The organism is Tetragenococcus halophilus subsp. halophilus DSM 20339 (assembly GCF_003841405.1).
Classification (GTDB): Bacteria; Bacillota; Bacilli; order Lactobacillales; family Enterococcaceae; genus Tetragenococcus; species Tetragenococcus halophilus.
On sequence record NZ_PXYA01000002.1, the window covers coordinates 115,343 to 346,028 of the forward strand.

Consider the following 230,686-nt stretch of genomic DNA (forward strand, 5'->3'; position numbering starts at 1 on the left):
CGGGTGCCATTTCAGTCAATCCTTTGATAGCAGATCGCGTTTGGTTCAATGTTCGTTGTTCCAAGTAGTGTCCGAATAAGAATAAGAACGTGACAATAGCCGATTCTTCATAATTTTGAATAAAAAGCGCACCAATCGCTGCAATACTGACTAAGACATCAATACTGATGACTTTGACTTTCATTGCTTGAAACGCTTGAATGGCAATTGGCGTAATCCCAAAGACAGAGGCGATGATCAAAGACCACTCTGAAAGTCCTACGTTTTCTAAAACAAAGTGACTGAAGAAACCGAGTACGATTAACAATCCACTGATGACGGTGATAACATTTTTCTTGCTTAATATATATTGTTGCATGCTTTTTCCCTCCAAATTTAATTTCTCTTTTATTGATAAACACAGTATAAGATAATTGCCTAAGTAATTAATTGACTGACATCAAGTTTAGAAAGTTCTCTTTTATCGTTTCTAAGCACCTCGAATCGGATTGCAACAATCGAGTAGGTGACTAGCCATTAATTGGCTAGTCGACCTCTCACACCACCGTACGTACGGTTCCGTATACGGCGGTTCAATACCTTGCGTAAGCAGACTCTACCAAGGCGCTTAGTGAAACTAAGCCCCATCGGTGGAGTCTTTCGTTTGTAAGTGTCCGATGAACTTCAGACGTTTTGGACAATCGCCAATACTTCTTTCTGGAATAGCCAATCATTTTAGCGTGATCTACGTCTAGTCCATAAGATAATAACTTCGTTATTTTCGTTTTGGGAGCTTTCCAGCGTTTGAGGATGAGCTGTCTGATGCGGTGATGTAACCATGGTTCAATTTCCTTTTGAATAAACCCTCGAATAAATCCCAATCCGAAATAGCCTATCCAGCCACGCGTGACTTGATTGATTTCCTTTATGATCGTTCGAAAATCACCCGCACGCTTACGACTTGTTCGTCGTTTCAATTCGGCTTTGAATTTCTTCTTGGCTTCTTTGGTAGGAATAAAACGACAGATTCCATTGACTTTCATCATCAGACAGCTCAAGAATTTTAAACGGGTCGGCGACCCTACTTGACTCTTGTCTTGGTTGACAATTAATTTAAGATCCTTTTCAATAAAGCGTGTCACACTTTTCAGAACACGTTCGCCCGCACGTTTTGATTTCACATAGATGACGAAGTCATCAGCGTAACGAACAAATTGATGGCCTCTTTTCTCAAGTTCTTTATCCAGTTCATGTAAGTAAACATTGCAGAGAAGGGGCGATAGGACCGCTCCTTGAGGTGCGCCGGTCTTTCTTTCTACGTATTCGCCAGACAGGTCAATAACACCACTCATCAAGAACTTACGAATAACCTTGAGAATCGCTTTATCTTGAATGAATTGTTCCAAATGGTACATGAGTTTATCATGGTTCAACGTATCAAAACATTGCTTCAAATCACAATCGACCACAACTCTATAGCCTTCCTCATAATAGGCAACGCATTGTTTCAAAGCTGTGTGCGTTCCTTTATTTAGACGGAAGCCATGACTTTGGGGTAGGAAATGGGGGTCAATAATGGGTTCAATCACTTGTCGGATCGCTTGTTGGACCACTCGGTCTCGCGCACAAGGAATTCCTAGTTTACGCTTATCGCCATTAGACTTGGGAATCTCTACTTGTTTGACCGGTTGCGGTTGGTACGTCCCTTGAAGTAATTTCTTCCTTAGTGGCTCATACCATTTCTCAATGTGAGCTTCCACTTCATCCACATCCATACCATCTACACCAGCTGCTCCTTTATTGCGTCTAACCATTGTAACAGCTGTGCTTAAATTTTCTTTTCTTACGACGAGCTCCATCAAAGATGAAGACTTACGATACATTTCTTTCATTTGACCTAGAGGATGACTCTACACATCTACATACACTTTTGGTTCCACCTTATCCCTCTGTAGATTGCCAGCCTTTACGGCTGTTTTCTGTAGTCTTCGTCTCCTCTAACCTCCAATCTATACTTTGTATGAGTATTGTTCGGTCCTTCGGTACATTTTCCCTACTATGACCTCGGCTGACTTCTGTCTATTCGTTATTACTACGACTCCTGTCGCTAGACAGACCTCCCCGGGTAAGGCGCGATAACCTTCCACTCATGTCACTGCCTCATTTACTGTATGGGATTCGGGCAGTATCGGACTTTACTTTGTTTTGCAAGCTTGTCCATCCCAAACCAGCCTTCTTATGAGATTCCTGTTCGTCAGTGCAAGTGTTTGCCTCTAGCTTCCTTCAGATTCCGCCTCACGGCGGACACCTTTGCTTTTAGCTAACAGTTCCTACTGCCAAGTCTGTAGTGGACTTTCACCACCAAGTTATCGCCCATGCCGAGCGCAATCGAGTAGGAGACTAACCATTAATTGGTTAGTCGACCTCTCACACCACCGTACGTACGGTTCCGTATACGGCGGTTCAATATCTTGCGTAAGCAGACTCTACCAAGGCGCTTAGTGAAACTAAGCCCCATCGGTGGAGTCTTTCGTTTGTAAGTGTCCGATGAACTTCAGACGTTTTGGACAGTCGCCAATATTTCTTTCTAGAGGATCCGATTTTCTTGGCGCCGTTTAAATCTAAACCATAAGACAATAACTTCGTTATTTTCGTTTTGGGAACTTTCCAACGTTTGAGGATCAGCTGCCTGATGCGGTGATGTAACCATGGTTCAATTTCCTTTTGAATAAAACCTCGAATAAATCCCAATCCGAAATAGCCTATCCAGCCACGCGTGACTTGATTGATTTCCTCTATGATCGTTCGAAAATCACCCGCACGCTTACGGCTTGTTCGACGTTTCAATTCGGCTTTGAATTTCTTCTTGGCTTCTTTGGTAGGGATAAAACGACAGGTGCCATTGACTTTCATTATCAGACAGCTCAAGAATTTTAAACGCGTTGGTGCCCCCACTTGACTCTTGTCTTGATTAACAATGAGTTTAAGATCTTTTTCAATGAAACGGGTCACACTTTTTAACACTCGTTCGCCCGCACGTTTTGACTTGACATAGATGACGAAGTCATCGGCATAACGAACAAATTGGTGTCCTCTTTTCTCAAGTTCTTTATCCAGTTCATGTAAGTAAATATTACAGAGAAGAGGCGATAAGACCGCCCCTTGAGGTGCACCCGACTTTCTTTCTACGTATTCGCTAGACAGGTTAATCACACCACTCGTCAAGAACTTACGAATAACCTTGAGAATTGCCTTATCTTGAATAAACTGCTCTAAGTGATACATGAGCTTGTCATGATTTAGTGTGTCAAAGCATTGTTTCAAGTCACAATCGACCACCACTTTATAGCCTTCCTCATAATAGGCGACACATTGCTTCAAAGCAGTGTGTGTTCCCTTATTCGGGCGAAATCCGTGGCTTTGTGGAAGAAAATATGGGTCAATGATGGGCTCAATGACTTGTCGAATCGCTTGTTGAACTACGCGATCACGCACACATGGAATTCCCAATTGGCGTTTTTCACCATTGGGTTTCGGTATTTCGACTTGTTTGACCGGTTGTGGCTGGTAGGTCCCTTGAAGCAATTTCTGCCTTAGTGGCGCATACAACTTCTCAATGTGGTCTTCTACTTCATCCACAGCCATACCATCGACACCAGCGGCTCCTTTATTACGTCGGACCCTTGTTGCGGCTGTCTTAAGATTTTCTTTTCTTACAACGGACTTCATCAAAGATGAAGACTTACGATACATTTCTTTCATTTCTCCTAGAGGATAACTCGACACATCTACATACGCTTTCAGGTTCCACCTTATCCCTCTGTAGATTGCCAACCTTATGGTTGTTTTCTGTCTTCTTTGCTTCCTCTAACCTCCAATCTATACTTTGTATGAATATTGTTCGGTCCTTCGGTACATTTTCCCTACTATGACCTCAGCTGACTTCTATCTATTCGTTATTACTACGACAGCTGTCGCTAGATAGATATCCTCGGGTAAGGAGTGATAACCTTCCACTCATGCCGCTGCCTCATTTACTGTATGGGATTCGGGCAGTATTGGACTTTGCTTTGTTTGGCAAGCTCATCCGTCCCAATCCAGCCTTCCTATGAGGTTTCTGTTCGTCAGCGCGAGTGTTTGCCTCCAGCTTCCTTCAGATTCCACTTCGCAGTGGACACCCTTGCTTTTGGCTAACAGTTCCTACTGCCAAGCCTGTAGTGGACTTTCACCACCAAGTTATCGCCCATGCCGAGCGCACCAAAAAAGCAATCCTGGAAAAATAGCTTTTCTTCCAGAATTGCCTAGTTCATTTAATCTGTTAAGCGGCCTTGACTTTTGCTTTAAGGACCGGATAGCCTACGTTTTCGATAGCTTTTTGAATCTCTTCAATCGAAGTGACAGCTGAATCAAAATTGGTTTTGACTTTGCTGGAGTTGAATAATACTTTAATGCTGTCTTTATCAATACCGTTAACTGATTTCACGGCACCTTCAATTTTTTGCATACAACTTGGACAAGACAACGTTTCTAATTGCAATATAGCTTTTTCCATAATTCCTATCTCCTTTATGTGTTTTTATTTTATCGGCAGCAGATTAATGAACACTGCCTTTTCCTCTTTACAACTGTAGTATAGCTCACTTTTAGCAAACGAAAATTGACGCATATCAAGTTTTGCACTTCTTTTTATCTTTTTGCTCAATTCACCATCTTAATAGTCTTTTTCTGCCCCTTATTGCCATCAGAATAATAAGAAATTGGTGGATAATCTTGTCTGCGTATAAACCATACTACAATCGCGCCAATAAACAGGGCCAGAGACAAGGCTTGCGAAACGCGGATCCACTCGCCAATCCATAAACTGTCCGTTCGCATACCTTCAATGAAGAACCGACCCACTGAGTACCACAAAACGTAACTCAAAGCGACTTCTCCTTGACGCAAAAGCTGTTTTCGGTTCCGTATAGTGACGATGAGGACAAAGCCCAACAAACTCCACAATGACTCGTATAAAAAAGTCGGATGGTAGTAGGTACCATTGATATTCATTTGTTCAATGATAAATTCAGGTAAATAAAGATTTTCCAAGAATTGACGAGTAACCGGTCCACCATGAGCTTCCTGATTCATAAAATTGCCCTAACGACCAATGGACTGGGCTAACAATACATTGGGCGCTAAAATATCAAGAACGAGTGCCAAAGAAGTACCTTTTTTCTTTGCATACCAATATAGCGTACCCCCTCCTGCAATCAATCCCCCATAAATCGCAATGCCGCCATTCCAAATCGCAAGGATTTGTCCTGGATTTTGCAGATAATAACCAAGTTCAAATAACACATAATAAAGCCGAGCGCCGAGGAGTCCAATCGGAATTGCCCATAAGGCCATATCGATAATGGTATCCTCTTCCAGTCCTTTTTTCTTTGCTTCCTTGGTGCTCAACTGGAGAGCCGCTAATATGCCTGCTGCAATAATGACTCCATACCAATGAATCACAACAGAACCAATCTCCACCACATGGGGATTCAAAACGCCTAATACGAATCCCATTCTATTTGCTCCATTTCTTCAATTTTTCGCGTCATTCTAGTCATGGTGATGCTGAACAAGATTCCGGCTAAGCTCCATGGAAACCAAACAGTGAATACACTTTTATCTCCCTGGTCACTCGCTTCGTAATACGCCACTTTTCCGTGTCCGATTACGCCGGCTCCTTTTACAACTTCCTCTTCTTCTTCCATAGCTAACCTATCTGCCTCAACAACGTTAGACGTTTTTGCTTCGCCGCCAATCGTGTTCTTGGTGAAAGGGACGACAAAGAATGCACCCGCTGCTGACAACGTGATGGCAACTATCACCCAAAAACAATGCACATTCACCCCTACTTATTTTTACGTTTTGTTCGACAACCCTATCTTAAAGAAAAATAAAACAAAAAAACTTGAGGGTTATCATGTTTGTGCTTTTATTTTTCCAATGAATGAAGGTCGTTCTGTCTTAAAAAAGCCAAAAACGGACAGATGGAAGCAAAAGCACTGAGTTCTGTCCCGTTGTTAATGAAGAGCGACAGAACACCAACGTGTAGAAAAAAGTGTGTCCGATTATTCGCTGTAAAGCAATAAATCATCTAAATCCTGAATCTTGATCCTTTTCCCAGACAGCTGTTGAATCAATCCCTCGTCCTCCAATTCTCCAAATTGGCGACTGATGGTCTCAGGTGTCGTTCCTAAATAGGAAGCAATGTCCTTTTTTGCCATCGGCAGGGTGATGGTGGGAGAGTTGCCCATTTCAGGTTCCACATTTTCTGCCAAAAACAAAACTAAACGGGTAATGACACTCTCCACGGCTACTTGTGCAGTTTGACGTCCGGAGCTTTCTAACCGCTGCGACATTTCTCCTAGCAGCTTTAACGAAATTGCATGATACTCTTTTAGAAACTCTTGTACATCATGTTGTTGAATCATGCAGACAGACGTATCTCGAGTAGCTTCTGCGTATTCCTCGTGCACAGCATCAGGATTGAACAACGTCCATTCTCCCGTAAAGTCACCCGGATTCAAAATACGCACTAGTTGCTCTTTGCCAGAATTAGACAAGCGATAAATGCGGACTTTTCCGCGATTCACAATATACAAGGCATCATCTTTTTCTTGCGAGCGAAACAGAAACTCCCCTTTTTGATAGTGCTTCGTGTGAGCTTTTCCAGCGATGCGATCCATCGAGCTTTCCTCCAAATGATTGAATATCGGGACTAAGCGGATACAAGCTGAGTGGTCTCCTGCTGCATGTGGTTGGGTGTATTGAGTCAATTCGTTCTTCCCCTTTATCAGTTTATTGTCCTTCTTTTAACTTTCCTATATTTAGTATAAAGGCCCCCTACCTCAAAAAAATTGACACTCATCAAGAAAAGTCTTTTTAACGGCAAAAAAATGGGAGCTGGAAAGAGTCCCAACCCCAAAATCTTTAATTTTTAAATGTATGTTTACGAAAAACCTAATCTTCATCCTCATCAAACGCATCGTCGTCTTCCAATGCCTCTTTGCCAATGAACGCTTGCAGCATCCAAATGTTTTTATCTAAGTCATTTTTAAAAGCAATCAGTGTATCTTCTAAAGCATCGTCACCCTCATCTTGTACTAAACGAATAGCACGAATCGTTAATTCACGGGTACTTCTGAAATCTTCGATAATATTTTCAACCATGTCTTCTGCTTTAGCGTATTTATTGATGGCATCTTCTGAAAGCATGGAATATTTTTCAAATTCAGCGGTGGTTGAAGCCGGTTTATGACCGGAAATAATCAAGCGTTCTGCTAGTTTGTCGAACCATTCTTCGTTTTGATTATACAATTCTTCAAATTTTTCATGCAGGGTGAAGAAATTAGCGCCATTTACATACCAGTGATATTGGTGCAATTTCACATGTAAAGTATGCATGTTCCCTAAAAGATGATCCGAAATGGCCGCTGCATTAATTTTTGTATGATGGACATGTTCCTTGTGTTCTTGTTCTTCTTGCAATCTTTCTTGGGGTGTTCTTTCTTGAGAAGCTTTATTTTCAGTCATGATCTATTCCTCCTATAATTTTGGTTTGTTTAAAATAGCTTCCTTTGATTCCTCCTTTTCCTTTACTGAATTTAGTATAGGATAGATTTCCGTTAAAAAAATTGATGCTCATCAAGAAAAGTATTTCTTAATAGACGCCAGGCTTCTCTATTAAATTCAACTGAAATAATCAAAGGAATGAAGTCGTTCCCTCCAAACAAAAATTTCATTAAAGTAGGGCCTAAAAAAAGAATAGCAACTATACTTTGTCAAGAGACCTGACTGCTATTTTTTTGCTTGTTATTCTTCAATTACCAAATGTCTTGCCTTGCAGTATATTTAATGCTCTTTCTCACTAGTGTTGCATGCAACACTAGTGAGAAAGAGTATTAATAAGATTAACCTAGAAGAATAACTTTACTTTATTTATGTCATACCATAAATAAAAATTGAAAAGAATTTTTTTATTTATTTTTAGTAGATCGATTAATAGGAGTTTTAGCTTGGGAGCGTCAATAATTTTGTGTAAATGGTTCTTCCCTACTGTAGATTGTTTCTAATTCTCCATCGGTTGACTCAGCATTTGTTCGAGCTCGCCTTCGGCCTGTTGGAAACCTTTATGACTGCGACCTAGGAATTTTGGGTTGTAAGTATCAAAAGACGAGACTAAGAAACGTTCCATCGACTCTTCATTTTGGAACTGTTCCTTGCGGTGGCTGTATTTCTTGATTTGTTTATTGAAAGATTCGATTAAATTAGTTGAGTAAATGCTTCGGCGGATACCAGGCGGAAACTCATAAAAAGTCAATAAATCTTGATTTTTTATCAGTGACTGCGTCACTTTAGGATAAGTTTTCTGCCACTTCTCAATCATACTCCCTAAAAAGGTATTTGCCTCTTCCTTTGAGCTAGCTTGATAAACAGCCTTAAAATCATCACAGATTTCTTTTCGATCTTTGACACGTGCTTTATGACTGATATTACGGGAAACGTGAACACAGCAATGTTGGTATTTAGCTTTAGGATAAATCTGGTGAATCGTATCTTTCATGCCTTTTAAGCCATCGGTAATAAACAGTAAGACATCATGAACCCCTCTGGAGTAAATGTCCTGTAACAACTCATTCCAAACGTAGGTCGATCCAGTCCGAGCAATCGCATAACTTAGTACTTCTTTAGTGCCGTCTTCTCGTATACCAATGGCAATATAGATTGCTTCTTTGGAGACGGTTTGCCGTTTTAAAGGAATATAAGTAGCATCCATGAAAATAGCGACATACTTATCATTTAGAGTTCTAACTTTAAATGCATTTACTTCTTCAGTCAGCACTTTAGTCATGTTGGACATGGTTTGTGGAGTATAGTGATGCCCATACATTTTCTCAATCAAGTCTGCGATTTCCGACATGGTAATATGGATAGGCTACAATTAACTAGACAGAAAAATTAAGGTGTGTAGACTAGAAGAAAACATACCAGGAGGAATTTTTATGTCTAAGAGAACACGAAGAACTTTTTCACAAGAATTCAAGCAACAAATCGTCAATCTTTACTTAGCTGGAAAGCCACGTGTAGAAATCATTCGAGAATATGAACTAACGGCTTCAGCATTTGACAAATGGGTAAAGCAATCTAAAACGAGTGGTTCATTCAAAGGAAAAGATAATCTTACGCCTGAACAAAAAGAATTGTTAGAACTACGTAAAAGAAACCAGCAATTAGAAATGGAAAATGATATTTTAAAGCAAGCAGCGCTGATATTCGGACGAAGAGACAAGTAATCGATGCGAATAAGCATCTTTACCCTATATCAGCGATGTGCAGAATATTAGGTCTATCACGTCAGTCCTATTATTATCAATCAAAACCAAAGAAAGACGAATCAGAACTTGAAGAAGTAGTCGCTGAAGAATTTATCCGCAGCCGAAAGGCCTACGGCTCAAGAAAAATAAAAAAAGCCTTATCAAAACGAGGCATTCAGATCAGCCGACGAAAAATTAGTAGAATCATGAAAAATAGAGGATTAAAATCGAGCTATACTGTTGCTTATTTTAAAGTACATCATTCTACTTGCAATGAAGCCAAAACGACAAACGTATTGAATCGTAAATTCTTAAGAGACAACCCATTAGAAGCGATCGTAACAGACTTGACTTATGTACGAGTCGGGAAAAAATGGAATTATGTCTGTTTCATTTTGGATCTGTTCAATCGAGAAATTCTCGGCTATTCTTGTGGAGAACATAAAGATGCCGTTCTAGTAAAAAAAGCATTTAGCCGTATCAAACAACCTCTAACAGAGGTTGAGATTTTTCATACTGATCGTGGAAAAGAGTTTGATAACCAAGCTATTGATGAATTATTAACAACTTTTGACATCAATCGATCATTGAGTCATAAAGGCTGTCCTTTTGATAATGCCGTAGCTGAATCAACTTATAAGTCGTTGAAAGTAGAATTTGTCTATCAATACACATTTGAAACCTTACAACAATTGGATTTGGAGTTATTTGACTATGTCAATTGGTGGAACCACCTTCGGTTGCACGGTACACTTGGCTACGAGACACCGGTTGGTTACCGTAACCAGAGATTGGCGCAGCGAATCCTTGATAATGAGCTCGGATGTGCTAACGCTAGCGAGGCAGTCTAACTTTAACTGTTAGCTCCTGCCGAAGATCGTCACATCCGAGGAGGCTCATTGTCAAGGACAATCGGAATAGCATACGGAAAGAAGTTCTGCACCTTATAAAATTTGTCAAAAAAACTGTTGCCATTCCACTTTTTGCAATTATTCTCGTGAGGTCTTCTTTTAACTACATAAAATTGTAACCACTGGTTTTAAGAGTAGTGTATCATCCCAAATCATATAATTAATTGACTGCGATTGTTATAAAACTCACGGTAAGCCATATAACTAGCAATAAACGAAGAAATCGCAGTAACTGAAATCAACATAAACATCACAACAATTTGGTAACGAATCGCTTGAACAGGATCAATTCCCGCAAAAATCAACCCTGACATCATACCTGGTAGGCTGACAAGTCCAACCGTTTTTGTTCGGTCAATTGAAGGAGCCATGCCCGTTTTGACGCTTTCTCTTACAATACTCATGGACGCTTGTTTTTTATTGGCTCCCAATGCCAATTTTTCCAATACCTGTTGGCGTTGGTCCGTAAATTTTGAATTCAAAGACCGATAGGTCACTCCAATCGCAGTCATGGCGCTGCTGGCAATCATGCCTGTAATTGGAACGATTTGGGAAGGGGACCAGTCAATGACTCCTGAAAAAACAAGAATGAGTAAGGACAAGGCTGTTCCTACTCCAATAGCCGTCGTTGAAATTTTAAAAGAGCGGTTGATCCCCTCACTGCGTGTATGGGCGTTATAAGAAGCGTTGAACACAATGAACAAAACCATCGCTAAAGTGAGAAAGTTGTTATCCACTCGTAATACGTAGCTCAATACATATCCAATAAGGAATAATTGAACGACAGCGCGAATTCCCGCAATAAAAATGTCGTTTCCTAATCCCAATTTCTCTTTGTAATCAATCAACAAGGCAACTATCAAGAGGACAGAGGATAAAAGCAAAGAAAGATTACTGATTTCCAAATTGTTTGTCATTTCGATTCCTCCATTTTTCCACCTTTGATAGTAATCAGACGAGAAGCTTGGTCGATTTCTTCCTGGTTGTGAGTGACGGCCAACACCGTAGTTTGTTGGTCTTTCATCATGTCTCGGACTAAATCAAGGACAATCGCTCTGTTTTCTTGGTCCAATGAACTGGTAACTTCATCCAGGAGCAACACTTTCGGTTGATACATCAAATTTCGGACCAATGCAACCCGTTGTTTTTCCCCTCCTGATAGTTCCTTGACCTCTTTCGATAAGTAAGTTTCAGGTATTTGAACTCGTTCTAACAATTTTTTTGCACGTTCCCGATCAAATCCTTCTTCTCTTATGCGGGCAGGAAAAGACAAGTTCTCTTGAACTGTCTCATCGAATAGAGAAGCGTTTTGAAAGAAATAAGAGACTTCTTTTCTATACTCCACAGGATCGATTTTTTGCAGATCCGTACCTCGATAATAAATTTTTCCGGAAGTTGGGGAAAGCAGCGTACCAATTAATTTCAAAAGGGTACTTTTTCCACTTCCAGAAGGACCAGAAAAAACAATCACTTCCCCTTTGTTTACTGTAAAAGAGATATCTTGAAGGATTTGGTTTCCGTTTGCCTGAAAACCAACCTTCTCTAATTGAAACAATGAATCACTCATACCACTTCTCTCCTTTATAAAAAAGCCCTGCACCAGTGGACCATCCATACGGGTGCAGGGCTTTTGTTTCATCCTAGTGTACCTCAGTGTTCGTTTGGATCGTTTTTGGCGTCTTCATGAGTAGGGTGAACCGTTCCTTCAAGGTGATCTGGACCAGCATAAATGGTATACAGTCTGAGCGGCTTATCACCGGTGTTTTCGATGTTGTGCCACATGTCCGCCGGAACAAATACGGCGTCATCATCCATCACTTTTTGTTGAACATGTAAGTTATCTTTAGAAGGCCCCATTTTACACATGCCTTCTCCTTCTTCAATACGGATAAATTGGTCAATGCCTTCGTGCACTTCCAAACCGATGTCATCGCCCGGTTGAATGGACATTACGGTGACTTGCAGTTTACTGCCTGTCCAAATGGTCGTCCGGTAATTATCATTTCCTGTGGTGGCGTCTTCAATATTAATGATATACGGCTTCTTCCCATGATCCTTGTAGTCTATTTCCATCTTCCATTCCTCCTAGTCTTTGTACTGAAACAATGATACCTACTTCTTATTTATAATAATTCTAATTAATGGTACCACATCTAAAATTCTATGCAAAAAAATTGGCTTTTTGGAGAGCGATTCTAAACAAAGACCATATAACGCGCAATTACAATTGGTACCCCTTAATCCTCAGCACATAAAGGAAAAAATATGGAATCAAAAAATAACCGATATGTACTCTGGTTATGACTTGAATCAGGGAGAATTTCAGAGACGACACATCATACTTTTTTAGTTTGCACTTGTAAACTAACTAGCGTACATTAAGTTTATGCTCACTATCAAGCGTTGTCAATCCTTTAGACTCTTATCAATTTCGAAAGAAAGTAGCAAGGTTATTGATTGTGACTGTAAAAGTGGGGTGTTCCTATAAGCACATTAAACTATCTTCTCTAATTTATCATGCTATTTAAATTCTGTTTTTTCATGAGAATTTTTGTCCAAAACTTGTTAAAATGATTTTAAAAAATACTTACATACACAATCCCCAAAAGACACTAATGTCATTTCAGTCAAAAAAGATACCGCAGAAAATTTCCACCTGAGATTCAATACGATATTACTCTCTTGACAGCCAGCTTAATTCCTTAGTTGAATAGATCATTAAAGTGCACAAAAAAACAATGCGGCGTTTGTTATATTTTCTGGTATAAGCGACGGTGCTATAAACCTTTTTGCAGATTAAAAATCATATGAATTTAACTCCAGTAATAAGAGTTTAAGTGCCAATGCATGCATGATTCTTTCAATTTCCGTTTTATGATTAGACAGAGCGATTCCTTCATTGCATTGGAAAATGAGTTTGTTTCTCGTAATATGTATGCTCTCATTTTTGGTTGCATAGTATTCTCTCCATTCGTCTTCATACATAAGAACGCCTCCTTTGATCATCCTATATTTAAGTCCTTCGTTATTAATATACGTAAAAAGTTGGTATTTTATTTTTATTTTCTCTCTCGCTGGATTTTATAATGAAGTTAGCCACCTGGCTAACATATAAAAAACGCCATGTGAATTTCATGTTATATTGAAGTTACCACTAACTCTCAATAGACAGGATGAATTCACATGACGCACTCTAACCATACCACATCAGCACGTAAGGGAAAACACTTATCTTATTCAGAGCGGTCTCAAATCGCTATTTTAAAGCAAGAAAACTATTCCAATCGTCGGATTGCTAGTGTTTTAGAACGTGCTCCACAAACAATCAATAATGAGGTGAAGCGCGGAACGGTCACACAACTTAAACGCCAAAAGCAAAAAGGAAAGGTCTATGATTACTATACTGAAGCTTATGACGCTGATGCTGGACAAGCAGCTTATGACAGACATCGTTTAAACTGTGGCCGACGGCCAAAATGGGCGGATATAGATAGTGTCTGCTGATTAACACGTAAATTTTCATCCAAGCAAAATTTCTGCCGGATTTTTCACCAAATGTTGATTTATTTTAGCCAAAAATAGCGCTCATTCTTAAACTACATAAAGGACAAAAAACGTGCCAGTAGGAAGAGCGAATAGATTCGTCACCAATACCGATAAAGCGATACTGCTCATGACAGTCTCTGGCAGTTTCGTCATGATGAGGCCCATGCCGTTGCACCGTTTGGCCAGACTGAAAAAACGTTCGACCTCGATCCGGTCGGCGTTGTCTTGTTGGCTTATTTGCTTATCTTGGGGCTCCTTGGCCGGTCGTCCTAGTTTGGGTCCTGACATTCGAATCCCATGTTCTTTACAATAAGCCCGATTTTTCTTGGTCCGATAGATCTGATCGACGAGGATCCGTTCGGGATAGAAACCCGTTCGTTCTTTGTAATTTTCCACCGCTTCTTCCAGCACAGTACTTTCATTGTAGGCGTCAAAAGAAAGCTTTTCGATCCGGGCAAAGCCGTTTGTATCGAGGCTTACATCAAATTTCGTCCCAAATTCTGTCTTGGCTTTGGCCTTCCCACGGATAATGGGACGCAAGAAAGGCTGGCTCAAACTGATGATCCGATGATCGACCTGATGCGTATGATGATCGAACATATATTGTTGTTGGGCAACCAATTGGGTAATGATCAGATATTTGTTGGTAAATTTAGGCGCCAAGGCATAGCCGTCTTGCATGTAATCCGCTAGATAGCGCAGATCGCGCGCCACATAGCCCAGTTGCTTTCGTACGGTGGCTCGGATTTTTTTCGCTCCGGGACGTTTGGTTTTGGCAAAAGCCAGATATTCTTTGTGGGCCACTCGACGATAGGTCCGTGGCTTTTTTTCAAAGCCGTATTGCTTGTGAAACCAGTCGATCATGCCTTCTAATTGCGTGCGTGCTTCATTCAGTAATGAGGTATCTCGCGGAAAACGTACATTGGAAGGAGCACAGGTCGCATCCAAGATCTCGGTCCCGACATTTTCTTTGGTTTCCACAGGAAGAGGCGCCCCATCGTTGACTTCTTCCAAAGCGGACAAAATCAACGCATTGGCCTCTTGCATAAATGCCACATTCAACCGCTTGCGAAAGCCTACCAGACTCGAAGAATCAAAAGGTTTCTTGGACTGAAAAGCAGGTAAGCCGATGAAAAACTGCAAGTAGGGATTTTCAGTCAACTCTTGCACAAGTTTGGCATCGGAAAGTTGCTTTTTGGCTTGAATGATCAAAGCACCCAATACCATCCGCAGCGGTTTAGCGACGTTGCCGACCTTAGCCGGGAACATTCGGGCATAGGATCGTTCTAAAGTGTGCCAAGGGATCAACTCTGCACGTTGGATCCATTCATTCTTGGAATCTAACGCAAACCCATAGGCTTGATTAAAATCATAGAAGGAAATTTGGCTCATTTCGGTTATTTTATACATAAGGTTACCTCTCCAAGTGCAAAGAAATTTAAGTAAATCATCCATTACCCATGCACTTATTATACCATAAAATAACTAAAATGAGTATTATATCAATAGTTATTAATTAATCAGTAGACACTACATATAATAAACAAATTTTCCATCCTAACATTAAAAGTACGCAAGTTTGAATTTTTCTTATATAAAGTAGCTTAACTTTTACTTTGTAACACTTCATCAGCTAATTCATCAATTTTCGGATCTTGCAAGTAATTAGTTAATGTTATAATTGTGGTATTTGGATACTTCCTTTTCGTTCGGTCTTCTAAATCCTTATGAACAACAATTATATCGCTGTCTTCTGGAACATCTTCAATACGATAATTTTTCACCTCGACATCTTCTACCCCTAATTTTTGTAACTTCCGTTTAAAAGTAGTGGCTCCCATTGCACTAGAGCCCATTCCTGCGTCGCAGGCAAATGATATTTTTTCATATTTCGTTTTGTTTTGTTCAAGATTCATTGACTCTTTTATATTGGAAATATTTTTTCCTTCAGATTTCATCTGCTTAGTTTTTTCAATATTTGTTTCAAGTTCTTCATCATTATCGTCATCTGGAGTTTTATCAGCTTTTAAAATAAACATCGTAACAATAAATGAAACAGCGGCTCCGACAAGTACTCCCAGTATGACACCAAAGAAATTACCCCGAGGAGTTAAAACCAAATAAGCTAATATTGAGCCTGGGCTTGGTCCTGCGACCAACCCTGAATTAAAAATTTGAAACGTAGCAGTACCCGCCATTCCACCAGCTATCATCGAAATAATAGTTAACGGTTTCATTAAAACGTAAGGAAAATACATCTCATGAATCCCACCAAGAAAATGGATGATAATTGCTCCTGGTGCTGTTCGTTTAGCAGTTTTTTTACCAAAGAAAGTAAATGCTAGCAATAATCCTAACCCTGGCCCAGGGTTGGAAGCAACCATAAAGTAAATTGATTTTCCTACTTCTAAAGTTTGTTGCATTCCTAATGGATAATAAATCCCCTGATCAATAACATTATTTAAAAATAAAACTTTTGCTGGTTCGTTAATTAACGATAGTAATGGAAGGAAACCAGTAGCAACCAAGGCCTCTACAGCATTTGTTACTAAAGTGTTTAATCCTTCAATAATCGGACCAACTATTGTGTAAGAAAGTACCATTAATAAAAAACCAATAATACCAATCGAAAAATTATTAACCACCATTTCAAAACCAGCGGGAATTCTATTTTCTAAAAGTTTATCTGTCTTTTTCATCAACCAACCGCCTAAAGGACCAATAATCATAGCCCCTAGAAACATCGGAATATCTGCTCCAATGATTATACCAATAGTACCAATGGCACCCAAGACTGCTCCTCGGTCGCCCCCAATCATACGCCCACCAGTGTAAGCTAGAAGCAAAGGTAATAAATAAGTAATTGTGGGATCAACAAGCTCGTTTAAAGTCTCATTAGGAAGCCAACCAGTAGGTATAAATAGAGCAGTTGCAATCCCCCACGCGATAAACGCACCAATGTTAGGCATCACCATATTTGATAAAAAACCACCGAAAGCTTGAACTTTCGCTCTTATAGATGTTTTTTCAGTCTTTTTTTCACTCATTCGTTTTCCTCCTATATATCAGAAAATACGTTTAATACTTCTTCTTCTGAATTTGCTTTCTTTAATGCCTCAACTTTTTTTGTATCAGTCAATGCTTCTCCTAAGTCTGCCAATAATTCTAGATGGCCGTCATTTGTTTCTGCTGACAATACAAAAAATAAATAAACCGGTTCCTCGTTAGGAAATAATACTGGTTGTGCTAATTTCATAAAACTAATCCCTGTTTCAATCGCACCGTATTCATGACGAGCATGTGGCATTGCGACCTCTGGGAGAATAATAATATAGTTCCCATTTTTATTCACATTATCAATCATTGCATCGATATATCTATGCTCAATAATATCTTTTTCTAACAATGGTTGTGCTGCTATTTTTATAGCTTCTTCCCAATTAGCAGCTTCTTTTTTCAATTGTATATTGCCCTTTAAAACGTCTTGTAACATAAGCTACCTCCTATAAAAAAATACTTTTGCTATTATTTTTTAAATCATGATATAACGCAGCAATTTCTTGAACAAGCGATTCAGGAACTTTAGACACTCTTCTTATCGTTTCTGCAATACCATTATTTTTAATGGTTTGTTGCAGTTCTCTAGCTTCTGGATCATCCTCATTTGTGTAAAGATACGCCGCCGCTATCACACGTTTCCCAGCGTCATTTTCTAAGCCTAAATCTTCAAGTTCCATCACCGGAGCCACTAATCGATCATAACGATCCAATTTTCTAATTGGAGAACGTCCTACCCTATGAACATCGTCTGAAACAGCAGGATTCCCATGTCTGTTTATTGTATTTGTGATAAATTGGTCTAGTTCAGTTTCTTTCATATCATATTTAGCTAAAAAGTAATGCTTATTTTGCTTCATAAATCTTTCTACTAATATACGACAATTTGATTGCTGAATGGTTTCTTGAATAGTTTCTAAACCCAACAATGCTCCTAAATAAGCAAAAGCTGCATGTTCTGCATTTACAATAAAAAGCTTTCTCTCAATGAAAGGTTTCATTTCATTAACTAACTTTACGTTTTTTAATTGGTATTTACTATTGGGATTCAAGGCGTTTTTGTCTATAACCCATTCATAATACGGTTCTACTAACGCCACTTGTCGACCGCTCTCTTCGCTGCTAGATAGTGCTTGTCGATCAATTGCTGTATTAACAAAATAAGCGATCTTATTTATGGATTCCCATTCTTTATTCGTACAAATTTTTTTAATTTCATCTTTTAATAATTCACTAGCATTCACGATATTTTCATTTGCTAAAATATCAACCGGCTCTTTCCTACTACTTCTAATCAACAAGGCTTCTTTTAAAATTGAAGCAATATTTTTTAAGTTAAATGCGCCTACTGAAGTAGTAATTAAATTACACTCAACTAAAACTTTTTCCACTTGCTTTGAATTATAACTATTAATAGCATTAACGTTATCAATCCACAGTTTGGTTTGACTTTCATCTAACAATTTAACTGGGTAACCTTTATCTTTATTAATTTGTTCAATAATTTGTTCGTTGGTATCAACGAACGTGGTATCAAAACCATTATCATGTAATATGTTTCCAATAAAGCCTCGTCCTATATTTCCAGCACCGAAATGTACAGCTTTCATTTTATCACCTACTCCAAATTGGCATGGTATTGCCATAATTCAGCCATATCAATGTCATCTTCCATAATGAACATTAAAGCTATTGTATCCCCTAACAAAAGTAAACTTTGTTCAAATAAACTAGTCATAGGTTGTATCGATTGAACTTCTTCTGCCAAATTTAATTTACTTTGTACAGGTATACGTACAAAAATATCTGTAACTTCTTTCATTGAACTATTTGGATTAGAACCAATATGAGCAACAGTAGCATGAAAACTTTTTGCCTTTTTAGCAATTGACAAAGGGAATAAACTTTCGCCACTTCCAGATCCCACTATTAATAAATCTTCACTCGTAATCGCTGGTTCTGTAATTTCTCCAACGATAACTGTATCAATTCCCAAATGAGCAAGGCGCTTTGCAATGGCTTCTAAAGATAGTAGAACTCTTCCAACACCTACAAAGAAAACTCGTTTTGCTTGTTTAATTTGATTAGCTAATGTTATAACTTCTTCTTCTGAAACCGAATCCATTGTTTTAGAAATTTCAGAAATGATTTCTTTTTCTGTTTTAAAGTATTCCATTTTCTCCTCCTATAAATTTCCATTATTTACTGCTTCTAGTATTAATCGTTTATTTTCTGCTAGAGTATTTTCTTTATTGAATAAACTAGTACTACCCAATACTAAATTCTCAGCTCCTGCACTAACTAAGCTAGTAATTTTATCAGTAGATACTCTTCCATCAACCTGAATAGCTGTTGTTAGTTCTTTCTTTTGTACTATTTGTTTTAACTCCATAATTTTCTTTCTTGCATAAGGCACCTGTTTTTCATTTTTATTTGTCGCAAAACCTGGATTAATTAACATTAAACATATCATGTCTAACTCTTCTATAATGGAATCTAACACCGTCAGCGAAGTAGCCGGATTTAATGCTATCGAAACTTTAGTTCCCGCTTCTTTAATTAACCTTACATAACGATCAATATGCAAACTTGTTTCATAGTGAAAAGTTATATTTTGTACGCCTATTTTCAACATTTCATTAATAAAAAATTCATTATTCATCGTCATCATATGAATATCAAAATTCATGTCCGTTAGTTCTCTTATCCTCTTAATCGTTTCAATTCCAATCGGCATACTTGGACTAAAAGCTCCATCAATCACATCAATATGTAATGTATCTAGGCCTTCTTTTTCCAACTCCTTAATGCTTGTTTCCAAATTAGCTAAATCCGCACACATAATCGATGGTGATAATACAATTTCTCTCATTTTGCTCCTCCTTTATCTTCTTTAAATGAATTGTAAACGCATTTATGCGCGTTTGTCAACAAATAATTGCATTTATTTTGCTTTTTAATGCGTTTATATGCATGTTTATTTTTAATTATACGTTTTTTTTAACACAAATTGCCAAAAACCAGCATTTATGCGAAAATACAGTGAGGTGATACTATGCTAAAAGAGGAACGTAAACAAAAGATTTTAGAATTATTAGATAGAGAGCAAAAAGTCATTGCAAGCGATTTAAGTACTCGCTTTGATGTTTCTGAAGATACTATTAGACGAGATTTAAAAGAATTGGACGACCAAAGCCTACTACAACGTGTACACAGTGGAGCGCTTCGTGTTGGCCCCCCAGTAACTGATTTTAGTTTTAGAGAAAAGGTGTTAAATGAAAAAAAAGACCTTTTAGCAGAGAAAGCTATTTCTTTTCTAAAAGAGGATACAGTAATTATCATTGATGGTAGTACAACAAATTTAGCTTTTGTAAAAAGAATACCCAAAGACTTTCGCGCAACAATTATTACAAATAGTCCGCCTTTAGCAGTTGCACTTTCTCAACATCGAAACATTGAAGTCATTAGTTTAGGTGGAATACTATATAAACGTTCTATGATTAACTTGGGTGTAGGAACTTATAAAGAGCTGGATAGTATGCGTGCTGACCTTTATATTATGGGTATTTATAATATCGATGTTGAAGCAGGAACGAGTGTCCCGACTAAACAAGAGGCAGAAATCAAAAGTAAAATGATATCTGTATCTACAGAAGTTCTTTCAATGATTACGAATGATAAGTTTGGAACTATCAGTAAACAAATTGTTGGACCAATCGATGATATAAGTTTTTTAATTTCTGAAAATGTCCCTGATAAGATAAAAAAAGAATATGGCAAAAGTAAATTAATTTTAATCGATTAATTCGACAAAAAAGTACATTAGGTTACCTTTTCTTTAAACAATATAAAGACTTGACTACCTAATGTATTTTGCTGATTTTAATTATTTTTACTTCAAAGTTTTAGAAACTAATAGTATAGCAAACAAACTTATTAATTGCTCCGATTTAGTTAAAAAACGCATAATATATATAACGCTAATTTCAACTAAAAACGCAAGCTTATCTCCTAGAAATAAACTTGCGTTTAATTAAAGTTCCAGTTAACTACTTAATCTTCTATCCTTTTCACAGAATCTCGAACCACAATCTCTGGCTCATATACAATAGACTCTCCTTTTTCTCCTTCCATCAGTTTTACCAGTAAATTCGCAGCATCTAATCCCATCTGTTCTTTTGCATGAGTCATCGTTGTAATGCTCGGACTTATATACTTACTAATCTCATAATCATCAAAACCAGTAATTGAGACATCTTCTGGAATCGACAAACCCATTGACTTAATCATATTAATTACTGAGATAGCCAGTTGATCATTGTAGCAAACGATCGCTGTAGGCGGGTTTACCGAACTAAGGTGCTCTTTTATTCTATTTAAAACTTTCTTTGAATTATCATTTGACTGATACATAAGGATATTATTTTCAAAATCAATACTTGCATGTTCTTGATAAGCTTGAATATAACCTAACATACGGCCGGTACCTTGATGGTCATCGACTTGAAAAACCCCTAAAATACGCTTATGCCCTTGGCTCATTAAATAACTTGTTAATTTCCTAACGCCGCTTTTATCGTTTGTAGTTATAGAATAGCTATCTACATTAGGATACTTGGCATTGATAAATACTGCTGGAATCTTAAACTTTTTCATCTGTTCGTATAGATCAATATTAGGAGATTCTAAATTACTTTGTGTTGGTTCTATAATTAATCCAGAAACATTATTATCCAACAAAGTTATAAGCTCTCTTCGTTCACGCTCTGGGTCATTATGCGTATTAGCGAGTAAAAGAGTATGCCTTTTCTCAGAAATAACTTGATCAATACCATTAATAATCCGAGGAAAAATATAATCTCCTATGTAAGTAGTAATTACACCGATTATCGGACTTTTCTTTGTTTGGCGTTGATTAGAACTTTTCCAATTATTAACGAACATTCCTGAACCTTGTATACGATAAACAAAATTTTTATTTTCTAAATCGCCGATCGCTCTTCTCACAGTTGAACGTCCAGCATCGTATTCTTTCATTAATTCTGACTCAGTTGGTAATTTTTCTTCAACCTCAAATTGGCCCGTCAGTATTTTTTCTTTGATATCTTCTTCAATCATTTGATGTCTTGATTGCATTATTGTCACCTCTTTTTATTTTTACGTAAATGTAAAAATAATTTACTCTATCTAATCATAGCATACTTTTATTGCTTTATTAGATAAAAACTTATTAATAATCCCTTTAATAAATATATTCCTTGGAAGGTATTCAATATGCTTCATAACATCACTAAGTTCCTAAATTATAGAGCTATAGAAAACTGATAAACCGTCTTATAAGTATTTTCTTCATCCTTTTTTAACATAGGAGCTTCAAAGTTTGGTTCATTAATCGCATTCGGAAAGAATTGAGTTTCTAAACATACTCCACTTTGTCTAGAATAAATGGTCTTTTCTTTTCCTTGGACATTTTCTAAAAAATTACTCGTATAAAACTGTATCCCTGGAAGGTTAGTGAATACATCCATTAAGATACCGCTTTGGTCTCCTTCCAGATGGGCCGCTACGTCTGTTGTCTGTTCAATAACAAAATTGTGGTCATAACCTTGACCAAACTTCAATTGTGGATACTTTTCCTGAATATCTAAGCCAATCCTTTTTTTATTTTTAAAATCCAGCGGCGTTCCTTCAACCGGTACTATTTTTCCAGTAGGTATAGAATGTTCATCTTTGATTGGTGTATACCTTGACGCGTTAAGTTGTAATTTATGGTTTAATATATTCCCGCTTTGATGTCCATTTAAGTTAAAGTAACTATGATTCGTAGGGTTAAAAATAGTATCCGTATTAGATATTCCACTATAGGTAATCTTTATCCCAATCTCTTGTAGTTGATAAGTCACATCTAAGTGAAGTTCCCCAGGATAACCTTGGTCTTTATCAGGACTTATAAGAGAAAAAGTAATCGAATTATTTTTTTCATCTATTTTTTTCACCGCCCAAACTCTCAATTCATAGCCATTGGGTCCACTGTGTAAATTGTTCTCACCATCGTTCTTTGCCAATCTGTAAATTTTATCATGTAATCTGAATCTAGCATTTTCAACGCGATTTGCGTTACGTCCGATAGTCGCTCCAAAATGGGTGTCTCCATTATTTTCATAATCAGTAACTGTATCATAACCCAAAACGACATCTCTTAAATTTCCATCTTTATCTGGTATCCAAAGATTCGTTAGAACTGCACCAATATTACTGACAGTCATTTTCATTTTCTGTTCATTTTCAAAAGTGTATAAAAATACTTCTTGTCCTTTTGTATTCTTACCGAAATTTTCTTTTCTCATTTATTTGGTCCTTTCATAATATATAATCTTAAATAAACTTCTAAAAAATATAAGCTATCAATCATTAAGGTCTTGTTTTTCTTATAAAAAAGATTGAACGTTAAAAGTTACCGTCCAATCTTATATAACTCTCTATAAAAATCTATTTGTTAAGCCCTTTTGCTTCTATTTCTTCTAAGCTGCTTCCGCGAGTTTCAGGAACGCGCGTTTTTACAAACAGAGCTCCAAAAAGACAAATGATACCAAAAATAACAAATACAGTTTCTTGTGCAAAAGCAGCTGTCATGATTGGGAATAATAATCCAACTCCCCACGAACCAATCCAATTAAGAGAAGAAGCTAAGCCTGAAGCACGGCCTCGTATAGCTAATGGGAAAATTTCTCCAACTAAGACCCAGGTTAGCGGTGCCCATGTTGCTGAGTAAAAGGCAACATAAATACATAAAAAGATGACAACTAACATAGAATTAGTATTAGGCGCAATCCATTTAATCACTGCAGGAAAAATGAAAGAAAGCCCCATTACAGAGCCCCCAACTATCAATAGACTCCTACGATTAATTTTTTCTGCAATCCACATATAAACTAAAGAACCTACTACTAAAATTATGCCTTGAATAACAGACCAAAAAAGTTGGCCAGTAGCCGCTTTACCCGTTGCATCTTCTACAATTAGCGGGATATAGTAAAAAATTGCGTTTGCTCCTTGGAATTGTTGAAAAGCAGCTACTCCCACACCAGCTATGACTAGATACCTATATTTACTAGAAAATAAATTACTTAAGCTGGTCTTTTTCTCTGCTTTTATTTCTTGAGTAGCTGTTTTTGAAATACTTTCAACTTCTGCTTCAATTTCATCCTCTTTACGTACATAACTTAGAACTTTATATGCATCTTCTTTTTTATTATTTTTTATCAAAAATCGCGGAGATTCCGGCAATCTTAAAACACCAATAAATAAAATAATCGCTGGAATAGCGGCAAACGCTAACATTAGACGCCAAGCTAAGTGCTCAGGCAGACCTCTTAACATATAATCCACGATGTAAGAAATGAGCATTCCTGATGAAATCATTGTTTGATTTAAACCAGAAAGGCGTCCTCTTAAATGCGGAGGAGCCAATTCAGAAATATATGCTGGTACTAATGCAGAAGCTGCTCCAACTGCTAACCCTAGCAGTACACGCATAATAATTAAAAAATAGCTCCCTTGGTGGGGAGATACACCAGATAATACGGAAAAAACAGCAAAGATAACAGCCGAAATAAGAATCATTTTTCGACGACCTAATTTATCAGCAAGCTGTCCAGCCAAAGCTCCGCCAAAAATAGCTCCGAACATAACGGCTGACGTTATCCAGCCGATGATTGTCGCATCTGTCAGTCCCCAGTCATTTTGTAAGAATGGTAATGCACCAGTCATAACGCCAATATCATAACCAAATAAAATGCCTCCAAAAGCGCCAAAGAAATAGATAAAACCACTGGAAATTTTCTTTGTACCCGCCAAAATAATTCACCTCTTCTAAGCTAATTTTATAGAGAATATTGGTTCTGAAATTTTCAGAACCAATATTAATTTCGTTTTACCTAATCTCAACCGACTCAATACCAAACAAACTAGCTAAATCACTAATTTGTTCCTCTGTTAATGCAAAAGATAGAACGGTATGATGCCCCCCACCATATTGGATCCATTTTGTTGCGCCTTCTTTAAGACCAACTTTAGGCGTCCACAATTGACTAGCAACGGGTAAGTTAGGTGTTTGAGCTTCTGGTTTTCTTGCTTCAACTGGATAGCTAATAAATTTAAAGCCGTCATAAGAATGGGAGAGTGTCACATCCACTGCATCGCCATCTATCCCTTGGAAAACTAAACGTGCTGGGTCCTCTTTATCACCAATATCTAACGGATGTACTTCTACGCGAGGTTTTTCTCCACTGATTGTAGGGTCTACTTCTAACATATGAGAGCCTAAAATCGCTTCGTATCCCTTTCTTAAATCTAAAGTATAGTCTTCCATAAAGGCCGTTTTTTTATTATGGGACATAATTTTTAACAAGCGTGTTAACCCAGCCGACTTCGCATCACCTTCTGCGCCAAAACCGTAACCTTCACTCATTAACAATTGCACAGCTAAACCAGGTAACTGCTCCATACCGTATAAATTTTGGAAGTTCGTTGTAAAGGCCGTATATCCGTTGTCGTCTAAGAATTTCTTTATTCCCAAATATTGTTTTAGTTGTACTTTAACTGATTGTTCAAATTTTTCAGCGCTATTTGACCCTTCTACAAAATCATATTTTGTTTTTAGCTCTTGATAAAGTTCGTTAACTTCTTTTTCAGAAATTCCGTTAATAACCTCAACTAAATCTCCCACAGCGTAGTAATCAATCGTCCATCCTAATTCGATCTGTGCTTCTACTTTATCCAATTCTGTCACAGCCACATCGCGCATCGTGTCACCAAAACGAGCTACTTTAAGCTTAAAGCTTTCATTATAAGCTACGGCGACATCTTCCCAATCAGCGATTTCATTTTGGATTTCTTCATCGCCCCAGTAACCATAAATAATTTTATTATTCTTTTGTAAGCGAGCATTGATATAACCATATTCACGATCCCCGTGCGCGCTTTGGTTCAAATTCATATAATCAAAATCAATCGTTTCATAAGGAATTTCTTTTAAATACTGGGTAGCCAAATGAAGTAACGGTTTTTGTAACATTTTTGTCCCACGAATCCAATTTTTTGCTGGAGAAAATGTATGCATCCAAGTCATAACTCCTGCAACTGTATCTTGATAATTGGCTTCTTTCATAAATTGAGTAACACTATCGGCAGTCGTCATCACACCTTTATAGACCACCTTATATGGCAATTTCCCGCTTTTATTTAATTCATCGACAATTTTTTTCGTATCCTCAGCGACTTCTTCTAACTGTTCTTCTCCATAAAGTGCTTGGCTCCCTGTAACAAACCAAAATTCATAATCCGAAACTGCTAACATTTGTACTTCTCCTCTTTTCTATTTTTGTTTCTAAAAATCTGCTTAAATATTTTGTCCATAATAGGCGTTTTCCCCATGTTTTCGATAGTAATGTTTGTCTAATAAGTATTGAGGGACATGACTATCATTGTGAGTAAGCATCAGCGTATGGTAATCCATTTCAGCACATACTTCTAATACTTTAGCATTATGAACCGCCTCGTCAGCTGTCTTACCCCAAGTAAACGGTCCATGTTGAGAAACTAATACAGCTGGGACAGCCTGCGGGTCTATTTGACGATTTTTAAAAGTACGTGAAATAACTTTTCCTGTGTTTTCTTCATAAGCCTCTTCAATTTCTTCTCGCGTCAAAGGTTCTGTCACAGGAACATCGCCATAAAACGTGTCTGCATGTGTTGTCCCAAAAGCTGGAACATCCATTTGAGCTTGAGCAAAGGAAACTGCCCACGGCGAATGTGTATGAACAATGCCGCCGATGTCGGAAAATTCGTTGTATAGTACCGTATGCGTAGGAGTATCGCTCGACGGATTTAGATCACCCTCGACCACTTCTCCTTGCAAATTAACAACGACCATATCTTCCGCTTTTAAATCTTCATATTCAACGCCAGAAGGCTTAATAACAAATAAACCTTTTTCTCGATCAATTCCTGAGACGTTCCCCCAAGTAAAAGTAACTAAATCTAGCGCTGGTAGCTGCATATTGGCTTCATAAACTTCTTGTTTTAATTTTTCAAGCAATTAAGCGTTCCTCCCTTCTTTTTAAATTTTGTCTCCTACTATTCGTTCTGCTGGCAAAGCTGATTGATAACGCTTTAGAAATTCAGCATAACCTTTCACACCTTCTGGTTCGGGATTTAATGTCATAGTTTCTGGTGCTTCAAAAACCTCTTGATCTAGGAAATCTTCAAGCGATATTTCTGAAGATTTCTGCATATATTCGGCTAATACAGCCATTCCCCATGGACCACCTTCTCCCGCGGTTTCCATAACCGATATCGGAATATCTAAAGCATTTGCTAAAACTTGCTGCGCAATGACAGGTGTTTTAAATAAACCTCCTTGAGCAATCATGACATCGAGTTTGATTTGTTCATCTTCAGTTAATGTATCCATTCCAATCGCAAGTGGTGCAAAAGCTCCGTAAAGTTGAGCTTGGATGAAGTTTGCTAAATTAAAATTGCTATTCATTGTTCGTACAAGCATCGGACGTCCATACGATACTTCTGTAATTACTTCTCCCGATAAATAACTATAATTTACTAAACCACCAGCGTCTGGGTCTGATTTACTAGCATTAAGGAATAACGTTTCATACAACTTTTCTGGCGTTAGGTTCACCCCTAAACGTTCAGCAAAATCTTGGAAAATTTGCAACCAAGCATCAATATCAGAAGAACAATTATCCGTGTGGACCATCGCTACGTTAGACCCATCCGGTGTTGTTACAATATCAATTTCTCGGTGGACTTTTTGTAACGGTTTATCTAAAACAACCATGGCAAAAGCTGATGTTCCTATGGAGATGTTCCCCGTACGCTTACGTATACTATTTGTGGCCACCATCCCTGTACCAGCATCTCCTTCTGGCGGTGCCATAGCGCTTCCATTTTGGAGTTTACCTGATGGATCTAATAATTTGGCTCCAGATTCAGTTAAATTCCCCGCTTCTTCCCCAGCTTTTAAAACCTTGGGTAAAATCTCATGGATATCCCAATCATATTTTTTTACATTTTCTAATTGTTCAAACTCTTTCATAAAACCTTCGTTATAGTTGCCGTGCTTTTCATCAATTGGGAAAGCGCCAGAAGCATCTCCGATCCCAATGACTTTATCACCCGTTAGCTGCCAATGAACATAACCTGATAACGTAGTCAAAAATGAAATATTATTGACATGCTCTTCCTTATTTAAAATCGCTTGATAAAGATGAGCAATACACCATCGTTGAGGAATATTAAAATTAAAAAGGTCCGTTAATTCATCCGTAGCGGGGCCCGTGATATTATTTCTCCAAGTTCTAAACGGTACAAGTAATTCATCTTCTTTTGAAAAAGCTAGATAGCCATGCATCATAGCGCTTATGCCAATATTGTCAATTTTTGTTAAAGAAGTATGATACTTACTTTCTACCTCAGCTCTAAGTTGCTTATAACTATCTTGTATCCCTTCCCATAATTGATCTAAAGAATAAGTCCAAACATTATCTTTAAACTGGTTTTCCCATTGGTGGCTACCAGAAGCAATGGTTTTAAAGTCTTTTGTGATTAACACAGACTTTATTCTAGTAGAACCAATCTCAATACCAAGTGAAACAGCACCCGTTTGTATCGCTTGGGATGTTTCTTTTACATTCATGTCTACTAACTACCTCCTTTGTAAATCGATTTCAATTTCAACAAGTTCATTGTAAAACATTTATTGGTGCAAATCAAGTTTATTTTAAATTTATATCAATAAATAACTGCATTATACAATAAAAAGTTGTCATGTTAACCTTTTACCACTTTAAAAAAATTCTTTTGTAAAGTTTATAAGCTCAACCAAATAAAAATTCTAACTATTAATAATAATGTTTATTTCATTTTTGATATCCAGGAGACACCTTGCTAAATCTTTTAAGGATTTTTTTGAAAGTATTGATTTTCTTCAAGCAACTCGAAACCTAGAAATGTTTCATCGAAACTATTTTGAAAGCGAATCTGGATCACCTGAAAATTACGAGTCGAAAAAAGAGGAATTATTAAATACTTCATATGAGTCAAATTCTGAAGAATTAAACGAATACTTTGAAGATAAAATTAACCATAAAGATAATGAAGTTCCGTTAAATAAAAAGTTGAAGGAACTAATAGGAGAAATAACCGAAGAACTAAAACAAGAACTTTTTAATCCTTCAGGTGGAGGAGTTTCTAAACCGATAAATAAATTCAATAAAAAATAACGGTTACTAGAAATTATTACACACACGGTACTGATATAAGTAATTACAAGATGGATATTGATAACTGGGAAGAATTATACCTTACTTATATTAAGATGAGATGCTTAACTGATATCCTATTTCTCAAAAAATTAAAAGTTGACGAAAAAATAATAATAAATCCCATAGAAAACAAAAAAGGACCTTACCAACGTTTATTTGAACATAATAATTATTTAAGTATTGAATAATTATATTTTCTAGACACACAAAGCCGCCCTCCTTATCACTACGGTTTTCTCAACCTTACAATAAAGAGGGCGGCTCTTACCCTTTAAAATAAATTTTCTAAATAACTATCTTCCTACTCTACCATCGAAAGATATCTATCAACTACATTATCAACCGTAAAACCAAAATACTTAATAACATCGTCGCCAGATTCACTCACACCAAATCGATCATTATTAAATATATCGCCATCTATTCCAAAATTTCTTTTATATAAAAAAATAAAGCAACCTGATAACAATAGAACATTGATATCAAATTACTTTATTATATTATTTACCTTATCCTTCTAAAAATCAAAACATAATATCTCCACCATTAACGTTGATTGATTGTCCAGTAATATAATCAGCTTGATTACTTAATAAAAAAGAAATTGTATTTGTTATATCTTCAATCTTGCCAACTCTTCCCTTTGGAATTTTTTCAGCAAAATAATCCATCACCTCTTCGGCGCCAATATTTTTTTTAGCCGCATAGTCAGCTTTTTGCTTTTCCCACATTGAAGTATAAACAACTCCCGGACAAACTGAATTAACGCGGACACCTTTTCCTGCGAATTCTTTAGAGAGCGCTTGTGTTAAACCAATAACACCAAATTTACTAGCACAATAAGCTTGATAATCATTAGTACCAACCTTTCCAGATTGGGAGGACATATTTATTATACTTCCAGCACCTTTTTCTAACATTTGAGGAATAATGGCTTTACAGCATAAAAACTGTCCTTTTAAGTTGATTTCCATTGTTTTATCCCATATTTCTTCGGTATGCTTAAAAAAGGGAGTAATGATAGACAATCCAGCATTATTTACTAAAATGTCAATTAAACCAAAGTTTTCTTTTACATATTCACTCATTTTAGTGATTTCATCAGATTTTGTAACATCTAGTTTAAAATATACTGACTTTTCTCCGTTATCTAAAATTTCGTCTGAAACTTTCTTAGCATTTTCTTTATTTAAGTCAGTAACTATTACCGTAGCACCTTCCTCAGCCAGCATTAAACTGACTCCTCTACCAATTCCACTCCCGGCTCCTGTAACAACAGCTATTTTATTTTCAAATTGCAAAATAATCCCTCTTTCTTATTCGATAATTCCAAATGCGCCACCAATAACCCCAATTAAAATTAAAACAACAAGTACTGTAGTTGGTTTCATTCTTCTTTTTAACATCCAATAAGTTCCTAAAGTAATTCCTAATGGTAATATCCCCAAAAGTAACGTATCTAATATTTGTTCTTGCACGTCAAGAGAATCAGAGCCTAGTGGTATTTGTAAAGAAGTGCTAACTTCAACAAAGCTAGCTGCTAAAGCTCCCATAACAATCGCTCCCAAGTATTTGCAAAAGAACATTACTTTTTGCAGTAAAGAACTTCTTAGTAGCTCTGTAACTCCCTTTCGCCCAGTGTAATAACCTTGCAACCATAACCATCTAGCTAAAGGAAGCATTATTCCTAATAGCAATACGCCATAAGCGACAGGCCCCATGATAATATTTCCACTTGAACCAAATGGGATAGTTAAAGACAGCAGGATAGGAATTAATGTTCCTTGAAATAAGCTATCACCAACGCCTGCAATTGGGCCCATCAATCCAGTTTTAAAACTCTCAACCATAGTTCCTTCTATGGGTTCTCCTTCTGCTTTTTGCTCTTCCATTGCTATAGAAACAGATAAAATCGGTCCTCCAAATGAAGGCTCTGTATTGAAGAATTGTAAATGTCGACTTAACGCTTCGCTTAATTGTTCTGGATCATCTTTATAAATCTTTTTAAGAATTGGCGAAAGTGCATAAGCAACCCCAGTTGATTGTAACCTCTCATAGTTATAGTTTGCGTGAGAGAAAAACATCCAACGCCAAAACGCCTTTTTCACTTCTTTTTTTGTTAATTTATTTGTTTCACTCATCTCTACACCGCCTTGTTTTTATCTTCTTTAAAAGTTAATTCTGTATAAATATATACAACAAAAACTCCAAATACCGACAAAGCTAAAATTGGAATATCTGAATAAACAGTTACTAAAAATCCGAAAATAAAAAATAATAATATACCTTTTCCACTCATTGCTCTTAAATTCATTGCGATCCCTAATGCTGGTAAAATTGCGCCTATAACGGATAAAACATCTAAAGGCCTACCTTCCATCATATTAACAACCTGTGCTACTGGCCCTGCTCCATAATACACTGCTAGAGCCACTGGTATAACAGACATTAAAAATACAATAATTTGTGGCGGCCAAATATTTAAAAAATTAAGCTTTTTAATATTACCTTCTTCAGCTGCTTTATCTGCCATATGAAGAAAAGAAATATCAACAGTCATATGGACAACCCAGATAACAGTTCCTAAAAGGCCCAAAGGAACAGCCAAAGTCGTGGCTGCTGAAGCATTTACCCCACCAGCAACTGCTAACGCAGTTCCTAATGTCCCAGCTAAAGCAGGATCCATTGGGACCGAACCGCCAGCTGAAATCCAAGCTAGATACGGTAAATTAATTGCTGTACCGATAATACATCCTTCTACCGGTTTGCCTAATACTAACCCTACTAAAGTCCCGTTAACCATGGGCCTCATAATCATATGAGTACCTACAGTTGTTAACCAGGGTTGTGCATTTATTCCTAAAAAATATATAAATCCTATTAAAATAGCTTGGAAAAAACTAATATGCATTTTCAATTACCCCCTTATAAAATTTTTTCCAGTACGACAGCTTTTTCATCAGGAACAACTTGAATTTGAACATCAATGCCTTTTGTAACTAACTTTTTAATATCCTCTTTTTCATCTTCTGTGGTAGCAATGTTTTTATACAATTTTTTCCTATTTTTATTAGCTCCCATACCACCAATAATAATTTTTTCAATTTTTATACCGTTTTCAATTAAATATAAGAAAACTTCAGGCGTTTTAGTAAGGATTATGATTTTTTTATTCTCATCCAAACGACTAATTCCATCAATAGCCTCACCTTTACTAAACACGTCTAAACCAATCCCCTCAGGAACTGCCATTGCCATAATTTCCTTAGTAAATTCATCACTAGCTGTATTGTCATCGACGATAACGATATGATTTCCTCCTGTATATTGAAGCCAGGCTGTCATAACCTGTCCATGAATTAAACGATCATCTACACGTGCTAAAACAATATTTGCCATATTATATTCCTCCCACTAATTAGTCTTTTTATTCTTAGACAACTCTTTATTAAACTCTTTTACTCCTTCTTTTGCAGAAAACATCGCTTTTTCGCAAACATCGTCAAGTGAGCTCCCAAGCATTCGTTGATTAAATATCTCTAATAACATTGGTAAATTGACACCTGTTAGTAAACGATATTCAATACTTTCATTTAATATTCTTTTATGATTTAATGTTGTTTGATTATATGGACTGGCCAAAAATAAATCAGTTACAACAATAATTCCAGAACCATCATTAACCTCTTTAATCTTATTAAATATTTCTTGAGAAAAATCTTCCACGCTATCTCCCTCAAGTAAAGATAAAGAAAAACTTTTTTCTTGTTTTCCCATAATAAGTTTTACAGTATTTAAAAATTCTTCAGACAAATGACCATGTGTTGCAACTAGTACTCCGATCATTTTCTCACCTCCTTTAGCAGTTACTATTAAACTTCATTAAAAAACAGGCTATCATTTACTTCATTTTTTATTTAACTAATTTTACTTAGTTACAAATCTTTTCATTTCAAAGCCTTTCCCCTTCCTATTTTCAATTTTGTCCAAACAAAAAAACCCAAACCTCCCGTCAAAAATGACAAAAGATTTGGGTTAAGCCTAAAACGCAGTTACTCCCCATATATAAATAAAGCCTCTCAAAAAAGACAATAAAAATTTAACTGAAATAACTATATCACTTAAAGGTGCTTTTAGCAACACTAAATATACATAAAAAGTGTATCTAGAGTAGTTAAAGTGTAACAGAAAACACTTTACTCTATGTTTGAGGTGATTATTTTGAACGATAACTTAAAACTGAGAGTTTATATCTCACAGAGAATAAAGTATCTCCGTACAAAAAAAGGGTTAAATCAAGACAAATTAGCAGAATTATCTGGTCTGGATACTAAACATATCAGTAGAATTGAAAACAACGCGCCTAACCTTGAACTAGAAACAGTCGAAAAACTTATTGATGCACTAGGCGAAACTAATGCTACTTTTTTTAATTGGAAGTTTCCTACAAACAGCGAAGAGATTCGTCAATTGAATAACTCACTTGATGAATTGTCAGATGAAGACCAAAAAGAAGTTATCGATGCATTAACTTTGTTAGTCAATAAAATGAATAAATCTCACTGAGTAATAACTCAGCTATATCACTACTTTCTCATTCATTATATAGAGTTTGGCTTTCGTCACTAAATTAAAACTTATATCGTCTGTCGCCAGTAAATAAAGACCTTCACCAACTCCAACTGTTGAAGATCTTTATTTATAGCATTTAAAGATTCTCAAAAACGTAACATACATTATTTATGCTTCGAGTGATCTGGTAATGGTCTAACATATAAATCGTATCTTCTGCGAAGGCTATCTAATATTTTTATAGCTTTGATCGATCAATCTTGTGTAGTTCCAGTTAATCTTTCTTCATATACTATATCCACCCCAATTTCCTCAAATTACTTGTACTATTTTGCAGCGGTATGATCAGCCGCACTGACAAATTAGTTACAAAAATATTGCTTCTTTTTTGTCCATTCATCAATAAAACTCAGTAAACTTACACCTACGATCACTTCATAATATTATTTCTTAAAAGATAGTTTATAGCCGACTTTCTATCAACCTTCAACCTCTACTTATTAACTGATTATTAGAATAAGTTTTTCATCTAAAAACTACTATTAAAAATTAACAATAGCAAATATTCGGGTGATAAGTTAATTTTGACCCAAACATTTGGTAAAAAAGAGGTGTTAGAGTGAAAAACACACTGCACATAAAAGAGTTGGAAGAATTCCTGATAAAACAACAACTCGTAAGTACACAAGATCTACTAAATTTTTACCATCAGTTTAATCCAGAATTGCCTATCTCTACGCTACGTTGGCGGATTTTTGAATTAAAACAACAAGGAATGATTTACAGTCCCATGCGCGGAAAATATGCTCTAAAAGAAAAGAAACTGTTTCATCCAAAACGAACAAAGAGAATGGACGAAATTGCTAATTTATTACAAGAAAAATTTCCTTATGTTAAATTTAGTATTTATCCAACGAAATGGATTGGTAACTTATCCGATCATATTTACCAAATCAATAGTATTATTGTAGAAACTGATATAGATGTGCTAGATGCCGCTTTTTATTTTCTACAAGAAAACTTCTCTAATACGTTCTTATCTCCCGATCAAGAAATGTATGACTACTACGTTTCTACGCAAGAAGAAAATATTATCGTTACGCGTTTACATTTTGATGCCCCGTTATATAAAGTCAATGACAATTACTACACTCCAAAATTAGAGAAACTCATCGTTGACTTACTGATTAATGATCCCGTTATTCTTCCAATAAGTTATTCAGAAATTAATACAATTATTATGAACGCGATAGATACATATAGTATTAATTTTTCAACTTTAGCTCGTTATGCTAAAAAAAGAAACAGTCAAAAAAGATTAAATAAATTACATTTAATAGGAGGTACTAAGCTGTAATGATTAATGAAGAGAGTCTAACTACAAGTAGAAAACATACAAAAAAAGCCCCTGTCGAAACGACGGGGACTTGAAAACAAACCTATTTTCCAAACAATTCATATACGATATTTGAGTCTAAAAATCCCAAAAGATGTGCACGCTCATCACTTTTATCAACTAACCTACATATATCTTTATTGATATTTCTCCAGCCATATTTTTTATTTATTGTATTAACAAAATGTTTGATTATAAGTATAACAATTCCCAACTTATTTGAAGGAGTCCTGCTATTATCGCCATTAACAGTGTAGAGATATCCTTTCCATTGTTTTCTGCATAAGGGTTTAGTACTTAGTTGAAGATCAATAACATTAGCATTATGTGTACATATATTTCTAACAAAGTTAAGACACTTTAACCAAGATATCAATTCTTTCTTAGTGCAATTGAACATCTCAGATAATTTTTTCTTGTTTTTGTCTGACAATATTTCTACTATTCTCACGAGTTCTCCAAAAGTAAGAACTTCAACCGCTAGCCATATAGTTGGAAAACCATCGACATCTTGATTGTTAGTGTCCTTTACATCATTAATAAAAGATCGTTTAATAGATTTAAGCAAACTTTTTTTGAATTGAAATTGTCTTGTCTCTATTTCGAATTTCTTATAGTTATGTTTATCACACCAGTTAGAAAAATTAAGGTAACCGAACGGACCATAAGAGTTTCCTAAAATAAAAGAAAGTCTAGTTTTTAAAGCAACTTCGATTTTTTCAATTGCATGTAATAAATGTATTCTTAAATTTTTATCTTGATAGTATCGTGTTAAAACCTCAGAAAAATTAACGCCGCTATAATCATCATATGTATGTTTATTACTATTATTCTTATTTGCTAAAGGAGCAGCAAACTGTTTAATACGATAATAACCAATAATTTTTAATTTATTTACACCTCGTTTACTTACTTTCATCCCTCTGCTTTGCAATAATGAAAGCTGATCTTCAAAAGTCAATGACGTAGGCGCTTTCATAAAGCTCCTCCAAAATAAAAACCCCCATGTCAGTACTTGACTGTCCTTTAAAAAGGAATGGGGGGATTGTCTTCTCATCTATAATATATCATTTAGAGTTATGAGTTTCAATACTTACGCTATATATAATATGTTTATTATCTTTTTATAGGATTTCACAGGTTTGCAAAGAGTTATAAAATTGGCGCTAACCAAACATATCTCGTCATATTTTTTAGTGTAGAGTTTTATTAAATAACAAAAAGCCACCTCTATTAAGAAAGTAATAGTTAATTAAAAGAAATATCAGTATTTTATTTATCTAGGTTCTTCTTCACTTTCTTAACAGCGTTTGCATATGCTGTTATGTCATTGTAGTCAGTTTCAATCGAAGCTCCCAGCCCCAGTTTTAACTAATTCTACTCTAAAATGAGAATCGCACGTCATCATTCTCCAAGACTTTTTTTCAGAAGTAGCCGGTTTATTATAAACAACTAAATTTCGTAATACTTCAAACATGTACCAGGTACTTCTTCAGGAATAATTGAAGCCTTTTTCTTTACTATTTCGTTTAACTTGTATATCTTTAGCGCTTACGCGTACAACTATACTGTCTCTCTTTCGTATTGGCACTTTATACACTGCGGTCTATTTCTGTGATTGTTTTTTCAGATTACTAATCTCTATTGAACTATAGGCAAGAGACCTCCACCAGCACTAACTGTTGAAGGTCCTCATTTTATACAGTGTTTAAGATTTCCCAATAATGTAACATAAATTTCTTACTTCACCCAAGAAACACTTTTGCCAATATCAATATAACCTTTCTTCCCATTACTTCTAGGCTGTACTCCCCAAACAAAACCGTCGCCAAAAACAATGTTATTAATTTTAATTTTTGTTCCTTTCGCAAGCTCAGCAATCACATTATTTCCGGTCTTTGGTGAGCTGCGTAATTTTACTTTCATTGCGGTTGTGGTAATGGTCTTCATTTCAATATCCTCCACGTCTTTGTGATTTTCTTTATCAGGAACTTGATGATTTTGACGAAAAAAGTAGAACAGATCCCTCCTGACGATCTGATTTAAATCCAAGTCCCCATTGTAACCATTAAGTCTTCCCTTTGAAGTATATTGATGGATATCATACTGCTTTGTAGCGGTCGGATTTGCTCCTTGATATTGTCCGGTGTTCTTTCCATAAGTGGGTAGCCAAACACCATCAAATTTTTCTGTTGCTAAATTAAAACTTTTGTATAAGTGGTTAGCAACATAAACGCCAACTTTTTTCGCGCCGAGTTCTTTTAGTTTTTTACGATAAGCCTCACAACCACCTCGCATATCTTGCATGGATTGTTCTTCTACATCTAACCACCAAAAGCTAGGTTGAAATTTTTGTGCTCTTTGATAAAAATCTTTGGCCTCTTGTTGCATATCTGCCTTAGACGTCCCTCGTACCCAAGCATAAACCGCCACTGGCACGCTTCGTTTTTGAAACTCTTTAATGTGCGTTTGATAGTGCTTATCGATATAATTGGATCCATATTGTACACGTACAATAACGCCGTCGATTTTTGCAGCTAGTTGATCATAATTGATCTGCTGCGGCACTTGCCATTCACTAATATCAATAATCGTTGGTTTAGGAATCATTTCATTGCCTCCTTTTTCTGTCAAAAAAAGCGAGAAGATCGCTCCTCTCGCTTTCCTTTTTAAAACAATGGTGTTTCGATCGTTTCTACATATTTTGCGCTATCGATCGTTTGATACAATCTCACGCCGTCTTTGTCAAAAATATCCAAATCACGTAATTGTTCCATTGCTTCGCGAACTTCGGCTTCTGTCAAGTCTTCCGCAGCTACTTTCGGTATTAAGTTATGTTTTTTACCTTCTTCATTTAAGAATGTTAGATATAATTTTTTCATGATTCTTCCTCCTAGGATTTATTTATTCAACAATTTCTTCTGCGTCTTGCACATGTGAATATTCTACTTTTTCAGTGACTAAAGCCAATTCATTTTCTGCTGGAGCTAAATTCGCCATGGTTTCTCCCAGCGCTAATACAGCAGCTTCGTTTGGTTCTGAAATCACATCGTTAAAGTTTTTCTTAATCGTTTTGTCTTCCCCAGGTTGACTGAGTTCGACCGTTAATTTTGTGTTTTCTAAATTTTTCATTTTCATTCTCCTCTGTATTTTGTTTTTAATAAGCAGCGCCGCCTACACTATCTATAAACGAGGTCAGCAGGAAAAATGTCACGGTTTTAGTAAATATTTTTTCAATAAATAAAAAAAGCCTAGTAAACAGGGATTATCGAGCTGTTTACTAGGCGCTTTAGTTTCTCAGGTATTCAATTATCATTTCCGAAAAAATCTTTTGGAAGCTCCGTTTCTCCATTATCTATTTTTTTCCATTGTTCTTTTTCAAATTGTTTTTGTTTCGCAGCCGTTTGGTAAAAATTATCCATTCGTTCTTGTTCGTTGATTAATTTTTCTTTGGTATAATGAACCAATCCTTTTACGTCTTGGTTAGTTTCAAATTGAACATATTGGTCACGGTAATTCCGTTCAATGACGAGTAAAGGAGCTTGTTCCAAGATCAGACCATAATTAATTAACATACGTCCTACTCGACCGTTGCCGTCGCTAAACGGATGAATCCGTTCAAACTCAATATGGCTTTTTATTAATGCTGTTAATTTTTCGTCAAACGTCCTTGCTTGCTGAAAAGATTGGTTTAAGTTATCGCACCATTCTTGAATCTTTACAGGCACTTCAAAGGGTTCTGTGGTTTGAAAATCTGTCCCTAAAATATAATTTTGCACGCTTTTATATTGTCCACCGTCCGCCAAAATATGGTCGGTCAATAAACGATGAATATTTCTTACTAATAGTGGCGAAAAAGGTTGTTGCTCTTTGGCCTCTTGAAAGACATAATCAAAGGTTTGCCGGTGATTTTCCACTTCGTACACTTCATGCAAGCTGTGCCCTTGTTCACTAGGCAATCTACCATATCGTAAAATCATACGTGTGTCATTCAAAGATAATGTGTTTCCCTCAATTCCTGTCGAATGATAAGCAAATCGAATGAGTACGTCTTCGATATAGTCTTGACTGTACTTTCCATACATGCTTTTTAGCTCCTTACATAATAAAGCTACCAGTTAATTTTGACCAAATTTCAACTGCATTTCTTCCTTATGTATTAAGTAACTAGACAACGCTTTTAAGTCGTTCATTAGATAATTAAACACGATACCTCATAAACGAAACCCTTCTTTGGCTGTCTCAATATCAACAGTTCCACTAGCTTCCGCATCCTTCAAATTTTCAACAACTTCTAAACTTACTTTTAATTTATCATAGTCTTCAGTATCAATAATAGCATACTTTACTCTGCCATTTTTTGTCAGAAAAACAGGTTCACCATTAGCCACTTCTTGTAACACTTTATCATAATTTTTTAAATCAGAAATTGGCTTGATATCCATCACGGTCACTCTCCTTATAAAGGTTATATCATATTTTGCGAATGGTTTGCAGTAGGAACCGTTTTTTACTAACAATGATTTTTAAGCTATGAAAATAGCGTTAAACTTGAGAAATTGAACAAACTACCCTTAAAATAGCAAACCAACAATTTAAAAATCTCACTATATAGCTATCCACTTATAATTTTCTTGTCGCTTTGGCCCTTTTCTGACTATTTCCACCTATTTTTTACCACCGCTCAATTTTCTCCTTCTCATTATTCCGATTATAGTGAAACTACCTCGAGGAATAATAAGAAAAAGGAATAACATCCAATGCAAACAACAGAATTAAACCAACTCGTACAAGATTACCAACGACTTTTCCACAAAGTGTTACGTAAATGTAGCATTTTTCCGGGGCAACCAGATTATGAGGACCACATGCAGGAATTACGGCTACTATTTTTCTTAAAAGCCAAACCTTATGAATCACGAGGCTTATTTGAAGCAGAATGTAACGTGAGCTACCTCTATCGGTTCTTACTATGGAGTATTATCGACAAAAAACGAAAGAAAGATCCAAAAGAAAATGAAATTAATGATGAGGAAGTCCTTTATTTACAACAAGCAGAGTCAAACTACTCTGAAGTTGATTTCTTAGATGAGTTTCTAACGACTTACAACCAATTACAAGAAAAAGATCAAAAGAAGGTATTAGCTTTGTTAGAAAATGTCGACTTATCCCGGCAAAACCGGCATCGTTATCGCATGCGTCTAAGAGAATTGTTTAAAAAGAACCGATAAATTAAAAAATCTCGGCTTTAGCCTTTACTCGGTTAAAGTCGAGTATAAATAATAGCAAAAATTTTATTACTCTGAAATCTCCAATTCAGATAGAATTTGCTGCTTCTCATTTCCTTGGATCATCTTGTCATGTATCTCTATACACTTTCCATAAAAATCTTTTCCATAACCAGGAATTTCTAGAAAAGTCAGTCCATTGATTGCTTTGCGTATAACGCAAGAAGAAGAAACATCTAAATATTCTAACAGTCCCATTCTCCAACCATCTGGCATTTTTCCTGCATATCGTTTGATGATCCCATGAACTAAAAAAGCTCTATGCATCTTTTCATAAATCGCTTTAGCTTTACGATCCAAATAGAAAACAAAATTATTCACTAGAGAAACAATCGCCCTCTGACCAAAAGGAAAACTCAAATCATTCATCCGTCCCGGATTAACCCATATCGCTCTTTTCGGGTTGGTTGAAATACTAAAAGGAATTAAACTAAAATTTTCACAAGATAATGGGATACTATTTACCTTCAAAGACAAAAATTCCTCTACTGTTTTCTTATACTCTATAAATCCTACTTTCCAATAATAATACAAAAACTGATCTACAATAATGTCTGTCCCCAAATCAACGATCTTCGCCGTATTTTGATAAATAATAAATGTGTGATCAATTTCTTGTTCATACGGTATAATTGCATAAATCTCTTCATCAAAATCGACACTGGTTCCAATACTGATTTCTGTATAAAGCTGGTTCAAATCCATAGGCTGATTTATCGCCCGATTGTTAAATGCAAAAAGCTTTTCCAGTTCTGGTTGAAATTCTGACGTTTTCGTCTGCCTCTCTACTCCAAATTCAGTATTTAGCCCCAATATAGAGCTAATTTTCTCTTCCATTGACTACGCTCCTCACTTTTAGATTACATCTATTATAAAATAAACAGTCGGAAAAGAAAACGGTTTTATAAAAAACTTTTGAAGAAAAATAATTTTTTTATGTTATCTGTAGACACATTGTTACCTATATGGTCAACAGTTTCTCAGAAAATTATATGTAATTTTATTTGGAATACACCTCTGCAAATATAAAAAGGTACTGGTAGAAAATTTATATATTCCACTAGCACTAACGCTAAATATCATAAAATTTTGAACATTCATTTTTATATATAATCAAATAGCAAATTAACTAGGAATAGGCATTTGTCTTACTGTTATAGCTTTTGCCAAGCTTTCTAGCGCAGGACATCGATAAATGTAATTAAGTATCAAAAAAAGCATTAGTTCAGACAAAACTAATGCTTTTTTTGAATAAACTCATACAGACTCATAATATCATGGGCAGTTAATTTCCCTAAGGGGCGACGATTAAAAACTGCTGCTTTAGTCACATCATACGTGCGATGTGTATCAACATAAGAAGCAGTTTTTAATCCTGCTGCATGCCAATCTTTAATGGGGTAATAAAGCTCTTTGATTGTTTCAGATTTATGCGTATATTGACTGGTGATTTTGAATAAAGTAACGTACTTACTTTTAACTTCCACAACTAAAGCTGGCCGAATTTTAGATTGATTGTTTTCGTCAAAAGGAACATCAGCAATATAAAGTTCCATAGGTTCCATAAAAGTTAGTCCTCATTCATCCAATCATGAAAATGCGGAGCTTTTTCGGGATTATAATGGCCATTTTGATCAATATCAACCTTTTCATTAGGAATAGTCGTAATTAGGTTATGCCAATCTAAAGCAGTTGGCAATTTTTTAAGAACAAGTTCATTATTATCATTAACATCAATGGTGACTTGATCGCCATCTTGTAAACCTAGTTTACGACGAAGTTCAACTGGAATAACAACTTGTCCCTTACTAGAAACTTTAGAAGTTTTGGGAGTTACTTGGTCGATCATAAAAATCCCTCCTTCAGATGTCTTACTTCTTACATCTTACTAAAGAAACAAAATAAAAGCAAGAAATGTATACTTAAAGTTATAATACATTACCTAGCAAAGTATAAATTCCATAATATCCTTTTTCCCTCAATAGAAATGCCTAGGAACTAGATGATTTTCTCCGCCATTTCCTAGGCTCTTTTACTAAAAATTTCGCTAAAATTCTCTACTTACAACTACAGTCTTTCTCCATTTGTCGCAATAACTTAATTTATTGCGGCAGCTATATTATCCCCGACAACGATGTCTGCTTCGGTGGCTGTTGAAATAACATCTAAGTAATCGGCAGTATTGGTCACAATACTTAAGACGACTGGATCATATCCAGCTTCTTTGATAGCTGCTATATCCATCTCCATCAACAGATCTCCTTGCGTCACTTGGTCTCCTTGTTTTACTTGCGGTTTGAAGCCTTGTCCTTTTAATTCAACAGTATCAATCCCCAAATGAATCAACAATTCAATACCATCACTACTTCTCAAGCCTATCGCATGATTTGTTTCCGCGACTAAAGTCACCTCAGCATCAAACGGCGCAACAATTTCATTTGAGCTTGGTTGAATCGCTGTGGTTTGTCCCATAATTTGTTGCGCAAAGGTTTCATCACTAAGATTTTCAACAGCAACAAACTGACCATTTACGGGGGAAGCTATTTTAATTTGTTCTCCCGAAGTTTTGGCTGCGTTTGCTGAAGACTCGACTTTTTCAGCTTCGTCAGTTGTTTCATCTTCGAACCCTATAATCCAGGTAACAGCAAAAGCAAAAACAAAAGCAATCACCGAACCAATGATAGCCATTGGAAAGTTCATCCCATTATTGGGATCAACATAACCCGGTAGTACAATCAGCCCTGGTATGCCCATACCAAAACTTTTAACACTGAATACATTAAGTAATGCCCCAGCGATTGCGCCACCAGTCATGGCTCCGATAAAAGGTTTTTTTAACTTCAAAGTCACACCATACATCGCCGGTTCTGTAATTCCTAAGAGTGCAGAAATCCCCGCGGATAATGAAATTTGTTTCATACTTTCGTCTTTGGTTTTAAACAAAACGGCAAAAGTAGCCCCTGTCATACCAAAAGTAGCTGCCATCATTGCAGGAGTCATAAAACTATCGTATCCTTGAGCAGCATAGATTTGTAACCCCATAGGCATAATAGCCCAGTGCATCCCAGTCATTACTAAGAGTGGCCATGCACCACCTAATATAGCACCTGCTAAAATGCCTACATTTTCAAATAACCATAAAATAACACCGGATAGCGCTGTACCGATATAAGTACCGATAGGGCCTAGAACAATTAAGGTCACTGGAACCACGATCAACAAGGTTAAAACTGGACTAAACATTAAAGTCACCGATTTAGGCATCCATTTTTTTACCCATTGATAGACATGACTCAAAAACCAGACAGCTAATAAAATCGGAATCACCGATGTGCTGTAATTGAGATAAGGAACGGGTAAGATACCAAATAAATTTAATTCTTGTACTGATTCCCCTGCAGATAATGCATTGAACCCTTCCACCATGGTTGGATATAGTAAAACACCTGCGACACTCATTGCCAGATATTCACTTGTTTTCAGTTTTCTTGCAGCTGAAACTGCCAAAAGAAAAGGTAAGAAATAAAAGGCGCTATCAGATATCATCTGTAATATATTAAAAGCTGCACCCTCAGTTGGCATCCAATTGAAAGCTTCAATAAGAGAGACGATCCCTTTTAAAAGCCCAGCGCCAATAATGGCAGGCAGAGCGGGAGTAAAGGTACCAGAAATAAAGTCCATTAAACGACTCACGATTCCTTTACTAGATTTTTCTGCAGATTCGTCTGTCTCCAAAGAAGCGATATCGCCTAGCTGTTCTTGAACAGCTTCGAAAGCATCATCCACTTCATTTCCTATAATAACTTGGAATTGTTCTCCAGAAAACTGCGCTCCCATGACGCCTTTAATTTTCTTAATATCATCTAGTTGTATTTTTTTGGTATCAACAACATTAAAACGCAGCCGAGTCACGCAATGCCAAGCGGCTTTGATATTTTTCTTACCCCCCATTAATTCAATCAATTCGATGGCTAAATCTGTATATTTTGACATTTTTTTCCTCCTGTAAAATAAAAAACCAAAGTTCACAAAAATCTTGTAAGCTTTGGTTATGCCTGATTTAATCAGTAACAGTCCACTTTATTTAATTTTGCCTTTCCGTCACGCGATTGATATGTAAAGTCAAATAGAAAAGTTCATCATTATTGACCTCTGCGCCCTGCTTTGCCTCGATCATTTTACCTACCTTTTCTGCTGCTTGGTAAGCTTTGCGATAATTATTCTTTACGACTTCGATCAGTTGTTCATCAACGATTTTTGGTTCTTTTTCCTGGTTAAGCTGTCTCAAAATGAAATATCGCAAATGTGTATTAAAACGAATATAATTGACTGAATTTTGGTCAAGCGTCATTTGATAATGATATTCTATAATTTCTATTGCTCGATTAATAAGCGTTGCCAGCTGCGACGAATGAATATTGGCCCTGACATCATACTGCGCATTGACAAAATGATAAGTTAAAAAAGTTTGTTCACTTTTAGGTAAGCGAATGCCGGTTTTCTTCTCTATAGTATAAAGGGCGTCAATAGCGACTTCGTTTTCTTGCGGATACAGTTTTTTAACTTCCCAACGTAAATTTTCAGGATAATCTAGGGTATCTTGCGAACTTCTTTTCAGTGCATAATTTAAATGATCCGCCAAAGCCAGATAATGACTATCATCAAAGCCTTCAATATTTAAAGTCTTGGATGCTTGTTCACTGATTTCTTCAGTCAGTAGCAAAACATCATCAGAGATATTTTCAATCGCTTGATACAACACATTCGGCCCTTTTTGTTGCGTTTCAGGAGTAAAAATACGTTCAATTTCTTCCCGAAAAATGTCTTCTCCCGTTTGCCTACCAAAAGAAATCCCCTTACCCATCGCAATGACTTTTTCATTTTCTTCATTGATAACCCAAGCCACACTATTATTGATCTTTTTTTGAAACTTCAACCACTCAAACCTCCTTTCCAAAAAAATACGCCAAAAACACAAGCTAAAAGCATGTTTTTGAACGTAGGTTATGCCTGATCGTATCAGTAACAGTCCGTATTTTGCTAAAGATTAGTATAATTCACAATGTAATCGGTGTCAAGAAAACCGTATAATTTTTGCTGCTTTCTCTTCGTGTAGACTTGGTTAATTTATACTTACTCACACAAATAGGTACCATTAAAGTAGACTAAGTACATAGCAAGATAAGTATTCAAAAACTTGTTTATTTCATTTTAATTAACGGATGAGTACGTAAAACGTCTATAACTTTTTTAGCTGAATTCTTTATAAACATTTAGCTTATTTCTTTATCTAATTTTTTAATTGCTCATCGAATCTACAAATTATCTCTACATGAAAAGTTATTCGCTCTTTCCTAAGCCGTACTCCTCTAATAATTCTGACAGAGGCCGGGATTGCGGGTTTTGCAAATACTCATCATAAGCTGCATCACCAACCTGTGTATCATAGGCGTCTTCTAAAGATGACAATGTTGTAGTCTTTAATAGTTCAGACAAACTCTTTTCCTCAAACTTTACCATCTCGTCCAAAAAATTCTTCTCTTCATCAGTAACATGTACAGTGATAATAGCCATATCAAAAAGCTCCTTTATGATCAATTCTTATGCTTCTAAAAAATCGTAGTGCAACACCATCCACATGATATTACACTACGTCTTTTTTTATTCCTATGAACGATCAAATATCGCAAGCGGCAATAATGCACTAACAACATATTGCCCTGCATCAACGACCTCAGATATCTTCAAATCGACACAAAGACTGGCAAGTAGATACGCATCAATTTTCTCCATGTTATAGGTTTCAGATACATAATCGATCATAGCCCGTAACGCTTCCTGCGCACCTGTCATTAAATCGGGGCCGACACCTGTCGTGCCATAAAAATCATCTTGGTTGACTTTTTGCGTTAAACCGCCCTTCGTTTGGAATTGAGGCGAAGGAATAGATTTTTCTGATGCTTTGATTACTGTAAATTTCAAGCTGGCATACATGGGACATTCTAAAGCCGAAACAAAGACTTCTCCGTCACCTTGCGCCGCATGACCATCTCCACAGCTAAACAAAGCACCCGCTTGCTGCACTGGCAAATATAGTTTCGTTCCTATGGTCAATTGTCGTACATCCAAATTTCCGCCAAAGTTTCCCGGAGGCATAATCGGAGTCCCATCACCATCTTTAGGACAGACACCCATGGTTCCTAGGAAAGGTTCAATCGGCACCTTGATATCGTCGCTAAAATGAATATACTTTCCATCGGATAGATCAAAGGTACGCAAATAGGCATCGGGATAATCTTCAGCTAATAAATCTAAACCAGGTAAAACCGCCGTCCGCCCCCAGTGTTTCGTTTTCAAATCAAGGATTTCTACAGCTAAAGTATCTCCTGGCTCCGCACCATTGATGTAAACCGGACCAGAAAGAGGATAAACATAATCCCAGTCAAGTTCCGAAATTGCTTCTGTCGTTGAGTGAAAATTAAATTGATTATCCGATACCTCTCTTGTTTCAAAAACCACCGTGTCACCGCTATCAATTGTCAAAATAGGTTCATGCTCTTTATGCCAAGTGTAGTGAACTCTATCCGTTGTAAATTTATGAGTTTCTGCCATTGCTTACGCCCCCTTTGTTATTTAACCTTAAATATAGCAAAGGAATTGGAATAAGCAATTCAAATCAATCCACTATTGACTTATGCGCATTATGCGTATATAATATAGTTATAGGAAGGAGTTGAGTAAATGCCTCAAACAGCTAAGCAAGTCATTAAACTACTTAAAAAAAATGGATTTACTGAAACAAGAATTAAAGGCGACCATCATAGATATGAAAATGGTCAAGGTAATAAAGTGACAGTAGCATACAGTAGTTTAAAAGACGAAATCAGACCAGGCACTTACAACAACATCCTAAAGCAAGCAGGGCTAAAATAGCCCTCTTGCCTTGATTAAAAAACTAAGGAGGAATCACTATGGTAAAAACTAATTTTGTAGCTTATCCTGCCGTATTAGACGATAGCGAAAATAAAACTGGTGAGTATTCTGTTCTTTTCCCAGATGTCCCGGGCGCACTTTCAGAAGGTGTTGGCATTCCTCAAGCATTATCTAACGGAGCTGAAGCATTAGAGCTGATGTTATATGATGAAGAAGAACTGCCTGAAGCTTCTGACTTAAAAACTGTACAAGAAGAATACCCTCAAGCAATTGTTAGTTTTGTCACCGTAGATTTAATCGCTGCTGCTAAAAAAGTTAAAACGCCTGTGGTTAGGAAAAACACTACAATCCCTGAAGACCTTGCTGAAAGAGCAGATTCTGCCGGTATCAACTTCTCAGAAACACTTACAGAAGCACTAAAAGAAAAACTAGAAGTCTAGCATGTGTTAGGCTTCTTTTTATTTGTTTACTTCTATGTTATTTCCCCTCTACTTAAATGGTTATCTTGGTCGTCAAAATGGTAAAAGGTTCTACACATATCCAAACCCAGCTTATGAAGACCCAGATTTCTTAACGTAATTAACTAATTCTGAATGATTGGTAAATTTTTTCAAGGACTCATTTAATCCTTGGCATAACCTTTTTTCTAAAAGCTCGGTTTTTTTACTTTCTGGATGTACAAAAAAACGCAGTTCATATTAATTAAACTGCGCCCTTTTATTTTTAACAGGAAATAAGTAGTTTTGGTTGAAACCTTCTGTACATTGGCGTTCAACTTTGATTTCATCCTTTGTTCTTCCGTACAGTAATTTTCGTTTGAATTAATGCTTTTTTGGGTAAACTTATATGGCTCCATAATATAACAGTTAGTCTTCATTCATCCAATCATGAAAATGCGGAGCTTTTTCGGGATTATAGTGGCCATTTTGATCAACATCAACCTTTTCATTAGGAATAGACGTAATTAAGTTATGCCAATCTAAAGCAGTTGGTAATTTTTTAAGAACAAGCTCATTATTATCATTAACATCAATGGTGACTTGATCCCCATCTTGTAAATCTAGTTTACGACGAAGTTCAACTGGAATAACAACTTGTCCTTTACTAGAAACTTTAGAAGTTTTGGGAGCTACTTGATCGATCATAAAAACCCCTCCTTCAGGCGTCTTACTTCTTACATTTTACTAAAAAAACAAAATAAAAGTAAGAAATGTATACTTAAAATTATAATACGTTACCTATAAAAGTACAAATTCCATTATATTCCTTTTCACTCAACAGAAACGCCTAGGAAATAGAGGATTTTCTCTGCCATTTCCTAGGCTCTTTTACTAAAAATTCTCACTAAAACTCTCTACTTATAACTTTTTTCCATTTATCGCAATAACTTAATTTATTGCAGCAGCTATATTATCTCCGACAACAATGTCTTCTTCTGTTGCTGTTGAAATAACATCTAAGTAATCCGCAGTATTGGTCACAATACTTAAGACCACTGGATCATAACCTGCTTCTTTAATAGCTACTACATCCATTTCCATCAATAGATCTCCTTGTGTCACTTGATCACCTTGTGTCACTTGTGGTTTGAAGCCTTTTCCTTTTAATTCAACAGTATCAATACCCAAATGAATCAATAACTCAATACCATCACTACTTCTCAAGCCTACCGCGTGATTTGTTTCTGCCACTAAAGTGACCTCAGCATCAAATGGCGCAATAATTTCATTTGAACTTGGCTGAATAGCTGTGGTTTGTCCCATAATTTGTTGCGCAAAGGTTTCATCACTAAGATTTTCAAAAGCAATAAATTGTCCGTTCACTGGTGATGCTATTTTGATTTGTTCGCCCGAAGCTTTGACTGTGTCCGCTGAAGAATCGACTTTTTCAACTTCGTCAGTCGTTTCATCTTCAAAACCTAGGATCCAGGTAATGGCAAAAGCAACTATAATGGCAAGAATCGAGCCCATAATAGTAATTGGAAAATTCATCCCATTATTGGGATCGACATAACCAGGAAGTACAATCAACCCCGGTATACCCATACTGAAACTTTTAACACTGAATATATTAAGTACTGCCCCAGCAATTGCTCCACCTGTCATAGCTCCGATAAAAGGTTTTTTTAACTTCAAAGTTACACCATACATAGCTGGTTCTGTAATACCTAATAGTGCTGAAATTCCAGCAGATAATGAGATTTGCTTCATATTTTCATCTTTGGTTTTAAATAAAACTGCAAAAGTAGCGCCTGTCATACCAAAAGTAGCTGCTAACATTGCAGGTCCCATAAAACCTTCATATCCTTGAGCAGCATAGATTTGTATAGCCATCGGCATAATTGCCCAATGCATACCAGTCATTACGAGCAGTGGCCATGTTGCCCCTAACAAAGCACCTGCTAGAAGACCAAAATTTTCAAACAACCACAAAATCCCTCCAGCCAAAGCTGCACCGATATAGGTTCCGATTGGTCCTAAGACAATTAAAGTCACTGGAACTACGATCAGCAAGGTTAAAACTGGACTAAACATTAAAGTCACCGATTTAGGCATCCATTTTTTAACCCATTGGTAGACATGGCTCAAAAACTAGACGGCTAGTAAAATCGGAATGACTGATGAGCTGTAATTCAGATAAGGAACGGGTAAAATACCAAATAAATTTAATTCTTGTACTGCTTCACCTGCAGATAACGCATTGAAGCCATCAACCATGGTCGGATATAATAAAACACCTGCGATACTCATTGCTAGATATTCATTTGTTTTCAGTTTTCTTGCAGCTGAAACTGCCAAAAGAAATGGTAAGAAATAAAAGGCGCCATCAGATATCATCTGTAATATATTGAATGCTGCACCTTCAGTTGGCATCCAATTGAAAGCTTCAATAAGAGAAACGACACCTTTTAAAAGCCCAGCCCCGATAATTGCCGGTAGAGCAGGTGTAAAAGTACCGGAAATAAAGTCCATTAAGCGACTAATGATGCCTTTACTAGATTTTTCTGCAGATTCATCTGTCTCCGAAGAGGCGATATCGCCTAACTGTTCCTGAACAGCTTCGAAAGCATCGTCCACTTCATTTCCGATAATTACTTGGAATTGTTCGCCAGAAAACTGCGCCCCCATGACTCCTTTGATTTTCTTGATATTATCTAGTTGTATTTTTCGAGTATCGACAACATTAAAACGCAACCGAGTCACACAATGCCAAGCGGCTTTGATATTTTTCTTACCACCCATTAATTCAATCAATTCGGTGGCTAAATCTGTATATTTTGACATCTTTTTTCCTCCTCGTAAAGAAATTGAATTTATTATTAGTCAACACGATGGGGTAAGAATGAAGCGGAAAAAGGTTAATTTTAATTTATTAACGCAAGCAATTAACGAAAAAAGTATTCGCTATAATACCACGCTTAGTTTACTTATTAATCGAGACTTATCAACATTAGATCATTGTGAAGAAAACTTTATTTCTAAGTCTACTTTAATAAGAAAAATGAAAAAAACAGTCCGTTTACTTGGTAATTATGACTTACATATATCCATCTCTGATCGTATGAAGCTTACTGGTAACGAAAATATGATTCGAATCGGTGAGTTTATTTTTTTATCCTTAAATTATTAAGACTTATCTATGTTTCTTTTTTATTCACAAGCAAAGGACTATTTGCTACAAACAAACCGAATTTTTCATTACTTAAACCTATCTTTGAATGAAATCGAAATTGAATATTTATCTATTTGGGTTTTTGTTAATCAATATGCTGTAGAAGAAGGTTATTTATTAAATGATGATCCTGAACTTTCAGGTTTTTTTGAGAATTATAAATTTGTAGACAAGCCAAATTTTCTAATTGACTGGAAAGAAAATGATTGGAAATTCTTTTTATTATTTCTATATACATTAGATTACATATCGTTAGAAAAAGCTATAGAGGTAAAAAAAATCAACCCCTTTTCTAAAGAGATTGAACAATGGATTGCTTGTTTTGAACAACATTATTTCTTTATGACCAAAGAACAAAAAAGGTTCACAGAAAAAAAGCTGACAAAACAATTACAATGTGATGCTATGATCAAGCTTGAAGCGGACATAATGCCTTATCTTGAGGATTTAGATATTAACTATTTAGAAAAAAAATATCCTATTTATTTTTCCTATTTTGAAAAATTTTGGAGAAACTTTTCAGAAATTGAGCCTATATATGCTAATCGACCCAGTATAAAACATGCATCACTATTAAATTGTATTTATTTTGTTCCGTTATTAACATTTATGCCAGAAATTTCTATTTTCATCTGTACCAATACTTCAAGAGCTCATCGTCATCTTTTAAAAGAAAAAATAGATGTGCACTTAAAAGATAAAAATATTAAGTTTGAAGAAAATATTCATTTGGCTGATATTATCGTTACCACAATTAATTCTTTAGAGGCAGTTTCAGAGCAACAAACAATCATACAGGTTCGCCCTTCGTTACCCAAAAATGACTTGGGTCGTATTAAAGCTACAGTGAAGACAAGGCATAAGCATTCTGCTAACAATCTTAGTTGAACAATGCATCAGCCTAGCTTAGTTAATGAGATTTCTTTTCTCAAGAAAGTAAAAGTAATTAAGTAATTATTATCATTACCACATATACAGTTCTTGTATGTATACATAAATTTATTTAATCTTTATTTAGCAAAGAATCCACTGAAACCCATCAGAAAATAAGATATTTTACGAGGAAACTTATGAAAAGCTAAACTTTACAGGTTTCTGTTGAGTATTGCGATTATTTTCTGACGTATGTTCTAAGTAAAGATGATGAGTTGTGATTATTGCGGATGGATTGGATTGAGCCACCTCTGCGGAGAATAGAGCCACCGTCGGCAAGCAGGTGAGCCAACAAGTTAAATGTCCTAACCTCTTTCCTAACCTCTTGTATGGTTCATTGTTGGAAGATTCTGGAGTTGTATTTTGATGGCGTCAGTCAAAGAACAATCAGTTTGAACAATATTATGAACGATTCATGATTGAAGACCTTTCTTTTCCAGAGAAACAGGCAATTGGGAGAAAGTGTGCAACGCGCTACAGAAAAAGAATATCACTTTAAGCTTATTGCATCATGAGTGCACAACAGAAGCACGTGAGCACGGTAAAATCCCTTACGCTTATCGGACTTCCACGATATTCTGCTCTCAATTCGCACCGGAAGGCTGGCATTCAAAACTGGGGCAGGCGCAGGTAGCAGATGCGATTCTTGATCGTATTGTCTATGATTCTTATAAAATTCTAGTAGATGGTAAAGTCTCTATGAGAGAACGTCATGGTTTGGAGGCGTCTAAATGCTCCTTATAAAAGTTGAAAATTGGATAGCAAATTATTTTTTTCGAATGTATTTACCTGATGAAGTGATGAACCAAATTGAAGATAAACTATTGCCCATCTGTATATGGACTGAAGAGGAGGCCTTAGATCATGACGAACTTGTCCGTTGGGCAATTGAAATTATTGATGAGCAATTTAGAAGACAAAAATTTTAGATAGGATCGCTGGCCATTGGAATAGTACGAAACTATTTCAATGGCTCCATATTTCCGCATTTACTGGCTCTTTTCTCCGCCGATAGTGGCTCACAACTCCGCAGAAGCGGCTCAATGCGGCCGCAATGCTCATACAAGGGATACTTTATTTATACTGAAATTTGCCCAAGGAAGCAAAAAAGCTAGTGATCCGTAGAAGGATCATTAGCTTGACTGGCTCTAGATTTAACGATTCAGGTGGTTCTCAAAATGGCGTTTTAACTGGTTCTATTCATTCCGACAAAGTGGTTCTTTGAGAGCGGCGTACTCCCTAATATAAATAGCTCCTTATATTTTTTATTCATCGCTTTTTCCTTCTTTAAAACAGTCATATATTCATTATAACAAAACTATTAACTTCGTTAATTAAAAATTATATCTGCTTTCTCTTGTTCTAAAGGCTTCAACTCCTCCTTCTAAAATTTCACAAACTTCATCTTTTATTACTTTTCCTTCCAGACTACCATTTTTATAATAATACTTTTCTTTATTTGGATTCGGATGCTGTTGATCATGTTCATTAGCTATTATAACATTTTCACTATCACCAGTTATAACGATATTTGCATTGTGTGTAACCACGAACAGTTGTCTTTTTAATTTCTCTTTCTTAAAATATCCGACAATATCTTCAACAATTGACCGATTGTCTAAGTTATCCTCTGGTTGGTCAATTAATAAAGGACAATCTTTTTCTCCAACTTCTAACTTTATTAGAAGTAAAATTAACGCCTTCTTTCCCTCAGACATTGTATCAAAGTTAACACCTTCATAAGTAATATTATAATCCTGTTGAATATAATTTAATTTACAAATTTCATTTAAGAAAGTACTTAAACTATATTCGCTTTTAAAGCTTTCTTTCTCCATTAAGCCTATTATATTTTTTAAAGTAACCAAAAAATCATCAGAATTTAAAGTCACCGGTTCTTCATCAAAATTAATAATATTTTTGAATCCACCTGTAGTAATTTCCTTATAATTTGTTGTTTTTGTTTTTAAATGTTTACGGAACAATCGAGACAAATTTTCTTGGTTAACATTAGTTTCGTATTTAATAACTAATTTTCCTGAAGAAAGAACTTCCTCAGAATTAACAAAATTTTCCCATTTAACCAATTCACAGATTTCGTTTACATTTTTATTAATCTTTTTAGTAACTGATTTTATTTCACTATTATTATCTTGTCTTTTTCTTAGATTATTTCTTTCAGCAAGTAAATCATCATTTAGCTTTTTTAAAGATGGAGTTTTTTCGATGCTTTCATAATACTTCTCCATCAGGCTATCAGATTCTACTTTTTCAATTTCTTCTGTAAATCCATTTTTAGCAATTGTTAATTCTTTTTCTAATTTTTTTATAGAATTCTTATATGTTGAATTTATCGTTTTTAATTCATCTTCAAGAGTCGGAAAATTTCTTTTTAAAAAGACAATTGAGCTTTCTGAAAGATTCTTACTAAATCCAATTATATCCACTTCCTGAACTTCTTTTATTTTTTCTAATTTTGTGTCAAGTTCGCTTATATTTTCTTTTTTTTCCTCAATTTGCTTAACAAACTTCTGGATATAAGACTTCTGATCTTCAGTAAATGTCACTGTATTTTCGTTTATTTTTGTTTTTATTTCTTCAATATTCTTTTCTAACTCTTCTTCTTCCTGCAATACTTTGTTATCATTGTGTAGCATTTCAAGACTTTTTTTATTCTTTAATAATTCAGTAACACCCTCGTTTAAAGCAGATTTGTTTAAACCTAACTCTTTATAAATATTATTTATGGTATTCAAATTAGTAATAGTTTCGTTGATAAAATTGTTACGTAAATTTCTATCACGCGCAATTTGTTGTAAACTATCTTGATAAAAATATTCAATTATTATATTTTCAACTGGGTTACCATTCCTATAATAAAGTTTCGTATCATCCATCTTACTTTCTATAAGTTTATTATAGTTTTCATTTCCTCCCTTTATATCTTCTTGATAACCAGCTTTTTTTCCTATTATAGATAAAAGTAAAGATTTTCCACTAGAACGCCCTCCTATAATAACATTCATATCATCATTAAAATACACAGTTTGTTCGTTAAATTCTTTTGCCGGAAGTTTTACATGACTAATTATTTTAGATTCAACTTTGGTAGATGGTTTATTTGCTTGGATTCTCACTCTATAAAAGGGCTCATAAACGATACTTTTTAATCCTTCAAAAGTTAAATCTGCTTTGATCCAAGTTGATTTTTCTTTAGGATAATTATTAAAGGTTTTAAAATCATGAGCATCAGTTCCTGAAACACAAGGTATAGATCTTCCATAATATTTAGGGACCTTATTTAAATAGTGATCAATGTCATTTTTCGAAGTAGTTTGTATTATACTAACTGATTTATTCATAAAACCACGATTATGTTCAAAAGCGGTCCCTATATTTGGAGATAACCCATCGTCCCCATTTGGAATCATAATTAAAGTCTTGCTCTTGTATCCTTCTCCCGACGATTTCTTTAAAGCGCTTTCCATATCTTTATAAGTAGGAACGTATGAGAACTGGTCTTTTTCAATTATCTCATTTAAGTTATCTTTAAAATTCAACTCACTTCCATCTGACTTTTCTACTCTTAAATTTGATAAAAATTTTTCTAATTCGCCTTGAGTAGAGTTTTCTGGAAAAATAACATGAACGTTTACATGTCTATGAGAGCCTTTATTTTTACTTTTAGAAACTAAACCTGCCACCCTCAATTCAATATTAGGAAATAATATAATAGAATTATCTAGACCAAAGTTATTCCTATTTTCATTGAGGAACAAATAATTTTCTACTGAAAAATAATCAGTAATCCCAAAGCATTTAATCCCACTATCATTTAATTTTTTACAGTATTCTTTCCATATTTTACTATTTTTACTTTCACTAACCTTATTTCCATCACTATCTTCAAAATTATCATGTAATTTAGTATTTGGTGTATGTATATGTAAATCCCATCGATTCCATTCAGAACCTCTTCTCTCCATTAAAAATCACTCCTAATTAATTCTTCTTTTTTGTTGTTCTCATTACTTGTCATTAGAATAATTATTTTTACATTATAATCAACGTTTCAATAGTTGATTTGGTAGAACTAACTTATTACACACCTCATTTTTTGGCGTTAGACTAAAATTGTGGAAATACTTTTGTATAACGTATCCAATAATATTGCTACAAAGGAGATCAGGCTATTGCAAACAATACAAATAAAATTTAACCTTCAAATTAACGAATATGGCAAAATGTGCTTTCTTTAGTACGTGGAATAAGATTGCAAGACAAACGTGTATAATAGAATAAAATAGTTCCCTAAGTTACTAAACTAAATGTGCAACAACACCAAAAATTTATTTTATATTGCCTTGTTAAAACGTTATACTAAACAATTATATACTATAAATAATTTTTCCATTTTCAGCAATTATAATTATTTCACCGTTTCCATCTAAAATATTAACCGGTTTTCCTCCAGTTTGGAGACTGACTTCACTAGCTCCATCTAGGAAATCATCAAAATAGCCTTCGTTCCCATCACAAGAAATATAAAGATTTAAATTTTGAATAGTAGCAGATATTTCAGGAATGAAGTATATCTTTTCACCATCGTCTTCGATAGAACATCCTAAATATTGAGCTTTGGCTTGAATACTATCAGAAGTGTCTAAATCTTCGTAAGGAATTGTTCCTAAACTTACTTCGCTTTTCACTTCATTCTCTGTAATATCTTCTTCTGTAGTTTCTACTGTATCTATATTGTCTGTTTCTGATATTTCATTACTAGTTGACCCTTCTGTATAATACGAGTCTGTATTAGTAGATTCAGCTTGACTACCAGCTCATTCCATTGTTTTCGTCAGGAGGAAGCGAAGCACTATAAAAAAACCTAGACTAGCGAAAGTGAAAATAATGGAAAATATCATGATAGCAATAATAAGCATGCCTCTATTAAAAACAGAAGGTAACTCTTCCCACATTGTTTCATTATCTTGTTCTTTACGAAAACATCTACACTGCCCAGTAATCCATATACCACAAGCTGTAAAACTATACCTAAAATAGTTACTGTTTCATTTGATCCAAAAAATCTAGCACAAAAATCTCCTGTATAATAATATCATGCTTATGTGCTTGTCATTTTATTATACAAGAGGTTACGTTATTTAGTTTGCCGACTCTCCCTTTCGCAGAAGACGTCTCTATTTTTCTCAGTGACTAGCATACAGCTCTGCAGAAGTGACAGAATAATCAATAATTGTATTTCTTTTAATTATAAAATGCCCACCTTTCTTGCTTAAACTAGCAGTAATCCGTTAAGATATCTCCTAGAGCGTTATACATATCTTTAAATATTTGATGAATTTTAGTAAGCCAAGAAAAATATATGTTTATATCTAGAGTAACGTTTTCAGAAAGTTCATCAGTAGTAGTACCTTTTTTAAACGCATCGCCCTCAGTAGATTCTTTTTCCATTTGTGAAGAACTGTTATAAAAAAATGTGTCGAAATTAGTACTAAAAGGATATCTAAAAGATGTTACATCTTTAGTGTTATTGTATATATGAGTAATGAATTTTTTCACGATGTTCATGTCTTCAATATAATTTAGCCAACAATCCATGTCATCTTTTTCATTTATTTTTTCCATTTTAGCAATAGTTTCATCACAAAGTTTATTTATTGAATGTGTGTTTTTAAATTCAAATTTTAATTTATTGTGGTCTTGTTCTCCTTCTAAACGCTGTATAATTATATTTAACGCTCCCAGTATACCTTTCAGATAACATTCAACTCCATGAATCGTATTAAAAATAACGGGAAACATCCAACCATCAGATTTTTGTGATGTGTTAGTATGTAATAATTCCCATAAAACATAGTATTGAGGCTCAAAGTATGCGTCACCCATAGCACAAAACTGTTCAAAACTAGTTTCTTTGTCAAAGCGCCAATTTAAATATGCAGTTTCCCCAATCTCTTTACCTTGAGTAAAAAAACCTGGTGTAGAATCAAAGTTTGCTTTCTCAATTCTTTTTGTTTCTTTACTAATTTCTTCGTTTATTCGTTTGCTGATTTCTTTACTGTCCATTATCTTTCACTCTCCATAACATATTTTCTAAATTTATAATTCCTCAGGCAAAAATATTTTGTAAAAATTTTTGCCTTTGTACTCTCTAATTCTTCCCAAAAATATCTCTCGTATACACTTTATCTTTAACATCAGCTAATTCTTCTTCCATACGATTAGATACAATCACATTAGATACTGTTTTAAATTCATCAAAATCTTTAATGACTTTAGAATTAAAAAAATCATCTTCATCTAACGAAGGTTCAAAAACAACAACTTCAATACCTTTGGCTTTAATACGCTTCATAATTCCCTGAATCGCCGATTGACGAAAATTATCCGAATTAGCTTTCATTGTTAACCGATAGATACCGACAACTTCCGGATCTTTTGCGATAATTTGATCAGCAACAAAGTCTTTTCTTGTACGATTTGCATCTACAATTGCCGTCATAATATTTTGCGGTACCTCTGTATAATTTGCTAGTAGTTGTTTTGTATCTTTTGGCAAGCAATATCCACCATACCCAAAAGAAGGGTTATTATAATGGCTACCGATCCTAGGGTCCAAGCTAACTCCTTCAATAATTTCTTTTGTGTCCAAACCTCTTGATTCAGCATAAGTATCTAATTCATTAAAATACGCCACACGCATAGCTAAATACGTGTTCGAAAATAGTTTAATTGCTTCAGCCTCTGTAGAATGAGTTAATAAAACTTCTACGCTTTCCTTAAAGACATTTTCTTTAAACATTTCCGCTATTTCACGTCCACGATCCGAATCTTCGCCCACAATAATACGAGAAGGATACAAATTATCAAACAATGCTTTACCTTCACGTAAGAATTCTGGTGAAAATATAATATTATCTGTACCAAATTTTACTTTTGCATCTAAAGTATAACCAACTGGCACTGTCGATTTAATGATGAAAGTAACATCAGGTCGAATCTTTAACGCCTTCATAATCACGTCTTCCACTGTTGATGTATTAAAATAATTTCTCTTTTCATCATAATCCGTTGGTGTAGCAATAATTAGATAATCAGCAAACTTTACCGCGTCTTCAAAATCACTTGTAAATTCAATATTTAAATCATCACGCTTTAAAAATTCGTGTACTTCTTGATCTTCTAACAACGAGTTCCTCTGTTGAAGCATTTCTACCTTCTCTTCAACAATATCGTAAGCTTTCACTTTTTCTTTTTGACTAAGTAACAAAGCATTAGCTAAACCAACGTATCCTAACCCAAAAACTGAAACTTTCATAATTACCTCCATATATAAATTAAACTTGGTAGTATTCTTTGTACCAATCTACAAACTTTTGTAGCCCAATTTCAATAGACGTACTAGGTTTAAATTTAATATCTCTTTCTAAATCACTTACATCAGCATAGGTTCTCATTACATCCCCCGGCTGCATATCCATATAAATTTTCTCGGCTTCTTTACCTAAGGCAATTTCCAACGCATTGATAAACCGCATTAAAGGAATTGGATTATTATTTCCAATATTATAGATTTTATATGGAGCAAAGCTCGTGCTCAAATCGTTTTCACTTTCATTCCAGTCAGAGTTAGCTTCCGGCGCCAATAGTATTAGCTTTTCAATTCCTTCTACGATATCATCAACGTATGTAAAGTCCCTTTCCATTTTTCCATGATTAAATACTTTAATTGGCTTTTCAGATAAGATATTTTGCGTAAAAGAAAAATAAGCCATGTCAGGTCTACCGTAAGGCCCGTAAACAGTGAAAAACCTTAGTCCAGTAGTCGGGATACCGTATAAATGACTATAAGTATGTGCCATCAGTTCATTAGATTTTTTTGTTGCTGCATACAAAGAAACCGGATGGTCCACATTATGATCAGTCGAAAATGGTACTACTTTGTTCCCACCATAAACCGAGCTTGAAGAAGCATAAAGTAAATGTTTTACTGGAAAATTCCGACATGCTTCTAAAATATTCATGAATCCAACTAAATTTGAATCTACATAAGCATACGGATTTTCAATTGAATAACGTACTCCAGCTTGAGCAGCCAAATTAACGACATATTCAGGTTTATATTTTTCAAAAATAGTATCCACATCTGCTTTATCTTTTAAATCTAATTTATGAAATGTAAAACCATCTATCTCTTTCAAAATATCCAAACGAGATATTTTTAAATCCTGTTCATAATAGTCGTTAAGATTATCAACCCCTATAACTTCGTTTCCTTTTTCTAAAATTGCTTTACTTAAATGAAAGCCTATAAAACCTGCTGCTCCTGTAACTAGAATTTTCATTATAAATCCTTCCTTATAAATTATACTTAAAAATTAACTTAAAACTACAATTGAAATACCTTATTTTTCCATAATGTAATAGTCGGGTTTTATAAAAAATAAGACACTTAAAAGAAAATAGCTAATTTTTAACAATCTTTTTCTTTATGACGTCATAAATTGGATTAACATTTAAAATTGCCGTAACTCCAAAATAAATAGTCACACCGATTAATATTTGAAATAAAGTAGTAATAACGTTGGCTGTCAGACTATTTGTTGTAAAATAAATTACCAACCACATTGATAAGCCTGCAATAATATATTTACTTATCTTAATATAATCAAATTTAAAAGTTGTCTCTTTTAATAAACCTTTGAAACGTAACGCTGACATTACAATATATCCTCCATTGATACCTATAACAGCTCCGTATACCCCAATTAATGGAATCAAAGACACAGTTAAAACAGAGGTGATTACAGCTCCAATGAAAACCGAAATATTATATTCTTTCATCTCTTTTTTTGGGATTAGGTATTGTGTTGCTACTGCCATTTGAAAAGATTGAAAGACAATAACTGGTGCCATCCAAGGTAGTATATATTTCATATTTGCAAACTCACTACCGAAAAACCAATCAATCATCTGATTACTAATAGCAATCACTCCAAACATAATAGCTATAGTAAAAAATAACTGGAGATGTAAAGATTTTTCCAAAAGATTAATCATCCCGCTTTCATCATCTTCGCTAAACAAAGCACTCATTCTAGGAATCATTACAGTATTCATGACATTAACTATGTTTCCAGAAACTGTCATCAACGTCACAGAATTAGAATAATATCCGACAACCCCCATCGTTGCCATCAAACCTAAAATCGTTGTCGTAGAATTTTTAAGTACAGTATCCGCCAATTTCGCAGTAAAAAATTCTAATGAAGGCTTAAGATGTGATAAACAAGCTTTAATCGATACCGGACGCCAATCAATATATTTTTTCAGCGATATCCATAAGCTCATTTGAGAAATTAACATGCTTAACGAAGTAATAAGAAAATATAGTAACAAATCATCAGAATCATTAATCAAAAAAAGTATCAAAATAAAACTTATAATTTTGACTATAAAGTTTCTTATAGTTATTTTTTTAAAATTTTCAATACCTGAAAAAAACCAAGTAATATCAAAAAAACAACTAAAAACTGTCAAGCCGCTTACCAAAAAAAGAACAGGAAAATCCGTAAAAAAGGCGAGGATAACAAATACTAAGAGAGACCCTAACGAAAAGAAAGAATTAAAGAATTGTAATTCCCAAAACTTTTCTGATAACTTTTTTCTATCTCGTTGGACTATAGAAATTTCTCGAACTCCGTAATTCGCCATTCCTAATCTTCCTACTAGAATAAAGTAAGCAGCTATCGAAGTTATGTAATTATAGGTCCCCAAACCGCTCGGACCTAATGCATCTGAAACTATTGGTATCGTGACAACAGGTAAGAAGATAATCAAAATTTGATACGATACCTGATACATAAAATTTATAATAATTTTTCGTTGCATAAAGTAACCTTCCATCAAATATTTCCTATTAATAAAAACTATTAATTTAAATCAAAAGTTAGTTAACCACTTTTGCTTTTTTGTTGATAACCAACTTGTTCCATGACTTGAAGGGTCCTCGCCAAGGCTGTTCTTCCCTTTACTATCTTCTCTTTATCATCATAATTCAACCTATTACTATCTTGTCTTTGATGGGAGCGCAGGATTAATTCCTCATTGTTGATATCAGTTAAAAAAATTGTATGTGGCAGCTTTTTGTCTTTAAGCAAACCTAGATAATCAAACTCGTTTAGCGCACTATAATAAATAGACCAAATAGCTTGGAATAACCCCTGGTCCCAAATATATTCATTTTTATCGACAGAACAATTCCTATTCTGATAAGAAATTAAATACCAATTACTTAAAACTGAATATAAATTTATTTTTGAATCTTGTTTTGAAGCAATTATTATCTTCGTATCCCTTATAAAACTATTAGGAGAATCAATAAATAATAAAAATCCACATTTTATTTTTCTTAGCTGTCTTTGAATAGTTCCTTTAGGTAAGCGCTCATTAACATTAATACAGTTTGTTTTTTTATTAACCAATTGTTTAACCAAAGTGGTCTTACCTGAAGCTGGCATCCCAACCACTTCACTGAAATTTTTTTTATTAAAGTAAACTTGAGAGTTTAAAATAAACATCATTAAGTACCCTTTCTAAAGGTTTTGAAGCGTCTATTTTGATAGTGTTATTAGCAGGAATTTTTATTCCTTCTATAATTTTTACTTTTTGATTAATATTGTCTAAATTTTCTTCGGGTTTTCGTTTAATTGCAATTTCAGGAGAAATCAGCAATTTAACAATTAAATCTGGTTTTAATATTTTAGCCTGTTCATATATACCTTTTTCCCAGCGAGCAATTTTTCTCTTTAACTTGCTATCACTATTAACCCACGAGAATAAAAGAGGCCCGTCATTGATTCCCAAAACTTCCGTCTGAGGATATCTATCGCAAATGACAACCATTCCTCTTGCCTTCGCTTTCCAAATACGTTTTAATTTATTCTTTTTTTCAAAAGCTAATACAATTGCCCATACAACTTTTGTTGTTGAAAGCTTAGAAAAATTGCTAACTACAGTCTTATTAGTTTTTTTATTTCTCTTTTTTAAATTTTTTATAACTTGCATTGGGGCTCGTAATAAGGAGCTTTTACCATCCCCGCTACCTAGGTATTCTATATATACATCTAACTTTCTCTCAATTGTTTTTCTTAATGAGTGTATTACCGTCGACTTTCCTGAACCATCAGAACCTATTATTGCAATAATAGTACCTCCACTAGGGTTTATACGACGATAAGGGATAGGCTTATTCAATTTGTTTTGAAGAATATATTTAAAAATCATATTAAACCTTACAAAAAGATATCTTACTCCTGTAAAATATTCAGACTTATATTTTTTTAGAGTCCTTCGAATACCATAAATCAGTTTTACTGTTTCTTTAGTACCTTTATTTGTACTAAAGAAGTCATTATATAAAGGTAACAACTTTGTCCCCTCAATTAAATCAAGCTTGTTAATAGCGTCAGCTATCTGTTGACTATAAAGTCTATCTTCTAGCCATTCTGATTCTTTGAGAAAGTCTTTGCTAATTTTAAATCTTTTTAAAGTAAATTTTAATAAGCTTGTTTTTAAAGCATACCTCATCCAAAGAATTATAAGCTCTTGTGCAGGAGCCATGATTTTCACAGTATTCGAAGGGTCAAAAGTACTATATTCAAAAAAATTTTTTTCAATAGGTATCAAATATTCTTTAAAAAATTTCCTTCCAATCATTAAATAATTATGCAAATGTATATGCAAAACTTTTTGAGATGCAGTATCTAAATAAATATAATCTGAAATCGATATGTAACTCTGTTTCCCCACTGATTGATACAAAGAAAAACCATGACTTTGTATTATCTGTACAAATTTTTTTTGTCTTCTACATGAACCATAATATCTAAATCAGTATCACCATTTATAGCAGCTTGTAAATGTTCATTACTTTTCCAGTGTATATATCGAATATTCTGAGCATTTAATTCATTAAATAGGTCTTTTAATATTGCTAACACGTTTGCCCTCCGATTAATTTTTAAATTTTTGATATACATCCAAATATTTATTAGCACTAGTCGAAATATCAAATTTATTTCTTAACTCATCTACTATCTCTTTATCTACTTTTTCGCTATCCACAGCTTTGATCATACAGTCTTTAATCTCATCAATATTATTTGGATTAAAATTCAATGATTTTTCTTTTTCAAATAATTCGTTAAATATGTCGATGTCAGAAACAATTGTTTTTAACCCCACTACTTTAGCTTCCATAAGAGCATTACAGAAACCTTCATAAAATGAAGCCATTATAAACACATCTAATTTATGAAGTAAACCATAAACAGTATCTTTATCAACTAGCCCAATACAAGTAACTTGTTCTTTTAATAAAGAACTCGAATTTATTAGTTCTTTTATATTTTCTTCTTCTGGACCACTGCCAATTAATAACAGTCGGTATTTTTTAGGATTATTAACTTCTAATAAGAATTTTTCAAAAGATTTTAATATACCAATATAATTTTTAACTTTTACAAAACGACCTACTGTACCAAACAAAAATTCATCTTTTTTTATTCGTTTTTTCTCCAAAAGTTTATCGGCTGTATATTGATTAACATTTAATATTCTTTCAACATTTACACCATTATAAATGGTCGCACCAGGTACATCCTTAATCAAATTCCTTTGCCATTTCTTTAATCCTTTCCATGTAGTATTAGAATTAGCCACAATAAAATCAGCGTACTTTAACGTACAACCAATTATTAAATTTTGAATTTTATTAAAACTATTGTGGTTAGCATGAATGGTGTGGACCACATTTTTACTTTTTATATTTCTAGTAGTATATCTAGCCCACGCCCCTGAAAGTGTTTGATGAGTATGAATAATGCATTCTTCATTATTCTTTAATAATTTACTTAATTTATATAATCCAGTTAATTTGTTTTTTCTACCATTACACGCTATAAACTCACAATTTGGCGAAACTTTTGAAACGACTTTCAGTCCAGCCTCATAAGAATCATATAAGGAAATAACTATTACATGTTCTTTTTGAGAAATTAAATTTGCCATTTCAAGCGGTATAGAAGTATCTGAAACTTTATTCAATATATATATTATTTTCATTTTCTTTCCTTTTATATTTATATTTTTCTTTTGATGTAAAAATAACTACTGGTAAAAGAATAGCAAACCAAGTAAATCTATAGTTAGGATTAGGCTGAATCATATCTCCAAGTATTATTAATACTGACAGTACTGAAGTAACATCCCATCTAACAGTCCTTTTCCTTTTAAAAATCATATATATAGGATACAAATACATAACTAAAATACCCAAAAAACCAATGAGCCCAACTTCAACTAAAGCAGCTAATAAAGGAAAATGGATTACTGTACCTACTAAATAATTAGAATTACTGTATCCAATTCCCATTATCCAATAATCACCCAGATAGTCTAGAAAATCTCGTAATAAAATAAACCTTGTATTATTCATAATAGATTGAGAATTAATCCCAATAGCAGAATTTACTCGTTGTAATAACATTTCTATCTCATCTTGGATAAAATCGACCCTCATGTATAAAAAAATCATTACTAGCAGGCCTGCTCCCCCAATTACTAATAACCTACTAAAATTTTTAATATTTTTCTTTGAATTGTAAACATATAAAAGCCATGTACTACCTATCACCCATAACAAAATACCTGAAATACTAAGAGTTGCAAGTATACCAAAGCTTATAACAAAAAACTGTAAATACCAAATAACATTACTTCTGTATTTAAAACCAACTTGTGAGAAATACAGAGTGATTAAAGCGCCAATAACTAGTATCCTAGCAATAACATTAGGACCGGTCTCGCCAATAGCAATTCTAGAGCTTGCAAATACTGTATTTATGATTCCAAAAGTATTCCCAGAAAGATAAAATGATATTATAAAAAATGCTAAAATTAAAACACCGTTTTTGTATACATTCAAAACTTTTTTTAGGTTTGAACAACCATTTAAATAATTTTTCATTACAGGATATAAGACCAAAATAACTAACGTTTGTTGAACAATACTTTTCACAGTTCTTAAATCATCTGGTGATCTTATCATACCTAAAAGACTTCCCATTAAAAAGAAATAAAAAGCTATCAACAAGGGCAAGCCAACACGATATTTATTCTTAAACATCATTTTTACCACTAAGATTATACCAATTAAATCTGAAAACAATAATCCACCAGGTAATTTTATAAAGGTTAAAGGTAATGAAAAAAAATAAAGTATTCCTAAAAGATCTAGTCTCTTTTCTTTATTGTTATTTATATCATAAGTAAGCATATTCAATTACCCTTTTCTCATTTGTAAGTACTGTATAACGAATTTTTTATCTCTGAAAGATATTTATTAACCACTATACTTCTTTCAAACTCTTTTTTTACTTTTTCTCTACCAAAAATACCCATATTTTCTTTTTCTTTATCACTTAGAGATAAAAACTGTTCAATTTTGGCCACTAAATCTTTAGAGTCCTTCTGCTTAACGATGTATCCACTAGTCCCATTATCAACAATTTCTCCACACCCACTTCGATTTGTTGTTATTATAGGACGTCCAGATGCAGCACTTTCTAGCAGTACATTTGACATACCCTCAGGGTAGTATGATGGATGTATCGTACAATTCATATCTTCTAATACCTTTCTCGTGTCGCTCACCATACCATGATAAATAATATAGTCTTTTTTACTTAATTCATCTATTTTTTCTTTATATTCATCCTCTAAGAAACCACAGATATGAAATTCAGTCATAGGATATTTTTTGTTTATTTCTTTAGCAGCTGTTAAGAATTCTTCAATTCCTTTTTCTTTCATCACTCTCGAAATAAACACAAATTTTATTTTTTTACTTCTTGGGTAATCTAAATAATTAAAATAAGTAGTGTTTACTCCCGATCCAGGTAATAAAATGTCGTTACCAGTGGAAAGGTTATTATCTTTAAAAAACTTCATATTTTCCGTATTTTGAAACATAATAGCAGAAACTTTCCTTATTGCATGCTTATAAACTCGTAGCAAAATTTTTTGAAGAAAACTCTCATTCTCCAAAGGCTTTCCCAAACCAGTTATATTCATAATATAAGGTATATTTCTTTTAGCTGATTCCATTCCAGCATATAAATTAGGCTTGATAGTAAAAGTCAATATAATATCTGGTTTATAAGAATCCATAATCTTTCCATAGTTTCTTTTTAGACTTATTTCTTGAAATAAGTTTTTTCCATGCCTATTCAAGTTACTATCATAAAAACTACACCCCATATTTTTAAAAAAATCAATTTCTTCACCATATGGACAACAAATAGCGACATCATAATTTTTCTCTATTAAATTCTCAATTATTTCTCTACGTAAAGTAAAAACATAAGTTGGGTGGTTTGCAATCAAAAGTACTCTAGTCATTGATAATTTTCATCCCTTCCGAAACTGCTATACTATCTTTGAAATCATAATTATTGTACTCAAATTTTATCCCTTCATATTCATTGTTTGGCGACCCTAATAAATCCTCATCATAAACTAACGTGCCAAAAATTTTAGAAAAGACAGTAATATTTTTAATTAATAATTGAGGAATGACTTCCCCTATATTAATCAAATGCATGCTTTTATTATGAACCTTAGCAATCTCATAAACTAATTGTGATGTATTTATGTGTTGACTATTTTTAGGATGAAAAGTACCTGAAAGTTGATTATCAATAATTATTTTTAAAAACTGATGTAAATTAAGTACAAATAGCATACTTCTCTGATTGTTAATTTCTGGAAAAATATTAATTTTTTTTGCTAATTTGGAAAGGCGAGAGTAATTTCCTGAAGCATTAGGACCATAAATCATCGGTGGTCTCAAAATAGAAACAAGAAATTTCTCATTTTCAAGTTTTCTAATTTCTTTTTCTGCTTCTAATTTTGATTTTCCGTACGAAGTTTTAGGTAGCAATTTTGTTTCTTTGTTAATGACTCCTTGGTTCATTCCAAACACCGACATTGTACTAAAAAAAATAAATTGTTTTACTCCTTCATTTTTTGCTTTTTGAGCAGTTTCAATGGCTAAATCACGATTTATTCTATAGTAGATATCATCTTCTTGACCTTTTTTATGGACAATTGCTGCTAAATGAATCAAACAATCATAAATTGAAAAATCATGTTTTTTCCAATCAGGATCTTTTAAGTCGATGGTATCGATCTTATAATCAACATTATTTGCTTTCACCCAATTGATAAAAGTCTGCCCAATATAACTATTTTTCCCTGTAATCAAAATTCGTTTCATTCATCATCAGCCTTTTTCTTTGTACCAGTTCCGCCTTCTACTACGCCATCGCTTTTAACAATGGAAAGTATAGTTCCTACAAAACACCTAACATCCATGGCAAAACTAATGTTTCTAGTATATTTACCATCTATTTGTGCTTTTACAGGTATTTCTAATTCATCCCGTCCACTAATTTGCGCTAACCCAGTTAATCCAGGTTGTGCTTCATTTACACCATACTTATCTCTTTCAGCAATCAAATCATACTGATTCCATAAAGCAGGACGAGGACCAATAACTGCCATGTCTCCTTTTAAGATATTAAATAGCTGAGGGAGCTCATCTAAACTAGTCTTACGCAAAAATTTACCTACTTTAGTAATAAAAGCATCTGGATTATTCAATAAGTGTGTTGGCATTTCTTTAGGTGTTTCACTTTTCATTGTACGAAATTTATAAATGTTAAAATATTTTTTATTCTTACCTACACGTTTTTGTTTAAAAATTATAGGACCCTTAGAGTCTATCTTTATAGCCAAACAAATGATTAACAAAACAGGAGAGAGAATAATAACTCCAAGTAAAGAAAGAAGAAAACCTAGCCCTCTTTTTATATACTTTTCATACATGACTTCGCTCCCTCCTATCTAATTGAGCTATTAGCAAAACCAACAACTTCTTTTGCTAATTGCTCATCATCTTCAGGTAAATCATCGACAAAAGCTAGAACTTTATCTAAGGAATACCCATTTACGTTACCTACAAAAATCTGATCGTGTACTTGTTCTTCGCTACGTTCCTTGTCTAATAATAATTCTTCATATAGCTTCTCACCAGGACGTATACCCGTTTCTACTATTTCTATATCATCCTCGGTATAGCCACTAAGACGCACCATATTTTTGGCTAGATCCAAAATTTTCACTGGTTCGTGCATATCAAGTACAAATACTTCGCCACCATTTGCTAAGGCGCCAGATTGAATGACTAATCGACTTGCTTCAGGAATGGTCATAAAGTAACGAGTCATACGAAAATCCGTAACAGTCAAGGGACCACCATTAGCGAGCTGCTCACGAAACAACGGGATTACACTCCCGCGTGAACCTAACACATTCCCAAAACGTACCGCTGAAAATTTTGTTGTTCCTTTTTCATTCATTCCTGTAACAATCATTTCTGCGATACGCTTCGTTGCTCCCATGACATTGGGCGGATTATTGGCTTTGTCAGTTGAAACCATAACAAAATGCTCTACGGTATTAGCTTTAGCCGCTTCTGCAACATTTTTTGTTCCATAAACATTGTTTTTTACGGCCTCTTTCGGATTAAATTCCATCAGAGGAACATGTTTATGAGCCGCAGCATGATAGACGATGTCCGGCTTATATTTATCCATTACCTCAAAGATCTTTTCGCGATTTTGTACATCGGCAATAATAGGGACTACCTCTGTCGTACGATCCTTATAACGACTATTTAATTCTCTATGAATAAGATAGATTGAGTTTTCACCATGTCCTAGTAGTATTAACTGGCGTGGATTAAATTGGATCACTTGCCGCGTAATTTCAGAACCAATTGAGCCGCCTGCTCCAGTGACTAAAATTGTTTTGTCAGTAATTTGATCTTTGATTGAATCGACATCTAATTTCGCTTCGTCTCGTCCTAATAGATCTACCACATCAATTTCTTTTAGCTTGGAAATATTAATTTTTCCTGATGCCATCTCTTCCATCGAAGGCATCGTATTAACGGTTAATTGCTCATTTTCCAATGAATCAAAAATCTCTCGTAATTTTTTCCTCGGTAAAGAAGGGATAGCAATGGTCACCATATCAACGTTGTACTTTTGTACTAATTGAGGAATGTCTTTAATTTTCCCTAGTACTTTTACATTGGATAAGTACACATTTTGCTTGTTAGGATCATCGTCCACAAAACCTATGACATGAATATCACTAGCTGTCTTGGAACCTAACAAAGCGTTATATAAAATTCGTCCTCCCTCACCTGCGCCAACGATTAGTGTTGTTTTAACTGGTTGATCTTTGCTTAATGGGCGCATATTTCTACGCTCAACTAATAAGCGCCAAGCTAAGCGACTTAAAATAATGAAGAAAGCAGATAAAATATAGGTAAATAAAATCAGCCGCTTACTAAATGCGTCGCTAAAACTCAACAAATAAACCGCATTGCCTAATGCTGTACCTGTGGTTGCTAAAAGGATCGCTATAATTTCTCTCAAATTGGTATAACGATTAATCCGAGTAAACACCCGGAAAATATAACCGAAGACCAAATAAAAAACCATGCTTGAAAGTCCCAAACGCCAAATAAATGAAAATGGAATTAAAATAAAAGGACTTAAAAATATGTAACCAGCTATTGTAGCTAATAAAATTAAAGCCAAATCCACTACAATCAAAATTGCAATTTTTCTTTTTCGTGTCAAAGCAAACACGCCAACATCTCCTTAAAACAAACCAAACTTTTTCTTTTTCACTTTTTCTGGAGAAGGATAACTTACCTCATCTCCATTAATTACATCTTTAGCTACTTGTTGCATTAACTCCGCTTTTTCATTTTCCATTCGCTCATAAGCTTCTTGCAGGTGAAACCTGCGTTTATTCACTCCGTGCGCATCCGAAGCTACCATCTGGACTAAGTTATGACCTACCATTTCTTGCGCTGTTTTTTGAATGGATTTGCCAAAGGTTCCTACCAAACTGGGGGCCGTTAATTGCGCTAAACAGCCCATTTCTAGATAAGAGAGTAAACGATTGGGATCTTCCCTGAATTTGGCATTACGTTCCGGATGGACAATCACAGGGACCTTACCTTGTGTTCTTAATTCAAAAAAGAGTTCTTCTGTATATGCTGGAACATCCATTGTAGGTAACTCAATTAATAAGTAAGTATTCGATAAATCAGTAAAAAGAATACGATCATCCTTGATTTCTTGCAATAAATCACCTGTAATACGAACTTCTTGACCTTCAAATAGCGTTAATTCAATCTGTTGCTTGTCTAACTCTGCTTGCAACAAAGCGACGGCTGGTATCACCGTCGCTTTTGAATTGTCGTAACGTCCATTATTATGGTGAGGTGTACATAAAATATGAGTAATGCCTTGAGCGACAGCTTCTTTCGCCATCGCTAAACTAGTTTCCATATTACCTGCACCATCATCTACATTTGGTAAAATATGACAATGTAGATCAATCATAGCCATCGTTCCTTCCTGCTAATCCGAATAATAATAGTAGGCTTTATCTTTGTCTTGTTTTGCGCCATTATAAATGACGCCTAAAATACGAGCCTGAACTAAGTCTAAGGATTCTTTAGCTTGATTCAAAGCATCTTTTCTTGTCCAATTTTCCCGAGCAACAAGTAAGGTGCCATCTGCTTTAGAAGACATAATTTGCGCATCGGTTACCGTCACAACAGGTGGCATATCGAAGATTACCATATCAAATAAATGACGAGCTTCTTCCATAATTTGGTTCATTTTTTCAGAACCTAATAACTCAGATGGATTTGGCGGCTTCGGCCCACTGGTCAATATAGATAAATTCTCTACCGGTGTTTCCTGCGCAGTTTCTTCTAAACTTACGCCTGTACTTAATACCGTACTTAGCCCTGCTTCATTACTCCGTTGAAAAGTTTTATGAATGGTAGACTTACGCATATCCGCATCTACTAGTAAGACCTTTCGCCCTGTTTGAGCAAACACTATGGCTAAATTTGCCGAAGTTAATGATTTCCCTTCACTTGGTCCAGAAGAAGTCACCACTAAACTTTGTACTTGCTGATCAGCTGAAGAAGCGAATTGTAAGTTCGTACGTATCGTACGATATTGCTCAGCTACAGGCGAGGAAGGATCCACTAATGAAATCAAGCTGACTGGTTGTGTTTTTGTATTTGTTCTTTCTTTTTTCATTTTCCTATGCTCCCCTCCTATACCCGTGTGCGGCTACGACGTCCGCCACTTGTTGAGTTATTATCATTGTCATCTTGCTTATTACTTTGACTGCCATTACGTAATTTTTGTGTGGTCGCGTCAATTTCCTTTTGACTCAATTTCGGAATATTACCTAGAACAGTTAGCCCTAAATCATCAGTAATATAATGCGTATCCTTAATGGTACGGTCAAAAACTTCCCTTAAGAAGGCTATCGCAATCCCTACTAACAGACCCAAGATAAGACCGATCGCTAAATTCAAAGGACTATTCGGCGAAACAGGTCGAGGACTAGCCGTCGCTCTTGAAACGATGGTCGTTCGATCCACGTTCGTTAAGACGTCTTGGACTGTTTCTTGAAAAACTTCCGCTGCCGTATTGGCAATGTGTTCGGCATCCGCTGAACTTTCGCCGGTTGCTACAATAGAAAACATCTGTGACTCTTCTGATTGCTCGACTTCCATGCTCTCTTTAATTTCTTGAATCGTCATATCTAAGTCATACTCCGAAGTTAGCCGATCTTGCACATTGGCTGCTAGGGCATCGCCTTCTTCAATGATATCCCTATAAGTATTTAGCATTTGTAAATTGTAATTGACCGCGTTCAAGCTTTCATCAGAACTCTCATCTTGAGGGGAGGCCACAATCAATTGGGCTCGCGACTCGTACTGAGGGGTCATAATGAAAAAAGTGATTACTGCGGCCAGGGCTAATCCAGCAAATAAACTGGTTAGAATGGTCGTCCAATGTTTTCTTAATACGTCGAAAATTTCTTTTAAACTAATCGTCTCTTCCATTTGTTCTCCACTTTCTATTTTTTGGTTATTGCAATTGCTCTTGTAAAGTTTCTTGTACTTCTGCCAAGTTGTCTTCGTCTATTTGTTGGTAAGAAACCCCACCTTGCATGAAGCCTTCCCCTTCTAGTTGTAGTTGATCTACATTTGAAAAAGCTTCTCGATAGTCAAGAGCAATCTCACGCATATTGGCAAAGCTTAGGTCTGTTCTCATATTGTCTTCTACAGCGTCTAGAATCCCTCGGTATTGAGTCACTCCTGAAAGAGATGTCGCTTGGTCAATAACTCCTTCGACCACAGCTTGTTGTCTCGCTTGACGACCGTAATCTCCTTCAGGATCTTCATGACGCATACGTAAGTAACCTAATGCTTCTTCACCATTCAAATGTATTCTTCCAAAATTATAGGTGTGACCATCTTGTTCAAATTCCAAGTCATTATCAACGTCGACACCGCCAACAGCGTCCACCAACTCCTGGATCCCTTGCATATTAATCGATACGTAATGGTCTAAAGGAATATCTAAAAATTCGCTCACCGTATCCATGGCCATGGAAGCTCCCCCAAAGGCATAGGCGTGATTTATCTTGTCTTGTGTCCCTTCATCTGCGATATCCACATAAGTATCCCGTGGTATACTTACTAAAGTCGACGTATTTTCTTGCGGATTGACCGTAGCTACCATCATGGTATCTGAACGTCCTTGCTCATTTCGCCCTAAGTCACCTGTATCAATACCTAGCAACAAAACACTAAAAGGCTCTTCTTCATCAAAATTGACCTCACGAGAGTCTGGACGATCTACGCTTTCATAGGTATTCCCCACAGAACCAGAGACATCTAAATACACCTTCACAGCTGCTCCAACAATTGCTAAAACTAAAATAAGTAATATAATTAAGACAATGCGTAAGATTTTCTTTCCACGCGAAGTTTTCCTGTGGCTTCTTTTTGCCATATCCTTTTCCTCCGTTTAATGAAGCAATGGTTAATACGCTTCTGTATTTTCCTGTTCTACTTGTGCGCCTTGTTCTTCACCTTGTCCATCAACAATTGTTTCATCCTCGACAGCTGCAGAAGTTGTTGGAGCCTCTGCCGCCGCTGCCTGTGTAGAAACGCCAAAACGATCGCCTAATTCTTCTGCTGTTTCTTCAAATCTTTCTTGTTGCTCTGGGTTACGAACCTCTTCGATTTGAGCAGCTAAAGCAGCATATTGCTCGTAGGTGATCTCTTCGTCTTCATACTGTGTTAACTTTTCTTGAATATCTTCCGTACTTTGGAATTGTTCATTCGCTTCTTGCGTATAAGATTGTGCGAGTTCTAACCATTGATCGTCTTCAAAAAATCCTAGGTTATCATTCACATCAGCCATGTCTTCTTCCTGCAAGTCTTCATCAGCTATAACGTCATCCTTATATTCTTGCCAGTCAGGCGTTTCTTCAGTGAAAAGACCGTCAATTTGATCTTGCATATGTAACTTATCCTCTGCGTCTGTTAAACGATCAGACACTGACTCTTTTTGCTGAGCTAGCTCTTGAATGCCTTGAGGTAGTGCGTTTTCTTCGATTTGAAAATCTTCGGCGCTTACATCGATACGATGGACTTCATTTTTCAAGTCAGTTACATCAGATAGAGTTGTTTCTTCTTTTAAAAGATCTTGTTCATCTTCCAAGTAAAGTTCTTCTACCTGTTGTGCTAAATCATTAAGCTCATTTTCTTCTCTTGGCTGTGCTGCATTCGCATAAGCCACTCGTTGCTGGTATTGCCTTTGATTAGACACATAAAAACCTGCCACACAGATTCCCAAGGCGAGAATACCTGTTACGTATACACTGGCACGCTTTAAAAATGGCTTTTCCATTAACCAATGAACACCCCTTTTTCACAGAAAATTCAATTTTTTATTACAAACATTTCCTAGTATACCTAATATAAACAAAAAAAAAGAGTTGTATAAAAGAAACTTCTTTTTTATTAGTTTTGTGAATTATAAAAAAACGAATGTCTTACTAAAAATTAGTGCTATTAAGCATCCTATTTATTTATAAATAACATGAAGTTTTATAATGCTTGTTAAATTTTTTATTGAAAAAAGCAACCATTATAAGTTGCTTTTCCTAACCATTCAGTTATTCTCCAACACCTCTATCGGATCAAGCAACTGCTCTTGTACTAAGCTTTGCGAACGATTAACCTCAAAATGTAGATGGGGGCCTGTACTATTGCCGGTACTACCTACTAGTGCGATTTGCTCGCCTTGCTGTACTTCTTGACCTACTTGCACTAGATTTTTCTTACAATGAGCGTATAAAGTAGTCAGTCCATCTGGATGAAGGATCGTGACATAATTTCCCCAGGATGGATGAAATGCAGCGCGTGTCACTTTTCCTTCTCTGCTTGCTTTGATTTTTGTTCCTTGGGGTGCAGCTAGGTCAACACCTCTGTGAAAACTATCATTACGTTTGCCGTATTTTGAAGTCAATTTAAAAGAGTCTAGCGGTCGGATATAGTCAGCTTTTTCAGAAACTAAAGTCTGTTTATGGTCATAACGTGTGAGCTCATAGTCTTCGATCAGCTGATTTAACTTCTCATGATATTTATGGTCAGTCGCATAGCGGCCAGTTAAAAATCGTGTTGCCACACGGTAATTTTCTGCCTTTGTCTTCCAACTTCCTTGGTAAAAATTTTTATCGCCAATAATGCCATTTTTGATAAGTTTTACATAATCACGTAAAGAATCTTCGTAGTTATTATACTTTTTAAATGTTGTCTGTGTCGTATACATTTTCCCCTGGCTATCTTCTTCTAAAGTTTTGAAAGAAGCGCCTTGTCCTTTGACCCCAAATAAATTATAATAAGGTGCTTGACTCAGCTGGCTTTGCCCGCTATTTGATTCTAGAATGGCTTGAGCCAGCATAACTGAAGCGTATAGATCTTCTTCTTGCGCAATTTCTCTAGCCTTTTCACCTAAAGAAGTGATCAGTTGCCAAGTCGTTTGATCTCCTTTTTCTTTTTGATTTTTTGTTGCTGGTTGGCTCATTTTTTCTACGCTAGTTTCTTTAAACGAATCAGCCATAACCCTAGTGGTGCCTGTTGAAAATTGCAATAATGCCAATAAACAACAACTCCATTTGATTGTTTTTTTCATAAATTCATCCTCCATCATTTTTTGCTTTCTTAAATAAAGTACGCAAAAGTTGCCATTTGCGTTTTTGTGGCAAATTTTTGATGAAGTGCGGATATTTATATTAAAAAACATGGAGAAAGAATCCGCTTTTCATTCTCTGTGTTAGACTATTTGATAAACTATTCTCGATTTTAAATGGCTATTGTTTGAGAATTTCTTTGTTTTTTCCTATAATAATAATGTTTAACTACTTTAAGGAGGAGCTTGGTACATGGAACAGAAAAAAACGAATCGTTTGATCCAGTTTTTAGGGGGCAAAACTTCCTATTATATCCTTGGATTAATTATCTTAAGTGCTATCGCTATTTTTCTTGTAAATAAGGTTTCATTTATTTTTGTACCTTTTATTACGATTTTACTCACCTTTCTACCCCCAATAATTTTTGCTATTGTTATTTATTATATATTTAAGCCTTTTGTCAATTGGGTAGAAAAGAAGATGTCGCGTACCTGGGCGGTTACTTTAATTTATGTCCTGGCTATTTTGTTAATTGGGGTGTTAGGATTTTTCGGGGTTCGTTCGCTGGTACGTGAAGGTCAAGAGTTAGTGCAGCAATTTCCTTCCATGTTAGACAGCGTGCAAGAAAATTTCCGATCCATTGTCGGACAGTTACCTTTCCAAGATCAATTAGATGATTTAGCCAACTCTGCTAATGATTTAATTAAAAACACGCTATCTGCTTTGGAAGATAATTGGCAAGAAGGTTTATCTGGTTTAGGTAGTGTCTTTTCAGCCGTTTCCGCAACTGCTATGACCTTATTTATCGGTCCAGTGTTGGCTTTCTTTCTATTAAAAGATACGGAAAGATTTTCCCAATCCGTCCTAAAAATTGTGCCACCCAACTTCCGGGATGATTTCACCATGTTAGTCAAAAAAAGTGATGAACAACTCAGTGCTTACTTAAAAGGACAGCTTGTTTCCAGTGCTGTTTTAGGGATAATGTATTGGGTAACATTCTTATTAATCGGCTTAAATTACGCTACTGTAATGGCCTTTTTAGTAGGGATTTTAAGTATTGTTCCATATGTCGGCTCAGTTATTTCCTTCTTCCCTGGTTTGATTATCGCTTTTCAACAATCACTTTTAGAAGCCGTCATCTTTGTGATCGCCTGGTTTGTGATTCAAGCACTCCATGGCAATCTTGTGATGCCGCGCGTGATGGGCGATAAATTGCAACTACATTTCCTTACAATTTTGTTAGTTGTACTGGTTATGGGAGACTTGCTCGGTTTTGTCGGCGTCTTGTTCGGGATTCCGATTTACAGTCTACTTAAAATTGGCGTACAATATCTTTTTGACCGCTTCAAGAAAAGATATAATCGTTTCTTTAGTGAAGATAAAGGGAGTTATGAAACACAAAAAGATAAACAAAGTGAGTAATCTTTTAGAAAGTCAATTGGCTTTTTCTGTCACTTTTAATGCCTGAAAATAACGAAAAAGCTCTATGAAGATGCTAATTCAGTACATCTTTATGGAGCTTTAGTTATATAAAACGAGAATGAGTTGTCATATTTTCTAAAACTTTATGCATTGATTAAATTTATAACAAATTCTTTTAACACTCCTTTGTCTTTTTCATCCGCTTTATTGTCAATTTTTACTACATCAGCTCCTTTTTTCGCTCCTGCTTGCTTGAAATCTTCATCGAATGTATCGGCAGCAAAACAATAGGTAGCAAAATGATATTCTTTATCCCCGCTACCCACTACACCATAAATTTTTCCTTGCAAATCTTGTTCTCTTAAATTTTCTTTGAAGTAAACAAAGTTATACGGGACTTCACCATTATTGTAAGTATAAGTCGCGATAACACAAATATCGGCGTCGGTAAAAGCTTCTTCGTCTGCGTCATCCGCGTCATCAGCCTCCATTCGTATGACTTCTACACCCTGCTGCTGGAATTCTTTTTCTAAAATTTCTGATATTTCTTCTGTATTCCCCGTCATGGTAGCGTATACAATTTTAGCTAACACGTTAATCTCTTCCTTTCTAAAGTTAATTTTAACAAGTTTATTATATCACAATATAAAAGAAACTTTTAGAAAATCAAGTTGTCTTTTTTTAAATAGCTTGCTAAAGTAAATTTTTTATTTCACAATAGATATGGAGATAAATTGAAGGAGGAAAAATAAATGGCAGATGTAAAAAAAGAAGCGCTGAAAATTAGCCAAAAAAAAGGTGGGAAGCTTGAAATAAAATCTAAAGTTCCGGTACAAAGCCGAGAAGATTTAGCGATTGCTTACACACCAGGAGTTGCTGAAGTCAGTAGTACGATTGCCAAAAATGAAAATGCAGTTTATGACTATACTTCCAAGAAAAATATGGTCGCAGTGGTTACGGATGGTTCTGCAGTGTTGGGTTTAGGCAATATTGGTCCGGAAGCTGCTTTGCCGGTTATGGAAGGTAAAGCGATTTTGTTTAAGGAATTTGCGGATATTGATGCGATTCCTATTTGTTTAGACACTCAAGATACTGAAGAAATTATTTCTCATATCAAAGCGCTAGCGCCTACTTTTGGTGGCATTAATTTAGAAGATATCGCGGCGCCACGTTGTTTTGAAATTGAAAGTCGTTTGAAAGAGGAATTGGATATCCCTGTTTTTCATGACGATCAACATGGAACCGCTATTGTTGTTTTAGCTGCTTTATTTAATGCGCTAAAACTAACGAAAAAAGATCTTAGTGAAGTAGAAATTGTGGTTAATGGCGGTGGTGCGGCTGGTATTGCGATTACGAAAAAATTGTTAGCTGCTGGTGCTAAAGATGTTTTATTAGTAGATAAAACGGGAATCATTTCATCCGACGCTTCTGATTTAGCAGAGCGTCATCGAGAAATTGCTCAGGTCACTAATTTATCTCATAAAAAAGGAGATTTGCACGAAGCGTTGAAGGGTGCGGATGTTTTCATTGGTGTTTCGGCGCCTAATGTTTTAGATCCAGAATGGATTCAAGATATGAATGAAAAACCGATTCTTTTTCCTATGGCTAATCCAACACCTGAAGTGATGCCAGATGCCGCTAAAGAACATGGGGCATTTATTACCGGAACAGGTCGCTCAGACTTTCCTAACCAAATTAACAATGTCCTAGCTTTTCCTGGAATTTTCCGTGGTGCTTTAGATTCACGGGCGAGTGATATTACAGATGAAATGCAAATCGCCGCTGCTAAAGGAATAGCGGCTGTGATTTCTGAAGATGAATTGAGTACTGATTACATTATACCTGATGTTTTTCATCCCGATGTTGTAGATATTGTTGCCAAAAGTGTTTCGGATAGCGCAACAAAATAAAAAAGGATCGCCGTTGATTTAGCGGCAATCTCCTTAACTTCCCCAATCATTGGGGGACCAAAGCGTACCGTCCAATTGTCCTTGAATTTGTTCGGTACGTTTTTCTTGTTCTAAGAGTAAATCTTTTATCCCCATTAATAAGGCTTTTTGTTTATAGTCGTGGCTATCTTTTATTAATTGGTCCAGCTGGTCTAATGACCATTGAATATTTTCTTCCATCATAAAGACCCTCCTGCTTGTTCCAAATACATCTGGATTTCATCCAATTCCATGCGATTATCTTCGATCAATTCTTTGATCTGATCTAAAATGAATTGGCTGCCATCGGGTAAAAATTTCTCATCCATATCATCAAGTTGTTGTAAGAACCAACTTTCTTTTGCTCGTAGGGTATCAAAGTTTTCAATCATCAGATACTGTTGATAGGCGATTAACATCCGCATTTTTTCGCTTTCTTCCATATAGTGGAATTGAAAAATGAGAAAAGGTTTTAAAAAGTTCATCTGTGTTTTTTTAGCCATCGCTTGATAAGGGGTGGTTAAAGCACTAAGTGTATAACCTTCATTACCACTGACCTGGTATTCTTTTTCGGGCATACCAATGACCAAAACTAATCCTAGTTCTTTATCTTTTAATTTGTTTCCGCCAAAGCCGTATGCAAAATTTTCAGTTAAGACTTCATCTTGCCAATGCTTTAGCATAGGCGGCGAAGAATACCAGTACAATGGAAATTGGAAAATAATCCGATCGTGTTGTTGTAAGAGTTGCTGTTCTTGTTCGATATCAATCTTACCCTCTGGATAAGTTGATTCCAGATGATGAAAAGTAATGTCTGAAGAATTTGGCAAAGCTTCTTTTAAATATTGCTGGCTGCCAGATTCATCAATTTCCGGATGAGATACGATAATAAGCGTCTTCATAACGTCCAAACGCCTCCTTGTCGTAAACATTATAACAGCTCACCCATCTTCCGTCAGTTGAACAGCTTGTTTATTTTCTAAAAGCTGAACGAATAGCTCCTATCATCGTACCTTTTCTTCTAGCTTGTTTTTTGCGTTGTTGTTTTGTCAGTTTTTTCTTCGATTGTGATTTTTGTCCGGTGCGCAGTCTCTTTGAAGCTTGCGCCCAGTTTTTAGTGGCTCGTCTTCTTCCTATCATTTCTGTCACCTCTTTTATTGTAAGCTAACAAGTCTAGCTAGAGCTGTCAATTTTTTGATTTTTGCTTATTGAGTAGTGAAACACAGATCGTTTACTCAACATTTTCTTATTAAGTAACGCTTTAGCTTTTCTTTACTCGTTTTGTAAATATTGAGCAAGCTTTTCCATCTCCCTTACTCAACTTTCTCCGTTTCGCTTCGTTTTATCTACTTTCTTAAATTTTTTGAGCTTTTTTGAGTAATGAAACGCAAATCGTTTACTCAACATTTTTTTATTGAGTAACGCTTTAGCCTTTCTTTACTCGTTTTGTAAATATTGAGTAAGCTTTTCCTTTTCCCTTATTCAATTTTTTAAAATTGGAGTGCTCCAGTCTATTCTTTTCTCTAGTTTTTTAAAGTATCTTATTTTGTCTTCAAACCAATAATCAAATATTATTCCTTTGTTCTGATGGCCAAACTTCTTCTTAGGCGTACTTTTAATTGAAACAAAATGTCTTTTAAGTATATACTTCAAATAATGTTCATCCACCTGCTCGCCAAAAAATTCCTTTAGCTTTTTTAGCTTTAAATCTTGATCATGGAAAATAACGCCGAATTCGCAGATTGTGCGAGTATAAGCTGTTTCTTTGGGTTCAACATAACCGCAATCGCATCTAACTGTATGTCTTTTATCCACCACTTTAAGCTGATGGCAGCGAGAGCAACGAATTCCTTTTTGTAATTGCTTTTCTTCTTCGATCGATAAAGTACGTTGGCTACGATAGTTGTCTATCCGATACTGAAATAATACTGATTGACAATCATAGTAATATTCGTTGGCTGTTTGTTGATTTAACCCTAATAGCCAGGCAGGAATTTCATTAAATGATAATACAGTTTCTGGGATTTGATCTTTTATTTGGATACTTGATTTTGGGTTCAAAAAAGCTAGTACGCCTTTTACCTCCAAATCGATTTGCTGTTCTCTAAAAATATTGACGATTACCCGCATAGCTTTTCTTAATTGTTCCAAGATATTTGTAGTTAAAAACTTTCCGCCACATATCCAGCTATTATTTTGTAAGATATAGTTGCCTTGATAAAATTTCACGTCAATGACATAGATAGTGTTTCCAATAATCAACAATTTATCAATTTGGACAACTGTATTTTGGTATCGTAGTGTAATGTCATCTATGACAAGTACCTTCCCTGATAAAAACATTTCGGCAAGTTGGTCCATTTGCTGTTCTCCTAGAAATCCTTTTTGCGACCTTTGTAAAGCTCGTCGCTGTTCTTCAGTCAATTGTTTTCGTTGACTGACCGTTTCTAGCCATTGTAATTCGTGTGACTCTTTTCTCATTTTGCGCCTCCTATTAAAACTCATTTATTAATAAGTACGCAAAAATAGCGTGAGAAATTTTTTTACATAAAAAAATCGTCTTGGCAAAAAACTGCTCAAGACGATTTTACTATCTATCTTCTACCTAAGAAAAATGATACGACAGCGACCACAATGATCGCGCCAATAATCGAAGGAATGACTGCCATTCCACCAATCGCAGGTCCCCAACTTCCAAAAAGTGCCTGTCCAAGTGAGGAACCAACAAGGCCTGCAATCACATTAAAGATAATGCCCATTGATTCACCTTTGTTAGCAATAGCGCCAGCGATCGCGCCGATCACACCACCAACAATAATTGTCCATAACCAACTCATAGTAAATCTCTCCTTTCTGTTTTATTTTTTAATCAAATCGATTAAAGCATCAAAACTATGCGAGAAATCAAGTTTATCTGAATGCTCGTATTTTTTCAAATCATTCCCCTTGGCTGCTAATTTTTTCGGATCTTTTTCTGTCGTGTACTGAATGTAATCCAAATCTTGCAGCCAATCATAGTAAAAAGCACTTGCTTTGCCGTAATTGTTATCAAATACAAGACATGGGGTTTGAGTAATCGCCGAAAAAATCATCCCATGCAAACGATCCGTTACTACCACTTCTTTGGCTTTGATCTGTTCTAATTTAAGTGACAATAACCAATGACGTTCGGATATTCTTACAATATCAAGCGAAGGATTATTTTTCGATTTTACATCATAAGCTTTATAGGAAAGCACGGTATCTGTTGCTTCTACTTTAACCCCAGTGCTTTTTAAATTAGCAGTTAACTGCTCTATCAGCTTATCTGATGTAACTTTTTCCGCGTCTTCTCGCATGATAAACAGTACACCATCTCGCTTAGTTCCAGAAAGTTTTTCTTGTAATAATAAAACCATATCTGTCGTAAGAATAGCATCTGCTTTAAAATGATTTTGGAAATAACTTAGCGTTTGCGTATCTCTTGCAACTAGGGTTAAATTCGAATTTTTATTATAAGCTTCCTGACTTTTGCGCAGTTCTGCTTGTCCTTCTTCTGTTTCTTCAAAATAGACAGACTGCGGAAAAGAGATCGTCTTATTGTTAACAAAAGTAGAAAAGACTTTGCGACGAACAATTTCATGCGTAATGTCCAAATTGCCAATATTTCCCCCGCCAACGTAACCAATCATATCATCAGAACGCAGCAGTGGTAATAATTCTTCAATCGCCTGTTCTGTCTGCGGTTCGGTAATCTCAATATAGGTAATTTCTGGAAAGTTTTCAGCAAAGAATCGCTTCTGTGCTTCACTAATCGCTAAATCGCCTAAATTATTGTAAATAGGTGTGCCAAACATATAAAAGCGTTGTCGATCTTCTGGTAATTGTTTAATAAGCTCGGTTAAAGAAAGTTGTTCTATGGTATAAGCAAAATTTAAATTCGTTATTTCTGCTAAGGTGTTTGCTGTCATACTAAGATCTTCCCTTCTTTGAAGGTAACTGTCCGCAGACAAGTCAACATCAACAACTTTTTATTTTTTGATCAATTCGATTAATTCGTCATAACTGTGTGTAAAGTCATGATAATTCGAATGTTCATAACCTTTTAATTCTTCAATCATAGGTGCTAATTTATCCGGATCATTTTCAGTTGTGTGCTTTATATAATCCAAATCTTCGAACCAGTTATAATAAGAAGCGCTCGCTTTACCATAACTGTTATCAAATACCAAGCAAGGCGTTTTGGTTAATACACAAAAGATCATGCCATGCAAACGGTCGGTTACTACAGCTTCACTGGCTTTAATTTCTTCTAATTTACGCTCGATCAACCAGCCACGTTCTGAAATGCGTACTTCATCTAAGTCGGGTGCAGTGTCCGCATTACTATCGGAAGCTTTAAAGGGTAAAACGGTGTCAGTTTGTTCTACTTCATCGCCAACGTTATTTAGTTTATAGCTTAATTGTTCTAGCAATTTTTCATTGATCACTTTTTCCGAGTCTTGCCGCATGATAAACAATACCCCATCGCGCTTGCCTTCTGACGGATCTGGTTTAAGTGAAGCGACAATATCAGAAGTATAGATAACATCTGCAGCAAAATTCTTTTTAAAGTAATTCAACGATTGTGTTTCTCTAGCAACAATTGTCAAATTAGGATTTTTATTGTAAGCTTCTTGACTCTTCCTTAATTCTTCTTGCCCTTGTTCTGTGTCTTCAAAGTTCACAGATTGCGGGAAAGAAATGGTCTTATTATTTACAAAAGTAGAAAAGACTTTACGACGTGGTTCTTCATGGTCCAAATAGACATTGCCTATATTTCCACCACCGGTATAACCGATCATGTCACTATCACGTAACAATGGTTTTAATTCATTAATTGCTTGGTCTGTTTGTGTTTCTAAAATTTCGATATAAGTGATTTCAGGGAAAACTCTTTTGAAAAAAGCTTTTTCTGCATAAGCGACTGCTTGATCCCCTAAGTTATTATAATTTGGTATTCCGAACATATAAAAACGACGTGGTTCTTCTGGTAATCGTTTAATTAGCTCAGTTAAGGAGACTCGTCCTAACGTATAAGCAAAATTTAAATTATCAATATTTGTCGCTCTTTTAATTGGCATTTAAACCTCTCCTTTCTTTAATTAAAGGATAACTTTTAACAAAAAATCTGTCCATTAAAAACCATCACGACAGAAAAGCTTAAAAAAATAGAGCAGGAAGCCTGCTCTATTAAAAGTTATTTTATTCTACCCAGCTGTCTACCTTATCACGATTTTCATCGATCCAATCACTAGCAGCATCTTCTGGGTCCGCACCATCTTCAATATCTAACATGATTGATTCCATGTCTGATGCTTCCCATTCAAAATTATCTAAGATTTGATAAGCTTCAGGCATGTCTTCTTCTAATCCTAAACGCGCTATAGTATCAATACTTTCAGCTTCACCCATGGTTCCTTTAGGGTCATCTAGATATTTCAAATCATAACGTTGGAATATCCAGTAGGGATTCCAACCGGTTACGACGATTTCGTCTTCTGAGCTAATCGCACGTTCTAATTGTGCGTTCATTGCTCCAGTTGATGAAATGGTTTGCTCCCAATCGGATAAATTAGGATAAGCCTCTAACGTTTCATCGGTTGCGGACACAATACCGGCACCTGGTTCAATCCCTGTGATTTTCTGATTCGCTTGGTCATCTAGATCTTCAATAGAATCCACGTCATCCATATAAGAAGGTACAACCAGCCCTAACTTAGCTTCTTTATCAATATGTGGGCCTAAATCATCCAGATCATCTTTAAACTCTTCATATTGTGCTTGGTGGGTGATCGGTAGCCAAGCTCCCGTGTTGGCATCTACTTGACCGTTAGCAACAGCTTGCCAAACCACTGGAATATCTAATGAAGTCATATTCACATTGTAACCTTGCTCTTCTAAAACCTGAGCCATCACATTGGTTGAAACCACTTGGTCATCTTGTTGGGCATAACCAAGAGTGATGGTTCCTCGGTTAGAACCAGATGAAGCTTGATAAGCGCCATAAACGGCAAAGAAAACAATGCCAATCGCTACAATTCCATTAATAGCCATCCTTTTCTTCTTAGAAAGTCTTTGGCCTTGCTGAGAAGAAGGACGATTCATTGCTTGTGTGAAACGGTCCATAATAATCGCAAGAATTACAATACCCACACCGTAAACAAAACCATTTCCCACATCAGAACGTTGTACAGCTGCTAGAACTCCAACGCCTAAACCTGGTGCTCCGATCATAGAAGCAATAACAACCATTGATAGAGCCAGCATAATTGTTTGGTTGATACCGGCAAAGATACTGCCTTTAGCTAAAGGCAAATCCAACTTGAATAACTTTTGCCAAGGTGTTCCCCCAAAAGAGTCTGAAGCTTCCACTAATTCAGTAGAAATTTGACGAATCCCTAAGTTGGTCATTCGAACAGTCGGCGGCAAGGAAAAAATCACTGAAGCAAATACGCCAGGTACCATCCCTACACCAAAGAAAGCTACGGCTGGAATCAAATAAACAAAACCTGGCATAGTCTGCATAACGTCTAAAATCGGCTGAATAATGCTTTTGGCTACTTCGCTTTTAGACATCAAAATACCTAAAGGCACGCCAATAACAATCGCCACTAGACTTGAAATAATTACCAGCGTTACAGTATTGAGTAAATCTTGCCACATTTCTTGGTTGTAAATAAGTAATAACCCTAAAAAGACGATGATGGGAATCCACCACTTACGATGAAAAACAAAATAAGCTGTAATCGCTAGTAATACCATCAATAATAACGGTGGAACAGCTGACAATGTATTGGTCATAAAATCCATTACTGCTTGCCCTACTGTTTGAAGGAAGGAAAAAAGCCCTGATAAATGTTGTGTTAACCAGTCTACCCCGGCATCAATCCATTGGGCAAGTGGGATTTGTTGTTGTAAAAAATCAAACATCTATGTCCACTCCTTCGTCCTCCGTCGTTTCGTTCTCATTCGTTGTTTCTTCTTTATTTTCTTCTACTTCACCAGTATCAGCCATTGCACCGATCACACTACCACGGACCACAACGCCTACAACACGGTCCTCTTCGTCAACCACCGCTAGTGGTGCCGGTGAATTATAAATCATATCGAAAATATCTGTAACTAAGGTATCTTTCTGTATTTTTCGTACATTTTCTTCGACAACCTCTCTAAGAGGCTTCTCGTTTTTACGAGCGTCTAAAGCTTTTTCAGCAGTTAGACTCCCTTTTAAATGACGCTTTCTATCCACAGCTAGTAACATACTAACTTCTTCTTTACGCATACGTTGTAAGGCAACATTGGGCCCATCCGTTTCGACATTACTAATAAGCGCAGGTTCCATAATATTTTCTGCTGTTAAAACCTTCGAACGGTCGATATCTTCGGTAAATTCACGAACGAAATCATTGGCAGGATGGGTTAGAATTTCTTCACCGGTACCAATTTGCATAATTTTCCCGTCACGCATTAAAGCGATCCGATCACCAATCCGTAAAGCTTCATCCAAATCGTGAGTAATAAAGATAATTGTTTTTTGTACTCTTTCTTGTAAATCTAACAAATCATCTTGCATATCCCGACGAATCAAGGGGTCCAAAGCAGAGAAAGCTTCGTCCATTAACAAGACTTCTGGATCATTCGCTAAAGCACGTGCTAAACCAACCCGTTGCTGCATCCCACCAGATAATTGATTGGGGTATTGATCTTTTACCGAAAGCAAGCCGGAATTATCTAGCGCTTCTTCTGCTTTTTCCCGGCGTTCTTCCTTATCCACGCCTCGTATCTCAAGACCATATTCGGTATTTTGTTGAATCGTCCGTTGGGGGAAAAGGCCAAAGTTTTGGAAAACCATGTTCATCTTGCTACGACGAACTTCCCGTAAATCTTCTTTTGACATCTGGGATACTTCTTGATCATCGATATAAACTTCACCTGAAGTCGGTTCAATCAAACGGTTAATCAGACGAACCAAAGTCGATTTCCCACTACCAGATAGTCCCATGATCACAAAGACTTCTCCATTTTCTACATTAAAACTAACGTCATGCACACCAACTGTAGCGCCAGTTTCTTTTAGGATCTCTTGCTTTGATTTTCCTTCTTTTACTAGATCGAGTGCTTGTTGGGTTCTTCGACCAAATACTTTAGTCAGATGTTCTACTCGAACTTTACTCAAAGTGATCACTCTTCCTTTCTATATTGAAAAATGGAATATTTGCCATCAATTAATTAAGTTCGAGTTTATCATACCATATTTTAAAATCTAGCCAAATGATAACGTTTGTTGCTCAAAATTATTCAACCCATTCTTCCACTTTTTCTGGATTGTTATCTATCCAATGTTGGGCAGCTTCTTCTGGAGCATCTCCTTCTTCCATTTCTAGCATCACGGATTCAATATCTTCAACTTCCCACTCAAAATTATCTAAAATTTGATAGGCTTCGGGCATGTCATCTTCTAGACCTAATCTCGCCAAGGTTACAATACTTTCAGCGCCCCCCATGCCGCCTTCAGGATCTTCTAAAAATTTCACATCGTAACGTGAAAAAATCCAATGAGGGCTCCAAGCAGATACTACAACTTCTTCTTCTTGACTCATCGCTCTTTCAAGCTGAGTTGTCATTGCTCCAGCAGAAGAAGTAGCCAAATCCCAATCTGCCAAGTTAGGATAAGCCTCTAAAGTTGCTTTGGCCGCTGCGGTATTACCGGCACCTGGTTCCACGCCTGTAATAGTTTGATCCGCTTCATCTGTCAAGTCCTCAATAGAATCAACATCCATATACGAAGGAACCACAAGGCCATTTTGCGCTTGTTTATCTAAGCTGGGACCTAAATTATCCAGTTGGTCTCCTAACTGTTCATAATTGGCTTCATGCGTTGTCGGCAACCATGCGCCTAACATAGCATCTGCTTGACCATTGGCTACCGCTTCAAAAGTTACTGGAATATCTAAAGCTGTCATGGTCACATTGTAACCTTCTTCTTCTAAAACTTGTGCGGCTACAGTGGTTGATGCGACTTGGTCATCTTGTTCGGCATAAGCTAAGGTAATAGCTCCTTTATTTGAACTTCCCTGCGATACGCCTCCTATAATAGCTAAAACAACAAGCACAGCTGCTGTCAGACCACCTATAAATACTTTTCTTTTCTTGGACATTACTTTGATTTCGTTCTGACTTTTTCCACGGTTTTTATTTAGACTTTGGGTGAAACGGTCCATCATAATCGCTAAAATCACTACAGCCACACCATAGATAAAGCCAGAACCAATTTGCGAGCGTTGTACAGCCGCTAATACTCCTTGACCTAAGCCAGGTGTTCCGATCATCGAAGCAATCACGACCATAGATAAAACCATCATCGTGGTCTGATTAATACCAGCAAAAATATTTCCTTTGGCTAGCGGAAGTTCGACTTTGCTTAATTTCTGCATCGCCGTGCCTCCCAAAGAATCAGAAGCTTCTTTTAATTCGGTATCCACTTGACGAATCCCTAAATTAGTCAGTCGCACTGTTGGCGGTAAAGCGAAAATAACCGAAGCCACTGTCCCAGGCACTATACCAATGCCAAAAAATGCAACTGCCGGAATTAAATAAACAAAACTAGGCATGGTCTGCATGACATCTAAGATGGGTTTAATCACCACTTGGGCTTTATCGCTTTTAGCCATTAATATTCCTACAGGAACACCGACTGCAATTGCGATAAAACTAGAAACAATAACTAGCGTCAATGTGTACATGAGATCATCCCACATGCCTTGGTTATAAATAAGAACAAGCCCCAACAAAACAAATACAGGCATTTGCCACTTTTTATTAAAGACAAAATAAGCTGCAAGGGTCACTAGTAAAATTAACAATATCGGAGGGATTGCCGCCAAAGTATTGGATAAGACGTCCATCACGCTCTGACCAATGGTTTGTAAAAGATTAAAAAAACCAGATAAATGTTCAGTCAACCAATCAACGATCGCATCTATTGCTTGAGCAATCGGGATTTTTTGTTGTAAAAAATCAGCCATGTGCAATCACTACTTCTATTCGGTTTTTATTCAATTTAGACACTCCTTATTTTTATAAAACAAAAACTGCCAGAATTTTCATTCCTGCAGTTTTTTTCCGTTACGACTTATTCAGTCCAATGCTCAACTTTTTCTGGATTTTCACTAATCCAGTTTTGCGCCGCCTCTTCAGGTTCAGCACCATTTTCTATTTCTAACATCACAGATTGCATATCGTCAATTTCCCACTGAAAATTATCTAATATTTGATAAGCTTCTGGTTCGTCTTCTTCTAATCCTTCTCGTGCCATGGTTTCAATATTTTCAGGTTCTCCCATAGTTTCTTTGGGATCTTCTAACATCGTTAAATCATAACGCGAAAAAATCCAATGCGGGGCAAAGATTGAAACCACAATGGGTTCTTCTTGTTTAATCGCTTGATCTAATTCAGCAATCATGGCTGCAGTTGAAGAATTAACTTGTTCCCAATCAGATAAATTCGGGTAAGCCTCAATCGTTTCATCAGTAGCGTCTGAAGTCCCTGTACCGGGCTCAACGCCCACGATTTCTTGGTCAGCTTGGTCGGTTAAATCCTCAATACTTTCAACATCTTCCATGTAAGCAGGAACAACCAAACCAGTTTGGGCGCTTTTTTCTAAATTTGCGCCTAATTTATCCATTTGGCCGCCAAACATATCATATTGGGTTTGATTGGTTGCCGGCCAGGCACCAACCATAGCATCAGCTTCGCCGTTGGCTACAGCTTCCCACATCACGGGAATATCTAAAGCGATTGTATTTACTTCATATCCTTCGTCTCTTAAAACTTGAGCAATGACATTTGTCGAAGCCAACTCAGTATCTAAATTGATATAAGATAAGGTGATTGTGCCTTTATTTGAACGACCGGGAGCGGTTAAGCCAAGCACTGTAATCAAAGCAACTGCTGCAACAACAAGTCCGCCAATCAATTGCTTACGTCGCTTCGTCGTTTTGGCAGTTAGATTGGCTTGTTTTTTACTTGGCTGGTTCATTCGTTGCGCCACACGATCCATTAGAATCGCTAAAATGACAATACCTACGCCATAAACAAAACCATTCCCAACTTCAGAACGTTGTACTGCTGCTAAAATGCCCTGTCCCAATCCTGGTGCGCCAATCATAGAGCTAATAACTACCATAGATAGACTGAGCATGATGGTTTGGTTAATCCCAGCAAAAATGCTTCCTTTAGCAAGAGGCATTTCTAGTTTATAAAGTTTTTGCCAAAGCGTTCCGCCAAAGGAATCGGAAGCTTCTTTTAACTCCTCATCCACTTGGCGAATTCCCAAGTTGGTTAATCTTACAGTTGGTGGTAAAGCAAAAATAACTGAAGCAAACACACCAGGAACCATACCAATGCCAAAAAAGGCGACTGCTGGTATCAAATAGACAAAACCAGGCATGGTCTGCATGATATCTAAAATCGGTTTTATGACAATTTCTACTTTATTACTTTTAGCCATCAAAATTCCCAATGGTACCCCAATCATTACAGAAATTAAACTTGATAAAATGACTAATGTCAATGTGTACATCAGATCTGACCACATGTCTTGATTGTAAATAAATAATAAACCAATCAAAACGAAGACGGGCATCTGCCACCGTTTTTTAAAAATAAAGTAAGTCGCTACCGTTAATAGCAAAATCATTATCATTGGCGGAATTACAGATAGTCCATTGGATAGAGTATCCATCACAAATTGCCCGATTGTTTGAATCATTGAAAAAAAGAAGGCAAGATGTTCAGTTAACCAATCAACAATACGATCTACCCAGTCAGCTATCGGTATCGAAGTTTCTAAAAAATTAATAATGGGCGGACACCTCGACATATGGATCAGATTTGTCTGCTCTCATAATAAACACTCCTCATTTTTAATTTAGCGTTAATACATGTCATTTAGAGTAACAAACATCCCGGTGACATGCAAATTTATTATGAATATTCTGTCATTTTTTATCGCTATTATCCCCACCATCAAAGAGTTCGAAAGAATTTTCAAAAAAATGAATTTATTTGCTATTTTTATTCTTTCATTAAAAGTAAGCGTTTGTAATTTCATTATAAAAAAAGGCTTTGTTTTATCAAAATTTTTAGTAAAACAAAGGTTTTTATCTGCCATATGTTCATTTCTATATCCTGAGCATTGATTTCAGCACATAAGTCTGAAAAAGGACTGCCCCCACTATTATATAAACTTCATATTCATTGGGATTTTGGCCTTCAACGCGGCCTCTTTCGCCTTGGACTAAGTCATCAATTTCATCCATATCTTCTTGAGCTAGTTCAAAGTCTAAATAGCGGAAATTATCGTATTGATGTTTTTGGCTGGTAGACCTTACCACTGGAAAGATATGATGTTGATTGTCCCAGTTAATAATCACCTGTGCAGGACTACGATCGTATTTTTTCCGCAATTTCTTTTATCGTAGATTGGTTAAAGCATCATTGATTTCGTGGGCATAAGGACTCCAAACTTCAGAAACGATACCACGTTTGTCATTTTCTGCAATTAATTCCTTATTATTAAAATAAGGGTAACGTTCAATTTGATTCGTTGCTGGAGTTACATCCGTTGCCTCAATGATATTATCCAAATGTTCAGGTAAAAAGTTGGAAACACCAATCGTCTTAATCAAGCCATATTTCTGCGCAACCACCATGGCTTAGCAAGCTTTGACAAATAATTCTTCTTTAGGACTGGGCCAATGGATCAAATACATATCGAAATAGTCTAAACCTGTGCGATAAAGTGATTCTTGAATGAGCGCGATCGCTTTATCGTATTTATGCGCTAATCCGGAGAGTTTATCGCTTATATAAAGTTTTTTTTCTGGGAATAGAAGAGCTTCGAACAGCTTTATCCACCATACCTTCATTATTAATCTGTGGCGGTATCGAGAATGCGATAACCCAAATGAGCTTGGTAAATACCTTTATCACCTTGAATATGAACTGTACCTAATCCAACATGGGGTAAAGTTGTGCCATCATTTAAATAAAATTTATCCTACAATGTCATGATTACCCTCCTCGTAAATCCAATAAAAAAAGCATGCCTAAACAGACATGCTCTTTCTCATTTATTAGACAAACTCTTCGTATTCATTTGGATTTTGACCTTCAACACGACCTGCTTCGCCTTTGTCTAAAGCATCAATTTTATCCAGATCTTCTTGTGCTAATTCAAAGTCTGTATAATGGAAGTTTTCGTATTGATGCTTAGGATCAGCTGAGCGAACAACTGGAAAGACATGATTTTGATTGTCCCAGTTAATAATCACTTGTGCAGGACTACGATCGTATTTTTCTGCAATTTCTTTAATCGTATCATTGGTCAATACATCATTGATTTCACGACCAAACGGACTCCATGCTTCAGATAAAATGCCACGCTTGTCATTTTCTTGAACCAATTCCTTATTATTAAAATAAGGGTGACGTTCAATTTGGTTGGTTGCCGGTGTTACGCCGGTTGCTTCAATAATGTTATCCAAATGTTCCGGTAAGAAATTGGAGACACCAACGATTTTGATTAAGCCATATTTTTGTGCATCAACTAAAGCTTTCCAAGCCTCAACATACAAACCTTCTTTAGGGTTGGGCCAATGGATAAGAAACTTATCAAAATAATCTAAACCTGTGCGATAAAGTGATTCTTGAATAAGAGCGATCGCTTTATCGTATTTATGCGCTAATCCAGGGAGTTTTGCACTTACATAAAGTTGCTCTCTAGGAATCGATGAACGGCGAACAACTTCGCCCACCATGCCTTCGTTGTTATAATTGGTCGCTGTATCAAGCACACGATAACCAACATCAAGTGCAGCGAGGGCTTGATGAAAACCTTTGCCACCTTGCAGATCGATTGTTCCAAGTGCAATGTGTGGTAAAGTCGTTCCATCATTCAAAAGAAAATTGTTATTCAATGTCATCATAAATCCTTCCCTTCTTATTTCTATTTCCATTATAAGAAAGAATCACTTATTTTTTAAATAAAATGCCTAAATCCTCTTTCCAAGCCAACACACGCTCAACTGAAGCGTCCAATTCTTCTTCTGCATAATCGCCGTCTTCCACTGCTTGAATGACTGCAGGAATTTGTGATTGATAACTAGAAGACATCACCATATCATTCCCTGCTTTTAACGCCTCTAGACCAGCATCTTCTTGCGAAATAAAATCAGCTAATCCAGCCATATCCATATCATCAGTCATGACTACGCCATCAAAGTTTAACTCTTCGCGCAAAATTTTATGCACTTCAGGTGAAATAGACGCAGGAGCATTTGGATCGATACTATTTACAATATTATGAGAGACCAGCACACTATCTGCACCAGCTTTAATACCTGCTTCAAAGGGTAGAAAATCATTTTCGCGTAATTCATCTAAAGAACGATCATCTTCCACAATTTCTACATGGGAATCACGGTTATCGCCATAACCAGGAAAATGTTTTAAGGTAGAACCGCTTTGTGCTTCATTTAATGTTTCTACCACGTTTTTCACATATTCACTTGTTCCTTTTGCATCCATTCCAATGGTTCGATCATAGATAAAAGACTCTTCATCTGTGGAAACATCAGCATCAGGAAACAGTCCAGCATTAATACCTAAGTCCTCAAGAATCCCTGCCTTTTGTTTTGTATCTTGGATAATTCCCTGCCAACCGTCTTCTGCATATATTTCTTGCGGTCCTTTAAAAGGCTGATCCACTAATTCAGGATTATTGCTGATCCGTGTCACTGTCCCGCCTTCTTCATCCGAGCCAATTAAAAGAGGAATATCGCTTGCTTCTTGAAAAGATTGAACTTTCTCTTGTAAGCTTTCTTTTGTCGCATTTTCCGTATCCTCACCAAATAAAACATAGCCGCCTAAATGATAATCTTCTAAATCAGACACTTGATTTTCTTGTGGCGTCCGTGCAAAAAATAACTGACCGACCTTTTCTTCTAATGACATTTTATCGATCATTGTAGTAATATTATCTTCCTCTTCTGAACTACTAGTCATCGTTGTTTGTGAGCTAGAATTGCTTGTAGTACTTGTCGCAGTTTTTGTCTCCTGATTGCGAGTCATCGCCCAAACACTAGCCGCGCAAACCACCAACAAAACACCCACTAAACTAATAATAACGCCTTTTTTCTTCATCTCTACTCTCCTAATTTTTAAGTATATCGTATATTGTCTTTTCTATTTTAACGTACTTATTAACAAAATAACAAAATTTCATCTAATAAAAACACCTTCTTATTATTAGATAAAGAAGGTGTTTTTCACCACAAAAAAATGCGGCAACTTTTGGATGTTTTATTTCATTTAATTAACGAACTGTTTTTAAGTAACTTTTCAATCGTTTCAAAGGTAGGGCACGTCCCACAACATAGTTCAAAATTGATTGAATCGGAAACATAACTAAAGCTTTTATAACTCTTGGGCCCCAAATTACTCCGCTGGTAATAGGTTGATTATACATAATCATTAACCAAATCGGTGTCAAAATCAAGCTGACAATAATAGTAATTGACAATGAGCAAAGAATAGCGTTTTTCCAAGTCACTTCTTTTTGATAAAAGAAATAACCATAAATTAGCCCCCCGATAAATGCATTCAATGTAAATCCAGGAAAAAACGCAGATCTAGCAAATAGCATCATACCAATTGTATCTGCTAACACAGCTCCTACTCCGGTCCAAACCGGACCAAATAAGGCGCCCATAATAATTTTAGGGACAAATTCAAAAGAAATTTTGATAAACTGTGTTTCAAAACCGAAAATACGTGACAGAATAACAGTCAGTGCGATCAATAGCCCTAGCATGGTGATCATATGTGCATTGATCTTTTTTGTCATAACTAGCATCCCCTTTTTGCGACAAAAAATGCCGCCTAGAGCTGCTACATTAAAAATGCAGCGAATGCGAAAACAAAACCGCGAACTTTCGTCCTTCGTCCAAAAGGCAACATCCCATCCTCTCGGCACTTGACGCTTCGTTTTCTACTCTGATTTATTAATGGAAGTTTTATCCACCACACAGACTATAGCACAGCTGTTGGTTAACTACAATGGATTTGTTTTTTTAAGAAGTAACTAATAACAAGAGAACACCAGAAAACATTAAAACTAGAGTTAGTCCGTAAAAGCAGCTAGTTTATTTGAATTCTTAAGTTAGTCTGCTAAACTAGATCTAGTTTTTTTAAAATCTTGAGTTAGTCCACCAAAGTAGATCTAGTTTTTTTGGATTCTTGAGCTAGTCCGCCAAAGTAGATCTAGTTTTGTACGAACTCTTGAGTACTAAGTCTATTTTGATAAAAAAAGAAACCACCTTTGTATTTAGGTCTATCGTAGTCTAATTACAAAAGAGTAGCTTCTCTTCAGTCATCTATCACGGCTCATTTATGCTTCGCTTTTTTCAAATGTTCCCCACTTGACTGCTGTGCCTTTTTCTACCATCGTTTCTCCTTTAGCAATTACCGTATCGATGGTTAGATTATCCTCATCAAGTAAGACAATATCTGCGTCAAATCCTACTTTTAAATGCCCTTTTTTAGAAAACTTCAATAATTTAGCCGGTGCGCTGGTTATTGCACGCAAAGCAGTCTCTAACGGAATATTTTCTTTTTCTACGCTTTCTTTCACGCCTGTTAAAAGTGATTTGGAGCTACCGACACCCATTTCTACAAAATGGTTATTCTCATCAAAAATCGGCAAGCTTCCTTGACCATCTGAAGTCATCGTGATGCAATCAGTGTCCAATCCTTCGTCGATCACCCGTTTTAGACATCTACGAAAAGGGATCGAACCATCGAGTTCATAGGTCTGATCAGGATTCTCACTGCCTGTAATATCAAAAACGCCACCAGCTTTAGCAAAGGCAATCGCTTCGTCCAATAACGCCTCATTTCTTTCACAGTGGGTTGGATAAAAATTACTTACTGGAATATCGGTTTCTTCCAAAGCTTGTCGGATAAATGATAAACGTGATTTTCCGGGACCCACATGAATATTGGTTACGCCGGCTTTACCTGCTAATAAACCGCCTACGCGCGCGTCAGCTGCCGCATGAGCAAATTCTGTAAAAGTAGGCGCGCCATTTCTATGATCTGCGATTGCAATTTCGCCAATACCGATCACCTTGTCAATGGCCATTAAATCTTTAATCACTGAATCAGTAAGTGTATTTACCGGCAAGCGATAGCTACCTACATAGATATAAGTGCTAACTCCTTCGGTTTCCAATCCCCGAGCTTTGCTCAATAAAGCCATATCATCACGACCTACGCCATCAGTACCTAAAACACCAACGACTGTGGTTACACCCGCTGTCGTTAACTGAGTCAATTGCACTTCGGGTGTCCGATTGTGAAAACCATTTTCGCCACCGCCACCTAGTAAATGGAAATGGCTGTCAATAAAACCTGGCACGGCAACTTTTCCACTACCATCTATTTCTTCTATATTTATACCAGTGATTGAAGCATCGATATGATCTTCAATCGCAATAATTTTATCATTAGCCAATAATATATCTTTTACGCCTTGGTATGCTGGCGCGTAAGTTGCAATTTGTTTAAGTAACTTCATCTACATCGTCTCCTTAATGATAACCAATCAATACTGCGCCGATAATAAAGGCACTGCCAATAATAAACAAAAATCCTTGCATCTTAATTTGAAATTTCGCCCACTGGCTCCAATCCATACGAGCGATTCCTAAAACGCCAATTAAACTAGCAGAAACTGGTGTAAAGGCATCGACAAAACCTGCGCCCAATTGGAAACATAGTACTGCCACTTGTCTTGTTACTCCAGCTAAATCCGCTAATGGTGCCATAATAGGCATGGTCAATGCAGCTTGCCCTGAATTAGAGGTTACGATTAAGTTAAATAAACTTTGGAAAATATACATAAACCAAGCGGCAATCATAGAAGGAACACCTGATAATAGTTCGCCTACACTGTGTAAAATTGTATTTAAAGCCGAATAACTGCCAGCATCTGAGCCGCCTAAAACCAGTAGGATTCCTTGAGCCATCCCTACAACGGCAGCAGTAGGTGCTAGATCTGCGACACCATCTTGAAAAGCGGTCGCTACATCGTTAATCTTCATTCCATTCACTTGCAAAACAATTGCGATAACGCCTGCGCCTAGTCCGATAACAAAAAATTGGGAGGCCATTTCCGGAATGGTAAATCCTTGCGCCATTACGCCATAAACGATCCAAATCAGACCTACTAGTAATTCCAATAAAATGAGTTTATGTCCTATTGTAAATTCATGGTCAACTTCCTTTTGATTTTCCAGATTCTTACGAAAGTAACCATCGGACTTATAAGTGACAGATTTTGTCGGATTTGCCTTAATTTTTCTAGCATAACGCACGGTATAACCACAAGCCAGCGTGGTAATAACAATCCACATGACAATTCTAAAACCTGCTCCTGATAAAGCAGGAAGTCCGGCTATTCCTTGTGCGATTGCGATACTAAATGGACTCATCCAGGAAGCAGCGTTTCCTATTTCAGCAGCGGCAATCGTAATAGTCACTGCCGTAATCGAATCATAACCTAGCGCAATCGTAAAAGGCACGATAATAATGGCAAAAGCAATCACTTCTTCAGAAGCACCAAATGTGGCGCCCATAAAAGAAAAAGCAACAAAGATTAACGGAACAGCTAAATGCTGCATTCCTTTAGCGTTACGTAAGAAAGCATAAATTCCAGCATCAATTGCGCCTGTACTCATAATAATCCCAAAAGCACCGCCGACCACTAAAAGCATGGCCACAATCCCGATGGCTGAACTAAAACGATCACCGGTGACTAACCCTTCAAATAAATAATTAAAAACACCAAAACCATAGTGATCTTGAGTTCCCCATACTTTTGCTGTTTTGTTCAATTTTTCCGAAGTGTCATAAACACTGTCGCCATAAAGTTCATAAAGCTCATCTTCAGAAAGACCAATCGCAGCTAACTGACTTAAGCTAATGTCTTGATTCTCATCCAAAACTTCTGTTAAATCTTCTTGTTCTACCTGTATATTAGCTAAAGTTTCAGAATCTTGACTTAGATCCTCTAATTCTGTCCGTAAGCTATCTTGTTCTAACGGATGCATATAGCGAAAAGAATCTTGTTGCAAGACTTCTTGGGTTTCTGTTCCTCCGTCGCCTGTCTCGTATTCTACTTCTTCTGTGCTAAATTTCCCTGCCGGAATGACTAAAGTTAACAGCCAGGCAACAATCACAATGCCAAAAATAATGACATAAGTATGCGGCATTTGGAAACGTTTTTTATCCACTGTTTCTAACTCCTCTTGCATAATTATTTACTCCATTCTTTTTTTATCATTTCTATCATACGTTTGTTCATTCCTTTTTTCAATATTTTTTTAATTAAATTTCATGAAAACAGTGAATATTAATATGCATAATTGTATAAATATAACTGAAAAACTCCCAAAAATAAGCTTTTCGCTTTTATTTCTGAGAGTTATTTCTAGTTTTCTTCCTTTTTTAAATACCGTTTTGTTCAGCTTTGTTATCTTCCATCCAAAACTATAAATTCGGCAAATTCCTTCTCTTCATCATTAGAGCAATTGAAGAAGAATCGAAGCGATAATGATTGAGGCTACAGATACTGTAGCAAAACCTCCTACCAACATCTTAGGCATCATATGATCCGATAAATAATCGCGCTTTCTTTCATCGCTTGTCAAATGTTGAATGACTTCTGAAGTTAAAATGTAATCTGATGGAAAACCACATAACGCCGTCAAAGAAGTAGCAAAAGCCATTGGTGTGCTCATTTTCATCGACTTTGCTAAAAGTGAGGAAGCAATAAACATTCCTAAAACACCTAAAATGAGTAAAATTAAAATTTGCAAAATAATCCCTTTAAGTATCTGCGGAGTTACCGTATTTAATTGGGAAAAGATATAAGCCATCAAACCATACATCAACCAGTTAAAGACTTTGGCCTGGTTCAATACATTTTTTTCTAAAAATCCTACTTGATGTCCGATAACACCCAAAACTAGCGCGCAAATACTCGAATCAATCGCTTCATTGGTTAGCTGTGATAAGCCCATTGCTAATAAGCCGACAAAGGCAACTTTGGCTAACACAAAGGCACTTGTTTTATATTGATTGGGCATTTTTATAAATTTCTGAGACTGCTTATTTTCTTTCTGTTCTTCTGTATTTGTAGCTGTTTGTGCTGTTGGATCGTATTCTTTTAACAAACGATTTCCTTCTTTTTTTAACATGAAAGAAACCATCGGGTAGCCAATAAAGTTTTGTAAAATATACATCGCTACGGGTAACGCAAGATACATTGTTAGTCCTTCTGCTTGCAATCCTTCTGTCATCAAAGCAGTGGAAACCACGCCACCGAGTAAAGGAGGGATTGTGGCTGCAACTGTATGCCAGTCATATAAAATCGTCCCAATAACCATCGTTAAAATAGCAGCGCCCAGTGCTCCTGTTAAAGCAATCACGACGGCTCTCCATTGATCAGCAAGTTGTTTTAGATCCATCATTGTACCCAAATGAACTAATAATACAGGAACGATAATAGCGATAAATTCATCGCCAAAAGAAGCTTGTACTGCAATATCCTTCGGTAAAAACGTCCAAAACCCTATGATAAATAAAATGGCTGATATAAAAATTGATGGAATATAGGCCCTGGAAAAAGAGGACACCCACTCACCAATAAAAATAAATACCATAACAAGCAAAAAAGCTATTAAATATTTCATAACACCCCACCTCCTCGTAAATATAAAATATATGGTAAAGCTAATTTATTAGAAAGTAAATACTTTTGGGAATTTTCTTAAAATTGTTTATATTCTTTCATTTTAAAAGTAAATTTTCTGTAAAAAACGTCCAAGCATTCATACTTGGACGTTTCACTTCATTTTTTATTTTATTTCTATGCCTTTTTTAAATACGGTTTTTTCTTTTTGCATCACTTTGATATCTTTAAGTGGATCTTCATCCAAAACAATAAAGTCAGCGAGTTTGCCTACTTCAATTGTCCCTGCTTTTTGGTCAATTTGCAATAATTTCGCCGCGTTGATAGTGGCTGCTTGTAATACTTGCAGATTTGTGACACCGGCATTTACCATCAATTCAAGCTCGATCGAAGAGTTTTGATCAAAGTTATTAAAAGCCGTACCGGAATCTGTTCCCATAGCTATCGGAACACCAGCTTGAGCGGCTTTTCCTATGCTCTGGCTATGTGCTTCTGATAGTTCTAACGATTTTTGCACCATAAATCCAGGTAATTGGTCAGCTTCTTGAATCATCGCCCAAGGCGCAGTTAATGTTGGCACAATATAAGTTCCTCTTTGTAAGAACATATCAATTGTTTCATCATCTAGATAAACTGCATGTTCGATCGAATCCACGCCTGCGCGCAAAGCATTCTGGATACCTTCTGTGCCTTGAGCATGCGCGTTAGCTGTTCGTCCTTTATGATGCGCTTGTTCAACAGCGGCCCGTAGTTCTGCTTCAGTTAATTGAATGTCATGAGGTGTTTCACCGTCAAAGGAGACGCCGCCTGTGGCCATTAGTTTCACGTTACCAACGCCTTTTTTAAGTAAAAGACGAGCGTATTTACGTGCTTCATCCACACCGTCTACTTCATAGGAGCCTTCACTGAAATGGCCACCTGTCATGGTCAGTGGGTAGCCTGAAGCTACAATCCCTGGAGAAAACAAGTCTCCTTGGCGTTCAAGTGTAGCTAATTCTATATCCACCTCAAATACTGATCCGACATCGCGGATATAAGTCACACCATCTGTTAATAATTTTTGTAAATTGGATAAAGCCACAAAAGTATACGCAGGCGATTTTGTGGCTGTCGAACCTAAGGACGTAACTCTGCCATAAGGATCAGCCACAATATGAGTGTGAGCATTGATCATCCCAGGCATCACATATTTCCCAGCAAGATCGACTGTTTGATCCACTTTTTCATCTTCTACAAAGTTTCCCTTTTTGTCATCTACTACAAAATCTAAAGTTTCAAACTCTTCATTTTTTCCTGTAAATACCTTGGCATTTTTGTACAGTGTCTTTGTCATACTTTTATCAATCTTCTTTCTTTACATTTTAAAAAATGTTATACCTAATTTTCAGGAATGTAAAGTTTTTTTCGAAATTTTCTTTCAATTTATTGAAAACAACGACTATAGTAAAAGGACTTATCTTTTAACGACAAGTCCTTTTACTTATTTATTGGATGCTTTTTTAAATATGGGAACCGGAAAGGATTTACTCAGTGTTTTTACAATAAAATAAGCAATATTATAATCGACTAGACTATGAATAACCCCACCAATACCAATAAAAGCAAATAATAAAGTAAACATTGAAGTATCATAACTTACTTGCGGACTTCCGCCCAAAAGGAAAAAAGCTGCGACGACGATAACTTCAGCTACGGCATGAATCATGGCAATCATGAGGTTATATAGCTGAAATTTTTTAGGGTGATTGACTATTTGTGGCCTTTTTTGTAAATATAACGAACCTAAAACAGCAAACAGTAGATGCGATAGCGCACGCAAAGCAATGATGAAAGGCGCGGTCAATAAAAAGCCAAAAGATGTTCCTAAAGCAACAACCATTGACATTTTTGGTGAAAAAAACATCGCTACAAACAAAGGCACGTGACTAGCTAAAGTAAAAGAGGCCGGACCAATCACAATCCGCGGCATAACCAAAGGAATCAATACACTTAAAGCAATTAACAAGGCTGAAAGTGTTAGTTGTTGTACAGGTTTTGTTTTCATTTTTGTTCTCCTTATAAGTTGTAAGTTGACAAAACACCTTTGAATTGCGCTTAGTTTACCGGCAAAAGCACGAGCTGTCAAGACAACTCGTGCTTTTCTTTGTTTTCTTCCATTGTATTACTCAAACGAGCGAATTCTTCTAGTGATAAAGTCTCTCCACGACGAGAAGGTTCGATCGCGGCTTTTTCTAGACATTCTTGCAGCCAGGCTTTAGTTTCCGGCTCTTTGCCGTAAGTATGTTGCAGATTATTCCAAAGTGTTTTGCGACGTAACGCAAAAGCTGCTTTTGTGAGTTTGAAAAAGGCTTTTTCATTGATGAGTTGAACTTTAGCTTGTTCACGTCTTTTAAGGTTTAATATCGCTGAATCTACATTAGGTTGTGGTACAAAAACCGTTTTAGGCACGATAAAAGAAATTTCTGTTTCCATATAATATTGAACAGCAATCGTCAAAGAACCATAAGCCTTGGTTCCAGGCTCTGCATTGATGCGTTCTGCTACCTCTTTTTGAATCATCACAATCATTTCATCTACAGCTAATGATGACGTTAAAAAATGCATCATAATAGGCGTGGTAATGTAGTAGGGCAGATTGGCTACGACTTTAAGCGGTAATTTTTTGGAAAAAACTTCATTAGTTACCTCTACTAAGTCCGTTTGCAAAACATCTTGATTAACGATTGTTACATTGTCAAGATCTTGCAAAGTATCCTCTAAAACAAGGAGTAATCGCTGATCGATTTCAAAAGCCAGAACCTGTGCGGCATTTTGTGCTAAATGTTCAGTCAAAGCGCCAATACCCGGTCCGACTTCGATAACGTTGGTTTCTTTTGTAATATTTGCTGTCTGTACAATTTTATGCAAAATATTAGGTTCAGTTAAGAAATTTTGCCCTAGACTTTTTTTCAAAGTGAAACCGTGTCGTGCTAAAATTTCTTTTGTCTTTGAAGGTACCGCTATTTCTCTATTATCTTTCACAAATTTTCCTCCACGATTTTCATAGCTTCTGCTAGTTCATCTTCTGTAATACGAAACATCGCTAAGCGTTTTTCGAGTTGTTTCCCATTGGTATAGCCGATCCGTAATTCATCGCCTAATAATTCGCGCCGTCTTTTTGCTTGTTTTCCACCTAATAAGCCATAGTCTAATAACATCTGCCTTGAAATTTTAAGAAGATCGTTTTCTTTAGAAGGGGTGGCGACTTGTTGCAAGGCTGCTAAAATCGCCTCGTCACTTGCATGTTCCACCCCTAAACTAGCATATTTTTTCTTCCCACGAGCTTTATCACGAGGTAAAAAGGCATGTTTAGCGTCTGGAATTTCTGCCATAATAATTTTTCGAATCTTTTCTCCTGAGTAATCAGGATCGGTAAAAACGATCACCCCTCTTGTTTCTTGCGCATGAATAATACGTTCAATGATTTCCTCATTGATGGCAGAACCAATGGTTTCAATCGTGTCCGCCGATAGTACTTCTTGAATACGGCGAGTATCATCTTTTCCTTCAACAACAATGACTTCTTCAATGCTTTCTTGCTTCATTGCTTAATACCAAATAACTTGTGAGCATTTTTCGTCGTTTGTATAGCTACATCTTCCACACTAAGTTCTTTTAATTCCGCGATTTTTTCCACCACATAACGAGTGTAACCCGGTTCGTTTTGTTTTCCTCGATAAGGAACGGGTGCTAAATAAGGCGCATCAGTTTCTACTAACATCCGATCAAATGGCATCTTTTGCGCCGCTTCTTGTACATCCAGCGTCTTCTTAAAAGTGACTACACCACTATAAGACAAGTGCATTCCCAGATCTAAAAACCGTTGGGCCCATTCATAGTCTCCATTAAAACTGTGCATGATGCCACCAATATCTTTAATTTTTTCATCTTTTAAAATTTGGTAGGTATCTTCCATGGCTTCTCGGTTGTGTACACTAAATGGCAGACCCATTTCACGCGCAATCGCAATTTGACGACGAAATATTTTTTCTTGAACATCTTTAGGATCTTCCATCCAGTGATAGTCTAACCCAATTTCACCTAGAGCTACGACTTTTGCTTTATCTAATTCTTTTTGTAAATAGCTTTCGACCTCTTTGTTATAGCTTCCAGCTTCAGTTGGATGCCAGCCGACAATACTGTAAATATTATCATATTCTTGGCTTAATTTTTTCGTTTTTTCAATTGTTGGATAATCAAAACCGACAACAGCCATTTCATTAACGCCTAATTCTTTAGCGTGTTCAACCGTCTCTTTTTCTATCCCTTCAAATTGTTCAGCGTTCAAGTGTGTATGTGTATCAAAAATCACAAAGATTTCCTCCTTTTATTTGAAAATCCGTTTGAATTCCTTATATATCCTAGCATATTTTTCTTAATTTTAGAACTAAGGGCTTTTTTTATTAAACACAAACAATATGTAAGTTTTCTGCTTTGTTCGATTGCAATTTTCTCTTATTTCCACTATTATTCTATATATAGTTGTGTTAAAAAAATGGCAAAGGAGACCTATTAACATATGTACATGTACATTATTTGGGGAATTTTATTCCTGTTGTTTTGCCTGTTCTTTTACATGGTCTTCATTGAGCCACGTCGTTTAAAAGAAAAACATTATTTTATTAAAAAAAATAAAAAAAAAGTATTGGATATTTCCAATGCCTTCGATCTTTATGAAAATGATTCTAACATCGTTATTTGTCATTTAAGTGATTTCCACTTTTCCCGCTATTTTAAACCGCAACGTATTAATCGTGTTATTCGTTCTATTATGGATATTGCCCCAGATCTAATTGTCTTTACCGGCGATTTGATTGATAATTATGAAAAATGGCCGCATAAAGAAACGCAGCGTTTAGTTGAGAAACTAAATAGAATGACTGCTCCTATGGGTAAAATTGCTGTTTTAGGAAATCACGATTATCGAAGTGAAGGCTATTATTTTGTCAAAACAGTCCTAAGCGAGGGCGGTTTTACTGTTTTAGAAAATGAAGAGATTTTTGGTTCAAATGACGAAGTTTCCATTAATATTGCTGGAATGGATGATTGTTTAAGCGGAAATCCAAAGTTCAGTTTTGAACGTACCTTGGCCCAGTGGCATCTTCTTTTAGTTCATGAACCTGACGGTGTATTAGATACTGAAAACATTCAAAACTTTGACTTAATCCTAGCAGGACACAGCCACGGTGGTCAAGTTCGTTTGCCTTTTCTTTTTTATAAAATAAAGGGATCTATTACCTATACTCATGGTTTGTATTTGTTAGGTAAAAAAACATTACTTTCTATTAGCAATGGAATCGGCACCTCACTTTTTCCCATACGCTTTAGAGTCCCACCCGAACTTATTTATTATCATTTAGCTAAAAAACCGGCAGAAGTAGAACAAGAAAAATAACTCCCGTGGCACCGAAACAGTGCTGCTTGGGGGTTATTTTTGTCTCATGGAATCATTAAATCTTTTAAATTCAATACTTATAAAGTCCATACAAATTTGTTGAACTTGAGACACACTTTAGTCCAAAAGACAGGCTAATGGTCTCTTCTTTGTTAAACTTTGGGACAATTACTCTGTTTATGGCCTCTTCTTTGCCTGACTTAGGGACAAATGCTAATTATTTGGCCCCTCCTTCTCCATACTAAAGGACAATAGTCAAAGTTTTGGCCCCTTCTTTATCTGACTTTGGGACAAAAACTACTTATAAGACGTCATTTGTATACAAAAAGCACCGCTGTAAAAACTACAACGGTGTTTTATTGTATTAATCTTGTGTCAATCCTTCGTGAATCTTATCGATATTCCATTTCATCATCGAGTAATAACTATCGCCTTCTTCACCAGGTTCAGCTATTGAATCGGTAAAGATTTCAGAATGAATTGGTATCCCCGAGTCCTGCGAAACGCTTTGCATTGGGCTCTTATTCACACTTGTTTCAACAAATAAAGATTTGACATTGGTCTCATCAAGTTGGTCCACCACTCTTTTTGTTTGTTCTGGTGTGCCTTCTTCTTCAGTATTGATTTCCCAAATATAAGTAGCAGATACATCATAAGCGTCAGAGAAGTATTTAAATGCCCCTTCGCTTGTTACTAGTAATTTTTCATCATCAGGAACATCATCAAATTTATTCTTGGCTTCTTGGTCCAAGTCATCTAATTCGTCTAGATAGTCGTTCAAGTTTTCTTCATAGTAATCCGCATTTTGCGGGTCTTTTTCGCTAAGTTGTTTTTCAATATTTTCAGCATAAGTCATTCCATTTTCTAGACTCATCCAAGCATGAGGATCTTGCTGTCCTTCATCTTGGCCTTCTTCTAGATAAAGCGGCTCAACACCATCACTTACTGCAAAGTAATCTTCGCCTTCTTCTTTATCCGCATTTTCCATCAGGTTATTAAACCAAGCGTTACCGCCTGTCTCTAAGTTTAAACCATTATAAAAAATAACGTCAGCTTCAGTCGATTCTTCAATATCTTCAGGAAGCGGCTCATAATCATGAGGGTCTCTTCCATAAGGAACGATACTGTGTAAATCAATTCGATCTCCTGCAATTTCTTTGGTCATATCGCTGATAATCGAATTCGTTGCAACAACATCTAATTTATCATCATCTTGACTAGCGCTTGAAGACTGTTGATAAGCATAAAAACCGATGCCACCAGCAAATAGTGCCGCGATTAACACAACAATAAAGTAAGCTTTTTTGCCGTGTTGCAGGCGTTGTTTTGGTGATAAGAAGAAACCAATAACAAACATAAATGCTGCTGTTAATACGATACTAGAACCAGCTGCAATATTAAAACTATAACCGATGAAAAGTCCTAGGAATGAGGAAACACCACCTAAAATCGCAGATATTACAATCATCGTTTTAAGCCGTTTAGTGTAAAGATAAGCAGTAGCTGCTGGTGTTACTAGCAGCGCAACAATCAAAATCGTTCCGACACTTTGCATAGCTGTAACAGAAACGAGTGTCAATAGAATCATCAATAAGTAATGATAAAATTGTACGTGCATACCAAAAGCCTTAGCCATATTGGAATCAAAAGATGTGATTAAAAGAGAACGATAAAAGATAATAACTAAAGCAATAACAAATACTGCAATGCCAATCGTCAACCATTTATCTCCATCTTGTACTGCTAGCACATTCCCAAATAAAATATGGAACAAATCCGTCGAACTGTTTGCTATACCAATTAAAATAACACCTAAGGCTAGAAATGAACTGAATGTAATCCCAATCGCTGTATCACTTTTAATGGTACTATTTTGCGAAATATAGGTGATCAATATCGAAGCCAAAACTCCAAATATGACCGCTCCTATAAAATAATGAACACCTATAATAAAGGATAATGCCACCCCGGGCAAAACTGCGTGAGAAATGGCGTCTCCCATTAATGACATTCCTCTTAAAATAATAAAACAACCAATTACACCCGCTACGATACCAATGGCAACCGAGGTCACTAAAGCATTTTGTAAGAAATGATAATCCATCAATCCTTCAATAAAATTACTAATCATTTGACTGACCTCCTCCAACAAATATCGTATCGCCAAAGGCTTGTTTCAAATTCTTTTCCGTAAAAACTTCTTCTGTTGACCCTTGAGCAATCAGTGTTTTATTTAAGATAACTAATTCATCAAAATATCTTTCAACTTTACTTAAATCATGATGAACAATAAATATTTCTTTTCCTCTTGTTTTAAAATCGTTCAAAAGCGCCATTATAATTTGTTCACTGTTGGCATCAATTCCTACAAATGGCTCATCCAGGAAAATAAAGGTCGCATCTTGAACAAAAGTACGAGCGATCAGGATTCTTTGAAATTGTCCTCCAGATAATTCGCTAATTTGACGATTCTTAAAGTCTTCCATCTTTACTAAACTCAAAGCATGATCAACTTTTTTCCAATCCTCATTTGTTATCCGTTCAAAAAAACGTTTGTCCGGATATAAACCTAAGGAAACACATTCACGAACTGTTATCGGAAATGTATAATCGATATCACTTTTTTGTTCTACATAAGCGACTTCTTTTTGTCTTTTTTGTAGAGCCTCTCCATCTACTGTGGTTGTGCCCGTTCCTTCAATCAATTGTAGGGCAGCTTTGATAAAGGTTGATTTACCAGCGCCATTAGGACCAATAATACCGATAATCGCTGGTTGATCAATGGTAAAAGTCACATCTTCCACTGCTTGATGAACACCGTCATAACTAGCAGATATCTTATCAAATGCTATCATCGTCTTCCTCCATACTGTGTATTTTTTAGGTGTACCTAATTTTATCTTTAAGTCCATTATAAAATCTTCTTTTATTTTATGCAACAAAAAATCCCTGTTTTTCTTAATTTGTTAAGAATTCGCTTACAAAGTTTCGTGGATAGTCTTCTGGTAAATAAATAAAAAAATATTACTTATCTTAATTTCAGAATATAAAGACAAGTAATGAATATTAATCGACAAATAAAGTAGCCAAACATGAGGAGTAAAGGACTAATTTGTTCCCCATGTTCGTAACATCAGGGAATGTTTTTCAATAACACTCCCTGTCTTTTTGAAAAATCAAACAAAATATAAGAGAATCAGCATAAAAGTGTTAAACATTAGGTAATGAAACAACAATTCACTCCTCATGTTTGGAATATCAGGGAGTGTTTTTTAATAACAACCCTCGTTATGCTAAAGTTGGGGAAAGGATCCTAGAAACACTCCCTGTCTTTTTCGACAAGTGCTATTTCTACTTATCATCTTTTCCGCCAAAAGAAACATAAAGGACGATTAAACTAACAACAAATATAGCTAATGATCCCCATGCTACCATTCTTGCATTAGGAATAAGGTCTAAAAATCCTAAAATAGCTATAATAGGGAAAATAAAAATACCTCTGACTAATTTGCGGTAACGTGCGTGGTGGTCTCTATCTTTAAAAGACATAATATAAGCCCTCCTTTTATTTTGTATAAGTATACCATAGGCTCAGTTATTCATTAAAATATAATCTTTGCGACTAGCGCACAAAAAAATACGCATAAACTATCAGATAAAAGTTCATGCGCGTCCTTTATTAATCTTTTGTATAGCCTTCTAATAATCGATTTTGTCCGCGGATTTTTTGTATATCTGTGATATCTTGTGTCACTTCTAAACAGCCTAGATACTGCTCTTCTTGATTTTTCAAGGCAAAATAGCGAATATAGATTTTACGTTCATTGATATCTATCCAAAAATCCGCCGTATCATTGCTTCCTGCATGAAAATCTTCTAATATTTTTTCGACCATGTGCATACTTTTAGGTGGATGACAGTTGACAACTTCTCGACCAATGATCGATTTTGTCCGCGGAAATACGCGATTTCTTCCTTCTGAGAAAAAACGAACACGGTCATTATGATCAACAAAAGTTAAATCCACTGGCAGCACCTCAAAGATAGCGAGTAATTGATCTAGTTGTAAAATGCCAGTAGGGAGTACAACGGTATTCTCAGAATCAACGTTTTGCCAATCATACATTTCTTCTTCCAATGTTTCTGTCTCATTTAAACCTTTTGCAATTTCTTCGGTGGTTGCTTTTGCTTGTTGGATAGCTTCCTGTCGTTGAGGTTCGCGTTCTTTTTCCTTAGCGTAATCATTAGGACCTGCTACCCACATAGGCGGCTCAGAGATATAGGCAAAACCAATATCATAACTATCTTCTGCGATATTTTCCCAGTCTTTTAAACTAAAAACATCTAGTGTCATGGGTGTCATGATCTCTTCTTCTTTAAAAATCATCTCTTCAATTTCATGTTTTACAGTTTCCCATTTTTCAAAAAGAGGATTAAACACTGCTTTAGGATTTTCTACATAAGTAAGTAATTCTTTGATTTGCGCTCTGATCTCATCATCAACACCCCACATGACTTGGGGAGGCGCTGTAATCCCGTATTTTTCCATATAAGAAAATATTAGTGTTTCTTTACGAGCATAATGTTTATCAATTTGTTTTAAGTCCTTTATTGCGGCAACTAATTGGTCTTTTTTCTGCCAATCTCCCTTTTTGATTTTTTCCATCAAATCGTCAATTTCATCGGTAATTAATGATTGTAAAACTTGGTTTTCTAATTTTAATGTATGAATTGGATGTCCAGGCTGACCATAAGCTTCATCAGATTTATGAATATCGTTGATTGAACCTTTAAAAACTGAAGAATGAATATTACATAATTTTTGAATTTCTTCTGCTTTTAAGCCGCCTTGGATCAAGGATTTTTCTGCCGAAGTAATTTCCGTTACATCTACTCCATCAAATTCTTCGTTAAATAAACGTTTGGCTTCTTCAAATGTCCCTTCTTCATGTAGCATCGAAAGAATTTCTACGATACGCTTTTTTCTTTCTTCTTTGCTGCGCGCCATTTTATTCTACTCCTTTTACTTCAAAACCATGTGCTTCAAATGCTTCAACCACTTGTTCTAACGGAATTTTTTTCATCTTGGCGCCTTTGGGAATGGTCATATAACGTCCTGCTGTCTGTAGCATGCCCGGCTTATTAATATCTGAAAAACCTAGTTCAATCATGATTTCCTTGGTTACTGGGTACTCTTTGACTAAAGTAGCCAAATTTTTAGAAAAATCGATTTCCATCCAACTAACTCCTTACTAAAAATGATTCTCAATTACTTTGATTATACCTTAACTTGTAGAATTATTCACTAACCCTTTTAAAATAAGTATAGCAAAATCATTAATATACAAAAAAATACTCTCAGAAAATAATCCTGAGAGTCTCTCCTTAAAGTGCTGCTGGCCAATTTTTGCTTAAGATCTCGGCTGTACGTTCATAAAGATAATTAGCAGCTGTTTCGACGCCTTGATTTAATAATTGATCGCTTACGACCTCGATACCAATAATTGCAGGGTTTACCCCAGCATTTTTTACCATAGCGGTAAAGGTCGCTAGATCAATTGCACCATCACCAGGCGCTAGGCGATCGTGCATCGCTTCTTGGCGCAAAACCATGGATGCGTACGGACGTTTGTAAGCATCATTTAACTGAATAGAATGAATTAACTTGGCATCTTCTGCTGTTAACTGATCAAATGTTTGATCGGCGCGAAACCAATGCCAAGCGTCTAAAATAATACGAGCGTTAGTTGCTTGCGATTTTTTAATGAGCGCTTTAGCTGTAGCAAAATCAACTATACCGCTATACGGCATCGGCTCTATTGCAATCAGAAGATCGCCTGCTCTTTGACACAATTGGGCTAATTTTTCTGCCATATAGGCAAGTGAGCAACTCTCCATTAAAGCCACATTCACTTGTTTGACGCCAAATAGATGGCACATATGAAAACAAATTTGTTCTTTGAATTTTTCTTCATAAGAGCGGTTTTCCGCTGCCCAAGCTTGCACACATTCAATCTCTGTGACTTTCATTTGATATTTTTTCAGTATTTGCAAAAGTTCTTCATCGCTATACCCTTCTGCTAGCGCGTCAACATAAGCTTCTGCGGTAAGGCCGATTCCTGCAAAACCAGCCCTAGCTGCAACCCGCACTCTTTTTTCAAAAGAACATTCAGAGCCTAGTGTTAAAGAACTGATCGTCAGTGGCATCTCCTTTGACATAAAATCAAGCTTCCTTTCTTTTAACTGTTTACCTGCTTTTTTTCATATAATAATAGACAGGAACACCGATAGCTGTCACGCCAATACCAGTTAAGGCTAAACCGGGTGTTGTAATCAGAGTCATCATTAAAATAAAGCCGCCACCTAGCATAGCAATTAATGGTACGATAGGATACAGCGGTACTTTATAAGGTCGTGGCATTTCTGGCGCTTTCTTGCGTAAAATAAAGACTGCCAAAAAAAGCAACATACTAAAAGACCACATGACAAAAATCAGCATATCTGTCAGTAAGTCAAAAGTTCCTAAAGTCATCATAATACAAGCAATAGCCAATTGTACAAGAGCCGCTACAAAAGGAACCTTTGTTTTTTTAGAAACTTTTTTCAAATATTTACTAAAAGGAAACTCATCATTTAAAGATAGGGCAAAAGGCACCCGGATTCCGGTCATAGTGTACCCATTCAAAGCGCCATAGACTGAAATCAAAATACCTATGGTGACAATTTTACCGCCCATATTAGCAAATAACTGATTGGCCACCTCAGAAGAAGCGTTGAGATTCCCCGCAATTTGGTCGGCAGGCAAAGTTTTTAAATAAACAAAATTAATGATCCAATAAACAACAGCTACAGAACCCAACCCTAGGATAATGGCTTTAGGTAAGTCTTTTTCCGGTTGTTTCATTTCACCTGCAATATTGCCTACATTTAACCAGCCATCATAAGCAAATAGTGTTGCTAATAAAGCCGCGCTAAAGCCTGAAGCCCAAGAATTATCGCCGCCTATACTTAAATCAGCTACACCAACCTCAACCTGACCGGGTTGAATGATTCCTGCCACTACGATCACTAAAATTGGCAAAAGCTTGATAAAAAGTGCAGCGGATTGCACATTTGCAGCAATTTTAGTACCTAATAAATTAATCCCTGTCACACTGACTGCTGTAATCATCGCCAGAGGTATTAAGATATGATCATTTAACTGAAAAAGATGAATAAATTGCGTCGCAAAAATAATACTCAAAGCGGCGATGTTTGCAGGAAAATAGATAATCGTTTGTGCCCAGCCTAATAAAAAGGAAGGCATCTTCCCGTAGGTAACTTCGATATAGCGGATAGGACCGCCAGTTTTAGGAATAGCTGTTGCTAATTCAGCTACAGTTAGACCCCCACAAATCGTCAAAAAACCGGCAAATAACCAAGCAAATAATGTTAAACCAGCAGATTGTGTATGGGAAACAACCGCTGCCGCTTTAAAAAATACGCCTGCGCCAATCACGGTTCCCATGACTGTCGATAACGCACCGGAAAAAGAAATTTCTTTTTTTAATGGATTTTCCGCCAAGTGAATACTCCTTTACTTTTTTATTATTTAAGAAAATTATGATCAATGATTAGGAAATATTTCTATGTAAATATACTGGAGTTTTCTCATGATTTCAAAATTTCGGACACTACGTCCGCTTCGATCTCATCAAGGGTCTACTCTCAGCTCCCTTTGGTCGCTGAACCGTAGTGATTCGATTTGGGGAACTACGCTCATTCTTCTCGCCTAGTACTGTTCATCTCTTCGCTTTCGCTTCGATTCACAGCAAAAAAGAAAGAGGAGCGCTCTTTCTTTTTTGCTTACTTAGAACTCTTCGTATTCAGCTGGATCTTGGTCGTTAGTACGACCATTTTCTTTGGTTAAACCATTGATTCTTTCCATATCTTCTTTACTTAACTCGAAATCAAATATAGCAAAATTATTGACTTGTCGCAAGTAATGTGAAGCTTTTGGAATAGGCAAAACATTCAACTGTACTTCCCAACGCAAAATAATTTGTGCAATGCTTTTATCATATTTGTCTGCAATTTTTTGAATCGTTTCATTCTGCAAAATTTTAGAAGCACGACCTAAAGGACTCCAAGCTTGCGTAACAATTCCCTTAGAAGCGTCAAATTCACGTTGTGCTTGTTGATTAAATTCCGGATGTAGTTCTACTTGATTAATCACTGGTAAAACGCCTGTTTCTTTTTCCAAGCGATTGATATGTTCAGGCAAAAAGTTACTTACACCGATGGAACGAACTAATCCCGTTTTTTGGGCGTCGATCAAAGCTTGCCAAGCTTCTACATATTTATCTTCTTTTGGATTAGGCCAGTGAATTAAATACAAATCAATATAGTCCAAATTTAGGCGAGAAACAGATTCTTCAATAGTTGTTAACGCGTCTTTGTAAGAATGATAGCGTCCTGGCAATTTTGAAGCCACCGTTAGCTGGTCACGGGCAACACTACTATTTTTAATCGCACGCCCTACAGCACCTTCATTTTCATAATTAAAGGCCGTATCAAGTAAACGATACCCCACCTGCAAAGCTTGTTCAATAATCCGCGTGCCATGCGCACCATTTAATTTATAAGTTCCAAAACCTAGTTTAGGAATACTAAAGCCGTCAGTTAATTCATAAATTTCCTTCATACTATCGCCTCCTCATATAAATCATATCATATCTGCTTTTAATTGAAAGTAAATAGATAATGTTTTTATTCGCATTCCTTTCTCACTCCTTGTTATAATAAAAAGTGGAGGTGGATAAAATGTTAAGTAAACAATGGACAGAAGAATTGCCGGTCGATGGCATTAAAAAAATTCGTTCTGTAGCAGGTGGAGATGTCAATCAAGCTTATCAAGTGGAAACCTCAGAAGGTCCGTATTTTTTGTTAACGCAACCGAACCGTTCCGGTGATTTTTACCGAGGTGAGATTGCTGGATTAAAAGCTTTGGAAAACGCTGGTGTTACGGCGCCTCGTGTTATTGGCAGTGGACAAATTGAAGGCGATGCTTATCTTTTACTTACCTTTTTAGAAGAAGGAAGAGGAAAAGGCAGCCAAAGGGATTTAGGGAAATTAATTGCTAACATGCATCAACATTACAGCCCGAATGGCAAATTTGGATTTGATGAACCCTCAACTAGTTCTGATATCACCTATAGTAATGAGTGGCGCGATACTTGGCGCGAATTATTTGTCGATCAAAGAATGGACGAATTAGCTGATAAGCTGATACAAAATGGTTCATGGAACAAAAAGGAAGAACAACAATATCAAAAGGTACGAGCAGTAATGAACGAAGAACTAACAAAACACCAAAGCAAACCTTCTTTACTTCATGGGGATTTATGGGGAGGAAATCATATGTTTTTAACAGATGGCACCCCGGCTTTATTTGATCCCAACGCTTTATATGGAGACCGTGAATTTGACTTAGGTTGTAGTTTGGTATTTAACGCATTTAGCGATGAATTCTATCGCGCTTATCAAGAAGTTTACCCGCTTGGTCCTGGTTACGAAAAAAGATTAAACTTTTACAGTTTGTATCTTCTAATGATTCACCAATATAAGTTTGGTCCTATCTATGCAGGTGGCGTTAACCGAACGATGAATGAGATTTTAACAAATGCATAACTAAGAAGGGATGACAGAACATGGATTTAAATTTAGCCAATAAAACCGTACTTATCACAGGTGGCGGTTCTGGTATTGGCTTAGCAACTGCTAAATCATTAAATGAAGAACAAGCAAGAACTGTACTATTTGATAAAAAATTCGACCAATTTCAAGAATCAGAATTTACCCATCCGCAACTAGTAAAAACCGTGACAGGCGATGTACGACATCCAGAGGAACTTGCTAAATTGCACCAAGATTTAAAAACGCAGAATAAGGCTGTAGATATTATTATTAATTGTGCTGGTATTACCGGTGCACAAGGCGATTTTTCCGATATTTCATTGGAGGATTGGCAGGAAGTATTTGATATTAACCTTTTTGGCTCTGTGAATGTAACAAAAGAATTTCTTAGTGATTTGCAAGAGAAAAAATGGGGCCGCGTCCTTTTCTTAGCTTCTGAGGATGCAATGCAGCCTTATGATGATGAAATTCCTTATTGTGCAACCAAAGCGGGAATCTTAGCTTTATCTAAAGGTCTGGCCAAAACACTCGGGCCACAAGGAATTACTTCAAATGCAGTTTCGCCTGCCTTTATCAATACGCCAATGACCGATAAGATGATGCAAAATCGGGCAGATGAACTAAATGTTTCTTTTGACGAAGCGATTCAGTCCTTCTTAAAAGAAAGAAGACCCTTTATGACCAGTTCCAGACGTGGCTATCCAGAAGAAGTGGCTAATGTGATTACCTTCTTGTGTTCAGAAAAAGCCAGCTTTGTCAACGGTGCAAACTACCGTGTGGATGACAATTCAGTAGGAACGATTTAACTTAATTAGGAGGAAATAACGTGAAATATTACGATCAGCACCTGCACACTTTTTTATCTTTTGATTCCAAAGAGATCTTTGAAAATTACCTATTAAATAAACCGCCCTATTTTGTGGCTACCGACCATCTAGATTTGCGTAATCCAGGGGATAACTTTCAAGATGATATTCCTGATTATGATAAGTTAGCACAAAAGTTAAGCGAATTAGAAGCTAATTATCCGACCACTTTTTTAAAGGGTGTTGAAATTGGCGTTGTTCCCGGTCAAGAAGAACAAATTAATGCTTATCTTAACGATCACCCTTATGACTTAAAGCTGTTAAGTATTCATCAAAATGGGAAATTTGACTATATGGATGATGTCGTTTTGAGTAAAGACAAATATAAAGTTGCTAAAATGTACTTTGACCAAATGGCGCAAGTTTTAGATACTTTTTCAGGGGCACAAATTTTAACTCACTTTGAATACGGTCTTCGTCGACTTGATTTTACCGCAGAAGACTTAGAAGAACACTTTGAAAAAGAATTAACTACTATTTTGAAAAAAGTCATTCAAAAAGAAATGGCGTTAGAAATCAACGCAAAAAGTTTTGGTTATTATCAAAATGCCAATCTTTATCGCTATATTATCCCACTGTATAAAAGCTTGGGCGGAACATTTTTCACTTTAGGCTCAGACGCCCATCAGGCTAGTGACTATGAAGCACTTTTTCCTGAAATGTCAGGTTTATTAAAAGAATTCGGTATAAACTTTCTAGTAACTTTCCAAAAAAATGACCGTTTTCTGACAGAGTTGCCTTAAAAAATTCATAATAAAAGCAGGAAGTTTTTGGCTTCCTGCTTTTGTTATTCTTCTGTTTTTTCGACTCTTTCTTCGTCGATTTTCTCGGAATCAACAACATCATTTTTAGCGGCTTCTTTTTGGGCTTGTTTAAATACTTTTTCTTTTTCTTCTTTATAATCACTTTGACGTTGTGCGTATACTTCTTCTTTGCTTTTTTCTTTTTTGTCTTCTGTCATGCAAATCCCTCCTCAGTTAATTTAGGGGTTTAGCTCTACTTTTACTATAAAGAATTTTTTTTATTTTGTAAAATATAACAACTTGAAAACGGTGTCTGTTATAATGAAATAAATACTGAAAGGATGTGTATTTTAATGGCTTCTTTAGATGATATCATTGATAATTTTTTTCAAATGAAAATCACTGAACTTAATGACTATAATGAACATATCGACGACCCTGCTAGCTTAGTAAAAATCATCGCTGAACTGACCGATAGAATGCAGGACACACAAGACTTTTCTGATAAAGGGCAACTTGAGCAATATTATCTTACTGATCTACCTGAAAATATGGTTGTTTTTCCCGATGAAGTGCTTGCTATTCATGAAGTACTACTTGATTTTTACCAATTTCTGCAAGAAAACGGCTATTTAACAGCAGCTGTATACAAAGATCTATTACTCTTTTTGCAAAAAAATAAACATCGCTTTATCAATCGTATGCACGACAAGCAATTTTGGTCCCAGGAAAAAAGAACGAGCATGGAAAATCTTGATCAGGAAATGATGGATGCCATGCCGCCTGAAGTAAATGACCTTTTCCAAAGTTTAAACAATATCTTTCAAGAAGAAGCAAATACTGAGCAAAAAGATAATGTGATCGATTTTCCTTCCAACAAGGGAGAAAAACTAACAAATGCAGCGCCTTATGCCATTCAGCTGAGAATCGACTTATTAGGCTTTAAACCACCAATTTGGCGGCGTGTATTGGTGCCTTTTGATTATACTTTAGCTGATTTGCATGAAGTCATTCAAACTTGTTTCGAATGGGAAGATGAACATTTACACCAGTTTATCGTCGGCAGAATGTATTATGAACCTGCGGGAATGGATTTCGATGATTTTGGTGATTTTTTCACTGGCGATACTTCTTCTATAACTGTTGGAGAAGTCTTCGAACAATTTAAATCGATCGATTATATTTATGATTTTGGCGATGACTGGCAACATAAAATCAAATTTGAAGCAAATATCCCCTTTGCCGAATTGCCTAAAGCTAAGGGCGCATTAAGTACTGTCGAGCCTGAACAACTTCCAATTTGCCTTACTGGACGACAAGAAGCTCCTTTGGAAGATTCAGCAGGCCAAGAAGAATTTGCTCCTTTTGATATAGATAGAATCAATAAAAATTTATCGGATATTTGATTTTTTGAACAAATAAAATTGTTTTGTCGCACCGATCTTTACGCTTATTGGCGCTAACTTTCTCTACTAGTCTCCAATAACTTGTCAATTGGTGGGACATCCAAGCTTTTGCCACCAATCCCTTTTCGATTGGCGGCACATTATCTGACTTAGCGCCAATATCTTGTTATTTCAGATCTGCATTCTTTGGTTTAGCGTACTTAAGCATTAAAAAAGTTTCTGTACTATATTTTTCATATCATACAGAAACTTTTTTCTTTATTCATCTTTAGTAAAATCAAGGCAGACCTTTTGTAACTCTTCATAAAGCTTTTGTGCTTGCTCCAAGTCAGCTACATTGGCGCCACTAGCTAGCGCATGTCCACCTCCATGGTAACGTTTGGCGATTTCATTGATCGCAGGACCTTTAGAACGCATGCGCACACGATAATAACCTTCCTTTTGTTGGACAAAAATCGCCCAAGCTAATACACCTTCAATAGCACCAGGCAGTGGAACAACCCCAGAAGTTTGTGCATCAGAAACACCAAATTCGTCTAACATTTCGGTACTAAAAGTTACTCGTGCAGCACCTGTTTTATCCATCTGTAGATTCTGATAAACATAACCCGATAAACGGGCGACATTACTTGAAATTTCTTCGATACGTCGATTTAACCCAGCGTAATCAAAACCAAAGTCAATCAAATCAGCTGCAATTCGTAAAGTATGAGAAGAAGATGCTGGATACAAAAAACGTCCAGTATCTCCAACAATACCAGCATATAACAAACGTGCAGCGTCTTTTGTCATATGTAGTTCTTCTTTAAACATTTCCCAAAAATCTGCGATAATTTCACTACAGCTAGACGCATTATCTTGTACCCACATTAAATCACCATAAGGTTCATCGTTGGGATGATGATCAATTTTAATTAATTTAGTGCCTAAATTAAAACGATCGTCACTGATTCTTGGCGCATTTGCTGTATCAGTGACAATAACTAAAGCATTCTGGTAAGTAACGTCATCGATGGTTTGCATGTCAGCCAAATATTCCAAGCCTTCTGAAGGCCCACCCACTTGATAAACTTTTTTTCCAGGAAAACTTGCTCGCAATAGTTCAGCCAAACCAACTTGTGAGCCTAGGGCATCGGGATCAGGGCGCTTGTGCCGATGAATAATAATTGTATCAAAAGCTTTAATTTCAGCTAAAATATCTTCTTGTACGCTCATCTTGTTCCTCTTTTCTAAATTATGGACGTTCCATAACTTGGCAAACGACAATCGCTTTAGCTACTAATGAATTTTCGATAAAGACATTAATATCCAATTTAGCTGAACGTCTACCTAGTTCTAAAATTTGTGGTTCTATTTTTAATTCACTTTCTAACTGAATTAAATGAAAATAATGTAAACTTACTTGTTCAATCCAAGCGTTCCGCCGATTATTCACATCCATCACTCGCTTAGTAACGTTTGCGATAACTTCATTTAACACACCAAATGAAATGGTCCCTAATTCATCCACCATTTGCGGTGTGACACCAAAGGTAAATTGCGGTGTTGATAATTTATTACCTTCAATATCTTGTTCGATCGATTGAATTTCGCCAGTAATTTGATCAGAAATCGTATCTGATAATTGCGGTTGACGTTGCACTAACTGCATAGCTTTCATAACATCTTGCCGAGTGACAATACCCAGAAGTGATAAGTCATCTGCGACAACAGGCATAACCTCCAAACCATCCCAAATCATCTGGTGACTGACTGAAGCTACACTCATTTCTTTTTTTACTCTACGTGGGTCTTTAGTCATTACCCGCTCAATCAGTTGTGTATCAGCTTTTCCTAATACATCTTTGGCCGTGACAATCCCCACCACCCTTGTGTTTTTATTAACCACAGGATAGCGCGAGTGTTGGGCGGCATCAGAAAGTGCGCGATAATCTTTAATCATATCAGAAGTCGTTAAATAGCTGGTTTTTTCAAGCGGCATATAAATATCGCCCACCAATAAGATATCTTTTTTAATAAGTTGATCACTCATGGCACGATTTATCATACTTGCCACAGTGAAGGTATCATAAGTTGTCCGCAAAATCGGCAATGCCAACTGATCAGCTAACGCTCGAATTTCTTGTGAAGTATCAAAACCACCGGTAATTAATACGGGTGCACCTTCTTTAAGCGCTAATTTTTGCGCATCCAACCGATTACCGACAATCATCAAAGAACCAGGCGTGATGTAGCGTTGCATGGCCTCTTCAGTCATCGCTCCGATCACGAATTTATTTAAATCCTTTTCTAGGCCGTTAGCACCACCTAAAACGTCGCCTTCAATAATACGCACAACTTCTCCAAAGGTTAATCTTTCAATATGCTTTTTAAGTTTTCGTTCGATTCGAATCGTTCCCACACGCTGGATCGTGGAAACTAGTCCGATATTCTCAGCATCTTTGATTGCTCTATAAGCGGTTCCTTCGCTAACGTCTAAACTTTTAGCAATTCCTCGAACAGAAATTTTTTCGCCTACTTGTAAACTTTCAATGTGTGCCAAAATCAAATCATGTTTTGTCGCCATTATTTTCTACACCTCAATTGCCTCTCCACTATTCATTACTTTTCCTACACTCGTTAATTGTTCTACAAATTTTTGCGGATCTTGTTTGATTTGTGGGAAAGTATTGTAATGAATAGGTACAACCGTCTTGGCTTTCAACCGATTAGCCGCACGAAGCGCATCCTCTGGTCCCATCGTAAAGTTATCGCCAATTGGCAAAAAGGCAACGTCAATATCATATTGTTCGCCTAATAAAGATAAGTCACTATAATCTGCTGTATCTCCAGCATGATAAATCGTTTTTCCTTCTGCTTGCAATAAAATACCAGCAGGTTCGCCCATATAGATCATTTGCCCATTTTCTTGATAACCAGAACTATGTTGTGCATGGGTAAATTTCACGCGTCCAAAAGGAAAGTCATAGCCACCGCCAATATTCATGCCGTGAGTATTTTCAATCCCTTTACTAGCAGCATAAGTACAAACCTCAGGTAAACCTATAACTGTTGCATTATTTTTCTTAGCGATCGAAACCATATCACCTATGTGATCATCATGTCCGTGAGTAATCAAAATATAATCCGTTTCAACGTCTTCAGCAGAGATATCCGCTAAAGGATTTTGTGAAATAAACGGGTCAAATAACAAACGAATGCCCTCATCCAATACTACAGAAAGAACAGCATGTCCATGATACGTGATCTTCATTTAAATCTCCTCACTTTATAATTTATTACCTACTCTTGTTTTAAAAAGTTATAACAGTATACACTCTATATTGTAACAGATATCAAGTGATAAAAAAACAATGACGGGTGTAAGCCAAATCGTTTACAAGCTTAAAATTAAATAAGAAGTATAATGTTTTTTGACCTAAGTACAACGAAGGAAGGGCCAAATATTTAGCATTTGTCCCTAAGTTAGCTAAAGTAAGGGCCATTAGCAGAGCAACTGGTCCTAAGTTTAACAAAGAAGAGGCCATTCCCTAATCTTTTGGCCTAAAGTCAGACATAAGTAGGGCCAAACCAGACTATATCGCTTCTCATCTCACCAAAAAAACGCACAGAATAAATTCTGCGCGCTTTTACTATTTATCATTATAATTTACTTGCAGCGTCTTTATCGATAATGACGACTACATCGTCGTGTTTTTGTAAAACACTGGCCGGTAAGTCTTCTGTCACTTTTCCGTCGATCATGCCTTTAATCGCTTCAGCTTTCGCTTCTCCAAAGGCCATTAAAATGATTTTTTTACTTTTCATAATGGATTGAATGCCCATAGTCAATGCTCGAGTCGGCACATCTTCTACCTTGTCAAAATAACGTTTATTAGCGTTAACTGTTGATTCAGTAAGCTCAACAACATGTGTCGTTGCTTCAAAGGAAGTTCCTGGCTCATTAAAGCCGATATGTCCATTTTGACCAATCCCTAAAACTTGGATGTCGATCGGATTAGCGGCAATAATATCATCATAACGTTGGCATTCTGCATCTAAATCTTGTGCTTTACCATTTGGAACATAAGTTTTTTCAAATGGTTTATGATTAAATAAATGTTGATCCATAAAATAGCGATAGCTTTGTTCGTTATTGCCATCCAAACCTACATATTCATCTAAATTCACAGACACTTTATCAGAAAAATCCATCTCACTTTCAATCATGTAGTTATACATTGTTTCTGGTGTGCTACCTGTTGCTAAGCCAAAAGTATCAGCGCCATTTGCAACGCCATCTTTGATGATTTCAAATGCTTCTTTGCCACCCTCATCGGCATTTTTCACGCGAATAACATCCATAAAATAATCTCCCTCGTCCGTATTTTTGGTATAAACCAATTTTAGCACGGACTTTTATAAAAAACAAGATTATACGTTAACCATTTCACATTAGCTATTTCTTACTTTTTCAACGATTTGGGCCACAAGTGTCGGTTCACTTAAGTTCGTTACCTCTTGGATCACTTCGGTCATTGTTTTTTCTTTTAACATTTCTTGTAAGCGCACGCTTTCTTCATCCTCGGGGTCATCGTATTGTAGGATCATCGCCACAACATCAACCAAAGCTTCATAAGAAAGTCCGTAATCTTTTGCTTCACGAATGGGACGAATAAAGCGTTCGTCATAACCTAGTTTTCGAATAGGTGTACGTGCTACTCGCGTAATATCATCTGAAATATAAGGGTTTTTAAAACGATCGATAATTTTTTGAATATATTGTTCATGTTGCGGACGCTCAAACTGCCACTTAGCGATTAATAAATCGCCAGTTTCTTGTAAAACAGCCTTTAATTGATCCAATACTTTCCTATCTGCAACAGCTTCGCCAATAGTAGTATAGCCATAAAAAGCCCCTGTATAGGCAGTTGTCGCATGACCAGTATTTACTGAAAATAGTTTGCGCTCGATGTAAGGCGCTAAATCAGACACATAACCTACATTATTCAAACGAATCTGTTTTGCCTTACTTTGTGTATCATCTACTAACCATTCACTAAAAGGTTCAACAGAAACAAACAAAGGATCTTCATGTTGTTGAATAGGTACAATTCTATCCACAGCTGCATTAGGAAAGCCTACATAGCTATCGACATAATCCATATCATCTGCAGATAGAAATGGCTGAACTTTATCCAGTAAAAACTGACTACCGCCAATCATATTTTCACAGGCAAATCATAACCACCCTTCAAAAGGGTGGTTTGCTCTGGGGCTATAAGCCCCCAATACTAGCCAGCGTCTCAAGACGCTGGCTTTCACTTTGTTCAAGCCACACTGGTTTTGTCGCTTTTGCTACCTCTCAAGAGGTGTTTTTATCACTCTCTAACCCTTAAAAGGGTCTGCATATTCTCGAACACTTAGTTTATCTAAGGCCATATCATGTTTTTCTTGCTCTTGAATATATTTCTTGATGGTTGCCTCATTAAGACCCACTGTGCTCACATAATAACCTTCTGCCCAAAAATGACGATTCCCAAATTTGCACTTCAAATTGGTATGTTTATCAAACATCATCATGGCGCTTTTTCCTTTTAAATACCCCATAAAGCTAGAAATACTTATCTTCGGTGGTATACTTACGAGCAAGTGAACATGATCGGGCATCATATGTCCTTCTAGGATTTCTACACCTTTATAACTGCACAATCTTTTGATAATCTCTTGTAGACTTGCTCTGTATTGATTATAAACAATTTTTCTTCTATACTTGGGGGTGAATACAATATGGTATTGCATAACCATTTTGTATGGGCTAAACTATTTGCTTTGTTAGCCAACTGAATCTCTTCCTTTCATTACCATGTAGCCTGAACAACTACATTGTAACGCTAGTGAAGAGATTTTTTTAGTATAACTTTTTCCTTTCCACCCGCATAGCGGGTGGTTTTTTGTTTCGCACGCTACGCGAGCTCAACCCGGTCTAAAGACTTAATAAAAAGAAGCTAGAATTCATCCAGCTTCTTTTTGTGTACTTTAGGATTTTCTTTTCTTACGTTTTTGGCTTGATTCCATAATTACAGGTAGAATTACAGGTCGTCTTTTGGTTTGTTCAAATAAATAACGACTTAGTTTTTCACGAATTTCTTGTTTTAATTTACTCCATTCAAAGTCATTGCTGTGTAAATGCTTGTCAACAATTTCTTCTACAATATCTCCGCCTTCTCTTAAAAGATCTCGGCTGGCTTTAACATAAACAAAGCCGCGGGAGGTAATTTGTGGCTTTGAAACAATTTGTTTTTTCCGTCGATTGATCGTCACTACAGCAACAAAAACGCCATCTTCTGACAAAACTTTCCGATCTTTTAAGACAATATTTCCGATATCGCCTACGCCAATACCGTCTACCATCACATTATCAGAAGGGATAGTACCACTAAGTGTCATTTCTCCTTCTTTGTACTCCAAGATATCTCCAGGAGCGGTAATAAATATGTGATCTTTAGGAATACCTACAGCCTCTGCTAAATCAGCATTGGCTATCAAAAGACGATATTCTCCTTGTACTGGAACAAAATATCTCGGTTTTAACAAATTCATCATCAACTGTTGATCTTCAGGATTGGCATGACCTGACACACGTAAATTATCCGAAATATTTTTGACCGTGCCACCTGCTCTATAAATCATGTCCTCGGCTTTAGCAACATAAGTTTCCATTGCAATCGTAGGTGTTGTTGTAATATAAACCAGATCGCCTTCTTTGATACGTAAAGTTCGATGAGCACCGCTAGCCATTTTTTGCAAGGCTTTGATAGGTTCACCCATCCGACCTGTTTCTAAAATAATCAGTTGATCATCATTATATTTTTTCATCGCTTTTTGCGTGATTAAAATATCTTCATCTGGTAGTTCCAATTTACCTAATTTCATAGCCGTACGAATAATACGCCCGAAATCTTTACCGGTTAAAACAATCTTTCTTCCTGCACGATAAGCTGCATCAATCAACTGTTGTACACGTTGTAAATTACTAGCAACACAAGCAACAATAATACGTCCTTCCCAAAAACCGATATTATCGTATACTTCTTCGCCAATTTGTTTTTCAGAAGCAACTGTTTCTGGATTTTCAGCATTACTTGACGTACTTAAAAGTGCTAAAACACCTTCGCTTCCAATTTCAGCTAAACGTCCAAAATCGGTACGATAAGATGAAACAGCTGATTGGTCAAATTTGAAATCTCCAGTATAAACGATATTTCCTTCCGATGTTTTCAAAGAAACGCCCACAGAATCAGGAATCGTATGTGTTGTTGGAAAGAAACTTACGACAGTTGATTTAAAATCAATCTCGGTATCTTCATCAATTACATGAAATCCTTTGAATTTTTTGGTTGGCTCATAACGATGTACCGACATTTTTGCCAATTCAATCGTCAATTTTGTCCCAAAAACGGGCGCATCAATTTTTTCTAAAAAATAAGGCAGTGCTCCGATGGCATCTGCGTGTCCATGTGTTACAAAGACTCCGGCTACGCGATCCGCATTTTCTTCTAAGTAAGTAAAATCAGGGATGACTGTATCAATCCCAAATAATCCATCTTCTGGATAGCTTAAGCCGCAATCTAACACAAAAATATCTTCCCCCACTTCAGCGATATACAAATTTTTTCCATTACCTCGTACACCACTAAGAGGGATAATTCTTATTTGTGCCAAATTTTTCACCTCTTCAATAATTTTATATCTTTTTATTTAACGTTTTTTTCAAACATTTACTAAAAGCAAACGTTCTTTCCGAGCCAAAAACATCCTAGCATAGTATAACACAAAATAGCCCGACAATACATTTTCGCGAATGATTCCCTTAAAAACTTACTTTTCACTTAATGTTTAAAGGTAAAGGATACTACGCCTCGCTCTCGCTCGCCCTAGTACTGTTCATCAGCTACTCTTAGCTCCTTTTAGTCGCTGAATCGTAGTGATTCGAAATAAAGGACACTACGCCTCGCTCTCGCTCGCCCTAGTACTGTTCATCATCTACTCTCAGCTCCTTTTAGTCGCTGAATCGTAGTGATTCACAGCAAAAAAACTGATGAAAATATTTCCACCAGTTCTTTTAACTAAACGATCTAAAAACTGAAAATCATCGGTTGTAAGACATAGACTGCAAAAACGATCACAACGATACCAAACATATTTAACCAAAAACCAGCTTTTATCATATCTTTAATCGCTAATTCTCCAGAACCAAATACAGCAGCGTTAGGCGGTGTTGAAATAGGCAACATAAATGCACAGCTAGATGCCAAGGCAACAATTGCCATAATGCCAAAAGGTTCTGCGCCGATTCCAGCAGCTAGTCCTACACTGATTGGCATCAACATATTGGAAACAGCTGTATTGGACATAATTTCGGTCATAAACAAAATAGTTACAGTCAAAATAACAACGATATAGAAATAATTGAATTGTTCAAGTCTAGTTAACAGCTCGCCAAACCAAGCCGTCAGTCCGGAATCTTCAAAAGCTGCAGCTAAAGATAAACCACCACCAAAAAGCAGCAGTAATCCCCAAGAAAGATTTTTCATGTCCGCCCACTCTAGAATCCGACCGCCCTTAGTATTTGGGATCAAAAACATTGCGCTGGCGCCAAATATAGAAATCGTGGTATCCGATAAGGTCCATGGCAATAGACCGCCAAAAATCCACATAAAACCAACAATAACAAAAATTGTTAAAACACTTTTTTCCTCTGTTGACATTTTGCCTAATTCTTTTAGTTGATCTTGTGCAAATTTAGTGGAAATATTTTGATCTTGCTCTACCTTAAATTGAAATTTTGTAATATAAAAGTACATAAATACCATTAAAAGAACGGTAACGATCGAACCGAATAAGAACCAATTAGCAAAGGTAATCTCAACGTCCAACATGTTATTAGCTACAGCCACTAAAACTGCATTAGGCACTGACCCAATAATCGTTGCCAGTCCGCCAATAGAAGCAGAATAAGCTACGGTCAATAAAAGACCTTTTGAAAAGTTATCAAAAGACGTTTCATTTAACAAGCGCTTTTCTTTGATTTCTTTAATCAATGCCATCGCAATGGGCAGCATCATTAAAGCTGTCGCAGCATTAGAAATCCACATTGATAACACCGCGGTCGCAAGTCCTACTGCCAGAATAATACGAGAACAACTTTTTCCTATTAGCGCTATAATCAGCATAGCAATACGTTTATGTAGTCCCCATTTTTCAATAGCTAGGGCAATGGTAAAACCTCCCATATACATGAAAACAATAGGATCGCCGTAAGCCATAGCTGCAGTTGCTTCATCTGTCCCACCTGTAAGTGGTAATAAAAAAATAGGCAGTAAAGAAGTCGCAGGAATCGGCATAGCCTCTGTTATCCACCAGGTAGCCACCCAGGCAGTAACAGCTAAAACTGCACGGGGTGCATCTTCCAATCCCGTTAAACTATTCATGAAATAAATTATCGAAAAAAATACTGGCCCTAAAATAAGGCCAACTTTTTGGAAGTTCATCTCTACCATCCCCTATGTATCAATCTAACATCAAAAGTAAAAATACTAGAATAAAATTTTTAGTGATAATAGCATACCATATTTCGATTTCAAGCAATAGATTTTAATATTATATTATGCAAAAACAAACGTGAATCATTAAAATTTTCATAAAATTCTAATATTTATTGAAATAAAAAAGAGCAGAACACTTTTACTAAAAAGCATCCTACTCTCAAATCATTTTAAACCATTATTTTTAAATCAGTCGATGACCGCCTTCATTGTGGATAATTTTCCCTGTAACAAAACTATTTTTCATAAGATAAATCACGCTATCAGCGACATCACCTGCTTGTCCTACCCGTTTTAAAGGAAGTTGTAATGCCAACTCAAAACTTACTGAAGTTGAGTTGGCATTTTATTTCGTATTATTCCTTTTATCGTTCTGCTAAGTATTCTTTAATTTGTATTACTTCATCATAATCAAATTTACTTTCGGATATTTCTTGTATTAGTTCTTCTTTAAACCTTATAGTAATCTCCCAAAAGCCATCAATAATTTGAAAGAGCTCTGGGTCATAATTTTTAAAAACAGGATAAATTTCCAAAAAATCTTCAAAAGAAAGATGCTCATCCTCATAGAAATCTTTGACCCAACCATTCTCTAAGGCATAGTCTGTAGGCAAGCCGTTTTCTGTAAGGATGCCTTTTTCAACCATCGAACGATACATCTCAGCTTTACTGATTTTTTTTTGTTCATTTCCTTGTGTATAGTATTGTATACTTTGTTCAACTAACGGCGGGTAGATAATTTCCATCTTATTCACTCCTCGTTATTTAGCCACTTTCTTTCCTTTATAATACCCATTAAGAGATACACGATGACTATGGCGGTATTCTCCTATACTTTCGTCAAAAGAAATTTCTGGTTTTGCATGATTTTGATGCGCACGTCGTATCCTCTTTTTAGCTTTTGATGTTTTTCTTGCAGGTACTGCCATTTCCTCATCCCCTTGTACTATTTGTTTGATTTACAATTTACCAACTAGCTTTTTTTACACCCGGTATTTTCCCTTGGTGCGCTAACTGACGAAATTTAATCCGAGACATACCAAACTTACGCATGTAACCCCGTGGTCTACCATCAATCGTATCGCGGTTTTTATGATGATTAGGATTGGAATCTTTAGACAACTTTGCGAGTGCTTGATAATCACCAGCTTCTTTAAGTTCCTTACGTAAATCAGCGTATTTTGCAATTAATTCCTTTTGTTTATTAGCTTTTGCAATTTTTGATTTTTTAGCCATAAAATTTCCTTTCTGTTTCCAAGAATTAAAACGTAATAATTACGATTTACTAAAATTAGATTAGCATTCTTAAAAATTATTGTCAAGACAAAGTCCCAGGCCGCTATAAAAAAAGGGCAATGAAAAGCTGAAATAGCCCAACATTGCATCGCTAGTTTTATTTTTAATAAATTTCGTAACTTTGCCCAGTTTGGATACCTTCAACGCTCTTTTTAAACGCTAAAGCTACTTTACTCAGTGGTGTTGGTTCAAAACCTGGGAAAAACATTTTTAAGTCTTTCGAAGATTCCTGAAATACTGTAGGACTCACGCTATTTATACGGATTCCTCTAGGTGCTTCAGTGGCTGCTGACTTGACAAAAGCTTTGACTGCACCATTGGCCATTGCAGAAGAAGCCCCTTGATAGATAGGTTCATCCATAATGATCCCTGTTGTTAACGTAAAACTTCCGCCGTCATTAATATAGTCCATACCAAGTAACACAAGATTTACTTGTCCTTTTAACTTGCTTTCAATCGTTACTTCATTGAGTTCTGGCGTAATTTTTTCTAAAGGACCAAAGTGTGCATCTCCTGCGGCACTAATCACGGCATCTACTTTACCAACGCTTTCAAACATTTCCTTGATACTGATCGGCTTAGTAATGTCTACCTCCACATCAGTATTATGACGCGCAGCTTGGATAATTTCGTGTTCGGGTTCTAATTCTTTCTTTATCGCTGTTCCTAAAAGTCCTGTAGCTCCAATTAATAAAATTCTCATATAATTCATTTCTCCTCTCTTATTTTTCCTTCGATACTTCGAGTATATAATAAGGATAACAAACAGTAAAACAAGTGGTTTTTGACAAGCGGGTAATAACTTGACATCCCTTGTTTATAAGGTAAGCTATAACTAACGCCAGTTTATTGGGGGGGAGTGGCAAACAAACATGAAGAAAATTATTTTATCGCTATTATTCATTCCAATATTTTTCTTAGTAGCTTGCAATAATGAGGATACCACCCCAGCAAATACTAGCTCATCTAGCAGTATTTCACATTCGAATGTAAGCGATACCGGTAGTAGTCAAATAGAAACAACTGATGAAACTTCTACAACAAATTCACCTGAACAAACATTTCAACAACTAGATGAGATTGTAGGTGTCTGGACTAACAAAGAGGAGGAACAAACTTTTGCAGTGACAAACCGTGACTATATGAAAGAAGACAAGAAATACGTCATCACGGGTGTTGATTTGAATAAAGAAGAGGAAAAAGTAAATATGTCATTTCCTGGGATCCTGAATTATTTGTTGAAGAATATGGGAAACCAAATACCTTCAACCCACAGCCTTTCATGTATGATTATGATAACAAGCAAGATACCCTCAGTACTTCTATCACCTTTCAACGTCAAAGTAATAGCAAACAAGTTGACTATATAAAAGATAAACTAGCTGGATATGAACCAATCAACTTAGAACAACTATTGGATGTCGATGATCAACACTTATTGGCATATTGGTATAAAGCCACTGCTGAATCAGATAAGTTGGAAGAACAATTAGCAACTGTCTACCAGGAAATTTCCATTGATTATCCTGACTTAAAGCTTTTAACAGACAAGGAATACAAACAATATCAGTCAATTGCTAAAGAAATCGAAGAAAATTCCGACTACTCTTTTTCCGATTTGAATACAGCTCTTCCCCGAGACATTTATCGCTGGTATACAGAAACGGATAAAAAAGAAGTCACAGAAGAATTATTAGCAAAAATAGAAGATGCAAGAGAACAATATTTTGAAAGAAAGAATAATAGTAAGCAAGCTTACCTAGAGAAATCAGACAAAAACAAAAACGGAGAAACTAAAAATAGCACCAATGAAGATGCGCTCGATGAAGAGTTGGAAAAGCATATTCACGAGAAGATCAAAAAAGAGTTTTCCGAGGATATTCCTAAGGACCACATTGTATATGATATGTCCTTAGAAGATGACCATATCAATATAAGAGTTTACCAGAATCAAGATAAAAAATTGCAATATGAAATAGGTTTTAACTATAATATTGCACGAGACCAACTTACTAAACAAGAATAAAATACTCGCTCCTCATTATCATTAGGAAAACTTTTTCACTGATAATGAGGAGCATTCAATTCCGTAAATTAGACAGATATAATTTTTTCAGGTTATTTCATTATTACTGATAATCCTGTAATATTTCTTGCCAAGCTTCTTGTGCATCAGTGTCATCCGAAACTTTAAAAGTGTAGTCAGCTTCGATATCTTTTGTGCGACCATCATCGTTATATAAACCAAAACCTGCTTGATAAGCTCTGAGCTCCTCCACACTTCCAATTAATTCATAAACAACGCCATTATCGCCTAATAGATACTTATGAATTGGATAATCATCATCTGCTTGGCCACCATAATCTCGTCCGCCTCCAACACCTCCGTGAGTTTCGCCAGGTTCTTCATCATACCCGGTAACACCAGAAGTAGAAACATAAAACACGACACCTTTTAAGGCATGAATATCATAAGCATCATAACCCGGTAGTTCCTCTTGCGTTGATTGCTGTTGTACTTGTATTTCTCCATCTTCGGTTTCAGCGAACCAATCTCCTGAGCCTGAAGCACCATGGTCAAAATAAGTATCTGTCACAGCCATTCCGCCTTCTTCTGCTCGAGGAATCGCCCAGTCTAAAAACGCTTGTTGAAGCTCATCTTTTTCTTCTTCTGAATATTTTCTAACTGGAATAGTTTCTTGCTCTTCTTGTTTTCCATCAGAAGAAGATTCTGTCGAACGACTTGTGGTTGTTTCAGTTGTGACAGATTCGCTAGTTTCAGCTAAACTCTGACTTTCAGTTGATTGATTGATTTCTCCTGAAGTAGAAGTCTCTGTCGAAATACTCGTATTGGAAACTGTTTCTTCATTATTCTGTGAACAACCGAATAAAACCAATCCAAAGATTACAGCTAACATCGACAAGATATTAATTTTTTTCAATTTTTCCCCTCCTTTCAAAAGAGATCGCTTTCTTTCTAGTTTAACAATAGCATAAGTTACTTTTTTGAGCGAATTATATATAACTAAAAAAAGCAATTAGACGCCAATCACGTCTAATTGCTTACTTTTTGAAGAAAAGTGTTATTCTTCTACCCACTCTTCAACTTTATCTGGATTATCATCAATCCAATCTTGAGCTGCATCTTCAGGAGATGTGCCTTCTTCAATATCTAACATAACATTTTCCATATCTTCTGTATCCCAGTTAAAGTTATCTATTATTTGATAAGCTTCTGGCATATCGTCTTCTAAGCCTTCACGAGCTAATGCATCAATATGCTCTTCTTCTCCCATCGTTCCTTGTGGGTCATCCAGATATTTTAGATCATATCTTTGGAACATCCAATGTGGAGACCAGCCAGTGATAACGATAGGATCCTCATTATTGATAGCACTACCTAATTGTGAAGTCATCGCACCGCTAGAAGATGGTGTTACTTCCCAATCAGATAAGTTATCATAACTTTCAACTGTATCTTCTGCTGCAGAAACGACACCAGCACCTGGGTCGATACCGATAATTTCTTGATCTGGTACTTGGTCATCTAAATCTTCAATCGAATCTACGTCCATGTATTCTGGCACAGCAAGGCCAAGATTAGCACCTTCTGTATGTGGACCTAATTCATCTACTTGATCTTTAAATTGATCATATTGCGCTTTTTGCGTCACTGGTAACCAAGCAGAAAGTGTCGCATCAGATTCTCCATTAGCTACAGCTTCCCAGTTTACCGCGTTATCCAAAGGCGTTTGTGTGACATTATATCCTTGGTCTTCTAAAACAAGTGCTAAGACATTGGTTGAAGCGACTTCTGTATCCCATTCAACATAAGAAAGGTTAATATTACCGCCCTCTTCAGAGCTAGCACCACTTGAATCATTACCTGACATACTTGTATAAGCAAAGATCGCTGCAATAACGGCTGCTACAACAACAACGCCAGCAATAATCTTATTACGTTTTGATTTTTTAGTGGACGCATTTTCACTCGTTTTAGCTTTACTTGAATTCAATTTTTGTGTAAAACGGTCCAAAATAATTGCTAAAATAACAACTGCGATACCATAAACAAAGCCGCTACCTACTTGAGAACGTTGTACAGCGGATAATACGCCTTGTCCAAGTCCAGGTGCTCCGATCATTGAAGCAACAACAACCATGGATAATGCTAGCATCATCGTTTGGTTAATGCCGGCAAAGATATTGCCCTTAGCTAGGGGTAATTCTAATTTAAATAATTTTTGCCAGTTCGTACCACCAAATGAATCCGAAGCTTCAGTTAATTCAGTTGGCACTTGGCGAATACCTAAGTTTGTCATCCGTACAGTTGGCGGCAAAGAAAAGATCACTGAAGCAAATGCCCCAGGAACCATCCCAATACCAAAGAAAGCAACTGCTGGGATCAAATAAACAAAGTTAGGCATAGTTTGCATAAAGTCCAGAATCGGCGTAATAATATTCTTTGCCGTTTCATTTTTAGACATTAAAATTCCTACTGGAACTCCGATAATTATTGAGATCACGCTAGCCACAATAACCAATGTGACTGTATTTAACAGATCGCTCCATAAACCTTGGTTATAAACAAGTAGTAAACCGAGCAATGTAAATGTAGGCAATTGCCATTTTTTTCCACCAAGGAAAAATGCAGCTATAGTAGCTAATACAATAAAAAGCAATGGTGGGATAAATGACAAACCAGAGGTCATGCCATCCATGATGGTTTGTCCCAACGATTGTAAGAATGAGAAAAATGCCGCCCAATGTTCGGTTAACCAATCAACGCCATTATCTACCCATTCTGATAAAGGAATCTCATTTTGTAGAAAATCAAGCATCTGCATTCACTCCTTTCTTATCATCCGCTTCTTGGCTTTCTTTCAATTCCTCGCTATCATTTGTGTCTGTATCAGTCATAGCCCCAATGACGCTACCACGAACAATAACACCAACGACACGGTCATCGTCGTCTACAACGGCAAGAGGAGCTGCAGAACCTTCAATTATATTAAAGATATCAGTCACTAAGGTGTCTTTTTCCACTTTTTGCACGTTTTTATCCAAGACGTCTTTTAATGTCTTGTCATTTTTACGAGCGTCTAAAGCTTCTTCAGCTGTTAGACTCCCTTTCAAGTAACGTTTACGGTCAACAGCTAGTAACATACTAACTTCTTCTTTACGCATTCTTTGTAAGGCTACATTTGGACCATCTGCTTCTACATTGATTGTCAAAGCAGGTTCCATAATATTTTCGGCTGTTAGAACCTTGGAACGGTCGATATCTTCAGTAAATTCACGCACGAAATCATTGGCTGGATGCGTCAAAATTTCTTCGCCGGTACCAATTTGCATAATTTCACCATCACGCATTAAAGCAATCCGATCACCAATACGCAAAGCCTCGTTCAAATCGTGGGTGATAAAGATAATTGTTTTTTGCATTTTTTCTTGCAAATCTAATAAGTCATCTTGCATATCCTTACGAATCAAAGGATCCAAAGCAGAAAATGCTTCGTCCATTAATAGAACTTCGGGATCGTTGGCTATTGCGCGAGCTAAACCAACCCGTTGTTGCATCCCACCAGATAGTTGATTTGGATATTGATCTTTCACCGAAAGCAAACCAGAATTATCTAAAGCAGCTTCTGCTTTTTTCCGGCGTTCTTCTTTATCTACACCGCGTACTTCTAGACCGTACTCAGTATTTTGTTGAATGGTTCGTTGCGGAAAAAGACCAAAGTTTTGGAAAACCATATTCATTTTCGTACGACGAACTTCTCGTAACTCTTCTTTTGACATCTTAGATACATCTTGATCATCGATGTAAACTTCCCCTGAGGTCGGTTCAATCAAACGATTAATCAAACGAATCAAAGTAGATTTCCCACTACCAGATAAGCCCATAATGACAAAAACTTCGCCTTCGTTAACATCAAAACTTACATCATGTACACCGACAGTAGCGCCGGTTTCTTCTAAGATATCTTGTTTTGATTTGCCTGCTTTTACTTGTTCGAGCGCTTGTTGAGTTCTTCGACCAAATATTTTACTCAAATGCTCTACACGAACTTTTTTACCCAAAAATTAACACTCTTTTTTTCTATATTTTTCAGAAAACTATCATGAAATTGACCGTCCCAGTGTAACGCTGTATTGTCACTTTTGTCAAAAGAAAAAGCACTATTTTAATAGCACTTTTTTCTTACTTATTAGGATAAAATAGTTGCATCATACGCTGTGCGGCCAGTTCATTTCCTACATAATAAATTGTATTTCCTGCGCTTAACTTGGCATATGGGCCTGGAGAAAGGAGTAATTCTACATCTGTTTGAATACCAACAATGGTCGCACCTGTTTTTTGCCAAATATGCAAATCAGAAATGCTTTCTTCCAAATGCTGCGCTTCTCCGGTAATCTTAAGTTTATAGGGGACAAATGTTGAAATATCATGAACTTTTTTCGTCTGACTTACCAAAACATTTAACAAATCAGAAAATTCATCGAGCTCTTCTTTTTGACGTTGGACACTTTCCAAAAGGTCCTGACGAATTTCTTGAACCGATTGAACATTTTTATATTTCTCTATAAATATTTGTGCATTTTCTTTAGATGCTACATAAGTACCACTTCCTTGTTGGACTTCCATAATTTGAAGATCTACCAAGACATTAATGGCCTTACGAGCAGTTTCCGGTGAAGCGCTAAAATTGCTTGCTAAAGTCGAACGTGCAGAAATTTTTTCTCCCACTTTATACCGACCTTCAACAATTCTTTCAGCAATATCCACGGCAATTTGTTGATAACGTGGCAAAGAAACACGTTTAGCAGGTTTTAATTCTTTTGCCATCGCTTACTACCCTCCCCAGCTTGTTCAATTTTTTTCAAATTGATAATACCACACCTATTTTTAACAAAACAAGCTTTTCATCTTGCTGTATTAAAAATCTGTTTTTAAAACATGTGAAATTTTTAATATCCATTGGCCTTTTGCTTGTTTTTAAGGGCATAAAAAAGAGAGACATTTTGTAGGGTCTATAATATTTAGTGTTGTTACTAAAAAAATTAGTAATAACACTAATTTTTTATATAACAAAAAAGCATTTGTTTCCTTTATAATTAAGTTGGACACCAAAATAAAAGGAGAAAACAAATGCTTCAATACAAAGATATCAAAATTAAAGATCAAAATCTAGATGTAGGCCTTAAAAACTTACTCAATATTAAGGACCCTCACATCTTTTTTTCCGCTCAAGCAGTTCAAAAAGAACCCATTCATCATCGAATGACGAATGTCTTTTACGGTGTCCTTACCTACACCCCGAAAGCTTGCGAATGTTGTGGCCTCATAAATGAAGAGAATCTTCTTATTAAACATTCGCCAAAGGCTTCGGATATTCAATTAATTCCTTATCAGGAAGTGCCCAGCGTTTTACGCTTATTTAAGCAACGATTTTATTGTAAATCCTGTCATCATACTTTTAGTGCCAGGACCTATTATATCGCCAAAGACTGTTATATTTCGCAAGCCTTGAAGTTTGCCATTGCGATAGACTTGAAGAAAAAACTATCGATGAAAGATATTGCTTTACGCTATGGGGTCTCATTTAAAACCGTGGAACGCGTATTGGATACCTTCTATCAAGGACTTAAATTCAATCCCAACCATTTACCGAAACATTTGTTAATCGATGAATTCAAAGGCACGAAGGACTGTGAAGGAGCCATGTGTTTTATCTTCAGTGACGCTCAGACAGGAAAAATTATCGATATCTTGGACGATCGCCGCAATTTCAAACTGATTGCTTACTTTCAACGATTTACTCAACAAGCGCGGAAAAGAGTCCAACATGTGGTTATGGATATGAATTCGGCTTATGGAAAAATGATCCCTCAAGTATTTCCGAAGGCCAAGATTCTTGTGGATCATTTCCACATTATCCAACAGATTTCTCGAGCTTTTAACCAGCAGCGGATTCGGTCGATGAACCAGCTGGACAAAAAGAGCGCCCAACAAATGAAGGATTATCGCAAATTAAAAAAATACTGGAAACAGCTCCAAAAAAAGCATAAAAACTTGGGGTACGACCATTTGAAACAGTTCCCTCTTTTTCGCCAAAAATATGTGACGGAATCGGAAGTTGTAGATTACTTATTAACCATTGATCCCGTGCTTAAGGCTTCTTATGATGTTTATCAAGATCTGCTTGACGCTTTTGAAAACGGCAAAGCGCAACCATTTTTCGCTATCATTGATCAACTGTCGCCTTTATTAGAAGAACCCTTTAAAAAATCCTTACGTCACCTCCAAAAGTACCGTAAAGAAATTACCTTATCTTTTACTCAACCGTATTCCAACGGCAAACTTGAAGGGAAAAACAACTTGATTAAAGTAATTCAACGGATTGCCTTTGGCTTTCGTTCTTTTAATCATCTACGTAAGCGAGTGCTTATTCAACAAGGGCTTCTTGAGATCTTATAAAATAACAAAAAAAGAAGAACCGAAGTCCTTCTTTTTATAAAGGTTTTGCTTAAACAACACTATTTGACAAAGAGCCATTTTGTATCAAACATCTCTCTTAAGGGCCCACAGTTATAATCGATTATCTAGCTTTTAGATCACTATTTATATTCAATTAAAAAGTTTTTATTCTTTGGTATGGTATCTGGCTCTTTTTTTGATCAACTATTTATCTAATCCAGCAATTTTACGTTGTTTACGGTTGGACTCTTCTGCTACATACTTTAATACCGTTCGAAACTCCTTACGGCTAGCATTTCTTGAAAACACCGCATAGTTTCTTTCGTATTTATCTAAAATTTTTTGAGCTTCTTCTTTACTTACCATCGAGCTTCGCCTCCAATTCTTCAAAAGAAAATTGATCAGGAATAATTAAATCAATATTCTCGACACCTTCAATAATATCTGAGATAGCATTTTGAAAATCTTTTAATACAACGACAATATCTGCTTCGTCCCCAATAGCTTCCATGACCTTTTTAACATTATACCTAGACTTAAAATAAGCGTTTATAAATCTTTCCTTAGGTACATATCTTCCTTCCACTCGCTCCCTAATTTTAGTAAACTGCCAAGCTACAAAGGGATTTTGATACACATAGTAAATTGAGGTATTATATTCTCTTTTTAGAGTTCTTTGGACATTTTTTAGAGACTTATCAATTGCAAACGTGCCATCTAAAATAAAAGAGTATCCTTTTTTTAAAACATAATCGAGCGCGTAGTCGACCATTAACGCTGCTCCTCTTTGAAATTCATCAGAATTATGTCCATTATATTGTGGAAAATAGGTCCTAAAAATATCTGCGTCTATAATACATATGTTCTCCAACATAGAAGCTAAAGAAGAGGCAACTTCAGATTTACCTGCTCCTGGACTTCCTGCCATAAAAATAGCCGTCTTTTTTCCTGTTTCAGCAGGATACTTATCTTCTACTAACTTTTTTAAAAATTCATTTTTATGAGCTTTAACGTATAAAATTGATTGGTCATCCAATGTACCACACCCAATCTCCGCTTATTTTACTACTATTATATAATAATTTGAGCTATATTTCATGCTTGAGGAAAGCTGGGTATTACATACTCATTTGAGAATATTAAAATTAAGTAGATCAAAAGCTATTTTACCTTTTTGAGCCATATTTTTGCGTAATAAACCATAAACTAGGCGCTTCTTTCGGCCTATCTTTTAAACATTTTTGATAAAGACGCACACTTGTAATTCCGGTTTTTTCAATAAAATCATTGAGTACCAAAACCAATTTTAAGTCACTTTTTTCTTTCCAAATCATCGGTTGTCCCTTTGCTTCCATCATAAACCACCCTAGATTGAATTTTGTTTAGAAGCTTTCGATGAATGCAATTTAGCAAGCGTAGTCCCTGCAACGGTATCCGCTGTACAATTTAGCTACCCTATCTCCCTTTTGCTAAATTCGGTCATCGTTTTGGTGTTTTTCAGATCCATAAAGTAGTCAACTGACTACCTCTTTTTCGCCCGATTTTGACTACCCAAGTAGTCAAAATGGGACAATTCAGGAAAATTTAGGACAAAAACGACGACTTTTTGTTTCTTTTTTAAAATTGGCAAACAAAAAAACCCTTGATAAACAAGGGTTTTCGCAAGCTTAGATTGAAGTAGATCATCTAAGGTTTTACTTTCTGCGTCTTTCTGGAATACGTGCAGCTTTACCGTGACGGTTACGTAAGTAATACAATTTCGCACGACGTACAAAACCATGACGGGTAACTTCAATTTTGTCAACACGTGGTGTATGCAATGGGAAAGTACGTTCAACACCTACGCCGCTAGAAACTTTACGTACAGTGTAAGTTTCGCTGATTCCAGCACCACGACGCTTGATCACTACACCATCAAATACTTGGATACGTTCACGTGAACCTTCGACAACTTTTACGTGAACACGAACTGAGTCTCCAGGACGAAAATCCGGAATATCAGTACGCAACTGTTCTTTTGTTATTTCTTGAATCAATGGATCCATTTTACATTCTCCTTATTCCCAAATACTCTTAAGAGATCTCTCCCAGCGGAATATTGTAATAGTTGAGCAATTTACTCACTGAAGTATACTACCATATCCACCTATTAATGTAAAGAAATTTTTCGTTTTCATACATGAACTAAATTCATTTCATGTAGCGTTTCAGCAATCTGCACAGAATTCCAAGCCGCCCCTTTTAACAAGTTATCGGAAACGACCCATAAATGAAAACCATTATCGACATCTAAGTCTTGACGAATACGACCCACAAAAGTATCTTTTTTGCCTACACTATTGATAGCTTGCGGATAAATTTGTTGGCTAGGATCATCTTCAACGGTCACTCCAGGAGCATTTTCTAAGGTTGCGCGTAGATCTGTTAAGCTAATTTTGTCCTCTGTTTCTATATAAATGGATTCCGAATGACCAGTAATTACAGGGACACGTACACAAGTTGCACTAATTTTCATCTGCTTATCTTCCAGAATTTTTTTGGTCTCATTCACCATTTTCCATTCTTCTTTGGTATAATCATTTTCCGCAAATTCATCGATTTGAGCTAAAGCATTGAAAGCTAATGGATAATGTTTTTTATCGCTAGCCGCAGGCAAAATTTCCGCAGATAAGTTTTCCGGAAGCTCCCCATCTAACGTTTCTTGACTTTGTTGTTTTATTTCTTCAACCGCTTGGGCTCCAGCTCCTGAAACCGCTTGGTAAGTAGACACAATAACGCGATCAATCCCTACTGATTGTTTGATAGGTGCCAGTGTTACCATCATTTGAATCGTAGAGCAATTAGGGTTAGCAATGATTCCTTGATGATCTTTTAGTGCTTGTTTGTTGACTTCAGGTACGACTAAAGGAGTGTCTTTATCCATGCGATATTGACTGGTATTGTCCACAACAACTGTTCCACGCTTTACTGCTTCGGGCGCAAATTTTTGTGAAATGCTTCCACCAGCACTAAAAATGGCGATATCTACATCATCAAAGGCTTCAGGAACAAGTTCTTCCACAAAAAGACCTTCGCCTTTAAATAAAAGTTTGCGACCCGCAGATCGTTTTGAAGCAAGTAGTTTCACGTTTTTAAGTGGTAAATTTGTTTGTTCTAACATCTCAATCAATTTCGTTCCAACAGCGCCTGTCGCTCCAACAACTGCTACATTATATCCATCGTTCATTAAAGACCGCTCCCTTTTGCTTTTATTATTTTAACCATTCTAACATACAGCAAGAAAAATGTTACTTTTCGACTAGGAAATTTTTCTAAAATCATAAGGGCAGCCACTGAATTTTTTATTTTAATAAAAGTAATTTTTTAAAAGTATATTATTTGAGATATTGACCATACTTCAGCTATAATTAATATAGAAGAATTTTGGGGAAGATTCTTCGCAATGTGTATTGGAGTCATATCCTTTATTCAGGCAGAAAAGACAAGGAGGCGTTACATACAGTGCCTTGTCTTTTTTGCTTTTTTTTATTAAATTTTTAAAACAAGAAAACCCTTTGCTTGTAAAGTGATACTTTGTACCTTTTGCTGGCTTAAATTACTAAAGAGAATTTCTCCTGTTTTTGCTAAATTAATTTCTTGTTTGCCAGTATTAAAAATCGCTTGTAGTGTTTTTCCATCCAATTTACGTTCTAGAATCAAAAGACCAGTTTCTTCATTCGCTTCTTTCCAATCCATCCTTGCTTGGCTGATCATTTTTTGCCAGTTTTTACGTAAAGCAATTAACTTTTTAACAAACTGAAACAATTCTTGGTCCTGTTCATCTTCTTTCCAAACCATGCACTTACGGCAGAGTGGATCTGCGCCTCCGGTCATGCCTATTTCATCGCCATAGTATAAACAAGGAACACCCGGTTGCAGGTAAGTAAATACCAACACTTGCTTCATTAATTCTTTATCTTCTTGTGCTTGGGTTAATAAACGCGGTGTATCGTGTGAATCTAAGACATTAAACTGTACCTGATTGGTTTGATCACGATATAACATTAATTGCTGATTGATCGCAGAAACCATCTCTTTTAATGAAAACTGTTTTTTAACAAAATAGCCCATGATGGCATCAGTATAGGCATAATTCATCACTGCATGAAATTCATCGCCTTCTAACCATTTTTGAGCTGAATGCCAGATTTCTCCTAGTATATAGAAGTCTTCTTTTGTCTCATCACAAACCTTCCGAAACTTTTTCCAGAAAGCATGATCTACTTCATTAGCCACGTCTAAACGCCAAGCGTCAATATCAAAGTTTTCAATCCAATATTTTGCAGTATCTAATAAATATTCTTGTACTTCCGAATTTGCGGTATTGAGTTTTGGCATATGAGGCGTAAAAGCAAAGGTGTCATAAGTAAGTTGATGCGCTTCTTCAAAATCATCACTTTCTTTATAGCTTGCAGGAAATTCATTAATATGGAACCAAGCTGCATATTTTGAATCTTTTCCTTTTGCTAATACATCTTGCCATTGAGGCGATTGGTCTCCCATGTGATTGAAAACAGCATCCAACATTACTTTTATGCCACGTTTATGACATTCTTCCACCAAATTTTTAAAAACTTTTTCATCACCAAAGTCCGGATCGATTTTACGATAGTCAATCGTGTCATATTTATGATTTGAATAAGCTTTAAAAATAGGACACAAATAAATGCCATTAATTCCCAACTCTTTTACATAATCCAAATGATCAATAACACCTTGTAAGTCGCCGCCAAAATAATCCTGACGTCCAGGAACTTTCGATCCCCAACGAAGCGCTCCTTTTGGATCATTTGATTTATCACCATTAGCAAAGCGTTCAGGAAAAATTTGATACCAAACAGTTTCCTCTGCCCATTTAAGGGCTTTAAAGCGATCGATTTCATGAAAATAAGGTAGGCGAAAGTATAAGTTGGGAGAACCCAAAACATTTTTTGATAAAGGAAATAGTCCTTGATCTCCATAAAAGACTTGTACATGATCTTCACTTGTTAAAACAAAGCCATAGGATAGGCGTTTAAAAGGAGCTTTGACTGAGGCAAACCAGTAATCATGAAGATCGGTTGATAAAATTTTCACCATGTCAATTGGCGTTTCTCTTTGTCCTTTCTCTACTAAATAAGGATCTCCGCCCACAACTTGCACACTTGAAATGTCACTTTTTGCCGTGCGTAGTCGTAAATGCAGTGTTTCTTTTTCATAGAGATAGGCAAATTCGCTTTCGGGACGATGATAGATAGCAGCTGTATTCATATTTTACCCCTTTCTAAAACAATTAAAGTTTGCGCTTACACTTTTAATTATACACTACTTTTTATATGAAAAAAATTTTTATTTTTAGCGCTAACTACGCGCAAATGAATTTATTGAAAAAGGCTTAAGAATACTTGTTGACGCCTGTCAGCATTGAATTATTCAAAAAGTTATGCTAGGCTTTGAAAATGAATGAAAACAATTTTTCATTACTTCCAATTGAAGGAGAATGAACATGCTCGAACTAAGAGATATAAAAAAGCAATATAAAGTTGGAAATACTGTTACCAAAGCTTTAGATGGCGTATCGGTCGCTTTTCGCCAACAAGAGTTTGTTGCGATCTTGGGAGAAAGTGGTTCTGGGAAAACGACACTTTTAAATGTCATTGGCGGACTCGATCAGTATGATTCCGGCGATATGGTAATTAACGGGAAGTCCACCAAAGATTTTAAAGATAAAGATTGGGACGCCTACCGTAATAATTCCATCGGCTTTATTTTTCAAAGCTATAATCTGATCGGTCATCAAGGAATCATTGATAACGTGGAATTGGGAATGACTTTAAGTGGTGTTTCAAAAAAAGAACGTCGAAAAAAAGCGGAAGAAGCTTTAGAACGTGTCGGTCTAACGGAACATATGCATAAAAAACCTAGTCAGTTATCGGGCGGACAAATGCAACGTGTCGCCATCGCTCGTGCTCTTGCCAATGATCCGGATATTTTACTTTGTGATGAACCCACCGGAGCACTCGATTCACAAACTAGCGTTCAGATTATGAATCTAATCCAAGAAGTGGCTAAGGATAAATTGGTAGTTATGGTGACCCATAATGCTGATTTAGCAAACAAATATGCCGATCGAACCATTAGTTTTGCAGACGGGCAAGTGACAGATGATTCAAATCCTCATGTGGAAGGTAAAAAGAAAGAGCCTTTTGATTTAAAACATACAAAAATGACTTTTCTTACTGCCCTACGTTTATCTTTTAATAATATTCGTACAAAAAAAGGACGTACATTTTTAACTGCTTTTGCCTCCAGTATAGGGATTATTAGTATCGCGATTGTTCTGTCTTTATCGACCGGCTTCCAAAAGCAAATTGATCAAACCCAGTCAGAGACATTAGCGCAATTTCCAGTCACAATCTCGCGAGAAACCACAGAGCAAGATCCGGAAAATTTTGAAGATCAACGGTTCAGTGAAGGGACTTTCCCTGAGGATAAAGAAGTCACTGCTAAGATCAGTGAGGAAGATCGATCGCAAAGAACGAATAAAATTGATCAAGATTTTATTGACTATGTTGATGACATCGACCCTGCCTTGAGTAATAATATCGGCTATAACCGTTTAGCAAACATGAATTTACTGCGTGAAGTTGACGATGAACCGGAAGTCGTTAAATTTTCAAATGGGGCTGAAGATGAGTCGCAAGCCGAATCGATGATGTCGATGATGGCCGCACAAACGGGCATTGGTGTTTCTTCTTTTCCCAAACAGTTAGATGACTCCCAAGGTAACTTCTTAGAAGATAATTATCGCCTTTTAGAAGGAAACTTTCCCGAAGACACTAATGAAGTAGTGTTAGTCGTCGATGAAAATAACGAAACAAACATCAACGCCCTAAACAATCTAGGTTTTGATTTAGAAGACGGCGATACAATATCTTTTGACGATATCATAGGTACAACAGTGAAGTTAGCCTATAACGATGCGTTTTATGAAGAGTTACCTACTGGAAACTTTATTCCAAATCAAGATTTAGATGAAGTTTATGATAATGAGGATAATGAGGAATTGACAATTTCAGGCGTTATCCGAAATAAAGAATCTTCAACTATGGATCTATTAGCTCCTGGTATCGCTTATAGTGACGCTTTAGCGCAAAAAGTTATCGACAATAATAAAGATTCTGACATTGTTCAAGCACAAGAAGACAGTGATACCAACGTGATGACCAATGAGGATATTGACGATACTGCCAAAGATAACTTGCTAGATGCCTTAGGCGCTAGCGAAATTCCTTATAGTGTAATGATTTATCCTAATAACTTTGATGATAAAGAACAAATATTGGATTATTTAGATGATTATAATGAAGGAAAAGATGAAGATGATCAAATCATTTATAGCGATTTAGCTGGAACGATGACAGATTTGACAGGTGGTATCATGGATGCTATCACTTATGTTTTGATTGCTTTTGCTGGTATTTCACTGGTTACAAGTATGATCATGATCGGTATCATCACCTATACTTCAGTCTTGGAACGAACCAAAGAAATTGGCGTCTTAAAAGCTTTGGGTGCGCGGAAAAAAGATGTTACGCGTGTATTTGATGCTGAAACTGCCATTTTAGGTGTTGCTTCTGGAACATTAGGCGTCGTTCTCGCCTACCTGGCAACATTTCCGATTAACTCGGTCTTGTTGAATTTGACTGATTTAGAAAATGTCGCCCAACTAGATCCGATGCACGCCTTGATTTTGGTTATTGTAAGTACAGTGCTGACGATGATCGGCGGCCATATTCCAGCACGAATGGCAGCCAAAAAAGACGCCGCTATTGCTTTACGAGCTGAATAATTCCATAAAAAACGCATGAGCTGTTAGGTTCATGCGTTTTTTCATATATTGGCAGGACATATTGTGATGTGCCACTAATATATTTTTGATTGGGGACACAACGTCAAACTTGCCTCCAATCCTTATATTTTTGGTGGCAAATGACTGAATCGGAGTATTTTAATTATGCAAAAAATCCATTGTTTCCTTTTTTATTTCTTGTTCTTCAACAACAAGTAACCCATTAAAATTCTTTTTTAAAAAGTAGCGATCATGGGTAACAGCTAAAAGTGTGCCTGTATATTCACTTAATAAGTCTTCAATCTCTTCTCGAGCATAAATATCTAAATGATTCGTTGGTTCATCTAAAATCAAAAAGTTTATTTGCTTATGGAAAAGTTTAAGTAAGTAAAGCCGAACTTGTTCGCCGCCTGAAAGATCCTTAATGCGACGCCCGACATCTTCGCTGTAAAAGCCAAAATGTGCTAAGGTCTGGCGAGCCTTTTGTTCTTGCGGCAAAATCTCTTTCACAAAATCTAAAATTTGCTGATGAGGTTGACTGAAGGTAATGGTTTGAGGAAGGTAGCCTAGCTTTATACTGGCGCCTAACTCTATTACGCCTTCATCAGGAGAAATTTTTTCCAAAATTAATTGCAGCAAGGTAGACTTGCCCGAACCATTTTCTCCCAAAATCGCGATCCTTTCACGACGATAAATGGTAAAAGTGCTGTCAGTAAATAGTAATTGCTCTCCCATGATCTTTCCAACTCCTTTTGCAACCACCACTTCTTTACCAGAACGTCCTGCTTGATCGATACTTTCTAAGCGTTTTTTTGGTGTTTGCGGCAGTTTGACAACAGCGATCTTGAATAATCGTCTTTCTAATTCTTTTGCTTTTTTAAAAAAAGCTTCATTATCTCCCTCGTTAGCCCACTGTCGATAACGACGAATCATCCTTTTTATTCGTTGTATTTCTTTTTGTTGGAGTTCATAATTTTTAGTAATTTCAGCTATTCGCTCTTCTTTTAATTGAATATAACGACTATAGTTTCCAGGGTATTCAACCAAGCTCCCTTCCTCAATTTCCACAATTTTTTCCGTGACTTGATCTAAAAAGGTTCGATCATGAGAAATCACCAGATAAGCATCGCTGGTTGTTTTTAAGTAATTTTCTAGCCATCGAATTCCTGCTAAATCCAAATGATTCGTTGGTTCATCAAGTAGTAAAAGATCAGCCTCTTGTAATAGCACTTTTACTAGTTCCACCCGGACTCTTTCTCCACCACTAACAGTCGATATCGCAGCATTGATTCTATCTTCCAAGCCTAGCCCCTTTAACATACTAATAATACGATCTTCTAATTCGTAACCCCCGGCATCCTCAAAATCTTGCTGTAATTTCCCGTAAACATTTATCACATGGTCAAGTTCTTCTGTAGCCTCTGTCATCTTCTGCTCATAAACACTTAATTGTTCTTGTAAATGTTGTAATTTAGTAAAACTTTGTGTTAAATAATCAAAGACCGTTAGATGACTTTCTGGGAAAATTTGCGGAACATAGCCTATCTTTAGTCCCTTTTTGCGACTTACATTACCATCATTAACACCTTCAACTCCGGCAATTATATGAAAAAGTGTAGATTTTCCTGTGCCATTTGTACCGATAAGACCCATTTTTTCCTGTTCATTGATTGTGAATGATAGTTGTTCAAAAAGCGGCGTGCCGCTGAAATTTTTATTGATTTTATTTAATTGTATAAGCATGGTCTTCTCCTTCTAAGACCATCGCATACCTGTTTCTTTTGCAAATAAAAAAGTCATGGGAAACCCATGACCGTGTTATTTATTTTCTTCTAACGAAAAATGGAAACATATGAAATGGTCATTGGTTTTGTAAAATTCTGCTGTTTTTAGATACACTACTCCCGTCAACAGCCGCTGTAAAACCAATCGCATGACTAAAACTAATATGATACCGTTGGTAATTTTCGCTCGGTGTTATTTTAATCATACTTACCATTTGTTATGTTCCCTCCTTTGTGATGTGAATTGTCTAAAAGTATAACGAACTTCTAAACTTTATACAAGTTAATTCGTAATTTTTCAGCTTAAACTTGTTAATATTGGCTTTCTAAATCATGTAGAAAGAGTCCGCTTAACAATTTAGGCTCAAACCAAGTAGATTTAGGCGGCATAATTTCTTGGGCATCCGCCACTTCTAAGAGATCCTGCATTTTTGTTGGATACATAGAAAACGCCACTGTTCTTTTTTTCTCATCAACCAGTTCTTCCAATTTTTGCGGACCATAAATACCACCTACAAAGTCAATTCGCTGATCACTTCTTACGTCTTGAATATTAAAAATAGGCGCAATCAATAGATCTTGCAACAAAGACACATCTAATTTAGCGACTGGATCTGTTGGTATTTTATCTTCTTTTACTTGCAAACTATACCAAGTTCCTTCTAAATACATGCACATTTTCGCAGCGTTATCAGGTCTTTTTTCATTGGTTTCTTCTAGCACAAAATTCTCTTTTAACTGTGCAAAGAAATCTTCCGGTATCTTCACATCCAATACACGATTATATTCTTTAATCAACAACTCATCTTCCGGAAATAAAATTGATAAGAAATAGTCACTTTCTATGCTATTTACTTGTTCTTCTCTTTTTTCCAAACCAATTTTTATGGCTGATTCTGTTCGATGATGACCATCTGCGATGTATAAAGCATCTAATGCAGTAAATGCTTCTTCTAATTGTTGAATAACTGTTTTATCATCAAGCAACCAAACCTTATGTTCTACCTCATAGTAACTAGTAAAATCATAAATAGCTTCATGTGTCTTCTGCCAATTTTGGATTAATTGTTGAATCTCTTGGTTTTTTCGATAACTAAGAAAAATAGGACTTGTATTGGCATCACAACTACGTATATGATTCATCCGATCGATTTCTTTTTCATGGCGTGTATACTCATGTTTTTTAATATTTGCGGCGCTATAATCATCAATCGACGTACAAGCAACTAAACCGGTCTGACTTCTGCCATTCATCGTTAATTGGTATAAATAGTAATTATCTTGTATATCTTTTTTTAACCAACCCTTTTGCAAAAATGCGGTTAGATTAGCCGCAGCCTTTTGATAAACTTGTGCATCATAAGGAGAAATACTTTGGGATAAATCAATTTCAGCCTTATCAATATGAAAGTAACTATAAGGATTCCCTTCTGCCAAATCACGACCTTGCCAAGAGTCTACTACATCATAAGGCAGTTCAGCGACTTTATCAGCTAAGCTAGCTTTGGGACGAATCGCTCTAAATGGACGTACAACAACCATATCTAATAAGGAACCTCCTCTTTTTTAATAACCCGAACGCGAATAATATCATCGGTTTCTCTTAATTTTTCTACGACATTGGCAATTTTATTTTCATCGCTTTCGTCAATGTCCACTAAAGTATAAGCATAATCATCACGCCCACGATTAATCATATTATCAATATTAATTTCAAAATCTGCGATAACTGCTGAAATCTGCCCTAACATATTCGGCACATTTCGATTAATTACAGTGATACGATAGGGGGAATGAAAAGCCATGTCAACCGTAGGAAAATTTACTGAACGTTTAATAACTCCTGTCTCAATAAACCTTTTCAAAGTACGCACAGCAATTTTTGCGCTATTGGTTTCTGCCTCTGCCGTTGATGCACCTAGATGAGGAAGCACTGTAATACGCTTTTGATGAAGCAGCTGTTCATCGGCAAAATCTGTTGTAAAACCAGCCAGTTCATCAGCGTCGATAGCTTCTACTACCGCATTATTATCGACAATTTCAGCCCGGGCAAAATTAAACAACTGCGCCGAATTTTTCATCATAGCAATTTCTTTTTGTCCAATTAAGTGGTGGGTCTTTTCTTGTAAAGGAACATGAACTGTAATGAAGTCGCAACTGGTAAAAATTTCGCTGATATCTTTAGCACGATGAACGCGTCGAGAAATACTCCAAGCTGTATCCACCGAAACATAAGGGTCGTAACCCATGACTTCCATACCTAAACGATAAGCGTCATTAGCTACCATGGCACCAATTGATCCTAGTCCGATGACACCTAGCTTCTTTCCTTCCAATTCATGTCCGGCAAATTGCTTTTTGTGCGCTTCGGCTTGTTCTGCTATATCGGATCCTGTTAGTTGTTGCAGCCAGTTAATTCCACGAACTACGGGTCGTACACTAAGCAATAAACTCATCAGAACTAATTCTTTTACAGCATTGGCATTGGCTCCAGGAGTGTTAAAAACTACAACCCCTTGTTCTGTACATAAATCAACCGGAATGTTATTAACGCCTGTGCCCGCTCGTGCAATAGCTAAAACCGAATCAGGCAAATCAGAGCTTTCTAATTTTTTACTACGTAAAATGATACCTTCGGGCTGTTGACTTTCATTAATGGCGTATTTTTCTTTTTCTAAGCGCGCCATACCTTCTGGGGCAATCGCATTAAAAGTCGTTATTTGATGCATAGACTAATCTCCTCCGTGTGCTTTTTCAAATTCTTGCATAAAATCTACCAATCTTTCTACGCCTGTAAGCAAAAAAGCGTTGTAAAGACTTGCTCGCATACCGCCAACTGAACGGTGACCTTTTAAATTTTCAAACCCTTGTCTTTGAGCAGCGTTAATAAATTCTTGGTTCAATTGATCACTAGCTGTCAAAAATGGAATATTGGTAAGTGAACGATCCTTTTTATTTACAGGACTTTGAAATAGATTTGAACGATCAATAGCATCATACAATAATCCGGATTTTTGTTGATTGTATTTCACCATTTGCGAAACACCACCTAAATCCTGTAACCATTCAAAGACGAGTTTGGCCATGTAAATACTAAAGGTTGGCGGTGTGTTATACATCGAATGACTATCTGCTTGCACACGATAATCTAGCATGGGCGCAAAAAGCGATTGTTCGTTTAATAAATCATCTCGTATGATAACAACAGTAAGACCCGCTGGACCGATATTTTTTTGCGCACCTGCATAAATAATGCCAAAGTCTTTAACCTGATAATTGTTTGATAAAATATTGGACGACATATCCGCTACAAGAGGCACCCGACCTGTGTCAGGGATTTCTTGATAACTGATTCCACCAATCGTTTCATTCGTTGTAATATGCAGGTAACTAGCATCTTGATCAATTTGATCTTTTGTTATTTGTGGGATATAAGTGAAATTTTTATCTTTACTGCTTGCAATCACTTTTGTATTAACTGAAGGAATCGCCTGAGCTGCCGCAATTGCTTTTTTGGCCCACGAGCCTGTATTCACATAAAGTGCTTTTTTATTTTGTGCTAAATTTAAAGGCACGGACGAAAATTGCAGACTAGCGCCTCCCTGCAAAAATAAAACATAGTAATTTTCTGGTATATCCATTAATTTTCTCAGTAAATGCTCAGCTTCAGTAATAATCTCTTCAAACAAGGAGGAACGATGACTCAACTCCATTACTGACATGCCACTACCTTGATAATCTAAAAGTTCTTCTTGTGCTTTTTTTAGTACTGGACCAGGCAAGACTGCAGGGCCAGCTGAAAAGTTATAAATTGTCATGTTTGCCACTCCTTTTTTATAGCAAGATGTTTGATTTATTATAGCAGAGTTCACAAGCTTTAAAAAGAAATTATTTTGACGATTCTGAAAACTCTAATAGCTTTTTAATAAACTGGAAAATAGTAAAAATAAAGAAGACGAGGAACTAATTACGGTTCCTCGTCTTCTTTGTAAAGTTAAAGCAACGTTTCTTCTTGCAAAACATGAAAAGACTTGAATTTTACAATCCTCCTTAGTTATTGACTTGCAAAGCATCTTCTCTAGCTAATGCTAGGCATCCAAAAATCCCTGCGTCATCTTCTAATTTAGGTGTAACGATATAATCTTCTAATTTAGGTGTTTCCACATAATTTTTTAACAAGCGTTCAAAAGCCTGATGTACTTTTTCCACCATGTGTTGCTGTTTCATCACACCGCCACCAAAAATAATCACATCTGGTGAAAACATCAAAGTTGTATTGTAGGCGCATTGGGCAATATAGTCCGCTTCAATTGTCCAAATTGGATCATCTTCCGGGATATCTTGGCCTTTCCGACCAGCACGTTGCTCAATTGCAGGACCAGCCGCCATCCCTTCTAAACAATTCCCATGAAAGGGACAATTGCCGGCAAAAGCATCTTTTGGATGAGGAACCACTAGCATATGACCCATTTCTGGGTGGCTAAAGCCTTCCTCAAAACGTCCCTCCTGTAATGCACCACCACCAACGCCAGTGCCGATGGTGTAATAAATAACGTTAGACTGATCTTTTCCATTACCAAAAACATATTCCCCGTATGCCGCAGCATTTACATCGGTTGTCCAAGCAATTGGAATATCAAAAACTTTTTTTAAAGTTCCGACAAAATCAAAGTTTTGCCAAGCCAACTTAGGTGTAGATGTAATATAACCATAGGTTTTTGAATCTTTATGAATATCAATAGGACCAAATGAACCGATACCAATAGCAGTTAACTCCTCTTTATAAGGTGTAAAAAAATCAACAACCGCTTGCATGGTCTCTTCTGGTATGGTTGTCGGAAAACTAGCGCGTTCTTTTATTGTTAGGGATTCATCGCTGATTGCACAAACAAATTTTGTCCCCCCAGCTTCAATAGCTCCATATAACATTTATCTTCTCTCCTTTAAATTTTTACTTATTCTTCCTTAGTATAAATGTAAAGTCTATCTTTTACATCCCCTTTCTATAATTTTTTACGTTAATTCTTTATTTTCACTTGTGTCATTATTTATGTTTCGCTATGCCAAATTTATTGTTGCAACAAAAGGAGGGCTTTTATGCCCATTCAATTTGATAATTGTCAAACGTATAACATTTTTTTTAAATTGAAAATAACGCTTCTGTTTACAGAGTAATTTCATTGTTATACGTTTGACATAATTATCGAAATACGCTATCTTTAAGCTAAGAAAATTAGCTGTTAAAAAGGAGTTAATACAATGAATCTTATTAACAAGTGGACAAGAGAATTACGCTATCATCCTTATGAAAAATGGGGGAAAGATTATCAAGATCAATTAAACAAAACTGTTAATCAATCGATTTGGCGTTTAGATTACCATATCCAACCAGTTACTGGTTTATTAAATGATCCAAATGGTTTTACTTTCTTTAATGGCAAGTGGCACTTGTTTTACCAATTTTATCCTTTTGGTCCTGTGCATGGTTTGAAATCCTGGTTTCACCTAACTTCAACCAATTTAGTGGACTGGAAAGAAGAAGGCATCCGTCTTTTACCTGATAGTTTGTATGATAGTCACGGCGTTTATTCTGGTTCTGCTTTAGCTATTGATGATCAATTGCTGCTTGCTTACACTGGAAACGTACGTAACGCTGATTGGGAACGCTCTACTTATCAGCTAGGGGCTTATATGGATAAAAAACACCAAATCAACAAAGTGGAGACCCCGCTTGTCTCGGGACCTCCTAAAGGATACACAACAAATTTTCGTGATCCGCAAGTTATTTTTTACCAAGATCACTATTTAATGATCATTGGAGCCCAAACAACAGAAGAAAAAGGAGAAATTCTTCTCTATAAAAGTAAGGATTTAAAAGATTGGCAATTTTTGGGGCCTTTAAACTTCACTCAACAATCTTTAGGCTTTATGGTGGAATGTCCTAATCTAATTTTTATTGATCAACAAGCTGTTTTGATTTTTTGTCCGCAAGGGCTAGGTAAAAATGAATTATCTTATCAAAATATTTATCCCAATACTTACGTCATTGGACAATCATTTGATGAAAGGAATAGAACGATCGAGCATACGAGTCCTATCCATAATTTAGACAGTGGCTTTGACCTTTATGCTACACAAGCCTTCAATGCACCAGATGGTAGAGCATTAAGTATCAGTTGGATCGGTCTTCCTGAACTGTCTTATCCAACAGATCAAGAAGGGTGGGCGCATTGTTTAAGTATCGTCAAAGAACTGAAAATAAAAGATGGACAGCTTTTGCAACAACCTGTCGCTGAACAAAAAAATTTACGTTATAAAAAGACTGCGCTTCTGGGTGATATACAAAATACCCAAAATTTAATGGCAAATAATGAAACAAACCGTTATGAATTAAATCTTAATTTGCAAGAAGATAGCCGTGGCAGCTTATATTTATTTGCCAATAGCGATAATAGCCACTATTTAGCCCTTCATTTTGATGCAGTTCATGGTAAAATAGAGTTGGACCGTAAGCAACTTCGTTATCCGTTGAATAAAGGTTTTGGCCAAACACGGGACGTTACTTTAGAAAATCACCAGTCGATTGACTTACAAATTTTTGCTGATCAATCCGTCTGTGAAATTTTTGTTAATCAGGGACGTTACGTTTTCACTACGCGTGTCTTTCCTGAAACCCATGACACAGAAATCTTTCTTGCAGGAACAACAGGAGCGTATACAGGAGATTTCTGGATTTTACGGTCTGCGCGGTAAAAAATAAGGAGAATTTTCTTATGACAGTAAAGCTTACAGATGTTGCCAAAGTTGCAGGTGTTTCGCCTACAACCGTTTCACGAGTCATCAATCACTACGGCTCTTTAAGCCAAAAAACTATCGATAAAGTTCATGCAGCCATGGAAGAATTGAATTATCAACCTAACTCTCTTGCGCGTTCTTTACAGGGAAAGCAAGCGCAGTTGATTGGATTAATTTTCCCCACAGTGGCTAATCCTTTCTTTGGCGAACTTGTTGAGCAATTGGAAACAAAATTTTTCGAACGCGGCTATAAATCAATTTTATGTAATAGTGCAAATAACAAAGAAAAAGAACGGAATTATTTAAATATGCTGATGGCAAATAAAGTAGACGGGATTGTTGCAGGAGCACACAATCTTGGTATTAAAGAATACCAGCAAATGGACCTACCTATTGTCTCTTTTGATCGTCTATTAGCTGAAGGGATTCCAATTGTTGGTAGCGATAATTATCATGGCGGATATGCAGCGACTGAAAATCTTTTCTTTCACGGCGCACAAAATATCGCGATTATCACAGGAAGCAATGCTTCTGACTCGCCGACTAACGATCGCTTGCAAGGGTATTTGGATTTTGTTCAAGAAAAAAACTTAACTGCAAAAGTCTTTCGTTTCGAATCTTTTGAACATACATTAACGCTAAAAAATATGCGTATCCAAGAGATTCTTAAACAAGAGGCAATTGATGGCCTTGTTTGTACAGATGATTTAACAGCACTTTTAGTTATTGACAATTGTCAGCAATTAGGTATCAAAATACCGGAACAGTTAAAAATTATTGGCTACGATGGCACACAGTTTATTCAAAATTATTACTCGCAATTAACTACTGTAGAACAGCCTATCGGTGAATTGTCGGATTTATTGGTCGATTTATTATTACAAAGGATCACACAGCCAGATAAAAAACTAGCGCCTCGTTACACCTTACCTACTAAAGTATTACAGGGGAAAACCTCATAGTAAAAACGCATTTGTTTTGACCATTTATTTAGTCAGACAAATGCGTTTTTATTCTTATGAACCACCGCTATTTGCAGCAGCTTCATCTGCTTTTACACAATCAATCGCAATCACAAGAGATAAGACCAAACGTTCCATCGACTCATCAAGGATTGTGAGCTCGTAAGTATCGCCCCAAGAAAACCAACGTTTTGTAATTTCTGCCATATTTTTCCCTTGAGCAAAAACAGTAAAATCCATATCCCACCAATTTCCTTGGATTTCAATCTCCTGGGCGGAAATCGTATAGCGAGATTCTAAAAAGGTTAATTCTTTTTTCAGTGTAATCATTTCACTGCCGTCTACTTCAACGAAAAATTTTGGTAACAAAGCGAACGTTTTCTTCGTAATTCTTCCAATTTCGTGTTGATGATCGTCATAAATTAAAAAATGTTTAGGTAATTTGAAAAAACTACCTTCTACAAAGTAACAAGGATGTTCGTTTTCATCAGTCACAGTAAAACTTTCCCCTATACTAAATACCTTTTGCTTAATATATAATTTTTTCATCAGCTTCTCCTTATTAGAGACCTTCTTCACCTAATTCGCCTGTATTAATCACGGGTTGTGTGCCATTATCTGTGATAATGGAAACCAATAGATTATTAATCAATTGCACTTTACGATCATCAGTAAACTGGATATCTTGTCCTTTTTCAATCTGCTCTAGAGCCATTTGTGTCATAGAAACCGCACCTTCAACAATTGTTTGTCTTGCTGAAAGAATTGCTCTAGCTTGTTGTCTTTGTAACATCGCACTAGCAATTTCTGTCGAATAGGCTAAATGATTTAATCGTGTTTCGACGACCTCAACACCAGCAACTTCCAAGCGATCTTGCAACTCTTTAGTCAGCTCTTGAGAAACATGGCTAGTATCTCCGCGTAAAGTAACATCATTTTCTCCAAAAGTATCATAAGGATATTGAGAAGCAATATGACGAATCGCTGTTTCACTTTGAATTTCAACAAAATCTTGGTAATGATCCACATCAAATAATGCTTTTGCCGTATCAACAACTCTAAAAACGATCACTGCTGAAATTTCAATAGGATTGCCATCTAAGTCATTCACCTTCAAACGAGCACTATTAAAGTTACGAACTTTCAATGAAACATTTATTTTTTGCGTCAAAGGTGTTGTGATAAATAATCCATTGGATTTGATCGTTCCTAAATATTTGCCAAAAAATAAAATGGCTTTTGCTTGATTAGGCCCCACAATTGTTAGTGAACTAATAAATAATATAGCAATAATCAAAATCACAATACTTGAAATGATTTCAAAAACACTCTCATTGGTAACGCCAAGAAAGAATACGTAAGCTCCTAATAAGAGTACAATAAACAACACTAATAATCCAAAATAACCATTAACATGAAATGTCTTTTTTTCTTTCACTAATAACTCCTCCTTCTTTTTTCCTATCGTAACTTAAAGTAACAAGAATGCCAAATTCACTTTATTTTTTTCACTAAAAAAGCCTAAAAAACTACCGAAATAGCTCTTTAGGCAGATTAAATCTTTATACTTTTGCTTCTTCTTTAAAGTTTTCTAAACGAGCGCGCCAGTCTTCATTGGAGATATTATGTTTTTTAACATAAAGATTATCTTCGCTTGCTGCACATTCATAGCTACAACCACCTGCGTGTTTTGCTTGGTTTTCTTCAGAAGCAAGAATTTGACGGTTGCATGCTGGGTTCGCACAGTTCATATAGCGTTCACAAGGTGTACCATCAAACCAGTCTTTACCTATAACTTGTTTGTCTACATCATTGATTTCAACACTGATACGTTCGTCAAATACATACATCTTACCATCCCATAATTCCCCGCGAGTGTCAGGGTCTTTTCCGTAAGTTGCGATGCCACCATGTAGTTGGCCAACATCTTGTACGCCTTCACGTAATAACCAACCAGAGAATTTTTCGCAGCGAATACCACCAGTACAATAAGTGACCACTTTTTTATCCATGAATTTTTCTTTGTTATCACGAATCCATTGTGGCAGTTCACGGAAAGTACGAATATCCGGTCTTACTGCACCACGAAAATGGCCCAAATCATATTCATAATCATTGCGTGCATCAAGAACAATAGTATCCTCATCTTCTAAAGCTTCTTTAAATTCAGCAGGCTCTAAATGTTTTCCAGTGAGTTCATTTGGATCTACATCATCATTCAAATGTAGTGACACAAGTTCATTACGAGCTCTTACATGCATCTTTTTAAATGCATGCTCCTTTGCTTCATCTATTTTAAATTCAGTATCTTTAAAGCGAGGATCTGCGTGCATATGTTCTATGTAAGCATTCGTTGCTTCAACCGTTCCAGAAACTGTACCATTGATTCCTTCAGCAGCTACTAAAATTCGACCCTTTAAACCAAGCTCATTACAAAAAGCCAAATGTTGTTTAGCAAGGCCTTCTGGGTCATCAACTGGCGTATAATTATAATAAAGTAATACTCGATAATCCATTCTTATATATCCTCCTTCAATTTTCACAAACATATTATAGGAAAAAGAGTAGAAAAAAACGAAATTTACGCTTGTGAATCGTAAACAATCCCGTCATGTTTTGTTAAAAAAGCAATCATTTATTAAATAGTAAATTTTTACTGCATTTTTCTATTAGTAGTATATCATAATATCTTCTTTTATAAATGATTAACAAAAAAATCAGTCACTTGATCCATTGTAGGAACTTTAACCATATGTCGTTCATTCGCAGCGTGAAAAGTAATTTCAGGACCTAAGTTTTTTCTAACAAAACGGTCTGTTTGCACAAATTGGACTTTTTCATCATGAATTCCATGCCAGAAAAACAAAGGTCTCTTTTTGATCTCACCATAATGTAAAGCTAAATCATAGTAAGGAATCCAGCTTGTTAGGTTTTCATAATCTTGCGGCAATGAAATCTTGCGCTTTTTAAAGGATTCCTCTAATTGCTTACGATAATCAATTAAAGAAGGCGAGCCCATAACACACGCTGCTACATCAATTTCTGGATGCTGAGTTAATAAAGCACAAGTCGTCATACCGCCCATCGAAACACCACCTACACCTAGCCTCCCATTGTCCAAACCCAATTGAGTAAAATAATCAACAATCGATTCAAACTCAAATAAGTTCGTATAGATACTTTGCAAAAAAGTTAGTGAAGGAACTTGTGACATAGGAGCCTCACGTTCTCCATGATTTTGAGCATCTGGTAATACTACTCGAAATCCTTGTTGAGCTAACTTTCTTCCTTGCGTTAATACCAATTCCTTGGACGTTTGCCAACCATGATAATAGACAATTAACGGCAGTGGCGTATACAACTGATCTTGGTCAACGACTTCCAATACCGGAATTATTCCTATTTTTCTTTTACGAACCGCTAATTTCATTAACGTCACCTGGTTTCTTTCTTCATTAAAAAAAGCAGTCATTGCTTTTTATTATTATACAAGCAATGGCTGTTTTCTTATTAATCTTCTGATTCAATCACATCAATTGATTTCATCAAACGAGTCAATGTCGCACGTTCGCTTTCATCTAATGTGCGTTCTATATAATCAATTTTATCTTCTAACTGTGGAATCATCATATATTCTAATGCATTCACTCGCCGCCGTGTTCGTTCGATCTCATCGGCCATCATCTGACAAGATTTCTCAACTTCTGCTAGTTTAAGCATTTTAGGCAAAATTGTACTCAAATGGTTTAAGGCCAGATCTAACTCACTAGTCGTTGACATAAAACCGTAAGAAAAGCGATCTTCTGATTGTTCATCATCATAAATTTCATTTAAGACTGGCATTTCAATATTCATTACCGTCCTGCTTTGTACGTCCAAAGTAATTTTATCAAGAGGAATAGCAAAAGCTTCCCCTAAAACATAATCCGGCGTACGACTAGAAGCAAGAACATAATCTTCCATAACTTTTTGTAAGGTTTCTTCCATTTCCTTACGCAAGTCTTGGTTTTGTTTGACCAGTTTCGTAAATTGGCGAATCAATTCATCCTGTTTATCCTTTAACAGTTTATGACCCCTGGAAGCTGTTGATAATCGACCCTTTAGTCGATTCATCTCCATACGGGTCGGATTTACATTCATTATTGCCATAGTTCATCCAACTCCTCTTGGTTTGGGAGAAATTCTTCGATGTCTTCTTCTTTGATCCGATTGAGTTCTTCTCTTGGCAGTGTGGCTAATAATTTCCAACCTAGATCTAAGGAATCTTCAATACTACGATTTGTAGAAAATCCTTGGTTTACATATTTTTCTTCAAATAAATCAGCAAAACGAGCAAACTTTTTATCTGCATCGGACAGTGCCGCTTCGCCTAAGACAGTCGATAATTCCTTGGCGTCTTTACCATCAGCATAAGCAGAATAAATTTGGTTCATTGTAGAAGAGTGGTCCCTTCTTGTTTTACCTTCGCCCGTTCCTTTATCTTTCAAACGAGAAAGACTTGGTAAAATATCCACCGGCGGATTAATATTACGTTTATCCAAATCTCTTGATAAAATGATTTGTCCTTCGGTAATATAACCTGTCAAATCAGGGATTGGATGGGTTTTATCATTATTAGGCATCGTTAAAATTGGGATTTGCGTGATAGATCCTTCTCGGTCCATTAAACGTCCCGCACGTTCGTAAATATTGGCTAAATTCGTATACAAATAACCCGGATAGCCTCCTCGTCCTGGAACTTCGCGACGAGCGGCTGAAACTTCACGTAACGCTTCAGCATAGTTTGTCATATCCGTCATAATAACTAAAACGTGCATACCCTTTTCAAAGGCTAAATACTCAGCAGCAGTTAAAGCAACTTTAGGAGTTGCAATCCGCTCAACTGCAGGGTCATCTGCCAAGTTTAAAAACATTACTGAACGATCAATCGCCCCTGTTTTTCGAAATTCATTAATAAAAAATTCCGATTCTTCAAAAGGTACACCAATTGCCGCAAAGACAATCGCAAAGTTACTTTCTTGTCCTGGAACTGTTGCTTGACGCGCAATTTGGGCAGCGATCTCTTTGTGCGGTAATCCTGAGGCAGAGAAAATAGGTAATTTTTGTCCTCTAACCAAAGTGTTTAAGTGGTCAATCGTTGAGATCCCTGTCTGAATAAATTCATCGGGGTAATCACGAGCCATTGGATTAATTGCTTCGCCGTTGACATCAAGTCTTTTTTCCGGCAAGATTTTAGGACCATCATCAATAGGCTGTCCTAAGCCATCAAAGATACGTCCCATCATATCTGTCGAAGCGCCTAGTGTTAACCCTCTACCTAAAAACCGGACACGGCTATCTTCAGCCCCTAAATTATTCGTTCCTTCAAAAATTTGTACGACAGCATTGTCTTCTGAAACTTCCAATACTTGTCCTTGACGAATTTCGCCAGAATCAGTACGTATCTCAACAAGCTCATCATAAGTTACGCCTTCAACATTTTCTACCATCATTAAAGGTCCAGATATTTCTGAAACGGAGCGGTACTCTTTTAGCATCAATCCATTCCTCCTTTCTCAACAATTTCTTGAACAACCTGTTCAATATCATTATAAATCGTATCTAGTTTATCTAATTCTTCTTCTGAAATGTATTTACTACGAGCAATACGCTCACGTATTTGCGTTGTGCCTTCCATCAATTCACTATAATAAGCACCTAGTTGAATCGCTTCTTGGGTTTTCTTATGGAAGTATAAGATATTACGCAATAAGCGAAATTGTTTTGTTCGCGATGTAAAGGTGTCAACATCGTCAAAAGCGTTCTGCTGTAAGTAGTCTTGACGTAAAGAACGGGCCGTGTTCATGGTAATTCGATCTTTTTGCGACAAGGAATCCACGCCCACTAATTGTACAATTTCATCTAGACGAGACTCTTCTTGTAACAAGGACATCGCCTTATCCACCATTTTGGACCACTGACTACCTAATACAGAGTCCATGTATTCTTTTAACTGGTCATCATAAAGGGAGTATGACTCCGTCCAACTGATCGCAGGAAAGTGCCGTTTTTGTGATAAAGAAGCATCTAGGTCCCAAAACACCTTAACAATACGCAAGGTATTTTGCGTAACAGGTTCAGAAATATCTCCACCAGCTGGAGAAACTGCACCGATCGCAGTAATACTTCCTTCACGCTCGCCTTCACTCCCTAATACAGAAAACCTACCCGCACGTTCATAATATTCTGCAATTCGACTACCTAAATAAGCAGGGTAGCCTTCATCGCCGGGGATTTCTTGTAAGCGACCGCTCATTTCTCTTAGTGCTTCTGCCCAACGAGAAGTTGAATCCGCCATAATAGCTACACTATACCCCATATCTTTATAATATTCTGCAATTGTGATTCCTGTGTAAACAGAGGCTTCACGTGCAGATACGGGCATATTTGAGGTATTGGCGATCAATACGGTACGCTGCATAATCGATTCTCCTGTTTTAGGATCAATCAATTCTGGGAATTCATCAATAACGTCTTTCATTTCATTTCCGCGTTCTCCACATCCAACATAGACAACGATATCCACATCTGCCCATTTAGCGATTTGGTGTTGTACAATTGTCTTTCCAGCACCAAAAGGACCGGGCACCGCTGCGGTTCCGCCTTTAGCAACAGGAAAGAAAGTATCGATTACTCTTTGTCCAGTCACCAAGGGTTCACCAGGAGTCATTTTATTTTTAGAAGGACGTGGTGTACGAATAGGCCATTTTTGCATCATTGAAAGCTCTTTTTCACCACTGTCAGTTTCTAATACACAAATGGTTTCGGTAATATCAAAATCGCCAGCTTCAATACTTTTGATTGTTCCTGAAACACCGTTTGGCACCATGATACGATGTTCGACCGCTTTTGATTCTTCTACTGTGCCAATGATATCGCCAGGACCTACCTGTGTATCCTCTGTTTGTTTAGGTACAAATGTCCATTTTTTCTCACGATCAAGCGGGTTAATTTCTGCCCCTCTTTCTAAAAAGTCACTATTTGTTTGTTTCATAAAGGTATCCAAAGGTCGTTGAATTCCATCAAACATTTGACTTAAAAGACCTGGCACTAATTCTACAGATAAAGGAGCGCCCGTTGTCTCTACTGGTTCACCTGGTCCTATACCAGCAGTTTCTTCATATACTTGGATAGAAGCAACACCATTATCTAGTTCAATAATATCTCCGATTAACCCTTTTTCACTTACTTTGCAGACTTCATTAATTTTAGCACCTTGTAATCCGCTAGCAGTAACTAAAGGCCCGGAAACTTTTGTAATTGTTCCTACTGCCAAAAAATCTCCTCCTGCCTAACTGCAAATTGTTGTTTAATCATCATCTAAAATATTCATTCCAATCGCTTTTTCTACATTTTTATGAATACGATCCATACCAATATTCAAGTTCCCGGTACTACTTGGTATCGGAATAATTGCTGGCGTTGGTTGTCCATCATATTGAGCAATGGTTTCTTCTAGCTGCTGAGCAACACGTTCAGTAATAAAGATAACGCCATAATCCTCTGCCATTGCTTCAATTTGTTGCCTTGCTTCATCTAAGTCTGTCACAGGAAAGACGTCGATCCCCAAGCCCTTAAAAGGTAAGATCGAGTCCTTTCCGCCCATCATTCCTATTTTTTTATACATAACTTTCACGCACCCGACTTCGAAGTGTTTCTTCTGGGATTTTATTAATTTTACCCACAAGGATCATCCGTAAATTTCTAACTTCAACTTCTTTTGCAAAAAGATATCCCAAAATAGCTTGTGGACCAAAAGGCACCATTTTTTCTTCCTTTAAACGACGCATCAAAAAATTATCTCTATTTAAATCTAGTTGTGTTAATTTTTTTTCTTCCATAATTTGATCATAACTATCCACTAACAAATCCATATAATTTGTTTCTTCCATATAGCTCATAAAATTTTCAAGTGAGACGTTAATTTCATCTACCATTTCTTTAGGGCTCAAAGTACCACCCTTTTGTAAAACAGCATTTATAAAACCTTGTTTTTGTCCCATCAAATAACTTCTAAGTATGGTTGTAATATTGAACACATCAATATTTCTTTGGATCAATCGCTCGATATTGGTATCATTTTCGCTGCGGCTAAGCTTAATCATATGATCCCAATAATAGTTATCAAAGATAATATCAACAGCTTGAATCTCTTCATAATCTTCCATATATTGAAAAACAGCTTGTATGCACTGATTCATTATAGGATCTACTTGCTTACTTTGTCGTAAATTCACCAGATTTTTTAAAGTCGACAAGGGAGTTGTTCCCATCGGCACTAGAAATTCAGAAAAATCTTCTTGTGTATATTCCTGTTTAACCAAGACTTTTAAGTTTTGATAATCATATTGCAAAGCAATTAAATCAACGATGCTTTTGACCGGCGTAATACTGTAAACTAAATCAAAGGTCCGCTTCTTTTCAGCTATGAGGACTTCTTCAAAATCACGAACTTCATTATCATCTTCAATAAAGTCGCCATAAGTTGTTTCTTGTAAAATTGAATACGCATCTTCAGCTTCGGAGGCAGCCAGCATCCGGTCCAATGTGTTTTGTGTCAGTAACCGGCTCTCATAAGTCCGAATTCTAACATTAGCGGTGCTAAATTGAATATCGTCCATTTTGACACCTCTTATTCTCCATCAAATATCAAGTTTAACAATTCGCTGCTTAGCTCTTCTTCAGATGTGCCTAACATTGCTTCAAAAGTAAAGTTATATTCGATTTCTCCTTGTCGTAACAAAAAACCGCTACGTTTCGGAATTGTACGTTCTGCTATTGATAAATTCATCTGAGATGAGGTCGCTTTTTGCCAAACCTTTTTGTTTTCTTCTGTTGCATATTTTGTACTATTTTGACCTACAACCATTTCAACATCGCCGCTAAGTTGTACTTGCTCGAGCTGAGTCCTTACAAATTGGTTAAAGTCTTCTGCAGACATTTCTTTCATTTTTTTTAAACTTTCAGCAAAAAGATCTTTAAGTAATTGCTGTCTTGCAGCTAATAAGCGGCTACGAGCTTTTACATGAATATCTGATACTTTCAAACTCAACTCTGTACGACGTTGTTTTTCAAATTGTTCTACATTTTCTTCTAATTGTTGTTCAATTTGTTTTTTTCTATTTTGTTCATTTTTTTCTATATCTCTTTGCGCTTTTTTAATATACTGCTTTTGCTTTTTTTGTGCATCTTGGGTAATTTTATCTGTTAGATTTGTGATATCAGACATTTCATACCTCCTAGTTCATTACAAGCAAGAAGGAAATAACAAAGCCTAAGATCCCATATGTTTCCATCATTGCTACATAAACAATTCCTTTTGTCACGTGTTCTGGTTTTTTAGCCAAAATTTGCATCGCTGCTGCAGCTGCACGACCTTGCCATCTTCCGGCCCAAATTGCAGTAAATGCAATAGGTAAAGAAGCAATTAATAAATACAAGCCATCTTGCATTGCCATATCACCAGAAATTTGTAAAAAGATCATAAATGAAATAACAAAGCCATATAAACCTTGTGTTGCTGATAATAGCTCTAAAATCAAAGCTTGTCCGAACTTCTCAGGTTGTTCAGCTGTCAATCCAGCTGCGGATTCAGCTGTTATCCCAATACCAATTGTGGAACCAATACCCCCACAGATTGTCGCAATTGCGATCCCTAAGGCCGCAAAAAGAATGCCACCATTTTCATAAAAGAATGTTATCCAATTTTCCATTTTCTATTCTTCCCCCTGCTGTTGTTTTTGTTCTGAGACCACTTGAACATAGGACTCATTTGACTTAAATGGCTTGAATGCGCGTCCGCCGCCTGTATAAAATTTATTGAAAAATTCTAGGTATTGCAAGCGAATACCATGTACATAAGCACTCAAATAACTCAAGAAAATGTTCAAGCCGTGTAATACAATAAATAGCACAATACCGATAGTAAACTTCGCTGGTGTTGGTAAGTAGCTTAAAATTAAATTAAAAGCTGCACCAATACTACCTCCAGCAACGCCTAGTGCCATCAAACGTGTGTAACTGATTAAATCACTTAGATAATTGGTAATATCCATAACTGAATACAAGCTTGATCCTATTTTACCAATAATTGTATTGCCGTCTAAGCTACCGCCAATAACAACCAACACTAAACTGATAATCAGGCAAGCAATGCCAACTGATTGCAAATTTGTCTCTGGAACAAGTAGCATTCCAGCCGCAATCATAGCCGCACTTACTAGAAAGAGCATCCAAGAGCCTGCTTGTAGTAAAGCTTTTAGCTTTTCACTTTCTCGGCGCCATAATAGATAAAATTTCAGTCCTAATCCAAACATAATCTGAATAAATCCGAAAATCATGGACATCACAAGAATTTCTGTAATATCTGAATCAGTGGATAATAATTGAAAAGAAAATTGCTTACCAAATATATTGCCGTAAACCAAGCCCCACATCATTGTTGGCACCGCACAAATTTGAAACATATTGATATTTTGTTTCATACCTTCTTTAAAATGCAAAAAATATTTTGCCAAGGCACTGGCTACAAATAAAAGTAGGCCATAACCAAAGTCAGCAACCATTAGTCCAAATGCTAATGCGTAAAAAGGCATCATAAAAGGCGTAGGATCTATTTCCCAGTATTGCGGTAAGCTATACATTTCAACTAGAGCTTCAAAAGGCTTAATGAGCTTGTGATTTTTCAGCAATACAGGCGTATTGCTGTATTCCTCTTCTTTTACCTCAGCAAATTCTAAGAAGTAGTCCTTACCGACTACTTGTCGGATTTGTCTATCTAATTCTTCTGTTTGTCTTGCTGGTACCCAGCCTGATAGGCCCATTGTATATTCTGATTGTAATAAATACTGATTAGAGTGAACTCGCACAAATAAACTATCCAAATACTCTGCGACCAACCCTAAATCCTTATAATTATTTTTTTGCACTTTTAGCCGCGCTTTAATAGATCTTTCTTCCTCTACTAATTGATGTAATTTTTCTTTGACTTGTCTTAAAGCCTCAGCCGGTTTATCCTCATAAGGATATTCATATTCTTGAAAACCAGCGTCACTTAGTGTAGTTTGGACTTCTTCTTGATTTTCTCGTAGAAAAAGAAGCAAAAGATAAGATGTTGTTGATGATTGATGTATTATTTCAAGGTAAGCGTTTTGTAGTTGTTCTTTTCCCATCTCTTTTTTTAGCTGATTTATTTCAGTATTAGGAACCGTACCTAATACACCGATAGTTTCTTTGAACGTAGCTAAAACTGCAGGATGTTCATCAAAGTATTGCCACTTATTTAACTCATCTTCTTGCAAAGATAAGTCTTGTTTTTCCTGCTCAATGGCACGCAATCGTTTATCTTGTTTCCTTAAATCAGAATAAATATTTTTCCAGTCAAAAGTATGGGCATGCTCAGAAAGTTGTCTGAGCGTATAATGTCGTAATGGTTTTCGCAAAGCCTGAATCATACTAGGTTTTTCAACATAGGGCGTTAAAAAATCTCTTGCCCATGTTACATTACCGATTTGATCTTCAATTTTGTCAGCTTCAGGATGTTCTTGCATCTGACTAAAAAAAGCATTTGCCTGTTTATTAAATTGACTAGCTGAAAACAACTCAACTTGTTGAAAATCTTGCAGCTGTTCCATTACGGCATCTTGATTATTGTAAAAAGTAATCAAATTAAACTTTTGCATTTTTTCAATTGCCATATTCATTCACAACCTTATTTATAATAAGACCAAGCGCTTTTTCTCGCATTTCTGGCGAAATTGTCTGCAATTGTTCGACTTCTTTTTGTGTTTTTTCCATCAAGGGTTCTTTAATATTACGGAACTCTTCGTCGAACTTTTCACGCAGTTCTTGCTTACGCTTTTCTTCATTTTCATCTTGTTCTTCTTGAAAATGAGCAATCCTTTTATCGCTTTCTTCTTGCTCTTTACGCGCTTGTTTTTTTGCTTCATTAAGCAGCTCATCTGCTTGTTCTTCTGCTTTGGCTAATTGTTGGATCGCATCGACACTCATTTGTCACACTCCTTTTCGTAGTTTAGACAAAGTCCTAAAAAATCCTCTATTTATTAAGAGGATACCGAAATAGTCTTTATTGCATTAATTTAACCAAAGGATAATCTGCCAGTTTATTTAAAAATGATTGCTCACTTTCATTAAAGAGTCCAAACATATTGTCCTCAACTTTTTTGGACTCATCATAAGATGAAAAAACTTGACCAGCTAAATTTCGCAACTGCACACAAGAATTTTTTCCTTCAATAGCATAATAAACGTCGATCATAAAAATATTCTCGATTGGTTTTGCTAACTTAAATCCTCCGCCCTTACTTGAGGTTGAGTTAACGACACCGCCTAGAACCAATTTACGCAATATTTTTTTCAGATAAGAATCTGAGACGCCTAATTGTTTACTGATCCGATAACTTTTTACAGGATTATCTCCTTCTTTTTTCGCTAATATAAGAAGAACATATACTGCTTCTTCTAGACTTCTTTTTAACCTCATGACCATTTCTCCTTTGAAGGACAAATAATATCCATAAATAATCTTACCAAAAAAAAATAACATCATCAAGCAAAGTACCAGGTATTCCAATTTTTTACACACTTGTGAAATTATGATGAACAAAACTTTTAGATAAAAAAAGAAAGTCTACCACAAAAGTAAACTTTCCCTTTTCTTAAGATTGATCGTTTTTTTATAAGAAGTTAGTTGATTATACACTGATTAATTGAACACGAACCATATTTTCATGCATAGATAAATCCTCTACCACTGTTTGGTAAGATAACGAACGCGGTAGTTCAACAGTATAAACGTTGGTATAGACACGACTTTCTCCTCTTTTTTTCACTTCAAAATCAACATCTTTTACTTCAATATCTTTTTCTTCAAAGTAATCCGTTATAAACTCTTTTGTCGTTGTCTTATGTACAAAACTAATCTCAATTTTCTTCAAAGTCGGGATATTAATCACACGTTTTAATACAGTTAAAACAATCATAATCATCACAAAACTCACGATTGCAATACGATAGTTCCCCATACCAATCGCCAAACCTAAGCCCGCCACTGTCCATAGTGAAGCAGCGGTTGTCAAACCACGGACGACTTGTTTAGTAACAACAATAGTCCCGGCGCCTAAAAAGCCAATACCACTAACAACTTGGGCAATCAAACGAGCTTCATCCGCGCGAATGACTCCAGAAAAGTCGGGGTTATCTCTGGCAATTTCTAAAGCAGTATTTGTAATTTCTTTTTGGATCATAGCGATAAGTGCAGCACCAATACAAACTAAAATATGCGTCCGTATTCCTGCCGGCCTATTTTTAAACTCTCGGTCAAAGCCAATAAACCCCGCAAAAGTACCTGCCAGTAACATACGTAAACAAATTTCATAAATCGATAAATCGCCCGTCATCAGTCCACCTCCTTGTGTAATTTAAAAAATCCGAATGCCCATTAGAACCATTCGGATCTCCTAAATATTCAACTATTATTAAGATTTTGCCAAGCATTCAAACCACCTTGAATGTTTACAACATCATAGCCTAAACTTGCTAAGTAATCACAAGCACGAACTGTTCGTACACCAGCTTTGCTGATGACATAATAAGTTAAATCTTTACGCAAATTTTCGGCTTCAGTCACAAATTCACCAATAGGTAAATTCATTGCACCTTCAATATGATACTTCTCAAAATCTTCTGTTTCCTGTACATCTAATATGGTAATCGCTTCATTTTGCAATATCTCTTTTAACTCCTTCACAGTAATGGAAGGATACATAAGATCCATAACAAACGCCCCTTTACTTCTTCACTTTTGATATTAGTTGAATTCTCAACGTTTGTCAAAAATTATACGTTTTTGCTTTCATTTTCAGCTGCTACACAAAACGAAGGGGACAGGCTGGTTGATTTTCTCAATTTTTTTACATTTAATGTTTGTTTATGCTTCATTCGAATTTAGCGTACTTTTATTTTTCTTCAATGGAAACAATAAACGTAAGCCATTAAGTAATACCAAAAGCGTACTTCCTTCATGCGCTAAAACGCCAATGCCGATATCCATTTTACCAACAATATTTAACACACTTAATAATAAAACAACACCCATTGCAAAAATAACATTTTGCCAAACAATTCGACCTAGCTTTTTAGAAAGCTTGTGAGCATATTCAAATTTCTGCAGATCATTTTGCATAATTACCGCATCTGCGACATCAATTGCAACATCTGTACCTTCTCCCATTGCAAAACCAATATCAGCTTGGGCCAAGGCAGGCGCGTCATTTATACCATCACCTATCATCGCAGTTTTACCATATTTCGTTTGCAAAGATGTAACTGCAGTTGCTTTATTTTCAGGCAAGATATTGCTAAACACCTCATCGATCCCCAAAGCATGAGCCACAGCTTCTCCTGTTACTTTCGCATCTCCTGTGATCATCAATGTGTTTATTTCTTGCTCTTTTAGATAAGCAACCGTTGCAGCTGCTTTTTCATCTGCTCTATCCATTAACGCAATCAATGCCACAACTTCTTCGTTTTCACTAAAATAAACAACCGTTTTCCCCGCTGAAGTAAGTGCTTCAGTTTTTGCAAGAATCTCTTCATTGATCTTATTAAATAAACTAGGCTTACCGATTCGATAGTCATTGCCATTGTAATTAGCAACGATTCCTCGACCAATTTCATTGGTTACTGACATATCAAGCGCTTGTGTTTTCTCAAATGCATCTAAAATTGCTGTTGCTAACGGATGATTGGCGCTTTTTTCCATTGTTGTAATTATTTGTTGCCACTTCGCTTGTTTTGTTTCGTCTATATAATAGGAATCTGTCACTACAGGTTTTCCTTTGGTTAGGGTTCCTGTTTTATCAAAAGCTACTGCTTTAATATCCTGTAAATTCGATAGGTAGGCGCCACCTTTAAATAAAACACCCTTTTTGGCTAAATTTGAAATGGCTGAAAGAGTGGCTGGCACAGCGCTTACTGCCAGTGCACAAGGAGACGCCGTAATCAATAAGACAATCCCTCGATAAATACTCATCTGCCAAGTCCAATGAATTAAAAAAGGCATTAAAATAACAAATAAAGGAACAATAAGAAGAACTGTTTTAACATACACAGGTTCGATTTTTTGTATTTTAGTTGCCGCTTTAGGTAGATTATTTTGTGATTGCTCAACTAATTGTAATATTTTAGCAAAAATAGTCTCCGAAGAATCTCTAGTTACTTGCATGGTAAAGGTGCCTTGTCCGTTGATTGTGCTGGCAAATACTTCGGCTTTTTCGGCTTTTTCTTTAGGCATACTTTCTCCATTAATAGAAGACTCATCAATTGTCGTATGTCCGCTAATAATAAACCCATCTGTCGCAATCTGATCTCCTGGCAAAACTTTCAGTTGATCGCCCACAGTTACATTTTGCACATCAACTAACTTTGTCGAGCCATCTACTTGCAATAATCTTGCTTGGGTAGGGTTTAACTTCAGTAAGCTGGTAATTTCTTTTTTACTTTTTTCTTCAGCAAACTCTTCAAGAAAATGAGCGCCCGCAAAAATTAATATTAATATCGCACTTTCATCAAAACTTCCAATGAACATCGCTCCTAAAACAGCTAGTGTCATTAGCAGATGCACGTTTGGATAAAATCTTTTTTCTTCTTTTGTATTTGTTATCGTATCCACAATACCTTCAATTATGATATGAGAACCTGCAAAAACAACTGCAGCTACAAATAACCAATTAGCAACTAAAGTTGAAAACGGTCCGAAAGCCGCTAACAAATAGGCAGCAACACCTATAAAATACATGGGAACTTCACCCTGTAAATGTCCAGAATGTTTATGTTCTTTTGCTTGGTAATCGCTAGATTTATCCATAACTGAATCCTGCGACTTATCCATATTCATGCATCTCCTTTATCGTTATTCATTCATTTATTTACTAGTAAGCGTTTATATGAATATATAATCATTTGTTCAATTAAAGTTTACATGAACAACCATTCATTTGTCAAGCGGAATTTCATTAAAATTTAGGCCTTGTGAAAAAACAAGCAATAAACTTAACCAAATATATTCTCGTTTCTTTTTCTAAAGTATAATAGAATATAATTAGAAATTACGTTTGCACTTTATAAAGACTTAGAGAGGAGAAGTAGATATGATTAATCAAGTCGATAGAAGTTACTTAGAGCGCTGTGTGGAATTAGCAGAGCTTGCATTAGAAAAAGGAGATGCACCTTTTGGATCGATCTTAGTATCACAAGATGGGGTAACTTTATTTGAGGATCACAACAGAATTTCTGACGGAGATAATACTCGCCATCCTGAGTTTGAAATCGCAAAGTGGGCAGCAAAAAATCTAAATGAGGATGAACGCAAAAATGCTGTTGTCTATACTTCCGGCGAACACTGTTCAATGTGTGCTTCGGCACACGGACTCGTTGGACTCGGACGTATCGTTTATGCAAGTTCAACCGAACTACTAAAAAAATGGAACGAAGAAATGGGCGTGGAAAGTGGACGACTACAAGGACTCTCAATCAGAGAAGTTATTAATGATACTGAAGTGAATGGTCCTGATGATTTTCTTTCAGAAAAAGTAAAACAGCTCCAATATAGATATCAAAACAAGAAGTTAGATTAAATAAAGTTATAAAAAGGAAACGACATTTTGCCGTTTCTTTTTATAACTGTAATAATGTCAACTATACATTTTTTATTGCCTCACTAATAGGCTCGTCTCCTGCCAGTACTTCAAATTCTTTACGAATTGTTGAATCATCTTGTAAAGAAGCTAATATTGTTTGAGCGATATCTTGACGAGGCACTTCACTATGCTTAAGACCCATACCAACTTGAACTTTTCCATTACCCTTTTCATCTGTTAACGTGCCAGGATGGATAATTGTCCAGTCAAGTTCAGTACGATTTTTCAACCATTCATCTGCATAATTTTTTGCAATAGTATAAATCTTCAGTGGCGCATCATTTTCGATTCCTTTAGCAATTTGCTTACGTCCAGTACGGAAAGTACTTACCATCACAAAACGTTTAACATTTGCCTGCTCAGCAGCAGTCATAATTTTAATTGCACCATCTAAATCAACCATAACCGTCTTGTCTAAACCGCTACCACCAGCACCTGCACTAAAAACAACTGCGTCAACATCACTCATCGCTTCGGCAAAATCTTCAATAGAGTTGTAAATAATATCCAAAACTTGAGTTTCAATACCACGTTCATCAAAAAAAGTCTTTTGGCTCGCATCACGAATCACTGCTTTTTCTTCAATATCTGAATAATCTTTCGTTAAATCTGCAAAGCATTTAGCAACTTTTCCGTTTGCACCTACTACAAGTACCTTCATATATAAGCTCCTTTCTCTTTCTTTATAAATAGTATACCATTTGTTCGTCACTTGTTTAAAATACTATGCTTTTTTAAGTATCTTCATCCTCTATTCGCTGATTATAGTAGTCTTCATAATCTTCTTTTAAAATCTTATGCAAGGGCTCAATCTGGTTAAATTCGTAACCTTCTTTCTTTTTCTGAACATACCAATCGAATAAAATATCCTCTCCTCTGCGCAAGACCACCATTAAACGATCTTTTTCAGCTAGATCAAAATTTTCTATAGAATAAGATTGTGCCTCCAAGGCTTCAATAACTAACTGATTTTCCAAAAATTCCATATAAGAGTCTAAAACATCGCCTTTTTTCTTGAAGTTCACAAGTTTTTCTTGCATTTCAGTGGCTTTTGTCCACATATCTTCAATTTCATTTTCCATCTGTCCCATCTGGCTATAAAAATCATCCCGTCTTTTTTCTAAGGCATCAAGTCTTTGCTTTGTCTCTTCTTTTCGTAATTCGTATCTTTTCATTATAGACCTCCATTCTAAAATAATTTTTCCAAACGTACGTTCGCTTTTGAGAACACTTTCATCATAGCACTGACGTTTTCTTTTGTCAACGTTTTATTATTTTATTGTTCTTTTTCAAGAACAATGTTATTATGTAAATACAGGGAGGGAATTTAATTGAAAACAAATGATGAAATTATGGATATACTCGATCGTCTAAAAAGAGAAAATAACCTTTCAATTAGCGAAATTGCACGACGTGTTGGTATGGCAAAATCAGCCGTTTCTAAATATTTTACCCGACAAAGAAAATTCCCTTTAAATCGTATTGAAGATTTTGCTAACGCCTTTAATGTCAGTGCAGATTATATTTTAGAATACGGCAAAAAACAGACTTATTCTGAAGAAATTATAAATGTTCCTGTTATTCAATCAATTACAAATGACTCTACTATCATTGCTGAAGCAAGCCCTGAAACTTACTATCCTACTGCTTCTTTTGATTTACCAAAAGGCCAATTATTTTATTTTAAAATGAACGATATCAGTATGGAGCCAATGATTCCTAAAGAAGCTATTGTTCTTATTAAAGAACAAAACGATATCACTGATGAACAAATTGCGGCTGTTAACTTAAATGATGACCCAACACTATTTTTAAGAAAAATTAGAAAACAAGATGGTTTTATTCTTTTATTAGCAGAAAATCCAGATTATGCCCCCATTATCGTTACTAAAGAAGACTCTATAAAAGTCGTTGGAAAAGCCATTCGAGTAAGTTATGATATTTAGAATGCCTAATAACATCAAAAAACAATTAATAAGTTCCATTTAAATTTCATCCTTTATTCACGCTTTATCATAGTAAATAAATATTTGAGAATTAAGTCTTTTAAATTAAAAACCGTCTGAAAAGAATATAAACACTTTTCAAACAGTTTTTGTTTACTTATTAATATTCAAATTGACGATAATATCGACGAATGTCCATAGGGTGCCGGTTTAGTTTTTCAACATGAGCGTCAATGCGTTGTGTCACGCAATGCATCAATAACACCGTAGGAATACGTCCGCGATATTTTTCACTGATTCCTGGCAATTCGTACTCTTTTGTATCAATAAATGTATAATCCCCACAAATTCTTGGTAATAGGTTAGCTACTCTTTGACTTAACGGACGTTGTTCATCTTCACCAATAAAAACTGTAACCGGTGTGGTTTCATCAACAATTTCTAAGGTTCCGTGTAAAAATTCTGCCGAGTGAATCGATTTTGAGCGTAACCAACTTTGTTCTTCCCAATAACACATAGCGTAAGAATAAGTTGCACCCCACTGGTTTCCGGCACCAACAAAATAATGCATTGCATCATGACGATGAGCTTGTGCAAATGCCAGACCAAATTCATCTGCCTGTTTTTCTGCTTCCACTAGATCTTTAGCTAAGTGTTCGTCTAATTCTTTATAATAGTCTTCATAATCATCAAATTCTCCATTGTTTTTCATCAGACGATCCGCAAACATAAAGAATTTTAGTTGTTCTGTCCCTGGTTCAGGATAAGTAATCACATAATCACATTTTTTGGCTAAGGGACTATCTTTTTCATCGATAAAGCCAAAAATGGTTGCCCCTACCTTTTTAACTTCATCTATAGCTGTTATTACTTCTTCCGTTGTTCCGGTTACAGAAGAAATAATAACCAACGAATCTTTAGTTAATCGCTTATTTCCCGTTGTATAATATTCTGCTGCATGTTGCACGTATACAGGCAAGTTGCTTTTTCCGTTTATATAGGTCACTACTTGCATCGAAGAAGCATACGTTCCACCGATCCCTAAGTAATAAATATTATCAAAGCCCTTATTGTAGAGTTCATCAACAATCTTTTCCACTTGCGGGCGCAGCGCTAATGCTCCTTGAATATCATTTATCTGTTTTTGTTCATCAAATTTTAGCATCTATTCATCTCTCCTAAATTTTACTTTTTAATACTGTGTCAAAATCATCAAATATTCGAACATTCAAATCAATGCCTTTGCTTAAGGCCGTTTGAAAGGCAAAAATTTGAAAAGGGATAACCAAAACCAAAGGTGCAATCCACTCTGGGCAGTTGATTTCTAAACCTAGTGTATTATTTGCTTCTGCTTTTTTCGTAGTGATGGTAAAAACATCTCCTACATAGGTGGACATATAAGAACGCAGAACTTCAGATCGTTTACTATTGATACTCTCATTTTCAATAAAAAAGAGGATATGTTGTGCGTCCGCTTCTAAGTAAGGACCATGCATATAGGCTTCCAGTTCGAAACCGTGAGAAGGTTTTCGTACTGTCTCTGTAAACTTTGTCTCAAACTCCTTAGCTGTCCCCCACGAAGGGCCGTATCCAATAGCAATAAAACGCTGCCCTAATCTAAAAATAGGTTGATGATTATTAAAGAAATTTTGACTTTTATCAATCACTGCTGGAATTTGTTGTATCACTTGTTTTAACTGCTCTTTTACTTCATCAATTTCTTTTTCTGATAGTTTTCTTTTATTAAAACCAATGGTTATACCTAATAACATCATCTGCAAAATTGTAGATACAAAACCTTTTGTCACAAAGCCGACCTTTTCAATACCCATCTGTAAATCAATGACTTGATCAACTACTTTACATATAGGACTATTCAAATCACTAGTCAAAGCCATATGAAATAAGTTTTGATCTTTTATTTTTGCAATTGCATCGATAGTTGAAGCACTTTTTCCACTTTGGGATACAGCAACCACAGCGTCTACTGAAGGCGCCAATTCACCGTAATGATTAAAGTTATAGGGTTCTTCAATTGTTACTACGAGATCACCATACTTTTCAAGAAACATCTTCGCAGATAAACAGGCGTTATATGATGAGCCGGTAGCTAGGATCAACAGATGCTCAATTTTTGCTAAATTTTCATCTTCTCTTAACGTATGATTTTCCAATATTTTTAATAGTGTGTCTTCTTCTTCATTGATGTAATCTAACATCGTAACCATGAGATTGTCCTCCTAAAAAAGCCCAACTAATGAACCTAAAATTCCTACAACGGCCATTCCTAAAATAATTACCAGTGCATTTACTTCTTTTTTCAGCATGTAATAGACTGCCCCAAAAACACCTAAATTCAATATATTAGGAACAATGTCGTCAAAAATACTTTGTAAAGTGACTGCATTTTCACCAGAACCAATTTTTAACGGTATATTAATATCGATTAATGTAGCAGTCATTCCACCAACAACCATTAAACCGATGATTGCAGCGCCAAATGTCAAGCTTTCCATCATTCCATTTTCTTGAATTTTTTTCAAAAAGCCGGTTCCCAACTTATAGCCCCAGTTGGTCGCAAAGTATCTTAACAAAATATGGGGGACATTAAAGACTAGTAAAAATAAAATAGGACCTAAAATATTTCCTTGTAATGCCAAAGAAGTCCCAATCCCCGTAGCGATCAAGCGTAGTGTGCCCCAAAAAAAGGAGTCCCCAATACCAGCTAACGGTCCCATGAGCGAAGTTTTTATGCTATCAATTGTACTCACATCAAAGTTTTCATCTTCTGCATTTTCTTCTTCCATTGCTGCATTAATTCCTAAGATTAAAGTAACAATATGTGGCGTCGTATTAAAAAACTCTAGCGATCGTTTTAACGATTCAGACATTTCCTCTTTGGTTTTATACACTTTTTTTAAAATTGGAATCATAGCATAGGCGTAGGCTAAGTTCATTTGACGTTCATAGTGCCAAGAAAATTCCATTTGAAAAGAGCGCCAAAAAACCTTACGTAAATCTTTTTTTGTTATCTGTGTCGAATTATCAGAAATCTTCGTCATCATCTACACTCTCCTCAGTATTTGTATTATTTCTTTTTTGCATATTGGTCAAATTAACAACGACAACTGCTACAATAGCTCCAAAGATAGCAATACCTGTCACTGGAATTTCTAAATAAGAAGCTAGAGCAAAACCCAAAAAGAAATAAGGCGCTACTTGCTTATTGATGATTAAACGAGCCAACATCGCAAATCCAAGAGCTGGAATTAAACCAGTAGCGACTGTTAATCCGTTTTGGATAAAATCTGGAATCTTATCTAGTAAATCACTCACTGCACTACTTCCAACCATAAAGGAAATCATCACAACTAGACCAAGCATTAAAGACAAGCCAAAACCAGCTAATAGATGCATTCGTTCAACGCCTTTATAATTTCCTTCCTCGGCGTAACTATCAGCCTTATGGTTCATTGCAGGGATTAATAATCCTAAATAAATATTTTTCAAAATTAAAGTTAAAGTCGCGATAGGTAAGCCTAATAATAGCGCCGTTTCTGTCCCTGCATTCGCAGTGATTGCAAATGCTACCCCTAAAACGCCTCCAGTCACTACATCTGGCGGGATGGAAGCTCCTACAGAAAATGAACCAATAAATGCTAATTCTAGTGTCGCACCCATAATAATCCCCGTTTTTATATCTCCTAACACGATACCTGTGAATAACCCTGTAACAATAGGACGTGAGAGCAACGAGGTACCTAAAGCATATTCTGATTGTGCGATAAAGGCGACTAAGCCTAATAAAATAGCTTGTAAGATCATTTTATTCCTACCTTTCTTTACAATCCCTCTGTTATGTCAACTTTTTTGTCTGATGGGACTTGACGAATTTCTACTTTAACCCCTTGTTCATTTAATTCTTTTAATAATGTTTCTTCTTTTGGTGTTACATTTACTGCTTTCCCTATATTTTTGGTGTCTTCTTTTGCTTTTGTCCCCCCCAAATTTATTTCCTTAATTTCAGGGTAGGCTTTTGCTAGTTTGTACGCGTCTTCGATCGATTCAACAACAATAAATAACTTATATTTATCTGTTACGCCGCTTTTCAATGCTGCAATAGAGTCCTCAATATTTTTAATAACTAACTTTACTCCTTGGGGCTTGGCTAGTTTAATCGTCGTTTTGCGTACATCATTTTGGGGTACATCGTCGTTTGCAATTAAAATACAATCAGCGCCTAGATTTTGAGTCCATGAAAAAGCAACTTGTCCATGTAACAGCCTGTGGTCTACACGAGTTAATAAGATCATAATTTTCCTCCTTAAAATTCTTCTTCCTCTATTTCTTTGTTAAAGCTCTCATTACAAAATTGAATCGTTTCTTTACTACTGTTAAGTGTCTGTGTAATGAGTTCAACAATCCTATCTGTATTTGCAAATTGAGCTGACAATTCAATTAAAAAGGGTAGATTCAACCCTGCAATTAAATAAAAATTAGATTGCTTTATATAACGTAAAAATTCATTATTTACGCTTCCGCCAAATAAATCTGTAATGACAATTAGTTCTTTTTCTGCATTTTCTGCCATTAACTGGTCCACAGTTTGTTTTAAATCAAAGTTTTCAGTCATATAGCAATCTAACGCGCTGATTGCTTCATTTTTTCCACAGATCAATTCCAATGAACTTAAAATCCCTGAAGCAAACTTCCCATGGGAAGCTAATATGATTTTCCTGTCCAAGCTCTTCACCTCTCTTACACCTTTATAAAAGCAAAACGCATGCCAACTTTAGTGGCATGCGTTTAAAATAGCTAAAATTCTTCATCAATAGTTAGTTCGTCAATGTTTTCAAATAATACGTCAAAAATATAGGCAATCTCTGAATCAGGTATTTTGACACTATAATCTTTTTCTATCACACTAAACGCCATTTTAATTTGTTCTAGCGTTTTGCTTTGACACTGATACAACTGTTCATACCCTTTATAGGTATCAATGGGCATATTACGAATCAAGCGTTCGATTAAGCAGCTTACGTGAACATATAAAGCTACACGTTTAGCATTACTAATCGTAATATCAGCAATCTGCTCTAAATCCCGCATAAACAAATCGACTTCGCGCATTACCTTTTCCGTATCAAGAATCGTTACAGAATCAATCACTTTTTCTAAAGAAAAATTACGAATTAAATTTTCATTGAATCGTTTGTTTTCTTCAGGTTCCATGACATCAAGTAACCACTCACTTAGCTGATGACTTTCTTTGCCAGAAATCAATTCTTCCAATGAAAGATAGGGAATCCCCTCAATATGCGGATTTGCTGTACCAATAACACCTAAGCAATCATACATGGAAAAAATTGTTTCGTTTTGTTTTTTATCTTTAAGTAATTGATACTCATAAGGGAAAATTTTTAACTGGCAACTACTAGGCAAAGATTTTTCCAATAAATGTGAAATTTGAGTTGCTGTACCAATTCCCGTTAAACAAGTGGTAATCAGTGCTTTTATTTTATTTGTTTCTGGATAAACGATTTCCCAATCCAAAGGCGTCTGCTGAGCGGATTGATCAACCATTTGCTGTAAAGAAAGATCCTTTTGCAGCTGTTCGCCCATCGAAATAGCTAAAGGAGTGGTCACATTATTCATAATGACAATCGGCGTAGTAATTTGTTTGGGAAAATATTGATAAATTTCTTTTAATGAGCCCATATCCACGAGGATCACTAGCCCATTAGATACGTCATTATGCTCTGTATAGTCTAAAATTTCTTCGGCAATTTGTTGAGGGGTAACATCCAAAGACATATCAAATGACTCGAAAATGTCTTTATTTAAAAATCGATTCGCCACATTAGCAATGCTACTAGCCGTAGCGTATCCATGAGCCACAATAATTGCCTTGGGGATGCCAATTTCTTTCGTCCAGTCAGCCCGTTTAAGATAAATCGCCAGGATAATTTTATCCATTGAAGAAATTTCTAAATCAAGTTTAGGCTGACACAATTCTAAAATTCGCTTCACGTAATGAAAACTAGCAGGATAAGCCTGTTCAATCTGCTGTTCTAATTGATAAATTAAATGATTAATTTGCGGATCTTCAGGGAACCAACGGCTGTTTCCTCGTTGAAACAAATAATAACTCATTGCATATACACTGTTCCCATCAAAACGTATTTGATAAGAAGCTTCCATCTGCTTAAACGTATCTCGAATATACTGCGTTAAATAAATTAATGTCTCGTGCTTTTGTTGCCGATCAGTTTCAAATAAGAGAAAATCAAACAGACGATCCACCTCTGTTTTTAGTTGTTCTTCACAGTTTTCCAAATGTTCATTATTTTGTTGAAATTCGGTGAGTATTCGTTCAAAAGAAGTAAGCACTCTTTGTTGTTGTGGTTGGTTATTTTTTGTGAGTTGTTCCAAAGTTGTATGTTCATCAAAAAGAACATCTTTTTGTACAAACGATTGAATACTAGCATTGGAAGCATTTAGAATGGCTTCAGGCAAGTGATAAATCGTAATTTTTACCGTATCATTTTTCTTTTGTTCAGAAAAAGCATTGGCGACTGTTACTTTGACACTGCTTTTTAACTCTCCGATATTCCCTTTAAAACCTGCATTGGTTAATAAAGTAAGCACCTGACCTGTTACTTTTATCGGACGTCGAATTTTATTATATTCAGCTAACAAAAATGAATAGACTAACTCTAGTCGTTCTGTTCGATTTCTTTCCATTAAGGAAGGTAATTCAATCTGGATCGGTACTCTACGGATAAAAGTGGTGAGAAAACTACTTTCAAGATTTTCTGTTGTGGCAAAGAAAATCCGAGTGTTAATAGGAATAGACTGATTCGTTTCTCCCATTCGGTAAATGACACCCTGGTCTAAAAAAGTAAATAGTTTTTCTTGCCCTTCAGCATTTAAACGATGTACTTCGTCTAAAAAGAGAATACCGTTATTGGCTGCTTCAAAAGCGCCTTTCTTGTCTTCTTGCGCTCCAGTATATGCGCCTTTGACATAGCCAAATAAATTACTAGTCAACAATTCGGGGTTATTAGCATACTGGGCACAATTAACAGTCACAAATGGCGCATCTTCATCAATCATTTCGTTTTCTAAACAGTACTGATAAATTAATTGGACTAAAAAACTTTTCCCCGTCCCACTATCGCCTGTTATTAACGCTGGTAAACCACCATCAGGATAAGATAAAGCTGCTTTTATTTGTTCAATTGAGCGGTTTAAACTTTGGTTAAAACCAATCAACAAAGAAAATAGATCTTTTTCTTGTTCAAAAAGCGGTTGTTCTTCTTTTATCTCGTATATACTTTGGTAATTAAAATATTTTAAAGGAAAAAATTGTTGATCAAATGCAGATTTATGAAAATAATATACAGGACGCGAATTTATTTTAACTAATTTTTCTTCATCATTTAATTGGTTTAAATAATGGCTAATCGTATTTCTTTTTACGCCAAAAATTTCTGCTAATTTTTTTGCAGTAAATAACTCGTCCAAAGTATCTAAATCAAGAAATGCTGTTTGGTTTTTTAAATAATTTAATAAGCTATCTTTCAAAAACTCCACCTTCTACACCCATTTTAATAAAAAAAAAGGAATAACGCCGCTTGTTAGCGTTATCTTTTTACTATTGATAATAACATATAAAATTGCGAAAGCGCAGTTTATTTTATTTATATAATAAGATAATCTCTTTTTATTAATGGTTTTAACTACTTAAATTATGCTAAAATTTAAGTATAAACTGATCATTAATTTTAAGGTTAACGAAAACAATCTATCGGTAGAAAAATTAAGCAAAAGGAGAATTTTATGCAAACCCCAGAGACAGTTTTACATTTTTGGTTTCATGAATTAGCCCCAGAGCAACAATTCAATGGTGGTAGTGAAATCGATCAATTAATTGCAGAGCGGTTCAAAGAACTGCATCTACAAGCTAGCCAGGGTGAACTTGATAGCTGGCGTTCTAGTATCCAAGGTCGTTTAGCAGAAATTATTTTACTTGATCAGTTTTCTCGCAATATTATCGCGGACAAGCAAAATCATTTGCTTTTGACGCTATGGCCTTAGTTTTGTCCCAAGAGGCATTAAAAACTGAACAAGCACAAAGTCTAACACCAGATGAACTTGGTTTTTTGTTAATGCCATTTATGCATTCTGAATCCAAAAAAATTCATCAAACAGCTATAGGCTTATTTGATCAACCAGGCTTAGAACTATATCTAGACTATGAAAAACGCCATAAGAAAATTATCGACCGTTTTGGTAGATATCCACACCGCAACACGATCTTAAAAAGAGTATCAAGCGAGGAAGAGCAAGAGTTTCTGACTGAACCAGGTAGTTCTTTTTAGTAGTAATTAATAAAATAACCGAACGATAAAAAGAGACCATTTAAGTTTTTTCGTGAAAATCACGACAGTTAATAAATCTCAGCAATATCGTTCGGTTATTTTGTTTTACTTATTTCGAAGTTTTTATCTCAAACCTTCGCCTTTTTATCCTTTTTGCTTTGTGTTAATTTATGCATAAAATTCTCCTAAATTTTATTTATAGTCATGAATTGTTACACCCTTAACGACACGGTTTACTGTTCCTGTAGCAGATGGCGTATCTGGTGTATTTTTTAATTTCAAAGAAGTCATAATTGCAACAGTTTGAGCAAATACAATATCTGCTAAAGCTAAATAACCATCTGGCAACAGTCTTTGTTCTTCTGAGAAAGTAAACTGAGTTCCTGTAAAATTACGTTCTCCCATTTGACCAATAGCAATGACATCTTTTGCAATTTCGTCTGCTTTCACTTCTTCAAGAATATCTAAATCATAATCACGAGTATATTCGTTGTTATTTACGAAGCCAAATACGATTGTTTTGTCATTAACAAATGATTTAGGGCCATGACGAAAACCCATAGAAGAATCAAAAACGGTCGCTATCTGTCCTGCTGTTAGTTCCAAAATCTTTAATTGTGCTTCACGTGTCAACCCTGATAGACTTCCCGAACCCAGATAAACAATACGATCAAAATCCTGATCAACAATCTCTTGTACTTCATTTTCACGAGTAATCACTTCTTTTGCCATATTACTTAGCTTTTGTACATCGCTTGCTTTTTGCTCTTGACTGCTTGTGTCAAAAATCAGTAAAGAGGTCAAAGTCATGCAGGTAAAACTACCCGTCATCGCAAAACCATCATCATTTGAACGCGCAGGAGCTAAAAATAAGAAATTATTGTCTTCCTCTTTACTACGTTTTGCCAACGCGCCTTCAGGTACACAGGTTACAGTTAAATGATGAATATTTTTAACCACTTTATTTGCTACATCTACTGCTGCAATACTTTCTGGACTATTACCACTTCTGGCAAATGAAACTAACAATGTCGGTTCTTTTTCAAACAGGTATTCTGTAGGGCGGGCTACTAGATCCGTTGTGCCAATACTTTGAAAAATATATTTTTGTGTATCCCCTTTCAAATTTAAATAAGGTACTAGCGTGTCTCCAACATATTGAGATGTCCCTGCTCCAGTAAAAACTACCCTGATTTTTTGTCCGTCAGCACTTGCTTCTACCTTCGATAAAAATTCTTTAATATCCGCTTTTATATCCTCATAAAGCGCTAAATTTTCTTTCCAAAGCTCAGGCTGTTGTTTGATTTCTCGACTAGTAATTTCAGCCCCTTTTTGCTTTAATTCTTCTGTTGATAATGAGAACATCATTTATCTTCCTCCTGTTTTTTTAATTCCTTACATGACGAATTTTATAATGAAATTGATCTGCCCTAGCAATACTTAACGTAAATTCAATCACTTCATTTTTCATATTATAAGTTAACCGACTTAGATGTAGTACCGGTGAACCTGAATAAATCTGTAAAATCTCAGCATCCTCTTTTGTAGCAATACTTGCATAAAACTCTTCATCTGCTAAACGAATTTTTTGTTCAAAGTCATCAGAAAAGACATCGTATAAAGGTTTTTGTAATAGCAGTTCTTTTGTTAATGACAAAAAAGGTTTTACAGGTAAATATGAAGTCTCTACCATCAAAGGTTCATCATCTGCCAAGCGTAGCCTTTTCAACTTATAAACTGTTTCCCCTAAAGAAGTTTGTAGGGCCTCTGCGACCTGTTTATCAGCTTCAACTTGTTCAAAAGCCAAAATATGAGTCTGAGGTTTTCTGCCCAATTTTTTCATCTGTTCGGTAAAACTATAAACCCCAGCTAAATCAGCTGTTTGCTTAGATAGCTCAGATACAAAAGTCCCTTTACCATGACGACGGTAAACATATCCATCGCTTTCTAATTCTTGCAAAGCTAAACGTACCGTAGTACGACTAACACCGAACCTTTTTTCTATTTCTCTTTCAGAAGGTAGTTTATCATGTACAAGCAGTTTATTTTCAATTTGATTTTTTAAAAAATCCACTAATTGATAATACAAAGGTTGACTATTAAATGTATGCTTCATAACTACCTCCTTGTAACTGGTTATAACCACAATGTAAGTATAAGCGGATCCTGTTAAAATGTCAAATAAGTATAGCTTATTTGACTTAGGATAACATTCTGCTAGAAAGCTTCACATCAATTAATAATTGCTTTCTTATTTTTAATCAATTAAAAATTCACTGATTTATCATTTTTAAACCGGTGGCTTTTTTAGTTTCTATAGGAATTTTTCAATACCACTATCTTCTTAAAATTCATTACATGTACAGATATTTTACCCTCTCCAACAATAAGTAAAAATCTGCTAAAGACTCTAATAGAGTTAACTTTACGAGGGTTATGCAGAACCGATCGAAGCAAAAAATCCAATTGCCTCTGGAGACTTTTTCTTGGGGAGAATGATAGCTGGTATCCATAGACAAATGGATGCAGTAGATATGTTAAAAGATGCCTTATGCTATTCTACTTCTAATGCAATGAATTGGTTCCCAATGGTTGATGATAAGCAATTAGCAAATATAAAATCTTCTATAGTAGTAAAAGAAATTACAAGATGACAACATAAAAGTATTCTGAAGAATACACCTTTATTAAAGTAAAAAAATAGCTACGGATAAAATAAAATCATTTCATCCGTAGTTATAGTTATTTATAGCTAAAATTTACCCAATCACTTCCACCAGCGCGTCAAAAAATAGTGCACTAGAAGCAGCACCTGGATCAATGTGCCCTTTCGAACGTTCACCTAAATAAGAGGCACGCCCTTTTTTTGCGATCAAATCTTTGGTGTGTTCTTTGGCTTTTTCGACCTGATCTTTAGTAAGCCCGCCTTCTTTTAAGCTTTGTGCAACGGGTTCCCAAACATCGACCATGGTTTTATCTTCAAATTCGGTTTTTCCTCTTTTTTTAATTCCCGCTAAACCTTGTTCAACAATTGAACCTAATTGTTCATAAGAATCAATCGTTTCTATTCCTTTCGTTTCTTTGACCATATTCATCAGTGCCGATCCATATAATGGCCCCGAAGCGCCACCGACTTTAGAAATCATCGCCATAGAAAACACTTGAAAAGTATCACTGATTGTTTCAGGCTGCTTTTGTTCAAATGATTCGTCATAGGCATTGACACCACGAGCCATATTGTTGCCATGGTCGCCATCGCCAATAGGCGTATCTAAATCACTCAAATAACCTTTATTTTCTTTAATTTTATCTGTAAATTTCGTAAACCAAGTTTGCACATCTTCAGCTGTTAATTGCATAAAAATCCTCCTCACCAAGAAATCGTAGTGACTTCACTTTCCAGCGCATCTTTGATCGTTTCATCTTCTAAATCAATCAAAGTTAAAGAAACACCTTCCATATCAAGAGAAGTCATGTAATTGCCCACTTTATGGAATGTCACTTCAATATTTTGCTCTTTTAATAAGTTTAAAACATCGTTCATGAAAATAAACTGTTCCATTAATGGCGTACCGCCCATACCGTTTACGAGAACCCCTACTTTTTGAGGTTGTTTTTCATAGTCCGCTAAAATTTTTGTGGTAAGTTCTTTGGCCAAACCTTTAGACGGTTGAATTTTTTCGCGACGATAACCTGCTTCTCCATGGATGCCAACACCATATTCAATTTCATCTTCGGCCAACTCAAAGCCTGGCTTTCCAACTTCTGGTACAGTCGCTGCGTGCAAGGCTAAACCGATCGTCTTGATTTTTTTAACTACTTCATCGCCGCGTTTTTTTAGTTCTTCTAATGAAGCGCCTGCTCGTGCAGCATCGCCTAAAATTTTATGCACTAAAACTGTGCCGGCCACACCACGTTTACCGGCTGTAAATTCGCTATCTTCTACGGCAATATCATCATCTATGACCACAATTTCGGATTGGATATCGTCCATTTCCGCCATCTCTTGCGCCATTTCAAAATTTAAATTATCGCCCGTATAATTTTTGACCAGAAGTAAGACGCCTTCTCCTTGATCCGCTTCTTTCATTGCAATTTGAATTTGATCCGGTGTCGGTGAAGTAAAAACATCACCCGCGACAGCAGCACTCAACATGCCATCACCCACAAAACCTGCGTGAGAAGGTTCATGACCACTACCGCCCCCGGAAACTAGCGCAACTTGTTTTTTACTTTCATTTTTTGCGATCACACGAGAATCTTCTACGCGATGAACTAGTTTAGGATAACTGGCCGACAGTCCCCTTAACATCTCTTCAATAATATCATCTGTTTGATTAATAATTTTTTTCATTGTTTGCCCTCCAATTTATTTTTACGAACTCCAGTCTTTTTCCCCGGCTTTTTTAGCTTCTGCCATAATTTGTTCAAGATCATTTGAACTCCCTGCAGTAATCGCTGCTGCAAATGCGCCTTCAACAAGTGGACCATCGACAAGATAATAACGTTCTTGTTGGTCTTCTTCTAGCATATCTTTTGCCATTTCAGCGTTGAGAATTGCACTACCGATATCAGCAAAAACCAAAAAAGTATCCTCTTTAGAAGCTTCGTTTACTGCATCTACAATTTTCGTCGGATCAGAACCTATTTCATCTTCTGTCGTACCACCTAGTGAATAAATGGATACATCATCGGAAGTTTGCATTTGTTCAATCATTTTTTTAATCCCATCAGTAATTTCCTTACTGTGCGAAATGAGTAAAAAACTAGTCTTCATCTTATTATGCTCCTTTACTTGAAACTGATAGTTAAGTTTTTGCGTTTATTTCATTTGCAAAAGTAAACGTTTTATTCAATTTCAATCATATCATAGCTCAAAAAAAATAACAATTTTTCGAAATAGCTTTTGCTTTGATTATTAAACAATCTAACCATTAGCTTGGCACATGGCCCCTTATCAGATTGACTTTGGGCCGTTAGCATAGCTTTTGGTCCTTCTTTTAACTGGGTTTAGGCCAAGTTCTCCACTTGTGGCCCTTCTTTTGATTATCCTTAGGCCAATTGTTTCTCCTTTGGTCCCAACTCAGAATGACTTTAGACCAACTTCTCCCTTTATATTTAGAGATATAAAAATAAAAATTTCCAAGCAAAAAACCAGCGAATTTATATCCGCTGGTTTTAGTTATCTATTATCTTTTTTCTACATCACGTAAAGCTTGTTGTGCACCTACGTTAATAATACTCCAAGGTCGATCAAAGTCTGGTTGGAAGAAGAAATCTGCATAAGCCAGATCATCTAGGGTTAATTTTTCTTGAATAGCTAAAGAAAGAGCATTGATATTTTGTGTAACGTCTTCTTTAGACATGATTTGTGCTCCTAGAACTCGTGTTGTTTCTGGATCATAAGTTAATTTGAAGTAAACTTGCGCATTGCCATATTTATCAGGTACAAATGGTGGGCGATAACTATCTGTTACCAGAGTAGACATTGTTTCTACCCCGTAGTTACCAGCAGTACCTTCTTTGATTCCTGTGGATGCAAATTTATAATCAAATAATGAAAGTGCGCTTGAACCTGAAACACTTGGAACTGCTTTATTGTAACCTAAGGCATTTTTAGCAGCAAAGCGTCCTTGTCGTCTTGCGTTAGATGCTAAAGCAATGCGAGAAGGCGTACCATCGGTTGGCGCAAATTTTACTAAAGTTGCATCTCCTACTGCATAAACATCTGGTGCACTTGTTTGCAAGTAATCATCAATGTCAATTAAACCACCAGCTGTTAGATCTAATGTCCCATCTAACCATTCTGTATTTGGTTTGATTCCTGCGGTTACTACAACTAAGTCTGCTGGATATGTTGCTTGGTCCGTCACAACTTTAGTGACTTTACCATCTTTTCCTTCAAAACGTTGAATGTTTTGACTCGTAGCCGCTGTGATATTATTCTTTTCTATCTCTTCGGTCAAAATATCGGTAAATTCTTTATCCAAGTAGGTGTCTAATATCCTTGGCAAAACATCAATAAGTGTAACCTTTTTCCCAGCTTTGGCAAAAACTTCTGCAGCTTCAATACCAATATAGCCGGCACCCACAACAACAACGTTATTTACGTCAGGTTCGACCGTTTTACGTTTTATCTTGATTGCCCAGTCACGACCGCGCATTGCATATATATTTTCTAAATCATTTCCTTCGACCGGTAGTGTTGCAGGAACAGCACCGGAACTTAGAATTAATTTATCGTAATTTTCATCGCGCTCTGTCCCATCGCGATGGTTGACCACGTGAACTGTATGATTGTCTGGATCAACAGCTGTGATTTCTTGTTCAACAAATACTGAAACTCCTTTTGAACGCATTTTTTCAGGAGTTGCATAGCTGACATCATTTACATTTTTTACATAGCCTTCAAGGTATAATTGCATACCACAAGACAAGAATGAAATAAAGTCGCCTTTCTCATACCATTGGATTTCTGTATCTGGCTCGTCCATTAATAATTCACGAACTGCTTCATATCCACCGTGGGAAGATCCAACAACAATAACTTTCATGTGATTCCCTCCATTGATTAAAATTTCCGATGTGAAAACATCTACTTTTACTTTAAAACAGAAGCCGTTTTATTGCAAACAAATCATTTTAACAGTTGCGCAATCAAACTTTTGCCATATTCCATTTTTTGCCTGAAATTTCACAAGAAAATGGTGATATGACTTGTTTATAAGAATTAATTCACATGGAAACAACTATTATTAAATTTTTTTGTTAAATAAAAATAAAAAAATTTTTTAAAGATTTTGCGTATTTACTTATAAAGTAGAATTTAATGTTAATCAACATTACCTGTTCGCTATTTGAACAGATATCTTTTACATACATAATTTTCATAAAACTTTACATATCACATGTTACGCGTTACACTAGTAAATGTAGGTATTTAAGTAAAAAATACTAAAAAGGAGTATTTATATGTCAGTAAATATCGATTCAAAAGAATATCTAGAAAGAATGAACGCATGGTGGCGCGCAGCAAATTATATTTCTGTCGCACAAATTTTTCTAAGAGACAATCCTTTATTACGTCGTCCTCTTGAAAAAGAAGATATAAAAATTAATCCTATTGGTCATTGGGGAACTATCTCAGGACAAAACTTTATCTATGTTCATTTAAATCGTGTGATTAATAAATATGGTTTAAACATGTTCTACATTGAAGGACCAGGACATGGTGGACAAGTAATGGTATCTAACTCCTATATTGATGGTAGTTATTCAGAAATTTATCCAGATGTCACACAAGATGAAGCGGGTTTGAAAAAATTATTTAAACAATTTTCTTTTCCTGGTGGTATGGGTTCTCACGCAGCACCAGAAACGCCAGGTTCAATCCACGAAGGTGGCGAATTGGGCTATTCAATGTCCCATGCTGTTGGTGCGGTTTTAGATAACCCAGATGTTATTGCAGCAACAGTTATTGGCGATGGTGAAGCAGAAACAGGCCCACTAGCCGCTAGCTGGATGTCTAATAACTTTATTAACCCTGTAAATGATGGTGCAGTTTTGCCTATTTTAAACCTAAATGGTGCTAAAATCGCTAATCCTACTGTGCTAGCGCGTAAAAGCGATAAAGATTTGCAGAAATATTTTGAAGGCTTGGGCTGGAAACCTTACTTTGTTGAAGGTGACGACCCTGAAAAAATGCATCCATTAATGGCAGAAACATTGGACGCTGTTATTAATGAAATTCAATCGATTCAAAAAGAAGCTCGTAAAGGTTCAGCTGAAGATGTAGCTATGCCGCATTGGCCAGTCATTGTTTTCCGTACGCCAAAAGGTTGGGAAGGCCCAGAAAAATGGGATAATGAACAAATTGCTGGGACTTTCCGTGCGCACCAAGTACCAATTCCGGTAGATGCAAGTCATATGGAATATGCAAATGACCTAGCAAAATGGTTGAAATCTTACCGTCCTGAAGAATTGTTTGATGAAAATGGCACGATTATTGATGCAATTAAAGAACTTTCGCCTAAAGGTGACAATAGAATGTCAGTTAACCCTATTACTAATGGCGGACTTGACCCTAAAGCTCTTAATATGCCCGATTGGCACACGCATGCAGTAGACACCAGCAAGCGCGGTACAGATAAAGCACAAGATATGTCTGTTCTAGGTGGTTTTATTGCAGATATTATGGAAAATAATCCTAAAAATTTCCGTATTTTTGGACCAGATGAAACAAAATCAAATCGTTTAAACAAAGTATTCGACGTTACAAATCGGCAATGGGTAGAACCTAGAGAATTATCCGATGAATGGCAATCTGCTGTGGGTCGTGTGATTGATGGACAATTATCAGAACACCAAGCTGAAGGTTTCTTAGAAGGTTATACTCTTACTGGACGTCATGGTTTCTTTGCAAGCTATGAAGCTTTCTTGCGGATCGTAGATTCAATGTTAACACAACACTTTAAGTGGATTAGAAAAGCAAATGAAAAAAGCTGGCGTAAGAAATATCCATCTTTGAATGTAATTTCTTCATCAACAGCGTTCCAACAAGACCATAATGGATATACTCATCAAGACCCAGGCGTTATTACTCATTTAGCTGAGAAAAAACCTGAATATATTAGAGAATATTTCCCGGCTGATGCAAACAGCTTGATGGCTGTTATGGATAAAGCTTTAAAAGATGAAAATGTCATCAACTTGATTACATCTAGTAAGCATCCAAGACCACAATTTTATTCCGTCGAAGAAGCACAAGAACTTGTCGATTACGGCGTGAAGAAAATTGATTGGGCAAGTAACGATCAAGACAGCGAACCTGATATCGTATTTGCAGCTGCTGGTTCGGAACCAAACTTAGAAGCGTTAGCAGCTATCTCGATCTTACATGAACAATTCCCTGAAATGAAGATTCGTTTTATTAACGTTATCGATCTTTTGAAACTACGTCATCCTGATGTAGACCCACGTGGTTTAAGCGATGAAGCATTTGATGAATTGTTTACAACAGATAAACCTGTTATCTTTAACTTCCACGGTTATGAAGGATTGATTCGTGACATCTTCTTTACACGGCACAACCGTAATCTAAGCATTCATGGCTATCGTGAAGATGGAGACATCACAACACCATTTGATATGCGGGTTAAAAATGAATTGGATCGCTTCCATTTGGCCAAAGACGCTGCTAATACCATTTATGCAGAAAAAGCAGCTGATTTTATTCAAGAAATGGATAAAACTTTACAATATCATCATGATTATATTCGTGAAAATGGTGATGATATTAGTGAAGTACAAAATTGGGAATGGAAAGATTTGAAGTAATCTCACCCAAACAAAAAATATCCGCGCTCAATTAAAATTTGAGCACGGATATTTTTTATATTTCTTTACTTATTTGCCAATAACCAGTCTTCTTGTATAAACTGCTTGACCTGAATGCATGTCAGCATCATCAATAATAGAAACAATACGTGCCTGCCGAGTAACTACAGGTGTCCAATTTCTATCGATGACTTCATCAAGCATATCATCATTTAGTTGTTCCAGATAAGATTTTGTCAACTTAACAGCCGCATCTAAATAATCAACTAATAGTTGTCTATCATTGACTTTTACTTTCGCCGCTTCTTCAGGTGTGTGTATATAGTCTTGTGTATCATCTGGCAAGTCTAAGGAAAACTTCGTATTCCAACCATCGCTTGTCCGCATAGGTTCATTCCCCTTAAGTTCTGAAATTTGCAGGTCCAGCTCTCTTGCTGTATGCCACATAAGCCAAGTAACAGACTTGATAATCGGCGTAGGCATCGTATTTGCTCGTTCCATATCCATTTGATCCAGCGTATCAACAAGACGTTCTTGCGCACGATCTAAAGTATCCATAGACATTTGTGTACTTTGCATATTATCTCCTCCATTTTTATTTATAAATTATTACTCATCAAATAAAACGTTCCACTTTCAATCTAACACAGCTGGCAAATCACAACAAATTATTAACTTTTGTTGTATGTAAAAAAGCACCTAAGTAAAAAAGTTTACTTAGATGCTTTGATCTTTAATCAATATATTGTTCTAATGTTTGTTGCACTTGTTCTTTTGGATGGAAGCCTACTAATGTTTCAACAACTTCTCCATCTTTTTTAATCATTAAAGTAGGAATACTCATAATTCCAAATTGACTTGGTGTTTCTGGATTTTCGTCGATATCCATTTTGTTGAAAGCCACTTTATCGCCAATTTCTTCTGACAATTGTTCAATTGCTGGAGATTGCATCTTACATGGACCACACCAAGTTGCCCAAAAATCAGTTAGCGTTACTCCATTCGCTGTGTCTTTTGCAAAAGTTTGATCTGTTGTTACATCTACAGACATAATAAAAATCCTCCTTATAATAATTCTCATTTTTTAAATGTTTACTCTGTTTTTAGTGCTTCGGTAATATCTTCTTCCATTTTCTCTAGCTTGGTTTGTGGCGCGTATCGTTTAATAACTTCTCCGTCTCGCCCCACTAGAAATTTCGTAAAATTCCATTTAATCTTTCCATGACCAGCTGCCTCTTTTAAGTGGGTAAATAGCGGGTCTTCTTTGTTTCCATTTACTTCAACCCTTTTAGTCATTGGGAAAGTAACGCCATAATGGACTTTACAATAATTATCTGTTTCATCATCACTGTCTAGTTCTTGATGAAATTGGTTTGAAGGCAAACCTAACACTTCAAATCCTTGATCCTTATATTTTTGATAGAAAGATTCAAGTGTCTCAAGTTGAGGCGCAAGTCCACATTTACTAGCAGTGTTTACAATGACAACAACCTTGCCTTTGTAATCACTTAACTCAAGCGTTTCTCCGTTCATTTCTGTTTCCTTGAAATCATAAATTGTTGCCATGGTAAACCACTTCCCTTTCAAAAATGTGATTAAACCGTCTCTTGCGTTGTTTGTTCCAAGTAATTTTTCAAGCCATCCATCAAGTATTTATTATCTTCTAACATACGATAATACTGATCAGTGCTTATTCCAGCCTGTTCATTACATTTCTCAAGACAATTTTCGACTGCTGCTTTTTGTTCTCTACCTTTTTCAGTAAGCTGTATTGTCAATTGACGTTGATCATTTTCAGCTCGACAACGAGTCAACCAACCCGCACTTTCGAGTCGTTTTAACAACGGCGTTAAGGTGTTACTTGCCAAATCCAATTCTTTTGCTAAATCACTTAGCGTTTTACAATCTTGCTGCCAAAGAGCTAACAATACTATATACTGTGTATAAGTCAAATGGTAAGGTTCTAATGCTTTTTGATAGTATTTAGCAAAAAGCCGATTGACATTGTAAATCGAAAAACAAAGTTGGTCAGCTAATCTTGTATCTGTCATATCTTTCATCTAAAGCCACCCTTTGTTCTTATTATTTACACATTTGCTGCTTCAGTCTTTGCTTCTAATTCAGTAATGTATTGATAAGCTTTTTGTCCAGCAATCCCACCATCATTGGTTGCAGTAACTACTTGGCGCAATTCTTTCTTGCGAATATCACCTATAGCAAAAATACCAGGAATTGTTGTTTCCATATTTTCATTGGTAACAAACCAACCATTCTCATCGGTAATATTCAAAGATCTAAACGGCTCACTCATCGGTTCAATACCTACATAAATAAAAATGCCGCCTGCATCAGCAGTGAAAGGTTCTCCTGTTTTGTTGTTAACTCCCTTAACACCCGTTACTTTGTTACCATCACCGGTGATTTCTTGGACATTACTATCCCAAATGAAATCAATTTTATCATTCTTAAATGCACGGTCTTGGATAATTTGTTGTGCTCTTAATTCGTCACGGCGATGAATAATTGTTACTTTATCAACCAAACGTGTGAGGTATTCTCCTTCTTCTACTGCAGAATCGCCGCCGCCTATAACAACTACATGTTGATTACGGAAAAAGGCGCCATCACAAACAGCACAATTTGATACACCGCGTCCTCGATATTCTTCTTCGCCCGGAACACCTAGATCGCGATAATTCGAACCTGTCCCAATAATAATCGCTTTAGTTTCATAATTATCTGCATCAGTTTCGATGGTTTTATAATCACCATGATCAGTCACTGATTTAACCGTCCCATAACCAAAATCAGCACCAAATTGAATGGCTGAATCATACATTTCTTGTGATAAATCAGGTCCTAAAATAGATTTAAAACCAGGATAATTTTCAATTTCAGCTGTATTATTCATTTGTCCACCATAAATACCCCGATCGAGTAACATGACAGATAAATTTGCTCTTGAAGCATAAAGTGCTGCAGTCATACCTGCGGGTCCTGCTCCGATAATGACTACATCATATTTTTTTGCCATTTAAACACTTCCTTTATCCCAACATTCAATCGCGCACGATTGATTCTGTTTCTATACTAAACTTATTCTATAATTTTCGCAATTATTTTGTTTAACTTTCATTACAATAAATCAATCCTAACATTTATTGAACGATTTGTACTTCCAAAGCTTCTGAAAAATGTAATTGTCCATCTTTGGTAATTACCAAACCTTCTAATTCATTCGATTGATTTAAAATATCAATGATTTCATCCGGCTGTTTACCAAACAAACGTGTCGTCCAAATCTCGCCATCTACTGACTTATCAGAAACAATCGTTACACTCGCTAAATCTGTTTCAAGTGGAAATCCTGTTTCTTGATCAAAAATATGATGGAAAGTTTGACCATTGATCGTATTCGTCCGTTCATAGATCCCTGAGGTAACCACTGACTTATCTTTTACCCTAACAACTGCTTTTAGTTCTCCTCTTTTTGAAAATGGGCTTTGAATACCAATACGCCAACAACCATCTTCATGTTTTGGAGCAGGTCCATAAGTTAACACATTCCCCCCAAATCAATTAAGGCCGAATGTACACCATTTTCTTTAAAGAAAGTTAACAGTTTATCCGCAAAGTAGCCTTTAGCGATAGCGCCTAAATCTAAAGACATTCCTTTTTTCTCTAAAAAAACGGTCTTAGCTTCTTCATTTATATAAATATTTTGCGGATCAATTCGTTGTAATAATAATTGAACCATCTGATCTGACGGACGGTTGGCATTATCAAAACCGATACGCCAAGCTTGAATCAACGGTCCAATAGCAATATTTAAAAAACTATCTTTGGGCAAACTATGTTTCTTTCCTAATTGGATCAATTCAAATAATTCATCATCAGCCTTTACAGGTGCTACACCTGCTTGGTGATTGATTATCATTAATTCTGAAGCATCATCATTTGCGCTAAAACGTTTTTCATAATCGATGAGACGATTCTCGGCTTCTGGCAATAGTTCATCTGCTTGTTCATGTTGAATCCATAATTTAATGACTGTTCCCATCAAGTAACAGGTACGTCTTTCTTCATTCATAAGCTCCCTACTTTCTTTTTGTTAAAATTAATCGATAACCATCTAAAAAACTCGTCGCAAATGTCGACTGGTTTTTCACATAAATTTTTCCAAATTCATCAAGTAGGCCATGGAATTCTTGCGCCTGTTCTAGGGTAAAATCGTCTAATACTGGTAGAAGTTTTTTTAATGAGCGATAATTTTTGATTCCTTCCACCTGCAAAAAAGTAAATAATTTTTGTGTATATTTATCCGCTACAAATACTTTTTCAGCAAACACATAAAGCAGTAATACATCTGCAGTTTCCTCGCCAATCCCATGTAAAGACAATAATCGTTGACGTAGCTTCCCTTGATAAACTTTTTTTATTTTTTCTAAGTCAAAGTTATATTCTTGCAACCACTGAAATACGTCCATAATCGCTTTACTTTTATTTTTATAAAAACCGCTAGGACGAATCAAAGAGATTAGATGTTCTTTATCCAGTTTGCTAACTTCTTCGGGGGCAAAATCCGTCACTGATTTAATATTTGCTAATGATTTTTCAACATTCTTCCAATTTGTATTTTGAACTAAGATGGCGCCTAAAATAATTTCAAACTTACTATCTGCTGGCCACCATCCTTGCGGTCCCATTATAGCTAGCATTTTTTGATACAATTGATATAATGTTAGATACTGCATATTTACTTCTCTTTCCTATTTTATGCTATTTATTTTAACATAAATACTTCCTAAGATTGACCGCTTATTTATAAAAAAACAGACTAGAAAACGTAACAAAGTCTTCAGTCTGTAAAAGTACAATTTTTTATTTTTCTGGTATTTCAAGTGCTAAAAGATTAGCGTATTGTTGAGAGCCATGCATATCACTTTCTCCAACTGATCCTTGTGGCCAAGGTCGTGGGATCGTGATTTTAATTCCTCGAGCTGCTTTTATCTGTTCAAAAGCAATAATATCGTTTACATCTATTTGGTATAATTTAGCAAAGCTTTCTTTGGTTAAAACCTTACTGCTTACAAAATATTCATAGTCCTCTAAATTAGCAAAAAGAATATCAAAGGTTAACTCAAAAGGTCCTGAGTTCTTACTACGAATAACACGGGCATAGTCTTGTAATTTTATCATCTTCCCACCTCCTGCATTCTTACTGGAAATTGTCCTACAGGATCATCAATTTCTAATAAATGATAAACATTAAACTGACAAACTTTTCCTAATGGAATCTCTAAAGGAGTAAATGGCATACCAATATTTCCAGAAGTTGCAACACGTCCAGGATAACCGTAATGTAGTAATGTTGTGCGAATACGATTCACTACTAAATGTGCCATCTCTTGTGTAGGAGAGGCAACTTCTGCAATAACACACATTTCGTGTCCAACTTCATCGGCTAAACTTTCCAAATTTTTCATTGTAGCGTTTTTTCCATAGGGATGGAAAATTATTTGAGATTGTGCACATTCCTCTGGCAATTCTTTTTCTGTTTGATTTTTGACATAATCTAGTGCTTCATCTATCTGTGAAATTAATATGGGATCACGCAGGCCCATTACCGTAATCGAACGATAACCAGTAACTTTAGCGCCTTCTAGTTTAACTGTATACTGCTCATCTTTTATAAAACGACTTCCAGAAACCCGGGTAATACGATCTGTTTCAGCATTAAATTCACACTCTTCTAGATTTAACACGCCACCCGGACCAGGTAAGTTTAAGGCGCTACTTTTTTCATACATCGTATGTGCCGCCACGGTATGTGGCATCGCTTTAGCATTCGGGTCCATCGGCTCAATCAAAAAATGATCAGAACGCAAAGTCCCCAGAACTGTTTTACCTGCTGGCACACAACAGATTGCTCCACATTCGATAATTTTTCCCATATGCCAAGCTAATGCTGGATCAAAACCATAATACATCCCTAAAGCAGCTGTTGGTGAAGGATCATAAGTGCGTCCTGCAATAATCACATCCGGTTTGTTTTCTGCTTGTAATAAAGCTAGATAAGGCTCTGCACCCATTTGTGCGGTGATCACTGTTGTTTGTTCTATTTCTTCCAAGTTTATTTCAGGCACATTTTGCATAGCCGTTATTTTCTCATCGTTTAAAGCGCTAGCAATTTCGGTTTTAGGAATATCACTATAAATTCTTGCAACACTGGCTGACAAATTTTGTTCTTTTGCAATTTGTTCGACCATTTCGGCGAATAAATCAACGTGCTGATTGCTACCATCGCCGCCTGCTGAACTTACAATTAAAGGAATCCCTGCTTTTTTAGCTGCTGGCACTAAAATAGAAAGCTCCTTATAATAAGCAGACTCAGGACAAGTCATTTCCCCTAAAGCTAGTTTTTGCGGACCGGAATCAGTAGAACCTGCATCAACAACAATACCATGAGGCTGCCTTTTCATTCCTCGCTCAAAATCTTCTAATGGAAATCCATAACCTAACATCCCATTAGGAACCATTATACGTAATTCATCCATCCTATCTTTTACCTCCCTTTCATATATGACTCATAATTATTGTATACTCAAATAGAATAAACGTCTAACGTATTTTTTAATCGTTTATTTTGAATCTTGATAGAAAATTGAATGACTGTCCTGTCTTTCATAATTATTGGAGGCAACTCCTTTTATATCGCGCCAATAACTTTGCAGATTGGTGATACATCTCTCGACTTCCCTCCAATATTTTACAGATTGGTGGCACTTCGCTTGACTTCCCTCCAATATTTTGCAGATTGGTGGTACATCTCTCGACTTCCCTCCAATATTTTATAAATTGGTGGCACTTCGCTCGGTTTTCAATAATCTTCCTTGTTGAGTCTAGGTTTAAATCTGCTATTGAAAAAGCTTAGCAGACAGAATTATTGAATTTTTCACAAATTCTGCTATAATGAACATAAGTTCTCAATAACTGTTTGGACATTTCCTGCACAATATTTGAGAGCTATTTTTATGAAGATAAATAAGGTGATCAAAACGAATCAAAAAATAAAAAACAAATTAGCCTTACTTCCTGATCAACCTGGTTGCTATATTATGAAAGATCAAACAGGGACGATCATATACATCGGCAAAGCCAAAATCTTAAAAAATCGTGTACGTTCTTATTTCACTGGCGGTCACGATACAAAAACTGAACACCTAGTAAGCGAGATTGCTGATTTTGAATACATTGTTACTGAATCAAATATTGAAGCACTGTTGTTAGAAAATAATTTAATTAAAGAAAACTTGCCTCGTTACAATATCATGTTGAAAGATGACAAAACTTATCCTTTCATCAAAATTACCAATGAGAAATATCCGCGGCTTTTGATTACTCGTAAAGTATTAAAAGATGGGGCAGAATATTTCGGTCCTTATCCTGATATAGGTGCTGCTAATGAAACCAAAAAAATCTTAGATCGTATTTTTCCTTTACGTAAATGTGGACCTCATCAAAAAACACCTTGTTTGTATTACCATCTAGGACAATGTTTGTGTCCATATGCTTTTGATGTTGACCCAGCGGTTTATAAAGGTATTGTAAAAGAAATCAAACACTTTTTTAACGGCGGTTATAAAGATGTTCAAACAGCATTAAAGGGACAAATGGATGAGGCTGCTGAAAATATGGAATTTGAGAAAGCGGCAGAACTACGTGATCAGATCAATTCCATCGATACGATTATGACTCGCCAAAAAATGACCTCTACTGATTTAAAAGATAAAGATGTCTTTGGCTATACAGTAGATAAAGGTTGGATGTGTGTCCAAGCATTCTTTATCCGACAAGGAAGAATGATTCAACGCGATGCATCAATTTTTCCGTTTTATAAAGAAGAAACAGATGATTTCTTGACATTTATCGGTCAATTTTATCAAAAAAATGAACACTTTATTCCCAAAGAGATCTTAATTCCAAATGATATTGATAAAACAGCGGCAGAAGCATTATTAGATACGAAAATTTTACAACCACAACGTGGCCAAAAGAAAAAATTAGTTGAATTAGCGAATAAAAATGCGCAGGTTGGCTTGCAAGAAAAATTTGATTTGATCGAACGAGCACAAGAACGGACAGTAGGTGCTGTTGAAAGATTAGGACAAGCACTTAATATTCCTACTCCTATACGTATTGAAGCCTTTGATAATTCAAATACTATGGGAACAAATCCAGTTTCTGCGATGGTCGCTTTTGTGGATGGTAAACCTGCAAAAAAAGATTATCGTAAATACAAAATTAAGACGGTCGAAGGACCGGATGATTATGCTTCGATGCGTGAAGTGATTTATCGTCGTTACTCGCGCGTACTAAAAGAAGAAGGTATTCTACCTGATTTAATTTTAATTGATGGCGGTAAAGGGCAAGTAGATGCGGCCAAAGAAGTATTAGAAAATCAACTGGGTGTAGATATTCCTGTCGCAGGTTTGGCTAAAGATGATAAACACAAAACTAGTGAACTATTGTTTGGAGAAGAGCTGACTCCTGTGCCTCTTGATCGTAGCTCTACTGAATTTTTCTTGCTGCAACGGATTCAGGATGAAGTACACCGTTTCGTTATAAATTTTCACCGTCAACTACGAAGCAAAAACAGTTTCTCTTCAAAATTAGATGAAGTTACAGGACTAGGGCCAAAACGAAAGAAAAAATTGCTGAAAAAATTTAAGTCCTTAAAAGGAATCCAACAAGCATCCCTTGAAGACTTACAAGAAGCAGGAATTCCTAAAAAAGTGGCTGAAACAGTTATGAAAGAATTGGCTCCTGTAAAAAAATAACAAAAGACCGCGAAGTTTGTATCTCGTTTAAAAGTAATACAAACTTTATCGCGATCTTTTTTTAGTAGTTTTATCTTATAAATACGCGATTAAACAAAGGTTTCATCTTGTTTTTCTTCCTTAATAAGAAGAAAAAGACTGTAACGGATGAGTATGTAAATACATAAAAAAATAGCAAGAATAATCTGTATATTGGCTATCACAGTAATTATTTTGCTAAAACTATAACCTTGTATTATAAAAAATTCCGCTGCTTTTTTTGTCGCTAAAGCAGAGATGGCAAAGGGAAACGTCGCTGCAGAAAAAGTAGGAAAAAAGATTTGGTGGTTCATACGAATAAAAAAGTAATAGCCTGAAAATGTACTCACTAAGGATAGACTCAGCAATACACCGACTACTTCAACAGAAGGATTTAAAAATGACGATAAATACCCTGCTAAACACAAATTAGCAGGTGCTGCAATAATCATATTCGTAGGTTGTAAAAATATAGACATTTTTTTGATAACAAAAATACGATATATAACCGGTAGTAATAAAATAGCAAAAAACACAAATCCTAAATAAAATAAAATTTTTCCTAAGGTTAACATCGCAAAAACAGGCGCCGTTACACTAGCGACAACAAAGCCCACAAACGGTATAAAGTAAGTAGCGCAAAATCCTTCCCAAGTATACCTACGCACAAAATTGTTGATAATAAAAATTAACAAGATAAAGTGCAGAACTAAGCCAATGAACCATATAAACTTGGCGAAATTTTCATTTAAAAAAAGTAAATAAGTTGAAAAAACGATCAAAACCATAGGAAAAGTTGCAGAACTGCTTACAATAATAGGATTTGTTAACTCTAATCTCACTAGTTTAGCTGATGTAAATAGTTTGATTATAATTAATATTAAAATAAGACTAGCAATTATACCACAGAAAATATACATTACAGAGGATATCTCTTTTAAGATATTTCCCCAAGTTAAAAAAGCAAGAGCCACTCCAGCAATAGGTAAAGGTAATTTTTGCATAAGCTAATCCTTACTCTCCTCTTCTACAATAGGTAAATCTTTTTCTCTTGCTATGATGCGCGCCAAATCCTCTGCTACTTCACCTGTAAAACGCACACATTGTTTTTTATGTTCAGGAGAACCCATTTCAAATTTGTGAGTTAAAATACTACAGCAAGCAACTCGATTACGTGCTAAAAATTTCTTATGTAATTCTTGGGATAGTTCCAATGTTTTTTCACTTTTATCTCTTTGCCCCCCAGTGGTTCGTCCAAAAGCGTATCCAATACACATTACACCACCTGAAATCGCACCACACATACATTTGCTACGACCTACTCCTATAGGAAAACCTGAAGCTGCCGCAATCAGCTCTTCAGGCATATCATCTAAAAGTGTTTCTTTGAATGCGGATACAATTCCTTCTGAACAATACATGCCCCCATCACGATAATTTTCTTCAGCTGCTTCTCGAATCTTTTTTACATCAATTTCTTTTAACATTTTTTCGCTCCTTAATAAGCTTTTCGCTATCTCAAACAAAGTATAACACTTTCTAAGAGCTATTAAAATATTTTTTTGCACAACTAATTATTTTTTATTTTATGCCATCTTCTCCGAATTTCTCCTTTTAAATATTGGTAGAACAAAAAACGTTGTCGATATCTTTTGATCCGTTTATATCTTTTTGGATTCTTTTTATAAAATTGTTGATAATGATTTTCAACTGGCCAAAAAGTACTTATCGCTTTAATTTCTGTGATGATCGGTTGCTTATATCTAGCTGATTCAATCATTTTTTGCTTTGATTTTTCTGCAATTTTTCGTTGCTGCTCATTTCTTACAAAAATAATAGGGCGATATTGATTCCCTCTGTCTTGAAATTGGCCTTGGTTATCTGTTGGATCGATAAGTTGCCAATATAAATCCACTAATTCTTGATAGCTAATCTTGCGCGTATCAAATATGATTTCAACCGCTTCAACGTGCCCTGTGCCACCACTAAGAACCTCATCATAACTTGGATATTGGGTGTCACCTCCGGTAAATCCTGATAAAACAGAATCAATGCTTGCTCTTGTTTCAAAAGGCTCTACCATACACCAAAAACAACCACCGCCAAATACTGCGTAATCTTGATGAGTGAAATCTTTAATCATATGTTTTGAAAAATCATACTGTTCTTCTTCAATAGATTCTCCTAATATTTTTAAATAAAAATCTGCGACGTCTCCAGTCAAGTTATCCCGTAGCGCAAGTGGACGTAATTTTTCTTCCAATTTTGCCATCTGAACTTTGGAATTCTCATTTGTTTCTAAGGCATCTTTTGTGGTTGTTAATACAGAGCGCTCCCAATCCCGCGTATCTTTATTCAAAATAAGATTATAAAGTTCTCTTAGCGCCTCTTCCCTTGTTAGATTCATATCCATCCCTCCTAAGAGAATTAGTCAAAAAACACAATGTTCTTTCAAAACAAAACAATTTTACAATATATGTTTCAAAGTAAATAATCCTGCTAATACTATTATAAACACTAATTTTTTATACTGCTAATATTCACCATCATGTATACAACAAAGCAAATAGTACTTTATAAAAAACAAAACTTTTCAAAAAAGTTGTAAAACTAAACAAGAATAATATTCTTTAAAAGAATACGTAGATTATAAAAGGTTATTTTTAATAATTTCTATATTGGTATTGATAGCTAAAGTCCCATCTACTATTAAATCTACTTCTTGAATGACAAAATTTTCATAATCTATAAAAATCGATCGACCAAAATTTAAATAGTGTTCTGTCATACTTTTTATACTACTAGAAGTTTCATCTTTAAAATCTCGTAATAACCTACGAGCAAAACAAATATCTAAAGGAGTTTTTACATAGATTACTTTATCAATTATCGCTTTGATAGATTTATGTTTATAACCAAAAGGAAAATCAACAAACAAGTAAGTATAATTACCGTATACCATTTTTAAATCTTCTAATAGCGCACTAATATCATATTGATTTACAGCTAATTGAATAGGCGTATATAAAGAAGGCGCAGAAGGAAGCGCATCAATATCATAATCATCAAAAAATAAGCATTTGCTATTTGTATAATTTTTTGCAAGTTCTCGAACAAAAGTCGTTTTCCCACTACCGCCCATACCACTAACAATAACTACTTTACTATTTATCATTTAACAATGTCCTCCTATATTAAAACCAATAGACGCTAACTATTTATTTATGATAAGGCTCACCACGATTGATTCGAAAGGCACGATAAATTTGTTCAACTAAAATAAGGCGCATCAACTGATGAGGATAGGTCATTTTTCCAAAAGAGATCTGTGCGTTACTTCTTTTTAAAACTTCTTCACTCAGTCCTAAAGAACCCCCGATAACAAAAGTTAAATGACTCGTTCCTCCTGTTGTTAATTGGTCTATTTGTTTTGCAAAGGCTTCGCTAGAAGGATTTTTCCCATCAATTGCTAAAGCAAATAAGAACTCTGTATCACGGACTTTTGCTAAGATGCGCTCCCCTTCTTTATCTTTCACTTTTTTCATTTCTGCTTCGCTCAGATTTTCTGGTGCTTTTTCGTCTGTAACTTCAATCAATTCAATCTTTGTGTATGCTTGCAGCCGTTTGGTATATTCTTGAATTCCTTGGACAAGATATTTTTCTTTTAATTTTCCTACACTAATAATTTTAATATTCATAAAAGACTCCTTTTCAATTTTCAACAAAGTTATTCACAATTTAAACAGACTTATCCCTAGTTTTCTGTGGATAACATCCCTTTTATCATAAGGTTTTTTATAGGAACGTATGTTTTTAACAAAAATATCCACTTTATCCACACCCCTGTGGATAAAAAACACTTCACTTATACACAAGTTTTCCGCAAAATTTTACACAGCTTTTGTGGAATTTTTTTCTTCATTTTTTTGAAATTTTTTTATCCCAAGTTTTTCATAATTCTTTCAAAGTCTGGCAGTAGACTAAACTTACCTGATAATATTATACTAGGAGTATAGCAATTACCAAGGAGGTAATGATCATGGCAAAAAAGAATGTAACACCTGATTCTAAAAAAGGCGGGTGGATTAAAAAATTCGGAATTGGCCTATTAGGTGGATTAATAGGCGGGTTACTTGTCATTGGTGGCTTTTATTATTTTTCTAATGGTAACCCATTTCAAACAAATGAAGCAACTTCTTCATCTGGCGTAACAGATAATAACGACGACGTACAGGTCAGTGATGTTAAAGTTGATGCCGATAGTGATACCACAGACGCTGTAGAAAATGTACAAAATGCTGTCGTTTCAGTGATCAATTTACAAAACTCTTCTCCTCAAGAAAGCGGAGGTATTTTTGGCACCGAGCAACCAGAAGGCAACTCTGAAGACGACGAGGAGCCAGCTGGTGAAGGTAGTGGTGTGATTTACAAAGAAGATGGCGGCGATGCCTACATTGTAACAAATAATCACGTAGTTGCCGGACAAAGTGGCTTGGAAGTAGTTATGGCAGACGGTAGTAGAGAACAAGCAGAATTAGTAGGTACTGATGCTTATACTGACTTAGCCGTATTAAAAATTTCTTCTGATAATGTAGACACAGTAGCTACATTCGGTGATTCTGATGAATTACAAGTAGGTGAACCAGCGATCGCTATTGGTTCTCCTCTAGGTTCTGATTATGCTAATTCAGTAACCCAAGGAATTATTTCTTCAGTCAATCGTTTAGTATCCAGCCAAAATGAATCTGGCGAAGATGTGAGCACAAATGCTATTCAAACGGACGCTGCAATCAACCCAGGAAATTCTGGCGGGCCATTGGTCAATGCTGGTGGACAAGTTGTTGGAATTAACTCCAGTAAAATTGCTAGTTCCGGACAAGCTGGCGTAAGTGTTGAAGGCATGGGCTTTGCTATTCCAAGTAATGATGTAACAGATATTATTAATGAATTGGAAGAAAATGGTGAAATTGCTCGTCCAGCGTTAGGCATCTCCATGCTTGATTTAAATACCATTCCTACAGAACAAAGACAACGTGTTTTACAAATCCCTGAGGATGTAGAAAACGGCGTTGTTGTAGAAAACCCTGGCGATGGCACACCAGCAAGTGATGCAGGATTAGAACAATATGATGTTATTACAAAAGTTGACGATAAAGAAATAAAAGATTCTACTGAGCTACGTGCCGCTTTATATGAAAAATCAGTAGGAGATACTTTGAAATTGACTTTTTATCGACAAGATGACGCACAATCTGTAAATGTTAAACTATCAGAAGATCAATCAATCATTGAAAGCAACAACGAATAAAACATAGAAAAAGCGAGGTCGAAATAAAAACGACCTCGCTTTTTTATGCTTTCACACTAAACGGTTCTCCTACAACAGTACCTTGCGCTAGTTCTAGTATTCCACGCTTTTCAGAAGCGTTAGGTAAATGTAGTTCTCTAGCCGAACAAATCATACCAAAACTTTCAACACCCCGCAGTTTTCCTGGCCAAATTATACTACCATCTGGCATCATCGCTCCAGGTTTAGCAACGACAACTTTCAACCCTCGACGAATATTAGGCGCACCGCATACAATCTGCAGTGTTTCTTCGTGATCAACTTCAACTTCAGTAACCGATAAATGATCACTATCTTTATGGGGTTCACAAGTTTTCACATAACCCACAACAAAGCTAGCTTGTTGTTTGAAAGCTAATGTTTCAGTAAATCCAGCTTCTTCTATCACTTGATTTAATACCTTCATTTGTTCTTTAGTAAGTTGCACTTGTCCAATATCTTGTAAAGCCATCAGTTGTGAAATACCAAAAATATTCCATCCAACTGTGCGCTTATCTTCTGTTTGAATACGCGCAACTCTTCCCTTGCGTGTAACTTCTTGAATCATTCCTTTATCATCATCTGTAACAATCAATAATGTATCACCGACATAGGCTGGATTATAAGCAAAAATCAAAATTGTTCCTCCTAAAAATTCATTTCACAGCGTATTTTTTCCGTCATTATGTCTAAGATTCCTCTATACTTGGCGTAATCACCAAAACATCACAAGGTGCTTGGCGGATAACATAGCTTGCTATACTACCAGTAATAAAACGTTCTACAGCATTTAAACCAGATTGACCCACCATAATTAAATCTACACCATATTTTTCTGGAAGTTCAACAGTTAAAACATTTTTAGCTGATCCATAGACTACTAATCCTTCAACATTTTCAAAAGAAACGGAGTTGGCGTATGCTTTACATTCTTCGATCAATTCATTCGCATCTTTTTCTTCTTGAGCAAGCACTGATTCACCCAAAGGAGCAAACCCCATTGTTGAAGGAACTTGTTGTTCAATTACTTTAACTACCAGCACGCGTCCATTGTTTCTTCTGGCAACCTCAATCGCTTTTTCAAATGCTTCGTTTGCTTGAGAAGAACCATCCACGCCAACTAGAACGGTTTGATATGTTTGATCCATTTTTCTCACCCTTTGTATTTTTTTATCTTACACTGCTCAGAAAATCTTCAATTTCTTCTTTAGTTTTCCTATTTTTGCTAACAAAGCGTCCACGCTCTTCACCATTCTTTATTACTACAAAACTAGGAATACCTAAAATGTTCCACATCTTGGCAATGTCTATATATTGATCACGGTCAACTTCAATAAACTGTAAATCAGGGAAATCCGCTTCAATTTCTGGTAAATAAGGTTTAATAAAACGACAATCACCACACCAATCTGCCATAAAACAAAAAACATTTTCGCCATTTTCTACATAATTAGCTAAATCTTCAACATTTTTTGGAATAATCATAAGTCGCCAACTTTCTCTTTATATTAATCTCATTATAACATTTTTTATGCAAAACCGTTATTTTAATATTTAATGAAAATCAGCTCTTTATTTTCCCGCAATAATCGTTTCGATTGTCGTTTTATCCAAACCTTTTAATACTTGGATTAACATTTCGCGCGCAGCTTCAAAATCGGCAATATTAAACATGGTTTGATGTGTATGAATATAGCGTCCACATACACCAATGACTGAGCTTGGAATTCCGTTATTTGCAGTATGTGCATTGCCTGCATCAGTCCCGCCTTTAGAAACAAAATATTGGTAGGGAATATTATGTGTTTCTGCCGTATCTAATAGATATTCTTTTAAACGCGGCAACATAATCAAACCTGGATCATAAAGCCGCAATAAGGTCCCTTCACCTAAATGACCAAAAGTGCCTTTTGTCGTTTTAGTGTCATCGGCAGCTGAACAATCAACCGCGAAAAATAAATCTGGATCAAATTTAGTCACTGCTGGTTTCACACCACGTAAACCAACTTCTTCTTGTACATCAGCGCCTGCAATCAAGTGATGTCCTAATTTTTCATTTTTTAAAGCTTCCAAAGCTTCTAAAACAACTGTACAGCCATATCGGTTGTCCCAAGATTTTGCGATAATATTTTTCCCATTTGCAGTTTTTGTGGTTTCTACTGCTGGAACTAATGTATCACCAGGACGTACACCGTATTCTTCTGCTTCTTCTTTAGATTCAAAACCTGCATCAAATAAAATATCTGTTACTTGCAATGCTTTTTGTCCAGCAGTGCCTCGCAAAAGATGAGGAGGAATAGAAGAAGAGATACAAGGGTAGTTTCCTTTTGCCGTTTGTAAGGTAAAACGTTGTGCCGAAACTACATAAGGATTCCACCCACCTAGAGGCGTTACTTCAAATAATCCTCGGTCTGTAATCTGGGTAACCATAAAGCCGACTTCGTCCATATGCGCTGCTACCATAACACGTGGTGCTGTTTTGTCCTCATTTTCACGAATGCCAAAAACACCACCCAAACCATCTTGTTGCACGTCATCGACTAAGGGAGTCATCGCCTTTTTCATATATGCACGGATGTCTTGTTCAAATCCGCTCGTGCCTTGTAATTCTGTTAATTCTTTAATCCGTTGAAATGTTTTGTCTTCCATATTAATATCTGGCAAAAGCCAAATCTTACCTCCTTTTTGTGTCTTATATTTTTTATTATAACGCAAATTCGGTTACAGAAAAGCAAGTTTGATCGTAAAATCCAGTTAATTTTGCTATAATCCTTAAAAAGGAGAGCACTGATATGCGTAGTACAACTGAAATGACGGATCTAATTTTAGAGACTGCTCAAAAGCTGCCAGAAGTAAAGGCAGTTGCTATGAGTGGTTCTAGAGCGAATAAAAGTATCCCAAAAGACAACTTTCAAGATTTTGATATTGTTTATATTGTAGATGAAGCAACCAAGAGTTAAAGATCTATAAGACGACAAGAAGGATTCTATGTTAAAATATAAGTAAGTGAATTTATGCAAAGAAAGGGGCCTGGCAATGTATGAAAAAGAGCAATTAAACAATTTTAAAGGTGGCATAGCTATCGGTATAGGTATCGGCCTTTTGAGCGGCGTTGCTTCTACATTATTGATCAAAAACAAGCAAAATTTATCCGCAGACCTTATCTTACAGCGTATTAAAAAAGCCTTTTTAAAAGAAGGACCCATCGAAGGCTCATGGATTAGTTTTGAAAAACAGCCTGTACGAAAATTTGCGGTTCATACCGAAGGATATAATGGTGGCATTACGCGCTTAGAAGATAATCGTCTGGTTACTTACGAATTTTTAGCTAACGCAAAAACTGGGAGTGTACTAGATATTAATCGTATTAGTGTTTAACTTGAAACAAAGTCATGCCGTAAAGCTTACTTTTCCTGATAAAAAAAGTTCCGAGCCGTTTAATGACTCGGAACTTTTTTGTTCATATACAGTTATTTTATTGATTTTTTACTTTGCTAAGCGATAAATTGCATCTGCATAAATAACTGCTGCACGATACAAATCATCTAATACCATAAACTCGTTTGCTTGATGCATTGTATCTTTAGCTCCGGGAAACATTGCCCCAAAAGCAACGCCTCGTTCTAACAAACGACCATAAGTGCCGCCGCCAATGATTTGTTCTTCCCCTTTTTCACCAGTATGTTCTTCATAAACATCCAACAATGTTTCAACTAATGGATCTTCTTGCGGAACATAGTGAGGCAGCATATGATGTCCGCCGATAGATAAACTAACGCCATACTCACCGATCGTATCATTGATCACCGCTTGGATAGTGTCTGCTGAAGTTCCTTGTGGGTAACGAAAATTCAAATTGATCAATGAATGATCTTTATTGATATCAAAATCAAAGATACCTGCGTTCATGGTCAATTGTCCCATTTTAGGATCTTTAAAATCTACCCCTAAGTTTTTACCATAAAAATCTTCATGAATGTAAGAGCCAGCAACATGTAAAAAGTTCTTGGCACCATCAGCAAAATCATATTTATCTAGAAAGTTGGCTAACCAAGTTGCAGCGTTATGTCCAAATTGTGGGCTAGCGCCATGAGAACCTTTCCCAGCGACCCTAAAAATAATAGTATTTTCTTCTCTATCACTAGAACCTGTGATTGGATTTATCCCAAGATATTCAGAAAAAGCAATATCCATTGCATCTGCCTGTTCAGCAGTTACTGTTTTTACTCGAGCAAAAGCACTTGTAGGTACCATATTGGCACGTAAACCACCTTGGAATTGTTCTAAAACATAATCTCCATCATTTGCTGTTTCAATATGCACTTCAATCGAAACATTCCCTTTTTCTCCATTAATAATTGGAAATTCAGCATCAGGAGAAAAACCAAAGTCAGGTGTCTCTTCTTTTTCAAAATAATGGTCCATATCGCCCCAGCCGCTTTCTTCATCTGAACCTACGACAAAGCGGACTTTTTTAGATAAAGGTAAATTTAATTCTTTAATGATTTTCATTGCATAATAAGCAGCAATACTTGGACCTTTATCATCTGAAGAACCACGAGCAAATAATTTACCATCTTTTACTACAGGATCATATGGATCAGTATCCCAGTCATCGCCTGCAGGCACTACATCCATGTGGCCAAAAATCCCTAGCGTCTCTTCACCTTCGCCAAATTCGATATGCCCTGCATAGTTGTCTACATTTTTAACCGTGAAACCATCACGTTCACCATAAGAAAGCATTTGTTTCAACCCATCACGAGGGCCTGGACCAAAGGGTGCGTCAGCTGTTATTTTATCATCGTCACGTTCACTTTTTACCTTTAATAGTTCTTTTAAATCATCTAAAAGATCGTCTTTTCTTGCATCGACCTCTTTTTGCCAATCAATTGCCATAGTCAATTCCCCCTCGAAATTTTAACTTCTCTTTTATCATACCATTTATTTTCTCGATAAAAAAGTTTTACAAAGCAGTCATTTCATTCTAAACGTAAAATTTATTGAGGTTTTCTAGTGGACAAATAAACAGTGAATAATGGACAAAAGTTAAACAATTTATTATCTGAAAACGAAATCACGGACAACAGTTTAGAAAAACCTTATCTGAGAATACAAACATGGAGAGCGGATTGGAAAAGTTTTATCTGAAAACCAAGGCTATAATCTTTATTTTATCAAACCGGGAGTTTCTCAACGTTTTATTCTCTGTTTTTGCCCAATAGCCTTGAATTGCTTAGCCCTGAAGGCTTTATACCATTTCATTTAAGTAATTTTCCTTTGCTAAGTCAAAGCGTTATAATAAAAATAAACAAATGCTTTTAAGGAGTTGTTTTTATGCAAACTTTATCAAAGGAATGTTTATCCATTATCCAACAGCGTCCACAAAATTCTCATAAAGGGACGTTTGGACGTACCGTCTTAATTGGAGGAAATGCTCAATTTGGTGGTGCGATTATAATGAGTACTGAAGCTTGTGTAAACGCTGGTAGTGGTTTAACTACAGTAATCACTGATTCAACAAATCATCCAGCATTACACGCGCGTATGCCAGAAGCTATGTCTGTTGATTGGAATGATAGACAATTATGCGACTCGGTTATCGCCACGGCAGATGTTATATTAATTGGTCCTGGTTTGGGTGAAGATAAGAAAAGTCAAGAGCTATTATCCTATATTTTTAAATCACAAACAAAAGATCAGTATCTAATTATTGATGGTTCAGCAATTTCCTTATTCGCCAAAGGAAATGAAGAGTTACCTTATCCAGAAATGACGGTTTTCACTCCGCATCAAATGGAATGGCAACGTTTGAGTGGTATAAAAATTGCCGATCAAACTGAAAAAATAAATCAAGCTGTCCAACAAGAGTTACAAGCAACTATTGTTTTGAAAAGTCATCAAACAGAAATTTACAATGCTAGAAATGCTTTTCAAAATCCCTTAGGTAATCCTGGCATGGCAACTGGTGGAACTGGAGACACTTTGGCTGGTATTATCGCCGGATTTTTAGCACAATTTCCTCATTCAGTTGAAACTATCAATGCCGCGGTTTACTTACACAGTTATATCGCTGATCAATTGGCGCATGATAATTATGTCGTCTTACCTACTAAAATTAGCCAAGCTTTGCCTTATTGGATGAAAAAATTTGAAAAATAATTTAGTTCTCATAAAATAAGCCTCGAGTAAAAACCCGAGGCTTATTTTATAAACTATTATGTTTTGTTAACCATTTTTACGTAATGATTCTACATCGCGCGCAATCACTAGTTCTTCATCTGTGGGTACCAATAAAACTTTGACCTTGGAATCGTCAGTAGAGATAACTCTTTCCTTACCACGTACATTATTTTTCTCTGGATCGATTTCACAACCAAACCAAGTCATTCCATTAATAATATTCGCACGTGCATTCGCATCATTTTCTCCAATACCAGCAGTAAATACAATCGCATCTACACCGTTCATTGTACTTACATAGCTGGCGATATATTTACGGATACGATCTGCAAAAATATCCAAAGCGATTTTTACATCTTCATTATCCATATTATCTTCCAAATCACGCATGTCACTTGAAATATCAGTTAAACCAAGTAAACCTGATTTTTTGTTCAAGATATTTAGCATTTCATCGATACCAATATTTAGTTTATTCATCAGATATTGTAAAACAGCTGGGTCAATATCTCCGGAACGTGTTCCCATAGTAACGCCTGCTAGTGGCGTAAAGCCCATTGAAGTATCTACTGATTTGCCATTTTCAACAGCAGTAATAGAAGCACCGTTACCTAAGTGACAAGTAATAATTTTCAAGTCTTCAAGTGGACGATCAAGCATATCAGCTGCACGTTCTGCAACATAGCGATGACTTGTTCCATGAGCCCCATACTTACGAATTCCATATTCTTTTCGATATTCTAAAGGAATACTATAACGGGCATTTGATTCTGGCATGTTTGCATGAAATGCTGTATCAAAAACAGCGACATTAATAACATTAGGTAACAACTCTTTAAACGCGCGAATCCCCATCAAGTTAGCTGGATTATGCAATGGTGCAAAGTCAGCTAGTTCTTCAATTTTTTGCATGACATCGTCATCAATCACTACAGATTGGTCAAAATATTGTCCGCCTTGAACAACACGATGACCTACACCAGTGATTTCATCATAGGAAGCTAAAATGTCTAATTCGAGCAATTGATCTAACAACATTTTAACCGCTACTTCATGATCATCAATATCTTTTGTCACTTCATATTTTTGATCGTCTCCATATTCAATTGTAAAGATAGAATCATTCAAACCGATTCTTTCTACAATTCCTTTAGCTACGGCTTTTTCTGTCGGCATTTCATATAATTGCCATTTTAAACTTGAACTTCCTGCATTAATCGAAATTGTTTTTGGCATTTTTATCCCCTTTTCTCTTATTTTAAAATTTTATTATTAATAATAAACCTAATTTGCTAAATTAGCAGCTTGCCATTCTTTAAATTCTTTAAAGAAAGCTGTCACTTGTGATGGCTCTTTTAGTGAAGCTACTTTTGCTAACAATACTTCAGGTACTTGCTGAGCTGTTTTTCCTTTTTGCTGTAAAATCAAAATACTTTTACTAGCAGCCTTGTTTTTAAACAGATCCTCTGGTAATTGAATAATACCTTGTAAATATACTTTATCTGTCAGCCATTTTTTTAAATACTCACTTTGATCCGTTTCTAGAAAGTTTGTCGGGACTAAAAACAAACCAAAACCATCTTCTTTTACATACTTCATACTTTGTTCCAGCAACAAATGATGGGCAAAACTATGATCTTTTTCTGCCGCTGTATCAAATTTCTTCGCATTTTCATCCATTGGATAATAACCAACGGGTAAATCACTTAAAACCGCATCACTCGGATCCATTAATAAATCCGTAGTTGCATCCTGATGAATAAATGTCACATCTGTCGGCAACCACTGGCTATTACTAGCTGCCACAGCTAACATGGTTTCATCATTATCTACACCATAAGCATGCAAACCATAGCCTTCTTTTTCAAGGTTTGTCAATACCGTAGAAAGTAAATTTCCCATCCCACAAGCTAGATCAGCGATCGTCTTTAATGAATCTTTTTTGGGATATAATTGCTCTAATAAAAAGACAAATAAAAAACCAATACTATCCGGAGTTAACTGATGGTTTGGTTGTAGTGGCTCTGTCTGCATTCCTTTTAAAAGCAATAACTGCGAAAGCTTACGCCCTTCTTCTTTTTCTAAAGAAATTCCTTGAAGCTTTTGATAAATTCGTTGAATTTCTTCTACCGTTGATTGCTTAGGGACACCATTAACAACACGAACTTGGTAGTGATCGTTAATGTTTTCTATATTTTCTATGTAAGCATCTAAATAAGAAGTTTCTAGTGCATTTTGCAATAGTTGAATGGCCTCAAGTTGTAAATTAAAACTTTCTTCAACATTTTCTGCAGACATAGTCTTCCCCCACTTCCTTAGTTTACTATAACAATAAATTCACCTGTTTTATTTTATCTGATTTAACCTAATTAATCAACTAACTCCATTTATAGCACTTTTTCTTCTCTTAATTTTCGTATTTGAATCAATAAAAACAGAATGAGGTCATTCTGTTTTTATGTCACGCATTTTTATTGTGTATTATTATTTACTTTCTTCTATGACTTCTTTAAATTTTCTTTCTTGGTCATCCACATAAACAGTTAAAACTAAGTGATCGTTCTTTTTTTCATAACTTAACTTTCCCTGGTTATAAAACACTTCTCCGGTTTTTGAACGTTTATTTTCTGCCAATGCTTGATAATCTGTCAAAAATAATTCTTTCATAATTTGCGCTTCATAGTATTGGCGAGTGCGACGCGTAAATTGCGCTTGAATACGATAGTTTTCTGCTAAAAATAGTAATAAAATACTAAGGACAACCACCGTGAAAACCGCCGTCAGTAACACACCACCTTCATATTTTTTCGATCGTCCATTTCCCATTTTTTATTTCTCCATTCAAAAAAGTTACCGTAAATAAAATATATCTATTATTTTTACGAAACTGTAATTGTTTTACTTCTGTTAAAATTGGTTCATATCCATTTTTTTCGCGTATAGCGATCTCATTTCGATTCGCATTTAACTCGATTCGACATTCATATGCTCTTTTGGTCGTTGAATTTATCTTGTCATAGTAAATCTTATCTTTGGCTAGACGAGAAAAACGACCTTCAGCTAGTTTACTTTCAAATTGTATCAAAAATACATGCCACTCTTGTAGATTTCTACCGTAAACCATTTGTTGCACTTGTTTACTTTGTTGAAAAACCCCCAAAATCCCTGTTAAAAATAGACCTAAAACCATCAGTGCAATTGCACATTCTATTAATGTAAAACCTTTATTTTTCACGTATAAACGTCCAATCTTGTTGATTTGTAGAAATTTTTGCCTGTGCCATAGGACTTTTTTGATAGAAAATTGTAAAAGTTCCATCTCTTTTTACTTGATAACTAGCAGTCTCTAGTTCATAGTTTCTTCGTTCCTTTGTCTCTTCATACAACACACGCAGCATTTGTAACTCTTCTTGGCTTTCTTTGGTCTTTTTTAGTACATGAATTTGGCTTGTCTGAAAAAGAAAAACGGTTGTCGTTAAAAGAGATAAAGCAATAATACATTCTAGCAAAATAAAACCGTTATTTAATGGATGTGATATTTTTTTCATAATGCCCCCTTGCAAACAAAAAACGATAAGTGATTTGTTGTTCATTTTTATCCCAATAAAAATGGATATTTTGTAAACTGCTGTTATTTCCAGAGCCTGAATTAAAATAAAGTGTTTTGCTTCTACTTGCCCTTAAATCCTTTGGTAGATCGAGTTTTTCGATGGTATCTGTATAAAAATAATATTGCTGGGTGTTATCTTTTTGTATCATCTTTGTTTTCTTATTGGATGTAATGGCGGCTTGCTGGGTTGCAAGAATATTTTTTTCAAAGTGGTCAAAAAAATGAATAACATCCAGCGTCTCTTTAGTATCTTTTATAACAATTGAAGGAAGTGCAATAAATAAAGTTACGACCAATAGCACCAACAAGGACTCGATCAAAGTAAAAGCTTGATGAGTTTTCATGACATTCTCCTAATTTTTATACTTTTTGTATACCTTATATTGTTCGGGCGTGACTAATTCTTTCAACTTACTATCGGTGATTTTTTGGTTATGATTGATTTCATAAACTTCAATCTGAGTCTCAACAGTTTTGACAATAGCTTCATCTCCTTGCTCTGAAACTGTATCTTTTTGCTTTGATAAATTAGGGATAAATAGCAAGACTAAAACACTAATAATTAAAAGTACGATCATCATTTCTATTAACGTAAACGCTTTTTTGGATCTTTTTTTAAGTTTAATCAATTGATTGTGTAAAAATTCGCTTAATTGAAACTTCCGTATTTTTGTCATTTCATAATACCTCCAACGTTCTCATACATAGGTAAAAACATCGCAATATAAATAGCCATAATCAAAACAGCGACAAATAAAAAAACAAGCGGCTGTATCCATTGAATCCAACCTTCTATTTTTTCAACGATTCTTTTGGTCAGCAATTGACTATAAAGGAGTAGTTCTTCGCCTAGTTTTCCTTTAACTTCTCCTTGTAAAATAATTAGAGAAAATTCTGGCAGTAAAAAAGGATAGCTTTCTAACTCTTTAGCTAATGAATTTCCTTTAGATAATGCATCGTTTAATTCTCTAGCTAAGCTAGCAACTAAAGAATGAGGATTAACACTTTCCATAAATCCTAATATCTGTCTGGCCTCAAGACCTTGTTTGAACATCTTCCCCCACTCTAAAGCAAAATAGCTGGTCTGATACATTTTGTATAAAAAGCCAATAAACGGTAATCCTGCCAAAAAAACACCGCGATCAATCACAGTTTGCTGCTTGGCATACCACCAACCAGCAACAAGTAAGCATAAGATAATAAGGATAAACCCCACCATAATAAATGGCCCATAAGCAATTAACCAAATACTCCAATGGCTTGTTTCAATCATCCCTGATTGTAGTAATGAAGGCAGGAGAAAAAAACGCATAGCAAATAATAAAGCAAGTACAAATAGAAATAATAATAACGGATAACTTGCCACTTTACTTAATTCTTTTTTCTGTTTTCTTAAAATTTGCATAGTATTTAGAATGTTTTTTAGCGTAACAACGATATTGCCATGTATATCTGCTAACTGTACTTGTGTCGTTTCTGCCAGGCTAAACCCTGCCTGATAAAAACATTCTGCAAAACTAGCGCCCTTAGCAAGACCGCTTGTAAAACATTGCAAAATTTCCCAAGAAAATTGTTTGTTACGCTGCATTACTGCTAAACTTTCTTGTAAAGAAAACCCATTTTCCAATAAACTAATCAGCATTTCTAAAAATTGTTCACGCATAAGGGCGTTATTTTTATGTTTTCTTTTCAATACCCAGTAACCCTTTCTTTTGTGCTTGTGCGTATGCTTTTGTCCACTGTCTTTGTTCTAACTCACCCGTAAAAAATTCGTAGGCCAGTAAAGCTCGACTTTCTTTTTGGCTGTCTAAAAATAGTTGTTGATAGATCACTCCATTTAAACAATCCCCCAGCTCTGTTTGACTACCTACTAAATCTAACAGGCGCCCCTTTGTTTCAAGCACTCCTTTTGCATGTACCGTTGCTAGTACAGTATGCCCAGTCAATGCTGCACGTATGGCTGCTTTTGCTGTTAATTGATCGCGAATTTCGCCAATGATCAGTAAGTCTGGACGATGTCGTAGTGACAGTTTGATAAGCTGGTCATATGTCTGCTGAATTTTTTCATTTGTTTGTAGCTGTAAAAACTTCGGTTCTTCGATTTCCACAGGGTCTTCAATGGTAATCACCTGTCCTTTTGTATATTGTGCAATGTGATACATCAAAGTAGTTTTCCCCGATCCGGTAGGACCACTAAAAAGATATAACCCCCTTTCTTTTTGGATTTTTTGTTGAATTAACTCTGCATCTTGTGGGAAAAAATAGGTTGGCTTCTCTTGTTTTAAGTTGTACAAAAAACGAATCACTAGACTTTCATTTCCTTGGTAATCGCCAACAGTTGATAAGCGCAATCTTTGCGTATAATCTTTGATTAAGTAACTTATAGCCCCTAGTTGCGCTTTACGCTTTTCACCTACATCCATTTCTCCTAGATATTTAAACCTTGAAATCAACTGCTGTGCTTGTTCATAAGAAAGCTCTTTGTACTTAAACAACTGTGCATTTTTTCGAAAATAGATGATTGCCTGCTCGTTCAACAAATACAGATACATGTCCTGCATTTTTTGTTCTTTCCCATAGCTAATTAATTCATCAGATAATTTCTCGATTGTCATCTCTGTCCTCCTTTCACTATTAAGTACGCAATTTTTACTCATTTCTTTTTTGTACTCATAACTTTTTTAGTTTTCAATTAGCTTAGAATAGTAGAGGCAAAAACTAGCGAGATAGACATAAAATAAGGGCACAAAAAAAGCGTTCCTATGCGCCTAATAAGACTTAAGCACATAAGAACGTTATAATCATAAACAAAAGCCCCGCTGAAAATTTTTACAGCGAGACTTTTGCGTATTATTCTAATATTTTTTCAGCTAATAAAGAAGTATATTCGACTCTGCCGACATCAGTTGGATGAACTTGATCTTCTCGGAACCAGTTGGTATTTTCATTACTTAAATCATACCAATCGACCAAGGTAATGCGTTTATATTTATCATTCATTTTTTTAAATAAGCTATTATTATCGTTTTGCCAACGTTGCGTAGGCACTCGGACATTAATTAAATAAACTTTTCGATCACCTATAACATCCATCAAATCATCAAATTGAGCTTCATCCGCGTAACCATTGCTTCCTAAAGCTAAAACAACATTTTCTTTTAGATTATCTTCATCTTTTAATTCCTGTAAAAGATCCACACTATCATACAATTGTCTTCCCACATCAGCATCAATAACAGCATCCGGGAAAATTTCTTGGATGTTTTTAGTAGAACCTAATAAAACAGAATCTCCAAAGGCTGTAACTTCAGTCTCTCTCGCCTGTTTTACTTGTTTTTCTGTCAAGCCATATTTTTCCGTCACATGATCTATATCCGTACTATAAGTTTCTAAAATATTTTCATCTGTAGCAGTATCTTGTGTCTCTTCTTCTGAATCATTTGTGTCATCTTCATTTTTAGTCTTTTGGGCAGCCTGTTTGTTTTCTTGAATTTCCTCTTGAAACTCTGCCTGGTTTGCATTGACAGCACTACTAGGCGCTATACTAACACCAATAGACGCAATAAGAACTACTATAAAGCTGGCTATCCCCACAGCTTTTTGTTTACTAAGTATTGGTTTAGAAAACCAACCTTTAATCATTGTCCAAGTCTTTTTATAATCAAATTTTCTAAGAGGTTCTTCTATAAAACGATAAGACAACTCACTACATAAGACAATCAATGCTAATTCAATAAACACATGCAACCAAACGTTATTGGCCACATTAACTTTAGCTTCATAAAAAATCATTACTGGAAATTGATATAAGTAAATACCATAACTACGTTTCCCTAAATAACTAAATACTGGGTTAGTGAGCCAACGATTCAAGCTTGCGCCAGGATGAGCCGTAACAGCAACTAAAACAGCTGTAACAACACTGACTAAATAGATTCCTCCATAATAAGGAAAACTAAAACGATCATCCATAAAAATATATGAAACGATAAGTAGGAATAAAGAAGCTAAGCCAGCAGTATTTAAAATCTTTTTGGCACTGTCCGGAATTTCTTCTTTCAAACGAGTACTTGGCCAGATAAAAGCTAAAGCATTCCCAATCAGTATGGAAAAAATCCGCGTGTCGGTACCATAATAAATTCTTGTAGGATCTTCTCCTGGGGTAAAACCAACTGCCATTCCTATGGCTGATAGAAGACCTCCAATAGTTAATATATAAAAGATCCAATCTTTCCGTCTCACAAATTTTATTAAAAGGATAAAAAGAAGCGGCCAAATCAAGTAATTTTGCCCTTCAACTGCCATCGTCCACAAATGAGTAAAAGGAGATTCATTGCCAAAACGATCAAAATAAGAAAGTCCATGATCAATTTGCCACCAATTATTCACATATAAAAGACTGCTAAAAACGGCACCTCGTATGTTATTTAATAAGTTTCTTTGGAACAAAGTTATGTAAGCAGTTGAAACAACCAATACCGTAACTAAAGATGGATATAATCTTTTTAGACGCCGAATATAAAATTTTAAAACATCTATCTTCTCATTTTGTTTCCATTCCTGCCGTAATAAATCAGTAATCAAATAGCCAGAAATAACCAATAGAATGGGTACTCCTAAATAGCCTCCTGGTAAATAAGAAGGCAATAAATGATATAAAATGACTCCGATAACCGCTAGTGTACGGATACCATCAATACCTGTGATATATCGGCTGTTTTTAATTCTTTTTTTCTCCATGATTTTTGTACCTTCTTATACTCTATCTAGCGTTGTGACAAATTTTATCTAACCAAAAAAAACGCACAAAAGCAATCTGTAATATAATTCTTATAAAAAATTAAAACTAGTGTTTCCCTCAATAACTGTAAAAGCTGTTATAACTCTTCTTCATAGAAATTCCCTAAAATCTGGACATTTTCTGTAATACTGACAAATGCTTCTTTGTCAGATTCCTTCATGGCCTGACGTAGTAAAGGTAATTCGTAACGGGTCACTATTGTAAATAGTACCTTTTCGCCTTCTTTAGTATAAGCTCCTTGAGCGTTATTTATAATAGTAATTCCACGACGTAGATGACTTTGCAAAGTTTCGACCACAATGTCTGGCTGACGCGTAATAATCATTACTTGCATTTTCTGTTGTTTTGTATAAACGACATCTGTCACTTTTCCACTAACAAATATTGATAAGGCACTATATAAAGCGTATTGCCAACCAAACAATACACCCGCCGCAAACATGATCATACCATTAAAAATAATGGCAAGTGAACCCACATCTCTGCCGGTCTTTTTACGAATGTAGATCGTAATAAAATCTAATCCACCTGAAGATAAACCATTTTTAAAAGCATAACCAATTCCTGCACCTGTTAACACTCCGCCAAAAATAGCACAGATAATTGGATCAGTCGTTAAAACTTCTGTAGGAATAAATTCCATAAATAAAGAAGTAAGAACCACTGTAATTCCGGTAAATACAGTAAAACGTCGACTAATCTTAAACCAGCCCAATACAAATAAAGGCAGATTAATTAATAATAGTACCCAGCCAATGGGAAAGTCTATATGAAAAAACTGTTGAAATACCGTGGAAATAATTTGTGCCAAACCTGTTGCACCATTAGCATAAATATTGCCTGGTTCATAGAAAAAATTTAAAGCCACAGAAGCCAATAATGCATAGACTAAAGAAAAAGAAAAACGATTAACATAGTCAGCATGGAAGAAATCACTTAAAAGTTGCTTCATTAATCTACCCTCTTTTTGTTATTTATTCTATTATAACAAAAAATTCGAATAAGGAGAAAAGCAGTACACTATTCATATGCTTTTCCTTATTCGATAAATTTTACTCTTCAGTGTCTGTTACATCAATGTTTAATTCATATAATTGAAGTGGAGATACTGTACTTGGCGCGTTAGTCATCGGATCCATAGCTTTACCATTTTTTGGAAAAGCGATAACTTCGCGAATATTGTCTTCTCCGGCTAATAACATTACTAAGCGATCTAGACCTAAAGCAATACCACCGTGCGGAGGAAAACCATAATCTAAAGCTTCTAATAAAAAGCCAAATTGTTCCTCCATCTTTTCTGGTGAAAAACCTAAAGTCTTAAACATTTGCTCTTGCAGTTCTTTAGTATGGATACGTAATGAACCACCACCTAATTCATAACCATTTAATACAATATCATAAGCTTCAGCATGAACTTTTGCTGGATCAGTTTCTAAATAAGGAATATCTGATTCTTTAGGCATGGTAAAAGGATGATGGGCAGAAACATAACGTCCTTCTTCTTGACTATATTCAAACTGTGGAAAGTCAACCACCCATAGAAAGTTAAATTTACTTTGGTCGATCAAATCTAGCTCTCTTGCCAAACGTGTGCGAATAGCGCCTAAGGTTGCTGCTACCACTTCAAAAGAGTCAGCACCGAACATAATTAAATCGCCCACTTCTGCGTCTGTTTGACGAATAATTTCATCGGATACATCTGTTAAGAATTTTGCAATCGGACCTTTAAGTCCATCTTCTTCTACTTTCAACCAGGCTAGTCCCTTAGCTCCAAATTGACTCGCGTACTGCCCTAATTGATCCATATCCTTACGTGAATAATTTTTGGCCGCCCCTTTGGCATTCAACGCTTTTACTACACCACCATTTTGTAAGGCCATTTGAAAGACTTTAAAGTCTACATCTTTAACGACTTCTGAAAGATCGATCAATTCCATGCCAAAACGGGTATCTGGCTTATCACTACCAAAACGATTCATCGCTTCATCCCAAGTCATTTTAGGAAAAGGTCGTTCAATGTCTATTCCCAAAGTATCTTGCATTACTTTAGCAAGCATTTGTTCTGTATAATTTTGAATATCTTCAGGTGTTAAAAAAGAAGCTTCAATATCAACCTGGGTAAATTCCGGTTGCCGATCTCCTCGTAAATCTTCATCTCTAAAACAACGAACAATTTGATAATAACGATCCAGACCAGCATCCATCAATAATTGTTTAAAAATTTGTGGTGATTGTGGCAATGCATAAAAGTGGCCCGGATGTACACGTGAAGGCACTAGATAATCACGAGCTCCTTCTGGCGTCGATCTCCCTAAAAAGGGCGTTTCAATATCTAAAAACTCATGATCGTCTAAAAAGTGGCGAATTGCTCGCGTTGTTTTTGATCGCAACTTCAAATTTCTAGTCATATTAGTTCTTCGCAAGTCTAAATAACGATATTTTAAGCGAATATCATCCCCTGCTTTGGTATCTTCCTCAATTGAAAAAGGAGGCGTTTTTGCTTTATTTAAAATTGTAATATTGCTAGCCATCACTTCGAATTCACCCGTCTGCATATTAGGGTTGATCGCTTCTTTGCCCCGGTTTTTTACAATACCGGTAACTTCTATTACGTATTCACTACGACAACTGTCCGCAATTTCCCAAGCTTCTTGTGAATTTTTCGGGTTAAATACTACTTGGACGATCCCTTCTCGATCCCGTAGGTCAATAAAAATAACGCCGCCCAAATCTCTTCTTTTTTGTACCCAGCCTTGTAATGTAATTGGCTGTTCCAAATTATCTTTTGACACTCGACCACAATAAACGGTTCTATTTCCCATGCTCTTTTCTCCTTTAGTTCATTTCATCAAAAATTTGTGTTAAATCATTATAAACTGTAGTTAGTGGAATCCGTTTTTCTTCTCCACTTGCCATTGATTTTACATTGATCATCCCAGCGTTTAATTCATCTTCACCTAAAGTAAAGACAAATTTAGCCCTTTGTTTATCAGCTGATTTAAATTGCGCTTTTGCTTTACGTCCCATTACATCACGATCAGCAGAAAAACCCGCATCACGTATTGCCTGTGTAACTTTCAAAGCTTCAGTATTGGTTGATGCACCGATATTAACAACGTAAGCATCCAATTGATGTAACGCAGGTAGTTCGACTTCTTCATTTTCAAGAACTAGTAACAACCGCTCAATACCAATAGCAAAGCCAAAACCAGGCGTATCGGGGCCGCCTAATTCTTCTACCAATTGATCATAACGACCCCCAGCACAAAGGGTGGATTGTGCACCTAATTGAGGGTTATCACTCATAATTTCAAAAATAGTGTGGGTATAATAATCCAAGCCACGCACCATTGTTGACTCAATCTCATAGGAAATTTCCAACGCATCCAACATTGTAGTAACCTGAGTAAAATGCGCTTGTGCTTTTTCACTTAAGTAGTCCAAAATCGAAGGCGCGTCAGCTACCAATTTTTTATCCGCCTTGTCTTTACTATCTAAAATACGTAAAGGATTTTCATGCAAGCGTCTTTTAGAATCTTCACTTAGTTTATTTTCATAGGCAGAAAAATAATCAATTAGTGCTTGACGGTAGTTTTCTCTAGTCGCTTTATCGCCTAAGGTATTAATAACCAAATGCAAATGTTGGATTCCCAACTGTTTGAAAAACGCTAAGGCCATAACCATTGTTTCAACATCCGTTGCCGCATTATCCGATCCAAAGGCTTCCACGCCGATTTGGTGAAATTGACGCAAGCGACCCTTTTGTGGACGTTCATAGCGAAACATCGGTCCAATATAAAAGACCTTATAAGGCTTACTATATTCAGGCCCAAATAATTTATGCTCAACATAGGCACGCACAATAGGCGCTGTCCCTTCTGGACGCAAAGTGATATGGCGTCCGCCCTTGTCATAAAAATCATACATTTCTTTAGAAACAATATCCGTTGTATCTCCTACGCTTCTTGAAATCACTTCATAGTGTTCAAATAAAGGCGTACGAATTTCTTGATACTGGTAGTTATTAAACAAACTACGTGCTGTATCTTCAATAAACTGCCATTTTTCCGATTCACCAGGTAGAATATCATTTGTACCTTTTGGTCGTTGATAACTCATTGTTTTTCCTCCTAAAACTCGTACCGATAAAAAAATAATTCGGTCACTACGCCTCGCTTTTGCTCGCCCTAGTACTGTTCATCTCTTCGCTTACGCTTCGATCTCATCAAGGTCTAAGCGACAAGTCGCTAAGGCCTTGAAGGATCTACTCTTAGCTCCCTTTGGTCGCTGAATCGTAGTGATTCGGTTACTTCGGTCACTACGCCTCGCTTTCGCTCGCCCTAGTACTGTTCATCTCTTCGCTTACGCTTCGATCTCATCAAGGTCTAAGCGACAAGTCGCTAAGGCCTTGAAGGATCTACTCTCAGCTTCCTCTGGTCGCTGAATCGTAGTGATTCGGTTACTTCGGTCACTACGCCTCGCTTTCGCTCGCCCTAGTACTGTTCATCATCTACTCTCAGCTCCCTTTGGTCGCTAAATCGTAGTGATTCACAGCAAATAAAAAAGCCCTTGTTTTTACAAGGGCGAATCAGTCGCGGTACCACCTAATTTTGAAAGTCTTGCTTTCCTTTGACGAATAACGCTCGTTTAAGCGGAACGGCTTTTGGCTCGCTCTCCTCCGGAATGTCTTTACATCTAGTATTCACTTAAACTATTTTCAGCCAAGATAGTTTTTCTCTAAAAAGTTTTTTACTAAATGTTTGTTCCTTCTCAGGCATTTTTGTATTAGCTTTAAATTACAAGAAAAGCCTTGAAAAGTCAAGCTTTTTAGCAAGATTATTACTGAAAGTTTCCTTTTTATTTTCTTGTAATTTAAATAGAAAAATTTTAGACTATAATAAGAAAGAGGTGAGAATATGTATCCTGGCTATTACCGTAAGCCTCATTACTATGAAACAGATCAAATGGGTATTGTTCATCATTCAAATTATATTCGTTGGTTTGAAGAAGCTCGAGTTGGTTTATTAGAATATTTAGGGCTTGCTTATCAAGACATGGAAAAAGCGGGGATTATCGTTCCTGTATTAGCAGTTGACTGTCAATACAAGGGCATGCTCCACTATGGAGAACAAGTACGGATCGATCCTTTAGTTGCAAAATATAACCGTACACGATTAGATTTTTCTTATACAATAACCAATGAAAAAGATCAAATAGTAACCACTGGAAGCAGCAAGCATTGTTTTTTAGAACAAAATACGAATCATTTTATACGTTTAAAAAAGGATTATCCTGATTTTCATCAAATATTTACGAACTATCAAAAAATTAGCTCTTCTGATTTTTAATGCTTTGCTTAAATATACGAACTCTCGTAGGCGGGTTAAATAAAATTTTAATATTTTTATTAAATGTGAGCGTTTTTATTGCTTTTCTGCTAGTCTTTCGTATAATCAAGGTTACATTAGAATAAGGGAGGACTTTTTATGTATGTAGTCAAAGTTTTTCATGGATACATTTCTAAAGAGGGTCGCCGAACACGTGATAAAACCCCTAGAAATCTATTGGTGTTTTATACAAAAAAAGATTCCGAAAAATTCGCGGATAAAATCGGCGGACGTGTTAAAAAGTTAGAAGAAATAACAAAGGCTTGAGTTTTCCTTTTATAGGAAAAAACTCAAGCCTTTGTTATTTTGCCTATTCCTCCTTTTCTAAACATAAAATGTCAGATCTATGTTATTCTTATAGCGAGGTGGTTATATAGTGAAAAATAATTTTTTCAAAGATTTATTGCATCTACATAAACTCAAAATCAACGCAGTGCAACTTTTCGGAACAATTCTTTGTATGACTTTTATATTTTTTATTGGATACTTTTCACACAATATGTCTATTGCAAGTTTTGGCTTTTTAGGTATTTTTATTCTGATGTATTATGAAAACATCCCTTTAAAAAACTTACTCCATCGTTTCATAGCCATCACTCTTTTTATCCTAACAAGTTTTTCAGCAGGTATTTTAACCTCTTCTGCTAGCTGGTTTACACCCATCATTATTGGATTGATTGCTTTTTTTGGCCGAGTTTTTTTCCGACTTTATGATATCAAAAAACCCGGGGTATTTTTTTGTATTTTAGTTGCAGCTATGGGGACAAATATCAACGTTCCCTTTAATCAAGTTCCTATTTTATGTAGTTATTATATATTGGGTGCTGTTATTGCTATGCTTATGGCTATTATTGTACACTTTGCGGAAAAAGAAGCGCCAGAAATTTTAGAGGAAAAATCTATTTCACAACACGTTTACGAAGACCCTGGCGTTTTTATCGATGGTATTTTTTATGGTTCAACGTTATTTTTAGCTGTCTACTTAAGTGCCGGTTTACAGTTACAAAATCCTTATTGGATGGTTATTTCTTGTGCAGCTATTTTACAAGGCGATAACTTAAGAGCTATTTTGCAACGCAATATCCAACGTATCCTAGGAACCGTGATCGGTATCGGAATTGCCGCTGTACTTTTGTATACTCCTTTAACAACTTTAGAAACAATTTTCATAATCATCACACTTTTTACAATGTCACAAATCGCAGTACGTACGAATTATGGTCTTTCTGCCTTTTTTACAACACCTATGGCTTTACTGTTGGCCAGTTTAACTAAAGAAATAGATGTACCTTCTTTATTACAATATCGCTTTATAGGAATTGCTTTAGGATCCTTATTGGGCGCTTTTTCTGCATTTTTGATCACAACCGGACTCAAATTTTACAACCGTTCATTTCATTTACACGAAAGTTTCGATAAAGATCCTAATTGAAACAAACGTTGCGATTTACCAATGATCTAATAATATCAACTTATGCTCATTTCCCAATAATCGTTTAATATTCCCAATGGTTTACCTAGGTGATACCTAAGGACTGCCGAGGTTTTCATAAGCTTTATTTTAAAGTAAAGAGGCCTATTCCAATGAATAGACCTCTTTTTATTATGTGTGCCAGGCATGGCATTTATCTAGCTAGTGAAAGTCTAGTCACGGGTAGTTACCGCCAAGTGTAGCGAGCCACAAGCCGAAATCAGCGATGATGGGGTGAAGGAAGTGGTGGCGCAAATCTCTTGAACCTACGCACAGGAACTTGATGAGGCTAAATGGTGGATAAGGCTGCATATCAAGCCGAAGTCCAAAAGGTAAACGTAAAACCAAGACAGTAAATCAAGAGGTTGTGGAGAGAAAGATAAGTGTCTTACCCTGGGAGATCTTACGGACGTTTGCGAACGGTCGAAAAAGGTTTGTCGTAAGAAGTCAGCCGAGGCCATAGTAGCTATGATATTACATGTAGTGAAGGGCTGAATGTTTGTATAGTGTGAATCGCTAGAAGAAAATATCCAAGCAGTCCGGAAACGAGGATACCCTAGAACGGTAGAACGTAACTATCGATGGGAAAAGTAGTGAGGACGATCTTGGATCCATCTACACCTAGAGGAGGAACAGCGCATGAGATTCATTGAAAAGATCACGAGCCAGCAAAACATGAGACAAGCCATCGAGCAGGTCAAAAAGAATAAAGGCGCTCCGGGTGTTGATAAAATGACAGTCGACGAACTTGACCATTATTTCTATCAACACGGACATTCCCTTGTTCAAGAGATTCGATCGATGACTTACCGTCCGAAAACAGTCAAACGAGTTTATATCCCTAAGCCCGATGGAAAACAAAGACCTTTAGGGATTCCAAGTGTCGTGGACCGTGTGGTACAACAAGCAACCGCGCAACAGCTGAGTCGCATTTTCGATGTTCACTTCAGTGAAAGCAGCTATGGTTTTCGTCCCAATCGAAGTGCACATCAAGCGATTGAAAAAGTTCTTGATTACTTGAATGAAGGTTATGAATGGCTCATTGATATGGACATTGAGAAATATTTTGATACGGTTCATCATGATAAATTAATCTCGACCCTTAGAGAACGGGTCAAAGATAGAGAAACGCTTCACTTAATACGTGTTTTCTTAAAAGCAGGGATTATGGAAAATGGCTTTGTTCGTCCGAATGAAACGGGCGTTCCGCAAGGCGGACCTTTAAGTCCCATTTTAGCGAATATTTATCTGGACAAATTGGATAAAGAACTAGAAGCAAGAGGACTCTATTTTGTCCGTTATGCGGATGATACGGATATCTTTGTCAAAAGTGAGCGGGCAGCCAATCGTGTAATGAAATCTATTACGAGTTGGATTGAAAGAAAGCTTTTCTTACGAGTGAACGTCACAAAAACCAAGGTGGTACGACCGACACAGAGTCAATTTTTAGGGTTTACCTTCTGGAAGAACCAGAAGGGTTGGCAGTGTAAACCGAGCAAAGTCAGTAAAACAAAGCTCTATGATAAAACGAAAGCCATCCTTAAAAGAAAACAGGCTGTGTCACGACCCTTAGCGGTGACATTCACGAAACTCAACCAAACGATAAGAGGCTGGATCAATTACTACCGTATCGGGAATATGAAAACCTATCTAGCAAAGTTTGGGCAATGGTTACGACATAAAGTCCGAGTGATCATCATAAAGCAATGGAAACTGCCACAACGAATCTATACGAATCTACAACAATTAAACCGATTATTCAAATGCCATTTTACCAAAGAAAATATTTATAAGGTGGCAAATTCGAGATTAGGTTGGTATAGGAAATGTGGCATGGACGTCGTCAATTTTACCCTAAGTCCGAAAGTTTTAGCCATAAAGAAAAAGGATCGACCTGGATTGGTCAATCCTTTAAATTACTATCTTAATCAAGCGTGAAAACAATACAAATGGAGCGCCGTATACGAGAACCGTACGTACGGTGCGACGGGAGGGGCGGAAATCTTATTTCCCCTCTACCCTATTATCATTTAGTTGTCGTTCAATGCAGATTTTGCTTGTTCTACCAAGGCAGTAAAACCACTTTCGTCATTTACTGCAATATCTGCTAACATTTTACGGTTTACATCGATGCCAGCTTCTTTTAGCCCATGCATCAATTTTGAATAGCTAATATTATTCATACGAGCTGCTGCATTAATACGCGCAATCCATAATTTACGGAAATCGCGTTTTTTCTGACGACGATCGCGAAATGCATAACTATTCGATCTCATCATTTGTTCTTTTGCTTTTTTATATAAAGTATGTTTAGCTCCGTAGTAACCTTTTGCTAATTTTAGCGTTCTTTTACGACGTCTACGAGTTACTGCTCCACCTTTAACACGTGCCATGTTTAATTCCTCCTAAGTAGTTCTTTCATTTAAATGGATATGCGACATTTGCGCAAAACTTATTTCATTTTAGCTATTTGTTGGCTGATGCGTTTTTGGTCATCAGCTGAAACCATTGCTGGTTTGCGCAATTGACGACGTTGTTTTTTGGTTTTACCGTGGAAACGGTGACTTGTAAACGCACGATGTCTTTTTAAACCGCCATTAGCAGTACGCTTTACACGTTTAGCTAATCCGCGATGTGTTTTTTGTTTTGGCATAACTAATTTCCTCCTCAAAATCTATATAACCTGACTGTTAATTAATCTTTCAGCAAGTTATTTTTCCTTGTCATTTTTAGGCGCAAGCATCAAATTCATACTGCGACCATCCATTTTCGCTTTTTGCTCAACTGTTGCAACGTCTTCTGTTTCTTGAGCCAAACGATCTAAGACTTCCTGACCAATTTCTTTATGGGTAATGGCGCGTCCTTTAAAACGAATAGAAGCTTTCACTTTATCGCCTTTTTGAAGGAACTTACGTGCATTACGTAGTTTCGTATTGAAATCATTCTCATCGATCGCTGGACTTAAGCGGACTTCTTTTACGTTGATCACTTTTTGTTTTTTACGAGCTTCACGTGCTTTTTTCTGTTGTTCGAAACGATATTTTCCGTAGTCCATAATTCGCGCAACGGGTGGTTTTGCTTTTGGTGCTACCAAAACAACATCTAAGTTTGCTTGTTCAGCTATCTCCATCGCTTCCGCTTTTGTTTTGACGCCAAGTTGATCTCCGTTTTGATCGATCAATCGCAACTCACGTGCACGAATGCCGTCGTTAACCATCATATCTTTTGCTATGGTCATTCACCTCCAAGTTTTTTGAGAGAAAGAAAGATTTATTGAAAATCACCATAAAAAAACGAGTTCTTCTATAAGAACC

Annotated in this window: 224 protein-coding genes, 12 pseudogenes, 1 riboswitch and 1 other annotated feature (2 of these 238 cut by a window edge); of the genes and pseudogenes, 40 read left to right on the top strand and 196 right to left on the bottom strand. The window is 36.1% G+C overall.

Translation table 11 applies throughout. From position 1 onward, the window contains the following. The 9 genes and pseudogenes from C7K42_RS06190 to C7K42_RS06240 all read right to left on the bottom strand — a co-directional run. Positions 1-358, bottom strand: the 5' end (the start) of a protein-coding gene (locus C7K42_RS06190) for a heavy metal translocating P-type ATPase (RefSeq protein WP_094243852.1). It extends 1,505 nt beyond the left edge of the window; 358 of the gene's 1,863 nt are visible here — the first part of the coding sequence; it begins with the start codon at positions 356-358; its stop codon lies off the left edge, out of view. Between the two features lie 214 nt (positions 359-572). Then, complete coding sequence (gene ltrA / locus C7K42_RS06195) at positions 573-1,871, bottom strand: group II intron reverse transcriptase/maturase (protein WP_227869064.1); 1,299 nt, start codon at positions 1,869-1,871, stop codon at positions 573-575. A gap of 571 nt (positions 1,872-2,442) precedes the next feature. Next, positions 2,443-3,741: a group II intron reverse transcriptase/maturase gene (gene ltrA, locus C7K42_RS06200; protein WP_227869084.1), complete on the bottom strand. Its 1,299-nt coding sequence runs from the start codon at positions 3,739-3,741 to the stop codon at positions 2,443-2,445. Positions 3,742-4,297: 556 nt separating this feature from the next. Next, the gene (locus tag C7K42_RS06210) at positions 4,298-4,531 is read right to left on the bottom strand and encodes a heavy-metal-associated domain-containing protein (protein WP_003103602.1); all 234 of its coding nucleotides are present in this window, start codon (positions 4,529-4,531) and stop codon (positions 4,298-4,300) included. A 146-nt stretch (positions 4,532-4,677) separates the two neighbouring features. After that, positions 4,678-5,532, bottom strand: a pseudogene (lgt, locus tag C7K42_RS06215) (prolipoprotein diacylglyceryl transferase). After that, positions 5,517-5,855, bottom strand: coding sequence for a hypothetical protein (locus C7K42_RS06220; protein ID WP_094243853.1), 339 nt, complete (start codon positions 5,853-5,855; stop codon positions 5,517-5,519). The pseudogene lgt and the gene C7K42_RS06220 overlap by 16 nt, the downstream one beginning before the upstream one ends. 228 nt (positions 5,856-6,083) lie before the next feature. Continuing rightward, complete coding sequence (locus C7K42_RS06230; RefSeq protein ID WP_014125710.1) at positions 6,084-6,791, bottom strand: Crp/Fnr family transcriptional regulator; 708 nt, start codon at positions 6,789-6,791, stop codon at positions 6,084-6,086. Positions 6,792-6,975: 184 nt separating this feature from the next. Continuing rightward, complete coding sequence (locus C7K42_RS06235) at positions 6,976-7,548, bottom strand: Dps family protein (protein WP_014125711.1); 573 nt, start codon at positions 7,546-7,548, stop codon at positions 6,976-6,978. 535 nt (positions 7,549-8,083) lie between these two features. Continuing rightward, positions 8,084-8,941: pseudogene (locus tag C7K42_RS06240) on the bottom strand (IS256 family transposase); the annotation flags it as partial. 76 nt (positions 8,942-9,017) lie between these two features. Here C7K42_RS06240 and C7K42_RS06245 point away from each other — a divergent pair. Then, positions 9,018-10,180, top strand: a protein-coding gene (locus C7K42_RS06245; RefSeq protein WP_094243854.1) for an IS3 family transposase whose coding sequence is annotated in 2 segments (ribosomal slippage) — positions 9,018-9,294 and positions 9,294-10,180 — 1,164 coding nt in all. Because the reading frame shifts where the segments join, the coding sequence is not laid out codon by codon here. A gap of 212 nt (positions 10,181-10,392) precedes the next feature. Here C7K42_RS06245 and C7K42_RS06250 read toward each other — a convergent pair. From C7K42_RS06250 to C7K42_RS06270, 4 genes are all read right to left on the bottom strand, one after another. Then, positions 10,393-11,157: an ABC transporter permease gene (locus C7K42_RS06250; RefSeq protein ID WP_094243855.1), complete on the bottom strand. Its 765-nt coding sequence runs from the start codon at positions 11,155-11,157 to the stop codon at positions 10,393-10,395. Continuing rightward, complete coding sequence (locus C7K42_RS06255; RefSeq protein WP_002307505.1) at positions 11,154-11,807, bottom strand: ABC transporter ATP-binding protein; 654 nt, start codon at positions 11,805-11,807, stop codon at positions 11,154-11,156. Before C7K42_RS06255 ends, C7K42_RS06250 begins: the two co-directional genes overlap by 4 nt. An 83-nt stretch (positions 11,808-11,890) precedes the next feature. After that, positions 11,891-12,313 (bottom strand): cupin domain-containing protein, encoded by a 423-nt coding sequence (locus C7K42_RS06260; protein WP_103099562.1) that lies wholly within the window; start codon positions 12,311-12,313, stop codon positions 11,891-11,893. Between the two features lie 723 nt (positions 12,314-13,036). Beyond that, on the bottom strand, positions 13,037-13,225 hold the full coding sequence (locus C7K42_RS06270; RefSeq protein ID WP_068710172.1) for a hypothetical protein: 189 nt from the start codon (positions 13,223-13,225) through the stop codon (positions 13,037-13,039). Between the two features lie 198 nt (positions 13,226-13,423). Here C7K42_RS06270 and C7K42_RS13485 point away from each other — a divergent pair. Then, positions 13,424-13,735: pseudogene (locus C7K42_RS13485) on the top strand (helix-turn-helix domain-containing protein); the annotation flags it as partial. A gap of 96 nt (positions 13,736-13,831) precedes the next feature. Here C7K42_RS13485 and C7K42_RS06280 read toward each other — a convergent pair. From C7K42_RS06280 to C7K42_RS06305, 6 genes are all read right to left on the bottom strand, one after another. Beyond that, positions 13,832-15,196: an IS5 family transposase gene (locus tag C7K42_RS06280; protein WP_157727968.1), complete on the bottom strand. Its 1,365-nt coding sequence runs from the start codon at positions 15,194-15,196 to the stop codon at positions 13,832-13,834. Between the two features lie 194 nt (positions 15,197-15,390). Next, positions 15,391-16,833, bottom strand: a complete 1,443-nt coding sequence (locus C7K42_RS06285; protein WP_094243856.1) for a PTS mannitol transporter subunit IIBC — start codon at positions 16,831-16,833, stop codon at positions 15,391-15,393. Between the two features lie 11 nt (positions 16,834-16,844). Then, complete coding sequence (locus tag C7K42_RS06290; protein WP_094243857.1) at positions 16,845-17,279, bottom strand: PTS sugar transporter subunit IIA; 435 nt, start codon at positions 17,277-17,279, stop codon at positions 16,845-16,847. Positions 17,280-17,289: 10 nt separating this feature from the next. Beyond that, positions 17,290-18,453 carry a mannitol-1-phosphate 5-dehydrogenase gene (locus tag C7K42_RS06295; protein ID WP_094243858.1) on the bottom strand — a complete coding sequence of 388 codons (1,164 nt, stop codon included), beginning with the start codon at positions 18,451-18,453 and terminating at the stop codon, positions 17,290-17,292. Positions 18,454-18,461: 8 nt separating this feature from the next. Next, positions 18,462-19,019, bottom strand: a complete 558-nt coding sequence (hxlB, locus tag C7K42_RS06300) for a 6-phospho-3-hexuloisomerase (RefSeq protein WP_094243859.1) — start codon at positions 19,017-19,019, stop codon at positions 18,462-18,464. Positions 19,020-19,028: 9 nt separating this feature from the next. Further along, positions 19,029-19,715 carry a ribulose-phosphate 3-epimerase gene (locus C7K42_RS06305; RefSeq protein WP_094243860.1) on the bottom strand — a complete coding sequence of 229 codons (687 nt, stop codon included), beginning with the start codon at positions 19,713-19,715 and terminating at the stop codon, positions 19,029-19,031. Between the two features lie 183 nt (positions 19,716-19,898). On the opposite strand from C7K42_RS06305, the gene C7K42_RS06310 reads away from it, so the two are divergent. Further along, positions 19,899-20,648: a DeoR/GlpR family DNA-binding transcription regulator gene (locus C7K42_RS06310; RefSeq protein ID WP_094243861.1), complete on the top strand. Its 750-nt coding sequence runs from the start codon at positions 19,899-19,901 to the stop codon at positions 20,646-20,648. Between the two features lie 248 nt (positions 20,649-20,896). On the opposite strand, the gene C7K42_RS06315 is transcribed toward C7K42_RS06310, so the two are convergent. The 6 genes from C7K42_RS06315 to C7K42_RS06340 all read right to left on the bottom strand — a co-directional run bounded on the left by C7K42_RS06315 (position 20,897) and on the right by C7K42_RS06340 (position 28,559). After that, a complete protein-coding gene (locus C7K42_RS06315) occupies positions 20,897-21,979 on the bottom strand; it encodes a GntR family transcriptional regulator (protein WP_094243862.1) in 1,083 nt (360 codons plus the stop codon). A gap of 167 nt (positions 21,980-22,146) precedes the next feature. Beyond that, the gene (locus C7K42_RS06320; protein ID WP_094243863.1) at positions 22,147-23,190 is read right to left on the bottom strand and encodes an aldose epimerase family protein; all 1,044 of its coding nucleotides are present in this window, start codon (positions 23,188-23,190) and stop codon (positions 22,147-22,149) included. A gap of 142 nt (positions 23,191-23,332) precedes the next feature. Continuing rightward, on the bottom strand, positions 23,333-24,700 hold the full coding sequence (locus tag C7K42_RS06325; RefSeq protein ID WP_094243864.1) for a sugar porter family MFS transporter: 1,368 nt from the start codon (positions 24,698-24,700) through the stop codon (positions 23,333-23,335). Positions 24,701-24,776: 76 nt separating this feature from the next. Further along, entirely contained in the window at positions 24,777-26,201 is a 1,425-nt protein-coding gene (gene araA / locus C7K42_RS06330; protein WP_103099563.1) for an L-arabinose isomerase, read from the bottom strand. Positions 26,202-26,243: 42 nt separating this feature from the next. Beyond that, on the bottom strand, positions 26,244-26,942 hold the full coding sequence (locus tag C7K42_RS06335; protein ID WP_103099564.1) for an L-ribulose-5-phosphate 4-epimerase: 699 nt from the start codon (positions 26,940-26,942) through the stop codon (positions 26,244-26,246). A gap of 21 nt (positions 26,943-26,963) precedes the next feature. Further along, entirely contained in the window at positions 26,964-28,559 is a 1,596-nt protein-coding gene (locus C7K42_RS06340) for a xylulokinase (protein ID WP_103099565.1), read from the bottom strand. A gap of 214 nt (positions 28,560-28,773) precedes the next feature. Here C7K42_RS06340 and C7K42_RS06345 point away from each other — a divergent pair, with 214 nt between their 5' ends. Beyond that, complete coding sequence (locus C7K42_RS06345; RefSeq protein ID WP_146028716.1) at positions 28,774-29,145, top strand: HEPN domain-containing protein; 372 nt, start codon at positions 28,774-28,776, stop codon at positions 29,143-29,145. Between the two features lie 566 nt (positions 29,146-29,711). On the opposite strand, the gene C7K42_RS06350 is transcribed toward C7K42_RS06345, so the two are convergent. Genes C7K42_RS06350 through C7K42_RS06370 form a run of 5 tightly spaced genes read right to left on the bottom strand, consistent with a single transcriptional unit; the run spans position 29,712 to position 33,033 of the window. Beyond that, positions 29,712-30,488, bottom strand: a complete 777-nt coding sequence (locus tag C7K42_RS06350) for an SDR family NAD(P)-dependent oxidoreductase (protein ID WP_103099567.1) — start codon at positions 30,486-30,488, stop codon at positions 29,712-29,714. A gap of 15 nt (positions 30,489-30,503) precedes the next feature. Further along, positions 30,504-31,328: a PTS system mannose/fructose/sorbose family transporter subunit IID gene (locus C7K42_RS06355; protein WP_103099568.1), complete on the bottom strand. Its 825-nt coding sequence runs from the start codon at positions 31,326-31,328 to the stop codon at positions 30,504-30,506. 2 nt (positions 31,329-31,330) lie between these two features. Then, positions 31,331-32,098 carry a PTS mannose/fructose/sorbose/N-acetylgalactosamine transporter subunit IIC gene (locus C7K42_RS06360; RefSeq protein WP_103099569.1) on the bottom strand — a complete coding sequence of 256 codons (768 nt, stop codon included), beginning with the start codon at positions 32,096-32,098 and terminating at the stop codon, positions 31,331-31,333. 14 nt (positions 32,099-32,112) lie between these two features. Further along, positions 32,113-32,586 carry a PTS sugar transporter subunit IIB gene (locus C7K42_RS06365; RefSeq protein WP_103099570.1) on the bottom strand — a complete coding sequence of 158 codons (474 nt, stop codon included), beginning with the start codon at positions 32,584-32,586 and terminating at the stop codon, positions 32,113-32,115. A gap of 15 nt (positions 32,587-32,601) precedes the next feature. Beyond that, positions 32,602-33,033, bottom strand: a complete 432-nt coding sequence (locus tag C7K42_RS06370; protein ID WP_103099571.1) for a PTS sugar transporter subunit IIA — start codon at positions 33,031-33,033, stop codon at positions 32,602-32,604. A gap of 375 nt (positions 33,034-33,408) precedes the next feature. Between C7K42_RS06370 and C7K42_RS06375 the strand changes: the two genes are divergently transcribed. Then, a complete protein-coding gene (locus C7K42_RS06375) occupies positions 33,409-33,753 on the top strand; it encodes a helix-turn-helix domain-containing protein (RefSeq protein ID WP_159459067.1) in 345 nt (114 codons plus the stop codon). A 625-nt stretch (positions 33,754-34,378) separates the two neighbouring features. Beyond that, positions 34,379-35,116 (top strand): DUF6577 family protein, encoded by a 738-nt coding sequence (locus C7K42_RS06380; RefSeq protein ID WP_103099573.1) that lies wholly within the window; start codon positions 34,379-34,381, stop codon positions 35,114-35,116. Positions 35,117-35,198: 82 nt separating this feature from the next. Here C7K42_RS06380 and C7K42_RS06385 read toward each other — a convergent pair whose 3' ends face one another. From C7K42_RS06385 to C7K42_RS06410, 6 genes are all read right to left on the bottom strand, one after another. Then, positions 35,199-36,134 (bottom strand): Abi family protein, encoded by a 936-nt coding sequence (locus C7K42_RS06385; protein WP_103099574.1) that lies wholly within the window; start codon positions 36,132-36,134, stop codon positions 35,199-35,201. A 761-nt stretch (positions 36,135-36,895) separates the two neighbouring features. Then, positions 36,896-37,765: a GH25 family lysozyme gene (locus tag C7K42_RS06390; RefSeq protein WP_103099575.1), complete on the bottom strand. Its 870-nt coding sequence runs from the start codon at positions 37,763-37,765 to the stop codon at positions 36,896-36,898. 59 nt (positions 37,766-37,824) lie between these two features. After that, a complete protein-coding gene (locus tag C7K42_RS06395; RefSeq protein WP_094243883.1) occupies positions 37,825-38,037 on the bottom strand; it encodes a DUF2922 domain-containing protein in 213 nt (70 codons plus the stop codon). A 22-nt stretch (positions 38,038-38,059) separates the two neighbouring features. Beyond that, entirely contained in the window at positions 38,060-38,287 is a 228-nt protein-coding gene (locus C7K42_RS06400) for a hypothetical protein (RefSeq protein ID WP_028791022.1), read from the bottom strand. Positions 38,288-38,460: 173 nt separating this feature from the next. Further along, entirely contained in the window at positions 38,461-39,240 is a 780-nt protein-coding gene (locus C7K42_RS06405) for a Fic family protein (RefSeq protein WP_103099576.1), read from the bottom strand. A 129-nt stretch (positions 39,241-39,369) separates the two neighbouring features. Continuing rightward, a complete protein-coding gene (locus C7K42_RS06410) occupies positions 39,370-39,600 on the bottom strand; it encodes a type II toxin-antitoxin system Phd/YefM family antitoxin (RefSeq protein ID WP_083207542.1) in 231 nt (76 codons plus the stop codon). Positions 39,601-39,915: 315 nt separating this feature from the next. Here C7K42_RS06410 and C7K42_RS06415 point away from each other — a divergent pair, with 315 nt between their 5' ends. Then, complete coding sequence (locus C7K42_RS06415) at positions 39,916-40,386, top strand: RNA polymerase sigma factor (RefSeq protein ID WP_069028666.1); 471 nt, start codon at positions 39,916-39,918, stop codon at positions 40,384-40,386. 66 nt (positions 40,387-40,452) lie between these two features. Here the strand turns inward: C7K42_RS06415 and C7K42_RS06420 are convergent, their stop codons facing one another. From C7K42_RS06420 to C7K42_RS06450, 7 genes are all read right to left on the bottom strand, one after another. After that, entirely contained in the window at positions 40,453-41,280 is an 828-nt protein-coding gene (locus tag C7K42_RS06420; protein ID WP_103099577.1) for a hypothetical protein, read from the bottom strand. Positions 41,281-41,678: 398 nt separating this feature from the next. Next, on the bottom strand, positions 41,679-42,008 hold the full coding sequence (locus C7K42_RS06425; RefSeq protein WP_061841113.1) for a type II toxin-antitoxin system PemK/MazF family toxin: 330 nt from the start codon (positions 42,006-42,008) through the stop codon (positions 41,679-41,681). 5 nt (positions 42,009-42,013) lie between these two features. Beyond that, on the bottom strand, positions 42,014-42,292 hold the full coding sequence (locus C7K42_RS06430; RefSeq protein ID WP_061841114.1) for an AbrB/MazE/SpoVT family DNA-binding domain-containing protein: 279 nt from the start codon (positions 42,290-42,292) through the stop codon (positions 42,014-42,016). A gap of 248 nt (positions 42,293-42,540) precedes the next feature. After that, entirely contained in the window at positions 42,541-44,436 is a 1,896-nt protein-coding gene (locus C7K42_RS06435) for a beta-glucoside-specific PTS transporter subunit IIABC (protein WP_103099578.1), read from the bottom strand. Positions 44,437-44,527: 91 nt separating this feature from the next. Then, positions 44,528-45,379 carry a PRD domain-containing protein gene (locus C7K42_RS06440; RefSeq protein WP_124175408.1) on the bottom strand — a complete coding sequence of 284 codons (852 nt, stop codon included), beginning with the start codon at positions 45,377-45,379 and terminating at the stop codon, positions 44,528-44,530. A 404-nt stretch (positions 45,380-45,783) separates the two neighbouring features. Next, positions 45,784-46,017 (bottom strand): type II toxin-antitoxin system RelB family antitoxin, encoded by a 234-nt coding sequence (gene relB / locus C7K42_RS06445; protein ID WP_103097398.1) that lies wholly within the window; start codon positions 46,015-46,017, stop codon positions 45,784-45,786. A gap of 93 nt (positions 46,018-46,110) precedes the next feature. Further along, complete coding sequence (locus C7K42_RS06450) at positions 46,111-47,055, bottom strand: acetamidase/formamidase family protein (protein ID WP_103099580.1); 945 nt, start codon at positions 47,053-47,055, stop codon at positions 46,111-46,113. A 129-nt stretch (positions 47,056-47,184) separates the two neighbouring features. On the opposite strand from C7K42_RS06450, the gene C7K42_RS06455 reads away from it, so the two are divergent. Both C7K42_RS06455 and C7K42_RS06460 read left to right on the top strand, forming a co-directional pair. Then, positions 47,185-47,376, top strand: a complete 192-nt coding sequence (locus C7K42_RS06455) for a type II toxin-antitoxin system HicA family toxin (RefSeq protein WP_028790511.1) — start codon at positions 47,185-47,187, stop codon at positions 47,374-47,376. 38 nt (positions 47,377-47,414) lie between these two features. Next, on the top strand, positions 47,415-47,816 hold the full coding sequence (locus C7K42_RS06460; protein WP_014123807.1) for a type II toxin-antitoxin system HicB family antitoxin: 402 nt from the start codon (positions 47,415-47,417) through the stop codon (positions 47,814-47,816). 426 nt (positions 47,817-48,242) lie between these two features. Here the strand turns inward: C7K42_RS06460 and C7K42_RS06465 are convergent, their stop codons facing one another. The 3 genes and pseudogenes from C7K42_RS06465 to C7K42_RS13135 all read right to left on the bottom strand — a co-directional run. Beyond that, the gene (locus C7K42_RS06465) at positions 48,243-48,521 is read right to left on the bottom strand and encodes an AbrB/MazE/SpoVT family DNA-binding domain-containing protein (RefSeq protein ID WP_103099581.1); all 279 of its coding nucleotides are present in this window, start codon (positions 48,519-48,521) and stop codon (positions 48,243-48,245) included. Positions 48,522-48,764: 243 nt separating this feature from the next. Continuing rightward, positions 48,765-49,481, bottom strand: a complete 717-nt coding sequence (locus C7K42_RS13130) for a glucose PTS transporter subunit IIA (RefSeq protein ID WP_307718926.1) — start codon at positions 49,479-49,481, stop codon at positions 48,765-48,767. Beyond that, positions 49,482-50,660, bottom strand: a pseudogene (locus C7K42_RS13135) (PTS transporter subunit EIIC); the annotation flags it as partial. A gap of 58 nt (positions 50,661-50,718) precedes the next feature. On the opposite strand from C7K42_RS13135, the gene C7K42_RS06480 reads away from it, so the two are divergent. The 4 genes and pseudogenes from C7K42_RS06480 to C7K42_RS06495 all read left to right on the top strand — a co-directional run bounded on the left by C7K42_RS06480 (position 50,719) and on the right by C7K42_RS06495 (position 52,910). Then, a complete protein-coding gene (locus C7K42_RS06480) occupies positions 50,719-51,006 on the top strand; it encodes a helix-turn-helix domain-containing protein (protein ID WP_103099584.1) in 288 nt (95 codons plus the stop codon). Positions 51,007-51,048: 42 nt separating this feature from the next. Then, positions 51,049-51,936, top strand: coding sequence for a hypothetical protein (locus tag C7K42_RS06485; protein WP_124175410.1), 888 nt, complete (start codon positions 51,049-51,051; stop codon positions 51,934-51,936). Positions 51,937-52,542: 606 nt separating this feature from the next. Then, positions 52,543-52,725, top strand: a pseudogene (locus C7K42_RS06490) (ATP-binding protein); the annotation flags it as partial. Beyond that, entirely contained in the window at positions 52,713-52,910 is a 198-nt protein-coding gene (locus tag C7K42_RS06495) for a hypothetical protein (protein ID WP_103099586.1), read from the top strand. The pseudogene C7K42_RS06490 and the gene C7K42_RS06495, both read left to right, overlap by 13 nt. A 405-nt stretch (positions 52,911-53,315) precedes the next feature. On the opposite strand, the gene C7K42_RS06500 is transcribed toward C7K42_RS06495, so the two are convergent. The 21 genes from C7K42_RS06500 to C7K42_RS06595 form a co-directional block, all read right to left on the bottom strand. Further along, positions 53,316-55,967 carry a TrlF family AAA-like ATPase gene (locus C7K42_RS06500; RefSeq protein WP_103099587.1) on the bottom strand — a complete coding sequence of 884 codons (2,652 nt, stop codon included), beginning with the start codon at positions 55,965-55,967 and terminating at the stop codon, positions 53,316-53,318. Between the two features lie 402 nt (positions 55,968-56,369). Then, on the bottom strand, positions 56,370-56,690 hold the full coding sequence (locus tag C7K42_RS06505) for a hypothetical protein (RefSeq protein ID WP_103099588.1): 321 nt from the start codon (positions 56,688-56,690) through the stop codon (positions 56,370-56,372). Positions 56,691-57,279: 589 nt separating this feature from the next. Further along, positions 57,280-58,068 carry a hypothetical protein gene (locus C7K42_RS06510; protein ID WP_103099589.1) on the bottom strand — a complete coding sequence of 263 codons (789 nt, stop codon included), beginning with the start codon at positions 58,066-58,068 and terminating at the stop codon, positions 57,280-57,282. 85 nt (positions 58,069-58,153) lie between these two features. Next, positions 58,154-59,320: a nucleotide sugar dehydrogenase gene (locus tag C7K42_RS06515; RefSeq protein ID WP_103099590.1), complete on the bottom strand. Its 1,167-nt coding sequence runs from the start codon at positions 59,318-59,320 to the stop codon at positions 58,154-58,156. Positions 59,321-59,339: 19 nt separating this feature from the next. Next, positions 59,340-60,347, bottom strand: coding sequence for an NAD-dependent epimerase (locus C7K42_RS06520; protein WP_103099591.1), 1,008 nt, complete (start codon positions 60,345-60,347; stop codon positions 59,340-59,342). Between the two features lie 121 nt (positions 60,348-60,468). Further along, positions 60,469-61,893, bottom strand: a complete 1,425-nt coding sequence (locus tag C7K42_RS06525) for a lipopolysaccharide biosynthesis protein (protein WP_103099616.1) — start codon at positions 61,891-61,893, stop codon at positions 60,469-60,471. Positions 61,894-61,955: 62 nt separating this feature from the next. Further along, complete coding sequence (locus tag C7K42_RS06530; RefSeq protein ID WP_103099592.1) at positions 61,956-62,585, bottom strand: AAA family ATPase; 630 nt, start codon at positions 62,583-62,585, stop codon at positions 61,956-61,958. Next, the gene (locus C7K42_RS06535) at positions 62,551-63,720 is read right to left on the bottom strand and encodes a P-loop NTPase fold protein (protein WP_103099593.1); all 1,170 of its coding nucleotides are present in this window, start codon (positions 63,718-63,720) and stop codon (positions 62,551-62,553) included. The genes C7K42_RS06530 and C7K42_RS06535 overlap by 35 nt, the downstream gene beginning before the upstream one ends. A gap of 125 nt (positions 63,721-63,845) precedes the next feature. Then, entirely contained in the window at positions 63,846-64,004 is a 159-nt protein-coding gene (locus tag C7K42_RS12855; protein ID WP_159459069.1) for a hypothetical protein, read from the bottom strand. A gap of 13 nt (positions 64,005-64,017) precedes the next feature. Further along, a complete protein-coding gene (locus tag C7K42_RS06540; protein WP_103099594.1) occupies positions 64,018-65,127 on the bottom strand; it encodes a glycosyltransferase family 4 protein in 1,110 nt (369 codons plus the stop codon). After that, a complete protein-coding gene (locus C7K42_RS06545; RefSeq protein ID WP_103099595.1) occupies positions 65,102-66,340 on the bottom strand; it encodes an O-antigen ligase family protein in 1,239 nt (412 codons plus the stop codon). The genes C7K42_RS06540 and C7K42_RS06545 overlap by 26 nt, the downstream gene beginning before the upstream one ends. 17 nt (positions 66,341-66,357) lie before the next feature. After that, positions 66,358-67,464 carry a glycosyltransferase family 4 protein gene (locus C7K42_RS06550; RefSeq protein ID WP_103099596.1) on the bottom strand — a complete coding sequence of 369 codons (1,107 nt, stop codon included), beginning with the start codon at positions 67,462-67,464 and terminating at the stop codon, positions 66,358-66,360. Further along, positions 67,457-68,341, bottom strand: a complete 885-nt coding sequence (locus C7K42_RS06555; RefSeq protein ID WP_103099597.1) for an NAD-dependent epimerase/dehydratase family protein — start codon at positions 68,339-68,341, stop codon at positions 67,457-67,459. The genes C7K42_RS06550 and C7K42_RS06555 overlap by 8 nt, the downstream gene beginning before the upstream one ends. After that, positions 68,338-68,952, bottom strand: coding sequence for a sugar transferase (locus C7K42_RS06560; RefSeq protein ID WP_103099598.1), 615 nt, complete (start codon positions 68,950-68,952; stop codon positions 68,338-68,340). The genes C7K42_RS06555 and C7K42_RS06560 overlap by 4 nt, the downstream gene beginning before the upstream one ends. Positions 68,953-68,966: 14 nt before the next feature. Next, positions 68,967-70,787, bottom strand: coding sequence for a nucleoside-diphosphate sugar epimerase/dehydratase (locus tag C7K42_RS06565; RefSeq protein WP_103099599.1), 1,821 nt, complete (start codon positions 70,785-70,787; stop codon positions 68,967-68,969). A 12-nt stretch (positions 70,788-70,799) separates the two neighbouring features. Beyond that, the gene (locus C7K42_RS06570) at positions 70,800-71,552 is read right to left on the bottom strand and encodes a tyrosine-protein phosphatase (RefSeq protein ID WP_103099617.1); all 753 of its coding nucleotides are present in this window, start codon (positions 71,550-71,552) and stop codon (positions 70,800-70,802) included. A gap of 18 nt (positions 71,553-71,570) precedes the next feature. Further along, complete coding sequence (locus tag C7K42_RS06575) at positions 71,571-72,266, bottom strand: CpsD/CapB family tyrosine-protein kinase (protein ID WP_103099600.1); 696 nt, start codon at positions 72,264-72,266, stop codon at positions 71,571-71,573. A gap of 17 nt (positions 72,267-72,283) precedes the next feature. Then, positions 72,284-73,084: a YveK family protein gene (locus C7K42_RS06580; RefSeq protein WP_103099601.1), complete on the bottom strand. Its 801-nt coding sequence runs from the start codon at positions 73,082-73,084 to the stop codon at positions 72,284-72,286. 25 nt (positions 73,085-73,109) lie between these two features. Further along, complete coding sequence (locus C7K42_RS06585; protein WP_103099602.1) at positions 73,110-74,039, bottom strand: LCP family glycopolymer transferase; 930 nt, start codon at positions 74,037-74,039, stop codon at positions 73,110-73,112. Positions 74,040-74,069: 30 nt separating this feature from the next. Beyond that, entirely contained in the window at positions 74,070-74,942 is an 873-nt protein-coding gene (locus C7K42_RS06590) for a hypothetical protein (protein ID WP_103099603.1), read from the bottom strand. Positions 74,943-75,206: 264 nt separating this feature from the next. Continuing rightward, complete coding sequence (locus C7K42_RS06595; protein WP_234976197.1) at positions 75,207-76,229, bottom strand: peptidoglycan DD-metalloendopeptidase family protein; 1,023 nt, start codon at positions 76,227-76,229, stop codon at positions 75,207-75,209. A gap of 250 nt (positions 76,230-76,479) precedes the next feature. On the opposite strand from C7K42_RS06595, the gene C7K42_RS06600 reads away from it, so the two are divergent. Next, positions 76,480-77,649 (top strand): AI-2E family transporter, encoded by a 1,170-nt coding sequence (locus tag C7K42_RS06600; protein WP_103099605.1) that lies wholly within the window; start codon positions 76,480-76,482, stop codon positions 77,647-77,649. Between the two features lie 143 nt (positions 77,650-77,792). Here the strand turns inward: C7K42_RS06600 and C7K42_RS06605 are convergent, their stop codons facing one another. Beyond that, the gene (locus tag C7K42_RS06605) at positions 77,793-78,242 is read right to left on the bottom strand and encodes a flavodoxin (RefSeq protein WP_103099606.1); all 450 of its coding nucleotides are present in this window, start codon (positions 78,240-78,242) and stop codon (positions 77,793-77,795) included. Between the two features lie 159 nt (positions 78,243-78,401). Here C7K42_RS06605 and C7K42_RS06610 point away from each other — a divergent pair, with 159 nt between their 5' ends. Next, entirely contained in the window at positions 78,402-79,559 is a 1,158-nt protein-coding gene (locus C7K42_RS06610; protein WP_103099607.1) for an NAD(P)-dependent malic enzyme, read from the top strand. 33 nt (positions 79,560-79,592) lie between these two features. Here C7K42_RS06610 and C7K42_RS06615 read toward each other — a convergent pair whose 3' ends face one another. The 23 genes and pseudogenes from C7K42_RS06615 to C7K42_RS06720 form a co-directional block, all read right to left on the bottom strand. Continuing rightward, the gene (locus tag C7K42_RS06615) at positions 79,593-79,781 is read right to left on the bottom strand and encodes a hypothetical protein (protein WP_234769243.1); all 189 of its coding nucleotides are present in this window, start codon (positions 79,779-79,781) and stop codon (positions 79,593-79,595) included. Next, entirely contained in the window at positions 79,778-80,479 is a 702-nt protein-coding gene (locus tag C7K42_RS06620; RefSeq protein WP_103096864.1) for an NAD(P)H-dependent oxidoreductase, read from the bottom strand. The genes C7K42_RS06615 and C7K42_RS06620 overlap by 4 nt, the downstream gene beginning before the upstream one ends. Before the next feature lie 70 nt (positions 80,480-80,549). Continuing rightward, positions 80,550-80,717, bottom strand: a complete 168-nt coding sequence (locus C7K42_RS12860; protein ID WP_164966992.1) for a hypothetical protein — start codon at positions 80,715-80,717, stop codon at positions 80,550-80,552. A gap of 342 nt (positions 80,718-81,059) precedes the next feature. Further along, the gene (locus C7K42_RS06625) at positions 81,060-82,058 is read right to left on the bottom strand and encodes a nuclease-related domain-containing protein (protein WP_061840351.1); all 999 of its coding nucleotides are present in this window, start codon (positions 82,056-82,058) and stop codon (positions 81,060-81,062) included. Positions 82,059-82,171: 113 nt separating this feature from the next. Further along, positions 82,172-82,414, bottom strand: coding sequence for a GlsB/YeaQ/YmgE family stress response membrane protein (locus tag C7K42_RS06630; RefSeq protein WP_103083474.1), 243 nt, complete (start codon positions 82,412-82,414; stop codon positions 82,172-82,174). Positions 82,415-82,435: 21 nt separating this feature from the next. Next, the gene (locus tag C7K42_RS06635) at positions 82,436-83,527 is read right to left on the bottom strand and encodes a polysaccharide pyruvyl transferase family protein (protein WP_200811699.1); all 1,092 of its coding nucleotides are present in this window, start codon (positions 83,525-83,527) and stop codon (positions 82,436-82,438) included. Positions 83,528-83,587: 60 nt separating this feature from the next. Beyond that, a complete protein-coding gene (locus tag C7K42_RS06640; protein ID WP_234976198.1) occupies positions 83,588-84,679 on the bottom strand; it encodes a polysaccharide pyruvyl transferase family protein in 1,092 nt (363 codons plus the stop codon). Between the two features lie 121 nt (positions 84,680-84,800). Continuing rightward, complete coding sequence (locus C7K42_RS06645; protein ID WP_103099608.1) at positions 84,801-86,528, bottom strand: ABC transporter permease/substrate binding protein; 1,728 nt, start codon at positions 86,526-86,528, stop codon at positions 84,801-84,803. Further along, on the bottom strand, positions 86,521-87,774 hold the full coding sequence (locus C7K42_RS06650; RefSeq protein WP_103099609.1) for a quaternary amine ABC transporter ATP-binding protein: 1,254 nt from the start codon (positions 87,772-87,774) through the stop codon (positions 86,521-86,523). The genes C7K42_RS06645 and C7K42_RS06650 overlap by 8 nt, the downstream gene beginning before the upstream one ends. Positions 87,775-87,892: 118 nt before the next feature. After that, a complete protein-coding gene (locus C7K42_RS06655) occupies positions 87,893-89,623 on the bottom strand; it encodes an ABC transporter permease/substrate binding protein (RefSeq protein WP_061840347.1) in 1,731 nt (576 codons plus the stop codon). A 107-nt stretch (positions 89,624-89,730) separates the two neighbouring features. Beyond that, on the bottom strand, positions 89,731-91,479 hold the full coding sequence (locus tag C7K42_RS06660) for an ABC transporter permease/substrate binding protein (protein WP_373852837.1): 1,749 nt from the start codon (positions 91,477-91,479) through the stop codon (positions 89,731-89,733). Between the two features lie 301 nt (positions 91,480-91,780). Then, a pseudogene (locus C7K42_RS06665) lies at positions 91,781-92,646 on the bottom strand (aldo/keto reductase); the annotation flags it as partial. Between the two features lie 88 nt (positions 92,647-92,734). Further along, positions 92,735-93,583 carry an aldo/keto reductase gene (locus tag C7K42_RS06670; RefSeq protein WP_124175421.1) on the bottom strand — a complete coding sequence of 283 codons (849 nt, stop codon included), beginning with the start codon at positions 93,581-93,583 and terminating at the stop codon, positions 92,735-92,737. Between the two features lie 49 nt (positions 93,584-93,632). Beyond that, a complete protein-coding gene (locus C7K42_RS06675; protein WP_094243951.1) occupies positions 93,633-94,802 on the bottom strand; it encodes a glycoside hydrolase family 3 protein in 1,170 nt (389 codons plus the stop codon). A gap of 172 nt (positions 94,803-94,974) precedes the next feature. Then, a complete protein-coding gene (locus C7K42_RS06680) occupies positions 94,975-95,514 on the bottom strand; it encodes a folate family ECF transporter S component (RefSeq protein ID WP_200811700.1) in 540 nt (179 codons plus the stop codon). 47 nt (positions 95,515-95,561) lie between these two features. Next, positions 95,562-95,659: riboswitch (THF riboswitch) on the bottom strand. Between the two features lie 389 nt (positions 95,660-96,048). Further along, entirely contained in the window at positions 96,049-97,236 is a 1,188-nt protein-coding gene (gene iadA / locus C7K42_RS06685) for a beta-aspartyl-peptidase (RefSeq protein WP_014123757.1), read from the bottom strand. A gap of 13 nt (positions 97,237-97,249) precedes the next feature. Then, the gene (gene yfcC, locus C7K42_RS06690) at positions 97,250-98,974 is read right to left on the bottom strand and encodes a putative basic amino acid antiporter YfcC (RefSeq protein ID WP_014123756.1); all 1,725 of its coding nucleotides are present in this window, start codon (positions 98,972-98,974) and stop codon (positions 97,250-97,252) included. 267 nt (positions 98,975-99,241) lie between these two features. Beyond that, the gene (locus C7K42_RS06695) at positions 99,242-100,414 is read right to left on the bottom strand and encodes a hypothetical protein (RefSeq protein ID WP_014123755.1); all 1,173 of its coding nucleotides are present in this window, start codon (positions 100,412-100,414) and stop codon (positions 99,242-99,244) included. Between the two features lie 165 nt (positions 100,415-100,579). Next, the gene (locus C7K42_RS06700; protein ID WP_103099611.1) at positions 100,580-101,746 is read right to left on the bottom strand and encodes a metal-dependent hydrolase family protein; all 1,167 of its coding nucleotides are present in this window, start codon (positions 101,744-101,746) and stop codon (positions 100,580-100,582) included. A gap of 147 nt (positions 101,747-101,893) precedes the next feature. After that, positions 101,894-102,457, bottom strand: a complete 564-nt coding sequence (locus C7K42_RS06705) for a hypothetical protein (RefSeq protein WP_014123753.1) — start codon at positions 102,455-102,457, stop codon at positions 101,894-101,896. A 77-nt stretch (positions 102,458-102,534) separates the two neighbouring features. Then, a complete protein-coding gene (gene rsmA, locus C7K42_RS06710; RefSeq protein ID WP_014123752.1) occupies positions 102,535-103,434 on the bottom strand; it encodes a 16S rRNA (adenine(1518)-N(6)/adenine(1519)-N(6))-dimethyltransferase RsmA in 900 nt (299 codons plus the stop codon). Then, positions 103,431-103,997 carry a ribonuclease M5 gene (gene rnmV / locus C7K42_RS06715; protein WP_014123751.1) on the bottom strand — a complete coding sequence of 189 codons (567 nt, stop codon included), beginning with the start codon at positions 103,995-103,997 and terminating at the stop codon, positions 103,431-103,433. The genes rsmA and rnmV overlap by 4 nt, the downstream gene beginning before the upstream one ends. After that, complete coding sequence (locus C7K42_RS06720) at positions 103,994-104,764, bottom strand: TatD family hydrolase (protein ID WP_103099612.1); 771 nt, start codon at positions 104,762-104,764, stop codon at positions 103,994-103,996. Before C7K42_RS06720 ends, rnmV begins: the two co-directional genes overlap by 4 nt. A gap of 213 nt (positions 104,765-104,977) precedes the next feature. Between C7K42_RS06720 and C7K42_RS06725 the strand changes: the two genes are divergently transcribed. Continuing rightward, complete coding sequence (locus C7K42_RS06725) at positions 104,978-105,847, top strand: metallophosphoesterase (protein ID WP_041591885.1); 870 nt, start codon at positions 104,978-104,980, stop codon at positions 105,845-105,847. Positions 105,848-106,211: 364 nt separating this feature from the next. Here the strand turns inward: C7K42_RS06725 and C7K42_RS13305 are convergent, their stop codons facing one another. The 8 genes from C7K42_RS13305 to C7K42_RS06765 all read right to left on the bottom strand — a co-directional run bounded on the left by C7K42_RS13305 (position 106,212) and on the right by C7K42_RS06765 (position 114,530). After that, positions 106,212-107,978, bottom strand: coding sequence for a metal ABC transporter permease subunit (locus C7K42_RS13305; RefSeq protein WP_103099613.1), 1,767 nt, complete (start codon positions 107,976-107,978; stop codon positions 106,212-106,214). After that, positions 107,971-108,702 carry a metal ABC transporter ATP-binding protein gene (locus C7K42_RS06735; protein WP_014123746.1) on the bottom strand — a complete coding sequence of 244 codons (732 nt, stop codon included), beginning with the start codon at positions 108,700-108,702 and terminating at the stop codon, positions 107,971-107,973. The genes C7K42_RS13305 and C7K42_RS06735 overlap by 8 nt, the downstream gene beginning before the upstream one ends. Before the next feature lie 496 nt (positions 108,703-109,198). Beyond that, the gene (locus C7K42_RS06740; protein ID WP_103083826.1) at positions 109,199-109,396 is read right to left on the bottom strand and encodes a hypothetical protein; all 198 of its coding nucleotides are present in this window, start codon (positions 109,394-109,396) and stop codon (positions 109,199-109,201) included. Positions 109,397-109,526: 130 nt separating this feature from the next. Beyond that, positions 109,527-110,855, bottom strand: coding sequence for a DUF438 domain-containing protein (locus tag C7K42_RS06745; protein ID WP_103096872.1), 1,329 nt, complete (start codon positions 110,853-110,855; stop codon positions 109,527-109,529). A 1-nt stretch (position 110,856) separates the two neighbouring features. Next, on the bottom strand, positions 110,857-111,084 hold the full coding sequence (locus C7K42_RS06750; RefSeq protein ID WP_103096874.1) for a DUF1858 domain-containing protein: 228 nt from the start codon (positions 111,082-111,084) through the stop codon (positions 110,857-110,859). Between the two features lie 148 nt (positions 111,085-111,232). Then, the gene (locus C7K42_RS06755; protein ID WP_014123743.1) at positions 111,233-112,066 is read right to left on the bottom strand and encodes a sugar phosphate isomerase/epimerase family protein; all 834 of its coding nucleotides are present in this window, start codon (positions 112,064-112,066) and stop codon (positions 111,233-111,235) included. Between the two features lie 28 nt (positions 112,067-112,094). After that, positions 112,095-113,411 (bottom strand): APC family permease, encoded by a 1,317-nt coding sequence (locus C7K42_RS06760; protein ID WP_103091734.1) that lies wholly within the window; start codon positions 113,409-113,411, stop codon positions 112,095-112,097. A gap of 285 nt (positions 113,412-113,696) precedes the next feature. Continuing rightward, positions 113,697-114,530 carry an aldo/keto reductase gene (locus C7K42_RS06765; protein WP_103096876.1) on the bottom strand — a complete coding sequence of 278 codons (834 nt, stop codon included), beginning with the start codon at positions 114,528-114,530 and terminating at the stop codon, positions 113,697-113,699. Between the two features lie 119 nt (positions 114,531-114,649). Here C7K42_RS06765 and C7K42_RS06770 point away from each other — a divergent pair, with 119 nt between their 5' ends. Genes C7K42_RS06770 through C7K42_RS06780 form a run of 3 tightly spaced genes read left to right on the top strand, consistent with a single transcriptional unit; the run spans position 114,650 to position 117,131 of the window. Beyond that, a complete protein-coding gene (locus C7K42_RS06770) occupies positions 114,650-115,516 on the top strand; it encodes a fructosamine kinase family protein (RefSeq protein ID WP_014123740.1) in 867 nt (288 codons plus the stop codon). Between the two features lie 20 nt (positions 115,517-115,536). Next, positions 115,537-116,328: an SDR family NAD(P)-dependent oxidoreductase gene (locus C7K42_RS06775; RefSeq protein ID WP_014123739.1), complete on the top strand. Its 792-nt coding sequence runs from the start codon at positions 115,537-115,539 to the stop codon at positions 116,326-116,328. 20 nt (positions 116,329-116,348) lie between these two features. Then, a complete protein-coding gene (locus C7K42_RS06780; RefSeq protein ID WP_103099614.1) occupies positions 116,349-117,131 on the top strand; it encodes a PHP domain-containing protein in 783 nt (260 codons plus the stop codon). A 44-nt stretch (positions 117,132-117,175) separates the two neighbouring features. Here C7K42_RS06780 and C7K42_RS12865 read toward each other — a convergent pair whose 3' ends face one another. Then, a complete protein-coding gene (locus tag C7K42_RS12865; RefSeq protein ID WP_014123737.1) occupies positions 117,176-117,349 on the bottom strand; it encodes a hypothetical protein in 174 nt (57 codons plus the stop codon). Between the two features lie 135 nt (positions 117,350-117,484). Here C7K42_RS12865 and C7K42_RS06785 point away from each other — a divergent pair, with 135 nt between their 5' ends. Next, positions 117,485-118,537 (top strand): plasmid pRiA4b ORF-3 family protein, encoded by a 1,053-nt coding sequence (locus C7K42_RS06785; protein WP_157728034.1) that lies wholly within the window; start codon positions 117,485-117,487, stop codon positions 118,535-118,537. Between the two features lie 258 nt (positions 118,538-118,795). Here C7K42_RS06785 and C7K42_RS06790 read toward each other — a convergent pair whose 3' ends face one another. From C7K42_RS06790 to C7K42_RS06845, 13 genes and pseudogenes are all read right to left on the bottom strand, one after another. Next, positions 118,796-119,752, bottom strand: coding sequence for a DHH family phosphoesterase (locus C7K42_RS06790; protein ID WP_103099615.1), 957 nt, complete (start codon positions 119,750-119,752; stop codon positions 118,796-118,798). A 19-nt stretch (positions 119,753-119,771) separates the two neighbouring features. Then, positions 119,772-121,103: a DRTGG domain-containing protein gene (locus tag C7K42_RS06795; RefSeq protein WP_014123732.1), complete on the bottom strand. Its 1,332-nt coding sequence runs from the start codon at positions 121,101-121,103 to the stop codon at positions 119,772-119,774. A gap of 6 nt (positions 121,104-121,109) precedes the next feature. Then, positions 121,110-121,790, bottom strand: coding sequence for a metal-dependent hydrolase (locus tag C7K42_RS06800; RefSeq protein WP_014123731.1), 681 nt, complete (start codon positions 121,788-121,790; stop codon positions 121,110-121,112). Positions 121,791-122,179: 389 nt separating this feature from the next. After that, positions 122,180-122,881 carry a glucosamine-6-phosphate deaminase gene (nagB, locus tag C7K42_RS06805; RefSeq protein ID WP_014123730.1) on the bottom strand — a complete coding sequence of 234 codons (702 nt, stop codon included), beginning with the start codon at positions 122,879-122,881 and terminating at the stop codon, positions 122,180-122,182. A 90-nt stretch (positions 122,882-122,971) separates the two neighbouring features. Next, positions 122,972-123,754, bottom strand: a pseudogene (locus C7K42_RS06810) (mannitol-1-phosphate 5-dehydrogenase); the annotation flags it as partial. A gap of 150 nt (positions 123,755-123,904) precedes the next feature. Next, a pseudogene (gene tnpA / locus C7K42_RS06815) lies at positions 123,905-124,359 on the bottom strand (IS200/IS605 family transposase). Between the two features lie 196 nt (positions 124,360-124,555). Further along, a complete protein-coding gene (locus tag C7K42_RS06820) occupies positions 124,556-126,241 on the bottom strand; it encodes a ribonuclease J (protein ID WP_103083638.1) in 1,686 nt (561 codons plus the stop codon). 413 nt (positions 126,242-126,654) lie between these two features. After that, positions 126,655-128,070 carry an SLC13 family permease gene (locus C7K42_RS06825; protein ID WP_103099897.1) on the bottom strand — a complete coding sequence of 472 codons (1,416 nt, stop codon included), beginning with the start codon at positions 128,068-128,070 and terminating at the stop codon, positions 126,655-126,657. Between the two features lie 238 nt (positions 128,071-128,308). Further along, entirely contained in the window at positions 128,309-128,440 is a 132-nt protein-coding gene (locus C7K42_RS13310; RefSeq protein WP_256729347.1) for a hypothetical protein, read from the bottom strand. Positions 128,441-128,489: 49 nt separating this feature from the next. Then, on the bottom strand, positions 128,490-128,870 hold the full coding sequence (locus C7K42_RS06830; RefSeq protein WP_061840150.1) for a hypothetical protein: 381 nt from the start codon (positions 128,868-128,870) through the stop codon (positions 128,490-128,492). 15 nt (positions 128,871-128,885) lie between these two features. After that, a complete protein-coding gene (gene rpmF / locus C7K42_RS06835) occupies positions 128,886-129,053 on the bottom strand; it encodes a 50S ribosomal protein L32 (protein WP_014123721.1) in 168 nt (55 codons plus the stop codon). A 37-nt stretch (positions 129,054-129,090) separates the two neighbouring features. Beyond that, on the bottom strand, positions 129,091-129,360 hold the full coding sequence (gene rpsN / locus C7K42_RS06840) for a 30S ribosomal protein S14 (RefSeq protein ID WP_103083599.1): 270 nt from the start codon (positions 129,358-129,360) through the stop codon (positions 129,091-129,093). Between the two features lie 163 nt (positions 129,361-129,523). Beyond that, entirely contained in the window at positions 129,524-130,123 is a 600-nt protein-coding gene (locus C7K42_RS06845) for a short chain dehydrogenase (protein WP_014123719.1), read from the bottom strand. A gap of 169 nt (positions 130,124-130,292) precedes the next feature. Between C7K42_RS06845 and C7K42_RS06850 the strand changes: the two genes are divergently transcribed. Next, the gene (locus tag C7K42_RS06850; RefSeq protein ID WP_103083601.1) at positions 130,293-130,790 is read left to right on the top strand and encodes a hypothetical protein; all 498 of its coding nucleotides are present in this window, start codon (positions 130,293-130,295) and stop codon (positions 130,788-130,790) included. Then, positions 130,703-131,446: a hypothetical protein gene (locus tag C7K42_RS06855; protein WP_124175412.1), complete on the top strand. Its 744-nt coding sequence runs from the start codon at positions 130,703-130,705 to the stop codon at positions 131,444-131,446. Before C7K42_RS06850 ends, C7K42_RS06855 begins: the two co-directional genes overlap by 88 nt. A gap of 103 nt (positions 131,447-131,549) precedes the next feature. Here C7K42_RS06855 and C7K42_RS06860 read toward each other — a convergent pair whose 3' ends face one another. From C7K42_RS06860 to C7K42_RS06875, 4 genes are all read right to left on the bottom strand, one after another. Next, entirely contained in the window at positions 131,550-132,362 is an 813-nt protein-coding gene (locus tag C7K42_RS06860; protein WP_103083603.1) for a peptidoglycan recognition protein family protein, read from the bottom strand. A 141-nt stretch (positions 132,363-132,503) separates the two neighbouring features. After that, complete coding sequence (locus C7K42_RS06865) at positions 132,504-134,261, bottom strand: ABC transporter permease/substrate binding protein (protein WP_103099896.1); 1,758 nt, start codon at positions 134,259-134,261, stop codon at positions 132,504-132,506. Further along, complete coding sequence (locus C7K42_RS06870; protein ID WP_103096896.1) at positions 134,254-135,504, bottom strand: quaternary amine ABC transporter ATP-binding protein; 1,251 nt, start codon at positions 135,502-135,504, stop codon at positions 134,254-134,256. The genes C7K42_RS06865 and C7K42_RS06870 overlap by 8 nt, the downstream gene beginning before the upstream one ends. Before the next feature lie 121 nt (positions 135,505-135,625). Continuing rightward, entirely contained in the window at positions 135,626-136,270 is a 645-nt protein-coding gene (locus tag C7K42_RS06875; protein WP_103099895.1) for a GntR family transcriptional regulator, read from the bottom strand. Positions 136,271-136,573: 303 nt separating this feature from the next. On the opposite strand from C7K42_RS06875, the gene C7K42_RS06880 reads away from it, so the two are divergent. Next, positions 136,574-137,902, top strand: a complete 1,329-nt coding sequence (locus C7K42_RS06880) for an ISL3 family transposase (RefSeq protein WP_012345024.1) — start codon at positions 136,574-136,576, stop codon at positions 137,900-137,902. A 204-nt stretch (positions 137,903-138,106) separates the two neighbouring features. Here the strand turns inward: C7K42_RS06880 and C7K42_RS12870 are convergent, their stop codons facing one another. The 6 genes and pseudogenes from C7K42_RS12870 to C7K42_RS06905 all read right to left on the bottom strand — a co-directional run bounded on the left by C7K42_RS12870 (position 138,107) and on the right by C7K42_RS06905 (position 143,191). Further along, entirely contained in the window at positions 138,107-138,268 is a 162-nt protein-coding gene (locus tag C7K42_RS12870) for a hypothetical protein (RefSeq protein WP_014123712.1), read from the bottom strand. Then, the gene (locus C7K42_RS06885; RefSeq protein WP_014123711.1) at positions 138,258-138,938 is read right to left on the bottom strand and encodes a zeta toxin family protein; all 681 of its coding nucleotides are present in this window, start codon (positions 138,936-138,938) and stop codon (positions 138,258-138,260) included. The genes C7K42_RS12870 and C7K42_RS06885 overlap by 11 nt, the downstream gene beginning before the upstream one ends. A gap of 139 nt (positions 138,939-139,077) precedes the next feature. Beyond that, positions 139,078-139,257, bottom strand: a pseudogene (locus C7K42_RS06890) (hypothetical protein); the annotation flags it as partial. 339 nt (positions 139,258-139,596) lie between these two features. Further along, the gene (gene rplS / locus C7K42_RS06895; protein WP_014123709.1) at positions 139,597-139,947 is read right to left on the bottom strand and encodes a 50S ribosomal protein L19; all 351 of its coding nucleotides are present in this window, start codon (positions 139,945-139,947) and stop codon (positions 139,597-139,599) included. A 128-nt stretch (positions 139,948-140,075) separates the two neighbouring features. Next, the gene (locus C7K42_RS06900) at positions 140,076-141,128 is read right to left on the bottom strand and encodes an aspartate-semialdehyde dehydrogenase (protein ID WP_103099629.1); all 1,053 of its coding nucleotides are present in this window, start codon (positions 141,126-141,128) and stop codon (positions 140,076-140,078) included. 302 nt (positions 141,129-141,430) lie between these two features. After that, positions 141,431-143,191, bottom strand: a complete 1,761-nt coding sequence (locus C7K42_RS06905; protein ID WP_103083606.1) for a glycoside hydrolase family 13 protein — start codon at positions 143,189-143,191, stop codon at positions 141,431-141,433. 235 nt (positions 143,192-143,426) lie between these two features. Here C7K42_RS06905 and C7K42_RS06910 point away from each other — a divergent pair, with 235 nt between their 5' ends. Then, positions 143,427-145,772, top strand: a complete 2,346-nt coding sequence (locus C7K42_RS06910; protein ID WP_103099630.1) for an ABC transporter ATP-binding protein/permease — start codon at positions 143,427-143,429, stop codon at positions 145,770-145,772. 159 nt (positions 145,773-145,931) lie between these two features. Here the strand turns inward: C7K42_RS06910 and abc-f are convergent, their stop codons facing one another. The 6 genes from abc-f to scrK form a co-directional block, all read right to left on the bottom strand. After that, complete coding sequence (gene abc-f, locus C7K42_RS06915; RefSeq protein ID WP_103099631.1) at positions 145,932-147,515, bottom strand: ribosomal protection-like ABC-F family protein; 1,584 nt, start codon at positions 147,513-147,515, stop codon at positions 145,932-145,934. Positions 147,516-147,633: 118 nt separating this feature from the next. Further along, complete coding sequence (locus C7K42_RS12875; protein WP_167536961.1) at positions 147,634-147,771, bottom strand: hypothetical protein; 138 nt, start codon at positions 147,769-147,771, stop codon at positions 147,634-147,636. A gap of 97 nt (positions 147,772-147,868) precedes the next feature. Beyond that, the gene (locus C7K42_RS06920) at positions 147,869-149,098 is read right to left on the bottom strand and encodes a DUF1015 domain-containing protein (protein WP_103099632.1); all 1,230 of its coding nucleotides are present in this window, start codon (positions 149,096-149,098) and stop codon (positions 147,869-147,871) included. A gap of 2 nt (positions 149,099-149,100) precedes the next feature. Next, positions 149,101-150,285: a phosphoglycerate dehydrogenase gene (locus C7K42_RS06925; RefSeq protein ID WP_103083610.1), complete on the bottom strand. Its 1,185-nt coding sequence runs from the start codon at positions 150,283-150,285 to the stop codon at positions 149,101-149,103. 3 nt (positions 150,286-150,288) lie between these two features. After that, positions 150,289-151,374 carry a 3-phosphoserine/phosphohydroxythreonine transaminase gene (serC, locus tag C7K42_RS06930; protein ID WP_103096915.1) on the bottom strand — a complete coding sequence of 362 codons (1,086 nt, stop codon included), beginning with the start codon at positions 151,372-151,374 and terminating at the stop codon, positions 150,289-150,291. A gap of 232 nt (positions 151,375-151,606) precedes the next feature. Beyond that, entirely contained in the window at positions 151,607-152,485 is an 879-nt protein-coding gene (gene scrK, locus C7K42_RS06935; protein WP_103083612.1) for a fructokinase ScrK, read from the bottom strand. A 330-nt stretch (positions 152,486-152,815) separates the two neighbouring features. On the opposite strand from scrK, the gene C7K42_RS06940 reads away from it, so the two are divergent. Both C7K42_RS06940 and C7K42_RS06945 read left to right on the top strand, forming a co-directional pair. After that, positions 152,816-154,309: a sucrose-6-phosphate hydrolase gene (locus tag C7K42_RS06940; protein ID WP_014123696.1), complete on the top strand. Its 1,494-nt coding sequence runs from the start codon at positions 152,816-152,818 to the stop codon at positions 154,307-154,309. 20 nt (positions 154,310-154,329) lie between these two features. Then, positions 154,330-155,313 carry a LacI family DNA-binding transcriptional regulator gene (locus C7K42_RS06945; protein WP_014123695.1) on the top strand — a complete coding sequence of 328 codons (984 nt, stop codon included), beginning with the start codon at positions 154,330-154,332 and terminating at the stop codon, positions 155,311-155,313. A gap of 54 nt (positions 155,314-155,367) precedes the next feature. On the opposite strand, the gene C7K42_RS06950 is transcribed toward C7K42_RS06945, so the two are convergent. The 17 genes from C7K42_RS06950 to C7K42_RS07030 all read right to left on the bottom strand — a co-directional run bounded on the left by C7K42_RS06950 (position 155,368) and on the right by C7K42_RS07030 (position 171,262). Continuing rightward, positions 155,368-155,862 (bottom strand): LURP-one-related/scramblase family protein, encoded by a 495-nt coding sequence (locus tag C7K42_RS06950; RefSeq protein ID WP_103099633.1) that lies wholly within the window; start codon positions 155,860-155,862, stop codon positions 155,368-155,370. Positions 155,863-155,875: 13 nt separating this feature from the next. Then, complete coding sequence (locus tag C7K42_RS06955) at positions 155,876-156,751, bottom strand: SPFH domain-containing protein (protein ID WP_014123693.1); 876 nt, start codon at positions 156,749-156,751, stop codon at positions 155,876-155,878. 124 nt (positions 156,752-156,875) lie between these two features. Beyond that, a complete protein-coding gene (gene trhO / locus C7K42_RS06960) occupies positions 156,876-157,829 on the bottom strand; it encodes an oxygen-dependent tRNA uridine(34) hydroxylase TrhO (RefSeq protein WP_014123692.1) in 954 nt (317 codons plus the stop codon). A gap of 179 nt (positions 157,830-158,008) precedes the next feature. Then, positions 158,009-158,743, bottom strand: a complete 735-nt coding sequence (locus tag C7K42_RS06965; protein WP_014123691.1) for an alpha/beta fold hydrolase — start codon at positions 158,741-158,743, stop codon at positions 158,009-158,011. Positions 158,744-158,823: 80 nt separating this feature from the next. Continuing rightward, complete coding sequence (locus C7K42_RS06970) at positions 158,824-159,462, bottom strand: V-type ATP synthase subunit D (protein WP_103096917.1); 639 nt, start codon at positions 159,460-159,462, stop codon at positions 158,824-158,826. After that, positions 159,453-160,850 carry a V-type ATP synthase subunit B gene (locus C7K42_RS06975; protein WP_014123689.1) on the bottom strand — a complete coding sequence of 466 codons (1,398 nt, stop codon included), beginning with the start codon at positions 160,848-160,850 and terminating at the stop codon, positions 159,453-159,455. Before C7K42_RS06975 ends, C7K42_RS06970 begins: the two co-directional genes overlap by 10 nt. Continuing rightward, on the bottom strand, positions 160,850-162,628 hold the full coding sequence (locus C7K42_RS06980; protein WP_124175413.1) for a V-type ATP synthase subunit A: 1,779 nt from the start codon (positions 162,626-162,628) through the stop codon (positions 160,850-160,852). The genes C7K42_RS06975 and C7K42_RS06980 overlap by 1 nt, the downstream gene beginning before the upstream one ends. 33 nt (positions 162,629-162,661) lie before the next feature. Further along, positions 162,662-162,979 (bottom strand): V-type ATP synthase subunit F, encoded by a 318-nt coding sequence (locus tag C7K42_RS06985; RefSeq protein ID WP_014123687.1) that lies wholly within the window; start codon positions 162,977-162,979, stop codon positions 162,662-162,664. Further along, positions 162,972-163,973 carry a V-type ATP synthase subunit C gene (locus C7K42_RS06990; protein ID WP_061840177.1) on the bottom strand — a complete coding sequence of 334 codons (1,002 nt, stop codon included), beginning with the start codon at positions 163,971-163,973 and terminating at the stop codon, positions 162,972-162,974. Before C7K42_RS06990 ends, C7K42_RS06985 begins: the two co-directional genes overlap by 8 nt. A gap of 11 nt (positions 163,974-163,984) precedes the next feature. Continuing rightward, a complete protein-coding gene (locus C7K42_RS06995) occupies positions 163,985-164,581 on the bottom strand; it encodes a V-type ATP synthase subunit E (protein WP_094243982.1) in 597 nt (198 codons plus the stop codon). 10 nt (positions 164,582-164,591) lie between these two features. Continuing rightward, entirely contained in the window at positions 164,592-165,065 is a 474-nt protein-coding gene (locus tag C7K42_RS07000) for a V-type ATP synthase subunit K (protein WP_014123684.1), read from the bottom strand. A 3-nt stretch (positions 165,066-165,068) separates the two neighbouring features. Continuing rightward, positions 165,069-167,048, bottom strand: a complete 1,980-nt coding sequence (locus C7K42_RS07005) for a V-type ATP synthase subunit I (RefSeq protein WP_103099634.1) — start codon at positions 167,046-167,048, stop codon at positions 165,069-165,071. Continuing rightward, entirely contained in the window at positions 167,038-167,361 is a 324-nt protein-coding gene (locus C7K42_RS07010; RefSeq protein ID WP_014123682.1) for a V-type Na+-transporting ATPase subunit F, read from the bottom strand. The genes C7K42_RS07005 and C7K42_RS07010 overlap by 11 nt, the downstream gene beginning before the upstream one ends. A gap of 76 nt (positions 167,362-167,437) precedes the next feature. Beyond that, entirely contained in the window at positions 167,438-167,854 is a 417-nt protein-coding gene (locus C7K42_RS07015; protein ID WP_014123681.1) for an RrF2 family transcriptional regulator, read from the bottom strand. Between the two features lie 211 nt (positions 167,855-168,065). Continuing rightward, complete coding sequence (locus tag C7K42_RS07020; protein ID WP_061840180.1) at positions 168,066-168,770, bottom strand: MgtC/SapB family protein; 705 nt, start codon at positions 168,768-168,770, stop codon at positions 168,066-168,068. 68 nt (positions 168,771-168,838) lie between these two features. Continuing rightward, positions 168,839-169,147, bottom strand: a complete 309-nt coding sequence (locus C7K42_RS07025) for a rhodanese-like domain-containing protein (RefSeq protein WP_234976204.1) — start codon at positions 169,145-169,147, stop codon at positions 168,839-168,841. Between the two features lie 153 nt (positions 169,148-169,300). Then, the gene (locus C7K42_RS07030; RefSeq protein ID WP_103097121.1) at positions 169,301-171,262 is read right to left on the bottom strand and encodes a heavy metal translocating P-type ATPase; all 1,962 of its coding nucleotides are present in this window, start codon (positions 171,260-171,262) and stop codon (positions 169,301-169,303) included. A gap of 259 nt (positions 171,263-171,521) precedes the next feature. On the opposite strand from C7K42_RS07030, the gene C7K42_RS07035 reads away from it, so the two are divergent. After that, entirely contained in the window at positions 171,522-172,007 is a 486-nt protein-coding gene (locus C7K42_RS07035; RefSeq protein ID WP_014123677.1) for a nucleoside deaminase, read from the top strand. 61 nt (positions 172,008-172,068) lie between these two features. On the opposite strand, the gene C7K42_RS07040 is transcribed toward C7K42_RS07035, so the two are convergent. Together C7K42_RS07040 and C7K42_RS07045 are read right to left on the bottom strand one after the other, a co-directional pair. Then, entirely contained in the window at positions 172,069-172,731 is a 663-nt protein-coding gene (locus C7K42_RS07040; protein ID WP_103097123.1) for an SDR family oxidoreductase, read from the bottom strand. 73 nt (positions 172,732-172,804) lie between these two features. Then, positions 172,805-173,245 carry a hypothetical protein gene (locus C7K42_RS07045; protein WP_014123675.1) on the bottom strand — a complete coding sequence of 147 codons (441 nt, stop codon included), beginning with the start codon at positions 173,243-173,245 and terminating at the stop codon, positions 172,805-172,807. A gap of 156 nt (positions 173,246-173,401) precedes the next feature. Between C7K42_RS07045 and C7K42_RS07050 the strand changes: the two genes are divergently transcribed. Further along, positions 173,402-174,016, top strand: a complete 615-nt coding sequence (locus C7K42_RS07050) for a LexA family protein (RefSeq protein ID WP_094243989.1) — start codon at positions 173,402-173,404, stop codon at positions 174,014-174,016. Between the two features lie 160 nt (positions 174,017-174,176). Here C7K42_RS07050 and C7K42_RS07055 read toward each other — a convergent pair whose 3' ends face one another. The 7 genes from C7K42_RS07055 to C7K42_RS07085 form a co-directional block, all read right to left on the bottom strand. Then, on the bottom strand, positions 174,177-175,181 hold the full coding sequence (locus tag C7K42_RS07055; RefSeq protein ID WP_094243990.1) for an SIS domain-containing protein: 1,005 nt from the start codon (positions 175,179-175,181) through the stop codon (positions 174,177-174,179). Between the two features lie 13 nt (positions 175,182-175,194). Continuing rightward, positions 175,195-176,244 carry an SIS domain-containing protein gene (locus C7K42_RS07060; RefSeq protein WP_094243991.1) on the bottom strand — a complete coding sequence of 350 codons (1,050 nt, stop codon included), beginning with the start codon at positions 176,242-176,244 and terminating at the stop codon, positions 175,195-175,197. Positions 176,245-176,256: 12 nt separating this feature from the next. Beyond that, positions 176,257-177,078 carry a PTS system mannose/fructose/sorbose family transporter subunit IID gene (locus tag C7K42_RS07065; RefSeq protein ID WP_094244189.1) on the bottom strand — a complete coding sequence of 274 codons (822 nt, stop codon included), beginning with the start codon at positions 177,076-177,078 and terminating at the stop codon, positions 176,257-176,259. Then, positions 177,062-177,841, bottom strand: coding sequence for a PTS mannose/fructose/sorbose/N-acetylgalactosamine transporter subunit IIC (locus tag C7K42_RS07070; protein ID WP_094243992.1), 780 nt, complete (start codon positions 177,839-177,841; stop codon positions 177,062-177,064). Before C7K42_RS07070 ends, C7K42_RS07065 begins: the two co-directional genes overlap by 17 nt. A gap of 17 nt (positions 177,842-177,858) precedes the next feature. Next, on the bottom strand, positions 177,859-178,329 hold the full coding sequence (locus tag C7K42_RS07075) for a PTS sugar transporter subunit IIB (protein WP_094243993.1): 471 nt from the start codon (positions 178,327-178,329) through the stop codon (positions 177,859-177,861). A gap of 11 nt (positions 178,330-178,340) precedes the next feature. After that, positions 178,341-178,760, bottom strand: a complete 420-nt coding sequence (locus C7K42_RS07080; RefSeq protein ID WP_094244190.1) for a PTS sugar transporter subunit IIA — start codon at positions 178,758-178,760, stop codon at positions 178,341-178,343. A gap of 71 nt (positions 178,761-178,831) precedes the next feature. Next, positions 178,832-181,603, bottom strand: a complete 2,772-nt coding sequence (locus tag C7K42_RS07085) for a sigma-54-dependent transcriptional regulator (RefSeq protein WP_103097125.1) — start codon at positions 181,601-181,603, stop codon at positions 178,832-178,834. A gap of 255 nt (positions 181,604-181,858) precedes the next feature. Between C7K42_RS07085 and C7K42_RS07090 the strand changes: the two are divergent. Beyond that, positions 181,859-182,400: pseudogene (locus C7K42_RS07090) on the top strand (DUF924 family protein). Between the two features lie 192 nt (positions 182,401-182,592). On the opposite strand, the gene C7K42_RS07095 reads toward C7K42_RS07090, so the two are convergent. Next, positions 182,593-183,765 carry an SIS domain-containing protein gene (locus C7K42_RS07095; RefSeq protein WP_103097133.1) on the bottom strand — a complete coding sequence of 391 codons (1,173 nt, stop codon included), beginning with the start codon at positions 183,763-183,765 and terminating at the stop codon, positions 182,593-182,595. A 22-nt stretch (positions 183,766-183,787) separates the two neighbouring features. Then, complete coding sequence (locus tag C7K42_RS07100) at positions 183,788-184,516, bottom strand: GntR family transcriptional regulator (protein WP_094243996.1); 729 nt, start codon at positions 184,514-184,516, stop codon at positions 183,788-183,790. Between the two features lie 370 nt (positions 184,517-184,886). Here C7K42_RS07100 and C7K42_RS12880 point away from each other — a divergent pair, with 370 nt between their 5' ends. Further along, a complete protein-coding gene (locus C7K42_RS12880; RefSeq protein ID WP_159459070.1) occupies positions 184,887-185,054 on the top strand; it encodes a hypothetical protein in 168 nt (55 codons plus the stop codon). 105 nt (positions 185,055-185,159) lie between these two features. Here the strand turns inward: C7K42_RS12880 and dhaL are convergent, their stop codons facing one another. From dhaL to C7K42_RS07120, 4 genes are all read right to left on the bottom strand, one after another. Continuing rightward, on the bottom strand, positions 185,160-185,759 hold the full coding sequence (gene dhaL / locus C7K42_RS07105; protein WP_094244004.1) for a dihydroxyacetone kinase subunit DhaL: 600 nt from the start codon (positions 185,757-185,759) through the stop codon (positions 185,160-185,162). 11 nt (positions 185,760-185,770) lie between these two features. Then, positions 185,771-186,754, bottom strand: a complete 984-nt coding sequence (dhaK, locus tag C7K42_RS07110) for a dihydroxyacetone kinase subunit DhaK (RefSeq protein ID WP_014123669.1) — start codon at positions 186,752-186,754, stop codon at positions 185,771-185,773. 21 nt (positions 186,755-186,775) lie between these two features. Then, positions 186,776-187,177: a dihydroxyacetone kinase phosphoryl donor subunit DhaM gene (dhaM, locus tag C7K42_RS07115; protein ID WP_014123668.1), complete on the bottom strand. Its 402-nt coding sequence runs from the start codon at positions 187,175-187,177 to the stop codon at positions 186,776-186,778. Positions 187,178-187,589: 412 nt separating this feature from the next. Next, positions 187,590-188,954, bottom strand: a complete 1,365-nt coding sequence (locus tag C7K42_RS07120; protein WP_103092023.1) for an FAD-dependent oxidoreductase — start codon at positions 188,952-188,954, stop codon at positions 187,590-187,592. A 418-nt stretch (positions 188,955-189,372) separates the two neighbouring features. On the opposite strand from C7K42_RS07120, the gene C7K42_RS07125 reads away from it, so the two are divergent. After that, positions 189,373-191,736 carry a phosphoketolase family protein gene (locus C7K42_RS07125; RefSeq protein ID WP_103092024.1) on the top strand — a complete coding sequence of 788 codons (2,364 nt, stop codon included), beginning with the start codon at positions 189,373-189,375 and terminating at the stop codon, positions 191,734-191,736. A gap of 69 nt (positions 191,737-191,805) precedes the next feature. On the opposite strand, the gene C7K42_RS07130 is transcribed toward C7K42_RS07125, so the two are convergent. From C7K42_RS07130 to C7K42_RS07170, 9 genes and pseudogenes are all read right to left on the bottom strand, one after another. Beyond that, entirely contained in the window at positions 191,806-192,315 is a 510-nt protein-coding gene (locus tag C7K42_RS07130) for a DinB family protein (RefSeq protein ID WP_103099635.1), read from the bottom strand. A gap of 154 nt (positions 192,316-192,469) precedes the next feature. Continuing rightward, positions 192,470-192,787, bottom strand: coding sequence for a thioredoxin (gene trxA / locus C7K42_RS07135; protein ID WP_103092026.1), 318 nt, complete (start codon positions 192,785-192,787; stop codon positions 192,470-192,472). Positions 192,788-192,828: 41 nt separating this feature from the next. After that, entirely contained in the window at positions 192,829-193,302 is a 474-nt protein-coding gene (locus C7K42_RS07140) for a glutathione peroxidase (RefSeq protein ID WP_061840680.1), read from the bottom strand. A gap of 29 nt (positions 193,303-193,331) precedes the next feature. Further along, positions 193,332-193,796 carry a MarR family winged helix-turn-helix transcriptional regulator gene (locus tag C7K42_RS07145; RefSeq protein WP_014123662.1) on the bottom strand — a complete coding sequence of 155 codons (465 nt, stop codon included), beginning with the start codon at positions 193,794-193,796 and terminating at the stop codon, positions 193,332-193,334. A 26-nt stretch (positions 193,797-193,822) separates the two neighbouring features. Then, positions 193,823-194,770, bottom strand: coding sequence for a thioredoxin-disulfide reductase (gene trxB / locus C7K42_RS07150; protein ID WP_014123661.1), 948 nt, complete (start codon positions 194,768-194,770; stop codon positions 193,823-193,825). A 124-nt stretch (positions 194,771-194,894) separates the two neighbouring features. Continuing rightward, positions 194,895-195,826: pseudogene (locus C7K42_RS07155) on the bottom strand (FAD:protein FMN transferase). 7 nt (positions 195,827-195,833) lie between these two features. Next, positions 195,834-196,490, bottom strand: coding sequence for an endonuclease III domain-containing protein (locus tag C7K42_RS07160; RefSeq protein WP_103083693.1), 657 nt, complete (start codon positions 196,488-196,490; stop codon positions 195,834-195,836). Between the two features lie 127 nt (positions 196,491-196,617). Then, positions 196,618-196,935, bottom strand: a complete 318-nt coding sequence (locus tag C7K42_RS07165) for a DUF4387 domain-containing protein (RefSeq protein WP_014123658.1) — start codon at positions 196,933-196,935, stop codon at positions 196,618-196,620. Beyond that, positions 196,932-198,293, bottom strand: coding sequence for an acyclic terpene utilization AtuA family protein (locus C7K42_RS07170; protein ID WP_103092027.1), 1,362 nt, complete (start codon positions 198,291-198,293; stop codon positions 196,932-196,934). Before C7K42_RS07170 ends, C7K42_RS07165 begins: the two co-directional genes overlap by 4 nt. Positions 198,294-198,770: 477 nt before the next feature. On the opposite strand from C7K42_RS07170, the gene uvrC reads away from it, so the two are divergent. After that, the gene (gene uvrC / locus C7K42_RS07175; RefSeq protein ID WP_041591746.1) at positions 198,771-200,576 is read left to right on the top strand and encodes an excinuclease ABC subunit UvrC; all 1,806 of its coding nucleotides are present in this window, start codon (positions 198,771-198,773) and stop codon (positions 200,574-200,576) included. 89 nt (positions 200,577-200,665) lie between these two features. Here the strand turns inward: uvrC and C7K42_RS07180 are convergent, their stop codons facing one another. The 5 genes from C7K42_RS07180 to rlmH form a co-directional block, all read right to left on the bottom strand. Then, positions 200,666-201,598, bottom strand: coding sequence for a TDT family transporter (locus C7K42_RS07180; RefSeq protein WP_014123655.1), 933 nt, complete (start codon positions 201,596-201,598; stop codon positions 200,666-200,668). Positions 201,599-201,601: 3 nt separating this feature from the next. Then, entirely contained in the window at positions 201,602-202,081 is a 480-nt protein-coding gene (locus tag C7K42_RS07185) for a C-GCAxxG-C-C family protein (RefSeq protein ID WP_014123654.1), read from the bottom strand. A gap of 83 nt (positions 202,082-202,164) precedes the next feature. Beyond that, positions 202,165-203,001 (bottom strand): peptide-methionine (S)-S-oxide reductase MsrA, encoded by an 837-nt coding sequence (gene msrA / locus C7K42_RS07190; RefSeq protein ID WP_103083697.1) that lies wholly within the window; start codon positions 202,999-203,001, stop codon positions 202,165-202,167. A 240-nt stretch (positions 203,002-203,241) separates the two neighbouring features. Then, the gene (locus tag C7K42_RS07195) at positions 203,242-203,769 is read right to left on the bottom strand and encodes a nucleoside/nucleotide kinase family protein (RefSeq protein ID WP_014123652.1); all 528 of its coding nucleotides are present in this window, start codon (positions 203,767-203,769) and stop codon (positions 203,242-203,244) included. A 43-nt stretch (positions 203,770-203,812) separates the two neighbouring features. Next, entirely contained in the window at positions 203,813-204,292 is a 480-nt protein-coding gene (rlmH, locus tag C7K42_RS07200; protein WP_014123651.1) for a 23S rRNA (pseudouridine(1915)-N(3))-methyltransferase RlmH, read from the bottom strand. Between the two features lie 341 nt (positions 204,293-204,633). Here rlmH and C7K42_RS07205 point away from each other — a divergent pair, with 341 nt between their 5' ends. Then, complete coding sequence (locus C7K42_RS07205) at positions 204,634-205,902, top strand: S1C family serine protease (protein WP_061840691.1); 1,269 nt, start codon at positions 204,634-204,636, stop codon at positions 205,900-205,902. A gap of 43 nt (positions 205,903-205,945) precedes the next feature. On the opposite strand, the gene ytpR is transcribed toward C7K42_RS07205, so the two are convergent. From ytpR to pepA, 4 genes are all read right to left on the bottom strand, one after another. Further along, entirely contained in the window at positions 205,946-206,557 is a 612-nt protein-coding gene (gene ytpR / locus C7K42_RS07210; RefSeq protein WP_094244016.1) for a YtpR family tRNA-binding protein, read from the bottom strand. A 52-nt stretch (positions 206,558-206,609) separates the two neighbouring features. After that, a complete protein-coding gene (locus C7K42_RS07215) occupies positions 206,610-207,068 on the bottom strand; it encodes a universal stress protein (protein ID WP_014123648.1) in 459 nt (152 codons plus the stop codon). Between the two features lie 22 nt (positions 207,069-207,090). Continuing rightward, positions 207,091-207,405, bottom strand: a complete 315-nt coding sequence (locus C7K42_RS07220) for a thioredoxin family protein (protein ID WP_014123647.1) — start codon at positions 207,403-207,405, stop codon at positions 207,091-207,093. An 87-nt stretch (positions 207,406-207,492) separates the two neighbouring features. Continuing rightward, positions 207,493-208,569 carry a glutamyl aminopeptidase gene (gene pepA, locus C7K42_RS07225; protein ID WP_014123646.1) on the bottom strand — a complete coding sequence of 359 codons (1,077 nt, stop codon included), beginning with the start codon at positions 208,567-208,569 and terminating at the stop codon, positions 207,493-207,495. 143 nt (positions 208,570-208,712) lie between these two features. Here pepA and C7K42_RS07230 point away from each other — a divergent pair. Both C7K42_RS07230 and C7K42_RS07235 read left to right on the top strand, forming a co-directional pair. Beyond that, positions 208,713-208,865 (top strand): annotated as a pseudogene (locus tag C7K42_RS07230) (aminoglycoside 6-adenylyltransferase); the annotation flags it as partial. A 91-nt stretch (positions 208,866-208,956) separates the two neighbouring features. Next, positions 208,957-209,298, top strand: a complete 342-nt coding sequence (locus tag C7K42_RS07235; RefSeq protein ID WP_103099636.1) for a hypothetical protein — start codon at positions 208,957-208,959, stop codon at positions 209,296-209,298. A gap of 108 nt (positions 209,299-209,406) precedes the next feature. On the opposite strand, the gene pepV is transcribed toward C7K42_RS07235, so the two are convergent. Further along, entirely contained in the window at positions 209,407-210,819 is a 1,413-nt protein-coding gene (gene pepV / locus C7K42_RS07240) for a dipeptidase PepV (RefSeq protein WP_061840695.1), read from the bottom strand. Between the two features lie 438 nt (positions 210,820-211,257). On the opposite strand from pepV, the gene C7K42_RS07245 reads away from it, so the two are divergent. Then, positions 211,258-212,082: an NAD(P)H-hydrate dehydratase gene (locus tag C7K42_RS07245; RefSeq protein WP_103099637.1), complete on the top strand. Its 825-nt coding sequence runs from the start codon at positions 211,258-211,260 to the stop codon at positions 212,080-212,082. Positions 212,083-212,148: 66 nt separating this feature from the next. Here C7K42_RS07245 and C7K42_RS07250 read toward each other — a convergent pair whose 3' ends face one another. From C7K42_RS07250 to hisS, 13 genes are all read right to left on the bottom strand, one after another. Beyond that, positions 212,149-213,339 carry an acetate/propionate family kinase gene (locus C7K42_RS07250; protein WP_061840697.1) on the bottom strand — a complete coding sequence of 397 codons (1,191 nt, stop codon included), beginning with the start codon at positions 213,337-213,339 and terminating at the stop codon, positions 212,149-212,151. Positions 213,340-213,387: 48 nt separating this feature from the next. Continuing rightward, a complete protein-coding gene (locus tag C7K42_RS07255; RefSeq protein ID WP_103099638.1) occupies positions 213,388-214,401 on the bottom strand; it encodes a class I SAM-dependent methyltransferase in 1,014 nt (337 codons plus the stop codon). Between the two features lie 186 nt (positions 214,402-214,587). Further along, a complete protein-coding gene (comGG, locus tag C7K42_RS07260; protein WP_014123639.1) occupies positions 214,588-214,929 on the bottom strand; it encodes a competence type IV pilus minor pilin ComGG in 342 nt (113 codons plus the stop codon). Then, positions 214,901-215,338, bottom strand: a complete 438-nt coding sequence (gene comGF, locus C7K42_RS07265; protein ID WP_014123638.1) for a competence type IV pilus minor pilin ComGF — start codon at positions 215,336-215,338, stop codon at positions 214,901-214,903. Before comGF ends, comGG begins: the two co-directional genes overlap by 29 nt. Then, positions 215,328-215,651 (bottom strand): hypothetical protein, encoded by a 324-nt coding sequence (locus C7K42_RS12885; protein ID WP_014123637.1) that lies wholly within the window; start codon positions 215,649-215,651, stop codon positions 215,328-215,330. Before C7K42_RS12885 ends, comGF begins: the two co-directional genes overlap by 11 nt. Further along, entirely contained in the window at positions 215,623-216,057 is a 435-nt protein-coding gene (comGD, locus tag C7K42_RS07270) for a competence type IV pilus minor pilin ComGD (protein WP_014123636.1), read from the bottom strand. Before comGD ends, C7K42_RS12885 begins: the two co-directional genes overlap by 29 nt. A gap of 9 nt (positions 216,058-216,066) precedes the next feature. Beyond that, positions 216,067-216,390 (bottom strand): competence type IV pilus major pilin ComGC, encoded by a 324-nt coding sequence (comGC, locus tag C7K42_RS07275; RefSeq protein WP_050989739.1) that lies wholly within the window; start codon positions 216,388-216,390, stop codon positions 216,067-216,069. Next, entirely contained in the window at positions 216,387-217,406 is a 1,020-nt protein-coding gene (gene comGB, locus C7K42_RS07280) for a competence type IV pilus assembly protein ComGB (RefSeq protein WP_227869103.1), read from the bottom strand. Before comGB ends, comGC begins: the two co-directional genes overlap by 4 nt. Beyond that, positions 217,390-218,328 carry a competence type IV pilus ATPase ComGA gene (gene comGA / locus C7K42_RS07285; protein ID WP_014123633.1) on the bottom strand — a complete coding sequence of 313 codons (939 nt, stop codon included), beginning with the start codon at positions 218,326-218,328 and terminating at the stop codon, positions 217,390-217,392. The genes comGB and comGA overlap by 17 nt, the downstream gene beginning before the upstream one ends. Positions 218,329-218,563: 235 nt before the next feature. After that, the gene (locus tag C7K42_RS07290) at positions 218,564-220,453 is read right to left on the bottom strand and encodes an acyltransferase family protein (protein ID WP_014123632.1); all 1,890 of its coding nucleotides are present in this window, start codon (positions 220,451-220,453) and stop codon (positions 218,564-218,566) included. Between the two features lie 137 nt (positions 220,454-220,590). Continuing rightward, positions 220,591-221,466, bottom strand: a complete 876-nt coding sequence (locus C7K42_RS07295) for a YitT family protein (protein WP_014123631.1) — start codon at positions 221,464-221,466, stop codon at positions 220,591-220,593. 100 nt (positions 221,467-221,566) lie between these two features. Next, positions 221,567-223,336: an aspartate--tRNA ligase gene (gene aspS / locus C7K42_RS07300; protein ID WP_014123630.1), complete on the bottom strand. Its 1,770-nt coding sequence runs from the start codon at positions 223,334-223,336 to the stop codon at positions 221,567-221,569. Between the two features lie 13 nt (positions 223,337-223,349). Beyond that, the gene (hisS, locus tag C7K42_RS07305; RefSeq protein ID WP_014123629.1) at positions 223,350-224,633 is read right to left on the bottom strand and encodes a histidine--tRNA ligase; all 1,284 of its coding nucleotides are present in this window, start codon (positions 224,631-224,633) and stop codon (positions 223,350-223,352) included. 797 nt (positions 224,634-225,430) lie between these two features. Between hisS and C7K42_RS07310 the strand changes: the two genes are divergently transcribed. From C7K42_RS07310 to ltrA (C7K42_RS07325), 4 genes are all read left to right on the top strand, one after another. Further along, the gene (locus C7K42_RS07310) at positions 225,431-225,862 is read left to right on the top strand and encodes an acyl-CoA thioesterase (RefSeq protein ID WP_103099639.1); all 432 of its coding nucleotides are present in this window, start codon (positions 225,431-225,433) and stop codon (positions 225,860-225,862) included. Between the two features lie 138 nt (positions 225,863-226,000). Continuing rightward, the gene (locus tag C7K42_RS12890; protein ID WP_014123627.1) at positions 226,001-226,168 is read left to right on the top strand and encodes a hypothetical protein; all 168 of its coding nucleotides are present in this window, start codon (positions 226,001-226,003) and stop codon (positions 226,166-226,168) included. Positions 226,169-226,277: 109 nt separating this feature from the next. Then, on the top strand, positions 226,278-227,333 hold the full coding sequence (locus C7K42_RS07315) for an FUSC family protein (RefSeq protein ID WP_014123626.1): 1,056 nt from the start codon (positions 226,278-226,280) through the stop codon (positions 227,331-227,333). Positions 227,334-228,011: 678 nt separating this feature from the next. Further along, positions 228,012-229,310: a group II intron reverse transcriptase/maturase gene (gene ltrA / locus C7K42_RS07325; RefSeq protein ID WP_014124169.1), complete on the top strand. Its 1,299-nt coding sequence runs from the start codon at positions 228,012-228,014 to the stop codon at positions 229,308-229,310. Between the two features lie 92 nt (positions 229,311-229,402). Here the strand turns inward: ltrA (C7K42_RS07325) and rplT are convergent, their stop codons facing one another. From rplT to infC, 3 genes are read right to left on the bottom strand one after another with little or no spacing between them, the layout of a single operon-like run. After that, positions 229,403-229,765 carry a 50S ribosomal protein L20 gene (gene rplT / locus C7K42_RS07330; RefSeq protein WP_014123625.1) on the bottom strand — a complete coding sequence of 121 codons (363 nt, stop codon included), beginning with the start codon at positions 229,763-229,765 and terminating at the stop codon, positions 229,403-229,405. 59 nt (positions 229,766-229,824) lie between these two features. Then, positions 229,825-230,025, bottom strand: a complete 201-nt coding sequence (rpmI, locus tag C7K42_RS07335; protein ID WP_014123624.1) for a 50S ribosomal protein L35 — start codon at positions 230,023-230,025, stop codon at positions 229,825-229,827. A 57-nt stretch (positions 230,026-230,082) separates the two neighbouring features. Then, entirely contained in the window at positions 230,083-230,610 is a 528-nt protein-coding gene (gene infC, locus C7K42_RS07340; protein ID WP_014123623.1) for a translation initiation factor IF-3, read from the bottom strand. A gap of 41 nt (positions 230,611-230,651) precedes the next feature. Continuing rightward, positions 230,652-230,686 (bottom strand) — a sequence feature (ribosomal protein L20 leader region); it runs 104 nt beyond the window's last position.

What these genes read in the sequence shown, in the direction of transcription:
- C7K42_RS06615 (WP_234769243.1), bottom strand. Translation starts at nt 79,781, where the DNA reads ATGATGGAAGAAAATATTCAATGGTCATTAGACCAGCTGGACCAATTA.
- C7K42_RS12865 (WP_014123737.1), bottom strand. Translation starts at nt 117,349, where the DNA reads ATGACAGAAGACAAAAAAGAAAAAAGCAAAGAAGAAGTATACGCACAA.
- iadA (WP_014123757.1), bottom strand. Translation starts at nt 97,236, where the DNA reads ATGAAGTTACTTAAACAAATTGCAACTTACGCGCCAGCATACCAAGGC.
- C7K42_RS06575 (WP_103099600.1), bottom strand. Translation starts at nt 72,266, where the DNA reads ATGAAAAAAGAAAGAACAAATACAAAAACACAACCAGTCAGCTTGATT.
- uvrC (WP_041591746.1), top strand. Translation starts at nt 198,771, where the DNA reads ATGAAGATAAATAAGGTGATCAAAACGAATCAAAAAATAAAAAACAAA.
- C7K42_RS06700 (WP_103099611.1), bottom strand. Translation starts at nt 101,746, where the DNA reads ATGACAAAGACACTGTACAAAAATGCCAAGGTATTTACAGGAAAAAAT.
- C7K42_RS06430 (WP_061841114.1), bottom strand. Translation starts at nt 42,292, where the DNA reads ATGATCGACCAAGTAACTCCCAAAACTTCTAAAGTTTCTAGTAAGGGA.
- C7K42_RS06590 (WP_103099603.1), bottom strand. Translation starts at nt 74,942, where the DNA reads ATGGAAAAGCCATTTTTAAAGCGTGCCAGTGTATACGTAACAGGTATT.
- C7K42_RS07165 (WP_014123658.1), bottom strand. Translation starts at nt 196,935, where the DNA reads ATGATAAAATTACAAGACTATGCCCGTGTTATTCGTAGTAAGAACTCA.
- C7K42_RS07250 (WP_061840697.1), bottom strand. Translation starts at nt 213,339, where the DNA reads ATGCCAAAAACAATTTCGATTAATGCAGGAAGTTCAAGTTTAAAATGG.
- C7K42_RS07100 (WP_094243996.1), bottom strand. Translation starts at nt 184,516, where the DNA reads ATGAAGCATACATTTAATAGTCAACCTTTGTATTATCAATTAGTGGAT.
- C7K42_RS06735 (WP_014123746.1), bottom strand. Translation starts at nt 108,702, where the DNA reads ATGATAGCATTTGATAAGATATCTGCTAGTTATGACGGTGTTCATCAA.
- C7K42_RS06985 (WP_014123687.1), bottom strand. Translation starts at nt 162,979, where the DNA reads ATGTATAAAAAAATAGGAATGATGGGCGGAAAGGACTCGATCTTACCT.
- C7K42_RS06630 (WP_103083474.1), bottom strand. Translation starts at nt 82,414, where the DNA reads ATGAGTTGGTTATGGACAATTATTGTTGGTGGTGTGATCGGCGCGATC.
- C7K42_RS06635 (WP_200811699.1), bottom strand. Translation starts at nt 83,527, where the DNA reads ATGACAGCAAACACCTTAGCAGAAATAACGAATTTAAATTTTGCTTAT.
- aspS (WP_014123630.1), bottom strand. Translation starts at nt 223,336, where the DNA reads ATGGGAAATAGAACCGTTTATTGTGGTCGAGTGTCAAAAGATAATTTG.
- C7K42_RS07215 (WP_014123648.1), bottom strand. Translation starts at nt 207,068, where the DNA reads ATGGATCAAACATATCAAACCGTTCTAGTTGGCGTGGATGGTTCTTCT.
- C7K42_RS12875 (WP_167536961.1), bottom strand. Translation starts at nt 147,771, where the DNA reads ATGGTAAGTATGATTAAAATAACACCGAGCGAAAATTACCAACGGTAT.
- C7K42_RS06950 (WP_103099633.1), bottom strand. Translation starts at nt 155,862, where the DNA reads ATGAAAAAATTATATATTAAGCAAAAGGTATTTAGTATAGGGGAAAGT.
- C7K42_RS07060 (WP_094243991.1), bottom strand. Translation starts at nt 176,244, where the DNA reads ATGGTTACGATGTTAGATTACATCAATGAAGAAGAAGACACACTATTA.
- abc-f (WP_103099631.1), bottom strand. Translation starts at nt 147,515, where the DNA reads ATGCTTATACAATTAAATAAAATCAATAAAAATTTCAGCGGCACGCCG.
- C7K42_RS06675 (WP_094243951.1), bottom strand. Translation starts at nt 94,802, where the DNA reads ATGAAGAAAAAAGGCGTTATTATTAGTTTAGTGGGTGTTTTGTTGGTG.
- C7K42_RS06570 (WP_103099617.1), bottom strand. Translation starts at nt 71,552, where the DNA reads ATGATTGATCTACATTGTCATATTTTACCAAATGTAGATGATGGTGCA.
- C7K42_RS06990 (WP_061840177.1), bottom strand. Translation starts at nt 163,973, where the DNA reads ATGGACGATATTCAATTTAGCACCGCTAATGTTAGAATTCGGACTTAT.
- C7K42_RS06845 (WP_014123719.1), bottom strand. Translation starts at nt 130,123, where the DNA reads ATGAGAATTTTATTAATTGGAGCTACAGGACTTTTAGGAACAGCGATA.
- C7K42_RS06925 (WP_103083610.1), bottom strand. Translation starts at nt 150,285, where the DNA reads ATGCATCAAATAACGACTTTTAATGCGATTGCCCCAGAAGGTATGGCG.
- C7K42_RS06415 (WP_069028666.1), top strand. Translation starts at nt 39,916, where the DNA reads ATGCAAACAACAGAATTAAACCAACTCGTACAAGATTACCAACGACTT.
- C7K42_RS06310 (WP_094243861.1), top strand. Translation starts at nt 19,899, where the DNA reads ATGCTAAAAGAGGAACGTAAACAAAAGATTTTAGAATTATTAGATAGA.
- C7K42_RS06725 (WP_041591885.1), top strand. Translation starts at nt 104,978, where the DNA reads ATGTACATTATTTGGGGAATTTTATTCCTGTTGTTTTGCCTGTTCTTT.
- C7K42_RS12885 (WP_014123637.1), bottom strand. Translation starts at nt 215,651, where the DNA reads ATGAAAAAAATATCACATCCATTAAATAACGGTTTTATTTTGCTAGAA.
- rlmH (WP_014123651.1), bottom strand. Translation starts at nt 204,292, where the DNA reads ATGAATATTAAAATTATTAGTGTAGGAAAATTAAAAGAAAAATATCTT.
- C7K42_RS06545 (WP_103099595.1), bottom strand. Translation starts at nt 66,340, where the DNA reads ATGCTTACTTATGATATAAATAACAATAAAGAAAAGAGACTAGATCTT.
- C7K42_RS06425 (WP_061841113.1), bottom strand. Translation starts at nt 42,008, where the DNA reads ATGGAACCTATGGAACTTTATATTGCTGATGTTCCTTTTGACGAAAAC.
- relB (WP_103097398.1), bottom strand. Translation starts at nt 46,017, where the DNA reads ATGGCTATTATCACTGTACATGTTACTGATGAAGAGAAGAATTTTTTG.
- C7K42_RS06600 (WP_103099605.1), top strand. Translation starts at nt 76,480, where the DNA reads ATGGAACAGAAAAAAACGAATCGTTTGATCCAGTTTTTAGGGGGCAAA.
- C7K42_RS06550 (WP_103099596.1), bottom strand. Translation starts at nt 67,464, where the DNA reads ATGACTAGAGTACTTTTGATTGCAAACCACCCAACTTATGTTTTTACT.
- C7K42_RS06900 (WP_103099629.1), bottom strand. Translation starts at nt 141,128, where the DNA reads ATGAACGATGGATATAATGTAGCAGTTGTTGGAGCGACAGGCGCTGTT.
- C7K42_RS07020 (WP_061840180.1), bottom strand. Translation starts at nt 168,770, where the DNA reads ATGACGGGCGATTTATCGATTTATGAAATTTGTTTACGTATGTTACTG.
- C7K42_RS07205 (WP_061840691.1), top strand. Translation starts at nt 204,634, where the DNA reads ATGGCAAAAAAGAATGTAACACCTGATTCTAAAAAAGGCGGGTGGATT.
- ltrA (WP_014124169.1), top strand. Translation starts at nt 228,012, where the DNA reads ATGAGATTCATTGAAAAGATCACGAGCCAGCAAAACATGAGACAAGCC.
- C7K42_RS06250 (WP_094243855.1), bottom strand. Translation starts at nt 11,157, where the DNA reads ATGACAAACAATTTGGAAATCAGTAATCTTTCTTTGCTTTTATCCTCT.
- C7K42_RS06290 (WP_094243857.1), bottom strand. Translation starts at nt 17,279, where the DNA reads ATGTTACAAGACGTTTTAAAGGGCAATATACAATTGAAAAAAGAAGCT.
- rpmI (WP_014123624.1), bottom strand. Translation starts at nt 230,025, where the DNA reads ATGCCAAAACAAAAAACACATCGCGGATTAGCTAAACGTGTAAAGCGT.
- rpsN (WP_103083599.1), bottom strand. Translation starts at nt 129,360, where the DNA reads ATGGCTAAAAAATCAAAAATTGCAAAAGCTAATAAACAAAAGGAATTA.
- C7K42_RS07095 (WP_103097133.1), bottom strand. Translation starts at nt 183,765, where the DNA reads ATGTTCTCATTATCAACAGAAGAATTAAAGCAAAAAGGGGCTGAAATT.
- C7K42_RS06875 (WP_103099895.1), bottom strand. Translation starts at nt 136,270, where the DNA reads ATGGCAAAAGAATTAAAACCTGCTAAACGTGTTTCTTTGCCACGTTAT.
- rnmV (WP_014123751.1), bottom strand. Translation starts at nt 103,997, where the DNA reads ATGAAGCAAGAAAGCATTGAAGAAGTCATTGTTGTTGAAGGAAAAGAT.
- C7K42_RS06535 (WP_103099593.1), bottom strand. Translation starts at nt 63,720, where the DNA reads ATGATTGGAAGGAAATTTTTTAAAGAATATTTGATACCTATTGAAAAA.
- C7K42_RS06495 (WP_103099586.1), top strand. Translation starts at nt 52,713, where the DNA reads ATGCTCCTTATAAAAGTTGAAAATTGGATAGCAAATTATTTTTTTCGA.
- C7K42_RS07295 (WP_014123631.1), bottom strand. Translation starts at nt 221,466, where the DNA reads ATGAAGCAACTTTTAAGTGATTTCTTCCATGCTGACTATGTTAATCGT.
- C7K42_RS06945 (WP_014123695.1), top strand. Translation starts at nt 154,330, where the DNA reads ATGACAGTAAAGCTTACAGATGTTGCCAAAGTTGCAGGTGTTTCGCCT.
- C7K42_RS07220 (WP_014123647.1), bottom strand. Translation starts at nt 207,405, where the DNA reads ATGATTATTCCAAAAAATGTTGAAGATTTAGCTAATTATGTAGAAAAT.
- C7K42_RS07000 (WP_014123684.1), bottom strand. Translation starts at nt 165,065, where the DNA reads ATGGAAAATTGGATAACATTCTTTTATGAAAATGGTGGCATTCTTTTT.
- C7K42_RS06395 (WP_094243883.1), bottom strand. Translation starts at nt 38,037, where the DNA reads ATGAAAAAATTATATCTAACATTCTTAAATGAAGAAGGTAAAAAACAT.
- comGG (WP_014123639.1), bottom strand. Translation starts at nt 214,929, where the DNA reads ATGGGAAATGGACGATCGAAAAAATATGAAGGTGGTGTGTTACTGACG.
- C7K42_RS06920 (WP_103099632.1), bottom strand. Translation starts at nt 149,098, where the DNA reads ATGGTTGTTGTACGTCCATTTAGAGCGATTCGTCCCAAAGCTAGCTTA.
- C7K42_RS13305 (WP_103099613.1), bottom strand. Translation starts at nt 107,978, where the DNA reads ATGATTAGTAATTTTATTGAAGGATTGATGGATTATCATTTCTTACAA.
- C7K42_RS07120 (WP_103092023.1), bottom strand. Translation starts at nt 188,954, where the DNA reads ATGAAAGTTATTGTTGTTGGATCTTCCCACGGTGGATATGAAGCAGTT.
- C7K42_RS06785 (WP_157728034.1), top strand. Translation starts at nt 117,485, where the DNA reads ATGGCTTCTTTAGATGATATCATTGATAATTTTTTTCAAATGAAAATC.
- C7K42_RS07145 (WP_014123662.1), bottom strand. Translation starts at nt 193,796, where the DNA reads ATGAAAGATATGACAGATACAAGATTAGCTGACCAACTTTGTTTTTCG.
- C7K42_RS06995 (WP_094243982.1), bottom strand. Translation starts at nt 164,581, where the DNA reads ATGTCTGATATCACAAATCTAACAGATAAAATTACCCAAGATGCACAA.
- C7K42_RS06695 (WP_014123755.1), bottom strand. Translation starts at nt 100,414, where the DNA reads ATGAAATATTTAATAGCTTTTTTGCTTGTTATGGTATTTATTTTTATT.
- C7K42_RS06750 (WP_103096874.1), bottom strand. Translation starts at nt 111,084, where the DNA reads ATGGAAATCGATTTTTCTAAAAATTTGGCTACTTTAGTCAAAGAGTAC.
- C7K42_RS06555 (WP_103099597.1), bottom strand. Translation starts at nt 68,341, where the DNA reads ATGAAACGAATTTTGATTACAGGGAAAAATAGTTATATTGGGCAGACT.
- C7K42_RS07045 (WP_014123675.1), bottom strand. Translation starts at nt 173,245, where the DNA reads ATGAAAAGATACGAATTACGAAAAGAAGAGACAAAGCAAAGACTTGAT.
- C7K42_RS06625 (WP_061840351.1), bottom strand. Translation starts at nt 82,058, where the DNA reads ATGAGAAAAGAGTCACACGAATTACAATGGCTAGAAACGGTCAGTCAA.
- araA (WP_103099563.1), bottom strand. Translation starts at nt 26,201, where the DNA reads ATGTTAGCAGTTTCGGATTATGAATTTTGGTTTGTTACAGGGAGCCAA.
- C7K42_RS06965 (WP_014123691.1), bottom strand. Translation starts at nt 158,743, where the DNA reads ATGAAATTAGCGGTTCGTAAAAGAAAAATAGGAATAATTCCGGTATTG.
- C7K42_RS06345 (WP_146028716.1), top strand. Translation starts at nt 28,774, where the DNA reads ATGTTTATTTCATTTTTGATATCCAGGAGACACCTTGCTAAATCTTTT.
- C7K42_RS06305 (WP_094243860.1), bottom strand. Translation starts at nt 19,715, where the DNA reads ATGAGAGAAATTGTATTATCACCATCGATTATGTGTGCGGATTTAGCT.
- C7K42_RS07170 (WP_103092027.1), bottom strand. Translation starts at nt 198,293, where the DNA reads ATGGATGAATTACGTATAATGGTTCCTAATGGGATGTTAGGTTATGGA.
- C7K42_RS06595 (WP_234976197.1), bottom strand. Translation starts at nt 76,229, where the DNA reads ATGAAAAAAACAATCAAATGGAGTTGTTGTTTATTGGCATTATTGCAA.
- C7K42_RS06910 (WP_103099630.1), top strand. Translation starts at nt 143,427, where the DNA reads ATGCTCGAACTAAGAGATATAAAAAAGCAATATAAAGTTGGAAATACT.
- C7K42_RS06280 (WP_157727968.1), bottom strand. Translation starts at nt 15,196, where the DNA reads ATGTATAAAATAACCGAAATGAGCCAAATTTCCTTCTATGATTTTAAT.
- C7K42_RS07030 (WP_103097121.1), bottom strand. Translation starts at nt 171,262, where the DNA reads ATGGATAAGTCGCAGGATTCAGTTATGGATAAATCTAGCGATTACCAA.
- pepV (WP_061840695.1), bottom strand. Translation starts at nt 210,819, where the DNA reads ATGGCAATTGATTGGCAAAAAGAGGTCGATGCAAGAAAAGACGATCTT.
- C7K42_RS07310 (WP_103099639.1), top strand. Translation starts at nt 225,431, where the DNA reads ATGTATCCTGGCTATTACCGTAAGCCTCATTACTATGAAACAGATCAA.
- C7K42_RS06800 (WP_014123731.1), bottom strand. Translation starts at nt 121,790, where the DNA reads ATGAAGATCACGTATCATGGACATGCTGTTCTTTCTGTAGTATTGGAT.
- C7K42_RS06940 (WP_014123696.1), top strand. Translation starts at nt 152,816, where the DNA reads ATGAATCTTATTAACAAGTGGACAAGAGAATTACGCTATCATCCTTAT.
- C7K42_RS07185 (WP_014123654.1), bottom strand. Translation starts at nt 202,081, where the DNA reads ATGTTAAAAGAAATTGATGTAAAAAAGATTCGAGAAGCAGCTGAAGAA.
- C7K42_RS06525 (WP_103099616.1), bottom strand. Translation starts at nt 61,893, where the DNA reads ATGCAACGAAAAATTATTATAAATTTTATGTATCAGGTATCGTATCAA.
- C7K42_RS06510 (WP_103099589.1), bottom strand. Translation starts at nt 58,068, where the DNA reads ATGGACAGTAAAGAAATCAGCAAACGAATAAACGAAGAAATTAGTAAA.
- C7K42_RS06235 (WP_014125711.1), bottom strand. Translation starts at nt 7,548, where the DNA reads ATGACTGAAAATAAAGCTTCTCAAGAAAGAACACCCCAAGAAAGATTG.
- C7K42_RS12890 (WP_014123627.1), top strand. Translation starts at nt 226,001, where the DNA reads ATGTATGTAGTCAAAGTTTTTCATGGATACATTTCTAAAGAGGGTCGC.
- C7K42_RS07015 (WP_014123681.1), bottom strand. Translation starts at nt 167,854, where the DNA reads ATGAGGTTAAAAAGAAGTCTAGAAGAAGCAGTATATGTTCTTCTTATA.
- C7K42_RS07160 (WP_103083693.1), bottom strand. Translation starts at nt 196,490, where the DNA reads ATGCAGTATCTAACATTATATCAATTGTATCAAAAAATGCTAGCTATA.
- C7K42_RS06670 (WP_124175421.1), bottom strand. Translation starts at nt 93,583, where the DNA reads ATGACATTGAATAACAATTTTCTTTTGAATGATGGAACGACTTTACCA.
- C7K42_RS07180 (WP_014123655.1), bottom strand. Translation starts at nt 201,598, where the DNA reads ATGCAAAAATTACCTTTACCTATTGCTGGAGTGGCTCTTGCTTTTTTA.
- rplS (WP_014123709.1), bottom strand. Translation starts at nt 139,947, where the DNA reads ATGGATCCATTGATTCAAGAAATAACAAAAGAACAGTTGCGTACTGAT.
- C7K42_RS06790 (WP_103099615.1), bottom strand. Translation starts at nt 119,752, where the DNA reads ATGAGCGTACAAGAAGATATTTTAGCTGAAATTAAAGCTTTTGATACA.
- C7K42_RS07040 (WP_103097123.1), bottom strand. Translation starts at nt 172,731, where the DNA reads ATGAAGGTACTTGTAGTAGGTGCAAACGGAAAAGTTGCTAAATGCTTT.
- C7K42_RS06400 (WP_028791022.1), bottom strand. Translation starts at nt 38,287, where the DNA reads ATGAAAAATTTAGAAAACACAAAATTAACGGTCGAACTCAGTCAACCT.
- C7K42_RS06795 (WP_014123732.1), bottom strand. Translation starts at nt 121,103, where the DNA reads ATGGCGACAAAACATGATTTGATTTTGGCACACATTGAAAGTTTACAA.
- C7K42_RS06435 (WP_103099578.1), bottom strand. Translation starts at nt 44,436, where the DNA reads ATGTCAAAATATACAGATTTAGCCATCGAATTGATTGAATTAATGGGG.
- C7K42_RS06660 (WP_373852837.1), bottom strand. Translation starts at nt 91,479, where the DNA reads ATGTCGAGGTGTCCGCCCATTATTAATTTTTTAGAAACTTCGATACCG.
- C7K42_RS06765 (WP_103096876.1), bottom strand. Translation starts at nt 114,530, where the DNA reads ATGAAGGAAATTTATGAATTAACTGACGGCTTTAGTATTCCTAAACTA.
- C7K42_RS06365 (WP_103099570.1), bottom strand. Translation starts at nt 32,586, where the DNA reads ATGGCAAATATTGTTTTAGCACGTGTAGATGATCGTTTAATTCATGGA.
- C7K42_RS06530 (WP_103099592.1), bottom strand. Translation starts at nt 62,585, where the DNA reads ATGATGTTTATTTTAAACTCTCAAGTTTACTTTAATAAAAAAAATTTC.
- C7K42_RS06340 (WP_103099565.1), bottom strand. Translation starts at nt 28,559, where the DNA reads ATGAATGTAAAAGAAACATCCCAAGCGATACAAACGGGTGCTGTTTCA.
- C7K42_RS06770 (WP_014123740.1), top strand. Translation starts at nt 114,650, where the DNA reads ATGTTAAGTAAACAATGGACAGAAGAATTGCCGGTCGATGGCATTAAA.
- C7K42_RS06640 (WP_234976198.1), bottom strand. Translation starts at nt 84,679, where the DNA reads ATGCCAATTAAAAGAGCGACAAATATTGATAATTTAAATTTTGCTTAT.
- comGA (WP_014123633.1), bottom strand. Translation starts at nt 218,328, where the DNA reads ATGACAATCGAGAAATTATCTGATGAATTAATTAGCTATGGGAAAGAA.
- C7K42_RS06855 (WP_124175412.1), top strand. Translation starts at nt 130,703, where the DNA reads ATGTATGATTATGATAACAAGCAAGATACCCTCAGTACTTCTATCACC.
- C7K42_RS06390 (WP_103099575.1), bottom strand. Translation starts at nt 37,765, where the DNA reads ATGATTCCTAAACCAACGATTATTGATATTAGTGAATGGCAAGTGCCG.
- nagB (WP_014123730.1), bottom strand. Translation starts at nt 122,881, where the DNA reads ATGGATGTTATTCGCGTGAAAAATGCCGATGAGGGTGGCAAAGAAGCA.
- C7K42_RS06540 (WP_103099594.1), bottom strand. Translation starts at nt 65,127, where the DNA reads ATGAAAATAATATATATATTGAATAAAGTTTCAGATACTTCTATACCG.
- C7K42_RS06385 (WP_103099574.1), bottom strand. Translation starts at nt 36,134, where the DNA reads ATGAAAGCGCCTACGTCATTGACTTTTGAAGATCAGCTTTCATTATTG.
- C7K42_RS07125 (WP_103092024.1), top strand. Translation starts at nt 189,373, where the DNA reads ATGTCAGTAAATATCGATTCAAAAGAATATCTAGAAAGAATGAACGCA.
- C7K42_RS06865 (WP_103099896.1), bottom strand. Translation starts at nt 134,261, where the DNA reads ATGCTTGATTTTCTACAAAATGAGATTCCTTTATCAGAATGGGTAGAT.
- C7K42_RS07290 (WP_014123632.1), bottom strand. Translation starts at nt 220,453, where the DNA reads ATGGAGAAAAAAAGAATTAAAAACAGCCGATATATCACAGGTATTGAT.
- C7K42_RS07070 (WP_094243992.1), bottom strand. Translation starts at nt 177,841, where the DNA reads ATGATCTTACAAGCTATTTTATTAGGCTTAGTCGCCTTTATCGCACAA.
- ltrA (WP_227869064.1), bottom strand. Translation starts at nt 1,871, where the DNA reads ATGAAAGAAATGTATCGTAAGTCTTCATCTTTGATGGAGCTCGTCGTA.
- C7K42_RS06975 (WP_014123689.1), bottom strand. Translation starts at nt 160,850, where the DNA reads ATGCTAAAAGAGTACCGCTCCGTTTCAGAAATATCTGGACCTTTAATG.
- hxlB (WP_094243859.1), bottom strand. Translation starts at nt 19,019, where the DNA reads ATGGAATACTTTAAAACAGAAAAAGAAATCATTTCTGAAATTTCTAAA.
- trhO (WP_014123692.1), bottom strand. Translation starts at nt 157,829, where the DNA reads ATGGATTATCGAGTATTACTTTATTATAATTATACGCCAGTTGATGAC.
- C7K42_RS07055 (WP_094243990.1), bottom strand. Translation starts at nt 175,181, where the DNA reads ATGCTAAAATTTGATGAACAAAAACAGATAAATGATATTCAAGGAGCA.
- C7K42_RS06655 (WP_061840347.1), bottom strand. Translation starts at nt 89,623, where the DNA reads ATGGCTGATTTTTTACAACAAAAAATCCCGATTGCTCAAGCAATAGAT.
- C7K42_RS07245 (WP_103099637.1), top strand. Translation starts at nt 211,258, where the DNA reads ATGCAAACTTTATCAAAGGAATGTTTATCCATTATCCAACAGCGTCCA.
- comGC (WP_050989739.1), bottom strand. Translation starts at nt 216,390, where the DNA reads ATGACAAAAATACGGAAGTTTCAATTAAGCGAATTTTTACACAATCAA.
- C7K42_RS06970 (WP_103096917.1), bottom strand. Translation starts at nt 159,462, where the DNA reads ATGGCAATAATGAATGTAAATCCGACCCGTATGGAGATGAATCGACTA.
- trxA (WP_103092026.1), bottom strand. Translation starts at nt 192,787, where the DNA reads ATGTCTGTAGATGTAACAACAGATCAAACTTTTGCAAAAGACACAGCG.
- C7K42_RS12870 (WP_014123712.1), bottom strand. Translation starts at nt 138,268, where the DNA reads ATGGTAAGTAAAGAAGAAGCTCAAAAAATTTTAGATAAATACGAAAGA.
- trxB (WP_014123661.1), bottom strand. Translation starts at nt 194,770, where the DNA reads ATGGCAAAAAAATATGATGTAGTCATTATCGGAGCAGGACCCGCAGGT.
- C7K42_RS06360 (WP_103099569.1), bottom strand. Translation starts at nt 32,098, where the DNA reads ATGCATATTAGTTTTTTCCAAGCTATTTTAATAGGATTTATATATTTT.
- C7K42_RS06680 (WP_200811700.1), bottom strand. Translation starts at nt 95,514, where the DNA reads ATGCTAGTTATGACAAAAAAGATCAATGCACATATGATCACCATGCTA.
- C7K42_RS07075 (WP_094243993.1), bottom strand. Translation starts at nt 178,329, where the DNA reads ATGATCTTATTAACTCGTGTAGACCACAGGCTGTTACATGGACAAGTT.
- dhaL (WP_094244004.1), bottom strand. Translation starts at nt 185,759, where the DNA reads ATGCAATTAACAGCTGAAGATGTGCAAACTTGGTTTACGAAATTTACA.
- C7K42_RS06515 (WP_103099590.1), bottom strand. Translation starts at nt 59,320, where the DNA reads ATGAAAGTTTCAGTTTTTGGGTTAGGATACGTTGGTTTAGCTAATGCT.
- C7K42_RS06825 (WP_103099897.1), bottom strand. Translation starts at nt 128,070, where the DNA reads ATGAACTTCCAAAAAGTTGGCCTTATTTTAGGGCCAGTATTTTTTTCG.
- C7K42_RS06315 (WP_094243862.1), bottom strand. Translation starts at nt 21,979, where the DNA reads ATGCAATCAAGACATCAAATGATTGAAGAAGATATCAAAGAAAAAATA.
- C7K42_RS06610 (WP_103099607.1), top strand. Translation starts at nt 78,402, where the DNA reads ATGGCAGATGTAAAAAAAGAAGCGCTGAAAATTAGCCAAAAAAAAGGT.
- C7K42_RS06405 (WP_103099576.1), bottom strand. Translation starts at nt 39,240, where the DNA reads ATGTATGGAAAGTACAGTCAAGACTATATCGAAGACGTACTCATTCGA.
- C7K42_RS06705 (WP_014123753.1), bottom strand. Translation starts at nt 102,457, where the DNA reads ATGAAAACAAAACCTGTACAACAACTAACACTTTCAGCCTTGTTAATT.
- C7K42_RS13130 (WP_307718926.1), bottom strand. Translation starts at nt 49,481, where the DNA reads ATGACAGGTGGAGCAATTGCTGGGGCAGTACTTAATATATTCAGTGTT.
- C7K42_RS06465 (WP_103099581.1), bottom strand. Translation starts at nt 48,521, where the DNA reads ATGATCGATCAAGTAGCTCCCAAAACTTCTAAAGTTTCTAGTAAAGGA.
- C7K42_RS06270 (WP_068710172.1), bottom strand. Translation starts at nt 13,225, where the DNA reads ATGTATGAAGACGAATGGAGAGAATACTATGCAACCAAAAATGAGAGC.
- C7K42_RS07130 (WP_103099635.1), bottom strand. Translation starts at nt 192,315, where the DNA reads ATGCAAAGTACACAAATGTCTATGGATACTTTAGATCGTGCGCAAGAA.
- hisS (WP_014123629.1), bottom strand. Translation starts at nt 224,633, where the DNA reads ATGAGTTATCAACGACCAAAAGGTACAAATGATATTCTACCTGGTGAA.
- C7K42_RS07005 (WP_103099634.1), bottom strand. Translation starts at nt 167,048, where the DNA reads ATGGCAATTGAAAAAATGCAAAAGTTTAATTTGATTACTTTTTACAAT.
- C7K42_RS06880 (WP_012345024.1), top strand. Translation starts at nt 136,574, where the DNA reads ATGCTTCAATACAAAGATATCAAAATTAAAGATCAAAATCTAGATGTA.
- serC (WP_103096915.1), bottom strand. Translation starts at nt 151,374, where the DNA reads ATGACAATTTATAACTTTTCAGCTGGCCCTGCAGTCTTGCCTGGTCCA.
- C7K42_RS06520 (WP_103099591.1), bottom strand. Translation starts at nt 60,347, where the DNA reads ATGAAAATTCTAGTTACAGGAGCAGCAGGTTTTATAGGCTTTCATTTA.
- C7K42_RS07255 (WP_103099638.1), bottom strand. Translation starts at nt 214,401, where the DNA reads ATGTCTGCAGAAAATGTTGAAGAAAGTTTTAATTTACAACTTGAGGCC.
- comGD (WP_014123636.1), bottom strand. Translation starts at nt 216,057, where the DNA reads ATGAAAACTCATCAAGCTTTTACTTTGATCGAGTCCTTGTTGGTGCTA.
- C7K42_RS06745 (WP_103096872.1), bottom strand. Translation starts at nt 110,855, where the DNA reads ATGGCGCGCAGCAAAGAAGAAAGAAAAAAGCGTATCGTAGAAATTCTT.
- C7K42_RS07140 (WP_061840680.1), bottom strand. Translation starts at nt 193,302, where the DNA reads ATGGCAACAATTTATGATTTCAAGGAAACAGAAATGAACGGAGAAACG.
- C7K42_RS06420 (WP_103099577.1), bottom strand. Translation starts at nt 41,280, where the DNA reads ATGGAAGAGAAAATTAGCTCTATATTGGGGCTAAATACTGAATTTGGA.
- ltrA (WP_227869084.1), bottom strand. Translation starts at nt 3,741, where the DNA reads ATGAAAGAAATGTATCGTAAGTCTTCATCTTTGATGAAGTCCGTTGTA.
- infC (WP_014123623.1), bottom strand. Translation starts at nt 230,610, where the DNA reads ATGACCATAGCAAAAGATATGATGGTTAACGACGGCATTCGTGCACGT.
- C7K42_RS06585 (WP_103099602.1), bottom strand. Translation starts at nt 74,039, where the DNA reads ATGGCAAAAAGAAGCCACAGGAAAACTTCGCGTGGAAAGAAAATCTTA.
- C7K42_RS06260 (WP_103099562.1), bottom strand. Translation starts at nt 12,313, where the DNA reads ATGGAAATAGACTACAAGGATCATGGGAAGAAGCCGTATATCATTAAT.
- scrK (WP_103083612.1), bottom strand. Translation starts at nt 152,485, where the DNA reads ATGTTATATGGAGCTATTGAAGCTGGGGGGACAAAATTTGTTTGTGCA.
- C7K42_RS06455 (WP_028790511.1), top strand. Translation starts at nt 47,185, where the DNA reads ATGCCTCAAACAGCTAAGCAAGTCATTAAACTACTTAAAAAAAATGGA.
- C7K42_RS06775 (WP_014123739.1), top strand. Translation starts at nt 115,537, where the DNA reads ATGGATTTAAATTTAGCCAATAAAACCGTACTTATCACAGGTGGCGGT.
- C7K42_RS06255 (WP_002307505.1), bottom strand. Translation starts at nt 11,807, where the DNA reads ATGAGTGATTCATTGTTTCAATTAGAGAAGGTTGGTTTTCAGGCAAAC.
- rplT (WP_014123625.1), bottom strand. Translation starts at nt 229,765, where the DNA reads ATGGCACGTGTTAAAGGTGGAGCAGTAACTCGTAGACGTCGTAAAAGA.
- rpmF (WP_014123721.1), bottom strand. Translation starts at nt 129,053, where the DNA reads ATGGCAGTACCTGCAAGAAAAACATCAAAAGCTAAAAAGAGGATACGA.
- C7K42_RS06480 (WP_103099584.1), top strand. Translation starts at nt 50,719, where the DNA reads ATGAAGCGGAAAAAGGTTAATTTTAATTTATTAACGCAAGCAATTAAC.
- C7K42_RS06580 (WP_103099601.1), bottom strand. Translation starts at nt 73,084, where the DNA reads ATGGAAGAGACGATTAGTTTAAAAGAAATTTTCGACGTATTAAGAAAA.
- C7K42_RS06410 (WP_083207542.1), bottom strand. Translation starts at nt 39,600, where the DNA reads ATGGATATCAAGCCAATTTCTGATTTAAAAAATTATGATAAAGTGTTA.
- C7K42_RS06620 (WP_103096864.1), bottom strand. Translation starts at nt 80,479, where the DNA reads ATGAAGACGCTTATTATCGTATCTCATCCGGAAATTGATGAATCTGGC.
- C7K42_RS06905 (WP_103083606.1), bottom strand. Translation starts at nt 143,191, where the DNA reads ATGAATACAGCTGCTATCTATCATCGTCCCGAAAGCGAATTTGCCTAT.
- C7K42_RS06210 (WP_003103602.1), bottom strand. Translation starts at nt 4,531, where the DNA reads ATGGAAAAAGCTATATTGCAATTAGAAACGTTGTCTTGTCCAAGTTGT.
- C7K42_RS06450 (WP_103099580.1), bottom strand. Translation starts at nt 47,055, where the DNA reads ATGGCAGAAACTCATAAATTTACAACGGATAGAGTTCACTACACTTGG.
- C7K42_RS06370 (WP_103099571.1), bottom strand. Translation starts at nt 33,033, where the DNA reads ATGATCGGAGTACTAGTTGCAACACATGGTCATTTGTCTGAAGAATTT.
- pepA (WP_014123646.1), bottom strand. Translation starts at nt 208,569, where the DNA reads ATGGAAGACAAAACATTTCAACGGATTAAAGAATTAACAGAATTACAA.
- C7K42_RS12860 (WP_164966992.1), bottom strand. Translation starts at nt 80,717, where the DNA reads ATGATAGGAAGAAGACGAGCCACTAAAAACTGGGCGCAAGCTTCAAAG.
- msrA (WP_103083697.1), bottom strand. Translation starts at nt 203,001, where the DNA reads ATGAATCTAACAAGGGAAGAGGCGCTAAGAGAACTTTATAATCTTATT.
- C7K42_RS07010 (WP_014123682.1), bottom strand. Translation starts at nt 167,361, where the DNA reads ATGAGTGTCGATGCGATCCAACAATTAGCCAAAGCAGAAGAACAAGCA.
- C7K42_RS06355 (WP_103099568.1), bottom strand. Translation starts at nt 31,328, where the DNA reads ATGAGTGAAACAAATAAATTAACAAAAAAAGAAGTGAAAAAGGCGTTT.
- C7K42_RS07025 (WP_234976204.1), bottom strand. Translation starts at nt 169,147, where the DNA reads ATGGATCTTATGTATCCTTCCATTACTGTGAAGGAGTTAAAAGAGATA.
- C7K42_RS06320 (WP_094243863.1), bottom strand. Translation starts at nt 23,190, where the DNA reads ATGAGAAAAGAAAATTTCGGTAAGAATACAAAAGGACAAGAAGTATTT.
- C7K42_RS06460 (WP_014123807.1), top strand. Translation starts at nt 47,415, where the DNA reads ATGGTAAAAACTAATTTTGTAGCTTATCCTGCCGTATTAGACGATAGC.
- C7K42_RS06295 (WP_094243858.1), bottom strand. Translation starts at nt 18,453, where the DNA reads ATGAAAGCTGTACATTTCGGTGCTGGAAATATAGGACGAGGCTTTATT.
- C7K42_RS06645 (WP_103099608.1), bottom strand. Translation starts at nt 86,528, where the DNA reads ATGTTTGATTTTTTACAACAACAAATCCCACTTGCCCAATGGATTGAT.
- dhaM (WP_014123668.1), bottom strand. Translation starts at nt 187,177, where the DNA reads ATGAAGACTAGTTTTTTACTCATTTCGCACAGTAAGGAAATTACTGAT.
- C7K42_RS06285 (WP_094243856.1), bottom strand. Translation starts at nt 16,833, where the DNA reads ATGAGTGAAAAAAAGACTGAAAAAACATCTATAAGAGCGAAAGTTCAA.
- C7K42_RS06740 (WP_103083826.1), bottom strand. Translation starts at nt 109,396, where the DNA reads ATGTCTTTTAAAGATAGAGACCACCACGCACGTTACCGCAAATTAGTC.
- C7K42_RS07235 (WP_103099636.1), top strand. Translation starts at nt 208,957, where the DNA reads ATGTATGAAAAAGAGCAATTAAACAATTTTAAAGGTGGCATAGCTATC.
- C7K42_RS06850 (WP_103083601.1), top strand. Translation starts at nt 130,293, where the DNA reads ATGAAGAAAATTATTTTATCGCTATTATTCATTCCAATATTTTTCTTA.
- C7K42_RS06830 (WP_061840150.1), bottom strand. Translation starts at nt 128,870, where the DNA reads ATGGAAATTATCTACCCGCCGTTAGTTGAACAAAGTATACAATACTAT.
- C7K42_RS06500 (WP_103099587.1), bottom strand. Translation starts at nt 55,967, where the DNA reads ATGGAGAGAAGAGGTTCTGAATGGAATCGATGGGATTTACATATACAT.
- C7K42_RS07065 (WP_094244189.1), bottom strand. Translation starts at nt 177,078, where the DNA reads ATGACGAAGATTTCTGATAATTCGACACAGATAACAAAAAAAGATTTA.
- dhaK (WP_014123669.1), bottom strand. Translation starts at nt 186,754, where the DNA reads ATGAAAAAAATTATTAATCAAACAGATGATATTATTGAAGAGATGTTA.
- yfcC (WP_014123756.1), bottom strand. Translation starts at nt 98,974, where the DNA reads ATGCAAGAGGAGTTAGAAACAGTGGATAAAAAACGTTTCCAAATGCCG.
- C7K42_RS07035 (WP_014123677.1), top strand. Translation starts at nt 171,522, where the DNA reads ATGATTAATCAAGTCGATAGAAGTTACTTAGAGCGCTGTGTGGAATTA.
- C7K42_RS06560 (WP_103099598.1), bottom strand. Translation starts at nt 68,952, where the DNA reads ATGTATGAAAAGTATATAAAAAGAGGGCTAGGTTTTCTTCTTTCTTTA.
- C7K42_RS06755 (WP_014123743.1), bottom strand. Translation starts at nt 112,066, where the DNA reads ATGTCAAAGGAGATGCCACTGACGATCAGTTCTTTAACACTAGGCTCT.
- C7K42_RS07195 (WP_014123652.1), bottom strand. Translation starts at nt 203,769, where the DNA reads ATGATAAATAGTAAAGTAGTTATTGTTAGTGGTATGGGCGGTAGTGGG.